The organism is Bradyrhizobium sp. CCGUVB23 (genome assembly GCF_024199885.1).
Classification (GTDB): domain Bacteria; phylum Pseudomonadota; class Alphaproteobacteria; order Rhizobiales; family Xanthobacteraceae; genus Bradyrhizobium.
Genome location: NZ_JANADQ010000001.1, coordinates 1,767,109 through 1,997,794 on the forward strand (window position 1 = coordinate 1,767,109; position 230,686 = coordinate 1,997,794).

General features: G+C 58.7%; 189 protein-coding genes, 33 pseudogenes and 1 riboswitch (1 of these 223 cut by a window edge). Of the genes and pseudogenes, 99 read left to right on the forward strand and 123 right to left on the reverse strand.

Features of this window, described 5'->3' with window-relative positions; all coding sequences use genetic code 11:
• A protein-coding gene (locus NLN62_RS08190; protein ID WP_254108327.1) for a hypothetical protein crosses the window boundary here: on the reverse strand, nt 1–732 show its 5' portion. 15 nt of this gene lie to the left of the window's left edge; the window shows 732 of its 747 coding nt (coding positions 1–732); its start codon is at nt 730–732; its stop codon lies beyond the left edge, outside the window.
• Nucleotides 733–1,393: 661 nt separating this feature from the next.
• On the opposite strand from NLN62_RS08190, the gene NLN62_RS08195 reads away from it, so the two are divergent.
• Together NLN62_RS08195 and NLN62_RS08200 are read left to right on the forward strand one after the other, a co-directional pair.
• On the forward strand, nt 1,394–1,948 hold the full coding sequence (locus NLN62_RS08195) for a peroxiredoxin (protein ID WP_254108328.1): 555 nt from the start codon (nt 1,394–1,396) through the stop codon (nt 1,946–1,948).
• Nucleotides 1,949–1,954: 6 nt separating this feature from the next.
• A pseudogene (locus NLN62_RS08200) lies at nt 1,955–2,512 on the forward strand (carboxymuconolactone decarboxylase family protein).
• Nucleotides 2,513–2,695: 183 nt separating this feature from the next.
• On the opposite strand, the pseudogene NLN62_RS53340 reads toward NLN62_RS08200, so the two are convergent.
• The 6 genes and pseudogenes from NLN62_RS53340 to NLN62_RS08225 form a co-directional block, all read right to left on the reverse strand.
• Nucleotides 2,696–2,785 (reverse strand): annotated as a pseudogene (locus NLN62_RS53340) (DUF6088 family protein); the annotation flags it as partial.
• Nucleotides 2,786–2,974: 189 nt separating this feature from the next.
• Nucleotides 2,975–3,319: a hypothetical protein gene (locus tag NLN62_RS08210; RefSeq protein ID WP_254108329.1), complete on the reverse strand. Its 345-nt coding sequence runs from the start codon at nt 3,317–3,319 to the stop codon at nt 2,975–2,977.
• A gap of 330 nt (nt 3,320–3,649) precedes the next feature.
• Nucleotides 3,650–4,096, reverse strand: a complete 447-nt coding sequence (locus NLN62_RS08215) for a hypothetical protein (protein WP_254108330.1) — start codon at nt 4,094–4,096, stop codon at nt 3,650–3,652.
• Between the two features lie 245 nt (nt 4,097–4,341).
• The gene (locus NLN62_RS52930; protein ID WP_256575898.1) at nt 4,342–4,464 is read right to left on the reverse strand and encodes a hypothetical protein; all 123 of its coding nucleotides are present in this window, start codon (nt 4,462–4,464) and stop codon (nt 4,342–4,344) included.
• A gap of 178 nt (nt 4,465–4,642) precedes the next feature.
• Nucleotides 4,643–4,859: pseudogene (locus NLN62_RS08220) on the reverse strand (IS110 family transposase); the annotation flags it as partial.
• 193 nt (nt 4,860–5,052) lie between these two features.
• The gene (locus tag NLN62_RS08225; protein ID WP_254108331.1) at nt 5,053–6,534 is read right to left on the reverse strand and encodes an IS1182 family transposase; all 1,482 of its coding nucleotides are present in this window, start codon (nt 6,532–6,534) and stop codon (nt 5,053–5,055) included.
• 82 nt (nt 6,535–6,616) lie between these two features.
• Here NLN62_RS08225 and NLN62_RS08230 point away from each other — a divergent pair.
• Nucleotides 6,617–7,063: pseudogene (locus NLN62_RS08230) on the forward strand (helix-turn-helix domain-containing protein); the annotation flags it as partial.
• Between the two features lie 277 nt (nt 7,064–7,340).
• On the opposite strand, the pseudogene NLN62_RS08235 reads toward NLN62_RS08230, so the two are convergent.
• The 4 genes and pseudogenes from NLN62_RS08235 to NLN62_RS08255 all read right to left on the reverse strand — a co-directional run.
• Nucleotides 7,341–7,475: pseudogene (locus NLN62_RS08235) on the reverse strand (IS110 family transposase); the annotation flags it as partial.
• A gap of 127 nt (nt 7,476–7,602) precedes the next feature.
• The gene (locus NLN62_RS08240; RefSeq protein WP_254108332.1) at nt 7,603–7,740 is read right to left on the reverse strand and encodes a hypothetical protein; all 138 of its coding nucleotides are present in this window, start codon (nt 7,738–7,740) and stop codon (nt 7,603–7,605) included.
• Between the two features lie 270 nt (nt 7,741–8,010).
• Nucleotides 8,011–8,762, reverse strand: a pseudogene (locus NLN62_RS08250) (DUF1521 domain-containing protein).
• 744 nt (nt 8,763–9,506) lie between these two features.
• Nucleotides 9,507–9,731, reverse strand: a complete 225-nt coding sequence (locus tag NLN62_RS08255; RefSeq protein ID WP_254108335.1) for a hypothetical protein — start codon at nt 9,729–9,731, stop codon at nt 9,507–9,509.
• Between the two features lie 339 nt (nt 9,732–10,070).
• Between NLN62_RS08255 and NLN62_RS08260 the strand changes: the two are divergent.
• Together NLN62_RS08260 and NLN62_RS08265 are read left to right on the forward strand one after the other, a co-directional pair.
• Nucleotides 10,071–10,451: pseudogene (locus NLN62_RS08260) on the forward strand (transposase); the annotation flags it as partial.
• A gap of 293 nt (nt 10,452–10,744) precedes the next feature.
• Nucleotides 10,745–11,178 (forward strand): annotated as a pseudogene (locus NLN62_RS08265) (transposase); the annotation flags it as partial.
• 108 nt (nt 11,179–11,286) lie between these two features.
• Here NLN62_RS08265 and NLN62_RS08270 read toward each other — a convergent pair.
• Nucleotides 11,287–12,036, reverse strand: a complete 750-nt coding sequence (locus NLN62_RS08270) for a sulfotransferase domain-containing protein (protein ID WP_254108336.1) — start codon at nt 12,034–12,036, stop codon at nt 11,287–11,289.
• Nucleotides 12,037–12,640: 604 nt separating this feature from the next.
• Between NLN62_RS08270 and NLN62_RS08275 the strand changes: the two genes are divergently transcribed.
• The 3 genes from NLN62_RS08275 to NLN62_RS08280 all read left to right on the forward strand — a co-directional run bounded on the left by NLN62_RS08275 (nt 12,641) and on the right by NLN62_RS08280 (nt 13,963).
• Nucleotides 12,641–13,084, forward strand: a complete 444-nt coding sequence (locus NLN62_RS08275) for a transcriptional regulator (RefSeq protein WP_254108337.1) — start codon at nt 12,641–12,643, stop codon at nt 13,082–13,084.
• 114 nt (nt 13,085–13,198) lie between these two features.
• Nucleotides 13,199–13,390 carry a twin-arginine translocation signal domain-containing protein gene (locus tag NLN62_RS53345; protein WP_371932935.1) on the forward strand — a complete coding sequence of 64 codons (192 nt, stop codon included), beginning with the start codon at nt 13,199–13,201 and terminating at the stop codon, nt 13,388–13,390.
• A gap of 177 nt (nt 13,391–13,567) precedes the next feature.
• Nucleotides 13,568–13,963: a hypothetical protein gene (locus NLN62_RS08280; RefSeq protein ID WP_254108338.1), complete on the forward strand. Its 396-nt coding sequence runs from the start codon at nt 13,568–13,570 to the stop codon at nt 13,961–13,963.
• Between the two features lie 661 nt (nt 13,964–14,624).
• On the opposite strand, the gene NLN62_RS08285 is transcribed toward NLN62_RS08280, so the two are convergent.
• Nucleotides 14,625–15,086 (reverse strand): IS5 family transposase, encoded by a 462-nt coding sequence (locus tag NLN62_RS08285; protein ID WP_254108339.1) that lies wholly within the window; start codon nt 15,084–15,086, stop codon nt 14,625–14,627.
• 126 nt (nt 15,087–15,212) lie between these two features.
• Here NLN62_RS08285 and NLN62_RS08290 point away from each other — a divergent pair, with 126 nt between their 5' ends.
• Nucleotides 15,213–16,058 carry a hypothetical protein gene (locus tag NLN62_RS08290; RefSeq protein WP_254108340.1) on the forward strand — a complete coding sequence of 282 codons (846 nt, stop codon included), beginning with the start codon at nt 15,213–15,215 and terminating at the stop codon, nt 16,056–16,058.
• A 201-nt stretch (nt 16,059–16,259) separates the two neighbouring features.
• Here NLN62_RS08290 and NLN62_RS08295 read toward each other — a convergent pair whose 3' ends face one another.
• The 7 genes from NLN62_RS08295 to NLN62_RS08325 form a co-directional block, all read right to left on the reverse strand.
• Nucleotides 16,260–17,042: a transposase gene (locus NLN62_RS08295; RefSeq protein ID WP_254113376.1), complete on the reverse strand. Its 783-nt coding sequence runs from the start codon at nt 17,040–17,042 to the stop codon at nt 16,260–16,262.
• Between the two features lies 1 nt (nt 17,043).
• The gene (locus NLN62_RS08300; RefSeq protein WP_371933110.1) at nt 17,044–17,397 is read right to left on the reverse strand and encodes a DUF6788 family protein; all 354 of its coding nucleotides are present in this window, start codon (nt 17,395–17,397) and stop codon (nt 17,044–17,046) included.
• Nucleotides 17,398–17,439: 42 nt separating this feature from the next.
• Nucleotides 17,440–19,323: an NAD(P)-binding protein gene (locus NLN62_RS08305; protein WP_254108342.1), complete on the reverse strand. Its 1,884-nt coding sequence runs from the start codon at nt 19,321–19,323 to the stop codon at nt 17,440–17,442.
• Between the two features lie 1,066 nt (nt 19,324–20,389).
• Nucleotides 20,390–21,400, reverse strand: coding sequence for a hypothetical protein (locus NLN62_RS08310; RefSeq protein WP_254108343.1), 1,011 nt, complete (start codon nt 21,398–21,400; stop codon nt 20,390–20,392).
• A 275-nt stretch (nt 21,401–21,675) separates the two neighbouring features.
• Entirely contained in the window at nt 21,676–22,959 is a 1,284-nt protein-coding gene (locus NLN62_RS08315; RefSeq protein ID WP_254108344.1) for a type II toxin-antitoxin system HipA family toxin, read from the reverse strand.
• Nucleotides 22,946–23,281 (reverse strand): helix-turn-helix transcriptional regulator, encoded by a 336-nt coding sequence (locus NLN62_RS08320; protein WP_254108345.1) that lies wholly within the window; start codon nt 23,279–23,281, stop codon nt 22,946–22,948. The genes NLN62_RS08315 and NLN62_RS08320 overlap by 14 nt, the downstream gene beginning before the upstream one ends.
• Before the next feature lie 946 nt (nt 23,282–24,227).
• A complete protein-coding gene (locus NLN62_RS08325) occupies nt 24,228–25,400 on the reverse strand; it encodes a hypothetical protein (protein WP_254108346.1) in 1,173 nt (390 codons plus the stop codon).
• 433 nt (nt 25,401–25,833) lie between these two features.
• Between NLN62_RS08325 and NLN62_RS08330 the strand changes: the two genes are divergently transcribed.
• The 12 genes and pseudogenes from NLN62_RS08330 to NLN62_RS08385 all read left to right on the forward strand — a co-directional run bounded on the left by NLN62_RS08330 (nt 25,834) and on the right by NLN62_RS08385 (nt 35,791).
• Nucleotides 25,834–26,682, forward strand: coding sequence for a nodulate formation efficiency C protein (locus NLN62_RS08330; protein ID WP_254108347.1), 849 nt, complete (start codon nt 25,834–25,836; stop codon nt 26,680–26,682).
• A gap of 99 nt (nt 26,683–26,781) precedes the next feature.
• Nucleotides 26,782–27,243 (forward strand): hypothetical protein, encoded by a 462-nt coding sequence (locus NLN62_RS08335; RefSeq protein ID WP_254108348.1) that lies wholly within the window; start codon nt 26,782–26,784, stop codon nt 27,241–27,243.
• Nucleotides 27,244–27,435: 192 nt separating this feature from the next.
• Nucleotides 27,436–27,810, forward strand: a complete 375-nt coding sequence (locus NLN62_RS08340; protein ID WP_254108349.1) for a DUF2946 family protein — start codon at nt 27,436–27,438, stop codon at nt 27,808–27,810.
• A 117-nt stretch (nt 27,811–27,927) separates the two neighbouring features.
• A complete protein-coding gene (locus NLN62_RS08345; RefSeq protein WP_254108350.1) occupies nt 27,928–28,302 on the forward strand; it encodes a hypothetical protein in 375 nt (124 codons plus the stop codon).
• A gap of 163 nt (nt 28,303–28,465) precedes the next feature.
• Entirely contained in the window at nt 28,466–30,349 is a 1,884-nt protein-coding gene (locus NLN62_RS08350) for a TonB-dependent receptor (protein ID WP_254108351.1), read from the forward strand.
• Between the two features lie 98 nt (nt 30,350–30,447).
• A pseudogene (locus NLN62_RS08355) lies at nt 30,448–30,693 on the forward strand (tonB-system energizer ExbB); the annotation flags it as partial.
• 829 nt (nt 30,694–31,522) lie between these two features.
• Nucleotides 31,523–33,061 carry an IS21 family transposase gene (istA, locus tag NLN62_RS08360; protein WP_254108352.1) on the forward strand — a complete coding sequence of 513 codons (1,539 nt, stop codon included), beginning with the start codon at nt 31,523–31,525 and terminating at the stop codon, nt 33,059–33,061.
• Nucleotides 33,051–33,830 (forward strand): IS21-like element helper ATPase IstB, encoded by a 780-nt coding sequence (gene istB / locus NLN62_RS08365; protein ID WP_254108353.1) that lies wholly within the window; start codon nt 33,051–33,053, stop codon nt 33,828–33,830. The genes istA (NLN62_RS08360) and istB (NLN62_RS08365) overlap by 11 nt, the downstream gene beginning before the upstream one ends.
• Nucleotides 33,827–34,048, forward strand: coding sequence for a hypothetical protein (locus tag NLN62_RS08370; protein ID WP_254108354.1), 222 nt, complete (start codon nt 33,827–33,829; stop codon nt 34,046–34,048). The genes istB (NLN62_RS08365) and NLN62_RS08370 overlap by 4 nt, the downstream gene beginning before the upstream one ends.
• A gap of 122 nt (nt 34,049–34,170) precedes the next feature.
• Nucleotides 34,171–34,635 (forward strand): annotated as a pseudogene (exbB, locus tag NLN62_RS08375) (tonB-system energizer ExbB); the annotation flags it as partial.
• A gap of 5 nt (nt 34,636–34,640) precedes the next feature.
• A complete protein-coding gene (exbD, locus tag NLN62_RS08380) occupies nt 34,641–35,075 on the forward strand; it encodes a TonB system transport protein ExbD (protein ID WP_254108355.1) in 435 nt (144 codons plus the stop codon).
• A complete protein-coding gene (locus NLN62_RS08385; RefSeq protein ID WP_254108356.1) occupies nt 35,072–35,791 on the forward strand; it encodes an energy transducer TonB in 720 nt (239 codons plus the stop codon). Before exbD ends, NLN62_RS08385 begins: the two co-directional genes overlap by 4 nt.
• Before the next feature lie 63 nt (nt 35,792–35,854).
• On the opposite strand, the gene NLN62_RS08390 is transcribed toward NLN62_RS08385, so the two are convergent.
• The 5 genes and pseudogenes from NLN62_RS08390 to NLN62_RS08410 all read right to left on the reverse strand — a co-directional run bounded on the left by NLN62_RS08390 (nt 35,855) and on the right by NLN62_RS08410 (nt 39,524).
• Nucleotides 35,855–36,160: a hypothetical protein gene (locus NLN62_RS08390; protein ID WP_254108357.1), complete on the reverse strand. Its 306-nt coding sequence runs from the start codon at nt 36,158–36,160 to the stop codon at nt 35,855–35,857.
• Between the two features lie 245 nt (nt 36,161–36,405).
• Nucleotides 36,406–37,209 (reverse strand): hypothetical protein, encoded by an 804-nt coding sequence (locus tag NLN62_RS08395; RefSeq protein ID WP_254108358.1) that lies wholly within the window; start codon nt 37,207–37,209, stop codon nt 36,406–36,408.
• Between the two features lie 488 nt (nt 37,210–37,697).
• A pseudogene (locus NLN62_RS08400) lies at nt 37,698–37,853 on the reverse strand (cyclic pyranopterin monophosphate synthase MoaC); the annotation flags it as partial.
• A complete protein-coding gene (locus NLN62_RS08405; RefSeq protein ID WP_254108359.1) occupies nt 37,841–38,701 on the reverse strand; it encodes a nucleotidyl transferase AbiEii/AbiGii toxin family protein in 861 nt (286 codons plus the stop codon). The gene NLN62_RS08405 and the pseudogene NLN62_RS08400, both read right to left, overlap by 13 nt.
• The gene (locus NLN62_RS08410; RefSeq protein WP_254113378.1) at nt 38,688–39,524 is read right to left on the reverse strand and encodes a type IV toxin-antitoxin system AbiEi family antitoxin domain-containing protein; all 837 of its coding nucleotides are present in this window, start codon (nt 39,522–39,524) and stop codon (nt 38,688–38,690) included. The genes NLN62_RS08405 and NLN62_RS08410 overlap by 14 nt, the downstream gene beginning before the upstream one ends.
• A gap of 266 nt (nt 39,525–39,790) precedes the next feature.
• Here NLN62_RS08410 and NLN62_RS08415 point away from each other — a divergent pair, with 266 nt between their 5' ends.
• A complete protein-coding gene (locus NLN62_RS08415; protein ID WP_254108360.1) occupies nt 39,791–40,063 on the forward strand; it encodes a hypothetical protein in 273 nt (90 codons plus the stop codon).
• A 111-nt stretch (nt 40,064–40,174) separates the two neighbouring features.
• Here NLN62_RS08415 and NLN62_RS08420 read toward each other — a convergent pair whose 3' ends face one another.
• Nucleotides 40,175–40,714 carry a hypothetical protein gene (locus tag NLN62_RS08420; protein WP_371932936.1) on the reverse strand — a complete coding sequence of 180 codons (540 nt, stop codon included), beginning with the start codon at nt 40,712–40,714 and terminating at the stop codon, nt 40,175–40,177.
• Between the two features lie 700 nt (nt 40,715–41,414).
• Between NLN62_RS08420 and NLN62_RS08425 the strand changes: the two genes are divergently transcribed.
• From NLN62_RS08425 to NLN62_RS08440, 4 genes are all read left to right on the forward strand, one after another.
• Nucleotides 41,415–42,371, forward strand: a complete 957-nt coding sequence (locus NLN62_RS08425) for a hypothetical protein (RefSeq protein ID WP_254108361.1) — start codon at nt 41,415–41,417, stop codon at nt 42,369–42,371.
• Nucleotides 42,372–42,613: 242 nt separating this feature from the next.
• Nucleotides 42,614–43,039, forward strand: coding sequence for a DUF3540 domain-containing protein (locus NLN62_RS08430; protein WP_254108362.1), 426 nt, complete (start codon nt 42,614–42,616; stop codon nt 43,037–43,039).
• Between the two features lie 18 nt (nt 43,040–43,057).
• Nucleotides 43,058–44,821 (forward strand): tetratricopeptide repeat protein, encoded by a 1,764-nt coding sequence (locus NLN62_RS08435; RefSeq protein ID WP_254108363.1) that lies wholly within the window; start codon nt 43,058–43,060, stop codon nt 44,819–44,821.
• A 3,161-nt stretch (nt 44,822–47,982) separates the two neighbouring features.
• On the forward strand, nt 47,983–48,759 hold the full coding sequence (locus tag NLN62_RS08440) for a nodulate formation efficiency C protein (protein WP_254108364.1): 777 nt from the start codon (nt 47,983–47,985) through the stop codon (nt 48,757–48,759).
• A 775-nt stretch (nt 48,760–49,534) separates the two neighbouring features.
• Here NLN62_RS08440 and NLN62_RS08445 read toward each other — a convergent pair.
• Nucleotides 49,535–50,944: pseudogene (locus NLN62_RS08445) on the reverse strand (trehalose-6-phosphate synthase); the annotation flags it as partial.
• Nucleotides 50,945–51,917: 973 nt separating this feature from the next.
• On the opposite strand from NLN62_RS08445, the gene NLN62_RS08450 reads away from it, so the two are divergent.
• The 3 genes and pseudogenes from NLN62_RS08450 to NLN62_RS08460 all read left to right on the forward strand — a co-directional run bounded on the left by NLN62_RS08450 (nt 51,918) and on the right by NLN62_RS08460 (nt 54,024).
• The gene (locus tag NLN62_RS08450) at nt 51,918–52,478 is read left to right on the forward strand and encodes an avidin/streptavidin family protein (RefSeq protein WP_254113382.1); all 561 of its coding nucleotides are present in this window, start codon (nt 51,918–51,920) and stop codon (nt 52,476–52,478) included.
• 881 nt (nt 52,479–53,359) lie between these two features.
• Nucleotides 53,360–53,725: pseudogene (locus NLN62_RS08455) on the forward strand (site-specific integrase); the annotation flags it as partial.
• The gene (locus tag NLN62_RS08460) at nt 53,668–54,024 is read left to right on the forward strand and encodes a hypothetical protein (protein ID WP_254113878.1); all 357 of its coding nucleotides are present in this window, start codon (nt 53,668–53,670) and stop codon (nt 54,022–54,024) included. The pseudogene NLN62_RS08455 and the gene NLN62_RS08460, both read left to right, overlap by 58 nt.
• 1,213 nt (nt 54,025–55,237) lie before the next feature.
• On the opposite strand, the gene NLN62_RS08465 is transcribed toward NLN62_RS08460, so the two are convergent.
• Nucleotides 55,238–56,443 carry a hypothetical protein gene (locus NLN62_RS08465; protein WP_254108365.1) on the reverse strand — a complete coding sequence of 402 codons (1,206 nt, stop codon included), beginning with the start codon at nt 56,441–56,443 and terminating at the stop codon, nt 55,238–55,240.
• Nucleotides 56,444–56,976: 533 nt separating this feature from the next.
• Between NLN62_RS08465 and NLN62_RS08470 the strand changes: the two genes are divergently transcribed.
• The 11 genes from NLN62_RS08470 (at nt 56,977) to NLN62_RS08520 (ending at nt 65,100) form a co-directional block, all read left to right on the forward strand.
• On the forward strand, nt 56,977–57,861 hold the full coding sequence (locus NLN62_RS08470) for a site-specific integrase (RefSeq protein WP_254108367.1): 885 nt from the start codon (nt 56,977–56,979) through the stop codon (nt 57,859–57,861).
• Nucleotides 57,862–57,872: 11 nt separating this feature from the next.
• Nucleotides 57,873–59,078, forward strand: coding sequence for an IS91 family transposase (locus tag NLN62_RS08475; protein WP_254108368.1), 1,206 nt, complete (start codon nt 57,873–57,875; stop codon nt 59,076–59,078).
• A complete protein-coding gene (locus tag NLN62_RS08480; protein ID WP_254108369.1) occupies nt 59,075–59,311 on the forward strand; it encodes a hypothetical protein in 237 nt (78 codons plus the stop codon). The genes NLN62_RS08475 and NLN62_RS08480 overlap by 4 nt, the downstream gene beginning before the upstream one ends.
• An 81-nt stretch (nt 59,312–59,392) precedes the next feature.
• On the forward strand, nt 59,393–59,788 hold the full coding sequence (locus NLN62_RS08485) for a hypothetical protein (RefSeq protein WP_254108370.1): 396 nt from the start codon (nt 59,393–59,395) through the stop codon (nt 59,786–59,788).
• A gap of 515 nt (nt 59,789–60,303) precedes the next feature.
• Nucleotides 60,304–61,065 (forward strand): SprT-like domain-containing protein, encoded by a 762-nt coding sequence (locus NLN62_RS08490; RefSeq protein ID WP_254108371.1) that lies wholly within the window; start codon nt 60,304–60,306, stop codon nt 61,063–61,065.
• 119 nt (nt 61,066–61,184) lie between these two features.
• Nucleotides 61,185–62,690: a DUF4407 domain-containing protein gene (locus tag NLN62_RS08495; protein ID WP_254108372.1), complete on the forward strand. Its 1,506-nt coding sequence runs from the start codon at nt 61,185–61,187 to the stop codon at nt 62,688–62,690.
• Nucleotides 62,691–62,705: 15 nt separating this feature from the next.
• Nucleotides 62,706–63,179, forward strand: coding sequence for a hypothetical protein (locus NLN62_RS08500; protein ID WP_254108373.1), 474 nt, complete (start codon nt 62,706–62,708; stop codon nt 63,177–63,179).
• A 230-nt stretch (nt 63,180–63,409) separates the two neighbouring features.
• A complete protein-coding gene (locus NLN62_RS08505; protein ID WP_254108374.1) occupies nt 63,410–63,685 on the forward strand; it encodes a hypothetical protein in 276 nt (91 codons plus the stop codon).
• 59 nt (nt 63,686–63,744) lie between these two features.
• A complete protein-coding gene (locus NLN62_RS08510; RefSeq protein ID WP_254108375.1) occupies nt 63,745–64,065 on the forward strand; it encodes a hypothetical protein in 321 nt (106 codons plus the stop codon).
• On the forward strand, nt 63,980–64,492 hold the full coding sequence (locus NLN62_RS08515) for a hypothetical protein (protein ID WP_254108376.1): 513 nt from the start codon (nt 63,980–63,982) through the stop codon (nt 64,490–64,492). Before NLN62_RS08510 ends, NLN62_RS08515 begins: the two co-directional genes overlap by 86 nt.
• Before the next feature lie 464 nt (nt 64,493–64,956).
• Nucleotides 64,957–65,100, forward strand: coding sequence for a hypothetical protein (locus NLN62_RS08520; protein WP_254108377.1), 144 nt, complete (start codon nt 64,957–64,959; stop codon nt 65,098–65,100).
• 134 nt (nt 65,101–65,234) lie between these two features.
• On the opposite strand, the gene NLN62_RS08525 is transcribed toward NLN62_RS08520, so the two are convergent.
• Nucleotides 65,235–65,456: a hypothetical protein gene (locus tag NLN62_RS08525; RefSeq protein WP_254108378.1), complete on the reverse strand. Its 222-nt coding sequence runs from the start codon at nt 65,454–65,456 to the stop codon at nt 65,235–65,237.
• Nucleotides 65,457–65,921: 465 nt separating this feature from the next.
• Here NLN62_RS08525 and NLN62_RS08530 point away from each other — a divergent pair, with 465 nt between their 5' ends.
• Nucleotides 65,922–66,494, forward strand: coding sequence for a hypothetical protein (locus NLN62_RS08530; protein WP_254113384.1), 573 nt, complete (start codon nt 65,922–65,924; stop codon nt 66,492–66,494).
• A 225-nt stretch (nt 66,495–66,719) separates the two neighbouring features.
• On the opposite strand, the pseudogene NLN62_RS08535 reads toward NLN62_RS08530, so the two are convergent.
• The 5 genes and pseudogenes from NLN62_RS08535 to NLN62_RS08555 form a co-directional block, all read right to left on the reverse strand.
• Nucleotides 66,720–67,524, reverse strand: a pseudogene (locus NLN62_RS08535) (IS5 family transposase).
• A gap of 327 nt (nt 67,525–67,851) precedes the next feature.
• Nucleotides 67,852–68,124 carry a hypothetical protein gene (locus NLN62_RS08540; RefSeq protein ID WP_254108379.1) on the reverse strand — a complete coding sequence of 91 codons (273 nt, stop codon included), beginning with the start codon at nt 68,122–68,124 and terminating at the stop codon, nt 67,852–67,854.
• 274 nt (nt 68,125–68,398) lie between these two features.
• Nucleotides 68,399–69,160, reverse strand: a pseudogene (locus tag NLN62_RS08545) (IS1380 family transposase); the annotation flags it as partial.
• 41 nt (nt 69,161–69,201) lie between these two features.
• Nucleotides 69,202–69,642: pseudogene (locus NLN62_RS08550) on the reverse strand (IS3 family transposase); the annotation flags it as partial.
• 17 nt (nt 69,643–69,659) lie between these two features.
• Nucleotides 69,660–69,935 carry a transposase gene (locus NLN62_RS08555; RefSeq protein WP_254108380.1) on the reverse strand — a complete coding sequence of 92 codons (276 nt, stop codon included), beginning with the start codon at nt 69,933–69,935 and terminating at the stop codon, nt 69,660–69,662.
• A gap of 323 nt (nt 69,936–70,258) precedes the next feature.
• On the opposite strand from NLN62_RS08555, the gene NLN62_RS08560 reads away from it, so the two are divergent.
• Nucleotides 70,259–70,588: a prolyl oligopeptidase family serine peptidase gene (locus tag NLN62_RS08560; RefSeq protein WP_254113386.1), complete on the forward strand. Its 330-nt coding sequence runs from the start codon at nt 70,259–70,261 to the stop codon at nt 70,586–70,588.
• Between the two features lie 824 nt (nt 70,589–71,412).
• Nucleotides 71,413–72,171, forward strand: a complete 759-nt coding sequence (locus NLN62_RS08565) for an acetoacetate decarboxylase family protein (protein ID WP_254108381.1) — start codon at nt 71,413–71,415, stop codon at nt 72,169–72,171.
• Between the two features lie 263 nt (nt 72,172–72,434).
• On the opposite strand, the gene NLN62_RS08570 is transcribed toward NLN62_RS08565, so the two are convergent.
• On the reverse strand, nt 72,435–72,773 hold the full coding sequence (locus NLN62_RS08570) for a hypothetical protein (protein ID WP_254108382.1): 339 nt from the start codon (nt 72,771–72,773) through the stop codon (nt 72,435–72,437).
• A gap of 152 nt (nt 72,774–72,925) precedes the next feature.
• On the opposite strand from NLN62_RS08570, the gene NLN62_RS08575 reads away from it, so the two are divergent.
• The 9 genes and pseudogenes from NLN62_RS08575 to NLN62_RS08615 form a co-directional block, all read left to right on the forward strand.
• Complete coding sequence (locus tag NLN62_RS08575; RefSeq protein ID WP_254108383.1) at nt 72,926–73,687, forward strand: glucose 1-dehydrogenase; 762 nt, start codon at nt 72,926–72,928, stop codon at nt 73,685–73,687.
• Nucleotides 73,688–73,724: 37 nt separating this feature from the next.
• Complete coding sequence (locus tag NLN62_RS08580) at nt 73,725–75,479, forward strand: oleate hydratase (protein ID WP_254108384.1); 1,755 nt, start codon at nt 73,725–73,727, stop codon at nt 75,477–75,479.
• A gap of 1,809 nt (nt 75,480–77,288) precedes the next feature.
• Nucleotides 77,289–77,548, forward strand: a pseudogene (locus NLN62_RS08585) (IS701 family transposase); the annotation flags it as partial.
• A gap of 501 nt (nt 77,549–78,049) precedes the next feature.
• A complete protein-coding gene (locus NLN62_RS08590; RefSeq protein ID WP_254108385.1) occupies nt 78,050–78,319 on the forward strand; it encodes a hypothetical protein in 270 nt (89 codons plus the stop codon).
• Nucleotides 78,320–78,470: 151 nt separating this feature from the next.
• Nucleotides 78,471–78,740, forward strand: a pseudogene (locus NLN62_RS08595) (helix-turn-helix domain-containing protein); the annotation flags it as partial.
• 104 nt (nt 78,741–78,844) lie between these two features.
• Entirely contained in the window at nt 78,845–79,021 is a 177-nt protein-coding gene (locus tag NLN62_RS08600) for a transposase (RefSeq protein WP_254108386.1), read from the forward strand.
• A gap of 183 nt (nt 79,022–79,204) precedes the next feature.
• Nucleotides 79,205–79,501, forward strand: coding sequence for an IS66 family insertion sequence element accessory protein TnpB (tnpB, locus tag NLN62_RS08605; protein WP_254108387.1), 297 nt, complete (start codon nt 79,205–79,207; stop codon nt 79,499–79,501).
• A gap of 357 nt (nt 79,502–79,858) precedes the next feature.
• Nucleotides 79,859–81,946 carry a recombinase family protein gene (locus NLN62_RS08610; protein WP_254108388.1) on the forward strand — a complete coding sequence of 696 codons (2,088 nt, stop codon included), beginning with the start codon at nt 79,859–79,861 and terminating at the stop codon, nt 81,944–81,946.
• Nucleotides 81,947–82,088: 142 nt separating this feature from the next.
• A pseudogene (locus NLN62_RS08615) lies at nt 82,089–83,444 on the forward strand (IS66 family transposase); the annotation flags it as partial.
• A 164-nt stretch (nt 83,445–83,608) separates the two neighbouring features.
• Here the strand turns inward: NLN62_RS08615 and ltrA are convergent.
• Nucleotides 83,609–84,937 carry a group II intron reverse transcriptase/maturase gene (gene ltrA / locus NLN62_RS08620; RefSeq protein WP_254113388.1) on the reverse strand — a complete coding sequence of 443 codons (1,329 nt, stop codon included), beginning with the start codon at nt 84,935–84,937 and terminating at the stop codon, nt 83,609–83,611.
• Nucleotides 84,938–85,448: 511 nt separating this feature from the next.
• On the opposite strand from ltrA, the pseudogene NLN62_RS08625 reads away from it, so the two are divergent.
• Nucleotides 85,449–85,658, forward strand: a pseudogene (locus NLN62_RS08625) (transposase domain-containing protein); the annotation flags it as partial.
• 357 nt (nt 85,659–86,015) lie between these two features.
• Here NLN62_RS08625 and NLN62_RS08630 read toward each other — a convergent pair.
• From NLN62_RS08630 to NLN62_RS08655, 6 genes are all read right to left on the reverse strand, one after another.
• Nucleotides 86,016–86,639 carry a hypothetical protein gene (locus tag NLN62_RS08630; RefSeq protein ID WP_254108389.1) on the reverse strand — a complete coding sequence of 208 codons (624 nt, stop codon included), beginning with the start codon at nt 86,637–86,639 and terminating at the stop codon, nt 86,016–86,018.
• Complete coding sequence (locus tag NLN62_RS08635; RefSeq protein WP_254108390.1) at nt 86,636–87,367, reverse strand: nodulate formation efficiency C protein; 732 nt, start codon at nt 87,365–87,367, stop codon at nt 86,636–86,638. The genes NLN62_RS08630 and NLN62_RS08635 overlap by 4 nt, the downstream gene beginning before the upstream one ends.
• Before the next feature lie 1,915 nt (nt 87,368–89,282).
• Entirely contained in the window at nt 89,283–89,573 is a 291-nt protein-coding gene (locus NLN62_RS08640; protein WP_254108391.1) for a sugar transferase, read from the reverse strand.
• Nucleotides 89,483–89,869 carry a sugar transferase gene (locus NLN62_RS08645; protein WP_254108392.1) on the reverse strand — a complete coding sequence of 129 codons (387 nt, stop codon included), beginning with the start codon at nt 89,867–89,869 and terminating at the stop codon, nt 89,483–89,485. The genes NLN62_RS08640 and NLN62_RS08645 overlap by 91 nt, the downstream gene beginning before the upstream one ends.
• Nucleotides 89,870–90,325: 456 nt before the next feature.
• Complete coding sequence (locus NLN62_RS08650) at nt 90,326–90,652, reverse strand: hypothetical protein (RefSeq protein ID WP_254108393.1); 327 nt, start codon at nt 90,650–90,652, stop codon at nt 90,326–90,328.
• A gap of 191 nt (nt 90,653–90,843) precedes the next feature.
• A complete protein-coding gene (locus NLN62_RS08655) occupies nt 90,844–91,620 on the reverse strand; it encodes an outer membrane protein (RefSeq protein WP_254108394.1) in 777 nt (258 codons plus the stop codon).
• Between the two features lie 323 nt (nt 91,621–91,943).
• On the opposite strand from NLN62_RS08655, the gene NLN62_RS08660 reads away from it, so the two are divergent.
• The 3 genes from NLN62_RS08660 (at nt 91,944) to NLN62_RS08670 (ending at nt 96,074) form a co-directional block, all read left to right on the forward strand.
• Complete coding sequence (locus NLN62_RS08660) at nt 91,944–92,606, forward strand: ParA family protein (protein ID WP_254108395.1); 663 nt, start codon at nt 91,944–91,946, stop codon at nt 92,604–92,606.
• Entirely contained in the window at nt 92,575–93,603 is a 1,029-nt protein-coding gene (locus tag NLN62_RS08665) for a hypothetical protein (protein ID WP_254108396.1), read from the forward strand. Before NLN62_RS08660 ends, NLN62_RS08665 begins: the two co-directional genes overlap by 32 nt.
• A gap of 869 nt (nt 93,604–94,472) precedes the next feature.
• Nucleotides 94,473–96,074: an outer membrane beta-barrel protein gene (locus NLN62_RS08670; protein WP_254108397.1), complete on the forward strand. Its 1,602-nt coding sequence runs from the start codon at nt 94,473–94,475 to the stop codon at nt 96,072–96,074.
• Nucleotides 96,075–96,282: 208 nt separating this feature from the next.
• Here NLN62_RS08670 and NLN62_RS08675 read toward each other — a convergent pair whose 3' ends face one another.
• The 6 genes from NLN62_RS08675 to NLN62_RS08690 form a co-directional block, all read right to left on the reverse strand.
• Nucleotides 96,283–96,459: a hypothetical protein gene (locus NLN62_RS08675; protein ID WP_254108398.1), complete on the reverse strand. Its 177-nt coding sequence runs from the start codon at nt 96,457–96,459 to the stop codon at nt 96,283–96,285.
• Nucleotides 96,447–96,599: a hypothetical protein gene (locus NLN62_RS08680; RefSeq protein ID WP_254108399.1), complete on the reverse strand. Its 153-nt coding sequence runs from the start codon at nt 96,597–96,599 to the stop codon at nt 96,447–96,449. Before NLN62_RS08680 ends, NLN62_RS08675 begins: the two co-directional genes overlap by 13 nt.
• A gap of 107 nt (nt 96,600–96,706) precedes the next feature.
• Entirely contained in the window at nt 96,707–96,859 is a 153-nt protein-coding gene (locus NLN62_RS08685; RefSeq protein ID WP_254108400.1) for a hypothetical protein, read from the reverse strand.
• Between the two features lie 207 nt (nt 96,860–97,066).
• On the reverse strand, nt 97,067–97,201 hold the full coding sequence (locus NLN62_RS52935; RefSeq protein WP_256575899.1) for a hypothetical protein: 135 nt from the start codon (nt 97,199–97,201) through the stop codon (nt 97,067–97,069).
• Between the two features lie 384 nt (nt 97,202–97,585).
• Entirely contained in the window at nt 97,586–98,182 is a 597-nt protein-coding gene (locus NLN62_RS53350) for a tyrosine-type recombinase/integrase (RefSeq protein WP_371932937.1), read from the reverse strand.
• Complete coding sequence (locus NLN62_RS08690) at nt 98,091–98,336, reverse strand: hypothetical protein (RefSeq protein WP_254108401.1); 246 nt, start codon at nt 98,334–98,336, stop codon at nt 98,091–98,093. Before NLN62_RS08690 ends, NLN62_RS53350 begins: the two co-directional genes overlap by 92 nt.
• Nucleotides 98,337–98,567: 231 nt before the next feature.
• On the opposite strand from NLN62_RS08690, the gene NLN62_RS08695 reads away from it, so the two are divergent.
• Nucleotides 98,568–99,308: a glycosyltransferase family 32 protein gene (locus NLN62_RS08695; protein ID WP_254108402.1), complete on the forward strand. Its 741-nt coding sequence runs from the start codon at nt 98,568–98,570 to the stop codon at nt 99,306–99,308.
• 273 nt (nt 99,309–99,581) lie between these two features.
• Here the strand turns inward: NLN62_RS08695 and NLN62_RS08700 are convergent, their stop codons facing one another.
• Nucleotides 99,582–99,764: a hypothetical protein gene (locus NLN62_RS08700; RefSeq protein ID WP_254108403.1), complete on the reverse strand. Its 183-nt coding sequence runs from the start codon at nt 99,762–99,764 to the stop codon at nt 99,582–99,584.
• A 204-nt stretch (nt 99,765–99,968) separates the two neighbouring features.
• Nucleotides 99,969–101,627 carry an amidohydrolase gene (locus NLN62_RS08705; RefSeq protein WP_254108404.1) on the reverse strand — a complete coding sequence of 553 codons (1,659 nt, stop codon included), beginning with the start codon at nt 101,625–101,627 and terminating at the stop codon, nt 99,969–99,971.
• Between the two features lie 214 nt (nt 101,628–101,841).
• Here NLN62_RS08705 and NLN62_RS08710 point away from each other — a divergent pair, with 214 nt between their 5' ends.
• Complete coding sequence (locus NLN62_RS08710) at nt 101,842–103,494, forward strand: winged helix-turn-helix domain-containing tetratricopeptide repeat protein (protein WP_254108405.1); 1,653 nt, start codon at nt 101,842–101,844, stop codon at nt 103,492–103,494.
• Nucleotides 103,495–104,112: 618 nt separating this feature from the next.
• Here the strand turns inward: NLN62_RS08710 and NLN62_RS08715 are convergent.
• Together NLN62_RS08715 and NLN62_RS08720 are read right to left on the reverse strand one after the other, a co-directional pair.
• Nucleotides 104,113–105,921 (reverse strand): HrpF/NolX family T3SS translocon protein, encoded by a 1,809-nt coding sequence (locus NLN62_RS08715; protein ID WP_254108406.1) that lies wholly within the window; start codon nt 105,919–105,921, stop codon nt 104,113–104,115.
• A 336-nt stretch (nt 105,922–106,257) separates the two neighbouring features.
• A complete protein-coding gene (locus tag NLN62_RS08720; protein ID WP_254108407.1) occupies nt 106,258–106,710 on the reverse strand; it encodes a TIGR02391 family protein in 453 nt (150 codons plus the stop codon).
• A 461-nt stretch (nt 106,711–107,171) separates the two neighbouring features.
• On the opposite strand from NLN62_RS08720, the gene NLN62_RS08725 reads away from it, so the two are divergent.
• Entirely contained in the window at nt 107,172–108,491 is a 1,320-nt protein-coding gene (locus tag NLN62_RS08725; protein ID WP_254108408.1) for a hypothetical protein, read from the forward strand.
• A gap of 621 nt (nt 108,492–109,112) precedes the next feature.
• Here the strand turns inward: NLN62_RS08725 and NLN62_RS08730 are convergent.
• The 5 genes from NLN62_RS08730 to NLN62_RS08750 all read right to left on the reverse strand — a co-directional run bounded on the left by NLN62_RS08730 (nt 109,113) and on the right by NLN62_RS08750 (nt 116,617).
• Nucleotides 109,113–110,279 carry a Wadjet anti-phage system protein JetD domain-containing protein gene (locus NLN62_RS08730; RefSeq protein WP_254108409.1) on the reverse strand — a complete coding sequence of 389 codons (1,167 nt, stop codon included), beginning with the start codon at nt 110,277–110,279 and terminating at the stop codon, nt 109,113–109,115.
• 1 nt (nt 110,280) lies between these two features.
• On the reverse strand, nt 110,281–113,718 hold the full coding sequence (locus NLN62_RS08735; RefSeq protein WP_254113390.1) for an SbcC/MukB-like Walker B domain-containing protein: 3,438 nt from the start codon (nt 113,716–113,718) through the stop codon (nt 110,281–110,283).
• Nucleotides 113,718–114,359 (reverse strand): DUF4194 domain-containing protein, encoded by a 642-nt coding sequence (locus NLN62_RS08740; protein ID WP_254108410.1) that lies wholly within the window; start codon nt 114,357–114,359, stop codon nt 113,718–113,720. Before NLN62_RS08740 ends, NLN62_RS08735 begins: the two co-directional genes overlap by 1 nt.
• Nucleotides 114,349–115,866, reverse strand: a complete 1,518-nt coding sequence (locus tag NLN62_RS08745) for a Wadjet anti-phage system protein JetA family protein (RefSeq protein ID WP_254108411.1) — start codon at nt 115,864–115,866, stop codon at nt 114,349–114,351. Before NLN62_RS08745 ends, NLN62_RS08740 begins: the two co-directional genes overlap by 11 nt.
• 556 nt (nt 115,867–116,422) lie before the next feature.
• Complete coding sequence (locus NLN62_RS08750) at nt 116,423–116,617, reverse strand: hypothetical protein (protein ID WP_027526088.1); 195 nt, start codon at nt 116,615–116,617, stop codon at nt 116,423–116,425.
• Nucleotides 116,618–117,322: 705 nt separating this feature from the next.
• Between NLN62_RS08750 and NLN62_RS08755 the strand changes: the two are divergent.
• Nucleotides 117,323–117,600, forward strand: a pseudogene (locus tag NLN62_RS08755) (coproporphyrinogen III oxidase); the annotation flags it as partial.
• Nucleotides 117,601–117,660: 60 nt separating this feature from the next.
• Here NLN62_RS08755 and NLN62_RS08760 read toward each other — a convergent pair.
• Nucleotides 117,661–118,131: a hypothetical protein gene (locus NLN62_RS08760; protein WP_254108413.1), complete on the reverse strand. Its 471-nt coding sequence runs from the start codon at nt 118,129–118,131 to the stop codon at nt 117,661–117,663.
• A 561-nt stretch (nt 118,132–118,692) separates the two neighbouring features.
• Between NLN62_RS08760 and NLN62_RS08765 the strand changes: the two genes are divergently transcribed.
• Nucleotides 118,693–119,415 (forward strand): response regulator transcription factor, encoded by a 723-nt coding sequence (locus NLN62_RS08765; protein ID WP_254108415.1) that lies wholly within the window; start codon nt 118,693–118,695, stop codon nt 119,413–119,415.
• Nucleotides 119,416–119,609: 194 nt separating this feature from the next.
• On the opposite strand, the gene NLN62_RS08770 is transcribed toward NLN62_RS08765, so the two are convergent.
• The 3 genes and pseudogenes from NLN62_RS08770 to NLN62_RS08780 form a co-directional block, all read right to left on the reverse strand.
• On the reverse strand, nt 119,610–120,944 hold the full coding sequence (locus NLN62_RS08770) for an IS5 family transposase (RefSeq protein ID WP_254108417.1): 1,335 nt from the start codon (nt 120,942–120,944) through the stop codon (nt 119,610–119,612).
• 175 nt (nt 120,945–121,119) lie between these two features.
• Nucleotides 121,120–121,243, reverse strand: a pseudogene (locus NLN62_RS08775) (NYN domain-containing protein); the annotation flags it as partial.
• Between the two features lie 235 nt (nt 121,244–121,478).
• Nucleotides 121,479–121,742, reverse strand: coding sequence for a DUF3551 domain-containing protein (locus NLN62_RS08780; RefSeq protein ID WP_254108420.1), 264 nt, complete (start codon nt 121,740–121,742; stop codon nt 121,479–121,481).
• A 499-nt stretch (nt 121,743–122,241) separates the two neighbouring features.
• On the opposite strand from NLN62_RS08780, the gene NLN62_RS08785 reads away from it, so the two are divergent.
• Together NLN62_RS08785 and NLN62_RS08790 are read left to right on the forward strand one after the other, a co-directional pair.
• Nucleotides 122,242–122,448, forward strand: a complete 207-nt coding sequence (locus NLN62_RS08785; RefSeq protein WP_254108422.1) for a cold-shock protein — start codon at nt 122,242–122,244, stop codon at nt 122,446–122,448.
• Nucleotides 122,449–123,013: 565 nt separating this feature from the next.
• Nucleotides 123,014–123,280: a hypothetical protein gene (locus NLN62_RS08790; protein ID WP_254108423.1), complete on the forward strand. Its 267-nt coding sequence runs from the start codon at nt 123,014–123,016 to the stop codon at nt 123,278–123,280.
• Nucleotides 123,281–123,396: 116 nt separating this feature from the next.
• On the opposite strand, the pseudogene NLN62_RS08795 reads toward NLN62_RS08790, so the two are convergent.
• Nucleotides 123,397–123,588, reverse strand: a pseudogene (locus tag NLN62_RS08795) (Ku protein); the annotation flags it as partial.
• A gap of 145 nt (nt 123,589–123,733) precedes the next feature.
• Between NLN62_RS08795 and NLN62_RS08800 the strand changes: the two are divergent.
• From NLN62_RS08800 to NLN62_RS08820, 5 genes are all read left to right on the forward strand, one after another.
• Nucleotides 123,734–124,018 (forward strand): Fic family protein, encoded by a 285-nt coding sequence (locus tag NLN62_RS08800; protein WP_254108424.1) that lies wholly within the window; start codon nt 123,734–123,736, stop codon nt 124,016–124,018.
• A gap of 298 nt (nt 124,019–124,316) precedes the next feature.
• Nucleotides 124,317–124,610: a hypothetical protein gene (locus NLN62_RS08805; protein WP_254108425.1), complete on the forward strand. Its 294-nt coding sequence runs from the start codon at nt 124,317–124,319 to the stop codon at nt 124,608–124,610.
• 306 nt (nt 124,611–124,916) lie between these two features.
• On the forward strand, nt 124,917–125,168 hold the full coding sequence (locus NLN62_RS08810) for a helix-turn-helix transcriptional regulator (protein WP_027526114.1): 252 nt from the start codon (nt 124,917–124,919) through the stop codon (nt 125,166–125,168).
• A complete protein-coding gene (locus tag NLN62_RS08815; RefSeq protein WP_254108426.1) occupies nt 125,168–126,484 on the forward strand; it encodes a type II toxin-antitoxin system HipA family toxin in 1,317 nt (438 codons plus the stop codon). Before NLN62_RS08810 ends, NLN62_RS08815 begins: the two co-directional genes overlap by 1 nt.
• 138 nt (nt 126,485–126,622) lie before the next feature.
• Nucleotides 126,623–126,811 (forward strand): hypothetical protein, encoded by a 189-nt coding sequence (locus NLN62_RS08820; RefSeq protein WP_254108427.1) that lies wholly within the window; start codon nt 126,623–126,625, stop codon nt 126,809–126,811.
• 26 nt (nt 126,812–126,837) lie between these two features.
• Here the strand turns inward: NLN62_RS08820 and NLN62_RS08825 are convergent, their stop codons facing one another.
• Nucleotides 126,838–127,746 carry a tyrosine-type recombinase/integrase gene (locus NLN62_RS08825; RefSeq protein ID WP_254113392.1) on the reverse strand — a complete coding sequence of 303 codons (909 nt, stop codon included), beginning with the start codon at nt 127,744–127,746 and terminating at the stop codon, nt 126,838–126,840.
• Nucleotides 127,747–128,056: 310 nt separating this feature from the next.
• On the opposite strand from NLN62_RS08825, the gene NLN62_RS53355 reads away from it, so the two are divergent.
• Entirely contained in the window at nt 128,057–128,608 is a 552-nt protein-coding gene (locus tag NLN62_RS53355) for a methyltransferase domain-containing protein (protein ID WP_371932938.1), read from the forward strand.
• Here the strand turns inward: NLN62_RS53355 and NLN62_RS08830 are convergent.
• Complete coding sequence (locus NLN62_RS08830) at nt 128,571–129,563, reverse strand: hypothetical protein (RefSeq protein ID WP_254108428.1); 993 nt, start codon at nt 129,561–129,563, stop codon at nt 128,571–128,573. The two genes, NLN62_RS53355 and NLN62_RS08830, sit on opposite strands and share 38 nt — an antisense overlap.
• A 765-nt stretch (nt 129,564–130,328) precedes the next feature.
• Between NLN62_RS08830 and NLN62_RS08835 the strand changes: the two genes are divergently transcribed.
• Nucleotides 130,329–130,568 (forward strand): hypothetical protein, encoded by a 240-nt coding sequence (locus tag NLN62_RS08835; RefSeq protein WP_084801654.1) that lies wholly within the window; start codon nt 130,329–130,331, stop codon nt 130,566–130,568.
• A gap of 167 nt (nt 130,569–130,735) precedes the next feature.
• Complete coding sequence (locus tag NLN62_RS08840; RefSeq protein ID WP_027526118.1) at nt 130,736–130,930, forward strand: hypothetical protein; 195 nt, start codon at nt 130,736–130,738, stop codon at nt 130,928–130,930.
• A gap of 275 nt (nt 130,931–131,205) precedes the next feature.
• Here the strand turns inward: NLN62_RS08840 and NLN62_RS08845 are convergent, their stop codons facing one another.
• The 9 genes and pseudogenes from NLN62_RS08845 to NLN62_RS08890 all read right to left on the reverse strand — a co-directional run bounded on the left by NLN62_RS08845 (nt 131,206) and on the right by NLN62_RS08890 (nt 139,327).
• A complete protein-coding gene (locus tag NLN62_RS08845) occupies nt 131,206–131,721 on the reverse strand; it encodes a hypothetical protein (RefSeq protein ID WP_156944628.1) in 516 nt (171 codons plus the stop codon).
• A 22-nt stretch (nt 131,722–131,743) separates the two neighbouring features.
• On the reverse strand, nt 131,744–132,847 hold the full coding sequence (locus tag NLN62_RS08850) for a Fic family protein (protein WP_254108429.1): 1,104 nt from the start codon (nt 132,845–132,847) through the stop codon (nt 131,744–131,746).
• Between the two features lie 123 nt (nt 132,848–132,970).
• Nucleotides 132,971–133,429: a hypothetical protein gene (locus NLN62_RS08855; RefSeq protein ID WP_254108430.1), complete on the reverse strand. Its 459-nt coding sequence runs from the start codon at nt 133,427–133,429 to the stop codon at nt 132,971–132,973.
• A 63-nt stretch (nt 133,430–133,492) separates the two neighbouring features.
• Nucleotides 133,493–134,302 carry an HNH endonuclease signature motif containing protein gene (locus NLN62_RS08860; protein ID WP_254108431.1) on the reverse strand — a complete coding sequence of 270 codons (810 nt, stop codon included), beginning with the start codon at nt 134,300–134,302 and terminating at the stop codon, nt 133,493–133,495.
• A gap of 140 nt (nt 134,303–134,442) precedes the next feature.
• Nucleotides 134,443–134,637, reverse strand: coding sequence for a hypothetical protein (locus NLN62_RS08865; RefSeq protein ID WP_254108432.1), 195 nt, complete (start codon nt 134,635–134,637; stop codon nt 134,443–134,445).
• Nucleotides 134,638–135,209: 572 nt separating this feature from the next.
• Nucleotides 135,210–135,590: pseudogene (locus tag NLN62_RS08870) on the reverse strand (integrase); the annotation flags it as partial.
• 77 nt (nt 135,591–135,667) lie between these two features.
• Nucleotides 135,668–136,557 (reverse strand): annotated as a pseudogene (locus NLN62_RS08880) (alpha/beta hydrolase).
• A gap of 110 nt (nt 136,558–136,667) precedes the next feature.
• Entirely contained in the window at nt 136,668–137,768 is a 1,101-nt protein-coding gene (locus NLN62_RS08885; protein ID WP_254108435.1) for an NAD(P)-dependent alcohol dehydrogenase, read from the reverse strand.
• Nucleotides 137,769–137,851: 83 nt separating this feature from the next.
• The gene (locus NLN62_RS08890) at nt 137,852–139,327 is read right to left on the reverse strand and encodes a benzaldehyde dehydrogenase (RefSeq protein ID WP_254108436.1); all 1,476 of its coding nucleotides are present in this window, start codon (nt 139,325–139,327) and stop codon (nt 137,852–137,854) included.
• A gap of 390 nt (nt 139,328–139,717) precedes the next feature.
• On the opposite strand from NLN62_RS08890, the gene NLN62_RS08895 reads away from it, so the two are divergent.
• Nucleotides 139,718–141,490 (forward strand): sigma-54-dependent Fis family transcriptional regulator, encoded by a 1,773-nt coding sequence (locus tag NLN62_RS08895; protein ID WP_254108437.1) that lies wholly within the window; start codon nt 139,718–139,720, stop codon nt 141,488–141,490.
• A 466-nt stretch (nt 141,491–141,956) separates the two neighbouring features.
• On the opposite strand, the gene groL is transcribed toward NLN62_RS08895, so the two are convergent.
• The 8 genes and pseudogenes from groL to NLN62_RS08930 all read right to left on the reverse strand — a co-directional run bounded on the left by groL (nt 141,957) and on the right by NLN62_RS08930 (nt 150,099).
• A complete protein-coding gene (gene groL, locus NLN62_RS08900; RefSeq protein ID WP_254108438.1) occupies nt 141,957–143,606 on the reverse strand; it encodes a chaperonin GroEL in 1,650 nt (549 codons plus the stop codon).
• Between the two features lie 91 nt (nt 143,607–143,697).
• Nucleotides 143,698–144,012, reverse strand: a complete 315-nt coding sequence (gene groES, locus NLN62_RS08905) for a co-chaperone GroES (RefSeq protein ID WP_027525731.1) — start codon at nt 144,010–144,012, stop codon at nt 143,698–143,700.
• Between the two features lie 126 nt (nt 144,013–144,138).
• Nucleotides 144,139–144,401, reverse strand: a pseudogene (locus tag NLN62_RS53360) (efflux RND transporter permease subunit); the annotation flags it as partial.
• A gap of 692 nt (nt 144,402–145,093) precedes the next feature.
• Nucleotides 145,094–145,819, reverse strand: coding sequence for a sulfite exporter TauE/SafE family protein (locus NLN62_RS08910; protein ID WP_254108439.1), 726 nt, complete (start codon nt 145,817–145,819; stop codon nt 145,094–145,096).
• Between the two features lie 174 nt (nt 145,820–145,993).
• Nucleotides 145,994–146,854 (reverse strand): xanthine dehydrogenase, encoded by an 861-nt coding sequence (locus NLN62_RS08915; RefSeq protein WP_254108440.1) that lies wholly within the window; start codon nt 146,852–146,854, stop codon nt 145,994–145,996.
• A 233-nt stretch (nt 146,855–147,087) separates the two neighbouring features.
• Nucleotides 147,088–147,441 (reverse strand): hypothetical protein, encoded by a 354-nt coding sequence (locus NLN62_RS08920; protein ID WP_254108441.1) that lies wholly within the window; start codon nt 147,439–147,441, stop codon nt 147,088–147,090.
• A 344-nt stretch (nt 147,442–147,785) separates the two neighbouring features.
• Nucleotides 147,786–148,739 (reverse strand): methyltransferase domain-containing protein, encoded by a 954-nt coding sequence (locus tag NLN62_RS08925; protein WP_254108442.1) that lies wholly within the window; start codon nt 148,737–148,739, stop codon nt 147,786–147,788.
• A gap of 7 nt (nt 148,740–148,746) precedes the next feature.
• Nucleotides 148,747–150,099 carry a coproporphyrinogen-III oxidase family protein gene (locus tag NLN62_RS08930; protein WP_254108443.1) on the reverse strand — a complete coding sequence of 451 codons (1,353 nt, stop codon included), beginning with the start codon at nt 150,097–150,099 and terminating at the stop codon, nt 148,747–148,749.
• Nucleotides 150,100–150,775: 676 nt separating this feature from the next.
• On the opposite strand from NLN62_RS08930, the gene NLN62_RS08935 reads away from it, so the two are divergent.
• Complete coding sequence (locus NLN62_RS08935; protein ID WP_027525724.1) at nt 150,776–150,988, forward strand: hypothetical protein; 213 nt, start codon at nt 150,776–150,778, stop codon at nt 150,986–150,988.
• 85 nt (nt 150,989–151,073) lie between these two features.
• Here NLN62_RS08935 and NLN62_RS08940 read toward each other — a convergent pair.
• From NLN62_RS08940 to NLN62_RS08960, 5 genes and pseudogenes are all read right to left on the reverse strand, one after another.
• Nucleotides 151,074–151,856, reverse strand: a pseudogene (locus NLN62_RS08940) (ABC transporter substrate-binding protein); the annotation flags it as partial.
• A 21-nt stretch (nt 151,857–151,877) separates the two neighbouring features.
• On the reverse strand, nt 151,878–152,123 hold the full coding sequence (locus NLN62_RS08945; RefSeq protein WP_254108444.1) for a hypothetical protein: 246 nt from the start codon (nt 152,121–152,123) through the stop codon (nt 151,878–151,880).
• A 319-nt stretch (nt 152,124–152,442) separates the two neighbouring features.
• Complete coding sequence (locus NLN62_RS08950; RefSeq protein WP_254108445.1) at nt 152,443–153,939, reverse strand: aspartate ammonia-lyase; 1,497 nt, start codon at nt 153,937–153,939, stop codon at nt 152,443–152,445.
• 390 nt (nt 153,940–154,329) lie between these two features.
• The gene (locus NLN62_RS08955) at nt 154,330–155,886 is read right to left on the reverse strand and encodes a carbohydrate porin (protein ID WP_254108446.1); all 1,557 of its coding nucleotides are present in this window, start codon (nt 155,884–155,886) and stop codon (nt 154,330–154,332) included.
• A 1,023-nt stretch (nt 155,887–156,909) separates the two neighbouring features.
• A complete protein-coding gene (locus tag NLN62_RS08960; RefSeq protein WP_254108447.1) occupies nt 156,910–157,839 on the reverse strand; it encodes a TauD/TfdA family dioxygenase in 930 nt (309 codons plus the stop codon).
• A 537-nt stretch (nt 157,840–158,376) separates the two neighbouring features.
• A riboswitch (cobalamin riboswitch) is annotated at nt 158,377–158,603 on the forward strand.
• Between the two features lie 103 nt (nt 158,604–158,706).
• Between NLN62_RS08960 and metE the strand changes: the two genes are divergently transcribed.
• Nucleotides 158,707–161,037: a 5-methyltetrahydropteroyltriglutamate--homocysteine S-methyltransferase gene (metE, locus tag NLN62_RS08965; protein ID WP_254108448.1), complete on the forward strand. Its 2,331-nt coding sequence runs from the start codon at nt 158,707–158,709 to the stop codon at nt 161,035–161,037.
• 318 nt (nt 161,038–161,355) lie between these two features.
• Here metE and NLN62_RS08970 read toward each other — a convergent pair whose 3' ends face one another.
• The 5 genes from NLN62_RS08970 to NLN62_RS08990 form a co-directional block, all read right to left on the reverse strand.
• The gene (locus NLN62_RS08970) at nt 161,356–162,678 is read right to left on the reverse strand and encodes an MFS transporter (RefSeq protein WP_254108449.1); all 1,323 of its coding nucleotides are present in this window, start codon (nt 162,676–162,678) and stop codon (nt 161,356–161,358) included.
• Nucleotides 162,679–162,901: 223 nt separating this feature from the next.
• The gene (locus NLN62_RS08975; RefSeq protein WP_254108450.1) at nt 162,902–163,795 is read right to left on the reverse strand and encodes a 3-keto-5-aminohexanoate cleavage protein; all 894 of its coding nucleotides are present in this window, start codon (nt 163,793–163,795) and stop codon (nt 162,902–162,904) included.
• A 437-nt stretch (nt 163,796–164,232) separates the two neighbouring features.
• Nucleotides 164,233–165,156, reverse strand: coding sequence for a DUF5050 domain-containing protein (locus NLN62_RS08980; protein ID WP_254108451.1), 924 nt, complete (start codon nt 165,154–165,156; stop codon nt 164,233–164,235).
• 626 nt (nt 165,157–165,782) lie between these two features.
• Nucleotides 165,783–168,233 carry a CoA transferase gene (locus NLN62_RS08985; protein WP_254108452.1) on the reverse strand — a complete coding sequence of 817 codons (2,451 nt, stop codon included), beginning with the start codon at nt 168,231–168,233 and terminating at the stop codon, nt 165,783–165,785.
• A 57-nt stretch (nt 168,234–168,290) separates the two neighbouring features.
• A complete protein-coding gene (locus tag NLN62_RS08990) occupies nt 168,291–169,928 on the reverse strand; it encodes an NAD(P)/FAD-dependent oxidoreductase (RefSeq protein WP_254113396.1) in 1,638 nt (545 codons plus the stop codon).
• 641 nt (nt 169,929–170,569) lie between these two features.
• Between NLN62_RS08990 and NLN62_RS08995 the strand changes: the two genes are divergently transcribed.
• From NLN62_RS08995 to phnY, 6 genes are all read left to right on the forward strand, one after another.
• A complete protein-coding gene (locus tag NLN62_RS08995; protein ID WP_254108453.1) occupies nt 170,570–171,646 on the forward strand; it encodes a methyltransferase in 1,077 nt (358 codons plus the stop codon).
• 70 nt (nt 171,647–171,716) lie between these two features.
• Nucleotides 171,717–172,724: a thiamine pyrophosphate-dependent enzyme gene (locus NLN62_RS09000; protein WP_254108454.1), complete on the forward strand. Its 1,008-nt coding sequence runs from the start codon at nt 171,717–171,719 to the stop codon at nt 172,722–172,724.
• A gap of 674 nt (nt 172,725–173,398) precedes the next feature.
• Nucleotides 173,399–174,937: an IS21 family transposase gene (gene istA / locus NLN62_RS09005; RefSeq protein ID WP_254108352.1), complete on the forward strand. Its 1,539-nt coding sequence runs from the start codon at nt 173,399–173,401 to the stop codon at nt 174,935–174,937.
• Nucleotides 174,927–175,706, forward strand: a complete 780-nt coding sequence (gene istB / locus NLN62_RS09010) for an IS21-like element helper ATPase IstB (protein ID WP_254108353.1) — start codon at nt 174,927–174,929, stop codon at nt 175,704–175,706. The genes istA (NLN62_RS09005) and istB (NLN62_RS09010) overlap by 11 nt, the downstream gene beginning before the upstream one ends.
• Nucleotides 175,703–175,924 carry a hypothetical protein gene (locus NLN62_RS09015; protein WP_254108354.1) on the forward strand — a complete coding sequence of 74 codons (222 nt, stop codon included), beginning with the start codon at nt 175,703–175,705 and terminating at the stop codon, nt 175,922–175,924. Before istB (NLN62_RS09010) ends, NLN62_RS09015 begins: the two co-directional genes overlap by 4 nt.
• 544 nt (nt 175,925–176,468) lie before the next feature.
• Nucleotides 176,469–177,911, forward strand: coding sequence for a phosphonoacetaldehyde dehydrogenase (gene phnY / locus NLN62_RS09020; RefSeq protein WP_027525714.1), 1,443 nt, complete (start codon nt 176,469–176,471; stop codon nt 177,909–177,911).
• 70 nt (nt 177,912–177,981) lie between these two features.
• Here the strand turns inward: phnY and NLN62_RS09025 are convergent, their stop codons facing one another.
• Complete coding sequence (locus NLN62_RS09025; protein ID WP_254108455.1) at nt 177,982–178,746, reverse strand: ferredoxin--NADP reductase; 765 nt, start codon at nt 178,744–178,746, stop codon at nt 177,982–177,984.
• An 841-nt stretch (nt 178,747–179,587) separates the two neighbouring features.
• Here NLN62_RS09025 and NLN62_RS09030 point away from each other — a divergent pair.
• A pseudogene (locus NLN62_RS09030) lies at nt 179,588–181,529 on the forward strand (putative bifunctional diguanylate cyclase/phosphodiesterase).
• Between the two features lie 623 nt (nt 181,530–182,152).
• Here the strand turns inward: NLN62_RS09030 and NLN62_RS09035 are convergent.
• A complete protein-coding gene (locus NLN62_RS09035) occupies nt 182,153–183,058 on the reverse strand; it encodes a LysR family transcriptional regulator (protein ID WP_254108456.1) in 906 nt (301 codons plus the stop codon).
• Nucleotides 183,059–184,028: 970 nt separating this feature from the next.
• Between NLN62_RS09035 and NLN62_RS09040 the strand changes: the two genes are divergently transcribed.
• The 11 genes and pseudogenes from NLN62_RS09040 to NLN62_RS09090 all read left to right on the forward strand — a co-directional run bounded on the left by NLN62_RS09040 (nt 184,029) and on the right by NLN62_RS09090 (nt 195,433).
• Entirely contained in the window at nt 184,029–185,201 is a 1,173-nt protein-coding gene (locus tag NLN62_RS09040; RefSeq protein WP_254108457.1) for a cobalamin-independent methionine synthase II family protein, read from the forward strand.
• A 28-nt stretch (nt 185,202–185,229) separates the two neighbouring features.
• The gene (locus NLN62_RS09045) at nt 185,230–186,054 is read left to right on the forward strand and encodes a phosphodiesterase (RefSeq protein ID WP_254108459.1); all 825 of its coding nucleotides are present in this window, start codon (nt 185,230–185,232) and stop codon (nt 186,052–186,054) included.
• 132 nt (nt 186,055–186,186) lie between these two features.
• Nucleotides 186,187–187,422, forward strand: a complete 1,236-nt coding sequence (locus NLN62_RS09050) for an ABC transporter substrate-binding protein (protein WP_254108461.1) — start codon at nt 186,187–186,189, stop codon at nt 187,420–187,422.
• Nucleotides 187,423–187,448: 26 nt separating this feature from the next.
• A complete protein-coding gene (locus NLN62_RS09055; RefSeq protein WP_254108463.1) occupies nt 187,449–188,768 on the forward strand; it encodes an ABC transporter substrate-binding protein in 1,320 nt (439 codons plus the stop codon).
• 77 nt (nt 188,769–188,845) lie between these two features.
• Nucleotides 188,846–189,709, forward strand: coding sequence for a branched-chain amino acid ABC transporter permease (locus NLN62_RS09060; protein WP_254108465.1), 864 nt, complete (start codon nt 188,846–188,848; stop codon nt 189,707–189,709).
• A gap of 4 nt (nt 189,710–189,713) precedes the next feature.
• Nucleotides 189,714–190,730 carry a branched-chain amino acid ABC transporter permease gene (locus NLN62_RS09065; protein WP_254108467.1) on the forward strand — a complete coding sequence of 339 codons (1,017 nt, stop codon included), beginning with the start codon at nt 189,714–189,716 and terminating at the stop codon, nt 190,728–190,730.
• Entirely contained in the window at nt 190,727–191,473 is a 747-nt protein-coding gene (locus tag NLN62_RS09070; RefSeq protein WP_027525705.1) for an ATP-binding cassette domain-containing protein, read from the forward strand. The genes NLN62_RS09065 and NLN62_RS09070 overlap by 4 nt, the downstream gene beginning before the upstream one ends.
• Nucleotides 191,460–192,149, forward strand: coding sequence for an ABC transporter ATP-binding protein (locus tag NLN62_RS09075; RefSeq protein WP_254108468.1), 690 nt, complete (start codon nt 191,460–191,462; stop codon nt 192,147–192,149). Before NLN62_RS09070 ends, NLN62_RS09075 begins: the two co-directional genes overlap by 14 nt.
• A gap of 98 nt (nt 192,150–192,247) precedes the next feature.
• Nucleotides 192,248–192,897, forward strand: a pseudogene (locus NLN62_RS09080) (chloramphenicol acetyltransferase).
• A 283-nt stretch (nt 192,898–193,180) separates the two neighbouring features.
• Nucleotides 193,181–194,395: a hypothetical protein gene (locus NLN62_RS09085; protein ID WP_254108469.1), complete on the forward strand. Its 1,215-nt coding sequence runs from the start codon at nt 193,181–193,183 to the stop codon at nt 194,393–194,395.
• 129 nt (nt 194,396–194,524) lie between these two features.
• Nucleotides 194,525–195,433 (forward strand): hypothetical protein, encoded by a 909-nt coding sequence (locus NLN62_RS09090; RefSeq protein ID WP_254108470.1) that lies wholly within the window; start codon nt 194,525–194,527, stop codon nt 195,431–195,433.
• A gap of 441 nt (nt 195,434–195,874) precedes the next feature.
• On the opposite strand, the gene NLN62_RS09095 is transcribed toward NLN62_RS09090, so the two are convergent.
• Nucleotides 195,875–196,213 (reverse strand): hypothetical protein, encoded by a 339-nt coding sequence (locus tag NLN62_RS09095; RefSeq protein WP_254108471.1) that lies wholly within the window; start codon nt 196,211–196,213, stop codon nt 195,875–195,877.
• A gap of 470 nt (nt 196,214–196,683) precedes the next feature.
• Between NLN62_RS09095 and NLN62_RS09100 the strand changes: the two genes are divergently transcribed.
• The 4 genes and pseudogenes from NLN62_RS09100 to NLN62_RS09115 all read left to right on the forward strand — a co-directional run bounded on the left by NLN62_RS09100 (nt 196,684) and on the right by NLN62_RS09115 (nt 199,367).
• On the forward strand, nt 196,684–197,367 hold the full coding sequence (locus NLN62_RS09100) for a helix-turn-helix domain-containing protein (protein ID WP_254108472.1): 684 nt from the start codon (nt 196,684–196,686) through the stop codon (nt 197,365–197,367).
• 555 nt (nt 197,368–197,922) lie between these two features.
• Nucleotides 197,923–198,116, forward strand: a pseudogene (locus NLN62_RS09105) (branched-chain amino acid ABC transporter permease); the annotation flags it as partial.
• A 182-nt stretch (nt 198,117–198,298) separates the two neighbouring features.
• Nucleotides 198,299–198,793: a GNAT family N-acetyltransferase gene (locus tag NLN62_RS09110; protein ID WP_256576083.1), complete on the forward strand. Its 495-nt coding sequence runs from the start codon at nt 198,299–198,301 to the stop codon at nt 198,791–198,793.
• Nucleotides 198,750–199,367, forward strand: coding sequence for a hypothetical protein (locus NLN62_RS09115; RefSeq protein ID WP_254113879.1), 618 nt, complete (start codon nt 198,750–198,752; stop codon nt 199,365–199,367). The genes NLN62_RS09110 and NLN62_RS09115 overlap by 44 nt, the downstream gene beginning before the upstream one ends.
• Nucleotides 199,368–199,949: 582 nt before the next feature.
• Here NLN62_RS09115 and hypE read toward each other — a convergent pair.
• The 18 genes and pseudogenes from hypE to NLN62_RS09205 all read right to left on the reverse strand — a co-directional run bounded on the left by hypE (nt 199,950) and on the right by NLN62_RS09205 (nt 218,163).
• Nucleotides 199,950–200,990, reverse strand: coding sequence for a hydrogenase expression/formation protein HypE (gene hypE / locus NLN62_RS09120; RefSeq protein WP_254108473.1), 1,041 nt, complete (start codon nt 200,988–200,990; stop codon nt 199,950–199,952).
• A complete protein-coding gene (gene hypD, locus NLN62_RS09125) occupies nt 200,987–202,129 on the reverse strand; it encodes a hydrogenase formation protein HypD (protein ID WP_254108474.1) in 1,143 nt (380 codons plus the stop codon). The genes hypE and hypD overlap by 4 nt, the downstream gene beginning before the upstream one ends.
• Nucleotides 202,126–202,362, reverse strand: coding sequence for a HypC/HybG/HupF family hydrogenase formation chaperone (locus NLN62_RS09130; RefSeq protein ID WP_254108475.1), 237 nt, complete (start codon nt 202,360–202,362; stop codon nt 202,126–202,128). Before NLN62_RS09130 ends, hypD begins: the two co-directional genes overlap by 4 nt.
• Nucleotides 202,362–204,623, reverse strand: a complete 2,262-nt coding sequence (hypF, locus tag NLN62_RS09135; RefSeq protein ID WP_254108476.1) for a carbamoyltransferase HypF — start codon at nt 204,621–204,623, stop codon at nt 202,362–202,364. Before hypF ends, NLN62_RS09130 begins: the two co-directional genes overlap by 1 nt.
• A complete protein-coding gene (hypB, locus tag NLN62_RS09140) occupies nt 204,620–205,513 on the reverse strand; it encodes a hydrogenase nickel incorporation protein HypB (protein ID WP_254108477.1) in 894 nt (297 codons plus the stop codon). The genes hypF and hypB overlap by 4 nt, the downstream gene beginning before the upstream one ends.
• Nucleotides 205,513–205,854 (reverse strand): hydrogenase maturation nickel metallochaperone HypA, encoded by a 342-nt coding sequence (gene hypA, locus NLN62_RS09145; protein WP_254108478.1) that lies wholly within the window; start codon nt 205,852–205,854, stop codon nt 205,513–205,515. Before hypA ends, hypB begins: the two co-directional genes overlap by 1 nt.
• On the reverse strand, nt 205,847–206,926 hold the full coding sequence (locus NLN62_RS09150) for a hypothetical protein (protein WP_254108480.1): 1,080 nt from the start codon (nt 206,924–206,926) through the stop codon (nt 205,847–205,849). The genes hypA and NLN62_RS09150 overlap by 8 nt, the downstream gene beginning before the upstream one ends.
• On the reverse strand, nt 206,923–207,318 hold the full coding sequence (gene hybE, locus NLN62_RS09155) for a [NiFe]-hydrogenase assembly chaperone HybE (protein WP_254108482.1): 396 nt from the start codon (nt 207,316–207,318) through the stop codon (nt 206,923–206,925). The genes NLN62_RS09150 and hybE overlap by 4 nt, the downstream gene beginning before the upstream one ends.
• 94 nt (nt 207,319–207,412) lie before the next feature.
• The gene (locus tag NLN62_RS09160) at nt 207,413–207,550 is read right to left on the reverse strand and encodes a rubredoxin (protein ID WP_371932939.1); all 138 of its coding nucleotides are present in this window, start codon (nt 207,548–207,550) and stop codon (nt 207,413–207,415) included.
• Between the two features lie 55 nt (nt 207,551–207,605).
• The gene (locus NLN62_RS09165; protein ID WP_254108483.1) at nt 207,606–208,457 is read right to left on the reverse strand and encodes a hydrogenase expression/formation protein; all 852 of its coding nucleotides are present in this window, start codon (nt 208,455–208,457) and stop codon (nt 207,606–207,608) included.
• 163 nt (nt 208,458–208,620) lie between these two features.
• Nucleotides 208,621–208,902 carry a hypothetical protein gene (locus tag NLN62_RS09170; RefSeq protein WP_254108484.1) on the reverse strand — a complete coding sequence of 94 codons (282 nt, stop codon included), beginning with the start codon at nt 208,900–208,902 and terminating at the stop codon, nt 208,621–208,623.
• Nucleotides 208,903–209,079: 177 nt separating this feature from the next.
• Nucleotides 209,080–209,367: pseudogene (locus tag NLN62_RS09175) on the reverse strand (HypC/HybG/HupF family hydrogenase formation chaperone); the annotation flags it as partial.
• Nucleotides 209,368–209,397: 30 nt separating this feature from the next.
• Complete coding sequence (locus tag NLN62_RS09180; RefSeq protein WP_254113400.1) at nt 209,398–209,979, reverse strand: HyaD/HybD family hydrogenase maturation endopeptidase; 582 nt, start codon at nt 209,977–209,979, stop codon at nt 209,398–209,400.
• 15 nt (nt 209,980–209,994) lie between these two features.
• Nucleotides 209,995–210,732: pseudogene (cybH, locus tag NLN62_RS09185) on the reverse strand (Ni/Fe-hydrogenase, b-type cytochrome subunit); the annotation flags it as partial.
• Between the two features lie 15 nt (nt 210,733–210,747).
• Nucleotides 210,748–212,538 (reverse strand): nickel-dependent hydrogenase large subunit, encoded by a 1,791-nt coding sequence (locus tag NLN62_RS09190; protein ID WP_254108485.1) that lies wholly within the window; start codon nt 212,536–212,538, stop codon nt 210,748–210,750.
• A 22-nt stretch (nt 212,539–212,560) separates the two neighbouring features.
• Nucleotides 212,561–213,652, reverse strand: coding sequence for a hydrogenase small subunit (locus tag NLN62_RS09195; RefSeq protein WP_254108486.1), 1,092 nt, complete (start codon nt 213,650–213,652; stop codon nt 212,561–212,563).
• A 1,524-nt stretch (nt 213,653–215,176) separates the two neighbouring features.
• Nucleotides 215,177–216,502 (reverse strand): DUF3422 family protein, encoded by a 1,326-nt coding sequence (locus tag NLN62_RS09200; RefSeq protein ID WP_254108487.1) that lies wholly within the window; start codon nt 216,500–216,502, stop codon nt 215,177–215,179.
• 1,175 nt (nt 216,503–217,677) lie between these two features.
• Nucleotides 217,678–218,163, reverse strand: coding sequence for a hypothetical protein (locus NLN62_RS09205; protein ID WP_254108488.1), 486 nt, complete (start codon nt 218,161–218,163; stop codon nt 217,678–217,680).
• A 225-nt stretch (nt 218,164–218,388) separates the two neighbouring features.
• Between NLN62_RS09205 and NLN62_RS09210 the strand changes: the two genes are divergently transcribed.
• Both NLN62_RS09210 and NLN62_RS09215 read left to right on the forward strand, forming a co-directional pair.
• The gene (locus NLN62_RS09210) at nt 218,389–218,739 is read left to right on the forward strand and encodes a hypothetical protein (RefSeq protein ID WP_254108489.1); all 351 of its coding nucleotides are present in this window, start codon (nt 218,389–218,391) and stop codon (nt 218,737–218,739) included.
• Between the two features lie 358 nt (nt 218,740–219,097).
• Nucleotides 219,098–219,391, forward strand: coding sequence for a hypothetical protein (locus NLN62_RS09215; protein ID WP_254108490.1), 294 nt, complete (start codon nt 219,098–219,100; stop codon nt 219,389–219,391).
• A gap of 22 nt (nt 219,392–219,413) precedes the next feature.
• Here NLN62_RS09215 and NLN62_RS09220 read toward each other — a convergent pair whose 3' ends face one another.
• The 9 genes from NLN62_RS09220 to nifH form a co-directional block, all read right to left on the reverse strand.
• Nucleotides 219,414–220,160 carry a class I SAM-dependent methyltransferase gene (locus NLN62_RS09220; protein ID WP_254108491.1) on the reverse strand — a complete coding sequence of 249 codons (747 nt, stop codon included), beginning with the start codon at nt 220,158–220,160 and terminating at the stop codon, nt 219,414–219,416.
• Between the two features lie 244 nt (nt 220,161–220,404).
• Nucleotides 220,405–220,701 (reverse strand): ferredoxin family protein, encoded by a 297-nt coding sequence (locus tag NLN62_RS09225; protein ID WP_027525682.1) that lies wholly within the window; start codon nt 220,699–220,701, stop codon nt 220,405–220,407.
• Between the two features lie 38 nt (nt 220,702–220,739).
• Nucleotides 220,740–222,047: an FAD-dependent oxidoreductase gene (locus NLN62_RS09230; RefSeq protein WP_254108492.1), complete on the reverse strand. Its 1,308-nt coding sequence runs from the start codon at nt 222,045–222,047 to the stop codon at nt 220,740–220,742.
• Complete coding sequence (locus NLN62_RS09235) at nt 222,044–223,171, reverse strand: electron transfer flavoprotein subunit alpha/FixB family protein (protein WP_254108493.1); 1,128 nt, start codon at nt 223,169–223,171, stop codon at nt 222,044–222,046. Before NLN62_RS09235 ends, NLN62_RS09230 begins: the two co-directional genes overlap by 4 nt.
• Before the next feature lie 690 nt (nt 223,172–223,861).
• Entirely contained in the window at nt 223,862–224,188 is a 327-nt protein-coding gene (nifW, locus tag NLN62_RS09240; protein WP_254108494.1) for a nitrogenase stabilizing/protective protein NifW, read from the reverse strand.
• 140 nt (nt 224,189–224,328) lie between these two features.
• Nucleotides 224,329–225,507 (reverse strand): homocitrate synthase, encoded by a 1,179-nt coding sequence (nifV, locus tag NLN62_RS09245; protein WP_254108495.1) that lies wholly within the window; start codon nt 225,505–225,507, stop codon nt 224,329–224,331.
• Between the two features lie 138 nt (nt 225,508–225,645).
• Nucleotides 225,646–226,176: an iron response transcriptional regulator IrrA gene (gene irrA, locus NLN62_RS09250; RefSeq protein WP_371932940.1), complete on the reverse strand. Its 531-nt coding sequence runs from the start codon at nt 226,174–226,176 to the stop codon at nt 225,646–225,648.
• The gene (locus NLN62_RS09255) at nt 226,145–226,837 is read right to left on the reverse strand and encodes a nitrogen fixation protein NifQ (RefSeq protein WP_254113402.1); all 693 of its coding nucleotides are present in this window, start codon (nt 226,835–226,837) and stop codon (nt 226,145–226,147) included. Before NLN62_RS09255 ends, irrA begins: the two co-directional genes overlap by 32 nt.
• 100 nt (nt 226,838–226,937) lie before the next feature.
• The gene (nifH, locus tag NLN62_RS09260; RefSeq protein ID WP_254108496.1) at nt 226,938–227,828 is read right to left on the reverse strand and encodes a nitrogenase iron protein; all 891 of its coding nucleotides are present in this window, start codon (nt 227,826–227,828) and stop codon (nt 226,938–226,940) included.
• Between the two features lie 817 nt (nt 227,829–228,645).
• Here nifH and NLN62_RS09270 point away from each other — a divergent pair.
• The gene (locus NLN62_RS09270) at nt 228,646–229,059 is read left to right on the forward strand and encodes an ArsC/Spx/MgsR family protein (protein WP_254108497.1); all 414 of its coding nucleotides are present in this window, start codon (nt 228,646–228,648) and stop codon (nt 229,057–229,059) included.
• Between the two features lie 724 nt (nt 229,060–229,783).
• Here NLN62_RS09270 and NLN62_RS09275 read toward each other — a convergent pair.
• On the reverse strand, nt 229,784–230,122 hold the full coding sequence (locus NLN62_RS09275) for a ferredoxin (protein WP_371932941.1): 339 nt from the start codon (nt 230,120–230,122) through the stop codon (nt 229,784–229,786).
• Between the two features lie 147 nt (nt 230,123–230,269).
• Nucleotides 230,270–230,419, reverse strand: a pseudogene (locus NLN62_RS53365) (BolA/IbaG family iron-sulfur metabolism protein); the annotation flags it as partial.
• Between the last annotated feature and the right edge of the window lie 267 nt (nt 230,420–230,686).

Consider the following 230,686-nt stretch of genomic DNA (forward strand, 5'->3'; position numbering starts at 1 on the left):
CTTCGGTCTGTTTCGCTCTGCGGTCGTGAGTGGCTTGGCAATATTTCTCAGGATCGTGGCGCGGCACTTGGCAAAAAGCTCCTTCGTATAGGACCCGCCGAAGTAGTCCAGAACGAAGGTGCCGGCGTAAGGAGGATCATCGGCGAAGCCACTGATCAGACTGTCGAGGATTGGGCCGACTTCGCGGATGCGGTCGTCGTAGCGGGCGCGGATAACGTTAACCGCATTCATCGAGTGAACCGCCTCGTCGGCGATCACTTCTCTCAGCCAGCGAAGGAATCTGTCGTTCCGAAGTCTGACATAAAACTCCCTTTCCGTAGCATAGGCGTGGCAAGTACACATTTCATCAAATGCGATCATAACCATTAGCGAGAATTCGTCTTTCAAGTATTCACTGATCGAACTAAAATTATGCGATCGATCGTTCAATCTCTCCCGGAGATTCTCTTCGGATCCGCCAGCGACGAGTTCTATGATTTGGACGAAGCCATCAGTGTGACGCTCTTCGTCTGCGGCCCAGGCGTCAAAGAATGCCTCAGCTTCGTCGGTAACGATCAAGCTACGAATGGACAGTTCTTTTTTCAAATGCCTCGCGTCATATTCCGTATACAGATCCGGCCACAACTTGTCCCAACGCGCGCGCACAACAGATGGTTCGGCAGCGAACATCGCCGGCGTCAAAGCATTGAACAATACCTTGGGACTCCAGTTCCGTCGAACCGGCGTGATCATCCAACTGCTCCGAATCACGAGCGGTGTGGGACACTCTTTTTCGTTCCGAACGCTCGCAAAGCATCTTGCTACACAAAGTAGCATGTTGTCGCCTCCTTGTTTTGGTGGGGTACAACTCCGTGCTATACTCCTGCAGCCGCACGTGAAGTCCGCTCGCGAGCGTCACCAATCTGCGACGACTCGATCACCGATGCCGAGGACAGCCTCGTAGAACGTTTCTTTGTCGCGGATCGCTCGCGTGATCGCTCGGCGCCCCCCACCCGAACAAGTCGTTTCGACTAACCAGGCGATCGCAGCCAGCGCTTTTGCCGGAGCGAAAGCAGGTTAAGGAGAAAACACATGCCATAGGCCATGGCCGCCAAATCCGTGTACCCATCAAGCGCCCGAATGGGAATGCAACGGCGTTTCGGGGTGTCCTCTGCCTTCCATTCACCAGATGATGTTGACGCTCGAATGTGCAGGTTTTCATCAGGCCGCCAACCCGGGTCGCCCCACAGCATTGAAGTGCTGGTCCCTCCCCGATCGGTCTCCGGAACTCTCACACCAATCAGAACCCGTGTTGCATTTCCGCCAGTCTAAACCGCAAGATCGAGTGGCATGTCGATTGCTTCGATGAAGCCGGACCACCGCTTCCACGCGAAGCAACCTTGAGAGGACACACATGCTTGGAATTGGAAGTAAGTTGCCGTCGTTCGAAGTCACGGGCGTGAAGCCCGGCTTTCACCTGCAGGAAGAGAAGGGGCAGAGCGCGTTCGAGACGTTGACTCAAGAGAGCTTTCCCGAAAAATGGAAAATCATTTTCTTCTACCCCAAGGATTTCACCTTCGTCTGCCCGACCGAAATCGCCGAGTTTGCCCGGCTATCCAAGGACTTCGCCGATCGCGATGCGATCGTGCTTGGCGGCTCAACCGACAACGAATTCTGCAAGCTCGCTTGGCGCCGCGAGCACAAGGACCTGCATCACCTTCCGATCTGGCAATTTGCTGACTCCAAAGGCGCCCTTGTCGATGGCCTTGGCGTGCGCTCGCCTGAGGGCGTCGCCCATCGCTACACGTTCATCGTCGATCCGGAGAATACGATCCAGCATGTCTATGCGACCAACCCGAATGTCGGCCGCAGCCCGAGGGACACGCTACGCGTTCTGGACGCGCTGCAGACCGATGCGCTCTGCCCCTGCAATCGCGAAGTCGGCGGTGAGACGCTGAAAGTCGCCTGAGGCAACATGTCAATCGAGCAGTTGAGGGATCAAATTCCGGATTGTGCCAAGGACGTCAGACCTCCGGCGCCGACGATGACCGATGACACGCTTTTACCGCAAAGCAAATACGGCCTGTTGCTGGCGAGCGCGATTGCGACCCGCAACTCAGTGTCATAGAGGCGATGGAATCCGTGGCGGCCGTCGTGATCACACCAGCGGCCATCGCAGCAGCGAAATGTGCGGCTGCCGTGATGGCGATGAACAAGGTTTACTAGCGCTTCGTTCACCTCGCATCCAATCCGGAATACAAGGCGATGCCGGTGCGGTTACGCGCGAACGTTGTCGCGAACCCCGTCGTGGACAGGGTCAATTTCAAGTTGTGGTCGCAGGCAGTCTTCCCGGTAAATGGTTGCGGCGACTGCATGGACGCTCGTGAGAAAACGCTGCGGGAGGCCGGCATCAGCTCGGCGGTGGTCCAAACGGCGGTGCCGCTTTGCCACGATTGTGCAGTCGGTCGCGGTCGGATTCGAGGCGACCGTGCCTAGCGTAGTTCGGGGGTCATCCACCATTTCCTCGCTCTAAGACAAAGGGAGGGGTAGGCCGACACAGGCCGGAGATGGGCGGGATTGGTGCGGACCGGAGCCGCAGCGCGGCTACGCGCGGCAACCGTTTCCGCCTTTTTTACGACATGGCTTGGCGGCCTGGGGGCTGTAGTCCCGATCGGGCGCGCGCGCCGAGCGCATGGCTCAACGGAAAAAGAGCAACTTGCTTCCCGAGCCGGAGTTCGCGAGAAGCACCGGAGGTCAAATAAACCTGACGAACGGGTACCTGCGTTGTCAGACCAAGTTGGTTGGCGCACGAGACAGGCGCGCCGAAGACGCGCGTTCTAAAGCGGGTAACGGCGGACACCGTTCGGTCCAAAGCCGCCATCTTCCCGACCAACGCCAGCCTCCCCAGCGAGTGCCGAGCCTGCCGCGCCGACCTCTTCAGTTCCATCACCTATCTCGCCCAAGCCCGCCAACTGAACTCCGACCAAACTAGCGCTTATAAGAAAATCGCTGCGAGCGTGCCCACCGCGCCGCAAACCAGTCCGATCAGTGAGCCGGTTGTAGGCACGTCGCGGAACAGCAGAAATGTGAGGATCGGCTCCACTACTAAAATCGATCCCACCGATATCGCGACAATTATCCAAATGTTTTTGAGATACATGTAGCCGAGGGCGTATCCAGAGACGAGCAGGATGCCGCCCAACGTTATCAGCAGGAACATCGGCAGAAGCGTTGTCAGAGGCCCACTTGCCGTTCCAAATTTCCTTGAGGCAATCAATTCGGCGATTATTGAAAGGGCTTCTCCTACGAAAATTGCCGCTACCGCTACAATTTTCAACATTGAGCTCAATTCCCACGTTCAGTTTGATCGGAAAGATGGGTGTTGGGAAATTCTCCAACTCGGCGCCTTCCTGGCTCGTCCCTTGCTCAGCCGCATCGGCTGACTTGCGCCTTAGCCAGATCATGCATGAAGGCGAGGTGCTTATCGAGAGCAGAACATCGCAAGGTGGCGGATCAAAGACGACAGCGCGTCCCTTTGACGGACTTCAGTCAACACAATCAAGATGGATCCGGCACAGGCCGAGGTTGAGCCGAACGAGTGGAGCGAACCCGGTGGAAGTGCGTTCACTAGCTACTCTCGGGCGCAAAAATCGCGGTTCTGAAGGGCGCGTCAATCATGCAGGCAACCGATAAGCCCCGCCGGGGACCGGCACACTTTGTAAAGATAAAGAGAAGTGCCGTGGAGGAGGGCCTGTGTCTGGTTATTGGCGGACGGCGCCGCAATGACCACCTGTTTGGGAATGTTAAGATTTGCGGCCAGCAGGGGAATTGAGCTTTCCGCCGAGAGGACCCAGTCGCTCTTGAAGCGCTCGTCGCAATAGGCCCGGCAGAACTCCCAGAAAGACGAATACCAGAAGGTGCTGTCGCCCGACCCTTCCTCCGGGCGCGTCATCAGGACCCATCCCTTGATGATCTCCTTCCGAAACCCGGCCCCCAGCAGCCGCTCGCGGTGAGTGCGCGAAAGCTCCTCACTTTGGAAAATTCGTCGCTTGCCGCCATTGCTGAGGTTCTTCAGTTCGGTGAGGGACTGAGCGAGTTTTTCGTGGAGGGAGGGCATTTTGAACCCCCAGGGTTCGATAGTTTGGTGTTGTTTGATTACAATAATATTATGCTGAGCAAATCAAAACCCGCGATTTTCCAGATCCTGCTGAGTACGCGAGCGATCCGCTGTCCCCAGCGCCCGCTCGTCTGGCTCATGGACAAGGCCCGCGCTCAGGGCCTGGACAAGGTCGAGATCGACGTGACCGAAACGGTCCCGGCGATCAACGATTCCTACAGCGAGTTCGGAAAGGGGTTCTATCACTACTTCTCGAAGCGGTTTTTCCGCTCTGTCGGCATCGCGCCCGAGAAGGGAACGTCGGCGACGACGTCGCGCATCAACGAGACGATCGATGGTTCGGTGTTCGACCGCTGGCGTGCCGACACGTCCTACCGTCCGCAGAACCTGGTCGGCGCCGCATGGCCGCCGACCCCGGACTTCGAAATGGATGAACGACCGACTAGGGGGCGAGCGTCGGCAATGCCGGCTCATAACAGGCCACGAGGGATTCCCCACCGCGCCCTGCCTCCTGCCCTGGGCACCGATATGGTCGAGCAGCGCTCTTCAGGCGGCCGGCCTGAGTTGCACTTGACGAGTGATCGCCCACAGAAAGCCGACCATCTCGCGTGCTGGTGACGATCACCTTGGGTTTGCCAGCCGCCGACAAGCGGCGATAGCGGGCGCACAGCCTGACCTGGGCCTTCCAGGCGATATCGCGGATGGCTTGAGGCAGGCGCTCGTTACGGTCATGGAGCTTGCGACTGACGTGTGGGGTTCGGTAACATCGTTTCACTTTCTTGCTTTTGTTTTTGACTGTGGGATTGTGGGCAGCGCGGTAGAGACTGGGCAAGAATGTCTCGCAGAGCCTGACAGGATAGGTCGCAGTCGGGGCAGCCGGAGCAGTCCGTGCGGGGCAGCTTGTGCTTCTACGGTAGCCGCGTTCTCTTGATCTGGAATCGCCCCGGCCCTCGCGACTACCTGGCCAGGCTTGCGATGAACCCCTCAATGCCGAATATGCTGAGTACCCGGGTGAAGTTATAGCTCAGCGCCATCAGGCTCCACTCACCGCGTACCTTGTCAAAGCCGCGCACCAGGAAATGTCGGTAGCCAGCGCGGCACTTAAGTGTGCCGAAGGGGTGCTCGACCACGGCGGAACGGCGTCGCATCATTGCGCCGGCATCGCGCATCCGGGCCAGATGTCGCTCGACAACGTCCTCATGCTCCCAGCGGTAAACGATCCGCAGCTTCGCCTTTTCCGTCAGGCAGGCTGCGCGCAAAGAGCAGGAGCCACAAGCAGCAACGCGGGCCGCATAACGGATCTGTAATTTGCCGGCAGCATCCTGTTTGCGACCATTCATCGGCTTGAGCCGTTCTCCTGCCGGACAGTGGTAGACATCGGTATCGGCGTCATAGTGGAAATCACCACGACCAAAACGTCCTTGTGCTGCGAGGCGCTGATTCCGTTCCACTGGCGGGACATAGGCAGTGACTGCATCTGCTTCGCAGGCCTTCAACGTCTCACCGTTGTAGTATCCGGCATCAGCCACCGCCGTCAGTGTTGCTACCCCAAGGGCCGCCTTGGCCGCCGCTGCCATCGCATATAATTGGCCACTGTCATTGCCGTCATTGACCACCTCGCAGGCGACGATCAGCTTGTGTTTTTCGTCGGCAGCGAGCTGCACGTTATATCCGGCAACTGTGTGGCCTCCCTTCGTCAGGAGGCGAGCGTCGGCGTCTGTGCGCGACAACTGTAGCTCACCGTTCTCCTCCAGACGATCGAGATCCGCCTTAGTGCGGGTTCGTCTCGCCATCAGTGCCGCCAGCTTTTCGGGTGTCGGTAGGTCTCGTATGTCTTTGCAATCGACCGACGAGGGCATCTGCGCGGCTTCAGCCGCATCGCTCGCCTCTAGTGCGTTTGCATAGGCTTCTATGTCGCATTCGAGCGCCCTGAGGCGCTCCGCCAGCTTCCTCTGCGTGGTGATGCTCGCTTTGCTGGCATCGCCACGAAAGAAGGCGCTATCGATGGCCACGAGTTCACCGCCAAGCAGATCGAGCGCGCGCGCCAGAAAGACGAAGTCTCTGTTCGCGGCCTTCAACGCCGCCCCGTTCTCCTTACGGAAATTGGCTATGGTTCGATAGCCCGGAACGAGCCCGCGCAATAGCCAGATCAGTTCCAGATTGCGGCCGGCCTCTCGCTCGAGCCGACGCGAGGAGCGGATCTGATTGATATAGCCGTAGAGATAGAGCTTCAGCAGATCTGCCGGATCATATGGCGGCTGTCCCGCTCCGCTCTGGCGCCCAGCGTGTCGAAAACCAAGTGCAACCAGATCAAGGTTGGCAACGTAGGCGTCGATTGCCCGCACCGGGTTAGTCGCGTCGACGTAGTCCTCGATACGCGGTGGCAGGAGGCTGGTCTGCTCGCGGCATGAACCGCGTTTGAATGCACGAATCATCATGCGAAGAATCGTACACCATCGCGCGCCGAGGATTCTTGCCCAGTCTCGGTAGCGCTGTCCATCAAATCCACAGGCCCCCCCGATGTTTCGCGTGAAGATGCGCCTTGGCTGGATCAGGCTTTACGAGGCAACGGGCGATGCCGGTCTCGTCTGTCGACGCTGCGGCATTTCGCGTTCGACGTTGCGCAAATGGTTGCGCCGTTTCCAGGAAGCCGGCGAGGCTGGGCTGGTCGAGCGCAGCCGCCGGCCACTGCGCCAGGCGAAGCAGAAGGTCTTCGAGTCCGAGGAGTCGTTGATCCTGTCGCTGCGGCGTGAGCGCAAGCTCGGGATCAAGCAATTGCGCAACGAACTGATCCGCTGCCACGACGTTGCGCTCTCGCTCGACACGCTGCATCGCGCGTTGTGTCGCCACGGTGAGCAAGTACTGAAGCGTCCGCGCCGCAAGATGAAGGGCACAAAGCGCTACACGCGGCCAGTTCCTGGCGACCGGGTGCAGATGGACGTCTGCAAGATCGCGCCGGGCGTTTATGGCCTGCACGGCCTCTACGAATGGAGTCATCGACCATTGTGGCGCCAGCTCCGCGATCCGCTTGGTCAAGCAGTCCACGGGCTTCAGCGTCGGTCACGGCATGAATGTAGTCCTGTAGAACGATCTGACTCGCCGGGTGATCGAAGCGCACCGTGGTGAGCCAGCGACGATAAGCCAGAGTCCACCCCTTCTTCCCGGCATAGATGCGCCCATGTCGCAGCAGGAAGCCTTGGAGATGTTGTCGCGCCTTGCCGAGCACACGCATCGCCGTGGCGCGGGCTCTCACCAAGTCGCGCATGGCCTCATGCGCCGCATCCGGAACCCACATGGCTGTCAGCTCGCCGCTCCGGTGCAGCTTGGCCAGCATCGGCGCATCGCGCCGGTCGGTTTTTACCCGATCCCCGGCCTTCATCGGGATCAGCGAGGGGGCCACCACAATGCAGTTGTGCCCCAGTCCCGTCAGTTGTCGATGCAGGCCATATCCGCAGGGGCCGGCTTCGTAACAAAAACTCACCTGGTGGTCACCTTGCCAAGCTTCTTCATCGGCTTGGCGATTTGATCGGCGCGATTAGGGATGACCCCAAGTTACGAACTTCCCCGCCGCGCATCGCTTCGGCCACTGCAACCGAAATCGTCGCCTTGTGCACATCCAGCCCCACGAAAATGCTATCGTTCATCAGGCCCGCTCCCCATGCTTGAGGCTCGGCGCCGGACCATCCGGCGCAACCCTCGATAGGAGCTTGCCGCGGGCGGGCCGCCCGTCACCTCAGAATGCAAACATAGGGCTAGAGCACTGACAGCCGAGATCATCAACGATGCGAGAGCGGCGATAATGGATAGATACGCCGCCGCACCCTGCCTTCATCCTCCAACTCTTGCGCGGAGGATGAAAAAGGCGGGCGCAAGCGCCCCGCCTCCATGACTATCGAACGGACTTGGATCGAACCTCAGGCCAACCGCCCATGGCGACCGATCATGCTCTCGATCCTCATATCAAGCATCAGCGTCTTGAGATCGGGCGGTGGGTCAGGGTTCTCATTGTGGTGGATAATTGCCTGGTTCACCTCGCGTCCGCAGCCGTCGACCCACCCCTGATTTGCCTCATGGATTGTCTGCGAGCCATCGGGCGTCAACTGATCGAGAGTCCGCCCAGCGTTGGACTGCGTCACCTTCAGATTGTCTTTGCCATCCTTGTCGTCACCGAGCCCCTCGATAACCATGGCGTTGTCGCCGTTCGTAATAGTAAGCTTCGAGGAGATGGTTTTGCCGTAGCGTAATCGACGGTGTTCACGGTGATCTTTGTGCCGTCATCGAGCTGCAGGGTCATGTCTTTCTTGAAATCGAAATCGTCCCTGCCGTCGCCATTGGCATCGACGTGAGGATCGCCGTGGATCTTCGTGACATGGCCGGTCTCGTTGTTACGAACCATCCAGGTGCCGTCATTCTCCTTGGCTGTGATCGTGTCCTTGTCGCCAAGGTTGATCGTGGCCTTGCCGTCCTTGACCTCATGCGTCCACACCGGATCCGGCGAAGGCGGTTGGCTCTGGTACTGGTAGGCGCCCGCCGGAACACCGCCGGCATACGGCTCCAACAATGTATCGAACGTGGTATTGGCGGCCGCGCCTTCCGGCACCAAATTACTCGTCGCCGAATCGAAAGCGCCGACCACGGGAAGACCGGTCACGGGAAGATACACCATTGTAATTCACTCCTGTTGCATTGAAGTCCTGTTGCATTGAAGTAAGCGGCAGACTGCGAGCGCCACGCGCATAATCAACCGGGCACATTACTCACGAAATCTTCCGAAAGCACCGTTCGCCCGCACGTGGCGGGCGCACCATGTTTCTCGTTGCCAACGACACGAGCCTTGATGAGATGAGGCGACCCTGCCTCTCTCATCCGAGCTCCCCGGCACGTTCATAGCGCGCGCATCCAACTCGCAGGGACTCTACCCGCAGCACCTGTCGAAAAACTGACGATGAGCAAGACCGACTAGCATCTCAGCTTTCGTTACCACCCGAACCAATGCTGACATATTTGGTCATGCCGACCGCCCTTCTCGACGGGTTTCGGCGATCGACCGTGACGCTTGCCGATCACAAGCGACAAGTCACTTCGGGAGTATCGATGTCAGCTTCTTAGACAGGCCTTCTCTAAGCCGCGACTTCACGCCACCTTGCTGTTGAGGCAACCGTCATCGCGGCCGAGAGGGTACGTCCATTTCTCCCTTCAGTATAGGTGACGCCGATCGCCGGATTACAGCCAGTCCCCTCCATCGGACCAGCAAAGAGATCGCCTGGCCATACGCAATCCAGCCAAGCAATGGTCGAGTAGAATTTCGACGTGATCTCTGGGTGCAAAGGCCGACCAAATCTGACAGTTGCCGTTCGCTAGAAGCGAATATGCCGAATGATCGGAAGCCGCCAGAACACATTTGGTCCTCCTATCTCGCATTTTTCGCTGCTTCGAGTCGAGCGCGCACCGTTTCGCAATCCTCCGTCACCGTCGAAAATTTCCCATCGACCGTGCTGACCAGGCACCGGATGCCCTTCGGGAAATGCCCTTCGGCGCGCGGCTTGCGAAAGCTTACGACCTGGTCCGGATTGATGTCGATCAGCTGGTCTTGGGGTCCGTGCAGCTGCAGCAGCTGGAATGTGAGAATGATCATCGGCCGCGCTCGCTGCCAAAGAACAACCGGCGTCCGTTGACCGGAGCCGGTTGGGTCCAAGTCTCTTGTGCTAGATGAACCACGGACTCGACCCGAGAGCGCTTGGCTCTGGCATCGAGCTGTGCTGCATCAAGCGCAGGCTGGAACTCAGCCGTCAACGCAAATTTCTAGCGAGCCAGTCATTCCAGTTGAGGAAGGGATCGACGATCTGGCGTCACATGGCTTTCGATAGCCGCTGATACCGCAGGCGAATCCCCACCACGATCTCGCGTCGCTTGCGATTGGCCAGATTGCTATCTGCCTCGCGGGCCGTAAGCTTTCCGAGCAGACCCAGCGGCGGGCGTCGGACCGATCATCTCAAGCGCAATGCTCGCCGCGATCGGGACTGGCGATGCTTTTCGCAAGGGCCGCGACTTTGCGGCATGGCTTGGTCTGGTACCGAAATAATTCTTGACCGGCGATCGAACCATTCTCGGCCGCATATCGAGGCGCGGCAACCGGTACCTGCGAACGCTCTTCATTCAAGGGGCCAGAGCCGTGCTTCTGAGGCGCCAGACTTGGTCCAGGCACGGGTTTGGAGCCTGGTTGGAAGCAGCGTCCAAGCGGCTCCACTCGAATGTACTGGTTGTCGCCTTGGCCGCAAAACTCGCGCGCATGGCCTGGAGCATGCTCGCAAAGGGCCGTGACTATGACGCCAATTTCTTAGGCCAGACCGCCTAAGACACACGACCGGGAAGGGAAGAAGGATCCACGATCTCAATCGGAAGGGCACAATATCCCACCGAGGTTTGCGAGACGGAAAAGACAAATGGAGAAACGGTTCCACCGACACTTCTGAAGCCTGGTTCGCAGCCATGCGCCCCTTGTCGAAGCCGTCGAGTTATTGAGGGCAGGAGTGGGCGGATATCCATATTGGCTTGAGGCGACAGCCTCAAATTGAAGCCGAATAGATTGGCGCAGACCGCTACATCCTTTTGTTGATTCCTCTTGCAACGCGGGCGTAGTCCATAGATGGTTGCAAAGTCTCGATTGCCACGCCTGCCACCGCGCCCAAAGACGGGCAGTTTGTGCTGCATGCCAAGGCCCTGCACGGCAATCCCTATGACGGCCACACGCTCGGTCCCGTCATCGCCGACCTCGAAAAGCTCACAGGTTTGCAGCGCGCCGCATCCACGGCGACAAGGGCTACCGCGGCCACAACTATCCCGACCGATTCAAGGCCTGAATCAGCGGCCAGGTTCGCCGTGTCACCAAAGCGATCCGTCGCGAGATGCGGCGTCGCGCCGCCGTCGAGCCTGTGATCGGCCATCTCAAGGACGACCACCGGATGCGCCGTAACCATCTCAAGGGCCGCGACGGCGACCGCATCAACGCCGTGCTCGCCGCCGCCGGCTACAACTTCAGCCTGCTCCGCCGCTGGCTCGCGGAACTTTACGCGGCCTGTTATGGATACTCTGTCGCCACCTATCGCACCCACACCTTGCGTAAAACGGTGCTCAGAAACGTTCTTCACCAACGACAAATTGCGCCGACGTTCGCCGCTACTGACCGCGAATCAGGCCTCACCAACCTCAAAGAATCGTTCGTAAGGTCCGTCTGCGAAGTGCCGCCGCAGCTCATGAAAGTTCTGTACGGTTTGGTCTAGCTGTCGCGTTTCTTGGCGCTGAAGCATGGCGCTACCAGACAGCTGAAGCGCTGGGACCCCCAGGAACGCCCAAACCGTTGCCATGCAGGCGCTTGGTTGGTGAAGTAGCCTTTCATACTCGATCACGAGCAGACCGGTCGATGCGAAGGACTGAGCAACTCGGGCATGGAAATCGTCGGCGGCCTTGAAATAGGCCTCGCAGTCGGCGATTGACAATGTAACGCGCGGCGGCGGTGCGGCCTCGCCGTCAGAACTAAACTTCAACCATTGGCCACTCTGCCTTGCCTGCACCAGCGATCGAAGCGATTCCATAGTGTTTCTCCGAAGCACGAGGATGACCTTGAGGCGTGGCCAACGAACCAGCTCGGCAAAAACACCGGAACGATCGTGAAACTGCGGTTCGTTGATCTTGCAACCAACATGCGTCAGCTTGGTCTTATCGCTTCGCGTCGGATAGCGCAGATACGCAAGCTCGAGAAGCTCGCGATCCCCCCGCAACAAACGATCCTTATCGTGCCAATTCTTATCAAATGTATTGAGCAGCTCACCGTTGCTCAACACGTTCGGATGCTCATTCAGTAACTCTTCAAGATAGTGGGTGCCGGTCCTCGCCATTGCCAGGATTACAAATGGCTCGGGCGGTGATGTAGGGCGGGTCATCGCATCTTCCTTAGATAACATTGCTTTCTACAACTAGCGATTGCATCAACGACGGTAACGTTAGCAGGCTCATGGTCCCTGCGTTTCGCAGTAGCGGGCTCAAATCCGGATATGCCCGAGTTCAACTTCAATAAACTGACGTTTTCTACCCTCATTTTGTGGGATTGGTAAAATCGATTGTATGGATGGGCACTGTCTCGATAGGCGGAGGCCGCAAGAGCGACGTGCCATGAATTTTTGCCAGCCCGAACCCATGTCGGGCGTGTCAATCAAAGGAGGTCCTGTTGACCAGACTTTTGAATGGCCCGGCCAACGACCATAGCGCGGTCGTTCACGGCCTCCGGGGAAGCGTCTGATAGGAGACGTATTGGCTTTTTAGGGCTTCGGTCCCGTGTTATCGCGGCAATGCAAAGCGTGGCTACCCTGTCCTACGGGAGTGTGAACCATACAGACGGCACGCCTATCCCGACCGAGCTGTACAAGCAGCGAAAGCTGGGGCCTTTCTTGTACGAGGCCAATTCAACTGGTGGTAGTAGGAAGACAGGAGGCCTGCTGTAACTCACGACGTTGGAGGTGGTGTTGAGCGACAAAGTCCCCGAAATGGTTGGAGGCCTATGCAGTTGGTCGTGAAGAGGTTTGGGAGAAGGACCCTCACTACAGGGGATTTCTGGCTGCGCTTCAGGAGTTGCACGGGGAAACTGATCGCGGTGTCGCTCTGGTGGCAACTTCATTTCTTGACAAGCTGCTCAGGGACATTCTCGGCGCGTTTATGATCGAGAACCAAAGCGCTAAAGCCCTCCTGTCAGGCTTCAACGCCCGTTTTGGTAGCTTCAGCACCAGGATTGCCGGATGTCTCGCATTAGGCCTCATTACCGAACGCGAAGCGGAACAATCCGATACGCTGCGCAAGGTACGAAATCGTTTCGCGCATGAGGCCGAGGTGAACTTCAAAACTGAAAGCGTGCAGGCACTTTGCAACAATCTGCGGGTGCTCGAGCGAGACAAAGATGGTGATGCTCGACGCAAGTTCTCATGTCGGCATCAATGATGGTTCTTATCGCTCTGCTGAACCGTCCATTTGAAGTCGGTAAGAGGCGATTGACGCCCGGCGAGTGGAAATCAACAATCGGCTAGTTGCTGTTTCTCCGCCTCCTGTGCTGGAGTGGCGGGTAACACATCCCGTCGTAACTTTCTTGCTGTCTCGGCACTTGCAGCCGCCGCAGCAACCATCCCCGTGATCCCAGCCGCCCGCGCCGCTTCGCCAGATCAGGAGCTGATGAATCTTGGTGCCACATTTTTTTGCGACCAACGAGCTCTTCGAGGCTGCCGACGCGGACTGCGGCGAGCGGATTGACCGCGTCATCTCGGCGACGCCGGACCGGCCTTTCGGCCATGAGATGGCGCATCGGCGATCCGGTTAGCTATGTGATGGAGCGTCACCCAGCCGAAAAAGCGCAGCTATGGTGCAGCACCTCAGACATCGAGGCCATCCGGGACGTTCCGCAATACGATTGGTCGCTTAGAGAGGGGCGTGAGGCCGATTTTTTATGCCCTGCCGTCCGACGATCAGCTCCACCATCTCGCCGAACCACAACCGAAGGTGCAGCACCTGTACACTCGGTCCCCGAGCGCACGGAAACAAAAGCGGGTCAACGAGATCGTTGCCGCCTACGACAGGCACAACGCGGCGATCGATCGCCTGCGCAAAAAGCACGGCATTGATGAAGCTAACCAGCGCTCCGACGATCTCAATGTAGCCTGTTGCAGGCTGGTCGAAGAGATCGACGCAAGCACGCCGGTGACGTTTGAGGGATTTAGAGCCAAGGCAAAGGTTTTGGTAAATTGGCTCAGCCTCAACGGCCCCGGCGATAATGAGGACGGCCCGTCATCGGCCGGCGCGCTGGTCCGACAGCTCGCAGCCGGTTAGGCTCTCCCATGTGGCACTCCCATCACATCGTGGCCGACTACGAACGAAAGGGGCTGTACGGGCGCCTCGTGGCCCAAATCTACCGGCACCTGACTGCTGAATGACCGGCGTTCCGGTTCGGGAACAAACGGCCATGGGTGGCGTTTCAACCACGCTTCGAGCTGCAGAACAGCTTGAGGAGTTACGAACGGCCTCAGCATTTGCCCCCCGGCCAGCTGAGGCCGTTTTTAATTGGAGCTCGCTGGACGCGTCGGAAATTGGGATTCGGTTATGGGTTCATTTTGGCACTGGATTTTGACGATTGCCGTATTTGCTAGCCGGGTAATGGGGATCATTCGAGGATTGCAAAACAGGTCCATCCTCAATTGCGCCTTGTCGGCGTTCATTCCGGGTTACGGGTTCGTCTATTTCGTCGTGGGGAAGGCAGCACCTCCGCGGGAGCCGGCCTAGGCGCAACTTCCGCGCAATCGATGGCAGGCTGCGGCGATCAAAGCGGGCCGCGGGGCGCCGACGTTGATCTGCGACGGTGCGGCGTCCGCGCTGGAAGCTATCCGAAGAGCTCGCGCGACGCGCGGCTCGACTGGGACGAATCCACTTTCAGCGGAGCCAGATGCAGATTGCGGCGAGGTGGACGAAGGCGAGGAAGTAGACTGCCCGTCGGTCATATCGAGAAGCGGCGGAAGTGCTTGAGCTTGTTGAAGCAGCGCTCGATAAGATCGCGTAGCTTGTAAAGCGTCTCGTCATGCGGAATGGGGGCCTTGCGAGAGCGGGTTGAGGGGATCACCGCTTCGGCGTTCATATCTGCGATGGTCTTGCGCAGGTCGTTGTTGTCATAGGCCCTGTCGGCCAGCACGGCCTCGGCCTTGAAGCCTTCGAGCAGGGCTGTTGCAGCCAGGTTGTCATGTCGCTGGCCGGCGGTGAGCTTGAAGCGTAGCGGTCGGCCGAGACCATCGCAGAGCATGTGGATCTTGGTGGTCAACCCACCTCGGGAACGCCCCAATTCGTGAGTTTTGGCCCCCCTTTTCCGCTCGCGGCCTGCTGGTGGACACGAACCAGAGTGGTATCGAGCATCAGATATTTGTTGTCGCGATCTTTGATCAGTTCGGCGAACACTTTCTCCCACACACCGGCCTTGGCTGGTGCACCGCGACCTCGCCGGCCACCTAGAGACCGCGTCGAAGCATATGAGCTACGGCGAAAAAAACGCCTTCGCACTGGTTCTTTTCATGTACCAGACCCGGATTTGGTTGTGCTGGACGACCCTGTATCGTCATTCGACAAGAACAAGAAGTTCGCCATCCTGCACGAACTATTCCAGGGCAAGGCCAGCCCGAGGGGGCGGACCACCCTCATGCTGACTCATGACATCGAGCCCGCCATCGATGTGATCAAAAGTACCAAGGACGTTTTCCAAGGGGCTCAACCATCGGCATCGTTCCTCTCTTCGCGTGGGGGCGTCGTGAAGGAAGTGCCCATCGCAAGGGAAGATATACAGACCTTCGCGAAGGTCTGTAGGGCGAACATCGCCACGCTGCAGGACCAAATCCTGAAGGCCATCTACTTGCGGTGCGACTACGAGCTGCGTGATGAAGTCGGTCTGGAATCCAATCTACTGGCCAGCCTGTTCAAAGGCCGCGCCGTGCCCACGCTGCAGACGGCGACCGAAAACCGGAACATGCCCCCTGAGGAGAAGCAGGCGGCAGAGGCCAGCATCCAGGCCGAACACATGCCAGGATTCAACTACGACGCGCTTGTCTCGGAAGTGAACGACGTCAACGCCATCCGTGCAAAATTCCTGGCCACGGACGTCGGGTATGAGAAAATCCAGCTGTTCCGGATTTTTAACATCGATCACGACGATGACGTCATCCGCAAGTTTATCAACGAATCCTATCACATCGAAAATGAGTACGTGATGCAGCTGAACCTCCATAAGTTCGAGAGCATCCCCGAGTACGTCAGCTGCGCATGCTGCCTCCAGCCGAAACAGCGGCATAGGAGGCAGAAGAGATGTCAGGTGTCGACATCCCGGAGCAGGTCGGCCAAGCGCGAAGACAAGTATCGGTGTCCTTGTTTGGAGAGACGGAGGCAGTAGCTGGGATGTAATCCACTTGCATCTCCTCGATTGCGGAGGAAATTCTTGCTTCGGCAGACGCAATGAGCGCCCGAGCCGCTTCGGCTGCTGGCTTTCCGGCCCAAAATTGATGTGTTGGACAGAGTGGCCGAGGGCGTCCGGCAACGCAAAAGTCGCCGGAGGTGACCGGCGGGGTGTTGCAGAGTCAGATGGCGAGGCTGTCTATGGGGCGGTCCGCTTTTCCATTGCACGGCCGATATTGACGATGTTGTCGGCGATGACACCGAGGCCGACCCAACGCTTCATGCCGGCCTCGCCTTTGTAGCGGCAACGGTTAAGCCCATGTCGCCGCTTGGCCACGCTGATGCGGCCCTCGCATCCGGTCCGCCATTTTTGGCCGTTACGGAACCAGCGCTTTTTCTGCTCGCACCTGCGTTCAATGCTCTTGGTCGAGCGGTTGGGGATGCAGACGCGTTTGACGCCTTTCGCTTTCGCGGCGACCTCATTCTTTGCGGAGTAAAAGGCGGCGTCTGCCGCCACGATTCGTGGCGCACGTCCGAGCATCGATTGATGCGTTTCGATGGCTGCAATCAGCAGCTCCGAATCGTGCGGTCGCTGAGCATAAACTTCATAGTCGATCACGATCTGGTTTTCGGCCTCCTGTAGTTTCACCATCTTGCCGAACTCGTTGGGCTTGCCCGCTTTGCCCTCGCAAATGATTTCTGTCGATGGCTCGAACAGGCTGAGGATCTTGCCTTCAGAGCGCGTATCACCACGGAAGATGCGCGCTCTGGTCTGCTTCATCACATGAACCACTTCGGCTGGAGCGCCCGGCCGGCCGCGGCCGCGACTCTTGGGATGACGCTTCGCCAACGCTTCGTACACGGCAGATACGATTTGTTCGTCCGCCAGCACTTGGTCGGCGCGTGTCATCCAGTCTTCACGAAGATCGCTCACTTCCTCAGTGATCAATCCGTCGCCGAAGCTCAGCGGCGCCCGCCGCATCTTAATCACAGTTCCTCCCGCGCGCTCCGCGCTTTGTCGCGGCTCTCTCCGGACGCAGCAAATCGTGATTGAGCTCGCAGATCGTCTCGATGGCCTCCTTCAGCTTCTGATAATTGTCGAGCCAGCGGCGAACCTCGGGAACCCGTTCGCGGCGCACACTGATTTGCCGGATTCGTCCACCGGCGTAGCTCACCGTCAGCACGAAGACCTGGTGCCCTTCGCCGCGCGCGCATTTCGGGCAATCTTTGGTATGTCGGACAGTACGCTCCAGCAGCGAGCCACGCAGAGTCTCGCCGGTGACCGGCAATTTGCTGGCCAGCTTCTGGCGGGCCCGGAGAGCTTGCTCGCGATTCATCCGCAAGAATGAATCAGCGGCAGCAACCAAGCCTCATATAACCTAGTCGATCTCGCCGACGGCACGCCAAGCTTGGTAGATGGCCGCTTGGGTAAGGGGTTCCCAGCCGGAATCGGAATTGGCAATCGCAACATTGCCGAAGGGGCGCCGCGCCACCGTCATCGCGTGTGCCATCTCATTCGGGTCGTCGAATAGGCTGTTCGGAGAATAGGCATAGCCATGGGGCCAGCGATTGACGGTAATGCCCTGGATATCCCGTCCTTCATCGAAGCTGCTGCCAGCGAGCTGGCGACTGAGCTGGTCGCGGATATCGTGCTCCAACTTCTCGAAGGGCGTCTCCAGCAATCTCTGGCGCCCAAGCCTCGACTGGTCGCGTGCATCTAGACCCTGATTCGGCGTGGTTGGAGCACAGTACATGTGAACGCACATTGTCTCTGACGGATCCTTCGGATGTTGGTATCCACCGAGCTTGACTGGAAAATCCATCTTGACGCGGGCCCATGTTCCGGTCGGCGCATAGAGTTCGTGAATGCCGAGCTCAAGGAACGCCTTCCAAGTCCGCACCACCACGTTTGTAGAGATCAGTGGCATCTTGACGTTCTTTCGGAGCGCTAGCTTCTGTTCCTCCGGCAGTTCAGGACAAAGGAATGGGATCATCATGTTGTATCCGGCGAGGATGCATTTGCGTCCGCGAACCTTGCGTAGCGTACCTCCTTTCACGTAGCTGACATCTGCATGATCATCGAAGTTCCTAACATTCACCGCGATGCTATTGAGGCGTATCCGCACCGGCGAAGTGGCTTCATCGAGCCTACTATAGTCGAACCGTGCAAGGACAATGTCATCCATTGTCGTGCCCGGCGCCGCACCAGGGATGAGGTTGCGGACCAGCAGGCGGGCGATGGAGGCATTGCCGTCCGGGAAATGGCAGATATAGGGATCATCCGCATCCTTGTCGGTGGCCCGTTCGGTATTCATGCCTAGGCCATCGAAGCCCGGAAAGCCGGTGTTCATTGCAGCCAGCGCCGACACTGTGTCGGAGCTTGACGCGAAGAGGTCGTTAAAACGTCCCTGGAAATACTGCGCAGCCCTCTCGCTCAGCCCGGCATGCTTGATGAGATAGTCCCGGTAGCTGGTTCTGGCGAGAATCTTCTCCTTGGCATCCAAAGCCATTCCCTTGAGATAATCGATAGGCGCTTCATGGAAGGCAACAAGAGCCGCCTTGTCAGCTTCCGCGAGTGGAAAATCAGCGATGAAGTCTTTTAGCGGGCGGGCGTTGAGTCGATTGGGAAGTTGGTCGTCATCTGCCATCCAGAACGGATCGCCGGTTACGAGCTTGTCCTCGCCCCAGTTTTCCTTGTTGAAGAAGACACCGCGGCTCAGATTCCTGGATGCGTAGAAAGTACGGTCGAATGCCGCGGTGAATCGATCGAGATCGATGCCCAGCGATTTCAGCAGGCCGGCTGCGACTTCGCCATAGCCGGTGCGCGGAGAATCGATGGTTTCCGTGCCACCATAGCCGATGATTAACCGGCCACTGAGTGTGAATTCGTTGCGCTTGGCGTGTCCGCCGAAATCATCATGGTTCTCAAGGATGAGAATTGACTTGTCCGCACCGTGTTTCCGTCGATAGAACCATGCGGCAGACAAGCCGCTGATGCCGCCGCCGACAACGACCAGATCGTAAGTTTCCTCCACAGGCGTTTGTGCAGCTTGGAAACCCTTACCCTCGCGTCCAAGTGCGTGTGCCGCCTCGAATGAACCAGGATGGCTGCCGCGCAGACCTGTCAGAGATGGTGGATAGTAGGATGAGAACTGTTGAGCCCGAAGGAAGTCGATAGGGGCCATACCGGCGACGATGGCAGGCCAGTACCTGCCAGAAAATCGCGGCGCGTAATCATTTGAATACTGCCGAAGCGCGAGCATACTGTTTCATGCTGCCCTCGTCCGGTTTGGAAGGAGCAATTCATGGGTGTGGTCAGCGCGAGTTTGAACTGGATTATTCATTCAGTGGCCATGGCACCCAGCAAGCGCCGTGCCGGCAAGAAGCCGCCTTTCCGCAAGGATGCGTTTAGTGACATAACGCGGCCGTGTCGGTAATAGTTCAATGTCGATACTCGTGTGGTATCGGACTTCCAAATCGCTAGCTCCTATGACGTGCACGCGATACCGTAGCCATTCAACTCTGTGTTTGAGCCCACCACTTGTCAGCGTATTGTTTGTGTTCTGCAAGTTGTCTCTGCTGCGTCCGCGGGTGTTCACCCTAGGAACTCGTTCCGATGACGGGTTGCGAGCGCTCCTTGATCGACTGTCTGCCTGGCGTCGGCCGATGGCACCGCCGCGATGATCATGCCGGACTGGTTGCGGCTCGGAGCAAGCGAACGCCGCTATCTGTCGTGAGAGGTCTTGCTATCTCTCATCGCGCTCGGGGCACCTTGGCCGCTACCCCGGCCGGCCCTGGCGGATCTAGACCATGGTCACGCGCGCGCCATGCCGGTCGAGCGGCGAAATCGGCCTCCGTCTTGGTGTCCTTGCCCTCGGTGACGAACACTACCTTCCGTTCATCAATGTCGGCGGCGACAATGATCGTCAAAACCTTCGTGGCAGCGTCAAAGTCGACGCCCCGAACGTACCACGGCTTGGTAATCTAAAGCGCCGATTCGAAGAGCTGATTTTGCACAGTCCCACACGCCTCCCAGAGCGCCACCTGCACCCACCATCGCAAGGCGGGGTGGCCTGCGGCCATCCTTGACCGCCGAACGCCCCCTTGCACCGGGCAAGGCAGGTCGGGACGGAGGCATGGTCTCTCATCCGGTCGAACATAGGAACGCGGCGCTCGCCGCGTCCAGCGACCAACGCCCGTCACTGCACCCACTCGGTTTTTCAAGAAAGGCCTGTTTCATTCCCGGCCTTCCACCTGCGCCTAGCCGCCTGGACCCGACCTTTCACCCACGCGTAGTTGCTGTATTCCGGAGGAGCCTGGCCGGCGTTCTCAGTCAAATTTGTACGAGGCCTGGAAGAACGTTCCCCATCGCTCCATGTTGTACTTCGCAAGAGCATGGTCCTGATAGAGGGTACCCGGGCCATCGCAGCCGCTGCAGTTGAAGGTGACATCGCTGTCGTTTTTGGTCCACATTGCCCAATAGCGCGCACCAACGCCAACGCTGAAATTGTTGGTGAGGAAGTAGGATACAATGGCTTCGATCTGTATGCCCGCGCCTCCGTTTCCGCGCTGGTCGTAGAAAGTAGTATTGGGGCGGAGGAGATGGTTGTCGCGACCGCTGAAATCAGTCCACGGCAGGTAAGCAACGTCGGCGCTCACGCGCCAGCGCTCAAACAGCATGGCCTCGGCGCTAAAGCCGATTCGCGGTGCATTCCAATTGGTGTCTTGACTGCTAGTGAGACGTCGATCGCTCGGAGCGAGGCACCTGTGGTAGGGAGAGGCGATCTGCAGGCATCCTATCGAGTCGGACTTCTGATCGTAGTAGGTCCATCCCACAAACGCACCCAGCCTATAGGTGCTGTCGCGGAGAAAATCGTAACCGACATCGGCCGTGTAATACATGAATCTCCCATTTGCTTGGCTTAATAAAGTGTTGCTATAGGCCAAGTTGGTGAGGCTCGAATCTTCGTCGTTCTCCTTTCCTTTGTTGAAACGGCCGATGCCAATATCTCCCTTCAGGAATATCCCCCAGGAGCTATCAAGACGGGCAAAAAGTTCGCCGGAAACGCCGTCGAGTCCCTGATAGGTGAGCCTTGAACCAGGAATGCTGCTATCTCCGGGTATCAGGGGCGGAATCGTGTAGTCCCACTGGAATGTTCCCCGGCTGAGCCAGACTCGCGAGCCGCCTTCGAGCGACCAATTGTCCATATAGGCGATAGGCTTCGCTTTGGCAGTCGCTCTATCCGAGTGCAACGGCGCATCTGACCGCTCCGGCCCGCTCGGATCGCTCCAGAAATGGTAATTCAGGCCGACCTTTCCGATGTGATAACTGCTGGACAAATTACTTGTGCTGGCAGGGATGTACCGCTTGGCTACGCCCCAGCACACGAGCCGTTGAGTTGGGGACATTCGTAGCAAAACTCGCACTTTCATGCAAATGCATGGATTCCCTCTAACGCCATCGCTTTATCGGACCGGGATGGACCCTGATAATCTGCCGCAACAAGGCCGTCGGATGATCCCACCGATCATCATCAGCGCGCCGATCATCGCGGTCAGGCAATTCCGACGCTGACGATCATCATGCTGTCGCCCGTCGGCGATGAAGACAGGCTTCAGTTGGAAAGTTCGGCGAGAACAGCAGGAGCATCGACGAACGCGAACGCATTAAGGAATTGGCGTCCCCAGAGGAAATTGCGGTCGACCTCCGTCAGCGATGCGACGTCGCATACTTCATTCCAGGATGTCTTGATTGTCATGATCTGGCGAGCGATCAGGTCGACGGCATCATTCTTGTTGAGCAGGAACAACGGAGCCGCTTCAAGGCAAACGGAAATCTGGCTCGTGCGGTGATTGCCTACGATAAGCATCGCCTGCGTTGTTTCTCCTACCGTCCTGGTTTGTGGACAGATGTCGTAGACAGGCGTCAGCGTAAGATCTTTTCCATTCCAGAACGCCGCGTGGTTGCGGGCATGATCGTCCGTGTTGCCGCACAGGATGTTGAACACCATCCGGCCGTACAACTCGCGTAGCGTCTCCTTGGGCGAGGTGAACCGGTGGCGGATAATGGTGGCAAGATCTTCATAGCTTGCGTAGCGCGCCATCAGTTCATCGAGCCCAAGCAGGGTCAGGGCTGACACCATGGCACGGCGCTCCCATCCGCCATTGACCTTTTTCCGATCAAAGCGCTCGATCAGCAGCACATCTTTGCCTGCGGCGCGCTCGAGGCTGACCGAAGCTGCGGCAAGCCCCGCTTTGGCGGCCAGTCGCATGGCCACGAACTCGCCTTTCACGACATTGTAGAGGTCGTTCTGCGAGGAGAACTTGGCGATGTACTTCGTCCTGTCTGAAGTGATCGCCGTCTTGGGCCGGGCGCCGCCGATCGAGCTTCCTAGTAGGAGCGCGCGATCGAGGTCTTGCGTCAGCGGCTCTCCTTTTTCGACGAGTGCGGTCGCGGCCTGAAGCTCTTCGAGCGAGGCCGCTGAAGCTTCCCTCGGGACGTACTTTTCTGGGGAGGACTGAAAATCGAGGGCTCCAATGCGGTCCGAGCCGGATTCGAGCAGATAGGTAAGTTCGTCGATCTCCGCCGCATCAATCTCCTTGCCGCTCTTCCCAAATTTGCGATTGATGATGACGCGGCGACCCCAGGCATCGGGGGCGGCGTCGCGGATGCAATTCGGCATCATCAGCCCCGGCGTCAGTGGAATGCTGCCGCGGCGTAAAGGCAATTCCGGATCGTAGAGTGCAATCGCGTTGTTGCGCGCGAGATAGCTTTGGCCGTAGTTGAAGAGGAACTGATTGCCCGAAGCGAACAAGCGGCCGGCTACGACCGGCACCGTCTCGCCGGGCAGCCAGACCCACACATAGGTTTCAGTCGGCTTCTTGTTAGAAGTTGTCATCGGGTTTCGCGCGCGGTGTGTGGACGGCTTTCGGCATCAGCGTCATTACGGCTGTATTCGATGCGAGAGCGCTGGTCAGAGCGCGTTCATCGGCAGCAAACAGCGGCACGCCAACGATAGCGGCGGCTTCGAAGACGGCGCCCAGCGTGCAGCCGAGATCTCCGTTCTCAATTCGCCGCAGGAGTCCGCGAGAAAGGCCCGCGCGGTCGGCGAGTTCTTCGGTCGTCATCTTCCGGTCGATGCGCGCCTTACGAATGAGCTGACCTAAAAGGACAGCCGCCTCCTTTGCGTAGCGGGAATAGGGTCTCGTTTTCTTCGGCATTATTGATCCTTTAATAGACCGTATGGTCTATACCGGACTGTTTATAGCCCAACCTCAAAAAAGTCAAACGTTACGGTCCATAAACAGGCCGCAATGCAAAAAAGGCCCATTAATGAACCATAATTGCCACAACTGACCCCCACCAAAACCGAACAAACGCCCTCCCTTCTGGCTCCTGTCACGATAGCGTTGATGTCGACGCGGGATTTGTACGCGCCAGGGCTGATTGGTTCGTCACTTGCATCCAGGGCGGAAGCCCAAGGCGCCGAGGGCACGGATTCAGTTACCCGGACTGCTACTGCCCTTAGGCGGTCCTGGAGCGACTGTTTGCACGTCGCTATGGCCCTTGAGCTGACATCGGTGCACCGGGTCCACAATCGCCTGGTCGCGCTAGCTTCCCTTCAAGAGACGTTGACAGCCCCTGGCTCTCGCGCTCAGGGCGGCTGCCAACGCGAAGACCATCCAGCAGCGGATTCCTGAGCTGATCGCGGTAGCCGAAGAAACACCCGCCGCGCTCGGTCAGGATTCTGACATAGCCATTCAGCGCGTCGGGAGACGCCGAAGGCGTCGCCAGACGGTCCATGAGCTCGGCGACATCCAGCGGCTCGAGCTCATATGCCGGTTCTGGATCAACCTGGGGACGCATCGGTCACCTCGGGTTTGTCTCTTCCCGCTCACTGTAACTCCCGAAGCAGACACAGGCGAGCGCCGCCGAAAGCCGCTACCAAACATTCCGTTACGGTTCGCGGAAGGATGACCCTAGCGGACGCAGTTAATCGTCCCAAATTTGCTGTCCGCATTGGCACTCAAATAATCGGACAGACTTGCCAGTACGACTATCCAGCATAGTGCAGAGAAGGCGAACAAAAGCGGCGCAGTTCGGATGGCGGCGGCTTTGAGCGTGAATTTGGATAGCCCTAAGCCTGCCTCCGAGGAAAAGTGCCGCTTAACGCATCTTCAGGGCGACGACGTAGCCGTCTGTGCACTTGGCTTTGATTGAAAGGCTGAACGGCAACGTCGGGTCATCGAGGGTTGAACCTGAGGAAAACGGCGCTTCAAACAATTCTCCGTAGATGGGGCTCGTGGTCGTTTTTGCCGGCACGATTCTCACTGGACTTTTGCCGGTCGGCACACTGGCATCGACGCTGTAAACAAGAACACCGTCGCCGGTGGTGGTGCCATCACGTCCCTGAATTGGCTGTGCAAGTTCGAGCGCGTACACTTGCGATGGATTCAATGTGCCGTCGGCCGGCGCGACAATCATCGAGATTCTTGTCCTGCCCGGTAACGGTGTGAGGACCGCCTCGAGCTGCCCGCGCGCCAGATAAACCTTGCGCTCGTCTGCGAGCCAGCCAAGCTTGTGGCGGTGCCAGCCGATCAGCGACGTGCCCCGAAAAATATCGCACATGATATCCCAGGCGCCGGTCGTAAATCCGAATGGCGCGAAATTATAGAGATCAGGCAAACCGAGGGTGTGGCACACCTCATGGCACAGGTTGATGTGGTTGTTGGTATAGCTGTCCTTGCCGAACGTAACGCCCCAGCGGATGGGCCCGGTCAAGGTTACGGGAGCATTGGCCGGCGGGGCAATGAATGTCGGTGAAACGGCAATCGCATCGGTCTTCGCGCCAACAACAAATAACAACGGGTGTGTGCGGAAATCGAGTTCGGGAAACAGTGCCGCCGCGTCCGTGATATAGGCCTTTTGCTGTTGGAAGGTGAAGTGTTTGTCCGAGCCCGTGTAACTGGTCGACGGTTTAGGCATGCGACGCCAGCCGGAAATTCGGTATATCTCCAAGCTGAGGCGCCCGTGCGACTGGTCCCGAAACCAACTTTCAGCCTTACCATTCCCAGTGAGATGATCGGCCACCCCTTCCGTGCTCCCGAAGGCGCCGGGTGCGTCAGCGAAGTCGACAAACACCATCAGCGCTTTTATCGAACCGACAGATTGGAGGCTTAGGCTCGCGTCTGTCTTACCTTCGCTCAAATACGAATTTCCCATTCGGTCGAGGTCGGGGATGCGGTCTGGGGCGGCGGCTCGCGACGGGCGTCCGGTCGTCACTTGAACACATGTCGAAAATCCGAGAGCCAGGGCGTTACGACGCGTGATCTTGGACATGCTTGTCTCGAAATCTCGCATTAGCGTTTACGAAGCGTCGCACGTAATGGCTATGGACGCGGCCAAGGGCCTGACATATCGGTTTTCATTGTTGTCTCCATTTCGAGTGACCAGCAGTCGGCGATGCTGGTCGACAGACCCTCCTGCCAACAAGACTTCAAGAGTCGTGCCAATTGTGCAGGAAGGGCCCTAGGAAGGCAGTTCTTCACGTTATTCAACGGTCTAGCCGCGAACGCAGCAGTACGCCGACCGAACATCACCGTGTTTCGGAGCCGACAAACCCGACAACAGGGGCAACGGAGTACATCGGAGAGCGCAGTTGGTGACGAGACCTCAACTCCTTGCTCACGGGAGAGCGACCGGCGGCATGGTGACCGACCAATTCTGATAGGTGCGTCGCTGATCTCTTTGGGGGATACGATCCGACACGGAGATGAGCGACCGGTTGCGTGAGGTAGCAGAAAAAATGACTGCAAGGCGCGTACTTTGGTTCGGCATCGGTCTCGGGCTTTGTCTTGGCCTTGGTCTATGGCTGGTTTTGCCCGACGGGCTGGCCGGTAAGGACAATGGTGTCCGTGCGGACGACGCCCTAATCGACAAGGTTAAATCAACTTGGCGAGCGCAGGATGGTGAGACGGCGAGGCAAATCTTCGCCCAAGTCTCCAAGGTAGCCCACTTCGTTCCCAGAGGATGGGAGCGTGGGCCAAAGACCGACACTGGCGAGCTCGTTGTCTTTTCATGGGCCAAACGCCGGTCTGGGAAAGGAAAGGGCGAGTATACGGTCACATGGGAAGTGGCACCCGATGACACAGTGAAACTGGTTGCTCCGTATGCAAAACCGATGGAGCTAGGCTGGCAGGCGTTCGCACTCTCGCTTGTTGCTGACGAGGCAACAAACAAGGAAAGGGGCGTGAACCGCCATTTTCTGCATGATCCCGCTACCTTCGACTTCGTGACGACCGCGCAAGGCAAGCTGGGCGATCTTCTGCGGCGTGGCCGCTGCATTATCGGCGAGCCGGTAGGAGTGCACTATTCGCCGAAGGTAGAGGAGCAGCAAGCCGCGAAGGGCGACCTGTGGCGCGTCGAGCTTTCGGTCGGTTGCAATCTTCCCGGACTTGGTGATTTCGCCCGTGACGGAGTCGTCATTTTCGAGAAGCACGAAGGGCAAGATTGGGAGCCACAATCGTTCTTCGGCAAGCTTCTCGCCACGTATGCCCCCGAACTTGCAGACCCGAAAGACCAGGAAGCATTCGAGGGGGCCCAAAAACCATTGGCAAAATGAAAGCCGTCGATCGTGGATAGCAAAGACGAACAGGTTGACGATAGGCTGATACGTGCGATCGCGCGTGCAGAGACCCGGGCGCGAGAGCGTGTCATCCCGTTGCTCGAAGCCGAGGACCCCCTAGACGTGGACGCCGAGACGCTTCGCGCGAAAGAGCGGCTTCGCGTCGTCAAAACCGCAGAGAGGCAAACACGGCTCGCCGAGGCGGCCCTCAAGCTGCAAGAGCGTAGCGTGCTCGCGCAGCAGCGCCAGGCTGCCGCAATGGAGGCCTTGGTCGCAACGGTCCAAAGCGTGGTTGGGATCGGACGCCAGCGTTGCTACAATAGCTCAAATCTAGGAGGCGTTGATAACGACAAGCCCGCGCTTTTTATCCGCACCGGAACTGGCAGCAAAACGTTCGCTTGCGCTGTCAAGCGCGCCTATGTCATCGCCGACAATCGGCTCACTGACGCGAGCGATTGGGACGATGACATGCTGCGGCTCGAATTGAACGATCTGTTGGCGGGCGGCTTCGAGCTTGCGCACCAGCTGCCTCCGGCAGGAGTACATCCCAACGGATAAACATTATCGGCTCATGAGGAGCTACTACGCCGACGACTGATCGCCAATCACCCCGCACGCCGCTAGCCCTCTCGCAATGCGGCCTTTCGGTCGGGAAACGGTCCTTCAAGGAGCCTTATCAAGCCGCTCCTTGCGGTCGACCGTACCGGCACGTCAGATAAAATTGTGTCCGATCGAAGGAACCGCTTCCGGATGCGTTGGTTTCGGCAACATATCAGACATGGTTCGTGGTTGGCGCTGGTCGCGCTTGCCATCAACCTGACGCTGGCGTTCGGTCACATCCACGGCTTTGGCGGAAAGGTTCCCGAGGACTCCGGCGCGTTGGTTGCGGCCATGGCCTCAGCCGACGACGGTCAGGGCCAGCACCATCCCTCGGACGGCCATCCCGACTATCTCTGCCCGATCTGCATGGCCGCCACCGCCATGGGCAACGCGTTGCTGTCGACGCCACCGGCGCTGCAGGTGGAATTTGCCGATGCGAGGATCGATCAGCCGATCGATCATTTCCGTTTCCTGCCGCAGCCGCCGCGTGCTGCGTTTGAATCGCGCGGACCTCCGCTCGCCTGACATCGCTGCTTCGATCCGTTGCCAGCTCCGCGCCAAAGGCGCGTACGGCCCCGAAGCTCCTTCCGGAGCCCGCGACGCCATTCGCGTCGCGGGCAGGCGCTCAGTCAGGAACAGGAAATGGACCGCCCCAGCCACCTATGCGCCTTTCGCAGGATTCTGCTGTCGGCCTCATCGCTGACGCTCGTGCTCGTCGCGAGCGCGAGCGCGCTCGCCCAGAACGATGCCACCCCGCAAGCACCGGCCGTGAGCCCTGCGCCACAGCCCTCCGCCTCGCCAACGGCGGAACCGGCTCCGCCGCAAGGCATGGCGACGCCGGCCCCATCGCAGCCGCCGGCGCAAACGCCCGAGCAGCAGGCGCCAACAACACAAACGCAGCCGGCCGGCCCCAACGTATTGCCCGAGACCCGCGTGGCCGCGCCGGTCGAGCGGCGGCAACCGCGCACATCGCCCGACCCGGGTCGCGACCAATCCACAACCGCCCGCGCCGACTGAGGCCCAGGTCACAGCCCAGCAGAGCGCAAAGCTCGATGCGGCGCGCCGCACAATCCTGGCGCCGGTCGGCGCCAACTCCTACGAAGTCAGCCGTCAGGCCATCGAGGCGCTGCCGCAGGGCAACAACACCACGCTCGACAAGGCACTGTTGCAGCTCCCCGGCGTGACGCAGGATTCGGCGGCAGGCGGCGAGCTGCATGTCCGCAACGAGCACGCCAATCTGCAGTACCGCATCAACGGCATTATGCTGCCTGACGGTGTCGGCGGTTTCGGGCAAATCCTCGACACGGGTATCGTCGGCAATATGGCCCTGCTGACGGGCGCGCTGCCAGCGCAATATGGCCTGCGCACGACCGGCGTGCTGGATATTACGACCAAGACGGACGCGTTCGACAATTCCGGCAAGGTCAGCGTCTATGGCGGCAGCCACCAGACCATCACGCCGTTCGCCGAATACGGCTGGACGGAGGGACAAACGCAGTATTACGTGTCGGGTCGTTATATGTACAACAATCTCGGCATCGAGAATCCGACGCCCGCAAATGAGGCCATTCACGACCGCACGCAACAGGAAAAGGGCTTTGCCTACGTCGCGACGGTGCTCGACCCCAACAGCCGCCTCACCTATATCGGCGGCGTCTCGAACGCGCTGTATCAGATTCCCAATAATCCTGATCAGCCGTCCAACTTCCAGTTGGGGAAGATAACCAGCTTCGATTCCGCGCTTCTCAACGAGCGGCAATCAGAAATCAATCAGTTCAACGTCGTGGCCTACCAGCACTCGGCTGAAGGAATTGCCTACCAGCTTTCTTATTTCAACCGCTACAGCCAGCTCCACTTCTGGCCCGACCCGATCGGTGACCTGCTCATCAACGGCATTTCATCGAGCGTGTATCGTCAGAGCTACATCAACGGCATTCAGGAGGACACCGCCTGGCGCATCGCCGACGCGCACACGCTGCGGTTCGGGTTCACCACCAGCGCCGAGCGGTCCCTGGTCACCGGCCTTAACACCACATTTCCGGCCGATCCGGTGAATGGTGGACAGGCGTTCGACCCGACCACGGGCAATCCGCTTCCGCCTGTCACCATTTTCGATTCCAGTTCCAAGCTCGGCTGGCTGTTCGGTGCCTATGTGCAGGACGAATGGAAGATTACCAACAACCTGACCCTCAACGTGGGCCTGCGGTTCGACCAGATGTGGCAATATGTCGATGCCAACCAGTTCAGCCCGCGCATCAGCCTGACCTGGGTGCCCCAGGACGGCACCACCGTCCATATCGGCTACGCGCGGACGTTCACACCGCCGCAGCAGGTGATTGCGGCGCCGACCAACATTGCGCTGTTCCAAGGCACGGTGGCTGCGCCCGCGGTCACCCAGAACGATCCGGTGCTGCCGGAACGGGCCCATGTTTTCGACGCCGGCGTGGTTCAGAAGGTCTGGCCGATTCCCGGCCTCGAAGTCGGCCTCGACGGCTACGTCAAGCTGGCGCGTGATCTGCTCGATGACGGGCAGTTCGGCCAAGCCTATGTTTTCGACGGCTTCAACTATGCCAAGGCGAACAATATCGGCCTTGAATTCAAGGCGAGCTATACCAATGGCAATCTCAAGCTCTACGGCAACGTGGCCTGGGCGCGCCAGATCGGCACCAATGTCGTCTCGAACCAGTTCCTGTTCGATCCGGATGAGCTGGCCTACATCGCCACCCACTATGTCTACACCGACCATAGCCAGTGGGTGACGGCTTCGGCCGGTGCCTCCTATCAGTGGTACGACACAAAGTTTACCGCATCCATGATCTATGGCAGCGGACTTCGTTCCGGTTTCGCCAATACCGACCACGTGCCGTCCTACACTCAGGTCAATGTCGGCGTTTCGCACGATTTCTATCTCGTTGCGCCGAACAAGCCGACCACAGTGCGGTTCGACGTGGTGAACCTTTTCGACAAGATCTACGAAATCAGGGACGGGTCCGGCATCGGAGTGTTCGCGCCGCAATTTGGGCCGAGGCGCGGCTTCTTCGTCGGCCTTTCGCAAAAGATCTGAGCGGCAAAACCATGCAAAACAGAGATCAGCGCTCCATGCATCGATCAAAGACATTTCTGCGCGCGACGGCTCTCGGCGGCGCCAGCCTCTGGCTGGGCATGACGCTGGCAACGACATCCGCGCTCGCCCAGTCACCCAATCCTCTGCTGCCCCGCAACTTGTCGCCCTGGGGCATGTTCCTGAACGCCGATATCGTCGTGAAGGCCGTGATGATCGGTCTTGCCTTCGCCTCCTTCGTGACCTGGACCGTCTGGCTCGCCAAAACCATCGAGTTGCGCGTCGCCAGGACACGCGCGCAACGCCGGATCAGGATGCTGGAGGCAGGAGGAAGTCTCGCGAAGGCGGTTGACGCCTGTGACGGCGACCGTTGTCGTTGACTGTCGAAAACCGCGCAAGAATGACGACGAGGTCGACGGCGGTAGAGCGAAGGCGTCCGCACGCGCGCTCACCAATCGCGCCGAAGCGGGCGGACGCCTTTGCGGCGACGACCAGCGTCTGAGTTGAGGAATAAAAGACGCGGGGCACGTCTCCGGGCGCCCTGAGGCTCCTTTCGACGTACCCCGCTTTGCGCCTGCCTTATGGTAGATCTGCGGGTAATCAGCGCCGCAGAAACAAAGCCGGCGTAACACCGATCTCAACTGGCAAGTGGGGCTCGATGTCACGCCCCACGGACGGTGCGCGGCCTGCACTATCGCACTGTCAGCGCATTCCGTCGACCTTTTCCACCAACCTCCGGCGGCGCTCCGAAAGGACCGCCGCGGATGCTCACGGGCCGCTTCTTTCTGTGCGGCCGCTGCCGTTCGCAGGTAACGATCTGCCGCAACTGCGACCGGGGACAACGCTATTGCGGCCATGACTGCGCCCGTGCTGCCCGCCGCGAGAGCCTGCGCGAGGCGGGACGGCGTTATCAGCGCAGCCGCCGCGGACGCCTGGCGCATGCGACCCGCGCCCGACGATACCGGGCGCGGCACAATAACGTGACGCATCACTCTCCACCCGCATGGCCTGTCGGTTCACTACTGCGCCGGCCTGCGGACGATGTCGTTGTTGCACCTACTGACGTCGGCGAGCGAGCGACGACATCGATCATGCCCATGCCGAGCTGTCGGTTCTGCGGCTGTCGGTTGTCGCTGTTCCTTCGTACCGGCTTCGTGCGTCGCCGGGGGCCTCGTCATGCTCACCCCTATGGAGGCCGAGACCCGACCGATGACCGTTACCCCTGAATTGGAAGCGCAGATCCTGCGTCTGTATCACGTCGAGAAATGGCGCTGCGGCACCATTGCGAAGCAGTTGCACGTTCATCACACGACCGTGCATCGCGTCCTGACCCAGGCCGGACTGCCCAGGAATAGGCCGATATTGCGCCCCACGAAGATCGAGCCCTATCTGCCGATCGTCCTGAAGACGCTGGAGCAGTTCCCCGCACTCACGGCCAGCCGCCTGTATGCGATGATGCGTGAGCGCGGCTACCGCGGGTCGCCCAGCTACTTCCGGCACCTGATCGCTCTGCACCGTCCACGCAAGCCAGCCGAGGCGTTCCTGCGGCTGCGCACGTTGCCGTCTGAACAAGGGCAGGTGGATTGGGGGCACTTCGGTCACATCGAGATCGGTCGCGCCCGCCGTCCGCTGATGGCGTTCGTCATGGTGCTGTCGTACTCGCGCGACATCTACCTGCGCTTCTTCCTCGATGCGCGCATGGAAAACTTCCTGCGCGGCCACATCGGCGCGTTCAACACATGGTGTGGGCTGCCCCGGGTCCTGCTCTACGACAATCTTAAGAGCGCGGTGCTCGAGCGCCAGGGCGATGCGATCCGATTCCATCCCACGCTGCTTGCCTTCGCCGGCCATTATCGGTTCGAGCCGCGTCCTGTCGCGGTTGCCCGGGGCAACGAAAAAGGCCGTGTCGAGCGCGCTATACGGCATATCCGGGAGGCATTCTTCATCGCCCGCAAGTTCACCGATCTCGACGAGCTGAATGCCCAGGCCGAACAATGGTGCCGATCCGAAGCGGCGGACCGACCATGTCCGGAGGATCGCGAGATGACAGTACGCCAGGCGTTCGCAAAGGAGCAACCACTGCTTCTGCCGCTGCCCGCCAACCCGTATCCCGTTGAGGAGCAGGTCGCCGTGAAGGTCGGCAAAACGCCCTATGTGCGGTTCGACCTGAACGACTACACGGTTCCCCATACCCATGTTCGGCGCATGCTGAGCGTGCGGGCCGATCTCAGCCAGGTCCGGATCTTCGACGGCGCGCAAATGATCGCCAGTCACCGTCGCAGCTATGATCGTGGCCAAGAGATCGAAGACCGACGACACCTGAAGGATCTCGCCGAGATCAAGCGTGAGGCGCGCCAGCATCGCGGCCTCAACAGCCTCACCCGAACCGTGCCGGTCTGTCAGACCCTGATGATCAGGGCCGCCGAACGTGGCGCCAACATCGGTGCGCTCACGACCGCGCTGCTGCGGCTGCTCGATCGCTACGGCGCAACGGAATTGCAGGCCGCCGTCGAGGACGCTTTGCGTGCGGGCTCCGTCCATGCGGCGACGGTCCGCGCCGCACTCGAACGTCGGCGCCTTGAGCGTGGTGAACCGCCGCCCGTCGAAACCAGCCTGCCCGAACATGTGCGGCGCAAGGATACAACGGTCCGGCCGCACCGCCTCGACAGCTACGACCAACTGACCCCTTCTGGAGATAACGACGATGAGCACTGATGATGCCCTGCTGAACCGCGCCAAGGCGCTGCGCCTCAACGGCCTGGTCGAACACTGGGACGAAATCGCCGGCGCCCCATGGCTGGCCCCCATGCTGCAATGGGAGGAGGAGGAACGTGCCCGGCGCTCGCTGCAGCGACGCCTGCGCGACGCCAGGATCGGTCACTTCAAACCGATGGCCGATTACGACTGGCTCTGGCCCAGGCGCCTCGACCGCGCCGCAGTGGAGCAATTGATGTCGCTGTCCTTCATGAACGACGCAACCAACATCGTCTTCGTCGGACCAAACGGCGTCGGCAAATCGACCCTCGCGCAGAATATCGCCTACCAGGCGCTCATCGCCGGTCACTCGGTCTTGTTCCGATCGGCCAGCGAAATGCTCGGCGAGCTTGCCGCCCTCGACAGCGATACCGCTTTGCGCCGAAGGCTCCATCACTACGCCGCCGCCGACGTTCTGGCGATCGACGAGGTGGGATATCTATCCTACTCGAACCGTCACGCAGACCTGCTGTTCGAACTCGTCAGCCGGCGCTATCAGGCCCGCTCCACAATCGTGACCACCAACAAGCCCTTCGCCGCATGGACGGAGGTCTTCCCAAATGCCGCATGCGTCGTCAGCCTCGTCGACCGCCTCGTGCACCGATCCGAGGTGATCTCCATCGACGGCGAATCCTACCGCCTCAAGGAAGCTCTGGAACGCGCCGAGGCCCAGAGCACACAGCATCGAAGCCGGCCCGCCAGTACCAACGAGAAGGAGCACGTTGCATGACCAGAAACCACCATCAACCATCCGGCCTCAACTTCGGGATCAGCTTCCTCATCAATCCCGAATGGACCCCGGAGCAGGCGCTCGCTGTCCACGAGCTCCTCAAGGATCTATCCGACAGCATCTGGTCGCACTACTGCCTCAAGATCCAGGAACTCATCCAGGAGCAACAAGCGCCGGCCGATCACCGCGACGACGAAGAGCAACCACACTCCTTCTGAAACACACACCACTGCGACACTCGGCGGCGGCCTTTGCGGGCCGCCTTTTTAGTTCCCTCACCATCCTACCGCCCATTCTTGTCGTCATTTTTGTGCGGATTTAGAAAGTCACCAACAACCGTGACGCCATCGCGCAATTGATCCTCTCTACCGCGCGCGAAGCCGAGCTGTCCGCCGGCATCGTCGATGACGGCTTCAAGGAGCGCGTCGCGTTGCGGCTGGAACGCGTCGAGGCGGCGATGACGCGGCAGATTTCGCGCGACGTCGGCATTCTGGCCACGATCGGTGCCACCGCGCCCTTTGTCGGCCTATTCGGCACGGTGTGGGGCATCATGAACGCATTCATCGGCATCTCCGAATCCCACACCACCAATCTCGCTGTCGTGGCGCCCGGCATCGCCGAGGCGCTGCTCGCCACGGCCTTCGGCCTCGTCGCCGCCATTCCGGCGGTCGTGATCTACAACCACCTGGCGCGCGTGATCGCCGGCTATCGCACGCTGCTCGGCGACGCTTCGGCGCAGTTGCTGTTGTTGATCAGCCGCGGTCAGCGCGGCGGCCGCGCAGCGATGCCGCACGCAGCGGAGTAAGGCCCATGGCAGTTCGTCTCGGTAGAGGCGTGGACAGCGACGATCTCGAAGTCCAGCATGAGATCAACGTCACGCCCTTCATCGACGTCATGCTGGTGCTGCTCATCATCTTCATGGTCGCCGCGCCGCTTGCGACCGTGGACATCGGCGTCAATCTGCCCGCTAGCACGGCGCCGGAGCAGCCGCGCCAGGACAAGCCGGTCTTTGTCACCATCAAGCCGGATCAGACCATTGCGGTTGGCGAGACCGTCGTGGCGCGTGATGCGTTGCCCGACGCACTGGACACGGCCACAGATCATCACAAGGACGCGACCATCTTCGTGCGCGCCGACAAGTCGCTGAGCTATGGCGAGCTGATGGAGGTGATGAACACGTTGCGGGATGGTGGATACCTCAAGCTTGCCCTGGTTGGGCTGGAAATCCCGGCGGCAAAGCCATGACGGCCTACACGCTGCACCTGCCGGATGATCGCGGCTTCTCGCGCTGGATTTTGGCGGCCCTTCTGATCCTGCTTGCGCATCTGGCGATCGTGACATCGATTGCGCTCTGGTATGCTCGCAGGCCGGCTGAATCGAACATCGTTCCTGCGATTGCGGTGACGGTCGCCCCTGTCGACGCCTCTTCGCCCGAGCGTCAGGACCAGGACATCGCGGTCGGGCCAACCATGCAGCAGGCCGAGGAGGCTCCGAGGCAGTTGCCGAAAGAGCGGCAGGCGGAAAAGACCGAGCAACCGCCACCGCCGCAGCAACAGGCCGACATCACCCTGCCGCGGGAGGCTCCGAAAGAGATCGAGACGCCGAAACCACAGGTCCAGCCGCCGGCGCCCGAGACGCGCGCGCCGCCGAAGACCGAGCATATTGGGCAGTTCACCCAAGCCAGCGCCGACGCCTATAACGCGCTGGTATTCGGACACTTGCAACGCTTCAAACGCTATCCGTCGGCCGCACATGGCGCTGCCGGCACAGTGGTCGTGCAGTTCGCATTGGACCGTGACGGCGAGGTGGTAACGAGCGTGGTAACCAAGTCTTCCGGCAACAGCGCGCTCGACCGTGAGGCGATCGAAACCCTGCGTCGCGCCAGCCCATTCCCTGTTTTTCCCGCCGCCAAGCCGGGCGCGCAGGACAGCTTTCTCGCGCCGGTTAGCTTCGCGCGCTGACGTCCCACTTCTTTTGTTTCAATTGATTGAATAGGTTGCGGAGTTTTTCGATCAGGACCGCGGTCAGCAAAGTGCTTGGCCGTGCTTAGCGATGGCGTAAATGAGCGCGCGGCGGGTGTACGCGGCCGGATCGCGAACCACAATCGCTCGCAGATCACGGCTTGCCGCCTCGCCCAAGTCCGGCTCGCCTCGAAAGGCGTCGTTGGCGAGTCTCGCAAAATGCGCATGCGTCGCGATGTTGCCGCCGAGCCGGCGTCCGATCAGATCCGACAAGGCGGCCGCGAAATCCTGATGAGCCAGGATGGAATCAGAATGCACCGCGCCAAAAACTGGATCGGCGGCGATCGCGCGTTGCGCCTCATGGCGCATCTCCTGCCAGAGGCCGTCGCTCCCGCCTATCGCAGTTCTGGCCATTCCAATCTCCGGTCTGCCGCGCGCGTGGGCGCTCCAATATAGGACGTCCCGTGCATGCATGCCGATGGCGTGGCCGGATCGGCTTGCAAAGCGAACCAACGCTTCATCAGTTTGCCGCCGGCCGCCGGGAAGATTTCGGCCAAAATATCGGAGGCTGCGGACCTGACATCATCGCTGCACAAAAAACTCGTTCTGAGCCGTCATGGCCTGGCGGAACAGGGGCGAAGCCCTTTTTGCGTGGCCTTCAGCACCTCACGGAGCGTCGCTGCGACGCGCTCATATTCCTCGGGCTTCGTCTTTTTGAGATTAGCGAGATCGGCCGCGATATGGTCGAGGCGGCGGGCTGCAGCTTGTGCCTTGATATCATTGATCTCACGATGGATCTTGGCAAATTCCTGAAAAGCGATCGCACCCTGCTTCTCCTTCGGCAGGTCGGCGATGAGAATGGCAAGAGCATCCATGACGCGGCCCAGCTGACGACCGTAACTCTGTGCAGCGACAATCTCTTGTTCGGTATCAGGCGCGCTTGAATTCTGCTCGGTGATGTTGGTTACGCTACCAAACACCCATCCGGGCAATATCGGCTGCACGAGATTCCGAGGTGCCGCAAAGAAGTCGAGAGGATTGGGCATGCTGCCCTTCATCCAAGATGGCCAATCCCACCTCGGCGGATTCATAGACTGAGAGTCGCTGCTCATGACGCGGCTTCCTTCCGTCGACATCGACATCGACATGCGACCTATACGACGTTGGATGTGGTCGCAAGCCGAATGTAGGTTCTCGATGCGGACTTCGCAATTCTGCCGCGCGTCAATATGAAGTCCGTGAGCTCCGCGGCGAAGAAGCTCGCCCACATAACTCTCCGGAAGTTCGCGCCCCAGTCGGATGGCCGAGGTCAGAACGCTGAAGCCGACTTTGTTCGCAAGTGCCCTGACGACAGCCTCGAGCCCCGTAATACGGTCTTCTGCGACACCTAACGCGTTTGCCGCGCCGATAAGCTGCATCTTTGTTTGAGCATCTTGGGTTTTCCTGCAATTAGCTGAAGGGCGGTTTTGGCGTGTTCAAGCCTTTGCTGATGACCAAGAAATTCGACCACGGCACAGTCCCTTCGATTGGTGAGTCGAAAATTCGGCCCATGATACCTATCTCTGGAGCATGCTCGATCGAAGGAACACGACGTCGCATATTTACTTGGCCGAAGAACTCGCGGAAGAAAACTATGATGATATCGTCAAGGAGACGCCGATACTCTGAGGCGCACTCGATCTTCTTATCGCTCGCTATGCGAACATTTAGAGAGGGTGAGAAAATCTATATGCCAAGGGCTCTGTAGAAGCCTTATTGTGCCAGCACCTTCTCAAGAGCCGCAATCTCGGCGTCGCGCTTTTCCTTCGTGATCTTTGCGGGTGGAGGCACGTGCGGGCCGCGGCGCAATGCTTGCAGCTGTGCGTCGGGATGCCCTTGCTGGTCTATCGGCTATCGCCATCGAGTTTCACGATGGCACGCTTGCGGGTACGCTGTAGTGGCCGGACTTGCCGCCCTTCTTCTCGACGAGGTGGATGCCCTCGATGCGCACGCCGCGTTCCACAGCTTTGATCATGTCGTAGATCGTGAGGCAGGCGACCGACACCGCGGTCAGCGCCTCCATCTATCGAGATTGAGTTGCCGGAATTTTACCGCAGGCAGATTGGCGGCCTCGGGCAAGTCGATCGAGGTCCAGTCCGGCGTCCCGCGCACAAAGGAAACAGGAAACTTGCGGTGATTGTCCGGCATGTTGCCGACGATCTGCGTGATAAAGGTCTCACGGGCTGCGTTGAGTTCGTCGAGGGTGACCGGCTCTTCGGTCATGCCCTTGAAACCGCGTTTATAATCCGAGGTCATGTCCCGGCGCCGCGCGGTCAGGATTTCATGCATCGGTCTTGAAGCACTGACGAGATAGACAAGGAAGCAGCGCCGCAGCGAATCGTCGATGCCCTCATTGGCGAGCAATTCCTTGGTATCAAAGAAGTCGCGGGGATTCTGCCGGTCAAGCGCGGCAACAAACTTTCCAGCGTAGAGATCCGCGAACGACAAAACCTGCATTTCCGCGAAGCCGAACGTGTCTTCGACGGGTTCGGTCACCGCTTTCAGTTCGGACTCGTAAACACAACCGCGCAGGACGGGCGTGACCTCGATCTCGTTTGTGACGCCGTCGGCACGCACCAGCAAGTGGGTATTGGCTTCTTTGTCGCCAACGGCCGTAGTTGAGCCGGGCATGCCCGCTTTGATGCGAGTTTCGATGCGTGCCATCGCTGCATTGATTTCTTTCAGCGAGTCCGGATACGACTGGATCGGAAGATAAGTTAAATCGATATCCACGGAGAGGCGCGGCAAATCGCGAACAAAGAGGTTTATGGCAGTGCCCCCTTTTAAGGCGAAACACTTCTCATCCGCCACGAACGGCAGCAAACGCAAGAGAAGCGTCACTTGCCGGCGATAGATGTCAGCGTACGCCATCGAAATCCTTGGGCACGGTGATCTGGTAGGTTTTATCGAGCTTGCCGCCCTTCACCAGCATGCGTTTTCCCTTGCCGAGATCGATCGTTTTCGTGTCGAGGCGCTTAAGCCAGGCGTGATTATGCCGATCGGCGAAGAAGAAAAACAGCCTTTTGACTTTGACACTGCGGCAATCGGCGAGGAGCTTTTGAAGACGGCGCGGGCTGAGATTGAACAGGCTTTGCATCAACACATGAGCTTGATGAAAACTCTCGCGCGTTGGCAACTCGTCGAGAAGCTCGAGCACGGCGCGCTCAGGCGTCGATAAAGCTAAGGGCCAATTCCATTGTCTCCAGCTCTGGATCGTCCAACTGCCTGCTCCCCCGTCGGAATCCGGCTTTTTCCCGCCCTCAAGCTGCGTAAGCCCCTTCATGGGCAACGCGCTACGAAACAGCTTTCGGTCATTGTGATAGACGAAGCGCGTCTTGAGCCGCAACTTGTTGAGCCATGTCGGCGGTGGTTTGGGTCCGTAGAGATGAACCTCTGTCTGCTCGTGCGGCAGATAATGAGCATGCCCCTGCAGTTCGAGCGCAGTGCGACCGCCGACGAGCAGGGGATACCCCAACAAGGCTTGAAGCGAGATCACGACTTGCTGCCAGGACAATGAACCACGCGGCCGGCAGTAAACCCCACGGGTTGGCTGTGTAAGCCAGCCAGCCCTCACATAGTGGCTGAGGAGCTGTCGCGAGTAGCCGCGTTTCTTAAACCACGCCGCATCGACGAGAACTCCTTCCGGAAGCTCTTGCTCCAGTCGGTTTAGCGGCCTTCGATTTGGTCTAACCATATTTGACAATATGGCATACTTTAAAACTGACGGCCAGTTTAAAAAGATCGTTATAAGTCAAATAATAATAGACAAAATCGACAACCGGTAAACCGACCCGTTATCAAGAGACAGGACCAAACCGCCGTGCAACAATCGTAGTTAAAGCCGGCGAGCAGCGTCAGAACATTCAGCCAAGTGGGGGCGTGTGAACAGATCGGTGAAGACGGCAAGCCGGGCCACAAAAAGCGGCGGGAGCGGATCGCAAGAGCGGGGAGAAGACGAGCGTGTTGCATCCCATCGGTAGAATCGGCACGATGAATCGCAGCAACCTCGTCCAGCTGCGACAAATTGAATCAGAAAACCGTTCCATCCTGGCCCGCGCGGCGCCCATCGAGACGTTGAGCGCTATGGCAAAACCCGACCCAACGCTTGCCCAGATTGCTGCTCAGTCCACGCATCACGACATAGAAAAGAGCATGGGCTGTTATTTTGTTATCGACCGTCGGACATCAAATCCGGTCGCACGGCTGCGCCCATTCCAGATACCGATCGCTTAGAGCTCTTCTACTGGTCGAACGTGAAGGGGCGCTGGACAACCTTTGGCAATACGGGGCGCATGAAACTCATGTTCACAAGCGCTCGTGAAATCGTCGAGAACGATCCGATGTTCAGGGCTCCGCGCACAAGATGAACGAGTTTAAAAATTGGCCAAAGTGAACGGCACTTGAATTAACTTTCAGGCCCGAGGGCTTATCGCTCCAGTCAGTGAGAGCCTGAAGTGTCAGGCGAGTCGAAGCCAGTTCACTCCAGGATCGCGCCACCTCATGCCATCTCTCTTGTCGTGTGGGCAAAGACTCAAGCAGCCTTGGCGCCTTGCGTGCGGTCGGGAACCTCCCGACGCGCTTAGCCTCGTCCAGGGATTTGCGCAGCTTCGCTTCGGTTTGTTTCCATCCGCAGCCGGTCGTTCTGCCCTCGACGAAGAAATCCATGGTGGTACGGAAGGTCAGAGCACGGCTTGCGGCGGCGTGCGATTCCAATTCGGGTCCGTTCAACCATTGACGAAGAGCTTCAAGCTGCTCCGGCATGCTACGCGAGCAAACGTCGCCGTCCTCGAACATCACGAATGAGGCGAATGACGCGACATCGAGTTGCAGGTCCAGATCTTGCGCTTCCAGCCAACTAGCGATTGCTTCTATTGGCGACATCACGTTGGCTCTCCTTCTTGACGGTCTGATTGCGCTTGATGCCCCTCGAGGGCGCCATCGTGAGAGCGATCCGGCCCGAACAACAGCGCACTGGTCAACTACAAGAACTTGTAGGCGGCCACAGCAGGTCTAGCTTGCATCCTGCTGGCGGGACAGAAAAACAGCAGATCAGTTTCGAGTTTCCTGGATCGGAATGAAGGCCATGAGACGGTCCAAAAGAAAGCCGGGTGACACGCTCTGCTGAACAACCGCTTATAGAAGCGCTCGGCATTTTGCTGGGCGTTTTTATTTGGCGGGTACTAGCTGGATAGTAACTGGAAAAATGATCGATGGGGCGCCGGCCCATCACAGATGGAGCGGATGATGACGAAGAAGACGAGACGGAGTGTGCTCACCCTGATCACCGCCGCCCAGCTTTGGTAGGTCGACAATTCTACGGTCTGTGTGAATGTGAGCCTGTTGATGAATGGAGCCAGCGCGGCTGGCGCTGGGCGTCATCTCTGGTCTTGTCATTGGTCCGGGCCGCGCCAAGGCTGGATCGGACGATTTATCAATCGGCGGGGCAGCGACAACCAGAGTGGGCATGCCAACCAAGCACAACGGTGCCAACCCGAATGCCTTCGGGCTTTCGATATTGACCTCTCAAATCCGCTTGATGACGCAGCGCTAGGGCGCCTACAGCCAAAGGTTAGGGAATTCAACGATGCCAAATGCCAGCATGCGACTGAGCGTTCCAGAGACTTTTTCTTCTCCTCTGACCAAGTCGAGTTATCTGCGCCTCGGCTCTTATTCGGACGAAGAGGCAAAACTTGTCGCTGGTCTCACGGCGACGGTCAACGATGATCCGGCAGTGACCCGCGAGCATGAAAGCGACAACGCTGGTATACTTGCCTTCACCAACAAGGACTTCCAGGCAAATGTCGAAGGCGCGGCACTGTTGAAAATCGGGGGCGGCCAAACGATGGAGGTCACGAACGGAAACGTCCAGCACAAGGTGCCAAAGGGCATCTATGAGATCTCCGCCGAGAATGGCGTGTCAATCACTGCTGGTAGCGCTGTGACTTCCGCGGACATCATCCTGACGGCTTCGAACCGGGTCAAGTTGGTCAATAAAGGTGACAAAGTAGAAACGACCACTGGCAACACCGAAAAGCGGATTATGGGCAACACCGAGGAATTCTTCGACGGAACAAAACTCACTTGTATGCGCGGCGCGACTACCCAGCTGACGATGGCCAGGAACGTATCAGTCTTCTTTGGAGAAGCGTTCACCTATAAGATTTCAAGATCATGTTCATTTAATCTGGGCGATACGCAATCTGTCACGGTTGGCAACAACCTCAACGTTGTCAGAGGCCACGACGTCAAGCAAGTGATCGGCACGTCGACTAAGTGTGTTTTTGGACCCGACTTCAAGTCGGCCGATAGTAGTCAAACAATTCTCAAAACAAGCAGTTTCAAATACGTACCCGATGAAGACCTGAAGGTGGTCGGCCGCGACAGCAAGATCTGCAAGACCAGCGTGTCCGTTACAGAAAAAGCCGTGAGGCAGGGCAAGTTAAGCACGGCGCAGCACGAGCTTGTCATCCAAGCAGCAGAGAACATGTCCCGCACCGGTAAGAAGGAAGTCATACAAAAGGACCAGACAATCTTCCTGTAGCTGACCAGAGAGCAAGAATGACGATGACGATCCGCGCCACAAACGCTCACATTTTATCGACGGCCGAGCGCTTGCCAGAAGGCGAACATAACACGGCCCGTGTCGTGTCAGTCAGCACATTGCGGTGGACGTCGAATTCGCTAGCACTCAGCACAGCTGACGGTAGCTGTCGGATATCCCTCGCCCGACCTTAGCCACAGGACATGTTTTGCTCGCTACCTACGTGGATCAAGCGTTTTGTCGTGACCGTGCTCGAGCGGGCGGCTTTCAACGGTCCTGTGGTCGGCCTACTTGGAGGTCACAACATTACGATTGAAGCCAAGACCATCACTCTTGCGGCGCGTCAGCGCGCCTCCTTTTGCGCCGATAGTGTCGATCTGCAGGCCAAATTGTTTTCGGTACTCGCGAATAAAGGCACCTGGATCGGTAAACTCTACACGTTAATCGCGGATCATGTCCGATCCTCGGCGCGGCCCCAGGACGCGAGCACTGGGTCGCTCACCGTAAAGGTAGTTGACCGTGCCACGGTGATTGAGCGCATCGACGTTTTGCAGACCGAAACCCGAGCCATTAGGGTTACTGGCATTGCTTCTGAGATAGCCCACATCAAAGTCGTCGCGCTGAGCGAGGAACTCCGTCTCGACGGCAAACGCGTCACGGTTGCGTAGCCGATGCCGTCCGCTGGCATGTCCGCTCCGAGCTGGCAAGACCGGGTTCAAACGGCCCAGGAGTTTATTGCCGCCGGCTGTATCGAGGAGGCAGAAGCGCTACTGGAGGAGATCCCTGCCACAAGCGATCCGGATGCGCTCAATGCAAGGGCCACATTGGCGCTTGCGCGGCGACAGACCGAGTTTGCGTTCGATATGCTGGCTGAAGCGGCGACCATTTACCCCGAACACGCGAGCCTCATCACCAATCTCGGTATCGCCCACCAATTGCTCGGCCGCGCTGAGGAGGCGATGATCTGCCTCAAACGCGCGGTTGCTCTCGCCCCGCGCAACAGTGCGATTAAGCTAGCGCTCGCTCGAGCCCTGTTGAGCCGCGGCAACGTTACGGATGCCCGCGCGATAACGGAGACCGTTGTCGACAACGAGCCAGGCAATACGCGCGCTCTCCTTCAATTCGGAGCCATCGAGTTCGCGTTAGGCCACACTTCGTCGGCTGAGACCGTCCTGCTTCGTGCGCTCGAGATTGCTCCAGACGATCCTGATGCGCTGGGCCATTTGTCGGCACTTATGCTCGAACGAAGCCGATTCGACGAGGCGCTCAACCTTGCCGAACGCGCGCATCTGCGCACCCCACTCGATACAGACGGCCTCTTGCATCTGGCTTATTGCCGCGCCGCAACAGGGCGCTGGTCGCAAGCGGAGGCGACCTGCGAGAAGTTACTGGCCTATGCGCCGGCTCATGTTGGTGCCCGCGAAATCTTGGCCCGCGTTACGATTGCCAAGGGTGAAATGGACCGAGGCATCGCGCAACTGACGGAATTCGTTCGCGCTCAAAAATCGGACCACTCCGCCGCGATTGCTCTGGTGCGTGTCCTGCAACTCGTTGGCCGGTTCAATGAAGCCCTCAAGCTTGTCGACCGCGTCGCGCAGGCGCTGCCAGAGAATGAAGCAGCGAAGTCTTTACAAAAAACGCTCGAACTGACGCTCGGTCGCTTCCCGTCACCCGATCCGACCGCCTTAGAGCCTGTCACGCGGATACTCGTCCCCCCGACGACCGGCGCACTCGAGTTCGTAGCGCTCGTTCGCCTCTTGCGCCGGCTGACGAGCCAGCAAGATGTGCAGGTGGTCGCGGAGGCGCGTTATCAGGCTCTTCTTGCCCACCTCGCTGAGCCGGTGATTATGGACGAGCCGAGACCTGGACTCTCAGCTACGCCGTTGCAATCGCTATTGCGCATTCTGTCGATCGACGCCTGCACCATTGCAGATGACGTTCCGTACCTGCGTCCCGATGCCGAGCTATTCGCCAAGTGGCGCGATGCTTTGGCCGTGTTCGCAAGGCCGTTGGTAGGAATCCTATGGGAGAGCGGCGCTCTTGGCCTATCGATGGAGCAGGTCGCCGCTGTGATTCCACATTCCGTCACGCCGATCAGTTTGATGAGTGGAGCGCAACGCCACGACATGAAGCGATGGCGTCACCCGATCGATGCCGGTGTGCATATCGAGCGCCCTGCGGAATTGATCGCAGCGATCGCCAATCTCGACGCCGTGGTTGGGCCCGACAGCTTCGCCGTCCATATCGCCGGAGCACTCGGAGTTCCCGGCGTGGTTTTCGTGCCATGCGGTTATCCCTGGTATTGGGCCCAGGCTGGCGGAAAGCCACTGTGGTACCCGTCGTTCGAAGTCGTCGCGCAGGAACGGTTCGGCCATTGGTCTGAGGCGATCGAGCAAGGTGGGCGTAAACTGGAGGCACTGCTGCGCGGGTCAACGAGCGAATTGGGGTAGCGTGCTCCCTCGATCACATCTGGAAGGCTGCGGCCATTTAATGACAAAGCGAGATGGCCCGTTTTTGGGGCCCTCAGTTAAGTTGGAAGGCGGCCGCTCCGTCAAGCGCCAATAGAAACGCCCGGCATTTTGCGCGGCGTTTCTATTTGGCGGGTACTATGCTGGATAGTAACTGGGAGATGATCAAAGGGGGCCCCGGCCATCACATAGAGCAGCTAACAGCTAGATGGAGCGGATGATGACGAAAAGGACGAGACGGAGTGTGCTTACCCCTGATCGCCGCGACCCAGCTTTGGTAGGTCCGCAATTCTACGGTCTGTGCGAATGTGGGCCTGTCAGTGAATGGAGCCACCCCAGCGCAGTTGGCTGAAGCGCCGGCCAGGGATCCAAGTCATCGCCCGCGATCGTGCGGGACTGTCGCCCTATCCTGATCAAATTCAACCCCTCCCGCTTTTTGCGCTGAGGTGGAGAACTTGCGACGATCTAGCTTCGGACGCGGGAGATTGGCGTGGACCCAGACAAATTCGATCCATTCGTTCCAAAGAATTTTGATCCATTCGATTCAGGTTGGCATCAGGCGTACGCCGACACGGCGCAACGTCAAGTAGGGCCGGTCGCCCAAGCGGAGGTAAACCAGGTCGCGCACGAGTGACTCTGAGCAGCACTTGGCCGAGGAGCGCCAAGGCGGTGCTGCTCCCATCGCAGGGGGCCGCCCACCGCGCTCAAACCCTAACTATCCTCATCTGTCCGATAACGACGAGAACCTCATCAGCTCGGCTCTCGAGGCCGAGGTTGGGCACAGGAAGCTGACCGAAGGAACAAAATACGTTTACGCTAACGCTCTTCGTAGATTGGGGAATCACCTCGGCGAGCGGGGCCAAACGATTGATGCCCTCGATCATGATTCCTTGGTCGCTTACGCCGACGAGTTTTTTCAGAATGACCCGCATGTGGGTCCCGCGTTGACGATCCTTCGGAGGTATCGCGAGCCTGACGCACCGGTTGTCTCTGGGGAAGACGTGCGCCTCATCGACCAGGCCCTCCAGGCAGCTGCTGGGCGCCGAGGGTGGAGCAGCGAGACTGCCCGGCGGTATAATCGCGCTTTGCGTAACTTGGCGAATTCTCTCGGGCCAAGTCAAACGATTACTGCACTCGATCACGATTCGCTGGTCGCTCACGCTAACAGGAATGCCCGCGACCTGAGTGTCGCCTTGCAAGCACTTCGTGAGTTTCGTGGATCAAACACATTAGCTGATCGCGGGCCTCCACGTCACAGTTCCACGGCAGAACGCGGACATGTCATCGATGATGCAGCTCGTTCCAACCAGCGAACAGAGACTACGCCGCCTATCGGCCTGATACGTGAGTCCGGCAACAGTAGCCTCGGGGACAGTGCTTCGGGCGCGGTCGGCTCCTGGCAGATGGGAAAACAGGCAGCCCTTTCGCCATTGCAAGCTGTCGATCCGGAGGAGCTCTGGCAGGAAGCGGAGCAAACTGGCCAGCTGCCCGCCGACCGTTGGGACCTCGCGAACTTTTGGGCAGGCATGCCGTCTTCCTTGGACCTGTCCCGACAATCATCCGCTCCGGCAGCCGCCCTACCGGCTTGGCCGCCGCCGAGTGTTTCCGGACATCTCCTTCCCTTGCGATTCAATCCCTGGCAATTCAATATCGGCCCCCAACCGACTCCCGGCGTCCTGATCGGAGTACCGGACAGAGCAGGGCTCCCACCGAGGCCGTTGCAGCGCTCGACGATTTTCTATCCTCATACTCGGCCCTACGCGGCATCGTTCGATAGCCGAGCGTGGGAGCCGGCCGTAAACAATCCGCTAGGCAGACAAGTTATTATTCAGCCGGTCCACGATCCTGCCGGATCCTCGGCCGGTGGAGCTTCCCGTCCGCCGCTCGCGGATATCCGGCCTCTCATCCCCGGGGGATGGGAGCACCGCGAAAGGCCGCTTCCGGGTTATCTCGCAAAGCCGCTGAAAGACGCGGGCCTCTGGCCGAGCACGGGACAGCCGACGCATTTTTGTATCGACGGCCTACCTTACAGGGCCGAGTTGCAAGAAACGATCGAGGGCCCACGCGTTCGTCTCTATCCACAATATCCTTCGGGTGGTTGAACAACGCGCCTGGACCGCAAACTCACGCACCATCGAAATCGAAGAACTCGACCGTGCCGTCGGCGCGCAGCACCTCAAAGCTCTCCTCGCGTTGGACTATGCCAGGCTTAATCTGCGGCGCGGTCACGTCCTCGCGCTGCATCTGACGCACCGCCGACACCGTTCACCCCATGCGCTTGCGCTCGGCGCGGACCCGATCCCGCGACCAGCCGCCGTGCGGCGCAGGATCGGCGCTGTCTCGACCACCTTGCCGTCGAACGGGACGATGCCTGCCGTGAAGTTGGGGCGCGAACGGCGCTAAAACATTCTCACGCTCGAGACGGCTCCAACCCCCGCGGCTCAAACAACTTGAGCAGGAGATCGACATCGGTGGGTCGGTTAGATAGCTCTACTGCCTTCTCGTTGGTATCTTCCAAGATATCGCGACACAGACACTCAACCGCCTTGCGTTCAGCTGGGATGTGTGATCTCGCAGACGGCGCGCGCCCCTCAAACGATGCTTGGTTCGCCCCTTGATGATCAACTATTTCAAAGATCGAGCGAGCTATCTCAGAACAACCGCAGCTTCTGAGAACATTGCCTGTGTCTACGAGAATGGTCCTAGCTTCGAGTCCGACTTCGCTATCTTCCAAGTAGCCGATCATATGCTGCGCTGTGCATTGCATGACAGCAGGCTTAATCCCCAAATGAGCGAGCGATGCGAGGCGAAAGTACGTGGCAACGATCCGAAATACTTTTGCACTTCACGTACTTCGTGACCGAGTCTTAATCAAAGCCCAATTAGGCCAAAATCAGTCCGGTGACTGAATCTCCCTCTTCGTCCAAAACTTCGCACTCGCCTGCACTGAAGGATTCGGAATAGGCACCCAACCATTCCTGGTAGGTGGCATCGCGGATCTTTTCGGGAATACAGATTGATCCAATGGTGGCCGGAATCGCTCCGGTCGCAGGCTAAACTACGCTGCATTCGGTTTGGCGGGTTCGAGCTTCAGCAGAAGACGAGCTTGACATCGAACTGACGAAGATTAGGGCCAAGGCGCGATGATGAAGAAAAAGACTGAAAGGCGCGTGCTTTGGTTCTGTCTCTGTCTAGTGCTGGCGTACCTGGGGGAACTGGCCGTCACGAGCGGCAGTGCCTGTGCGGACACGATCGCACTTATCGACAACGTCAAGTCAACTTGGCGAGCGCAGGACGGCGAGACTGTCGAGCAAATCATCGCCAATGTCTCGAAGGTGGCGCATTTCGTTCCGAGGAGATGGGGAGTCGCTCAAGCCAATGACGGCAGCGAGTATGTGTTCTTTTCGTGGGTCAAATATCGGAACCAAAAGGCAGCCGAATATGCCATTACCTGGAAAGTTGCGTCCGATGGAACGCTCAAGGTTGAATCGCCCTATGCAAAGCCGATAGAATTGGGTTGGAAGGCATTCGCACTCTCGCTGATCGCCACCGAAGTCGCAGAAGGCGAACGCGCGGTGAACCTCCGCTTTCTGCATGATCCCGTCAACTTCAACTTTGTGATGACCGCTCAAGGCAGGTTGGGCGATCTTCTGCGGCACGGCCGGTGCACTATCAGCGATCCGGTCGGGGTCGACTACCTGCAAAAGACCGATGACAAAGATGCCGCAAAAGGCAATCTGTGGCGCATTTTGATCATAGTGAACTGCAATATTCCAGGGCCTATCTATCTGACCCGTGGCGGAGTCATCGTTTTCGAGAAGAGCGAAGGACAAACCTGGGAGCCGCGGTCGTTTTTTGCCAAGCGGATCGCCGCCTATGCTCCAGGCTCTTGGTTTGATCATGCAGACCCGGAAGATTAGGAAGCGCTAAAGGGGCCAAGGATATCTTGCAAGATGAACGCACAGACTAGCTTCGCCAGCGGGGGCGCTGATTCAAAATCGTAACCAATCCTGGTGGTGCCTCGCTGGTCCGTCGAGAGCATTGATCCAAGCTCCGATCACGGGGACGCGGCCGAGCCCGAGCGGATGATTGCCGGCTGCCTGCCGGTCCATCGCGCCCCTGGGGTCGCGCCGATGAAGAACTATTTCCGAGCGACCTTCGGTTGCCGTTGGCTGCAGCTGGCGCGACGGCTATCTCGTCACCGCAATGGAGTTAACGAGTCCTCGCGAAGAAGATGCTCAGCAAGAAATCACAACCGATTCCTTCGGCTCGAGATTTGGCCTACCCGTCGACCAGCCAGAGTGCTTAAGCTACGGCCGTTAAACCCATAGGGACGGTTTGCGGTCCAGGCGCCGTTCAGCCGCCCTTAAATCGAGGTATGAGGATAACGTTGATACCCCGCGGATTGTTAGGGGTCATCTCCCTCATCCCTCCAACCAACTGCGCCATGTAGGGATGACCGTGGATGTAAAAATCTGTCGTCGGCAGGGCCGGCGTCGGGAAAGCGTCCACTCTATTCAGCGCGCCGAGCAGGACATCGGGAGCCGGTTGAGGACGGTGATTCCAGCCCAAGCCGACGATGTGCGTGAAGTCATAATCTAGCCTCCTGGCGCGCACACCGAACGCCGGACGTGACAAATGCGGCGGATCCAAATGGCTCGCACCGCCGCGTAGTTGAAATTCGGCCTTCCGTTTCGAACCGCTGAGCTGCCGCACATCGCGCGGGCTCTGTCCCCCAAGCTTCTCGGTCCGAATTTTCTCCAGCTCCGCAATGAAGTCCGCGGTCCATTGCAGGATGGGATAGGCTCGAAGCTTCGCCATCATGTCTTGCCAGCGCGAGATGCGGTCGCGCTGCGGCATCTTGATCGCCTTCGAAATCGTCTCGGACATACCTTCGACGTCGTTGGGATCGACGAGCAGTGCGGCATGGAGTTCCTTGGCCGCGCCAGCAAATTTCGACAGAACCAGCACGCCGGGATCGCGGGGATCCTGCGCGGCGACATATTCTTTCGCCACCAGATTCATCCCGTCACGCAGCGGCGTCACCACCCCAACACGTGAGGCGCGGTAGAGACCCGCGAGTACGGCCTGGCTGGCAGGCGTCGTCTCGTAGCGGATCGGTTTCCATCCGTCCGCGCCATGGCGCGCATTGACGTCTTCGACAAGAGACATAACATCGTTCTGATAGTCGCTGTAGCTCTGGATGCTGGATCGTGAGGAAGTGGCGATCTGCAACAGCGAGATACTGCGCGGCTCTTTCCCTAAAAGGCACCCGAAAGCCCGTACGCGATTGTCGAGACCCTTGGTGTAGTCGAGCCGGTCGACACCGACGGCAAGCTTCTCGCGATCGAGACCGTCCAATAGCGACGCGACATCGGCATTCGCGTCCGCGTCTGCAGCGTGCTGTGCAAATTTGTCTGTATCTATGCCTATCGGGAACACTTGGCACCTCGTCACGCCTCGACCAGGTGAGGTTACGACGCCATCTTCGCTGGGCGTGAGCTGGAGATCGGCAAGGACACAGGCAAGGAAATTCTGCCGGTCCTCGTCGGTCTGGAAGCCGATCACATCGTACGCAAGCATCAACTCGGTCAGTTCGCGATGATGCGGCACCAGCTGCACGTTGGGCGCCGGCCATGGCGTGTGCAGGAAGAAGCCGATTGGCCGGTCGACGCTCCGATCACGCAGCTCAGCGCCAAGCGAGAGAAAATGATAATCATGCACCCAGAACGCGTCGCGGTCCCTGTAGTCGAACAGCGCGTCCGCCATGAAGGCGTTAATTTTGCGATAGCTAACATAATCGTCATCCGAGAAGGAGATCTTGTCTGTCAGCGAATGCAATGCCGGCCATAGTGCCGAGTTGGCAAAGCCCTCATAATAGCGTCGATAATCCTCAGCAGGCAGATCGACCCTCACGAGCCTACCTTCGCCGAGTGCCGTGACGGACGGATTGTTATTTCGGCCAACCTCCGATAAGCGCGAGGGCCCTACCCAAATTGCTCCGGATTGTTGCACCATGGGAAGTAGCGCCGTCTCAAGCCCTCCTGTCTTGGGTTCATTGACGTCGCCAGAGGCAACCCGATTAGACACGACAACGAGATTCACAAGTCATCCTTCCCCGTCTGATCTACGGTTTACCCCGGGCCTTCGATCAACTTGAAGGTGATCGCCGATGTACGGCCTGACAACCCGACTGGACTCGACGGTGTCACGCGTGCGGCGCGGGGCGGTACCAAACACGGCGTGCAGGCTCGAACAACGACGCGCCACCGAGGCCCGCGCTGACCGGCAAGATAAATGTGCCCATTCCGCCGCTCGGTGCACCGACAGCTTCGTTTCGAGAGGGCAGCTTCCAAGGCCAACGAAGCACTAGTTTTTGGAAGACAGAATGGCTTGTACTTTTCGGCGGTAGCCGCACCCACCAAACTTGGTATGTGACACAAAGACGCGTTCGCATAGTGAGACTGAAAGTCCGTCACGCTTGAGAAATACTGGCAGAACGAAATTCGTTTCTCGGCAGGTTTCACGCCCGTTGTTATAAGGCCGCGCACGTTGGGTCTTTTGACCAAAGCTCGTCGTACGGCCGGCGTTGGTCCGATCCGTACCAACTATAATCTACTACTCGGACAGAATTTCTCTAGATTCATTCCAGCCAAGAGACCACGAGCCGAAATTGAAGCGATGCCATCCGCAAAACGTGCCAAGCTGACAACGACTCTGCAGGGCCTATCGACAGTGGCCAGCCGAGAGCAGAGACTTCTTCCGCAGGCTTGGCTGGGACATTAACTCCATTAACGTGCATCTCTGCGAGCTTCGCTGGCACACGGCCAGAGGGCTCGGCATTGCCGGACCACAATGGATGATCCTCATGGCCTGGGAGGATCTCGAAGGCGATGGCATCCGGTCCATTGATGGCACGGCAGCTGCAAGAGCACGGCAACACCGGTGCGGCGATGCGGTCTCTCGCTGTTCCGGTTACCGCGGGTCCCCTCCTTCATCGAACTGAGGTCTAGGAGTGCGGCCGTTCACAACTCTATCTATTAGAGCAATCCAAATATAATACTCGTTTAACTTGCGGGTGGTCACGTTTATAAGCAGCCAGCTCCGCTTCTGGAGCGATATGGAGTCGGCAATGTCTCAAGCAAACTGGAAATTGGCGAAATGGATCGGCGCGGCTTGCCTCGGGCTGCTACTGGCGGGACCGGCGAAGGCGCAACCCCTCTGGACCTGGACCAACCAATACGGCTCGACCCTAGCGGTCAACAGCTACAACCAGAGCACAGGCGCGATTTCCGGCACCTATACCAACAACGCGAGCAATAGCTGCGATGAAGGCGCGCCTCAGGCCATGACAGGCTGGCTCGCCCAGACCAATAACGGCATGGCGATCAGCTTTTCAGTCAACTTCGTAGGCTGCGGCTCGACTACCGTGTGGACCGGACAGCTCAATGCTGCGTCGGGCTTTCAGGGCCTTTGGCTACTTTCGCTCGCCGAGCCGGTGGTATGGAATGGCATCAGTGCCGGGGCTGACACCTTCACTTTCGCTAGCGGCGACAAGTCGAAATTGTCGTCAGCTGGTGGCGAGGCGGCCAAGGGCGGCGCAGGCGAGAAGCTCTCGAACACGAAGAATCGCAAATGACATAACTAAACTGCGTGACGACGTTTCGAACAACGTCGTCACGCAGTCCATCTTCATTGCATGGCAAAGAGGCCCAGTGCAGGGCGCAACCTTACGGCGCCTCCGAAACCCCCGGCTCTCCATTTCGTCGGCTGCCGGCACACACGTCCCGAAGACGTCGCATCGCCGTCGCACGTCGATACGCGAAACGCCTTGGATTGCGTCCGGCGTTCGCGGCGCGCCCTGGCCGGATTCGTCATGGTCATCGTGGACCTGCGTCTCTGCCCGGCTGGATGTTGCCGACCAGGTTCTGGCGGATGACATCTTGACGCCGTATGACCACAAGCATGCGGTGACCTATCTGGCGCATTCTTCACGGGAACGCGCAAAACCTGGGTGCATGCTTGATGGCCGTAGGCTCGCGGCCAGGGACGAAGTGAAGAAGCTGCGCAATGCGAACAGGTGGCCGTTGCGTGATCCAAAGTCCCAATGTGAAGCTGAACGACGCAAATGTGAATCCGAGGCGACACACTCCGGTGAGAAATGAGATTTTCGTTCGTTATATACAGTGTTTGTCGGAGCAAAGGCGCCCAAAACGCTGGCAAACTCAGCGCGTCGGCCTCGTCCGAACAGGCGGCAATGCGGATGGGAGACATAATGTTCGACCGTGATGCAACTTGATCTCTCAACTTCTGCTTTACGTTGTTCTGTTGCTTATGGTTGCGTCTCTGATGATTGCTGCATGGCAGACTACATGATGATTGAAACCAGCCGCGGCGAGTTGCCGGAGGCTTTGGTCGAGCGCCATAATGGGGAAATCGGGTTCGGGCGTCGGAACATCGATCCTCGTTAAGAGACGTTCCGGGGGCGTTGCAACAGAGCGTAGATTCAAATTCCGCACTTTGTACGCCGAACTGATCGAGTCGATCAAGCCGAATAAGTACGGGTGGTTCTTTCCCTCAGCGAAGGACCCATCCAAGCCCGTGAGCCACGGTACTCAGTATAGCTTCGTTTGGCGTCAGCGGGACCGCGGCGTGATTCCCTATGCAACAAATCGGGACCTGCGGCGAACCTTCAAGACCCTGGCCTGCAAGGCCGGCGTGTCCAAAGAAATTCGAGATCGTCTGCAAAATCATGCGCTCCAGGATGTCAGCTCCAAGAACTATGATCGCTGGCACCACATGCCCGAGAAACGCGCGGGAATGGCAAAGTGGAACAAGTTCGTGCGCGCCATGCTGGCGAAGAAGCACTTGAAGGTGGCCGCTTGAGCAAGCGACCTTCCAAATCCCTCTCGGCCCGAAAAGACGCCAAGCCAATGACTGAAATTGACGCCCAAAGCTATTCGGCATTCGTCAGTGACCGTAAACGGAAGATTGCGGAGGCGCGGTATTGTGCCGGTCTCTCGGTGAACCGTGAGCTGATCCTGCTTTATTGTCTTCCCATCTCGAACTTTCTTGAGGAGTACGGCCGCTTCCTTCGAGTACTTATGAGAAACAGTTTTCGCGCCGCCTTTTACAGCACAATGTTAGCGATTATCCGTCAGTGTTATGCTTATGCCCGGTCTTGATCCGCTCGATCAATTGCCTCGCGCCACGTCAAGTGGGAAATCCAAGCTGTTACCTATCTGCTAGCCCGCCTTTGGAGTCAAAGTCTGGCTGGGCTTCGGATCGGGTGACCAACCATTTTTCCATTATGACCTTGATCCCAAGCTCTTTCTCCGTCTCCACCCTTGTTGCGTTGAGAGCAGCGACCGCTTGCGTTTGTTCGAGGACGATCCCTGCAAGGTAGTGTTCGGAAGAGTAAAACGAGTATTGTGATCACGGTCCAAAATCCATGGAGACCATCCGTGCTCGATGGCTTTGTTGACGAACTCTTCGTGCGCGTCTGGTTTGGTCTCTTTCAAATCGTACGAGGCAATAAATCTCGAAATCTCGGCATCGTATTTCTCCGCTCTGCGGCGCACACGTCGACTGGAGGCAGCGCGAGCACGACTCGGCGTCGGGAATCAGGTCGACGCTGTCCCGCTCGCGCTGCCAGTCAAGTTGGCGGCGATGACTCGGCGCTCGCGTTGGACCCTGAAAGCGCTGTCCCTACCAGACGCCGCAAACTTCGGTGGCAAGCCTTCGTCCTTGGACCTGACCACCTTGCCCCCGAGAGGCTCAATTCTCAAGGGCGCGAGCAAGGAGTATCGCGAAGAAGTGCTGCAAGCACCTACCAGAATTGGTTGGTACCGATCTCATGTTGGCTTCACTGCTTCTCTGCGGGCGCATCGCCTTCGGCTGACGGGGCGGGCGGTGGTGATGACGGCGCTGGCGTGTCCACTGGTGGTGTCGCAGTAACGCAATCACCTGCCCAGATCTTCGTGCCTGGTTGAGGCCGAAAATCTCGAAAGATGCGACGTTCGGATCGAATACACACGCGAATCCAGAAGACCGACAACCCAATCGAAGTGCTCATAATCTTGTAGTGTAAAAAAGCGGATACCCCGCCCGCGCTTCGAGGTACGGCTCGATTTTGCACTTCCAATTGACACCCGCTCGGGCGCTGGCGTTGGATCGGTATGAGTCCGGATTTCGACCCCGACTTGAAATAGCAACTTCCCAGCCAATTGCTCGCACCTGAGCAGTTGCCGCTTATCTTTTGCGCCGTACGGCACATTCGCGCCGGGCCGAACCGTAATCGACCGAAAGGTCTAGGGGCCAGCCGCTCAAGCCTGGCACCACGCCTCGCCCATGTTGAACTGTAGTGCTTGCGCGTCACCTATACCTGTTGGCAGGGTTCTATCTACCTTTCGATTTAGGTGGCGGGGCGGGAAGGACCGCTTCTCGGAAGTCACTCGAATCAAGAAGACGGGCAAAGACCTCAATATCGTTTGTCGTTTTTGGTGGAGGTGTGAGAGCCTTCCGCTGAAAGTCAAATACGCGCCTGTAAGCTGCGCCTTCCCGTTTGCCTGGAATATATGTATTCGGTGCGTGCAGCGTGCGAAGCGTTCCGTTCCAAATGAGCGCTTGCACGACTGTCGATACGGAGTTGCCTCTCAAACTAGCCACGTTCTCCACCTTGATTTGTCGATCGAGAATTTGGGCGCTTAGACTTTTGCTCGAGATGTTCGTCAATATTTGCTTTGACGTGAGAGGATCGGAGACTCGGGCGAGCTTGTGCTGCTCCACCGGAATGAGGACAATTCTTGACGCGATCGGCTGCTGATTTCTGTCGAGGGAATTTAGAAGACCAACAAACCAGCCAAGCCTGCGAAATTTGTTAAGAACAAAGAAGCGAATGCCAAGCCCAACGTCCTCGTCGTCTGCCTCACACGCATGCCCAATGAGATTGGTAAGTCCGTCCCGATCGAAGCCGCAACCTTTGACCATCCAATGATCGGGTTCTTGGTAATATTCATTTTTGAAGCTAAGGAGGCCTGCATCGCCAGCCTCTTCAATCTTGATGTAGAAGCGCACGATACGACCGCGGTTTGAACTTCGCCGATAGCCAAAGTACTCACCGACAATCGTCTTGTTAAGATCGTAATGCTCATTCGCTTTCATGCCCAGAAGTGTCTCAAGCGCTGCTCTGAGATCTCTCGGGCTTTGCTCAATACCTACACTCACCTTGCCTGGTACGGATCGTTGGAGATTTTCAAGGAGATCGCAGAGACGTGCCAACAAGCTTCGGTCTTGCACCACTGCTTTCGTAGCAACGAGCTTCAGATCCACTCTCAGGATGTTTTCGATCCTGCTCACATACTTGGGGCTGACCTCGCCATTCTTCTTGATTGTCTTCCAATTCTTCTCTCGAAAGATGATGTCCTGCCATGTGTCGGCTCGCCCTGGTTTGAAGTCAGCCGGAGCTTTTGCGGTTTCTGGGTCCGCCGCATAGCGTGTGTAGAGACGTTTCGTGGTGCTCTCATCGATTTGTGGAATTCGGGTAAGGCACCCGATGATAAGCTCGACAGCCTGCACGGTCGAGGTGGGCATTGGAAACGACATCTGACAATCCACAATGCAAAGTTGAAAGACTGACCTTATTAGGCTGGCTGGGACAGTCAAAGGGAGCTCTCGCTCCATCCACCGCTTTTCAGAAGCCATATCCTTTCAAATCAATCAGTTAGCGCGCGCATGAAAGGTTTGCGTCGGGCCTCGGTGGTCCTTTAGTATGATATATATAATATAACAAAGGGGGGAGGAAGATGCTGCGATGCGAACTCATCAAAGACGGGCAAACTGGAACTATCATCCAGGAACGATACTGGTTTAAAGATTTGTATCACCGCGATCCGTCGGAGGGGCCAGCAATCATTGTGCGGTTTCCAGACGGCAGACTACATAAAGCCTATTGGACGAACCCGCTCCGCGGGAGGGTGTCCCGCGTTGAGCGCGGGGTATTCCCTTGAAGCCAGCCTGTGCCTCTGCCCCGGCACCACCCGGACAGCGACGTAATCCACCACATTTCAGAAGCGCTTGCCCTTGGCAAGATGGTGTTGCTGCCCGCGCGCAGCGTCCCTCTTGTCAAGGAGTTCGCTATGACCTCGCTTCGGTTACGCATGATGGAAGACATGCAGGTCCGCAACCTGTCGCAACACACGCAGGATTCGTATTTGCTGCAGGTTTCGCAGTTCGCCCGGCATTTCGCTAAATCGCCAGCTTTGCTCGGCCCGGAGGATATCCGCGCTTACCAGGTCTATTTGACGAACGAGAAGAAGCTAGCGCCACGTTCGGTGCACGTGACCGTCGCAGCGCTTCGATTCCTCTACCGCGTCACGCTCGGCCTGGATTGGGATTTCGACCAGATCATTCCGTGCCCAAAGGCGCCAAAAACACTGGCCGTCATTCTCAGCCCCGAGGAGGTGCTGCACTTCCTTGGCTGTATCGAAAGTCTCAAGCACCAGGCGATTCTGACGACATGCTATGCCGCTGGCCTGCGTATTTCTGAGGCCACCCGCTTGAAGCCTGAGGCTATCGACCGCCAGCGCATGGTGCTGCGCGTCGAGCAGGGCAAGGGACAGAAAGACCGCTACGTCATGCTCTCGGCCAAGTTGCTGGAGGTGCTGACGAACTATTGGCGCGCCGTGCGGCCCACAGGGGTATGGATGTTTCCCGGCGCTTCTGTTGGAGAGCCGATATCAACAAGCGCCGTGGATGCCACCTGCCGTAAGGCACATCGGGTGTCGAAACTCTCCAAGCCGGTAACGCCGCATTCGCTGCGGCACGCATTTGCGGTGCACCTGCTCGAAGCCGGAACTGATCTCCGCACCATCCAGCTCCTGCTCGGCCATCGCAGCCTGTCAACGACCGCTCAGTATCTTCGGATCTCTACCAACAAGGTCTGCGCGGCGACGAGTCCGCTTGAACTGCTGCCACGTCCAATCCCCAAGGCCTCCTCGCCGCCAGTGCCAGAACATTTCTGACGGCCGATCTCATGGGCCGCTCAGGTCCGGAGGTCGCGGATATATTCCGCCGCTACGGTGCTGCCTGGCGAGAGCAGCACTGGGCCTCGCTATCGACGGAACGGCGCGCAGCAATGACTGCCATCGAGCGCTGCCGAACGTCAGCGCTCGGAGGCCATATCGAACAGTGCGACCGCTGTGGCGAACGACGGATCGCATACAACAGCTGCCGTTCTCGCAGTTGCCCCAAGTGTCAGTGGCTCGCCCGAGCGGAATGGATCGAGGCTCGGCGGGAAGAGCTACTCGATACGCAGTATTTCCATGTCGTCTTCACCGTTCCCGGCGAGATCGCCGCGATTGCCTTCCAGAATGCCAGCACGGTCTACAAAATCCTGTTCCACGCAGCCGCCGAGACGTTGCGCACCATCGCTGCCGATCGGCGACATCTCGGCGCGGAGATCGGGTTTTTCGCGGTGCTTCACACTTGGGGTCAGAATCTCAGCCATCATCCCCATCTCCACTGCGTCGTGCCCGGTGGCGGGCTGTCGCCGGACGGGAGCCGCTGGATCGCGTGCCGTCCCAGCTTCTTCCTGCCAGTCGCCGTGCTCTCCCGACTCTTCCGCCGACTGTTTCTCGAAAGTCTGCAAAGGGCATTCGATGCCGGCGAGTTGCGTTTCTTTTCGTCATTGGAACGGCTGCACGATCCCGTCGCATTCCGGCGCTATCTGGATCCCGCTCGCCAGGTCAACTGGGTGGTCTATGCCAAGCCACCCTTCGCGGGCGCTGAGCAGGTTCTGGAATATGTCGGACGCTACACACACCGGGTGGCCATCGCCAACAACCGGATCGTCGATATCGAGGATGGCGAGGTACGCTTCCGGTGGAAAGACTATCGCAACGAGAGCCGGCAAAAGGTGATGACGCTCGAGGCCGGCGAGTTCATCCGGCGTTTCCTCGTCCATGTCTTGCCCGAGGGATTTCAGCGCATCCGTTATTACGGATTCATGGGTAACCGCTACCGCAAGCAAAAGCTCGCCCGCTGCCGCGAACTGCTCGGAATGCAGCAGTCCGATACGCCGGTAAAACCGAAGGAAGAGCGCGATTATCGCGACAAGGTCGAGGAGCTGACCGGAGTTTCCCTGCGGGAATGTCCCTTTTGCAGTCAAGGGCAGATGGTGTGCATCGAGGTGCTCGCGCCTGTTGCGTCACAAGACCCACCTTTTCCGGACACTTCATGACGGTCGAGATTTTCCAATCATTGATCACCGTTCTTTCAATCTGCCAAGATTGGCAGCAGGCATCCTATTGTCGCGCTTCTGGCATCAAGCTCTCCAAGCGCAAGCGCCGCCGGTCTTTCCGCACGGGAGAACATATCTCGATTAGAATGTTTCGCGATCAAGACCGCATCCAGCATTTCCCGAAGCCACAGCGACGGCGCTGTCCGCTGGGAAGCAGCATCCAATTTCCATAGCGGCACCGGCGCACTAGGCGGCTTCGTCCAACACGTTTTTAGATTACCGGCGCACTCACAGCGGCCCACTTTGAAGCGTAGGTGCCGCGCCGCCAATCTAAAAACGCTCTCTATTACGTGGTTCGGGGTCTCTTACACCGTATTGACGGTCCGGCCGCGATCGAATGTCTCGATGGCATTACAAAATCCCATCGGGAGTACTGGCGCCTCAACGGCTGGAGTCATCGCGATCCTCGGGAAGGTTCTTCCTATAAGGTCGTCAATGAGAACGGCCCTATACACGAGAGTTATGCATTCAAGGGCTTTCCGTACCGAAATCCGTCCGAGGGGCCGCGGCGCATTTGGTACTTCTGCAATAATGAAACCTTCCGCCACTTCACACCGAAAGCGAAATACATCGGTCCAAATCCGTCCGTAAGTGAGTTGAGCCGATTATTCAAGAAGCGTATCGGCGGAAAGCAATTTACTTTCGATTGATCTTCGAAACGCAGAGGCCGGAAAATCGACTCTCTTTTCAGTTCCTGCGAGCAGCCTGTGTCCGGGGGTAAGTTACCTCACGTCGTCATACAGGAAGGGTAAGCTACCCGTAGCGGGGTAGATTTGAGGTAGCCTACCGGCTGGATTACCCCGCGATGCCATGCGTTGCTTGGGTCTCATTTGATGGAGATCCACAATGCATCTCGGCTCTCGACACCAAGGCTGCCGGCCAACGTACTGTTCTGACGTGGAGAGTGACTCGCACCCACTCGCGTCCGTCATTAAGCACTTGGTTGAGGCAGCTGTCCAAGCAGCGCTGACGCAACGCGACGATGAAGAAGCGGCTCAGTGGACACGTGCTTTTGGGCCAGCCTCTCCGAAGAATCGCAAAGACCAAACTGCACGCATCATCCAAATCGCCTCCGCACGCTGTCTCGCGGCATCGATGAGAGCAGACCAGCCGAACAAGGGTGCGAGCCGCGCCGCGCTGCCGGACCTGGTGGGAGGATAATACTATGCCCTCCCTGGTCACCTTGGGCGCACTAGCCATCGATGCACAGAAGCGCGACGGCGACGGCGCACTGTCGCTTGATCACGCCGCTGCCACTAGCGTGAGCGTCAATCCCACCGAGCTGACCTATGGGACGCTCGATTTCATGTTCCACTACTTCGATGACGCGCTGTTCGGCGGCCAACTTCCGCACTGTCTCCTGACCCTGCAGCGACGCCGCACTGCGGCGGGCTACTTTGACTATCGACGCTTCGCAGCCCGTGATGGATCGCATCGCGTGAGTGAGATCGCCCTCAACCCTCAATGCTGGGGGCCGCACCGGACGGATAGCGACAAGATTTCGACGTTCGTGCACGAGTTGGTCCATCATTGGCAGGCCGCCTACGGCAAGCCCGGCCGCGGCGGATATCACAACCGGGAATGGGCCCGGAAGATGCTCGATATCGGCCTGGTGCCGTCATCGACAGGCGAGCCTGGCGGCAAGCCCACCGGCCGGCGCGTTTCGCACTACATCCGCGAAGGCGGCCCCTTCGATCTCGCATGCAATGCGCTTCTGAGGACGGGCATTCAGCTTCCCTATGACGAGGTTCGCGAACCTCTGAACGAAAGCGCCGTACGGCGCAAACGGTCGCGGGCAGCATCAAAGACCAGTTACACCTGTCCGACCTGCTATCCACCCATCCGCGCGTGGGGCCGTCCCGACCTGCACCTCATCTGCGGCGCTTGCCACACGAGTTTTGCCGCTGAGGAAGTCGACACCAACTAGACCAATGGGGAGAGCGCGAAGAGACGATCGCTGATAACCGCAAAGAAACGCCCTCTCCCACTCGCAGACCACACTCTGAGAAGCATGACGTCGCCGACGCGACGAACGGAGGTCGATTAATGAGCATGGAACAGTTCGATCTATCGGGTCGATCGTACGATCAACCCGTCTCAGGCCGGTCAATTGCCGCGCTGGGAGGCGATCTGCTGATCACCCTCGGCGGCGGCCATCCGGCAACCGCGCGTCGCGTGGCACCGCCGCGCGAGGTGCTCGATCTCATGATCCTTGGTCTGGTCCTGCTTGGGACCATGATCATGACGGCCTCGACCGTGACAACCGTCCTTCATCTGGCGACTGGCGACGGACAGTTTCATGTCGTGCATGCGCTCATCGGCGCCCTCGTCGGATGCATGCAAGGACTTGCGGACAATGTGCTGCAGTATCGCCGCAAGTTCCTGGAACGCGGTGCTGCAGAATGCCGGAGGGTCGGCGTGCGCTTGCCGGAGATCGTGCAACGCCAATTGCTGACGACGCTGCTCGGTCTGGTTCGCGCACTGCAGGGCACGGCGGTCGGCATGCTCGCGGGTATTTGTGTGATGCTGGCGGCCATGCAGGGGCCGATTGACGGCTATGCCACCCGCAAGTTCATGACCGACAATCCCAGCGTCACGACTGAATCCACCAAACTGGTCGATGCGAGCATTCAGCGCACGGCCGACGATCTCAAGGCGGCAACCGGGCGCGTTGATCAGATCAACCGCATGCTGGCAAATCTGCGCCAGGACAATGTACGTCGGGCGACCCGTACGGGCTCGCGCAACGCGGCGCCACCTTCGACAGCTTCCGAGACCCAGATCGCGGCCCTCGAAAACACGCTAGCCGCCGAAACCTCGGCCCGCGAAGCGTTGACGGCGAAGCTCGAGCGCCAGCAGGCGGCCCGCAACGCGGACATCGAGCACAGGATTCAGTCCTCGCCGACCGCAATCCCGAAGCTTTCCGGATTGAGTGGACAGCTGCAAGCCCTGACGGCCTTGACCAAGGACGATTTCAAGCTGCTGGTGTTTACGGTGATTTTCCAGATCGTTTCGCTCGCGCTCGAGCTCAGCCCGATGTGGATCTCGCTCAGCGACAAGTTGTTTCCCTCTTCCTACGCCGCGGCAATGGCCATGCAGCATTTCATCGATGTGACCGCGATCGGGCACGAGGGAGCGCGGCAGCTTGGTCTGCAATCGGCCCCCGCCAAAGTAGCCACGCACAGCGAGCACGGCTTGAAAGACGCTCCGTTCGAAGCACTGGCCACAACCCAGGCAGGAGCCGCGACAGCGACGGACGCTCGTAAGCAAGCCGGCAGCGACCTGAATAGCATCCTGGCGGCGCAATCGACGAAGCGGAGCCGTTCGGGCCGGAGGGGCGGCGGCGCCGTGCGAATGGTGACGCACGTCCCCAGGCGACTGGTGAGCGTGCCGAGGCCGAGAGTGTCATTCTTGACCAGGCTCCGCCTCTGCCACCGCAGGATCAGGCAAAGCCTGCTCCGGCCAGCAACCTTCACCAGGCCGACGCCAGCCAGCCCGAGCGTCACGGTCCGGGTCGCCCGCGCGGAAGTCGCAACAAGAAGAGCCTCCTGAATGGACAGGCTATGGGTGAAGAACACGCCGGCGGCTCGAAGCATACCGGCCCTGATTTCGGAGGACGCAATGTCTGACACTCACGACAACAACATCATTCCACATGCTGTGCTGGTTGCGGCCCGCGAGGCGAAGCATGACGCAAGCGTTCCAACCTCGAACATGGGTGGAAATCGCGGGAGCGGACCTGCGGGCCCGACACACACGGTATTCTTCAGCCTTGGACAGCTTGCGGAGCGGCAGGCGAGCGTATCGGGGAAGCTGGATGCCCTGGCGGAGACATTTGGGCTGCTTCTTGGCGGCGTTGCGCTCGCGCAGTTGCTCACGCCCCTGCAGTTCTCGCACCTGATGCTCGTCCTTTCCAGGATCGGTCAGCCTGGATTCCCACCGAATGCGATGCAGCTGGCAGCGGTCGCGTCGCAGATCCTGTCGACGGGTCCAGGCCCCATGGTCGTTGTAACCGACCCGGACGACGACTTCCCGTTTTGATTCACGAGACCTACCGAAGTCCTATGAGTGAAGGAGATCGCCATGGACCAAATGCCTGACGCCTTCAAGTCGGCCTCGCTGGCGAAACGCGAAATCGAATTGAAGGAGCTCGCGGCCGATATCTTCCACTTGCTTGAATTTCCGCGTTTGGCGGATGACCTCCTGATCGGAGCAATGGCTATCGCCGATTGCGTGTACGGCTCGCCCAACAAGCAAGAAAGATCTTTCACATGTGGGAGAACGGCCATCAGACATTGCCACTTGTCCCGCACGGTTCGCAGATTGCGGCGCGACGAAGCACGATCAAGGCTACCTTGTGGAGTCGCGAGCGCGCGGCCTTTGCCGAGGAGAACCAGGAGACTCTTGTACGGCTCCACATCTTGCTGGCGCAAATTCTTCTTCTGACCACCCGAGGTACGGATTTCGCAGCCGCCGTGCGCAGCGACCAACAGGTGCGGGCGCTGACTATGGAAGCTTTACGGACGATGGTGAGGCTCATTCAGTAGCTGATCAATATCCGCGTTGCGGACAAGCCCGACCAGAATGCACCCAGGAGGCCACACGGATGACTGAACCGGTCCGCAACATAGCCCAATCACTCGTATCGGCGAGCCACCTCATGTCCGCGATCTGGCAATTGCTTTGGGCCGTCGGGTTTGCCGTCCTCGGCCTCTGGCTTTGCTTTTCGTTTGAGAACTGGTTCGCCATCGGCGGCGGCGTGCTCGCCGGATTGCACAGCCTGAATCTGCTTGTCGAGGCGAGCGCGACTTATCTGTCGGCGCGTCCTGCCGAGCGACCCGATGAGCGGGAGCGCCAGCTTCGCAGTCAATCTCTTTACGTACCCATGGACCGCGATCGGGCGCGGCAGGAACAGAACCCACGTTAGTGGCAGTCGTGCACAGCACAGCTTCGCCATCGCGAAACAGGAGGCAGGTTTGAAGATATTTCGCAATGCTCTTCTCAACGAACTGGCAAACACGGCGATTTACGCGTTCTTCGATGTGATCAGGATTGCGCTGACGATTGCGCGTTTTCTGAACGGCTTGTGCTTCCTCGTCGCATCGGCCGGTCTCTTTGCGCTCGCGATCTATCTTGCTCAGTTCTACGGCCCCAGGATTCCCAGCTATTACACGCTCGCGTTCCTGATCGGTTGGTGGGGTCTGGCGATGGGAATTTCCGGTCTGGAGCGGATTGCGCGCTGCAAGCCACGGAAGGAAGAGCGGCTGGGCCGCCCAATGTTAACTCTCGAGAGACCTGTGTCGGCGACTGCCACTCCAATTCCGCTCTTGCGGCGGCATTCGAGCGATAGGTGATTGGATAGCCCGGCTAAGCGCTTACAGTTTTTGAGGTAGTTTGCGCATTCTTGCTGCGTCGGCGGCAGGAACTTCCACGGGCGTTCGGCGTAGGAATTTGACGATGAGCACGATCACGCAAGCGGCATTCACCCCAGCGAGCTTACGGATTCTCGAAATCGCCTATCATTGCGATCTGACGCAGGTGGCGGCCGGGTAATCCCGCTCGGTGTTCTGGTCGACTTGCGCGCGTCCGGTGTTTACGGTCTTGGCCTTGTCGCGCGACAGAGTCTCACCGAGGAAGAGGCGCGCTTATCCGTCCGCGGCTCACGTCACCGTTTGAACACCTCAGCACGATCTTCGAAGTATTTGAGGCGGACTTCCCGAGCTCGGTTTTTGAGACCCTCCCAGACCGGCATAGCCTTTCGCTCACTTTTACCTTGGCCGGAGCGGCGCGCACGATAGCGCTGCCGCAGCCTGCGAAGATGAGTTTGATCACGCGCCGGACCTGGGCCCTTGACGAGTTGCAGAGCGCTGGGAACGAGGCCTATTGGGGCATGTTCCGGGAAGGCGACCCCGTAGAGGTTGAGAAGGTCGTCAAGGAAGAGCTGCGAGCTGAGGCAGCGTAACGGCTGGATCACGTCATTATGGAAAGGCCCGCCAACTCGGCGGGCCTTTTGTTTTGAGTGTCACCGCCTCAGCCAGCGGGCGTGAGCCGCCAGCCGCTGCCGGTTTCGGGGCCTGTGCGATCGGCGCCGGCGCTTCATGGCTGCTTCGCCATGAGATGGTCCATGATCATGTCGATGACCTCGATCTGAGCTTCCGACAGTTGTGCAAGCTTCTCTCTGAAGCTCTCTGGCTTGGCTGCGGCCTTGCCCATCCGTCGGGCCTGAAGCATCTGCTGCAGGTCCAAGAGCTCGCCCGTGATCAGCCAATTCATGCTGATGCCGTGCCCGAGACAGTAGGAAGCGAGCTCTGCACTCATGGTGCGCCCGCACCTCGGAGGTGCCGGCAACGCGTGACGTTCGTTCCAAAGCTGACAATCGTGCTATTTAGGTTGTGCAGCAAGCAGCCGCCTTCTTTCCTCTCAAGCGAGCGAAAACGCGGCACTACTTCAGCAGTGCATTGCGCCGGCCGAGCTCGCTAATGGCGTGGCCATGAAGCGGGGTTCGACGTATCGCCGCAACTACTAGTGTTCGCTTTTGCAGCACTACCAAGTGTTGAGTCTGAGGTCTTGCGCTTCGAAGGCTGATTTTATCGCGTCTGTAGCTTCTCGCCGCTCGTCAGGTAAAAACGGAAAAGGCAGGCCTGCTGTGGCGACCTACAAGTTCTAGTAGTTGACCGCAAACGTTCTCCGGGCCGAATCTCTCGCACCCCCGCGCTATCTCGACTAGTAAGTAGTAACAAGCACACCTACAAAGAAAACAAGAAAGAAAGGAGAGTGAAAGTGATGTCGCCAATAGAAGCAATCGTCAGTTGGCTAGAAGCGCAAGATCTGGACCTGCAACTCGATATCGCGTCATTCGGCTCATTCTTGATATTCGAGGATGGCGACGATCCCTCGCTCAGCGTGCCGGAGCGGCTCGAAGCTCTTCGCAAATGGTTGACCGAACCCGAATTGGACTCGGAAGCCGCCGCAACCCGTGCTCTGACCTTCCGTATCTCCATCGATTACTTCATCGAGGGTAGATCTACCGGCCACGGATGGAAACAAACCGAAGCGAAGCTGCGCAAGACCCTGGAAGAGGCTAGGCGCGTCGGGAAGTTCTCGGCTGCACGCAAGGCGCAAAGGATGCTTGAGCTTTTGCCCGCACGACAAGAGAGATGGCATGAGGTGGCGATATCCTGGAATGAACTGGCTTCGACTCGCCTCAATCTCGAGGCTCTCACTGATTGGAGCGACAAGCGCCCCCACCTGAAAGTTATTTCAAGTGCCGAGACTCCTCCATTGGTTCCCATCCCGTCGGCCTTCGCCGTGCCCATCAATGAAGGTAGCTCCCCGCACGATAAGGAAGAATGTTGAGCTAGCAGCGCGGGCGGTAGGGACAGCGTCGCTCCCCCCCGGTCGTCGGCGCCGAGTCGTCCGCGCTGCTTCTTGCGCCGTTTGCCTATCCTAATCAGGCCCAGACGGCCTGATGTCCGGCGCTTTCACCGCAGAAAACTAGGCATGTTGAAAAGCGAAGAGCTTTAGAGGCTCTTTTGTCGGCAGGCCCCCATAGCACTGGCGGCGCTGCAAATTTAGAGGCTGTTAGGGACCAGCAGCGAGTTTAGCGACGTTTTTGAGCATGATGCATGCGAAGGCGATGAGGTGAAGGTCGGCGAGGGTCTGAGCGCATCGCTCGTAGTCTTTGACGAGTCTTCGGAAGCGTGTGGCCCACGCGAAGGATCGCTCGACGACCCATCTCCTTGGGAGCAGCACGAAGCCGCGTTTGGCCTCCGACAGTTTTATGACCTCGAGAGCAATGCCGTGTTCTGCCGCCGCCGTTGCAGGCTTGTCGCCTGTGTAGCCCTGGTCAACGAAGGCGACTTCGACGCTCTGACCAGTCTCTGCCTGAATCGTCTTGGCGATCCGGCCAATCTCGGCGCGATCGTCGGCGTTGGCGGGCGTGACATGCAGCGCCAGAAGATGGCCGAGCGTATCGACGGCCAGATGCAGCTTCGAACCTTTCTTGCGCTTGGCTCCGTCGTAGGCGCCGCGGGCGCCACTCCGTCGAGCGCAGAGTTCGACTGTCGATGATGGCGGCGGTCGGCTGCGCGGGTCGTCCAGCCGCAAGGCGCAGGACGATGCGCAGATCCTCGGCCAGGGCCTCAAAACATCCCCCGCGCAACCACCTCTGCGCCTGTTGATAAACGATCTCCCACGGCGGCAAATCGTTCGGCATCCAGCGCCAAGGCGCGCCGGTCTTCACGATGTAGCGCAGGCCGTTGAACACCTCGCGAAGCGCGCGCGTTCGCTGCGAGGAGTCCTCGGGCAAAAGTGTCAGATAGGGGGCAACAAGCGCCCACTCGTCATCGGAAACGTCAGAAGGATAAGGCTCGCGGGGAATCGACATCCCGCAAACCTCAACCTCTATGGTTAATCAGTCCCTAACGGCCTGCTAGTTCAAGGCCGGGACCAAAAACTCAGAACCGAGTGGACATATGGGCACGCCCCATACCCACCACCCGGCTAACCGCGTTGACCTGCTGGCCGACGGATATGGAGCTTTCAAAAGTGAAGGCTCCTCGGCCGATCCACCATCCGGCGCTTCTCCCTCATGTCGCCACGGCGGCCCCATCAGACCCGGTAGACGCCGACCGCGTTGGCTTGCACGGGTCTGGCGCTACCCCGCACTGATCTCGTCCAGCGCGTCCGCTAGGGTCCTCAGAAACGGTTGATGCTAATCGTATTCATCAGACAGCAGCCAAGCCGGTAGACTGGCGACGTAACGGCTCAGAGCGATGACGCCCGTAAGCGTTGTGGGTTTGGAGTGGATGAGCACATCTGCGTACTCCTCGAGAGCCAACCTCGTTTTCTCGCTGATTGCGTCGGCGGCATCAAATTCGGGTCCTTCGACAAGTTTTGCGGATATGGATACCGCGGCATCGTGTTGCGCGGAAAGCTCACGGTGATGCTCGATCACATCAAAAATCGAATCTAATTCAGTCGCCATGGCGCATTTGCCCCAGGCCAAACGAGATCGGCACCAACCAATCCTGGTAGGTGGCTTGCGGCACTTCTCCGCGATACTCCTTGCTCGCTCCCTTGAGAATTGAGCCTCTCGGGAGCGAAGGTGGTCCGTCTTCCTAATCCTGGGCAAAGGCTGGCCACCGAAGTTTGCGGCGTGTGGTAGGGACAGCGCTTTCAGGGATCCAACGCGAGCGCCGAGTCATCGCCGCCAACTTCACTGGCAGCGCGAGCGCGCCGGGTGGCATCAACCTGACGATCTTGCTCTCGACCGCACGTTCGGTTCGAACTGCATCACAGACCTCGTTGACCTTTCTGGCGAGCGGCTTGGTGCCGGCCAGCGCGAAGACGTAATCGACGCCATTTTGTTGCTCGCAAAAAGTCATCGCCTCGGGGCAGGCGTAATGGCTGTTGCCGCGGAAGGTGATACGCGTATCGGGCCGGCGCCGGCGAATGCGCCGCACCAGGCGGCGCAGATGTGCTCGTACCTCGATGCCGCTCGGCGTCTTGCCTGGGCGCAGCATGACCGCAACAGGCCGGCTGTGCTCGGTGTCATAGACGTGGATCGGCAGGAAGCAGTGTTCGTCATAATGGGCATTGAACAGCGAGAGTTGCTGACGGCCATGCACCACGTCGACCGTGTCGTCGTCGAGCGTGATTGCGCTCGGCGCTCGCGCGTAGCTGTCCATCCATAAGTCAACCAGCGCATAGCTCAGCCGGATCACCCCACGCAGGTGTGGTGCATTCTCCAGGCGCGATAGCGTCGGCTGCGAACACAGATCACGGCCAGTGTCCGGCAGCCGGCCGCAGGCCAGCTTGAACGCCGGATCGCCGCGTAACCGATCGAGATCATTGCCATCCTCGTAGCCGCACGCGATGGCGAAGATGCGGGCGCGGATCATATCCCCAAGGCTGTGCACGATGCGTCCCGGATCGCGCCGCTCGGGGAATACGCAGGACAACTTCGCGGCCAAGCCGAGGCGCCGGTCCGCCATGGCCAGAGGCAGAACGAGGTATCCATTGTATTGGAGATACGCCACGCCAGAACTGCACGGCTCGCCCAGTCGATGATGGCAACGAGATAAAGAAAGCCACGGCCGATGGGCAAATACGTGATGTCGGCCGCCCACACCTGGTTCGGCCGGTCGATCGTCATGTTGCGCAGCAGATAGGGATAGATCTTGTGGCCCGGCGCCGGCTTCGTCGTGTTCGGCTTCGGTCCCAGCGCCGCGATGCCCATCTTGCGCATCAGGCGCTGCACGCGCTTGCGATTGACCTGAAGCCCCTCAGCCTTCCGCATCGCGGTCATTCGCCGCGAGCCCAGGAATGGCCAGGCGGTAAACAGCTCGTCGATCCGCCGCATCAGGGCAAGGTCGTTGTCGTTGGCCGGCCGGGGCGGCCGGTAGACGCCAGAGCGCGCGATGCCAAGCAACATGCATTGCCGGCGGATCGACAGCGCCTTGTCGGCGAGATCGAGCATTCCTCGACGCTCCGGCATGCTCATCTTCCGGACCTCCGCACTCAAAAATCGCGCTCGACTGTCAGTTGTCCAATCTTGGCGTGCAGCTTCTCGATCTCGCGTTCGCGAGCGTCCTCGCTCTCCCGCCCGACACCCGCGTCAAAGGCCCGGGCCGCCTGTTCCAGCAGTTGCTTCTTCCAGGCATAGATCTGGTTCGGGTGAACCTCGTAGCGCTGGGCCAAATCGGCCACCGTCGCCTGCTCCCGCACCGCCTCCAGCGCGATCTTTGCCTTCAGTGCCGCGCGATCTTGCGTCTCGTCTTCTTCGTCATTGCTCACTCCGTCTATCAGACGAAGCGGCCTTTTTCCAACTAAGCCTCTGGTCCCAAAATCGGGGTCCATTTCAGTGACTGATCGAAGCATTGGCGATAGCTGCCCCGTTGGTTGGCGCGCGCTTCTGTGGTCTCTGTAACGCCGCGAACCGAACTAACCGTTTCGAGGGGCGAGGCTTTGGTCTCGCCTCCCGCGTTGTTTGACATCGTCGATAGCGGACGGAGCCGGCGCCGTCGTAAAACAAACCGTCTGGCGGCTGGACGTGGTTCATCTTCGCTGTCAGCGCTTGGCGCGCTATTTGCTTGGTCACCTCTCCGCGCCGGCTCGGCGTGGTCGGCGGCAGCCAGGGAGGCCTGCTAGTGGGGACGGCCATCACCCAGCGGCCCGACCTTTTCAACGCGGCGATTGTGCAGGTGCCGCTGTTCGACATGCTTCGGTTCACCAAGCTGGGCGCGGGCGCCTCCTGGACCGGCGAGTATGGCGATCCCGCCATTCCCGAGCAGCGCGAGTGGATCAAGGCCTACTCGCCCTATCAGAAGTTGGTGCCGGGCAAGACCTACCCCGTCCTCTTCATCCTCACCGCCACCACGAACGACCGCGTGCATCCGGCGCACGGCCGCAAGGCTCGCTGCGCTGGGCCAGCCGTATTTCTACCATGAAAACATCGATGGGGGACATAGTGCCGCCGCCAATCTCATCGAAGATGCACGCCGGGTGGCCCTCGAATATACCTATGCATACCGGCGGCTTGTCGATCAGTGATGTCAACAGGACCAGCGGCTCGTGTTTAGTATATCTCCGCAGGCGCTGAAAATGAGCGAGATCGAGTCGGAGGCGTGTGCCGATGGTCAAGCTTTCTGAGGAATGATTCCAGCCGCCGCAACGCAGGGCTCTCACGGCAATCCCGCCCGTTTGCTTCATGTGCATGTAAGCGGACCACGGGCACAAAAGCGCGTCCAGCATGCTGTCCAGGAGATTAGATTAGGGTTCAGACTCAACGGCCAACTGTGCCTTGGCATAGTACATGCACGTCGACCGAACCGGTGGGGGCTACTGTCGCGTCAAATTGAGAGACCATAAGCAGCAGGACGACATCGCTGTTGAGCATGTTTAATCATCCTCAGTCGGTTCGCTGCTTGATTCAACCAGCGTAGCGAGCGACAGCAGGGATCGAGAAGCCGAGCAAAGAGTCCTACCCAAGAGTTTTGGGGCAACGACTGAGGCAGCGCCTTGTTCTGCATCGCAAATCTCAAATCGCGCCGCATGTCGCGGTCGGCTTTGAGACGCTCGTAGACGTGATGGCCACAACGACGAGCGCTTTGACCGAGCGAGAAGAGCTGGACGATTCCGAAGGATGTCCTCAGGATATCAAGAATGGGGCACTTCGGATAAGCTCATAACAGGTGGCCGATATCGTGTGATCAGTGAGCTGCCCGTCTATTTTCACCCATCGCGTGCAGGACGAGCAACCGGAGGATAAACAATGTCGGAAATCAGAGGTATTCCGTTCGATGCGCCCCTCTATCACGGAGATAGAGAGCATCACAGCGCGTTTCTTAAATGCCAAGCCATTCAAGCCATCTTTACAATTGCAAGCGACGTGCGGCGCCTATTACCAACGCAGCTAAGACCTGCCGCAAATCCCGTAGTCGGTATCGTAGGCATAGCAAGCTACGGCTCAAGCATGGTCGGACCATATCTGGAGCAATATTCTGGAATCGAGGTTCGTGATCCCGGTGGGGAGACCGGCTTCTATATCCCGTACATCTATGTGACCGCAAACGACGCTGCCCTCGCCTCAGGACGCGAAGCGCTGGGTGCTCCCAAAAAGTTTGCGCGCATCGCATTGACGCGGGAGAGTGGCCTAATTCAGGGGACACTTGAGCGTCCGGCAGGCAAGCGTCTGCTGACCATCACTGCTCAACCAGACTCGCGCCTGAAAGCAGCTGCACGGCAGACGTATTCGACACACACCAACTTCTATTCGATTCGGCATTTGCCTGCGATAAACCAATCCGGAAAAGGAGCCGTAACACAGCTCATAAAGTGGTGCACAGACCGAACGTTCCGGCGAGATGCGTTGGGCGAAGAGGTACTATTCACGGGCCCCGTTTCACTAACTTATGACTCGCCCTCAGTCATCGATCCCGTGCACAATTTGGTCGTTGGCCAGATCATGCTTGGGACGTACGAGGAGTACGATTCAAGGCTGCAGGCGGTTGATCTCCTTTCGAACGCATAAAACCTCCATTGCTGAAGGGACACTTTGGCCATGAACAGCCGACGATGGTAGCTTGAGAGCATGGGGAGTCGGCCTACCCTTCCGTTCGAAAGGAAGCTTGTAATCTAGGCGAACTGAGTCTCGCCTGAGCTGAGCTTCGCTTTTTGTCCCCCGTCTCAACCAATGTCGGGCTGAGTCCACAATGTCGCAAATCTGACACGACGGCCGACTTGGACACTGTGACACAACAGAAGTAGTGGCCAGAATCGTTTAGACAAACTTGCCTACTCTTGGCATGCGCATTGCTCGTGTTGGTTTGTCACACGATCGTTGGTAGCGTCGCACCAAGGTAAGAGCAGCAGCAGAGCATGGGAAATACATCCCATACCGCGGCAGAACTCCAAAGCTGTTCGAGGCCGCACCGGCTTTGGCGGGAGCATCATGCCGCATCCGAATTTGTAGTGGCTCACTGCCCGACTATCGGCTGGTTGAAACGAGCTCTCGTCTTCAATTATCTCGCCAGAGAACGGCATGTACTTTGCGTCTTCGTCCTGCGTCGAGCAGAGCGCATTGCTTTTTGCAATAGTTATCTCACTAGCATCGCCGGTGGCAATCGCCATCATCTGGCAGCTCCGCGAATTTACTATGATTGTCCTTCGGCGCAAAGCGCACCGAGTTTCGCGGCTGTCCAAGGGATACGATGCGCGGCGCCTCTTCCAAGACGACAAGGTATTTCATCGACACTGATCGATGCCCCCGGGGCAAGGACTATGTCATGGGACGTGTAAGCGAAAAGGTCATTCTGGTGACTGGCGCGGCGCGCGGGATGGGAGCGGCCCATGCTCGTTTGCTGGTTTCGGAGGGCGCTCGAGTCGTGGTCGGTGATATCATTGATGCAGACGGAGAGGCTCTCGCTTCCGAACTGGGCAATGCGGCCGTGTACGTGCACCAGAATGTTAGCGAGCCGAAATCGTGGGCAATGGCGGTCGCGGCCGCAGTGAGCACGTTTGGCGCGCTACATGGGCTCGTCAACAATGCGGGTATCGCCAGCATGGCTCCGATCGAGCAATTCCCACTCGATCAATGGAACAGAACCCTGGCGGTTAACTTAACCGGCGTATTTCTCGGCATGCAGGCCGCCTTACCAGCAATCCGGCGCTCCGGCGGAGGTTCTATCGTCAACGTCTCATCGGTCGAGGGGCTGCGAGGCAGCCCTGGCCTTCATGCTTATGTCGCCTCCAAGTTCGGCGTGCGGGGTGTCACAAAGTCGGCCGCGCTGGAGTGCGCGGCCTCCGGCGTGCGCGTTAACTCGGTTCATCCTGGGCTCGTCACCACGGCGATGAGCGAGAATTTGGATCCGGCCCTTTTTCCAATTCCATTGGGCCGGGCAGCCAATCCGCTGGAAGTGTCTCAGGCGGTCGCGTTCTTGCTTAGCGACGCGTCCAGCTACATGACCGGTGCCGAGATTGTGCTCGATGGCGGCTTGACGATCGGCGTCCCTTATAAAGGCGCGGCACTGGAGAATATGTTTTCGTGACATCAACCGACGTGCCGGCCCAATCGGAGAACACGCCATGTATTATAGCAGCGGAAACTACGAAGCCTTTGCTTGTCCCCGCAAGCCCGATACTGCAGACAAGAAGACCGCTTGGTTCATCGGTGCTGGCCTGGCGGCGCTTGCCGGTGCGGCCTTCCTCATTCGCGATGGCCATATGGCCGGAAACCGCATCACAATTCTGGAACGGTTGATGCTGCCGGGTGGTGCGCTCGACGGGACCAAGCAGCCCGAGAAGGGATTCGTTATTCGTGGTGGCCGGGAAATGGAGGACCACTTCGAGTGTCTATGGGATCTGTTCAGGTCGATCCCATCGCTCGAAGTGAAAGGCGCCAGCGTCCTCGATGAGTTCTATTGGCTGAACAAGGATGATCCGAACTACTCGTTGCAACGAGCGACGGTGAACAGGGGCCAGGATGTCCATACCGACGGCCTTTTTAACCTGACCGCCGACGCGCAAAGAGAGTTGATCACCATTTTTCTTGCTAATCCTCGGGACATGGAAAACAAACGTATCGATGAAGTCTTTGGGCAGGATCTTCTGAACAGCAATTTCTGGCTTTACTGGCGCACAATGTTCGCCTTTGAGGAATGGCATTCCGCGCTGGAAATGAAGCTGTACCTCCATCGCTTCATTCATCACATTGGCGGGCTTCCGGATTTCAGTGCACTGAAGTTTACCAAGTACAATCAATATGAGTCCCTCATTCTACCACTTTGTAGATGGCTAGCGAAGCGGGGTGTCGTTTTTCAATTCGGTGTTGAAGTCACTGACGTCGATTTCGAGATCCGACCGGGATTCAAGCAGGCCACGCGCGTCAGCTACCAGACGGACGGCGTCAGCGGCGGAATTGACCTTTGCGCTGACGATCTTGTCTTTGTGACCATCGGGTCTTTGACGGAGAACTCCGATACCGGAGACCACCAGACGCCCGCCAAGCTCAATGAAGGGCCTGCCCCAGCATGGGACCTCTGGCGACGTATCGCGGCAAAGAACACAGCGTTCGGCCGTCCCGAGGTTTTCGGCGGCAACATCCATGCTACCAAGTGGGAATCTGCGACCATCACGACCTTGGACGCGCGCATCCCGAAGTATATCCGCAAGGTCGCCAAACGCGATCCGTTTAGCGGCAAGGTCGTCACGGGAGGCATCGTTACCGCGAAGGATTCGAGTTGGCTGCTCAGTTGGACGGTGAACCGCCAGCCGCACTTCAAGCATCAGCCAAGAGACCAAATCATCGTCTGGCTCTATTCTCTCTTTGTGGACAAGCCCGGTGATTTCGTGAAGAAGCCGATGCAAGACTGCACAGGCGCGGAGGTTACGCAAGAATGGCTTTATCATCTTGGTGTGCCCATTGCGGACATACCGCAACTCGCCGAGACGGGCGCAAAAACGATTCCCGTCATGATGCCCTACGTCACCTCACTTTTCATGCCGAGGCAAACGGGCGACCGGCCAGATGTTGTACCAAAAGGAGCTGCCAACTTCGCTTTCATCGGACAATTCGCCGAGTCGGCCGAGCGAGATTGTGTATTCACAACCGAGTATTCGGTTCGCACCGCAATGGAGGCCGCCTACACGCTTCTCAACATCGACCGCGGAGTCCCGGAGGTGTTCAATTCGACTTACGATGTTCGCAAAATATTCGCTGCCATTGCTCGAGTGTCCGACGGGAATGAAATTCAGGTTGAACCAGAGTTTCTCAGCCAATTATTGCTCAAGACAATTGAGTCTACTAAGCTTGGAGGACGGATTGAGACCATGTCCAATTGACCGAAGAGCGGACACCCATGGCGTGTAGATACTAAGACACGGCAAGTCGATAAGCTGACAAATCTGCCGCAAACATGATGCGAACTGTGGATCTTGTCTTGGCACAAAGTGTGCGGGACTCGATGATGCCAGAGGCTGCTTCGCCCCATGGCTAGTGGTTCATCACAGTGATTTTGACTCTTTCGCGGTGGCTGGATAGGCGCGGCCGAGTTTGGCGCGGGCTTTATCAGTTGTGAACATCCATTTGATTCGGGCTCGGGTTTTATTCGTAAGCGCTCTGGCGTGTCGCTGGCGGGGCTGGCGTTGCAACACGGCGTGAACGCGAACCTGCTGCGCATGGGTGGCCAGCCATAGCTCCTTCTAGCCAACTGACGATTGCTTCTATTGGCGACATCGATTTAGCTCTTTGCAGCCTTGATTGTGCTCGTGACTGGCAGGGTAGGCGCTGAGGCCAATTTGGCTCAGAGAAGATCGTGCTGTTCAACTACAAGAATTTGTAGGTAACGGAAATCGGCTATGGGTTTAGCTTCCGAACATCCGTCGCGGTGACGGTCGCTTCGGACTCGCAGCGGAGAGGGCTCCAATCATGGAGTGCCTTGCGCGATGCCAAGCTACCTTGCCAACTATGACTTATAAGGAACCCATCCCGATCCACACGAGATCTTCCTGGACAAGGCGCTAGGGCGCGGCTGGTAGGTCTGGAAGGTAGTGATGACTATTGATGGCACCTACCTGATGCCACCCTGGCATAGCCAAACTATGTCGAATCGCGGTTACTAAACAACGGAAAACAGCAAATGACGAAATGGGTCTTTAGAACAAACGAAGGTCAAGCTCAGATATTTCCCACCCGGAGAGGTTTCGCTCTTGTGTTCGATGACAAGACGTTGGGGCTCTACGCTTCACCGGCTGCAGCGGCAAAAGATTTATCCAATGGCAGATGCGCGTGGCCCTTCGCAGGGGCCCCATCCAAGATGGGCATTCCGGAGAAAATCGGCGAGTGGCAATGGGTGCCCTAGTTATGTTTTCCTTCTCGATCATCGTAGCTGCCGGTTCTAAATAACGCACCACGGGCGGGCGCAGGCGGGTTGCGTCACGGCTTGGGCGCTTGGCTTGGAGATTTGGCCCATTCGTCGAACTGAGATGCTGTTTCTGCCTGTTGGGCTTTGATGAGCAAGCTATTGCGCTCCGGCCCCGGGGGCAACCGCGGCGCCTTGTCCCGCGCCTCTTTCGCAACTGCCGTCATCCGTTCATGCAGCGATTTGCCGATCCGACCTCGTCTCACCGTGGGACACTCCGCGAGCGGTTATGATGCAATTAAGTATAGGTAGATAGGAGGTCGCGTACGCCTACGAAAGTTAGTAGGCCATATGATGCAGTTTGATCTGATACGCATTGATGGTTGCGGTGCGGTCGCGGAGCTAGAGAAATGCCGATGTGTCGCGGAGCTATGGGCATGCTGAGACCTAAAGAATATCGCGAACTAGCTCAGATCTACAGGGACATGTCGAGAGCCGGTGATGTGTCGCCTAGGCGATTGTGCGTCTTGGTCAGCATCTCCAAAACATATGCCAAGTTGGCCGACCAATGTGAGATCCTAGACAACATCGCCAAAGATGAAGACTGCAACCACCACAGTCATTGATCAAATCATGCTCACGCGCCCGGAGTACGAGGCGGCTATCGCCTTTATCTTCCGAAGAAATAGACTGAGGATCGCGATCGGCGGCGCAAGGTGGTGGGCATTCCTGCCGAAGTCGGCTTCCGGACCAAGCCGGAGATCCCGCTGGGCAGTTGCAGTGGGCGTGTGCCATCGGCCTGCCGGCCAAAGCTTGGCGCACCATCACGTGGCGGCAAGGAACGAACGAAAAGCTCAGCTCGCGCTTTGCCCGCGTGCGTGTCCGTGCCGCGCACCGTGATTATTGCAAACCGCCCAGCGGTTAGAGGAATGGTTGCTGATCGAATGGCCGAAAGGCGAGGACCAGCCTACCAAATACTGGCTCTCGACATTGCCGCAGGATGTGGCATTCCGAACTCTCGTAGAGACGGCTAAATTGCGCTGGCGCATCCTAGCGTAAATCTACGCTCTAACGCTGGTATCCGTTGCCATGCGGATTGACGAGGCGAGAAGAGAGGTCAGCGAGGTTGTGGGCGCGCGTTTTCGACGAGATGGATCGCCTCAGTGTAATGCTGATTGACTGATTGGGGCATGGCCTATAGTTAGCTCGCACTGGAGTTGTAATCCTGCTGCAGTACGGGGACCTCTTAGCGCCATCGAACAGCACTGTGCTGCCGGGCTGCAAAGGCTGCCTTGGCAACCGCGCCTGGCTCGTGGGCTGGGCACCGGAGAGCCCCAATCTCGCTCATTTTAAAGCGCGTCCCGAAGATGCGCTATCGGTCTCGCGAGCCTCCGATTCGGCTTCGATCCGGGCATACGTTTGAGTAATATGGTGCGTAGTAAGCTGGAAACCCTGCGCTCTCGCCTCTTGAATGTCTGCCAACCGACCATCACGGGGTAGTGCAAGGCGAGAACTGATATTGAAGTGAGGATACCGTCCTTTGATCCTCGGGTGAATTTCGGCCGCAACTTCCACGTCCGCAGACGAAATGTATCTACCGCCCCATCTTTCGATGATGTGTTTAATTGGGTACGCTCGCTTCAACGTTCTCTTGGTCGTGGTTTGCGCATCGAGCCATTCGTAGGCGATCCTGATGCAGTCGTCATGTTCGTGGACATTGTTCTGTCGCTGATAGCGGACGTGGTTCTTGGCTTCGGCGATTTGCTGGGGCGTGAGCATGCGATCGAAAATCCTTTTAGTCGGTTCGATGAGGCAGAGTAAGGTTCATCCACGCCCTTCCTAACTATGCAAATGATTTGTGGGGTTCGGTAACATCGTTTCACTTTCTTGCTTTTGTTTTTGACTGTGGGATTGTGGGCAGCGCGGTAGCGCTGTCCATCAAATCCACAGGCCCCCGATGTTTCGCGTGAAGATGCGCCTTGGCTGGATCAGGCTTTACGAGGCAACGGGCGATGCCGGTCTCGTCTGTCGACGCTGCGGCACTCCGCGTCCGACCTTGCGCAAATGGTTGCGCCGTTTCCAGGAAGCCGGCGAGGCTGGGCTGGTCGAGCGCAGCCGCCGACCACTGCGCCAGGCGAAGCAGAAGGTCTTCGAGTCCGAGGAGTCGTTGATCCTGTCGCTGCGGCGTGAGCGCAAGCTCGGGATCAAGCAATTGCGCAACGAACGTAAGCGGCAAAGAGACCCCATCTAGCGGAGTGGGTGAGCGATGGGCTATCGGCTGCTGAGTTTGTGAGCCGATTGTGAGCTTCTATGTCTGCGCCTAGTTCTGGAACTAGAACCTTCCATATGATCGAAGCCGTCGCCGAGCGTCTTGAGGGAGCGCCGCGGCAGCTTCGCCGACGCTGGTCGGACGAGTTCAAGGCGCAAGTTGTGACAGAGGCGCTGGAGCCTGGCGCGAGCGTATCGGCGATCGCCCACCGGATCGGCATGCAACCCGTCGCATCTGTTCGCTTGGCGCCGTGATGCTCGGGCTGAGCAGCTTTATCGCTCGCGGCACTCTGGTTGCGAGGGTGCGGTGGCTTCTGTGGCAGACGCAGTGATCGAGATTGCCATTGGCGAGATCGTCGTGCGCGCCGGCATGGATGTCGACGAGGCGCACTTGCAGCGGGTGATCCGGGCGGTCCGTTCGGCATGATTCCCTCTGGTGTGAAGGTGTTCCTGGCCAGCCATCCAGTCGACTTCCGCAGGGGTATCGATGGCCTTGTTGCGCTTGTGCGCGATGCCGGCTCAGATCCGTTCGACGGTGCGCTTTATGTCTTCCGGGCCAAGAGAGCCGATAGAATAAAGATCGTATGGTGGGATGGCTCCGGCGTGTGCCTCTATTTGAAACGTCTTGAAAAGGCGAAGTTCTGTTGGCCGCGGATCGGGCATCATCGGGTACAGCTCAGCCCGGCGCAGTTGATGGCACTGGTCGAATGCATATGGGGATATCCCTGCTGGTGAGTCTGATGAATCATCGGCTGAGGTGATCCAGGTTCTGGATCCGCGACATCCTCTGTATGGGCGCACATTCCGTGTGATCCGCCGTTCGACCCATGTGGGCGGCAACCTACCGCCATCCTATGAAGTCGAGCACCGGAGAGGGTCGAGTTTATTCATCTCGATTGCGGCGACAGAACAGTGTGATTTAGCGAAGAATCAGACCAAACTGAGCATCGAGTCGCTGCAGGATCTGGTTTCAGTGGCTGAATGTCTCAACGAGCATGAGTGTAGACCCAAAGGATCTCTGGATGCTGCTAACGCCGGCCTTGCGGCGTCAGATCATCGACGATGTCGCCGCGGTTCTGGCGGAGGTCTTTCATGAAGTCCGAACTGGTCAAACCGATGCACCTGGCGCGCAAAGCGGTCGTTTACATTCGACAGTCGACGCCCCACCAGATGGTGAGCAATCAGGAAAGCCTGCGACTACAATACGCGCTTCAGCAACGCGCTCACGAACTTGGATGGCATAAGGCTGATATCGAGGTGATTGACGCTGATCTCGGTCTGAGCGGCGCGTCTGCGGCTAAGCGGAGTGGCTTCAAGGAGCTTGTTGGTCGTGTCGGGCTCAATGAAGTAGGTTTGATCCTGTCGATCGACGTGACGCGCCTGGCGCGCAACTGTTCCGACTGGTATCCACTCCTGGACATCTGCGGGCTGCAGGGTTGTCTCATTGCGGATCGAGACGGTGTCTATGATCCCGGCAGTGCGAATGGTCGCCTGCTGCTTGGGTTGAAAGGGACGATATCGGAGCTCGAACTACACACGATCCGTAGCCGCCTGACGGCCGGACTTCTTGCAAAGGCCGAGCGCGGCGAGCTCGCGCTCACCTTGCCGATCGGCTTCATACGTGATCCGAGCGGTGTGGTCGTTAAGGATCCCGACATCGCGGTCCAGGAGCGGCTTGGGCTCGTGTTCCAGATGTTCCTGAGCTTCCGTACCGTGGCCAAGGTCATGCGTGTATTGAACGATCGCAAACTCGACCTACCACGCCGCGACCGACATGGCGATCTACGTTGGGCACAAGCAACACTGGCGGCGGTATCGACGATCCTGAGGAATCCCGCCTATGCTGGCGCCTTTGTTTACGGACGAACCCGCACCCGCGCTGGGAGACGTGAAGGTCGTTCATCAATCAAAATCGCCCGACCGATGGAGGACTGGCGGATTGTCGTTAAGAATCGATATCCCGCCTATATCGACTGGCTGACGTATGAAAAGATCCGCTTTATCATCAGAGACAACCGAGCCGAATACATGCGTATCAAAACAAGAGGAGCTCCTCGCGACGGTGATCTTCTGCTACATGGCATTGCCTGGTGTGCACGCTGTGGCCACAAACTGTACGTGCGCTACAAGAGTGGCGGTGAATACGTCTGCAATCACCTGCACACCCACAAGGGCTTGCCGGCATGCCAGCACATCCGTGCCGCGCGCATCGACGCGGCTGTGGCTGATGCGTTTTTGACGGCGCTCGCACCGGCCGAACTTGACGCACTCTCGAAGGCCAGGCGTGCCCAGCATCAGACGGATGCGGCGCTGCGCGCCAGCGCCGAACGCCAACTCGAACGGAAGCGTTATGCTGCGGCACTGGCCGAGCGTCAGTTCAATCGGGTCGATCCCGACAATAGGCTTGTTGCCAGTGAACTTGAGCGTCGATGGGAGGCAGCCTTGAACGAAGTCCGGGCGGCCGAGGAAGAACTCACCCGACAAGCTCCTCCCCAGCCCGTCGCTTCAATGGTGATAGGCAAGGTCCTCCACAGCAAGGTTGTTAGTCTCGCCGGCCGTCTGCCGCAGATATGGACGGACGCATCGACGACCGACGCGCAGCGCAAAGCTCTGCTGCGCTGCCTCGTTGAGAAGGTCGTTCTTGATCGCGGTGAACGTGACATCGCTCGGGTCAGGATCGTCTGGCGCGGCGGCGCAGTAAGCAATCTCGAAGTGAAGATGAAGGTCAACTCCTTCGCTATGCTCACGCGGGGGATGGAAATGCGCAATCGTCTGCTCGATCTGGCCCGTGACGGTATGCCCGACGATGAGATCGCCGCCGTCCTAACCAGCGAGGGGCATCGCTCGCCAAACTGTGCCGACAGGGTTCTGCCAATCACGGTGCAGCGGACTCGGCTTGCCGCCGGAATCAGGGTCGCCGTGCAGCGCAATAGGTGGTCCCACGCATCCAACTTGCTTAGCCCGCCGGAATTAGCTGCCAAGCTGAAGATTCCCGTCAACTGGCTCTATGTGCAGATCAGGCACAAGCGTCTTCTGATCGATCGTCATTCAACAGGAGCCTACCTCTTCCCCGACAAGCCGTCAGTGCTCAAGGCAATCCAAAACCTGCGAAACCACACTCTCAGTCGCGTAGATCTCAGAATCTGTCCGCCTCACCAGGAGGGGCATCAACATGCGTAATCGGTGGATGGGATGGATTGGAAGCGGGTCCGGACCGTGGCGGTCAAGCCGCCGGAGATTGTTGGGTAAAAGCACTGCGGCGAAGTGAACAGTGAGCTGAAAGGGCGAGAGAACCGGAGCAAAATGTGCTCTGGTCGGGCCAATGACGCCGCCCGATCTCGACCTCCCGAATGACGTAGAGACGCTGAAGGCCATGGTGCTTGCCATGGCTGGGAAGGCGGCCCGCGCCGATGCTCTGGAGAGCGAGGTCGCCGATCTCAAGGTCCGCAACGCCGATGCCGATGCGCGCATTGAGCGGCTGACGCAGATCCTGAAGGCCTTCGACCGCGCCCGGTTCGGCCGGCGATCGGAAAAGCTCGGCTCTGCGTGCGGTGACGATGAACAGCAGGCCTTCGTCTTCGAGGAGATCGAGACCGGCATCGCGGCGATCAAGGCCTAGGTCAGCAAGGGTCGAGCGCAAGCGGACGGCGAGCGTGCACCTCGTCGGCGCAAGGGCTTTGCGCCCCATCTGGAACGGGTCGAAACCGTCATTGAGCCGGAAGAGCTGGCTGAGCATGCCGGCAAGCAGAAGGTGCTGATCGGCGAGGAAGTGTCGGAGCGTCTGGATGTGGTGCCGGCGAAGTTCCGTGTGATCGTCACGCGCCGTCCCAGGTATGCCTTCAAGAACGAGGACGGCGTAATCCAGGCGCCGGCCCCCGCCCATATCATTGAAGGTGGCATTCCGACGGAAGCGCTTCTGGCCCAGATCGCCGTCTCCAAATATGCCGATGGTCAGCCGCTCTACCGGCAGGAAGCCATCTACGCCCGCGACAAGGTCGAGCTCGACCGCAAGCTCATGGCGCAATGGACGGGCAAGCTCGGCTTCGAGCTGGAGATTTTGGCCGACTACATCTTCAGCGAGGTCAAGAAGGCCGAACGGGTCTTTGCGGACGAAACCACCTTGCCGACGCTCGCACCCGGCTCCGGATCGACGAAGACGGCCTACTTATGGGCCTATGCCCGAGATGACCGAACCTTTGGTGGCAGTGGTCCCCCGATGGTGGCTTATCGCTTTGAAGACAGCCGCTCCGGCGAATGCGCGGTCCGGCATCTCCATGGTTATCGGGGTATCCTGCAGGTGGATGGCTACGCCGCCTATAACAAATTGGCGCGCCCCGATCGCGGCAATGATGGCATCACATTGGCCGGCTGTTGGTCACACAGCGGGCGCAAGTTCTACGAACTGCATGTTGCGGGGAGCTCGATAGTGGCAACGACGACGCTCGAGCGGATGGCAAAGCTCTGGCAGGTCGAGAAAGCCGTGCGCGGTCAAAGCCCCGACGCACGCGTTGCCGCGCGCCAGCAAGCCTCCGCGGCGGTCGTCGCAGATCTCCTCGATCTCTGGGAGCAGACCCTGCGGCGCATCTCCGGCAAATCAAAACTGGCCGAGGCGATCCGCTACGCCGTCTCGCGCCGTGCCATGTTCGAACGCTTCCTGACCGATGGTCGCATCGAGCTCGGTAGAGTCGACGACTGGCGCGGTGACCGTAGGTCGCGAGGCTTTACTGGTCCGGCTGCTTTCGCCAGTTGCCGGTGTCGCAGTTCGCACCATAGTTCCGTTTCCAGTCGCCGCTCGTCAAACCGGGCATGCAGATTTCCCGCACCCGGCTTTCACTTGTCTCATCAAGCCTTCGCACTCGATCGGTCGTTACGACGAGTCGGGATGCGGAAGAGTTTGAGCGTATCGTGCAGGTAATCCTGCGGATACTCTTTGAAGCCCCTGCCACGTTTTCCTGCTCGTTGTATCAACCAGTGCCGCAGACGCCGATCGACGTATTGCCTGATGAAGTCATAGGTCTTCATGACAGGACCTTGGTCGAAGTAGCCGCACCAGCCACGAAGAAAGCGACTGATGACGACGACAGTGTTCTCCGGTGTGTCCGGGTACCACTGCGGCGTCGTGCGTTCGTGGATTCGTCGGAGCAATCTCATGACCGCCTTCTTGGACGGACGCGTGCCGATGAAGGCTTGTCCGTCCTTTCCGTAGAACCGCCCGATCGTGTAGCCCAGGAACGTAAATCGTTCCGTCGGCAACAGAGCGATGCGGGTCTTGGTCTCGTTCACCTCCAGCCCGAGCCTGTTCATCAGTACCGTCATTCGCTTCCTCGCCGCCTCGGCTTGACCGGGGCGGCAGCAGATCACGAGATCGTCGGCATAGTTGACGACGTAGGCGTCGAGTTGTTCTTGGTGTCCGTGGTCGCGCCAGGCCAGCAGAAAGCGTCGAAAGTAGATGTTCGCCAGCAAGGGACTCAGGGGAGAGCCTTGCGGGGTCCCTTTCTTAAACTTGCGCGCATCTGCCGTCCGTATCGTCCGTCTTCCGCTCCGTTCGACCACCGGAGCTGTCAACCAGCCTTTTATGGTCGAGAGGAGTCGTCCGTCGGCGATCCGTCGTGTTAGGCATCGCATCAGCGGGCCGTGTGGAATCGACGTAAAATAGTCGCGTAGATCTGCATCGACTACCTCGCGGCGTCCCCGGTCCTTGATGTGCCAAAACACGCGGCGCACGGCCATCTTGGCGTCCAGCTTCGGACGAAATCCATACTGGTTGTCCAGCAGGTCCGCGTCGAAGATGGGACCGATCACTAAGACCGTGGCCATCATGACGACTCTGTCACGAATACACGGAATTCCGAGTGGTCGGCGTCCGCCATTGCTCTTTGGTATCCATACTCTCAGAAGGGGCTTGGGATGGTAGGTGCCATCCTTCAGCTCCTGTCTGATACTTTCCAGCCATCGCTCTTGTCCCTCGGTTTCAATCTGTTCGAATGTTATGCCGTCCACCCCGGGGGAGCCGTCGTTTTCACGACACCTTTGGTAAGCTTCTTCCATGACATCCGATCGGCAGATTTTGTCCCACAGGGAGTAGAAGCGGTATGCCGGTTCGGTCTTAGCTTTCGCCTGTAGCGAGCTCTGCAGCTTCTGAACGCTTAGTTCCGGTGTTGCTAGACTCATCGTCAATCGCCGTGCTCTCCGCTTCGTTCTCGCTTAATACAAGTCAGGGCCCCTTCCCTCTTCCGGCGTTACCCGGTGTCATAGGTAGTACGGACCCATCCGCCATCTGCCGCCGCCGACGCTGGCCCTCACGGGTTCGTCGTTGTCCGGACTCATCATCCTTCGTCGGCAGCAGACTTCCCTTGTTGCCCACTGTCCATGTCCCGCGCGTGCTGTCACCACTACTCCGGTGGGATCCTGGGGTGCTTTTCTCGCTCGCTTCCCCCCGGACGCCGGCCTTCCCCGTTAGTATGGCGGGTCGACTCCCACGATGACGCTTTCGGAGCCTGCTCAGTGTTCACTCGCAAGTTGCGGCCCGCGCGGACCGATGACCCCCAAAAGGGGCCTTTTCTCAGAGTGCTTCAGGTCATTCGTCGCCTCCTGACCCGCTCCGAGTACTTCCGGCTGGAGCGAGAGTTTGCCGGCCTGGATTTTCACCAGGGAGAACAGTGCGCCTTGGCAAGGCACACATTCGAACATCGTCGAACGCGCCATCAGGCCGCAAACAATTACGAGAAAAAATAGTCTCGTCGCTGGTAGTGACGGCGGCGGACGGACCTGGGCGAGCGTCGCCACACTGCTGCAGACAGCGAAGATGAACCACGTCGATCCGTTCGCCTGGCTCACCCTAACGCTTCAGCGTATCGCCAACGGTTGGCCGAGTAGCCAAATCGACGCGCTTACGCGGCGCCGCCCGCATACCGCCCTCGGCGGTGGCACGCCTATCGATCGCGTCTGCGACCTGTCGAACGTTACCCCGTTCACAGACCAAGTGGAATCCCGCTTCGACCTTACAAAAGAGCGGATCAGAATCCCGGAGTATCGCTTTGATCAGGCGCTCGCTGCGCTGAAATGATGTGACCAGACCCTACAAATGATTTTGTGTAGCGCTGGACTCCCCGCGCCCCCGAGGGATGAGCACGCCCGCCCTTGTCGCCATCAGCCCCCCTGGGGCGTATAGAGGGCTATCCTAACCCTAACTTACAGTGATTTACCTAGCCTCCACTTCTGTCTCTCCCATCGATATCTTCATCCACCGCTACCCGCTCAACCACTGTCTGGGGGGCTGTTCCGTCTGCGAGGAGGTCCAATCCCTGAGAGCGCTAGACGTCAGGCAGGCGTCGGCCAGCTCTCGCCAAGATTTCCCGACTTCGATCCACTTGTTTTTGCGGGCGGGCAAACCGTCAAGCATTCTTCGCGCATGAGAAGCCAGACGCATAGTATCAGAATTCGGTGCGTGCTCAGGCGCTTCGAGAGCTTTACGAAGGGCCTTTTCGGAGAGCCTCCACCCGAAGTCGGTAAACCTGTCTTCCGCGAAATACTCAAAACAGACTCGGAACGTCAAAGCGCGGCCAACGACCGTATAGGCTTGCAATCCCACCTCGCTCAACCAATGTCGGAGAAACTCCACCTGCTCGTGGCTGCCGAGGTCGACAAGGTCGGCACCGTCGAACATCAAAAGCGCCGCCATGCCGGCGATCTCGACTTGTACTTCTCCGTCCTGCTTTTCGAACCAATCGTTAATGATCATCAATGGCGTCATCGGCTGGCCCAACATCGACCTCTGTGCCCACCCACCAGGGGTTTGGTGGAGCGGAAACACATTGAGCAGCGGCAACTTCACGCCGTCCGCCATGGCATCGAGCTTCGGCCCCAATTTCATTTGGCCAACGCCTTCCGGTCCGCCTCGAAGGCCTCTTGATCTTTCGGATCTGCTTGGTCAAACAAAGACTCTGGGGCATAGGTCGCGATACGCTTGGCCAGGAACGAGCGCGGCTCCCAATCTTGCCCCTCGCGCTTCTCGAAAATGATGACATCGCGGGTAGAATAACCGGCCCCCTGACCATCGCAGTCGACCGAAAGCTGAACGCGCCACAAGCCGTCCTTGACCGTTTGGACCGTTTGTTGCTCGTCCACTGTCGGCAAGTAGTGCACGTTAGCACCATCGCCCACAGTGCAACGACTGCGCCGCAGAAGATCGCCGAGCCTGCCTTGCGCTGTCGTCACGAAGTTAAAGTTAGCGGGATCATGCAGAAAGCGCCGGCCCACCCCTGTTTCGTTGCCGGTGACCTCGTCAGCAAGAAGTGAGAGTGCGAACGCGCGCCAGCCTAGTTCCATGGGTTTTGCATACAGCGTCACAAGTGTCACTGTGCCATCGCGTCCCACCTCCCAGGTCACCGCAGAGTCGTCTTCTGCTTTATCAGTCGGGTGTTTGGCCCACGAGAGCACAACCGGCTCGCCCGTGTCGGTCTTCCGGCCATGCTCCCATCTCCTGGGAACGAAGTGTGCGACCTTCGCGGCCCTGGCGAAGATTTGCTCCGCCGTCTCACCGTCCTGCGCGCGCCAAGTTGATCGAACCTGGTCGATCAGCGTGTTATCTTCCGCGCGCACGTCATCGCCCTGACCGGCCAGCCCGCCCCGCAAATTCCGTAGGCCAAGACTGAAACTAAGTCCAAGACCGAGACAGACACAGAGACAGAGACAGAACCAAAACAAAAGCACACGCCTATCGGTCATTTTCTCTACCCCACGCAGCCGGTCCTGATATCCGCTTCGGATTTGTATCCCGATGAGATCCGCAAGGCGCCTACCAGAGTTGGTTGGTCACGATGCCGGCCCGCCTGGACCACTCCCGCTCCGGGCTGGCCCGGATCGTCGAATGAAGTTTCAGGAAGCGCTACGGCGCGCGGGTTCTGGTCCCGGCTGTCGAAATCGAGCGCTATCTGGCAACGCTGGCCGACACCGCGAGCGAACACAAGCCGCCCCGACGTGACCCGCGCGGTGGCTGGAATGCCATCCCCGTTGGGGCCGGCATCGCAAATTGCCTCATCGGCTCCGCCCACAATAGGGACTAAAGCGCGGACATCATCCATGGCGGCGTAGATACCAAGACATGGGCATGTCGAAAAGCTGTCAATTCCGACGCAAACATGATGCGAACCGTGGATCTTATCTTGGCACAAAGCGTGCAGGACCCGATGATGCCCGAGGTTGCTTCGCCCCGTGGCTAGTCGGCATCGTGCTCAGCGATCGTTGACTAGGGAAGTTAGAGGGTGTGTGACTCAGCGCTTCCTCATTCGACCTCGGTGCGGAGTCATGTGGCCGCTAATTTCTCCGGCAGCGCGGGCGGACAGGGACAGGCGTCCTCTCGCTGCGGACTGTCCAGTCGCGCCCGCGCTGCTCTCTTGAGGGGGTACCGAACCGTCAGGTTTCAGACACTTGCGCATTGAAGCGGGCGCGCCGAACAGGAAAACAGACAGAACAGAAAGTGGGCAGTTAAGGTGGCACGCTCTTTGCTTCGCCGGGCGAACATCGCTGGTCTTGCAGGGGCTGCGATGCGGAGGGCGGACCCGGTAGTTTCAGGGCTCTACCGGGCCGCCCGGTCTATCGCTCGCGAGACTATAAGGAGCAATATGTTGAAGTAGCTTCAGCGGCGATCGCGTTCGCGCATGCGCCCGATCGCGAAGTCCTCGCCGTGTATGAACATGAGGGCCACGATTACAACAGGATCAGTGTCTGCGTAGTCGGGAACATAGCTAACGGTTACGACTTCGACAATGAGTGCCACGTCATGGGTGCGCTACCGAGTATCTACCACTTCGGTGCGGATTCACACTGGCTGCTAAGACCTAAACGTCCACGATTCGACAGCGGCTTTGATTATTGCACCTCAACCCATTTCTCGGTGAGAGTGACAGACAACGGCGTCCAGATGGTCGATTGGCGGAAGAATTGCTTTCTCACATACACCGTCTGGTGGGCGGTAGCTCACGCGATCGAATTCGGAGCTACGCGATGGAAATCACGTCGGTAGAAATCACGCTAGCTATTGGCGCCGTGCTCGTTTATTCCGCGATCGTGATCGCTTGCTTGCGGGCACTTCGGTGAAGCGGCGCCACGATGGAAAAGTATCTGTGCTCGTATGATTTGGAAGAAGCCTTCGCGGAGGAAGCTTTCGCGCCGCCCCACCCTGTGTTTTTGAAACAGGCCGTGGCGCACGGCTGGGAGGCTTGGTTGCTCGGCAGCAACAACCTATGGTACCGCCTTCCATATACGACCTTGCGGGGCACGTTTGCGGATATGGCCACTGCCGAGCTTGCATTGGAGGCGACCCGCGCTGCGACCGAGCCGAGATGCGAAGTCCAGTCACCATCAACAAATGGATTATCGTGCAGTATGACTCCGCTCGCTTTAGTTCCAATGAGCGGTGAGAGGTGGAAAAGGGATGTGGCGGCTATCTGGGCGTCCTGCGCGAGGCCCTCCCGGTCCGGAGCCCTTTGAGCGAGCTAAGCACGCCTCGCCTCCATTAGGGTGGAGTCGAGCGTTCATCACTTGATTGCTCCCGATATCCACCAAGCGCAGTGCGTACGAGGATTTTGACATCCAAAAGTATGCTCCAATTGTCAATGTACCATAGATCGTATTCAACACGCTTCCGCATGAGGTCGATCGTGCGAGTTTCTCCGCGGTAACAGTTAACTTGAGCCCAGCCGGTCATGCCAGACTTCACGCGATGTCGGAGAGCGTAGTTGCTAATGAGTCTTTCATACTCCACATTGTGAGCGACTGCATGCGGTCGGGGTCCGACCAGCGACATATCGCGCCTCTGAGTACATTTATGAGCTGCGGCAGTTCGTCGATCGAGTGCTTGCGCAGCCATTTGCCGAGGCTCGTCACGCGGGGGTCATGTTCCCCGGCCTGCACGATCATTGGGCCATCGTCGACTGTTCGCATGGTGCGGAACTTCAAGATTCTGAAAACACGTCCGTTGAAGCCCACGCGGTTTTGACGGAAAATCACCGAACCTTTTGACGTCACCGCAATCAGGGTCGCCGTCACCAACATCGCACCGACAAAAATGATCAGAGCGAGGCTTGCGCCCCACCAGATCAAGCGATCGCTTCAACGTCCGCTGGTTCCAGCGGAGAGGTATTCGGCGCCGATTTCGCCGTACGGGCTTTGCTGACATGCCGACCGGCATGCGCATCAGTCGAACGAAGGGTTCGAATTGCAACGCGTTCGGGATGCGATCGGATCGCGTATGTTTTTCAGGAGAAGATGTTCCCGATCCTGTTCGCGCGCGCATCAGCGATAGGCGCTGACAAACCGACAATTCCGTTTCTACCTCCCCGCAACCGAATGCGCGCGGGTCCGAGGATTCGGGACGCATGTCATGCCTAACGAAACAGCGCTCAACTTCCCCGATGAGGTACTCTTTGCTGGGTCGACTACGTTGATCCGGGGCAGGTGCGGCGATTGAACGACGAGAAGCGGCTCAAGGTCTGCCGTCACCGCGATGACCGTCGCCGACGACATCTCTAAGGGCGACGGTCTAGCTTAGTTAGCTGCCTATTGTCGGTTAAAGGCACCACCGAGGCCGATCGTTTCGGCGTCGAAATTGGCGAGCCCGCCGAAGCTCTTGAGCCGTTTGAATTCCTGGCTGTCTGAGGTCAAAGTGAGGGCGACATAGCCGGCGTCGTCATCCAGGCCGGTCGGTACCGTGACCGTGGTTGGTCCGGTGCTGTTCTTGAAATGGTAGTGACCGGTCGCAGGATAGTTGTGGCCGTTATAGCTGATGGAAGCCGAGGTAATCTGGCCATTCGAATCGTTGGCCTGAGCAATTACGAGTTTCGCTCCAATGTTGTCGTTCACATACGTGCCCTGAAGTTTGGACATTGTACTGCTCCTTACGGATGAAGTGGCACCACACAGCAGGCTGCCGACCAAGATAGTGTGTTAAGAAACGTCCTGCGAAGCACCTACCAAGATTAGTGGGCCTGCGGTCTCAGGCATGAAATATCGTGATCGTCTCTGAGGAAAGATTGTCTAGCTCTCCGTGTGATGGAACACTTCCGTTCCGGCGAAGATCAATATGTCGGGGCGACCGCGCCACCCCAGCGGTAATTCACGCGGACCAAACCAATATCGACGTCCTGACCGATACGGGCGGTCCCTGCAAAAGCGCCCGCCGGGACATCCACGAGTCCGGGCGAAAAAACAAAGTCCACGTCCCGATGACCCATAAACAGGTGATCGTACTCAACACCGATGGACCAGTTCGGAACGAAGCCAAATTCAAGGCCCGCCCCTACCGTACCGCCCCAACGAGTTTCGCTGCCGTTGTCGATGGTTAGCCCAGACCCAAAGTCGAAAACCCGGTACTTATCACGAGCGACCGCAGCTCCGCCTTTCACGTAGAGCAGCACGTTATTCCAAGCATAGCCAACTTGGCCCGTGAACAGGCCAAATGCATCAAGCTTGGATTCATCCTGGACGCCTGCGAAAGCGAGGTTGCTGTTGGATCCCTTAAAATCGGACCAGTTGCCCTGCGCCTCCAAGCCGAACACCGAGTTTGCTATTTGCCAGCGATAGCCGATTTGACCGCCGACCGTGCCTCCCGTCGCATTATGGCACCCCATCCCAACGGGCGGAGCGACGACCACGCCGCCGGCGTTGACCACGTCCCAACATTGATGCGCGGAGCCGCCGCCGCCATTGATGCCGATGTAGAAGCCGCTCCAATCATACATTGGAATGGCCGTTGGGGGCGGCGCTTTGACATAGGGCCGCGCGGCAAGATCAGCCGCAGAGGCAGGAGCGGCCAGCGCGATGAAGGCTATCGTGCCCAGCAGGACTCTTTTCATTCTCTAAAACCCCAACCCCCAGCTTCGTATCGACTTCCTCGCGGTGTATTGGACGAGAATTGCCATGTGATCATCTTCTCCATCAACTCCGAAATGTGGTAGTTGACTGAGGGCCCGCGTAGCCGTCGTGTCGGCAGTTGATGCTGTCTGCCAGCTAATGATCAGATGCTAGACCTGAAGTATCTAACCGGGCCATGATTTGGTTGTGAATTCCGCGCTCGCGTCTAAAGCGATTCACGATGGGGAGTGGTAGGTCACCGATTGGTAGGTCAATTTTTCGACGGCGTGCGTTTCATGTCGTTGTCATTCGGGAAGCGCAGGAGATGTATGTCCTTGCTCTGATCACCCAAAAAGGCAGAAGCGGCAAGAGCACGCTGGCGGTCGGAATTGCAGTCGCAGCGATGGGGAACGGGGAGCGCGTCGCATTTGTGGAGGCGGATCCACAAGGCACGATTTCAAAATGGAAAGAGCGGCGCGGCTATCCCTATCCGCGGGTCGTTCGGGTCTCCGATCCCGCCGAAATAGAAGGGGCGCTCGTCAGCCTTGCAGCTGAGGGAATCTGGCTTACAGTCATCGATACCGCAGCCACGAGCAATGCGCTGTCCGTGTGCGCTATCGCGAGGGCCGATCTTTGCCTGATCCCGGTGCGTCCGAGTCTGGCCGACATCGAAGCTGCGATACCGACGCTGATTGCTATTCGTAGGCTCAACCGCCGATTTGCTTTCGTCCTCAATCAGACGCCGCCGCGGTGCTGCCGCTTGAGTGAAGCTGCAACGTCGTTCAATTCGCTCGGGGTGCTTGCGCTTCCCTATGTCGGGCAACGCAATGACCACCAGGACGCGCTTGGGGCAGGATTAGGCGTGACCGAGTTTGCACAAGAGGGAAGAGCCTCGGAGGAAGTTCGTGAGCTGTGGCGCTGGGTCTTGAAAAAGCTTGTCGAGGGGGCGTTAGATCATGAGCCTCACGCAAAAAAGGCGGCGTGCTAGCCATACGCGCTGTGCGCGGCGCTCGCTGGTGGAGCTTACCGCGGCGGCGAGTCGAGCCGTTGACGATGGCCTGTTTGTGGCGTCCAGCGGGATTGCTGCTTCCAATCCGCGATTGGAGCACACGGGCGAGAAGACGTCTGATCAATCGATCTTTGCAAGGCAAGCGACGGCTCCGAGTCCCGTTGCGGTGCTTGAATCTCAGAATGCGGCGGCGCCGCGCAGGGACGAACTCCTAGATTTCGACACTACCACCGAGATGATGGCGAAGATCGCCAAGGAGTATCAAGACAGAGCTTTTGAAAATATCAAAGCCAGCCTGAATGCTACGTTGGACCATGCAAAGGACCTCGTAGAGACACGGGTGGAAGGAGAAGCGGCGTCGAAAGACATCGGCGCTTCCAGTCTTGAAAGCAATTTTTTGACCGTTCGCAAAGAAGCCGCAACGGAGTTCCGCGCGGATGCGGGCGAATTGATTGTGCAGAAGGAACCAGCCGACAGCGCAGGGCAGCCGCAAGTGCAATACATGCGGCGGCTCACTGACGAGGCGGTCAGATTGCTGGACGATCTTCGGAGCGGCAAGCTGGAGAATCAGGCGAACTTCATCCTGAGCGAATGCTTCAGAGAGGCTGCCAGCGCGTTCTCTATGATCAATCAGCAGCTCAAGCGCGACGGCTATGCCGCGAGCATTGATCCATCAATCTTCATTTGGCTTGCCAACATCACCGAACCGGAGACGCGCGACACCGGGACCATGCGGCTTGAGATCGTACCCAACCACCGAGGTCGTCCGAGCACGTACGCGCGCCATGTCGCTCAATTTATTTGGCACCTTGTCGAGGGGCAGGGCTGCCGGCGACAGGCCGCATATCGGGGGGCGCTCACGAAGTTCACCATAAGCGCGAGTTTCGCCGAGACGGCCTATGCCTTTTGGGAGCCGATCTTCAAACGGGCGGGACCGCACGTGAAGATGCTGAACCGCATTTCAGATCCAGAGTAAAGCTAAGCAGCGCGGTCATTTGGCGTCCGATTTGATTAAGGCCGCGGCCCCTGCGAGGACCGCCCGGCAACTTTGTCCGAGCTTTCCCTATCGTCCTTCACCGCCGCGCGGCCCATCACTTGCATGACCGCATCCGCAGCGAGCGCGCGCCGCTGTCGAACAAAATATAACGGCTGCGCCACAAAGCGACGTAAGCCGCTTCCGTTCTAAGAATGCTTGCCTGTACTTCAAGGCTCCATATCCTTTGCGTGAAGGATGGTGACGATCCGCTAACGGAGATGATCGCGAGGAAGATCATCAAGATTGCACAAACCGTTGTCCGTGACCCGGCGGAAATTGCGGCCCTTGTGATCAGAGAGCTCGAACTTCGGTAAGGCGAACACCGCCATCTGTGCAAGCTCGGCAGCCGTGAGGGATCAACAGCCGTGCCCTGGCCGGGCGCGGGCCTTGTTCAATTCGAACAGTTCGATCTTGAGCGCTTGGTCCCGGTAGTCGAGGGAGACAAGCGCATTGTGGGCGCACTGGCTGCGCCGGCTGTCGGTCTTGAGACCAATGTCAGCAATTTGACGCTACACGCCACTACGAAGTGCCTCAATAATCTGCGAATTCACTTCGGCACGTAACTTGCTCGGTTCACGGCATCATCACCAATCGCAGTGCGATGGTCTTCGGGACGGACTTGCCGCGCGTCGCTGCTAGCGTCTGGTTCGCCCCGACGATTTGCTGCGACGATAACTTAAGGGCGCTCGGTTGTGGACCGAGAAAATGCAGGGAAGTGTTGGATGCGATCTAGAGTTCTTCTTTTGGTAGCCGGTACAATTGGGCTCGTTGCGAGGGGTGCAGCGAATGCAGCAGACCTTGCGCCAGAAGTGAAACTGCCTGCTGCTGTGTGGAGCTGGTCGGGAGGCTATATTGGCGGGCACGTCGGCGGCGGCTACGGCCGAACCTCCTTCAGAAATCCGTACGGTCCGTCAATTTATGGGGGCGCCGTCGATACCCCAGTATTCCTCGCAGGCGGCCAGATCGGCTATAACTGGCAGAACAACGGCTGGGTGCTTGGCGTCGAACTCGATGCCAGCGGGGCTGTCTCAGAGGGCACAAATACTTGCCTCGCGCCGTCCGGCTTTCTCGTGAGCGCAAACTGCAAGGCAGGTCCCAACGTCTTTGCCACGGGGACCGGTCGCGTCGGTTACGCGTTTGGCGCGCTGGGCCACACCCTGGCCTATCTCAAGGGAGGCGTGGCTTGGCAAAACCATCGCGGTGACGTCGTCAACAATTTCGAAGGCGGCGGGCCACAGGAGAAAACCCATTTCGACTATGGCCGGGTCGGTTGGATCATCGGGCTGGGCGTCGAGCAAGCGCTTACCCCTGCGTGGTCCGTGAAAGTCGAGTATGACTACCTGCATTTCGGCGGACCGAGTATCGTAACTCCTCCGACTGTCCAGGCTCCGCCATTCGCAATTCTCCCGGCGAACACAACGGGCCTGTCCAGCAACTATCACATCGGAAAAATCGGATTGAACTACCATTTTGGCGCCGACCCGTGGACGCAGTGGTCCGATGCACCGTTGTACGCGAAAGCACCCGCCGTCGCGCCGCGAACGGCTTACGCCGCCGGTTGGTCGTTTGAAGGCGGATCGCGGCTTTGGCTCAGCCGCGGCCGATTCCAATGGGACGTTGGCGCTGTGCCAACAGATCCTAACATTCTTATATCAAGGCTCACCTACCACGGCCTCGACGGGCTTTCCGGGGAAGCATTTGGCCGTGTTGACAGCCCATGGGGAGTATTCCTGAAGGGCAATATTGGCCTCGGACGCTTCAACAAAGGAAACATGAACGATGAAGATTGGAGCGTGGCGCGGCGTTCCTATCTCAACACGATATCAGGACAAACAAGCGGGAGGTTCACCTATTACACGGCCGATGCCGGTTACGATCTCCTGCGCGGCTCCAACTACGAGTTCGGCGGATTTATCGGCTGGAGCTACTACGAACAGAGTTCCGACTCGAGGGGGTGTGTGCAGATCGCCAATCCGTCGACCACATGCTTGCCTCCCGGCGACGATAGGGTCATTGGCAGCCAGAACACTCAGTGGAATGCACCTCGTGTCGGCCTCAGCGCCGAAACCATGCTCACCGACCGTTGGCATTTGACCACGGACGTCGCTTACCTGCCCTGGACGGATTTCAAAGGGCGTGACAATCATCTCTTGCGCCCGACGACCACCTTCTCTGATCAACGCGGGAATGGTGGCGGCGGCGTCCAGATTGAAGGTGTGTTGTCCTACTTCATTACCAAGAATGTCAGCGTCGGCGTCGGCGGGCGCTACTGGGCAATGTGGACCAAATCAGACAGCCAAGCGACATGCACAGGCTGTGGTGGCCAGGGAATCGTTAGTCCGACTCAGTTTTCGAAATTCAGCATAGCGCGCTGGGGCACGTTCTTTCAGGCGTCCTATAGGTTCGATTGAAAGCGTTGCGTAAAAAACTGCGGTGCCCGAAACAGAGAGCGCATGGCTCTAGCTTCGCGCGAAGAAGACACCGCATTTTTCAAGCCGCCAACCGACCTTCTGGCGCTTTTTTCATCGAGTAGGGGCGCGGGCGAACCAAGACGCGGAAAGACTCCATTCAAGAGATCGGCATCAAGGTCGAGGCTATCGATCTCGATCAGGCGCGTTGTCACCGCTTTTCGCAATCGCGCGCCAGCGCATCGGCGTAGGACATACCGCGCCCGACCTTCTTCGCTTCGATCCGCCAGGCCCGATAAGCAGCGTTGAACCAGGCCAGCTCGCCGGTCGTGTTCGCCGCATCGATCACCACCTGGACGCGCCTGACCGCCAATTTCACGCGCGCCATCGCCGCATCGTGATTGGCCAGCGGGATATTCCAGCCGGAAGCAACGGCTCGCCGACCGGCGACGTGCCGATATAGATCGCGGCCACGCCGAAGATGATCAGGTACTCGCGCTCCGCGCCTTGGGGGATTTCAAATTCCATTCGCTTCCTCAGAACACCGGCACCAGCGCGTTGCGCAATGCGCGAGCGATGATCTCGCAGCCCTGGTCGCCTTCGGCGAGCTGGTTGGTGCCGCGCATACCTGTGCTTCACGCTCGCGCCGACGAGCTGAGCAGCCGGCCGATGAACTCGCCGACGCTGCCGAGGTCCGTCAGATCGCACCGGCCGGGATACTCCAGCTCCAACCAATTCAAGATCAGCCCATCAATGGGGACCCGCACGATCTTGACGCCCTTAAGCATGCGCGCTCGTCGTCGCCGTCACCTGTTGCAAACTGTTGCAGTTCGCTGCAGTTGGCACCTTTTAGCACATCATCACGCAGACGTGACGCATGCGCTCAGGTGCATATGCGGCTCACTTTTGGTGAGCACGGGTGTGATCAGCGGAAAAGAAAAGGGCTCCGTGCGGAGCCCATTTCGCTGACAGGAACGGGTTCGCGTTTGGCGCGATCAGCTCGCCTTCGCTAACTCGACAATGTTGCTGTCGGCGATCGGCGCGGGCTCGTGATGCAGCAGCGCCGCGCGCGAAATGTCGTCCGAGTGATCGGTGATGTGCTTGCTGTAGGTCCACTCGATCTCGGCCACGCTTGTGTCATGTGTCGCGGCGACGATCCGGATAGGCGACCCGCCGCCGGATGGTTGTATTCCATGAAGAGCGCCAAGGCGGTGTTGCTCCCGACGCAGGGGACCTTGCGCGTTCAGACCCTAACTATCGTTATCTGTCCGATAACGACGAGAACCTTATCAACTCGGCTCTCGAGGCCGAGGTTGGACGGTACCCGGGCCCTGATTGAACGATTGGTGCAGACGAACGGGCAACACATAGCACATCTCGACGACCTCGTCCCTGATCGGCGGGCTTTACAAATCCGTCTCAGGAATTATCCCGGCCCAGGTTGATGGGTAGCCGGAGCGGCTCTCGCCACGGTCGCGATCGATCGCCAACGTAAGCCGCAACGTGCGGGAGGTTCATAAGAGCCCACTTAGCCCGCGCCAGATGGATGACAGAGCACGACTGCGGGCATTTCTTGCGTGGAGAAGCGACGGGCTTGAGGTGAACGCCCACCAAATCGAGGAGACCCGGTCAAACATTTGGCCAACCGGCCCTGGATACCCGGATTTCCACATTTGCTCTGCAAGGCGCCGCTCGTCAGGACCGCACACGTCACAATAGATTGCGGTCGTTTTCGGTGAAGCGTGGCCAAGCCATCGTTGGATCAGATGCTGGGGCACCAGATTGGCGGTCGCATTGACGCCAAAGCCATGCCGCAGCCCCTTTGGCATCGCCGCTCCTTGGCTCACCTCGGCCATGGCCATCACTTCCTTGACTCGCCGCCAGGCGGTGGTCCGGCTCCAGCGCCAAAGGCGCGTTGCAGCCTTAATCGGATCGCGCTGGCGGACGCGGATGTCGAAGCTGCGGTCAAGGTCTCGAATCAGCCTAGGGGGTAGCGGCACTTGCCGCACGACCCCGACTTTACGACGTTTTAGCGTCGTGGATGGAGACCACGCGGCTGTCAAGATCGATGGAGGCGGGCGTAAGCGCGAGGATTTCGGAGATCCGGCCACCGCTCAGCAATAGGGTCAGGCAGAAGAGGCGGACTTCCGCAACGGCCTGAGTGCTGGCCTTGACAAACCGTCGTCTCTCGACGGCATTCACGTATTTAGGGTCGCCAACGCGGCCGCTTGGCCTTCCCTTGATGCGGTTGGGATACTCGTGCATGGCGACCTCGGTTGGAACCGTATGGCCCGAACTGTTGCACGAGGTATCTCCTTCTTTTTGCTGCGAGAGCGCGTGCATTAGGCGAATTGCCCAGGAACTTTAGCGCGGTTTCTACCGTTATTTCAACGGCATTGTTCGCGACTGAAACAGTTCGGGCCATTCCGTTTCACCGCAAAATCCGAAAGCAAAACCAATACACACGGCCAACCGGGGTCGCGCGAGCGAAGGCGCTTGGCCGGGCTTGCTGCAAGGTATGTCAGCACGGGGTGCGTTCAGGTCGTCGGAAACATCCTGAAGATTATTTTCTATCTCGATATTTTCCTCCGGCCGCGCAAACGCTACCGCATACCCGTGTTGTCGCCACCGCTCCTGCCAACGCGCGCGCCGAGGCGGATACCCCGTATCGTCTGGCTGACCAACTACACAAGTGACGTGACGCTTTCGATTTATGTGAACTATCTGTTCAATCGCTATCTTGCGCCGACGCATGAATTCAGATTTTGCGACGATGCGGCATGCGAAGCGTTCGTCAGGAGCCGCCATTCGGAGCTGGTCGAGACGTATCTGAGCCTGCAAATTGGCGCTGCCAGGGCAGACCTTTGGCGCGTTCTTGTGTTGCTCACCCACGGAGGGGTGTACCTCGACATTGACGCGGCATTTTCTTGGCCGCCCGAATATTTGCTACGCGCTGATCAATCCGCACTGTTCGTGCGCGCGAAGGATGGACGTTTGACCAACTACTTTCTTGCCGCCGAACCCGCGCATCCCGTCCTGACCGCGGTCGTCGGTAAGATGGTGGAAAACATAACGTCCAACGCCATTAAAAGCGTCTACGATATGACCGGACCGACCGTGATCGACCTTGTTGCGGGGAATTCCCCGGTGCCGATCGAACCGTTCCGGTCGGTTTGCCGGCAAGGTCAGTTCACCCGAAAATCCTTTCAGTATCCGGAGAACCTGAAAGGCTATTAGGCGCGAGAGCAGGAGAAGCGGCCGATCGTAATGAGGAAGGGAGCGGATGCCGAAGGTCTGGAAGGCTGAAGGGCCGGATCATGAGGCCACGGATGCGGCCTGAGAGAGGGGCATAGGTTTCAGATTCACGAGAAAAGGAGGCGCTCGACCAGCGCCCTTTGGACGGCACTGGATATTCTCGACGATGTATCCAGCCTTGCTGGCCGGTTAGAGCGCCTCGCTCAAAGATGATCTGGATCCGTTCGACGACTGGTCGCCTTGCCCACCGCCCAGCTAGCGAGACCGTTCCTGCATTTTGAGCCAGGTGGGGTAGTCAAAGTGGTAAGGCTCACCCCACCCCGTATTGATATGAGCTCTCCAGCATTGGGCAATCTCAATATCGATGATTTCTTCGCGCGAGAGCCCAAGGCAGGACGCGAATGTGTTCTCCGGCTTCGGCGGCTCGTTGTCGCTCATGTCATTCCTCCGGATCGAAGTGCACGACATATTGGGAGCCAAAGCACCGTTGTCCATGCGAACCCGCCAACACTACGAACTTTCCTGGCGCTCACCGGCGCAGGACTCGGACTCATAAAGGCGCAACCATCGCCTGATTGACGCGAGTTGAACGAACGCTGTTTTGATCCTGCTGAAGAACCGTTCGACTCTCGCCGCACCCACCTATCTAGCTGACATCAATACCGCATCCTCGAAGATCACTTCGCCATCGACCATGGTAAGCAAGCTGGTCGTCATCGGGATTTGCGGCGTCGGCACCGTCAGGACATCCTGCGAGAGCACTGCAAGGTCGGCGGCAAAGCCGGGCGCGAGCCGGCCCCTTAGCTTTTCTTGCCCTTCTGCGTAAGCGCCTCCCGACGTATAAGCGGTCAGCGCCTGCTCGCGCGTCAACGCTTCCGAGGGATCGTTTGGCACAAGCACGGCCAGCATCAAATTGAGAAACGGGTTCTGCTCCTTTACGCCACCATCGGAACCAAGCGCCAGCGGAATGCCTGCGGTGACGAAGCCCTGCAACACTCTGGAGTGATCGGGGATTTTTTGTCCCCCGGTCGGCGGAAGGGCAAGGTGAGTCGGATTCTGGATCACGACCAGGCCCAGTTGCGCCACCTTCTCGAACGCGTCGGGACCGATGCCGTCGCCATGCTCGATGCGAACGCGCTTTTCGCGCCAGGCCGCGGCGGGCGCAAGTTCGGTCATCATCTTCAGCACACGGTCGGTTTCAGCATCGCCAACGACATGCAGCGCGAGCTGCGTCGGCCGCGTCAATCCGAGCTGCAGGATCTCACGCAATTGCGCGTCGGTGAAGTCAGACCGCCCGCGCCATCCGGGACGAACGACATAGTCTGCGCGCTGCACGGAATTCTGTTCGATCGGCGTGCCGTCCAGCACCCATTTCGGACCTTCGACGCGGACTTTCGGCAATGTTCGGTCGGCGACCCGGTCGATGGCCGCCCACGCGTCGGGAACGCTACGGCTACCAAAGCTGCCCCAGGAGTAGATCGTCCATTTCTGCAGCGGTTTTGCGATGCCAAGCCCGGCCAGCGTGACCTCGAGCGACTTGTTATCGTTCATTAGGTGGATCGAGGTAACGCCCCAGCGGGCGTAGCGTTGTTGCGCTTCACCCAGCAGGGCGGCGAGGCGCTCCAGATTCGCGGGCTGGATGCGCCGCATGATCGTCTCGGCCTCGTAGCCTCCGCCATCGAGGCGTCCGCTTTCGTCGCGGCCCCACCAGCCGCCTAAGGGATCGGCGATATCCTCGGTAATGCCGAGCCGGCGAAAACCCTCGCTGTTGGTGATGTTGACATGTCCCCAGAACGCCCTGAGCAGCACCGGCGTGTTGGGCGCGACGGCATCGAGCGCCTTGCGCCAGTTGCGGCGGTCGCGCGCGATCTGAGGGCCGATTGTGGCACTGACCCAGTCGGTGCGGGTCTTCGCCGCCTGTTCGATCGCCGAGAGCAATTGCTCTGCGGTCGGCCCGGGAAACGGCAGGCCCGGCATGGGCACCGGTGGCGTTGGAAAGGCTTCGCCGAGGTGAACATGGGCTTCGGTCAGCCCCGGTGTCACCAGCCGTCCGCCGGCGTCGATGATTCGGGTGTTCGGTCCGGCCAACGCGCGGGCCTGCTCGTTGGAGCCGACCATGAGGATACGACCATCCTCGATCGCGACGGCCTGGGCATAGGGTAGCGCCGGATCGGCGGTAAAAATTTTGGCGTTGACCAGGATCGTCTGAGGGGCAGCGAGCGCGGCCGAGCTGACCAAAAGAAGCGACAAAGCTCCGACGCCAAGGTGCCGGATTGATCCGCCAATAGATATAATTCCCATGACATCCTCCCGCTGTGATCCCCGTGCGTCGTCCTGACCCGGATCGGGACAGGCGCCGGCCGAAGCTCGCGGTGGTAAGCTTGGCCCTCGCGGGTCTTGCGCGTCATGAAGGAACGCTGAAGAATTGCTGAAACTCTACCGAAGTGGCCGGATTTCCCGCCTCTTCGGCCGGCCAGCTCGGAAGGAGGACATCCGCATGTCGGCGGAGCGGTACTTGATCGGCGACGCCACGCTCGATCTGTCGCAGGGCTGCCTGCGCCGCAACGGGGCTGACGTGGCATTGCGTCCCAAGAGTTTTGCACTGCTGCATTATCTGGTGACCCATGCGGGCCGCCTCGTGAGCAAGGACGAATTGCTGTCGAAGATCTGGCCCGGCGTGATTGTGACGGAAGATTCGCTGACACGCTGTATCAGCGAAGTGCGGGCGGCGCTGGAAGACACCGGCCAGACTGTGGTCAAGACGGTATCGAAACGGGGCTATATCTTCGCCGGGCCGGTTACGTTGTTGGACGACGACGCCGTCAGCGAGCCGGCCGCCGGGCCGATTCCGGCGGCTCGGCGCGACGTTCGACGCGCGGGCTGGATGCTGCCGCTGTTCGGACTTGCCGGGGTGCTCGCGATCGCCGGGGTGATCTGGTCCACGATGTCCTGGCGGCATGCGCCGGTGCCGCCGCGCCTGTCGCTGATCGTCCTACCATTCTCGAATTTGAGCGCGGACCCGGCCCAGGATTATCTTGGCGACATCATCACCGATGAGTTGACGACGGCCTTGTCGCGGCTGCGCGGCTCGACTGTGATTTCCGCCCGCAGCGCTTTTACCCTCAAGGACAAGCCGGTCCATATCAAGCAACTCGGCGCCGATTTCGGCGTCAGTTACGCGCTAGAGGGCAGCGTACTGCGCAGCGACGGGTCGGTGCGCATCAATGCGAGGCTGGTCGACGCGCAGAGCGCGAAAACGCTATGGTCCGACCAGTTCGATGTGCGGCGCGCTGAGCTGCTGCAGACCCAGGACGACATCGTCACGCGGTTGGCAAGCGCGCTCCATGTCGAACTCGTTCGGGCCGAAACGGGGCGCGTGACCGCTGTCGCGAATCTGGATGCCGAGGACCTTGCGATGCGGTGCGAGGCGGCCTCGTACCGCCTCGGCGCGGCCGCGGCCTCGACCTACGAGCTCTGCGAACGGGCGCTGGACATGGACCCCCGTAACGTACGGGCGCTGATTCGGCTCGCGTCCTACTACGCCTCGCGCGTCTCGCGAGTTCAGAGTCCGAACCGCGCCGCGGATTTGCAGCGGGCCGAGAGCCTCGTCAACCGCGCGCTCGAAATCGACCCCGGTTATTACGCGGCTTACTGCCTGAAGGCCATCGTGCTGGAAGGAACCCATCATGTGCGGAATGCGGTCGTTGCCGCCGAACGTTGCCTAGCGCTGAATCCGAGTTATGCGGGAGCGTACAAAATCTTGGCGTTGCAGTATTTCTTCCTCGCCGAGCCGGACAAGGTGCTGGAATATGCCGAACACGGCATCCGTCTCAGTCCGCACGATCCCGAGACCGCGATTTTCCTGCTGCTCAAGGGCTGGGCGTATTTCCTTATGGAGAAGGACGACGAGGCCCTGGTGTGGCTGCGCCGCGCGGCGGCGGCCTCGCCCGAGATTCCGACAATACTTGCCGGGCTCGCGTCCTCACTGGCGCTCACGGGACACGACGCCGAGGCCCGCGCGACGCTGACGCAATATCTTGCGCTCCCCGCGACGCTGACGCGAACGATCGCGCAGTGGGATTACGTCCCGGACGCCAATCCCGCTTTCATGAAATTTCACCTTCGGTTCAAGGAAGGGCTGCGCAAGGCCGGAATGCCGGAGCGCTAGGCGAAATACACTCGGCCAAGCGTGGCTAGGCCGCGAATCCATAAATCTGCCGAGTGGATGGCTTGCCTGAGTCGGCTATGCACCAATAGCGACCGAATTGGTGCATAGCCGCGAAGTGACACGATGGGCCATGTGTGGACGGCTCCGGGTTGGCAAGAAGAATCTTCACGTCGCAGCATTGGTCGGAGCGGCCATGTGTTCGGCCTGTTTGCGCGGTTCACTTGACCGCTGGCCATAATGCCCTCCGCGGATCAGGTCCCGATCAAAAGAAGAGCCACTAGCCGCCTGGACCAAATCTTTCACCCACGCGTAGTTGCTGCATTCCGGAGGAGCCTGGCCGGCCTTCTCAGTCAAATTTGTACGAGGCCTGGAAGAACGTTCCCCATCGCTCCATGTTGCACTTCGCTAGAGCATGTCCTGGTTGAGGGTATAGTGCGCTGGTCTTCCGATGTCACTCTCGTCAGAGACGCTGGGTGCGCCGACGGACGATTTGAACGCGAAAGCCAACTCAGATTCGACGCAAGGAAAGCTAACGCTCTCGCGCTTTCTCCCTCACAGCGAGTTAACCTGAACCATCAGCAGCGCAGCCCTCCACGTCGAGGACTGCAAGTGCGCCCGTCAGGCCACCTTCTGCGACGATGCCGTCGTGCCAACCTGGCTCGGAGCGTATCCGGCTGGCATGGGACCGGCCTCGAGGTGCTCCTTCAGGTTGTTCAAATAGTCCTCCGCATAGGATTGCGCCTCCGAGACCGCCAAGTCGACCCCGGCATTCGCGGCCCGTTCAATTAGTTCTTTCGCTAGCCCCTCGCGCATCGCGAGTTTGACCTGCGGGCCGGAGATACAGCCCACCACCTGCGCCACGTCACTGAAGCCGGCCTCTTCGAGCGCTTGCGTAATATCGCCTCCGCTAATGGCGGCGTGAAGAATATTCGCCCCTTGCGACTCCCATTCGAGGACCATTGATGCTGCATCGGCAACTTCACCCAGGCCCGGAATGAAGCCAAGCGCGCCAACCGCTGTGGCGGCCCAGTCAAGCGCCCTCGATTCGGCAGTAAGCAGTTCGTCGAGTAGGGGCTTCGCGCCCTCGAGGGCGTGCATGAGCGCTCCGCCGTTCTTCTTCACAGACTTGATATCGGGCTGGTCGGCCACGCCCATCATCATGTCCGCGACCGCGGACTGCTCGGCCTCGGTTTTGGGAACATGGGTTTTCGTCTGCTGAACGGTGCGGTTCGCAGCCGACATGTTGCTGTAGAAGTTCGTGAAGTCGTTGTTGCTGATGTTACCGGAATCGACCCTATGTCCGCCACCGAAGTCGAAGAACTTGTGATGGGTCTTGTAGCCCGTAATCGAATTGTTCAGCAGTGCGAACAATAGCGGATCCGAGAGCAGCTGCGACGCCGCTTGCCGTACCTTCGGATCAAGACTCTTGTCCTCGGCCATGCTCGCCAGCTTGTCCCGGGTCAGCACGCCGCCTCCAAAGAAGGCGCCCTGATTCTTGTTGATCGTGTCGAGCGTGTTCAGCTCGGTTTGCGTGAGGCCCATCGACGATGAAGCGACTTGAAGGAAATCCTCTTTGTGGACCTGATCAATCGCACCACCGTACAGCTGCTTCCAGGCATCCGGGTGGTCGAGGAAGTATTGAGCCGCCGCGATCACCTGCGGCGGGGTCTTGCCAGTTTGGGCGTTGCCGTCGACGATCTGTTGGAAATCAGCCAGGCTCAGATTCTTGGGCAGGTAGTCGGAATACCGGTAAAGCTCGCGCATTGCGTCGTTCACGGTCATGACTGACGGTTGGCCATTTCCGGTACCATCGGAGGGGATGTAGTTCTGCTCGTAGCTGTGCGCCTGCTGCTCCTGGAATGCGGCAACTTGCGGATGATTGCTGCAGAAGCTGGACAAACGATCGGCAACTCTATAGGACCTCCAGTCGGATGTCCCTCCGAGCGCAGCGAAGAGCTTGCGGTCCTGGTGCAATCCTTGGATTGCGGCTTTCAGATCCGACGGCACTGATGGATCGAAGTCGGTGGGCGTGATGTGTCCCCACCAGAGGGGCAACTGATCCTTGTGGCGGTTCAGCACTGCCACGATCTGCAACTCGGCATTGGTCAGCGTGCCGTCACTCCACGTGACGTTCGACATTTCCGGTGCGGGAACGCCCTCCTCCGCGGCCTTAACCGCCGCCTTCACATTCGCCGGCAGCAGATCCAAGGGATCCTCCGGCACAGGCAACTTTGGGTCCAGCAGTTCCGGTGGTGGGGACGGCAGCTCGGATTTGGCTTCCCGCGCGCAACTGGACAACATGGCCTCGAAGGGGTCGCCTTGCTGGCCGGGCGGCTGCACGGAAGGACCCACAGCCGTGGTTCCCGGAGCAAGCACGAACAGAGCTGGAACCGCACTGGCGGATGACGAAGAGATGTTGAGCTGCATAGCACTATACTCGGATGTGAGGGTGGAGGTCGTTTGAGGAGCCCGAGTCCAACCTATCGGTCAGAAGGATGCCGAACTTTTGGGTAACGTCGACCTTTGAGTGACTGTTCATCTCGTAAGACGCTCACTCAACTGCCTCGCAATACAAAGTTCGAAAATGCGCTTTGCTGGGTCAGGCCCGGCGTCTGCGCAGAAGGTCCCGGAGCCAACGTGGCTCCGGGGTAAACGCCGGCTGAGGCTGATTTCCGCTACTGGCTGGCGAAAGGTTACTGAACGGCCCGACGTTCATTTCCGTTGCGGTCAATAGGCGACAGCGCCGTCTAGAGACCCAGGCTCTCATGTTAGGGAGGTTAGCTTTCGAGAAGCTGACGCGTCTGAAAGCGATCCACCAATGACGATGGCAAATCTATTAGTTCTGCCGGAAGCTGCCGCGTGCTCTCGACGCGCGCGCATCGATAATACGGAGCAATTGATTTGCGAGCATGATGCTTCTTCCGGATCGTCCAGTACAACATTGCGATGCGAATGCGGTTTCTTATAAGAACCAATGGCGCCGCTAAAGAGGTGTGCACGCGCGTCCCGCTCGGCTTGGTCGGCGTTCATGTCGGCGAACGGCCCGTTGTGGGAATCGAAGGCCTTGCGCGTCAGCGTGGTACCGACGTCTTTTGCCGGGCGTTTCGCTGCATACCGCACGGCGACCTCAACCGCCTTCATCGCTTCGAACACGTCCGTATCAAATTTTCCCCTGTGATAAAGTGCCCAAACGTCTTCTCTGATCGCAGGATGCAAGGACTCCTTGGGCTGCCTCCTTGCGCCGAAGGAACGAACAGGGTCGGGCTCTTCTCCCGGCTTCAGCGCGCGACGACTGAGCACACGAAGCTTATTGGGCTCAAGGTATCCGGGATGTGGGATCGGAAGGGCCGCACCTTCCAGCCAGTACCAGGCCTCCCGAATAGCGCGCTTAAGCTCGTCACGCCTGTTGGCAGGATACGCACCGTTAGGTGACTTCGGGTGACCAAGAACGGAATTGATGAAGATGCCAAGCTCAAGCTGGTGTAGATGCGAAGGCCACTTCGAAACAACCTGAAGGACCCTGATTGCCGAGCGGCCGCCGCTCCGGTTCAGCGCTCCCTACGTAGGCTGCTCGTCAGCTCCCCGACAGCCGGCCCGAGTAGCATCTAGGCCGCATGCTTACGTGATGGACGATCTAGGCCGCATGCTTACGTGATGGACGAACGTAGGAGACTAAGATGGACCGAGACAACTTCAATCTATTTGGTTTCGATCGAAGCGCTTACGACGCCATGGTGGCACAGCAGCAGGCGGAACAACCTGACGAGGCTGCGCCAGGCGTCTTTGAGCAGCACCTCGAAGAGGCTGCCCAGCCGGACGCTCCCGATTATGGAAGGCGGTATACGGCAGCTCCTGGAGACGAGGACCTCATCGAGAGGGCGGATCATGCGGCACGGACGACACCGAACAGAACCATAAGCGACTCAACTTTAGTTAACAACAGATCGGGTCTCCGTATGCTATCTGAAAGGCTTCACGACCTTCACGGGTTGTCTCTCTCTCGGCTCGACGACGAGTCGCTGAAGATTTATGCCCAGCAACTGTTCCCGGGTGAAGCCAAGGTCAGGAAGGGGTTGAGCATGCTTCGGCTGTACCGTGGGACTCGTGATACTCGGATGCGGTATGGAGTCACTCCCGGAGACGCCGACCTCATCGAGCGGGCAGGTAATGCGGCTCGCGAGGCGCGCTCGAGCAGCATCATGCAGCAGATCCGCGGGGGGCTTTCGACGAACAGTATACAACACGGTAATACGGGTCTCCGTAAGCTATCTGAAGCGCTTCACACCCGTCACGGGCTGTCTCTCTCCGCGCTCAGCGATGAGACGTTGAAGGATTATGCTAACGACCTGTATCCGGGAGACCGCTACGTCAAGGGGGGACTGCGCATGCTTAAGAAGTACCGTGAGACTCTTGGAGAGGGTACGTCGGGTGCTGCGGGGGGTAGCGCGAACCAGCCAGTGCATCAGCCTGCCCTGTCGCCAGTGCATGAATCATCCCCGTCGCGGGTCTCAAGTTTCAACCAGGACGAGCTTTGGGAAGCGGCTGATACGGTGCCGCTGCTCGGCGCTTCTCCGGCGGCCAGTTACAATTCGGCGGAGTTTTGGGCGGGGGTGGATCAACGGGGCCAGGTGCCGGCCGAGAGTTGGGGCAACACGTCGAGTTTTTGGCGCGGAATGGAGGCACCTTCGCCAGCACCAAGCGTCAATCAGCCAAGCCCATCGTGGGAGCAAGGGGTCGGCGCATCGATTTTTGGGGCTCCATACATGCCTCCCGCGCCGCCGACCGCGCCGGATCTAACAATGTACGTCCCGGGCTGGGTGCACGGCGACCGACGTGCGCCTGTGGAGCTCATGCGGGGCATGCACTACATGGGCGTGTTGCCGAACGAGGACCAGCAGCAGACGAATTTCACCATTGGTGGCGTGCCATACACGGCAACATTGGGCCCGTCACGTAAGCAAAACGATATTCGGGTCTTCCTAACGCGTCGCACGTAATGGCTGTGGACGCGACCCGTCCGACAGCCGCAACAAGGAGTGAGCGAGACCCCTGACTTCGGCCGAGCCACGAGCGCCACCTTGTCGGCTGGGGAAGGATCTAGGTGTTTAGTCTCGTACTTTGGCCGCCGATAGGCTCAAGAGAGGCGGTCGGATGAGATGCCGACCGCCCCGCACATCAAAGGCATTGTTCGCACGGCTACTACAAGGACTCCACACTTCGAGGAGGCGCGCGATGAGACTTCGAATTCGCGCCGTTGCAGCATGCGCGCTAGGGTTTCCTGATGACCTCTTACTTGGAAAGCTAGGATGGCAATCGGAAACTTACCAGCTTGTCTGGCCGCGCCCCTCCAATACGAAGGTGGATACTCGAGTGATCGAAATGATCGGGGCAATTGAACCGGCAACCATATCGGGGGCGGGATATTGAAAGGAACGAAATACGGGATCGCGGCTCATGCCTACCGGTGCCGATCAGATAGAGATTGCCCATCCTCGAGATCGTCGATGACCAGCGTCCCGCTCGCCTTGCGGCTCACGGTGATCTCGTCCCCTCCTTCAAATGCTGCAGACGCAAGGTCGAGGGATCGTTCGGCTCCCTGGTCGAGCTCGTCAAGAAGATCACGATTGGGGCCGCACGGGATCGAGTTCCTCTTGCTCCAACCACTTGGCGTCATCACGTCGAAGATAGGCGATGAGATCCGAAATAGCTGACGTGACAGGTCCGGCGGGCAATCTCAGTCTTTCTGTCGGCGCCTTCCCTAGCCTATCGGCCAAATCCGCAGACATGAGATGGGGCTTGAGCGCCCTACCGATTGAGGTCTCGATGGTGCGGAAGATCCAAGTGCCATCCGGGTCGATATCCGACCAATGGTAAAACGGAACGTCGATAGGCAGGGTCGTCGCTAGGGTTCTTAGGGCGTCCTGCGTCGCCATTGAAGGGTATCCGCCGACGTAGATGGTGACGCCGGCGCGCTCCGGGTCGGTCTCCCTGACATGACGATTGAAGCTGGCGAAGTTCTCAATCGTCAAAACATATTGGGGCTTTTCTCGAACCCTCAGACGTCGGACCTCGTCCGGTGAAATGCCGAAATACTTCGGCCCTGCGGCCGATAACTCGGCCACGTCAAAATCGAGCCGACCGGAGATCAGCATTGGGGGGGCGAACTTCTCGAGTCCTAGTGTCCGAAGCGCATCTCTGGGGCGAGCGCCCGGCGGAAGCTCCAATGCTCCGCTCAGAAGCCTGACCACGGGTCCTTCCAGCCTTTCGAGCCGCTTACTTTCCCCGCCGAAGCGACGGGAAAACGTCCGATAGTCTAGGCCTGCATGCTTGCCCTCCAATATAGCCTTCGCCATCACGAAGGCAGGCCTTAGGCGATCCACGTCGTCGAGCGAGAAGCCCTGCCATTCGCGCCCGCGTGACCAGGCCAACCGAAGCCCATCCACCGAGCCCTGAAATTCAACAGGCAGTTCCAGTCCGTCGAGCAGGCGGTTAGCGGCCACCTCCATCAGCTCTCCGACCGGTCTCCGTTCGAGAAGTTCGTAGACCGACGGGGCGTTCTCCAGCCTGACGTGCTTGATCTGCTCGCTTTTGAGTCCACGCCCCCTGGCGATCCGGATCCCTCCGCGTCCTTCCGCGTCGCGGAGCTCCTTGATGAACTTGTCCATCTGGGCAACATCGAGAAACCCGTCATAGTCCGGATAAGCGATCGGGCTTTCGGCCCCGCCTTCAAAACGGTCTAGAAGATCCGACATCAGCAGGCGCGCGTCGGTGAACTGCCTCGGCATCCTATTCTGCGGCCATCTTTTTGAGCTCGTCATCGGACATGCGATCGGGGTCCATCGCCTGGAGTTCTCTGCGAGCCCGCTCTTTGAGCTCGGCCACCGTGACCCGAGCGTTTTCACCAATTCGATCGACTTCGATCACAGTATCGATATGTTCTAGAACGGCGATCCTCTTTTCGTTTGGCGCGGCAATGATGATCTGGAGACCGAGCTTCTTATAAAAGCTCATCATCTGCCGTTGATTCTTTCCATCCATCTTCGAGAACGCCTCATCGAAAATCGCCACCGACATGCCCGATGGACGTCCTGCTCCGGACTTCCCGCTACCGTAGACCGACGCGAGCGACGCTCCGATGGCCACATAGATCGGGACTTGTTGCTCGGCGCCCGACCCGGTTCCCCGGCGCGTCTCCCATCGCGTGGGTCGACCAGTGACGATGTCCGTCATGTGGATCTCGAAAGTGAAGAAGTTGCGGTAGTCCTCGAAGAGACCGAAATCCTTCTCCGGATCCTCGAGCAACGCCTCGATCTCCCGCAGCGTGTCGCGATGAGGAAAGTCGTCCGGGACCTCGTCCCCTTTGAACAGCATGTCGAGCGCCTCTGGCGAGGTCTTGCTGATCTCGACGACCTTCAATATCGGTTGAAATTCGACCAGGCGCGTATGGTGAAACGAATACCGTTCGTTGTGGAACGGATGATCGGCCAGGCCGATATTCATGGCCGAGAGCTCGCGCTCCATCTTGCTGATGCGCGACGTGAGAGCGTTGATGAACTCGCCTCGCAACAGCGTCTTCGCCTTGTCGGCCGCCTCCGCCGCCTGTCTCTCGTACCGCCGTAGCTCGTTCTCCTCCATTTCCTGAATCAGCGTCTCCATCCACGGTCGCACTTCCTGCAGAGGCTCGCTCTCGGTCCCCACCTGCGACACGACGCCGAATTGGTCGAAATAATCTCCGAGCGCCTTTCGCACGCGACGTTCGATCTTGATCCGGTCATCATCCGCCCCGGTCGCCGCTTTCGACGCTTCGGAGGCGATCGTCCTGTGCCTATCCAGGACGGCTCGCGTCGATAGGTTTTCGAAACGAGACCGATAGGCCCCCCGCCCCGACTGCCGATCGTATAGCTTTCGGTACTGCCCGTACGAAGCCCAGGCTACCCTTGCCCCCAGCTTCGAGCCCGAAGTCCCCTCTCCCGACTCGATGGTGTGCATCGCAATGTCGGCCGCCCTTGTGTGCTTACGATGCGCGTCTTCTTGCGGAGTCCTCTGTCCTGCACGATGCCGCTTCAGTTGCAACTGGGCTTGTCGTTTTTGCTTCAGACCGCCGTCACCGGCGCCGTCCAGCGCAGCGATACGTTGCTCGAATTCTTTCCTCTCTAGTTCCGACTTTTCGTAGTCTGCGACGATGGTTTTGAACGACGGCAGCTTGTCGTCGAAGATCCTTCCGAGCTGGACGTACGCCGCATCGGCGAGCTTGGCCGCACCATCCGACCTTGCGTGCGCATCGGAAAGCTGTTCGGCCTGCTCCTTCAAATCACGAAACGCCTGGGTCTGCGCCGCCTTGCCGATCTTGAAGTCTGAAGGCTCGGCCGCGCGGTGCGTTCGCACCAAACCATCGTCGTAAAGACCGTCCTTCATGATCGCCCGCCCGGGTTCGTTGAATTGAGCGATCGTATCCGCCAGCCGCACCGTCCCGTGCCTTCGGATGATGAACGCAATGGCATCCCGATCGTCGGACTTGAAAAGCGCAGGAAATGTTCCAGCATGCGGACCGGGACCGTTCGGATCGAGCTTGTTCAAGCTCACCAACGAAGCACGCCGGAATTCACGGCGTCCCTCTTTGAAGATGGCCGTGGCGCGAGCGATATCGGACCGATCGACGAAGACGGCCTCCCGGTCTCGGCCCAAGAGGCCCTCTGCCGCTGCCGTCCAGGCGACGTCCGATAGCTCGATGAGGTTACACAGCACGCGGGGCGACATCCCGGCTTGCCGCAACTTGAGACATAAGCGCTCCGTGTCTTCGTGCAGATAAATCGAACTTCCGCCGCTCGCATGCTGTCGAAGCCGCTCCTCGAGCAACAGTGCCCGGCCCTTTTCGTCCTCGGCCTTCCGGATCAGATCGCGGCGCGCTTGGTCGACCTTCATTACCAACGCTCGGTCGGAGGCAATCAGTCGAATTTCCGTATCCAGCAAACCACCGGTCGGCCGGTCGATCGACGCGCCGACCGCGGCCCGCGTCAGCCCGGAGATCAGCGGGATGAACTCGTCGAAGCCAAAATCCCTCATGGCGACCAGCGCCTGCAGAGAACGGACGGAATCCAACCTTCGCTCGAATTCGATGCTTGCACGGTGCCCCGCCTGCAAGGCGGAAGTCAGCGATTGAGAGAGCGCGCTGCGTCCGCTCTTTGCGTCGTGCTCGGAGATCGCAATGTCCAATCTTCTGATTTCGGCCTCGATCGCTCTCAAGTCGTCATCGATGAAATCCATCTCGGCCTTGGCCGCATCGCGCTTCGCCGCCTCCTCCGTGAACTTCGCGACTTCCGCGAGGTAGGCCGTACGTGCGCCAAACCAATTGGCACGTTTCGATATCCACTGTTCCAGAGCCTTGCGCTCATGGGAGTCGGCAAGTTCCGCAAGAATGGCTTTCAGCGCCTCCAGCGCCTCCAGCTTCTCTCGCATCGTCCGGATCGTATCGTTGATATTCCGGTAGGTTCGGATCGACTCCCGGAGCTCTCCCACCTTCATATTGTTCTTTTCGAGAATGTAATTGCGCACGAATTCGGTGGCGGTCTGATCGTGATCCAGCGTCATTGCGTTCACGACGGCCTTTTGAAGCGAGTTTGCGTTCTGCTCTCCGACGACGGAAGCATGCGGAACCAGCTTGCGCATATACTCTCGGACGTAATCGATCGCCTTGTCCCGGTGATTGACGAAATTGTCTTGTCCGACGGCCGAGACGATCCGGTTGCGAACGTCGTCCCATTCTGCCGCAAATCGCTTGCCTTCCCTCACCTCGATGAAGTCCGCGGCCTTCAATATCTTGCCGGTGACGACGAAGCGGCCGAGGACGGTTTCGTTGGTCTCCGACCGGCGGGCCTCTATCGCCATTCCGATCGTGACCGGAGACCGCTTGCCTTCGGTGTCTACGAACCCGAGACAAATGTAGGTGCGAGCCTGCTCTCTCTTTCGCTCATCCTCCCCCAAGGCGCCAAGGCAATAGTCCACGATGGTTCGCTTGGATGCGCTACGGCTTTTTCCCTTGTCGCCGGCGACCGCATTGAGCCGCTGAACGTTCTTGTTACCGCCGGTCAACACGACCTGGGCCATGTCGAGTATGGTCGACTTGCCCGACCTGTTCTCACCGAAAACACCCACATGGCCGGTCAGATCGAAATCTTCGACGTCGAAGAGGTGCCAATTGACCATGGACACATGACGCAACTCCATCACGATTCGTCTCCATCGACCATCTGGGGCACGCCCACCTCCTGAGATCGGACGTAGCGTTCGATCCGCTGCAGGGCGTCCGAACCGCTGATCAGCTTGATCATCGGACGGATCGCAACTTCGAAGTCCTGCGCCTCGCTGTCGAAATCTCCAACATCGACGAGGCTCCTTTGAGACGCTTCCTTCAAGATCTCCCGAAAACGACCGAGGGAGATCGCGCCCGATCCGTTCGGTTGGACCATGTCCTTGTAGCGGTCGAACAGGGCGTTCACCGTCGTGACGACTATGGCGCGGTCTTCGACAGCGCCGACGTTGACTTCGTCCTGCCAGTGCGCGGCCAGCACCAGGACGACGATGGTCTCGTCGAGTTTCATGCGTGGCAATGGCACGTCTTCGCCGACAGCGACGATCCCGGCCCACTGGGCCTCGGTGTCCCGATGCACCCGGTAACCGCAACTGTCGAAGAATTCATCGATGACCGACCGAAAGCGGCCGTCCATGATTACATTGTAGATCGTACCGGTTCGCGGATCGCCGGCGAAGAGAAACTGCCGCCTCAACAGGAAATGCACTGCCTTCCTGAGGTCGGCAGCTTTTTCCGCACCCAAGCTGCGCTCGATCGCCTCGAATTCACTGAGCATGGCGGCGCCTCGCAGGGGCATGGCGCCGGACAATGAAATTGGAGCACCGCAGCCATTCGCTATCATGAGGGGGCGAGTCCGGCGCAAACTCCAATTCGAAATGAAGGCTAACCTCCGGCGGAATTTCGTTGGTCAAGGCAAACCTACGAGCGGCATCGAAGGCGAGGAAATCGTCGACCGTCTCGAGTGCCATAAATCGTGCTTCTCTCGTCCCCGCGACGGGCACCTGGGCTTCGAGGAAGCGTTGAACCTCCTTGGGGCCGGGTGCAATTCTCTCGATGTATCGCCTGCGCAATTTCTTCCGGAGTTCGTAGAGGGGATCGTCGGGCCAATCGCCCAAGGGCTTTAGTTCGATAGGTTTGCGCGGCTCGCGGCTCGGTGCATGGTGGAATTCCGACCACGGCGAACGAAGCGGCTCGAGACTCCATTCGACGGTGGCGTTCGCGTGCCGCCCTCGCGCGATCAGCCCGTCGAGCCGGCGCACCAGATCCCCTGCCCGTCCTACCAGGCCGTGGGTGCCGCGCTCGGCGTATTTGATTGTGTTGCGGACGCGTGCCTCAAGTTGGCGCCGGAAGGCCTCGATCCGTTCGAACATTTCGCCGATATGACCGAAGGTGCTTTCGATCGCGAGTAGATCGCCCTCGACGTCTAGGTTCGCCTCCGACATCGATGGCGAAACGCCTGCGGTGACGTACTCCTCCGAAAGCACCTGCATGGTCGCGGGCGTATAAGCAATCCGCCTCGCGAGATCGACGATGGTGTCCCTGAACCGGTAAGGATGATTGAACGTCAATATCGACTCAAAATCCCTCAGCAGAAGCTGCTCTACGAATTCCTCGAAGAAGGCCTCGAGCCGATCGCCGACCGTCTTGGATTCCATGACGGTACGGCGGATGCGTTTCAGGTCCGACAGGATGGCGCGTAGGCTCTTGGTGAATTGGTCGACCTGGTTGCGTGCCTCCCGCAGCGCCAGCGCGACCTGCCGTTGCTTCCTGTCGACGACCGTTGGATTGAGCTTCTCCACGGCCTCGAGGTTCACGCGGACGGTAACGATGAGGCCGCCGAACCTCTGAGAGACGTCTTTATTCAGGCTGGCCAGACGTTGGATCACCAAAAGTGGTCCCATCGACATGTCGACGGTAACGCGTAGGCCGTACTCCTCCTCTTCGAGCCAGCCCCAAGCGATCAGCCGCTGATAGAGTTGGCGAGCGATGATCAGAGCCCGGTTCGCCGTCTCGGTCTTGCTCGCCGCGGCGCGCTTGATCCGTCTGCGCCCTGCGGACACGACCTCGGGCAGTGGCTCGCCGAAGTCGTCGCTCTCGTTCCAAAGCGACGGATTGGCCCGCATCACGTCGTAAATTGCGTGCGTGACCTCTTGGGGAGTGGGAAAGGCCGGCGCGCCAGTGAAGAAGCGGTCGTGTAAGTCCAACAAGACGAGAGAGTAAAGATGCTTGTGATCTCGCGAAAATGCTAGAAATACATCGTCATTGAGGTGTCGAAACAGCAAAATGGCCCCCTGCCGGCAATCGCCCCGAACTACCGGGACGCACCGATATCGTTCCCTTTCCGTTCATGTTACCGGGACAAGCTGCGGTTGTCCATCCGCCGAAGGACCTTGGGTCCCTAACCGCGCTTTCAGTCGCCCTGTCCCGATGGTTGGGAACACCCGAGTTCGTGTTGTAGCCTCGTGCCAGGACGAAACGCGAATGGCTGCGACGCGCACGCTCTGTTTTCCGCTCGGAGGAGCTACACGAGGCAATAACTCGGCAATCAGAAGCCTTGTGCGCTACGTAGTGCGCAGGCGCAGTCAGCCTCTCACACGGTACACTCATGCCATAGTGAACTGTTAGGCAGCTATCAAGTCGCGCCAAAATCGAACAAGGAAGTAAGAAGTCTGCCACGCAGCCGTCCTTTGGCGCGGCGGATCGTCGGATTTACGACGAGGCATCTCTGAGCTGCAGAGACGAGATCCACTCCAAACCTCCCATTTACGAGTCCAGCTAGCTGGCACGGTTGTTGCCAACCGTTGAATGTCAAACTAACAGGACAAAACAATGTTGCGATTATCCGCGGTCATGCTGCTCGCGCTCCTGCTTCTCCAACCAGCGTTTGGCGAGCAGACCAACACTCTTATGCCACGCAACCTCGGTGGCACGCCAATGACTAAGTTTGCTGGAAACTGGTCTAATGAGGATCGGAGCACCGGCATCATTACACGCATATTTGTCGACCAGCAGTTCGACAAAGCGCTTGTTCATGCGTGGAGCAGATGTCGTCCTACCGACTGCGATTTGGGTATTGCGCGGACGCCGAGTTTCGAGGCCTACTATGGAAGCCTAGAAGTTAAATGGCACTCTAGGTCCTCAGTGATACGCGCAAACTTGGCGCTCGTAAGAGGTGATCGATTGCAAGTAAGAACGAAAGTTCACTTCACCGACGACTCCGGCAGATCGGATTATACTTTCGTCGACTACTTTATCCGAGTACCCGAGGAGGCCTACCGCAAGAGTGCATACTCGCCAGCCACCATCCTCAATACCGCAGGTTCATTGTTTGGATCAAAAAGAGCGGCGGATGTGTCCTTGCTTCCGAATAAGTTATGTCCCTCTGTTTGAAGAGGCTTGCTCGCTTTCGTGTAAATTCGGCTCCGGCCCAACAGCGATAGCATCGAGGCCAGAGCTCTATGATCCATCAGCTTGTTTTGTTGCTCACTCATACTAAGCGGCGCTTAAGCCGGCGATGGATTGTGGGCGCCGGATTTAGGCGAGGACGCTGGCGCTAAAGCTGCTCAGGATTGTTCACGAAGAGACTTCGTCGGTTCGACGCTGGCGAGCACTCTTGCAGCCGGGCAGCCAGAAGAGAGCTCTTGGCAGCACTTGGAAGACGATTTTTTACGTCACCGCTGGTGTTGATTCTACAGCGATCGCGAACAAGGCCCTGCTCCAGGCAAGGGACAGCAACCATTGCAGTCATCAACTCTAAAGAAGTATTATGATGCCCAGTCGCCTTGGTATACGATCTATCCAACGGTATCACAGTTCGCCGCTGAGGTCGGTGTCGAGGCCTGTGAGAAATGGCTAAGGCGCCTACCGTCCCACGAGCCTGTATCGCTCTATTTACATATTCCGTTCTGCCGATCGATTTGCCGGTATCTGGTTTGCCAACCGCCATGACCCTGCAGGATGGGCCGATCCTCGATTATTTGGCGGTGCTGCGCGAAGAGATCCGTTTGGTCGCCGAGCACCAAAAGAGCTACCGATGATCGCAGTGTTGATCTCGATGGATGATCCCGACGGGAATATTACCCTGGCCAAGGGCCAAGCGCGGCCCAAGGCACCCGATGGGAGGGTGCGTTTACGTTCCATTTAGAAGGCGTTCGCAGTCCCTTGCTCGCGCGCTTAATGAATTCGCCAAACGCTCTGTGACGGCGTTGCCCAATCCCTCTTGTGCGCGCGCGGATCTCGGTCACTAGATCCGGAATCTGCTCGGCCATGGCGATTAGGTTAGCAATTAGTTTGTCCGAATCAACGCGCGTTTCGTGCGCGAACTTTTGCCATCGGCGCAAGCCGATCTGGCTAAGCTTGTATTCACCGCCAACTTTCATCGCGAGCTTGATCTTCAGCAAGTCAACATCGTCGTAGGGAAGATCAACGAACGACGAGAACGTAGCCAAATTCGGCTGGCGTATTGCGAAAGACGATCTAGCGAACATCTCCGACCATATGCCAATCGCGCGAAGAAGCGCGGCTATCGTGACGAGCCCGATATTCACGAAACGTGATCGCACGGGGATACGTTTCAAGTTGCTCGAGGCTTCTCGGCTTAGAAGCATTCGGTACTGCCGATCCGTAGTGGTGACTTGCTATCGATGATGCTCACGTTGAGCCTGCGCGGCTTCCACAGACCGCAAGCTGATCGGCGAAGTGATAATCAACGTTTAGCGCTTGGCCACTGCGCACGCTGATCTCCCTCATCATGGGGACTACCGCGAGCCTGGCGCAACCGAGGCCGACTGTCTACTACTGGCTGCGGTCGTCCATTCTGTTCGAGCCGAGGACGTCCGGTAGAGCAGTCAAGCGCTCGCGATTGTCCAGGCGCTTGGCACGTATTCTCAAATTGGACTGGTTCTTCCTTGCTTTCTGATAAATCATTCTTGCAGACATGCCTCACGATCATCTCAATGCGCATGTCCAGCAGGAGACTCAAAATTCAAGAAGCGTGAATTACATCGCAGCATTGTCACGCCGCTACATTAGGATTGCATTAATTGCAAAGATGGAACCGATGCATCGGTTCCCGCTACGAAATGAATTGGACGAGGAGACTATCGATCATGATTACGAGTCCGGCAACGATTTATGTGGTTGATGATGATGAGCAGATCAGGAGCTCTCTTGAAACTTTATGCCAGGATGCTGGGATTCGAGTGAGGTTGTTTGCTTCGATTGACGAATTGGCGATAGAGGACTTCTTTCGCGGCCCGTCTTGTCTGGTGCTGGACGTTCGCTTTCCCGGCACATCTCCGACGGGCTTAGACCTGCAGCGCACTCTCCACGAGTCAGGGGTCTCGATTCCTATCGTCTTTATCAGCGCCGTTTCGGATGTTCGGATCTCGGTGGAAGCGATGAAACGTGGTGCGGTGGATTTCCTGCCCAAGCCGTTCCGCGAGCAGGAATTTCTCGATGCGGTGCGGGTTGGCATCGAATTCGACCGAAAGCGACTTGAGCGCGAACACGCTGTGCGCGAAGCGCGACGACGCGTCGAGGGGCTCACGGCACGGGAGCGCGACATCTTACCATTGGTTGCGGACGGATTGCTCGCCAAGCAGATCGCGGTCAGGCTGAATGTCAGCGAGGTGACGGTGAAGGTTAATCGTGCGCGGATGATGAGAAAACTGGAGCTTCGTTCACCTGTCGAGGTGGTTAGGCTCGTCGACAGCATGAGGACAGACGTTACAACGGCACGTCCAAGCATCCTCAAATCAAACGTAATTCACCTCCATACGCGATCGAAAGCGGCAAATCTCGACAGCAGCTCCGCATTCACTCTACGATGATCGACCACGCTCTTTCGGACGACGCATGCATGCCTAAAGTACCGGCTCTGCGCCGCCACTATGCACGAAAGGAGCTCGAGAGATGCACCTGGTGAGACGCGCGGCCGCCTGGCGGCCACGCGGCCGATTTTTGGCTGCTCAAGTAAGACGACAAACTCATTAGTCGTTTGTGAAGAACGTTTCTGAGCACCGTTTTACGCAAGGTGTGGTTGCGATAGGTGGCGACAGAGTATCGATAACAGGCCGCGTAAAAGTTCCGCGAGCCAGCGTCGGAGCAGGCTGAAGTTGTAGCCGGCGGCGGCGAGCACGGCGTTGATGCGGTCGCCGTCGCGGCCCTTGAGATGGTTACGGCGCATCCGGTGGTCGTCCTTGAGATGGCCGATCACAGGCTCGACGGCGGCGCGACGCCGCATCTCGCGACGGATCGCTTTGGTGACACGGCGAACCTGGCCGCTGATCCAAACCTTGAACCGGTCGGGATAGTTGTGGCCGCGGTAGCCCTTGTCGCTGTGGATGCGGCGCGCTGCAACACCTGTGAGCTTTTCGAGGTCGGCGATGACGGGACCGAGCGTGTGGCCGTCATAGGGATTGCCGTGCAGGGCCTTGGCATGCAGCACAAACTGCCCGCCTTTGGGCGCGGTGGCAGGCGTGGCAACTGAGACTTTGCAACCAAACTCGTAAGGTGCCCGGGCCTTGCCTTTGCCGATGCACTCCACCTCGGGGGCGTGCAACGAGTAGACCTTGGGACCGCGCTGACGCTGCTCTTGATGGCGAACCCGGTGGGCGAGATCGAGCAGCGGACCAAAGCGATCCTCAAGCGCAGGGTCGCCCTCGATCTTGCGTCTGATGTCACGGATGATGCGGCCAAGCCGGGTGCGCAGGAATTTGAGCTCTCGTCGGGCACGCTTGAATTGGTGGGCATGCGTGTACCGCCCCACCATGATGGCGGCGCGCTTGGCCACGCGCAGATAGCTCTGGCGCAGTTCGACGCTCTCGCGTTTGGCCAAATCGACCAGCTTCTCGATCGCCCGGTGCCTAAGCCGCGCATCGCTCGGATGCGCGATCGCCTTCTCCTGGACGGTGGTGTCCACAACGACCCGCTCGAGATCTTTGGTCTCGATCGCCCCAGTTCGATGCGCCACCGAGAGGCTTTCTTGCAATAGCGCGGCGATCTGCTCCTCACCCAGCCGCTGGCGCCAGCGGGTCAGCGACGAGCGATCGAACGGCAGGTCGTGCCGGAACACCACCTCGCCGCAGAAATACTGAAAATACGGGTTCTCGACCCACCTGTCGCACAGCGCCTCGTCAGAGAGATTGTGCATGTGCTTGAGGATGAACAGTCCGGCTACCAATCGTGTCGGCAACGGTGGCTGCCCCGGCCCGAGGCGACAGACCGAACTGAAGCGTCCCGCCAGGAAGTCCCAATCGATCTCCGCCGCCAGACGCACCAACGGATGGCGAAGGTTGATGATCTTCTCCAGAGATGGACGAAACAGATCGTCCTGACGATCGTCGCGCGGATGGCTCATGGGTTCTCCCCAACAGCGAATCTCGCCGTCAAAGGAATCACGAAGTCGCCAAATCCGGAATCCAAAAACGCAAGAAAACCAACACCTACCCACGGCTTTCTTGCACAATCGAATACTTGCTCACGTCAAATCACAGCGACAGACCAATTGCTTCCGAATTCTTCACGGGCGACTCATTAGCCTGTCGGCGAAGTTCGTGGGCCACCATCGCAGGGCTGCGTGGCTGCCGTCGAGACCACGGTTACGTGCACGCCGCGCCGCTGCACGCCTTCCAGGAACCGGCGGAAGTTGCCGTTCCCTGGGGCACTCCTGGGCCAAGCGAACGCAGATTTGGTTGGGGGAGTGTGAGAGCAAGCCTTAGGCCAAAGATCGCGTCCGACAGGGACCGCAGCCAGCGATTGGCCTCAAGATCAAGGCGGCAAAGTTGGCGCGGCATGCGCCCAACTATGGTTCGTTGCTGCGTCTCGAATAGGCATGTCTAATTTTGCGGGACTTACGCCAAGCACACTCACCTCGCCTCGGCGGCGATTTCAATCAGCGCTGCAGCCGTCCATGTCGCTCGAACGCGTAGATCGGATTGATGCCGCAATAGGCGTTTGTGCCGGATGCGCTGGTCATACACTGGCCATAGGTCGAGAACTGGCAATTGCCCGGATAGCCCCAACTACGTCCCTGAAGGCAATAGAGGTCCTGCGGAGCGGGGGGCATGCGGCTCCCATCCCGTGGAGCGGCGGTGGAACGCGGTCCAGGACCGACGATGAAGGAAAGCGCTAGCACAAGAATGCAAAGGTAACGCATGAGAGTCTAGCCTCCGTTGAGTCTTGCCGAGGATAGCGGATCCGCACGGCATGGTTTGATCTTGGTCAACGGCAAATAGCCCGCCGCGGTCGCTGCCAGGACACTGTCCGAGAAGAGGTCACAATCGCACACGAAAGCTCTCGTTGGCGTTCGCTGGCTGCGGTATCTGCTTTTCGATGAAACGCGCGCAATATTCCTGCCGTTTCGGCGACGAAATTGCATTTTTGCTGCGTCATTCGAGCGTTCGCGCTGCGGACCGGCGAAGCTCGGGTATGGACAGGACAGCCAGCAATGCCGAATTGGTTTCGGTGGTCGAACCGTCGGTCAACAAGGCTCGATCCCACGACTTGTCTGATCGGTCACGCCCACGTGCTCAAACAGGGCGGATGTCCCTCTCTATCGGAGCTGCGGGAGGATCGGAATGTCTTCGCACTCGTCACACTTGATGTCGGCCTCGGCCCTCGTCTAAATTGAGTGACTTCAATATGGAGATACAGCAGTGGCAATCGGTACTGTGAAGTGGTTCAACCCGACCAAGGGATATGGGTTTATCAAACCGGAAGATGGGGGGCCTGACATCTTCGTGCACGTTAGTGCCGTTGAAAAGGCTGGCCACACTGGCCTGGCGGAGGGCTCCCGAATTAGCTACGAGCCTAAGACCGGTCGTTCTGGGAAACTTTCCGCTGAAAATCTCCGCGTTGGATAGGATCTTCGAAAGGACTTCGTAGACCGAATTGATCCGCGGTGAAGAGTAGGAGGTCTAGCGGGCGGTATTCGTCGACGGAGATCGTATATGCCGTATCCTCCCAAAGATTACTTGATCGCAGCTTGGGAACGTGTCGCCCGAAGTGCCGCAGCAGTTCGTAGGCGAAGTTCTGGCAATTTGCCCCGCTTCCAGTGTCTGGCAGAGTCGGCGAATTCGGATCATGGGCGGTGTCGTAGCGTATCCGCCAAAATCGTTCGGGAGTCTCAGGGTCAATATCGATGGTGCACATGCTCGTAGGCGCCTTAATGAAAAAAAGGAGATTCCGCAGCGTGACATTCAATCGACGATTGGCCCTGACTATTCGCTGACCCGCCGCTGCGCGATCCGAGAGCTGACCTTCAGGGTGGAGAAACGTTCCTGACTCGATAACGATAATTTGGAATCCATTGCTATGGAACAACGACGTCTGCGAATTTGCACGTCCAAATTTGGCATTTGTGATGAGAAAGATTGAATGCTCGGGAATGTAGATGCTACAAATTACCTCACGCAAGGATAGCTTAGAATGGCAGACCCGGTACGGCCCGTGCCGTCACGAGCGACAGGCGATCCTCTGGACCGCGCAAAGCTGCTGGCCGAGAAGCTGACGACGGTGCTTATGGATGAAGATGTTTCCGACGCAACCTTGGCAATTGCATTTCTGACGGGCGGCGTCGTCAATCACCACGCCCGCGATGCCGCCGCGGCTCATGAGCTGTTGGACAAGATCCGCCAGCTTGAAGACCGGCTGCTGGCAAGGACGATGGAGGCTGGTCCGCGTACGCTGCAATGATGTTTGTTCGATGCGCGCGGCAATTTAGCGGGGCAATTCACGAGCATGGGTGAGGCGCGTCCTCACCCATGCGCAAGCCGCCGCGGCGTTATTGATTCACGCAGACTTCCGACGCCCTAGGCAGATTTGCGCTGGCTTGCCGACGGCTTTTTGGACACTGCTGCCTTCTTCGGCTTCTTGCCTTCAATCGGCAGCAGCATCTCCTTCTGGTCGCTCGCTGCCTTGCACGGCTTCTTCGCTGATTTCGCCGGAGCCGCTTCCTGCCCAACACTGCGGCGCAGCGCTTCCATCAGATCGACGACGTTCTCGCGTGTGAGCGGGATCATCACTACGCCGACCTTAAGGCCCGACGGCAGGGAAGGAAGAGAAGGTCATTCCCGGCGAGTTGGGACAGATCCACGTCGAGGTCGGTCACCACTTCGCCCCCGGCTCCCGATGATCTCGGCCCTCTGCTTGACCGCTTCGCTTCCCGCCTACGACAATGAGAAGCTGCCCAAGATCCAGCGCATCATCGGAGTTGCGGCTTCACACAACAGGCTACTGTGGATTCACCCGTTCGCGGATGGCAACGGACGCGTGGCACGGCTGTTCTCGCACGCCTTCCTCAAAGTACTTGGTATCGGCTCCAGCCTCTGGTCAGTCTCGCGTGGCCTGGCTCGCGCCGTCGACAAGTACAAGGCAGCGCTTCAAGCCACCGACGAGCCCGCCGTGGAGACCTCGACGGTCGGGGTAACCTGACTCAGGCTGGCGTAATAGAGTTCTGCACGTTCTTCCTCACAAGCTGCGTGGACCAGGTGGTCTTCATGGAGTCGCTGTTCGCGCCCGCTGAAGTCCAGCGACGTATGGAGATCTGGTGCGAAAAGGAAACGCGCGCCGATCGCTCCAGCGGGATTTGGATCGAGCGATCCAAGCTATCCTGGATGGTGTCCCCGGCGCTCAGCTCAAGGACAAGATTGGTGGTCTTGAAGCCCGCAAGGCAGAACTGACCTAGCTGCTGGCAAACGCGGAGGAGCGACCGCCCCTCCTGCATCCGAACATGGCGGAGATCTACCGCCAACGGATCGCTGCGCTCTATGAGAGCCTGCACAGCGAGGACGACAAGGCCGAGGCGGCTGAAGTGACGCTTGTGCCTGACGAGGCCGAGCTGGCGATCGTGCTGCGCGGCGACCTGGCCGCGATCCTCCGGTTCGCTGCGAACAAGAAAAACCCCGACGTCCTTTCGGAAGCCGGGGTTTTGAGCGTCTTGCTTTCGCAAGAGAATCGTTGGTTGCGGGTGGCACAACCACCGATACCGACATTCGCTTCAGGTTGCGATCTGAGCAGACAGTAGGCCTTGGGCATATAGTCCGCTTCCGAAACTGGTTGATATTTCGATCCAGATGCCCCGGCTTGGGCAGGTTTTGCGCTCGTTGCAATCGGATGCGCACTTTTAGTGCTGAACCGCTTCATAGTGGAACGCTGCGCCGCTTAGAGAAGGTGATAGACCAGCGGCCGGCGCGAGATCGCGAGGGATGCCGCCTATGCGCCAAATCCGATAATTCACTTTTATGCAATCTAACGCATAATTTGCCTTTATGCGCCAAATCCGATATTGTGATTTTATCGGATTTGACGCATACAGAGGTCGGAGAAACTCATGACCGACTTAGCAAGGACACCACAGCAGATAGGCAATCTGGTACGCCGCGCCCGCAAAAAGCGCGACCTCAGTCAGACGCAACTCGGCGACCGCGCGGGAGTGCGGCAAGAGACCATCTCCCTGATCGAGACCGGCAATCCGGCGGCAAGGCTGGAGACCATCCTCGTCGTTCTCGCCGCTCTCGACCTTGAATTCAGGATTGTGACCCGCGGCAAAGCCAGCCCCGCGGACATTGAGGACGTCTTCTGATGGCGCGCCGCCCCCGCCATGAGCCGCTGCGTGTGCTCATCAACGACCGCCTTGTCGGCCGCCTTAGTAAGGCGGCAACTGGCGCTATTGAATTCCGGTACGAGGACGACTGGCTCGGGTGGGAGCATGCCCTACCCGTCTCGCTCTCGCTACCGCTGCGCGAGGATGCCTTCCGCGGTGAAACCGTCGCGGCTGTCTTCGATAATCTGCTCCCCGACTCTGATGCGCTGCGCCGCCGTGTGGCGCAAAAGGTCGGTGCCGCCGGGACTGACGCCTACAGCCTGCTCGCGGCTATAGGCAGGGATTGCGTCGGCGCTCTGCAATTCGTCGGCGACAACGAAGATGATGGTCGCCATGGCGATGGTCACACTGTCGCCGGCGAGGTCGTCGACGACGAGGCGATCGAAAAGCTTCTCAAAGGGCTTGCCCAGGCTCCGCTCGGGCTGACGCGCGATGATGAGTTCCGGATTTCCGTGGCAGGCGCGCAGGAGAAGACGGCGCTCCTGCAGCATGGCAGCAACTGGCTCAAGCCGCACGGCACCACTCCGACAACTCATATTTTCAAGACGCAGATAGGGGAGTTGCCGAACGGCATCGATCTCTCGAACAGCGTCGAGAATGAATATTACTGTCTCAAGTTAGCAGAGTCTTTCGGTCTTCCAGTGAACAGGGCGGAGATCACGACCTTCGGCAAGACGACGGCACTGGTAATCGAGCGCTTTGATCGGAGATGGACGAGAGATGGCCGTCTGCTCCGCCTGCCGCAGGAAGATTGCTGTCAGGCCCTATCAGTCCCACCCACGCGCAAATATCAGAGCGACGGCGGCCCCGGTATGGTAAAGCTTCTTAATCTGCTCAAAGGTAGCGACACGCCAGCCGATGATCAGGCGACGCTGCTCAGGGCGCAAATTTTCTTCTGGCTAATTGGCGCAACCGACGGCCATGCGAAGAATTTCAGCATCTTCCTTTCGCCCGGCGGCGGCTACCACCTGACACCGCTCTACGACGTGCTCACGGCACAACCTAGCCTCGACACCGGCCAAATCCAACGCAAACAGATGAAGCTCGCAATGTCTGTGGGGACAAACAACCACCACAGAATTAGCGAAGTGCAGGGCCGGCATTTCGTGCAGACGGGCGAAGCAGCGGGCGTACCGAAAAAGCTGGTACAGGACTCAATCGAAGTAGTAGCTGCCACCGCTGAAGTTGCTTTCGCCAAAATCGAAGGCGAGCTGCCAAAGGGATTTCCAAAAGCAATTCACGCTTCCGTGAAAGCCGCCGCTATGCAGCGCATGGGTACATTGAAAGTGCCATAGCGAGCACTGCGGTACAGATTGACGACATCATCGAGATCACATGGCCGCGTGTGCTCGGCCCGCTCCCTGAATTTTTCGGCGAAGGCTTCGACATGGTCATAGGCGAGCACCTCGGTCCCATCTTGTATCGGAATAGGGATGGAAGATTTCGACGATCTCGGGCGGCAGCATCTGCTTGTCGAGGCCGAGATCGGCCACTGGCTTCTTCAGGGCCGGGGAATCGATGCGAAAAACTCTAGCCAAAAATGGTCCAGTTTGCCGGCCTCAGATCACGCTCTATCGCCGCGACTACTTTCCGCTCCAGAGCTCCTTTCGCTCAGTTACTGATGTCTGCCGCTATCAATCTCGACCGGCTATGCTGCCAAATTGGCCAGGACGTCAGCCTTTTCCAAGCTGACTCGGAGCGCTTCATCCGACACGTGAGTATAAATTTCGGTCGTTGAGATGCTAGAATGCCCAAGCAATTTTTGAACGAACCGAATATCCACACCGCGCTCGATCAATAGAGTTGCAGCCGTGTGACGTAACATGTGGGGCGTAATCCGGCGCCCGCTGGTTGACACCTCAGAATGGCGACGAAGCGCAACGCGAACCGACTGAGGTCGCATTGGCCGCCGACGTCGGTTCTCAAAAAGGTGCGCGTCCCTAGTCGGTTGCTTTGCACGGCTCTCGAGGAGTTGCACGAGTTCGGACCGAAGCACGGCATCAGAGACATACACGTGTCGATCCCTTGCTCCTTTGCCTCGAATCCTGACGCGCGTTCCCTCCGGAGCCACATCGGAAACGAGTATCTTGCAGAGCTCACCAACCCTTATCCCGGTAGCGATCATCAGCCGAACCGCGATTGGAAGCGGCGCCGGCGATGAGGGGCATACTCTCCACGCGCTTGCCAGGGTTGACAACACTCCTCGAACTTCGGTCCGCGAGAGACAGCGGGGCAATCCTTTTCGCCGTGGAAGTTCTAGGCGCCAGTCATTGAACGGATTTGTCACGCCTTCCGAAGCTGCCATCCGGCGGTAGAATGTTCGCAGACAAGCGAAGCGTCGACGCGCAGTTGAAATCGAAAGCGTTCGCTTCTCTAACAGATCGGCGAGATACGCCCCAAGATCCGCACTAGCCACCGATTCCACTGAACGATCCAAGCCTACAAACCGATGAAAATCGTTCAGATCGATTGCATACGCTTCGAGGCTATGCGCGGAGAGCTGACGTTCAACCGCACAATACCGCAAGTACTCGGCGACTGCTGTGCTGATCAGCATCACAAGCACACTCCATTCACATCACGCAGTCTGTCTCTATCGCAAGATACTCGGGATTGGGATGGACTCGAATTCGTTCATGGTAAACGCCGTCTCAATCGGCTGGCCGAAGAGCACATAACTCGGAATTATTGACGCTACGGTGGCTGCAGGATTTAGGCGCGACGAACTACGGAGCCGTTACGATGTCGATGCCATCGACGAGGACCCGTGGCACACGTATACTGGAAGGAAAACGGCGAACCTTCTTGCTAGCCTTCTTCCCGCCATCGGCTTGTCTGGTGCCCGCGTCCTAAATGCGGGAGCCGGAGTGTACGCGGTTCCGGTTGCGTCTGGGGACCAATTCTTCGTCGACCTCTTTGCAGCTCCCATACGAGGACGCAGAAACGCCCTTTGCGCTACTGTTGAACAGCTCCCTTTTCGGGAGTCTGCCTTCGAATGTATTGTATGTGTTGGCGAGGTGTTGTCGTACTGCGATCCAGCGGCCGCTCTTTGCGAATTCGCTCGCGTCATCTCACCGGGCGGCCACCTGATATTCGATTTTGGTAGCACACACAGCATCAGACATTGGCGAAGCGAGATGTTCGGTCGAGCCGCTGATATTTTGTCCGATCAGTACAATGGCTCTTGCGAGAAGGTGTGGCGATACAGTCCCAAGTATATTCGAGAGCTACTCAAGACCAACAGCTTTGATGTTCGCCAGACCTTTGGAATCCATACATGGTCGGCGCTCGCAAAGCGTCTCGGGGCTAGCGAGGCTCGAGCGCTGATGGCGCAAAGTTGGCTTGAGCTAATAAAATTTCCAGCAGTTTTGGCGGACATACTCACGATCGTTGCCGTGAAAGAGACATCCGGGAGATGATGACCAGGAGAAGGCGTCTGGATGTATCAGTATCTTCTCCAAGGCAGTAAACAGCAGCCACCGCGAGCACAAACGGCACTAACATCCAGCTACTGCCCAGAAAAGACTGGGCGGCCAGCATGACAAGCATGACGACCAGGACCCTTGGCATCTTTGGCCCAAATATCTTTCCAAGCAGAGCGGTGATCTGTGGCTGACGTTTGGCAATCCGGGTGAGCAGGGATCGCCTGTCGTCTCCGTATGTGCCAAAAGTATCGTCACCACTTATCTTTGATACTTCCGACGAGTACAGCTCGTTGATCAGCAGTTCACGCTTGCGGAAGCTCTCCTCGTCCAGGAATGGCCGATCCCATCGTAGGTAGTGCTTGAAGTACACACATCTAAGAATGGTCCTGAGTTCGAAAGCTGATAAATCCCTTCGTCCACTTGGCAACGAGACCATCAGGTCTGCGGGATAACTGATCGCACCGTCGTAACTTTGAAGGACTGGATATCGATAGTTGAAATCCACCGTTCTAAAGCCGAGCCGCCTGAAATATGAAATGAGCTTCTTGTCTGCGGACCACTCCTCCAAATCAGTCCGCTTTCTCGCCACTTCAAACACAATGCTGAACTCTGGGCGATAGTTCTGCGCGAGATGATCCCTGATGCTCTCTACTGCCTCACTGGGCAACAGACCGGAACGCGTCTGGTCCCTTAAGCAAAGGTATTCAAAAAAGAAAATGTGTTCTTCTCGAAAATAGCTGTATTGCAAATATCCTATCACCTCGCCTTCGTTCTGGATCGCAAAGCATCGAAACTCGTCCGCCAGCGTCTCCCTGCTGTGGTCGATCCAGTAGAGTATTTGGCGCTCCGGATTTTGCGCCTCAGCCAATATGGTTTCTCTGTAGATGCTTAGAGCCGCATTAAGCCGCCGAACGCCGCGGTCTGTCCTATCGATCGCCTTGAGCTCCATAGGTGCAATAATTCCGAGTTATGTGTTGTTGGAGCCCCGAATTGGTTGCCCCGAAAGTCCCAATACTAGTAACCCGGGAAGAAAAGGCAATAGAACAACCGCTGGTCACAAAGACTGTGGTCATTTTATACAGCTGGAGCTGGCCACGGGTGTTTCCTCCAGGTGCAATAAGCTTGGGCGGGCCATCAATCCGCGGCCCGATATAGCACAAGCCATTTTCCGGAATGTAACGTTTGCGGCGGATACAACACGGCGTCAACACCCGCCGCGTACACGATGCGAGCGCCTTCTCATCTATTACGTTCAGCAAGAAACATGACAGCGCACTCGATGCGCCCGTTTGGGTGATACTGGGACGGGGGCGGACGGAATCAGGATCATAGACCCCCTTGACCCGGTGAAGTCTGGACGCCGGTCCCGCTCTCACGACCTGTGGCAGGGTCGCGGCAATCGCTTGCCCGCCGTTTTTTTCCGCGCACTCGAAGGTCCAGGAGCTTCAACGTCTGAGCAATCGAACGTGAGGTGGCGCATAAATGCTGCAGAGGATGGCCGAAAAACGCACGATGCGATCCCAATCATAGGACTAAAGTCGCCGCTCCGGTGGACGGGAGGGCGCGCGGCAGCAACTACACGACACGCACCGTGGAGAAGCAATTTAAGCAGTCTTCGCGTTGGGTGCCGGCAGGATCGTTCGCTTCGTACGGAGTTTGCTCGCCGAAAGCAAATTTCATTTGGTCCATAGATTAGTCGGTCAAGAGAAGTGAAATGGCTACTTACAAAGACGCGAACTATCTGCAACAATCTTCCAGCGAAGCTTTTGATCAGGATTACGGGCCAGGAGCCGCAGCTCGCCATGCCGGAATTTACCGGTGCATGGGCTGTCATCGCGAGATCGGTATTGCAGCAGATCACGTATTGCCGCCGCAAGGACATCACGCGCACACCCCCTCGCAAGGATCGATCCGGTGGCGTCTGATTGTCTACGCTGACCATAAGCCAAAATAGCGTCACAAGCGAAGTCCGGCGAAAGTCGGACTTTTGCGGTTACGAGCGTATCGCAACTGAATCCTGTCGCATTCGATCGCTCGGGACACGTGGTCGTTGGCAAGTTGAGCGAAAAGTCCAATGAACGCGCTTGTTCGCGTAGCCAAGATTTCAGCCAAAGGCCGGACATGTTCGATGTGTACCTAAACGACAAACATGATCTGCTGGTTATTCCCCAGGGAGCTCCGCTGCCTGTCACGGATGCACTGGCGAAGTGGCGAAAAAAGAAGACAAGGGTGATCGGCGTTAGTCATGAGATCAGATTAGCTGTTCAGAAGCAGGGCTATTACATGCGAAAGGCGCGAGATTTCGGCAAACATTAGGAAGAACTCTATCGTCGATCGAGGCAAATCGACGCTCCTTGCCTGAACCCACGAAACGGACGCTTGAACACGTAGCTGACTTTAAATGGTAGATGGCCAGTCGGAAGCCGCCGTGTAAGGGACCGAAGCGCTGCGTTCACGGCCACAGATTAATGTCTGTCTCGCCACGCTCTCGCACGCGATCCTGTTGACCGCCTCGTCCGAACTCCTGCAGCCACGCATGCGTGCCAAGTTGAATGATCTGTGCCGAGAACGGGAGGGCTTGAAAACCAGGGCTAATGCCCGGAGTCGGAACGAGACTCCTGATTAATACTATCCCAGTTTTCTCGATAGTAAGCTTCCACCCTCTCACGCAGGTCTTCCCCGGCATCGTCTAGAATTTGGAATGGGGTCGACGCATGAGGAAGCAAACCAATACGATCAAGCGCTTCTTTTCTCTGTCCGGCAACGAGGAGAGTCTTTGCAAGACGCTGAAATTCCGGTGAGAGCCTGAAGCTCTCAAGATAGGCAGAGGCTCGCCGAACGCTCTCCGCCACCCGTGCAAACTCTTGCTGCAGTGGTTGCACAGCCGCCTGAATGCGCTGATGCAGTTCGGCCCAGGACCTGAGCTGCTCTGCCATTTGCTTTTGAATAGCGGGAAAGACCCGTAACGCATCCTTGCCAATCTTGGCAAAAGCGGTCGCGTCGATGGCTGGAAAAATCTTCGGATTAACCTTTGACGCATGTTCAAAGGCCTTTATTGCTGCAACAACACTTGGCGGAACTGCCGGTGGGCTCCGGTTCTCGGTCATTCGCTGCCTCGTCCAGACCATTTTAGCCTTCTGCGAGAGAATAGCTCGTGCTACGTCCACCCGCCGCGTCTTTTTTAAGAACCCCCCAAGCAACCAATTCGTCAATGTCGCGCGAAGCTGTCGCCTGTGAAACCTTCGTCAATAAACCCCATTTGGATGAAGTAAGTTTTCCTTCGAAGCCATCGAGCAAACGATTGAGGACCTTTCGCTGGCGATCATTGAGTGCCAGTTCGCGGAATTTTTCCCAGAAGCTAGCCTTGCGTAGCACGCTCCCTAAGATTTCCTCGGCCCCATCGAATGCGCGATCCAGGCAATCTAAGAACCACTTCAGCCAATCCGTGATATCGAGATCACCTTTCTGAGTCGCTTCGAGGATGTCGTAGTATCCATTCCGCTCTTTGCGGATCTGAGCTGACATGCTGTAGAAGCGCTGCCTACTCTCTTCCGACCGGGCCAGCGCGAGGTCAGTAATTGCTCGTGCAATACGGCCATTGCCGTCCTCGAACGGGTGGATGGTGACAAACCAAAGATGAGCAATGGCCGCCTTGAGAACGGGATCAAGCGAGCCACTGTTATTGAACCAGGCAAGGAAGTCTTCCGTCGCCTTTTCGAGCTTGTCGGCAGCAGGCGCTTCATAATGGACCTTAGACTTGCCAATCAGGCCAGATACCACCTGCATCGGCCCTGACTTATCGTCCCGCCAACCATCCACTTTGATTTTGCTCATGCCACTATAGCCGGTGGGAAACAGCGAAGCGTGCCAACCGAACAGCCTTTCCTTCGTCAAGGGCTGTTCGTACTTCTCAGTTGCGTCGAGCATCATCTCGACCACACCTTCAACGTTGCGGTCGGCAGACGGCAACCCGCCGACATCCATACCAAGACGTCGAGCTATGGATGAGCGGACCTGATCTCGATCCAGCTTCTCGCCTTCGATCTCGCTAGATTTGACGATTTCTTCGGTCAGAGTTTGAAGAGAAGCCTCGGCACGAAGGTTGAACCCCAGCTGCTCCATACGGCCGATTAGGCGACCCTGCTTGTGGCGAACAGCGGCCAGCTTTTTGGTGAGTTCGTCAGTCTGCCATGAGTAGTCAGGCCAGCCTTCTAGTTGGTGAATATAGCTCATAATCTCTGCATCCTTTGATGAGATTATGGGGCGCAATCTCGTCATCCGCAATGCTATTCTCGTCATTTTGCGATGAGAATGTACACTGCATTCCCTTCATATTACCCTAAGACACTAAAATCATTAGTCTTTTTTACCCGGAAAGAACCTCAAAATTTGCCCATCCCTCATACGAGATTGCTTGGGATCTTCATTGGTGGTGCTTAGGTTTCGGCTAACCAGCACTGCGCCATCTCCAAAGTCCTTAGTCGAGGTGGCGTCCCGAACCGCCTTGGTCTCCTCTAATCGCATCATCTCGACGAGGAAATCACGGCCGCCGCACGTAAAGCCGAGATCAAGCGTGGACTCGCCTTCGCCTGCTGTTTCGTAGCGAGGCTGAATGCCGGCCTTGTGCACGCTGTGGCCGAAGCGCAGCTCGAACAACTTCGCCTTGTTCTCTTCCTTCAATCCTCCGTTAGCGTTGATGTCGTCTACCAGCGGCTTGGCCCATGGCACGGCCTCATGCTCCTTCATGACCGTTTCCATGAAGTCCCCCTCATCGCCGGTCAGAAAATCAAACGTAAACTCGTCGCGCTTGGCCATGGATTCACCTTAACACATTCGCGGAGGCCCTGATGAGGCGGTGGAATGCTGATCGGACTGTACTCAGGACCGAGCAAGTCGGGGCAATTTCGAGGTCCAGTCGTCGACGTCAAACGCCTTCAGATAAGCCTTGGTCAGTGCGGTCACCAAGCTAGCAATCGCTACCCGGGCGTCGACGATCGTACTATCCAGCATTTCGACTGTGCCGGTGCGAGCCCGATAGCCGTAGTCTTTTGGTTCAACGAGAATGCGATTCCATTGATTCCGGCCTGCGATGAACCCGCTGTAGAAATCTCGCGGCGGCTTTCCATCGAAGTGCTCGGGATCAACCCAATGAGACAGTTCAACCAAAACCTGCTCTAAGACGCCCACGATAAGTTGCGCTGCTGCCCGTGCCGAGCGGCTATCGCCTTCCTCAGCGGTGATGTCATCGGCCTTGGCGTAGGCCACGGCAAGAATATCAGGTACCTTCTGCAGGTAGAGCGCCAATATCTTCGCTGACGGTCTGTACCTAAACGGCTTGCGCTCGGGTGCCACCGGAGGCGGCGTCGGCTCTTCCACGCGGACGGCTGCAAGCCGCTCGATGACGATCTTATCAACTTCGGCGCGACGTTCACGCACGCGGCGCGTCCATTCATCACGGCACTTCGTCACATCGAGCGCGCGAAGCTTCCTGCCAAAGCCGCCACGTATCTGGGTTTCTTCATGATCTTGAAGGCAAAGGACCGCCAGGTTGTTCGGATCGTGATTGGATGGATCTTCGTCGATATGATGTATCTGGATAGCCTTACCCGGTTCGTTGCAAACGCAACACGTGCGATCGTGCTGATATAGCACCTCGGTCGCGACATCGTCTGGAATGGGCGTCCGCACGAACTCCTCCACCTGCGCGAGCGTCGCCTTAGCCGATAAACCGCCTCCCAGGAAGTCTAGATTGGCAGTGGATGCTCTTAGCGCGGCACGCCAGTGGCATTGCATTAGGTGCCGCCCGGCGTGGCAAGAATGACACCGTGTCAGGATTTCACAGGCCAGCTGTCGTCATGGGGCACCCAGACCAGAACCTCTGCCTTGGGATCAGCGGTGCGCGCAAAAAGCACTGCACGACAATTTCCCTCCCAAAGCACGAGCTTGCCGTCATCCCAATGCCCGATGACCAAAGGCTCTTGTTGAACGAAGGGAATATTGATCGGGACCGCGTCCGCAGCCACAGCCGCATCCCGTATCTCAAGCTGGCCGTTGGGCAGACGTCGCCTTGGATGAGCGAGGTAGGGAAGAAACGCGAGCGATCGACCTTGGCCTAGCGGGTCAATGATCGGAAGGGTATGGACCCTGGCAAGTCGTGATTTGGTCCAGCTTTCGCAGCGGAAGCTTTTGTACCAGTTGTTCAAAGCGACCGCGCAGTCTCGGCGCAGGCCTGTATCGAACCAAACGCCGAGTCGGTACCGCTCTGCGCCGTCAAGGTCATCGAAGGCCGCGCCGTTCTTGATTTTGCCATCAGAGCAACGCTCTCTGGCTCTTGGTGGTTGGCGGCATAGTCTGCAGCAAAGCGACCGGTAACCTCGGCGTAGGACCGCCGCCCGCGACGTTCGATATCGATACGCTGCCAGGCAGCTCCAATTTGACGGCACTAGAAGCAGCCGCAATCATCCGGCGCACACCGGCGCGCTGGAGCAGTGGCGGCGGGATCCGAACCACCCGCTGAAATGGCGCCACGTCGACGGCCGTCGGCTCTATCGTGTCGATGCGGAGCGCGACTGTTTGGCCAGATGCGATAAGATCACTAAGCCGTCCGAGGCGCATAATACTCGCGGAGACGGTTGAGCAGCTCGGCCTTGATGAGGTCGAGCGGATTCGTCCGCTGCAGGCGCACGACCTTGCCGACCGTTATCGCGCCGACCAACTTCGCGATGTAGTCATGAGCCGCTTCGTACTCCATCTTGCGGATGATTCACCGTTTGTCATGATTGTAGACTTGATCGTTTCCGCTGACTTTTGCCCGACACACATCCGCTGGATTTCGTTGTTGTAGCCGCAGCGTGACATAATGGTGCGCAAGCTGTGCCGTAAGTCATGCATGGTGAACTTGGCAACACCCGCTTCCTTGACCAAACGGTTGACCATCTTGGTGAAAGCCCGACATCTGGCCACCGGTCTTCGGTGAGGCGCAACCATCGATACCGACATTCGGTTCGAGTTGCGATTCGAGGGAGATGCTCCGCCAGGTGTTCCCTTGATGGATCAATGCGATAGGCGCTCGCGCGCGAAGACCGCTGCTTCTTCGATCGAGGCCATCCCTTCATCAAGCATCGGCGCAAATAGCTGCCAGGAGTGGCACATGCCGTCCCAGATCTTCAGCTCGGCGGAAACACCCGCCTGATGCAGCCGATCAGCGAGTTGCACACTATCGTCGCGCAGCAGCTCCCACGACCCGACATGGATCAAGGTCGGGGCAACGTCGACAGGTCGCGATTCAACGGCGCGAGATAGGGCGATGTCGGCACCTGGGCGCCGAAATAGACGTGCTTAAAAAGCTCCATCAATTGCGGGGTAAGCAGCGGAGCGTCGGCGATGGTGCGGAACGACTCGCTCTCGCCAGTGAAGTCGAGCGCCGGTGACATCACCACGAGCGCACCCGGATTGGGCAGCCCCTCGCCGCGAGAACGCATCGCCGTCGATATCGTGAGATTGCCGCCCGCAGAGTCGCCCGAAAGGCAGATCGCCGATGGCGCGAAGCCCTGCTCCAACGCCCATTTGTAGACGGAGAGTGCATCATCATGCGCGGCGGGCCCCGGGTGTTCCGGCGCGAGCCGGTAGTCCGCGGCGAGAACGCTGCAGCCGGCTGCGCGCGCGAGATTGGCGGCGACGACTCGGTGCGAGCGCGACGAGCCGAAGAAGAAACCGCCGCCGTGAAAATAGATGATCAGGCGCCCGCCGTCCGAATTGGGATAGCGGATCAAGTCGCCGCCGACGGGACCTGACGATACCCGCTCGATCACGGCGCCGTCAGAGATCGGCGTCTGTGCGTTGATCGCCTCGAACCACGCGCGCATGTCCGCCGGACTACCGTCGGCCGGCGGCGGGAATTGCGCGCTCATCTGCAAAATCGCTGCGAGTTGCTGCTTGGACATGTTTCCTCCATTGGACAGTGAACGGCGTGCCGGTTGACCGGTCGGTTGCCATCTAGGATGGACGAGATGCCGGCCAAATCCGCCCCTCGCCCGCTACGAATGACCTGCGTTCAGTTCATCCGCACGATCGGTTTGATCACGGCGCCGGTCTCGGAATCGTGGATTGCAGCGTTGATTTCATCGAGCGTGTAGAACTTGATGAGCTTCTCGAACGGGAAGCGACCGCTCCGGTACAGATCAATCAGCACCGGAATGAAGACGTCGGGATTGGAGTCGCCCTCGACGATGCCGATCAGGCGGCGGCCGGCGCTCATGAAATGCGTCTCGTCGAGCACGATTTCCGCATCGGGCCCAGACGCGCCGAGAATGCCGCACGCGCCACGTGGGCCAAGGCTCTCCACGGCGTTGCGGATCACCACAGGCAGGCCCGTGGTATCGAGCGCGAAGTTCAGGCCGGTGCCGGTGATCCGCATGATCTCTTCGGCCGCATTAGTCTGGCGCGGATCGATCACATGCGTCGCGCCCAGAGATTTCGCGACTTCGAGCCTTGCCGGATTGGTATCGACCGCGATGATCGTGGTGGCGCCGACGACTTGCGCTGCCATCAGCGCGGAGAGCCCGACCGAGCCCGATCCGAACACCCCGAAGGATTTTCCTGCGGAGACCTTCAGCGCGTTCATCACTGCGCCGGCGCCGGTCTGCACGCCGCAGGCAAGCGGCCCGAGCAGCTCGAGCGGCACATCGGATGCGACTTTCACCACATTGACCTCGTGGCAAATCGCGTGAGTCGCGAACGACGACTGACCGAAGAAGTTGCCGTTGATCCGCGCGCCGTCCGCCGAAAGCGCGCTTGTTCCGTCGACACGTGCGGCGAAGAAGTTACGCGGGAAGAATTCATGACAGTAGCTGATCGCGTTGTCCTGGCAGCTCGGACACGCACCGCAGGAATTGAAGGTCATCACCACATGATCGCCGGGCCTCACCTTGGTGATCCCGGCGCCGACCGTTTCAACGACGCCCGCGCCTTCGTGGCCAAGCACGACCGGCAGCGGCGTTGGCAGCATGCCGTCGCGGACGACGAGGTCGGTATGACAGACACCCGTGGCCTTCACCTTGACGAGAATCTCGTCAGGACGCGGTGCTTCGAGGTCGATGGTTTCAAGCTTCAGCGGTGTGCCCTTTTCGCGGGCGACGGCGGCACGGATCTTCATCTTGGTCTCCAGAGGTCAGTCGTTGCAAGACGGATGGCTTCCGGCGCGAAAGGCGCCGGAAGCAGTGCAATGTGCGAAACGCATCAGAAGGGATAGGGCGTCGCCTCCGGCTTCTCGGAGGTCCAGACCCACTGCGTGAACTCTTCCCAGATCGCCGGACCGCCGATGCGACTGCCGTTGCCGGAACGGCCACGCCCACCGAACGGCGCAAACGGCCCGCCGTTGACGGTCTGGTCATTGATGTGGAGCTGGCCCACCGCGAGGCGATCGCCGACAGCTCGCGCCCGCGCGACCGAGCCGGAGATCACGCCCGCGGCGAGGCCATACTCGGAGCGGTTGGCAAGCTCGACTGCCTCATCGTCGGTGGCGAAGCTGACGAGGCATGCAACTGGGCCGAAGATCTCCTCCTCGAACGCGCGCATACCGGGCTTCACGTCGGCCAGGACGGTTGCCTGGTAATAGCGGGCGTCGTGACCACCGCCGGCAAGCAGCCGCGCGCCCTTCGCAACCGCATCGTCGACGATCGCCTGAATCTTCGTCACCTGCGAGTCGCTGATGATTGGGCCGAGCGCGACCTGACCGGACGACGGATCGCCCGCGGGCAGATGCTGCGCCTTCTCGGCGACCTTGGTCGCCAACGCCTCGGCAATGCTCGCATGGGCGAGCACGAGACCGGTCGACATGCAGATCTGCCCTTGATGCAGGAACGCGCCCCAGGCGGCGTTGGACGCTGCGACATCGATATTCGCATCGTCGAGCACGATCAGCGAATTCTTGCCGCCGAGCTCGAGCTGCACCTTCTTGAGATGGCGGCCGGCGACCTCGCCCACCTTGCTGCCGCCTTCCGCCGAGCCGGTGAAGGAGATCATTGCAATGTTGGGATCAGCGCACATCGCCTCACCCGCTGCCGCGCCGCCCGGCACCACTTGCAGCACGCCCTTGGGCAGGCCTGCGTCCTCGAAAATGCGGGCGATGATGATGCCGCCGGACACCGCGGTGCGGGGATCGGGCTTGTGCACCACGGCGTTGCCAACTGCGAGCGCCGCGGCAATGGCCCGTATGGAGAGCACCAGGGGGAAGTTGAACGGCGAGATCACGCCCACAACCCCATGGGGCACGCGCTTCGCGGTGTTCGACCGCCCCGGCTCCATCGACGTCAGAATAATCCCGTTGGGCTCGATCGCGATCGCCGCTGCATGGCGCACGAAGGCCGCTCCGTGCTCGATCTCGATCGCAGCCTTGGGCTGGATTGAACCGCTCTCGCGCATAATCCAACCGATTAGCTCCTCGCCATTCTGTTCAAGCAGATCAGCCGCCTTGTTGAGGATAGCTGCACGCTCCTGCGGCGGCCTCAAAGCCCATGCGGGCTGGGCCTGGCGCGCCTCGCGTGCGGCCTTGGCGATGTCTTTCGGATCGGCGATGCCGACCGAACCGAGCACGGCACGCGTCGCCGGCTCGCTGATCTCCATCACGCCGCCGTCAGTTGCGCACCATTCGCCGAGAAACGCCTTGCCGCGCCAACGCTCGACGGCAATGAAATCGCGAGCCTGCATGTTCATCGAAATATTCTCCCTCCGCCTCGTGCGGATCGATTGACTGTGCGGTCGTTGCGACCGCGGCTTGCCGTCCTGGGGAGAAAGAGGGGCAAGACGGTTGTTGCACGCGCGCGGCCGTGGCGCGTGCCGCACACATGGTCGAGACCGTAGGTCGGTCTTCTTGCTTCGCTTCCTCCCGCGAACGGTTCAGCAATTAGCAAGACCGGTGCCAGCTCACATCTGCCCCCAGGACGACCTTCGATTTATGAAAATAACAAAGCCCAAACAGATACTTATGCGAAAATTGAAGTATATTTGCGTCTCCGACGACATAGGCCTTCCATCGTGCGATTTTCCTGAAATAATGAAATCCTCAACAGCTGTTTCACTATTTCATGAAAGATTGACGCGCAGATGGCGGAGCATGACTCCCGGATTTCACTGGCGGAAGCGTCCCGCCGCGCCGCCCGCATTCTCACACGCGGCGCCAGCAGCGAGCTCGACACCGGCGCGGCTCCGACGTTCAACGATCTCGCTGAGTCGCTGCATTTCGCGCTCGGCGACGGGCGCATCTGGCTTAATGACCAGCGCATGGTGCTGATGCAGTCGCAGGTGCTCGGCCGCCTGCGTACGGAGATCATCGACGCATTCGGTCTTGAAACTGCCAAGGCGCTGTTCATGCGTGTTGGCTATATGCAGGGCACACGGGATGCGGCCCTAATTCAAAAGCGCTTTCCTAATGAGGACCTCACCCACGCGCTCGCCGCAGGACCGCGCGTTCACACGCTGGAGGGTTTCGTCAAGGTCACCACGCGGCATTTCGAGTTCGACCGCGACAAGGGCATTTATTTCGGCGAGTTTTATTGGGACGATTCATCTGAGGCGGCCGAACATGTCGCGAGTTACGGCCTTGCGACCGAGCCAGTTTGCTGGATGCAGGTGGGCTATCCATCCGGCTACACCACCAAGCTTTTCGGCAGTCCGGTAATCTTCCGGGAGATCGAATGCGCCGGCATGGGAGCGCCCCGCTGCATCATCGTTGGTCAGCATGCGGACGCCTGGGGCGACGATGCCCCTGAGCGCAACTATTTCGGATTGGAATGGAAGAGCCGTTCGGTGCACACCGTCGTCAACGCTCCGGTTGCGGCGCATGAAAGCCCGGCCCCCGCACGCGACAACAATAACATCGCGGTCGGCGTGTCGACTGCGTTCGTCCGCACCCGCCGCCAGCTCGAGCGCGTCGCCGCGACCGACGCCACCGTGCTGTTCGTCGGCGAATCCGGCGTCGGCAAGGAGCTGTTCTCCAGCCAATTGCACGCCATGAGCCGGCGCAGCACAGGTCCTTTCGTCGCGATCAACTGCGCGGCGATCCCCGAACAGCTCGTCGAATCCGAACTTTTCGGCGTGGAGAAAGGCGCCTACACCGGCGCCATCGCCTCGCGCGCGGGCTATTTCGAACGCGCCTCCGGCGGCACGTTGTTTCTCGACGAGATCGCGTCACTAACCTATTCGGCGCAGGGCAAAGTGCTGCGGGCGCTGCAGGAACGCAAGGTCGAACGCGTCGGTGGCACGAAAACCATCTCGCTCGACGTCCGTGTGGTGGCGGCATCCAACGTCGATCTGACCGTCGAGGTCGCGGCCGGCCGTTTCCGGCAGGATCTCTATTTCCGGCTCTGCGTATTCCCGATTGCTATCCCGCCGCTGCGGGAGCGGCGCGACGACATCCCACTCTTGATGGCGCATTTCCTCGGCATCTATTGCGCGCGGCACGGCCGGCACCTGATGGGCTTCAGCCGTCGTGCCACCGACGCACTGCTCAAATACGATTATCCCGGCAATATACGCGAGCTGCAGAACCTGATAGAGCGCGGTGTCGTCTATGCGGATGAGGGCGGCACCATAGATATCGGTCATCTGTTCAGCGGCTCTGAGCTGCTCCCGCCATTCTCAATCCAGCTCACAAGTGAAGGGCGGCTCGGACGCGCGCCGTTAATTGAAGACAAGAGCACCGCCTCGGTCAGCAGAGGCGGATCATCGCCAGGCAAGTCGTTTGCAGAGATGGAGGTCGCGGCCTATCGCTCGGCACTGGCCCAGACGGACGGCAATGTGTCGGCCGCCGCGCGCCTTTTGAAGATTAGCAGACCAAAACTCGACTATAGACTTCGCCGTCTTGGCCTAAGACCATAGCGACAGGTCATTCTCCTCCCAGGTTTGCCGGCGACGTCTGGTGAGCCGCATTGCGCTGGGTCCCCCTCACCCCCGGCTTGGTGAAGAGGTAAACCCAAGTCCGGTGGCGCGCATGCGCAGAGCGAAGTCGGGCAGCTTGACGCCGTGGAGATGATGTTGCGCCTTGCTGAGCGTCAGCGTGGCGTTGCGGATCACCGCATCAGTGAGTGTCAGCAGGGTTGGCCGGCTCTGTCACGATTCCTTCCCAGCGTTTGTGCCAGGTGTGCCCCGCGGGGAGGCTATCGCTGTGACCGCGCGCGGCCAGCCTGGATCTAGATATTGGGGTTTCCAGCTCCAAACCAGGGGCTGCCGATCAACAAAGCGCCTATCAGGCCAAAGCGACGCATGCGAGTGCGCCCCAATTAGAAAACCCCGGCAATTGCTGCCGGGGTTTTCGCATTTCGTGAATCGGCGTGAGGCGGCTGGATCAGAAGTCCATGCCCCCCATGCCGCCCATCCCGCCGCCAGGAGGCATGGCGGGGCCTGCAGCGGCCTTCTTCGGCAGCTCGGCGACCATGGCCTCGGTGGTGATCAGCAGCGCCGCCACGGAGGAGGCGTTCTGGACTGCAGTTCGCACGACCTTGGTCGGGTCGATGATGCCCTTGGTGACGAGGTTGCCGTACTCGCCGGTCTGCGAGTCGAAGCCGTAGGCGTACTGATCCTTCTCGAGGATCTTGCCGACGATCACCGAGCCGTCTTCACCGGCGTTGATCGCGATCTGGCGAGCCGGCCAGGACAGCGCCTTGCGCACGATCTCGACGCCGGTCTTCTGGTCGTCGTTCTTGGTGCGCAGGTTCTTGAGCGCTTCGGTGGCACGGAGCAGGGCGACGCCGCCGCCCGGGACAATGCCTTCCTCGACCGCAGCGCGGGTCGCATGCATCGCGTCATCAACGCGATCCTTGCGCTCCCTCACCTCGACCTCGGTCGCGCCGCCGACGCGGATCACCGCGACGCCGCCCGCGAGCTTGGCAAGACGCTCCTGGAGCTTCTCACGGTCGTAGTCCGAGGTGGTCTCCTCGATCTGCGCCTTGATCTGGGCCACGCGCGCCTCGATGTCGGCCTTCTTGCCGGCGCCGTTGACGATCGTGGTGTTCTCCTTGTCGATCATCACCTTCTTGGCGCGACCGAGCATGTTGAGCGTGACGTTCTCGAGCTTGATGCCGAGATCTTCCGAGATCGCCTGGCCGCCGGTCAGGATCGCGATGTCCTGCAGCATGGCCTTGCGCCGATCGCCGAAGCCCGGAGCCTTCACGGCTGCGACCTTCAGGCCGCCGCGCAGACGGTTGACGACCAGGGTCGCGAGCGCCTCGCCTTCGACGTCCTCGGCGACGATGATCAGCGGCTTGCCGGTCTGCACCACGGCCTCGAGCAGCGGCAGCAGCTCGTTCAGCGAGGAGAGCTTCTTCTCGTTGATGAGGATGTAGGCGTCGTCCATTTCAACGCGCATCTTGTCGGCGTTGGTGACGAAGTAGGGCGAGATGTAGCCGCGGTCGAACTGCATGCCCTCGACGACGTCGAGCTCGGTCTCGAGCGACTTGGCTTCCTCGACGGTGATGACACCCTCGTTGCCGACCTTCTTCATGGCGTCGGAGAGGAACTTGCCGATCTCCTGGTCGCCATTGGCCGAGATGGTGCCGACCTGGGCAATCTCCTCGTTCGAGGTGACCTTCTTGGTGTTCTTCTCGAGGTCCGCAACGACGGCGTCGACGGCGAGGTCGATACCACGCTTGAGGTCCATCGGGTTCATGCCGGCGGCAACCGCCTTGCCGCCTTCACGGACGATCGCAGCCGCGAGCACGGTCGCGGTGGTGGTGCCGTCGCCGGCCGCGTCGGCGGACTTGGAGGCGACTTCGCGCACCATCTGGGCGCCCATGTTCTCGAACTTGTCGTCAAGCTCGATCTCCTTGGCGACGGTGACGCCGTCCTTGGTGATGCGGGGAGCGCCGAAGGACTTGTCTAGGACAACGTTGCGGCCCTTCGGACCGAGTGTGACCTTCACGGCGTTGGCGAGGATGTCGACACCGCGCAGCATGCGGTCGCGGGCGTCGACGCCGAATTTCACTTCTTTGGCTGACATATTGGTTTCCCTGAGTTGTCTTGGTCTCATCTCACCCTTGGCGAGGCGCCCGGCAGGCGCTCCTCAGGGGTGAGCGGTGCGAGCGGTTGGATTAGGCGGCCTTAGTGTTGGAAAACACGTGGGTGAGCACGCCCAAAATGTCGCTTTCCTTCATGATCAACAGCTCCTTGCCGTCGATCTTGACCTCGGTGCCCGACCACTTGCCGAACAGCACGCGGTCGCCGACCTGGACGTCGATGGGGATCAGCTTGCCGCTCTCATCGCGGCCGCCCGGACCAACGGCGATGATTTCGCCCTGCGAGGGCTTTTCCTTAGCTGTGTCTGGAATGATGATGCCACCAGCAGTCTTCTCTTCTGCATCAATGCGCTTGACCACGACGCGGTCGTGAAGCGGACGGAAATTCATGCAGCGCTCCTAAGTGTTTGTATGAGTTGACGATTTACCAATTGCTAGCAATCGAGGCCCGCGAGTGCCAGCACAGGCGAGGTTGAAATAGGACGGTTTTCCTTGGGAGCAAGAGTTAGTAGAAAAAAAGTTGGATACTTCGTCGCCCGATCTGCCAGTCGCTAACGGTAAGGGGCCGTGATCATCGCCGCCCTGGTCATCAAGATTGGACGGAACCGGACGTGCGCCACCATCTCGATGGCCGAGCGGCGATCGAGTCTCTCCTAGAGCTGGAAGCTCATTGGCGAACTCGACCATCGGGATACCATGCTTGGAAAATCAGCCCGACTACCTGTCAATATCCCGACCTGGGTGTAGATGTTCTTCGTCGCCGCACCAAGGAATAACGGGGCTGTCTCGATGGAAATCACGGTCAGTCTTCAGATGATAGCCTCCGAGTGATTCCGGCGTCAGGCGTTTCTCGCGAACATCGTGCTGGCGCCTACGATGACAGCGGCGTTCTCGAGAGCACCTGGCTGCATCTTGTAATTTTTTATCTTCCAGGGCATTTCGGCGAACGAACGGCGGCCGACTTCTAAGTAGGTTTTGTTGCTGATTGCTTCGAGTGGCACCGCATGATTTGCGAACTGCGCGGTAATGTTTGGTACGCATTTCAATATTGAGGCGCTCCGGTGCTCGACGATGTCGCCAAGGTGACCAGGGAAACTGTCGGAAGGATCGGAGATCAGGGACGGTTTGCAAGTGCGAAAAACGTACCGTCCCAAAATGCCGGCGTTCTGCTCGATGCTGACGAGCCCCAGGCAATCATCTCGACCATGATCGAGCAGGTATGCGCCTCATGGACGATGTTGTTCGTGGTCAGGGCGTCACCGATGAAGCCACATTTGTTCACTCAGGCATCAGCGACAAGCGTCATCGCCTGCTTTGGCGCGAAATTACGGTCGCGCAGGTCTGCCCTGCGAGTGGAGAGCGACCGACGGAACGCAGGCCGCCAAGTTCCTAAATTCTTCTCCCGCATCAGGAGCAGACATTCCTTGATGAGCAGCGACTGGGATAGATCCAAGACCCCGCCCTCATGGTGTTATCTCGTTGCAAGGACCATAAGCAGGATCCCCGCGGCTATAAGTACAACAGCAATTACGTAGCGCGTTGTCGTTTCCGACAGCCAACGAAGACCGATTGTGGTCCCTATCATCGCCCCTGTGACGGCCCCCAGTGCGTATAGCCATGTCTGCGGTGAAGGCAACTGTCCAGCGTAAATCGCGCCGACCAAGCCAACTGCGGAGTTCACCCATATGAAAGGGGCAGACAAAGCTGCTATCTCTTTGGGTGAAGCCCAACGCATGGCGATAAGGACAGGCGCGAGGAAAACGCCGCCCCCGACGCCAGTAAGCCCCGAGACGAGGCCGATGCCGGCTCCTGTCGTAATTGCGCCCCACGACGGCGTGTCACCAGCAGGGATCGCTCTCCTGGTTCGCCCGATGAACAAGATCGCAGCCGCGAAGAGCAGGACCACACCGGTGATAGCATCATAGAGATGGGGAGATAGGATTGTGAATCCTCCAATCAGCGCAGTTGGCACCGAGGCGGTTAGAAAAAGCTTCAACCTCTTCCAATCAATAAAACCACCGCGATTGAACAGCCATGTCGAATACGTGGCGGCAACGATGTTGAGCAACAACGCCGTCGGTCGCATCTGAGTTGATGGAAACGATGCAAAGGCCATGAGGGCAAGAAACGCGGTACCACCTGCCTGCCCAACAGTCGCGTAAAGAAGGGAGATGATAGCGAAGAAGATTGTCAGCATTGCAATCGGCAATTCAGTGTTCTGAGCAGCGGCGATGAGAAGCTTCCGTATCCCGATGGATTTGCGAATGCGTGGAACGATTGGTTGCTAACGCACCGCTGCATGGAGGTGTCCGGGGTCTACACCCGAGCAGTTCAGACCAAAGAGCGCGCCGGCGGCAATCTTTCTCTTTAACTATCGACGAAGATGTAGACGATCACCCGGTCGCGGCGAGATGACTTTCTCGATCGCCGCGACGGCGTTGCATCCAATGGCTCGCCCTCGCTCATCCATACCGGTCCAACAGGACTGGCGTCCGCGCGGATCGACCTCCAGCAATTTTACGCCTTCCGGCACGCGCGCGCCGTCCCGAGCAACGCCGCGGAGCACTCCTCCAACGGGCGCCTGGACCGGCTTGCCGCCAAGACAGCCCACCAGCAGGCGCTTGGATACTGGCGTGCCAATATCGACACCTGAGCGCCAGATGCCATCGCGGTGCGAATACACGAAGCGCTCGCGTCCCGCGCCGCCGAGCTCGCCGGCTCGGCCGTCGGCCAGCTTGATGACACCTCGGGAGACAATTGTAGCGGTCTGGATTGGATGGGTCTCGATGGCGGTGTCGCAGTTGACGCCCACCTCGAATCCGGGTCCGATGCCGACTGTTACCGGTGCGAAGCCGCGGAGGTCGCGAGGTGTTCGACGCTTCTGCATGCGTGCATCGACGATCACGGATAGCGAACGCAAGGCAATAATGTCCGAGAAGTGCATTTCGGTCACTGCCACGCTGTTCGGGTCGGCGTGAATCCACGTGATTTCCGCTAGCGTATCGGCCCGTTTGCTCACGACGCCCTCAACTTCGCATAGCTCGCCGAACAGCGAGTCATGAAATGCCATGCGGCGGCGGATCACCGGTGGAAAGGCATCGTGTCTCATCACCACGGCGAACGTCGCTTCGGTGAGTTTCGTGGCGATGGCGGAAGCGATTTCGTTCGTGCCGAGCACCAATGCGAAGAGCCTTGGCGCGCCCGGATCATGGGCCTTAGCAGTGACTTTCATGGGCGAGGTTCGCATTGCTAGGATCCCTAGCAAACCTCGCGCCAATCGCGGATGAGGGTTCAACTGTTCAAGCAAACTGGTTCGTCCTGCTGGTGACGGCGAAGCCGCGTTCGAATAAATGTTCCCGGCAATGTTGCGGATGCGACAAGGTGAGTTGGATTTCTGTCAAATCGGTGGAACGACACCGCAATCGCAGCGTCGAGCGAGGGCGAGCGCCCGCTCTGGATGTATGGTCAGACGCTGTATGCGAAGTACAGGTCTTCATTGTAGTCGTAGACGCAGGCTTCACCGCCTGTGACTTTCACGGAGAAGTAGGATGACGTATCGTGATCGAAGCCGCCGTAGACACCGGAGCTCTTCGGTTTGAGCATCAAATGCGACCGTTCACCATGGTGGTACAGGTTCGGTAAGGCACCGGTTACGTAGCAATGCCTGCCGTAGTCATAACCACTGACTATTCCCTCTCGTACAGACACGCTGATCCTGGAAGATACGGAAGCTTCGTATTCGTGCACGCGCACGATTGCGCGCCCCAACGTGTGGGCCAACGCAACCGCAGCCGCCGCTGCCCGAACGTGGGCTTTCATATATCCTCCTACTACTGGGCTTCAAAGCGGAGCGGCCGACGCCCCGACGCCTCGATGTGATGCGCCGGCCCGCCCCCACATCGCCGGGGAGTTTCGGCAATGCTTCCTTGAACGAAGCAAGCAGCGTGCCTAAGCAGGGCTGGCGCTACTGCAAGATGCGAGGTCTGCCCTACCCCAGCACTTCGCCGCGAAGGCCCTGGAGGATATTTCAGTCGCGGCCTAGATATTCTTGTGCATGGGCTTCGCCCATGATGGCACGTCGGAAACTCCCGCCAGGAAACAGTAAGAGCAGACGAACGACGTGGCTCTGCGGCCAAGACCCTAATGAGGACTTTTGTTGAAGCTTACGCTTCTCGAATGCTCAAGCGCTTCGGGGGCGTGAAATATCGATATTTGCCTGTGAGCGTTCCGTTAACGAACTGAAGACCGTGATCGCCATAGATCATATCCTCGCGCAAGTAGCCGTCGGCTATGGCCCCTTGATTGTTGCCCCCGACTGTCTTGCGGTTAGTCGCCACGCCAAGGCTGGCTAACGGCGAGCCGAACATTTCAATTATGGCATCGCGCGGTGTGCCCAGTTTCAACCCATCAAACTGTTCGGCAGGAATCATCCCGGCTGCCTTGATGGGCTCAGCTATCATTCGCGGGAGATCTTCAGATCCGATGGGCCTACGAACCACAACTTTCTCGATGCAGTGCGAATGAATTGGGATGCCAGGATGCGAGTCCCATTTAATGTAATGATCGGACCGTAAGATCTCCCAGCCGGCTTCTGTATAGATGGCCTCCAGCTCTCCACGTGCGAACGACTTTTTGTGGCCAGCTGCCAACCCCTCCTTGGGGATAGGATGGTCTGGTTGATCGAGCGTGTTGGTGAAGCAATGAAATCCTCCAGGCCGCGTTCGATCGACCAGGGCTATGACGAGGGGTTTCCAGACGGTCCGTTCCGTGAAATGCAAGACCGAATGCGCTATGAAGACGTCGAGGTAAGGTGGGGGCTGGAAATCTTCCACAGCAGCCACACCGCTTGTTACCTTCACGGCAAGATGGCTTGCGAGCCGATTCAGCTTGGAGATAGCGGCTTCAGATATATCGGTCGCGATGACCTGATGACCGAACTGAGCCAAATAGAGAGCGTTGCGCCCCTCGCCGCAGCCAAGCTCCACAACCACGCTTTCCGCACGGAGTGCTGGCGCGATCTCGAAGATTTCCGGGCTAGGACCACCCATACATGAAACGTTGTGGTCGGCGTAGCCCGCATCCCACCAAAACGGCGAATGTCTCGTCTCCTCTTCCATACCGCCCTCACTCTGCCTGATATTGCTCCTCAAGGATAATCATCGTGTTGGAATAGAACATTCGGGCCATAATGCTCGAATACTTGAACCCTTTATGAGTAAGTTGATAAACATCACCATCTGCCGAATTGACGAGGCGCAAAGACTCGAGCGCTTTCAGTTCTTCGCCAAAGTCCACTGCCAGCGCCCGTCCGAATAATGCAGCGTAATTTTTTCTGCTTAAGGCTGACAAGGTGAGGCCGAGCAGGACGTAACGACGCACAAGCTCGTCCGGAGTCAGCCTAATTCCGTGTGATGCTATTGCCTCGGGATCGAACGGACGATCCGAGAAGGCCTTGATGATCCGCGAAGTCGTACTCCGGTCTACGGCATAGCCCGTGCTATAGTGATATTGGCCGAAATAGCTTCTAGCGCCAGCTCCCAATCCTAGCAGGGGCGTTCCCTCGAAGTCCGACACCTCCTGCCGATAGGCATGGTCGCCAGTGATCCTGGTGAAACGTGTGAAGGATTCCTGGCGGTAGCTTTTAGATTCCATCAAAGCAGTGTTCTGATCGTAGATTTCATACTTTTCCGCTTCAGAGAAAAATAATTCAGGATTGTTCGTTTTCGACGCAAGGATGTTCGTCATCGGACGAACGACAACGGGATAAAGGGAAACTGTCTGCGGCTCATAGTCGAGCACGCGGCCAAGCGAAAAGATCCAGGAGTCGCGGCTTTGACCACGCAGGCCGTAAATCAGATCAAGGTTGACGTGAGAAAAGCGCTTGATGACGGCTTCGATTGCAGCTTTTGCAATCTCGACCGAATATGGTCTTCCGCAGTTCGCAAGTTCGCCCGGCTCCATGCTTTGGATGCCCATGCTCATTCTATTGACGCCAAATGCCTTCAAGCAATCCAGAAGTTTGTTATTGAAAGAGTCCGGCGCGGCCTCCACCGTAATCTCACATCGCTGGCTTCGTTTTGGAAATGCAACGTCGAGGGCGGCGAAGAGCTCGCCGAATTGATGCTCTGTTAGCAGCGTCGGTGTGCCGCCGCCGAAATAGATACTGACAACTTCTCGATCTCCGAAATATTCTCCATATCGAGCGATGTGCTCCGCCAATCGAGCAACGTAAGCCTCTTGGGTCGCTTGTCTATTGCGCGTTGTAAGAAAGAGAGTGCAATAGGTGCAGCGGTAGCGACAAAACGGAATATGGATATAGATGTTGATTTGCTTTGAGCGACTAGCCGGCTCAACAACATCAGTTATGCGGAGTGGTTGCGGGAAAACCCGATACGATCGCTTCGAAGGATAGCCATAGACATAGGTTGGAAGCTCGTTTTTCTCTATCTTCGTCCGAAGAAATTCCAGACGATCCATGACCTGTCCCTCAGTCGCCGTGCATGACCTGAGCGTCCTGGACGCCTGGCCTAACCACTAGGATCGCGCGGCCGCTCCTGCCGCTGCGCAACGAGAGAAACTCAAGAGTCGTGCCAACCGTGCAGGAAGAGCCCAGAGAAGCTCGTTCTCCATTTTATTCAATGGCTTAACCGCGAGCGCGTGCACCCCTCGTTCCGAACATCACAGTGTCTTGGAAGCGACGAGCCGACAACAGGGGCAGGATACCTCGTGAGAGCGGCAACGATCGTGCAGCGGTCCAGGGACGTTGCAATATGAATCCGTTTCGACAACGGTTGTGAGCGCCTGCTTTGGCGCGGCAGTAGAGCGTTATCCGACGAACCCAAGCAGATTTCTAAGATCCAGTTTTCGGGGCGGCTAACACATTGGGGAGCAACGGAAATCGTGCGGCGGCCATCAGCTAGCCCGGCCATCGGCGTCGGCGCCTCAACCGACCATGATCCGCATCCGGGCCCCGGCCGCGAACCCAATCTCGATCGCGCCCCGTCCTGGAAGGCGCTGCCAGTGCTTGCTGGTCGGCCCCGCGAAGACTGAGGCAACGGGACCCTGTCGTCCTGCCCGAGGTAGGTTGGCCAGGCCAAACACTCCCGGCGCGCCTGCCGCCGCCAAACGGGAAGCAGATTAGGGTGAACGCTTCATGTTGGCGCGCAACTTCGGCAACCCTGGCCGCCGGCGCCAAGCTCTCTTCGATGGTCCGAAGCTCCTCGGCGGCGGTCCACCGCCGTCGGGCTCGGGACCCGACAGACCTCGCACCGTCGTCACGTTTGCTCATTTGCTGAACAAATTTGTGGAGGTGGCCCTCATCGGCTTCACCGACCGCCGACGTACCCGCCATATGAACAACGTTTAGCGGTCCGCATCTTGGCACGGCGAGCCGAAGTAATCCGCCCCAAGCTCGGGTTGTTGAGTTCGAGGCAAGGCCAAGAACTCACTTATCACCATCGGCGAGAATCACGCTGAGGGGACCCACCGGGCCGAAGTACGCACGTCCTGCCATCAATCTCTCTAAACCTAGCCCAAAGAGCAGAACAGGCCGTGAAACTCGCGTGTGTATTCATTTTTGATACACGTGACCAAAACGGGTACAAGCCGACCAGTGCGAAATTGATGCCATCGACCACCTGGTACCAATTGTCGTTGGCAAAGGACGGAGCCGCGCACTTCTTGATCATATCCACGTAATCCTTGTGGAACGCGATCGACTCGGGCGAGTCCAGCCCTGTCTCCAGCTTGCCATCCTCGATGACGAAATCGCGCACGCCATACGATTTGGCAATCGAGATTGCAGCGATGTGGATGCTGCTCCAAAACCGCACGCCACGCACGCCTAATGGCGTAATCGCGGGGTCCGCAGTCTTCAGCTTCTCGCAGGCGGCGGACATCTCCGGCGGAGTCGTCGGAACGTTGATGCCGTACTTGTCGAGAATGTCCTTACGGTAGAACAGCTGGATGTTTTCAAAGCCATGCGGGATGGCCCACACCTGCCCGCTTCCAGCCTCGATCTGCCCTTCCTTTACTTTCCATGTCAGTGAATCCCGCAGTGTAGGGAGGAAATCTTTGTAGTCATAGGTCGCCGCGGTGAGTTTTGGGTCGTTCAGATAACGATCGAGCGGTTCAAGCAACTGGCCGGGTGCGAGATCCCAGGCGGGTTGAATCCCGGTACCCACGACATCCCAGCTTGGTGACTTTCTGCTGAGCTGGATCGTCAGCTTATTCCAATAGGCATCGTCCGGATAAAGCTACGGCGTCACCTTGATCCCCGTGAGCTTCTCGAACTCCAGCATCTGGGCTGCGACCGCGTCGGCATACGGATGAATGTCGTATGCCCAGACGATCGACGTACCCTCGAACTGCCGCCAGTTGATGTCGTCCGCATTGGCTTGCGTAACCACTACGGCTGTTCCGGCCCAAAGCGTGGAGCAGATCAGAGCTCTTCTGGCAAAATTGGCCGAATGGCCGCGAAAAGCGGCAAGCTTCCGTGGCATTTTTCCCTCCGATGGGCTCTTTGGCCCGCAAAACCACTCGCCTTCCTCTTCCCGAAAGGCGCGCAGCAGCGCGAAGGCTGGCCGCCATTCTTTCGCCGTTAGCGGCCTTTCAAGACAAAGGTTGGGTAAAATTGGGTAACTTGAAAATGAGAGTCGCGCGTTGGCATCTCGCTATCACGACCCCGACAACGGATCGTTCAAGCCCTTGGGCACTCTCTCCACCACAGAAACACAATCCGACGATGAAGGCGGAAGCGTCCAAGCAGAACGCCCGAATCCTCCTCCCTGAATTGCGCTTCGTCTCCCTCGCCGATCTGCCTCACTCCGTGCTTGTCGATTCAACCGCAGCGCGGCGCATGAGCGAGTGGACGTCTTTCTGCCCCAGCAAGCCACGCTCGATGGCGATATCGAGAAACGATCGATGTTCGTTGAGCGCGGTCCGCACCATCGCGGCGACACTTGCATACCCGAACTCGGGCACCAGCGCTGTTGCTAGTGCATTCGAAGCCAGCAGATTATGTCGGCACCGCTCCTCGTTGACTGAAAGCGAGCGTACGCAACGTTCGAGGAAGATAGTCGTCGAACGTTGGAGGAGAGTGATGGAATCGATCAGGCGATCGCAGACTAGCATACCGTAACAATTGATCTCCAGCAGCCCTTGTTGGCAGGCCATTGCGATGGCAGCATCGTTCCCGGCGATGGCAAAAGCTGCTTGGCAAACCGCGATAGGAACCACTGGATTTACCTTGCCAGGCATGATCGAAGATCCAGCCTGAATCGCTGGCAGCGCGATCTCTCCGATAGCGCCGCCAGGACCTGACGAGAGGACAGTGAGGTCGTTGGCGATCTTGCAAAGGGAATTTGCTGAATTTCGAAGTTCAGCTGACAGCCGAGCGCACGCATCTAAGTTCTGCATTGCGTCAAATGGATCGGCCGCTGGTTTGACCTCGTCGCCAAACAGGTTTGACAGCTGTCGAAAGGCCGCCTCTTTGTAGCCCGGTCTGGAATTCAAGCCGGTCCCGACGGCAGTTCCGCCGAGCGGAACGACCAGAAGTTGGCGGCGGAGCTCCTCCACATGTCTCGCGTGGCGTTCTACAACCGCCTCATATCCCCCGAATGTTTGACCGAACAGCATTGGAACTGCATCTTGCAAACATGTCCGGCCGAGCCGCAGGGTTTCGCAATACTCCTTCTTCTTGTCGGAGAATGCACCGGCCAATTGCATCAAGGCGGGCGACGTCCCCTCCGATACTCGAAAGGCCGCAAGCCTCATGGCCGTCGGAAGGACGTCATTGGTGGATTGACCGAGATTGACGTGATCATTTGGATGGACGAAGGCGTAGCTACCAACCGGCTTTCCGGCGAGCCGCGCGGCTAGGTTTGCGATTACCTCGTTGACGTTCATGTTGGACGATGTGCCACCTGAGCCTTCGAGTACGTCGACCATGAGGTGAGCATCGTACTTACCGGCGCGGAGCTCCTGGCAGGCCTGGATGATGGCTTTCGCCTGATCGGTTGAAAGCGCACCGATCTCTTGATTGGCGCGCGCCGCTGCTTCTTTCACCATCGCCATTGTAGCAACAAACTCAGGCAGCGTCGCAATCGTACGGCCCGTGAGTGGAAAATTCTCCAGAGCCCGAAGTGTATGGATCCCATAGAGCGCGTCCGCAGGCAGCTCTCTCTCTCCAAGAAGGTCTTCTTCGATTCGACTCTGCCCCATGACAACAACGCTTTCATCTTTCAGAGGGTGATTATCGATACCCGATATCCGTTCACCAGAGCACGACACTTTGCGCGAGATGCGGCTCTGGCTCAAACAGCGGCACCGTTTGGACACCGCCGCAAATTGGGGCAAGGTCACACCTTAGTTGCTCAGGTGAGATTCGCTCGAGCGCCGCTTTGACATCTGCAGCTGTCCTCCTCCAATACCGCGCGCTTTGCCGAAACGTTGCATTTTTCGCTTCCCTGAACACGGGAACTAAGCAGCCGACATACAACGCTTCTGGGCAATGGCGCATGCCGTCTGCCCTGATTCGCCTGATGCGGGGCTGGATCGGGCCTAAGAAGCCACGTTAGGCGACCAGCTGAAAAGACGAAGGTCGCGACATGGCTCACAGTTCTTTCTATGCGGTGGCGCACTAGCGTGCGATATCCGCCTTCACGTAGCGAGCATAGCGCACACAGACATCATCAAAGTTCTCGCAGCTTAGAAGAACATCGACGTGGACACCAACAAGTTCAACGCATGTCCCGTACGGGGTGTGTATGTGATGCTTGTCGGATTATTGATGTATGTCAGTCCCAAGCTTGAATATATCCCGGGCGCCAGATGCGCCGTGTATGTTCCAGAAATCGCCGTACTGTCGCGATGCGCAAGATGGCCCTTGGCCAAGGCAGCATCCACTGCGAAGTTACTCCACGCAGTGTTGGTGGCAACAATAGCAATCTGATCGTGCGGCCGGCTGTCAAACAGTCCCTTCGCATAAAGACGAAGCTCATAGTACTGGCTGACTCGATTTAAGCCAGGCGGCGCGTACATGACGGACAATCCCGCATAGATGCCACGAGCTGCCGAGCCTTGGGCATCAGACTGCCAGAGCTGCCTATCCGCCGCGATGTAATAGATGCTATTTCCGCTGGCTCTCGGTTGAGTCGGACGCTGCAAGTCCGTGAAGCTGCTATTGTTGAATCCGGCACCAGCCCGCAACCAAGTCTCGGGCAAGCCTGGAGCAGCCTTGTTCTTGTAGCCGGTTTCGTCGAGAAAAAGAACGCCCGCGTTGGTCGTGCTCCAGTTCAAGCCGGTCGGATTTTCAGCGATCTGCGCAGATTGACCGTCTGGGCTGAGGGAACGTTGTATTGAGGCTTTATTGTAGAAGCGATCATCAAAATTGTACTTCAGATTCAGAGCTGGCGTCGGCGCCGCATTGTTGCTCATGCCTGCTTGGTACAAGATATTCGATGATGCTCCAAACACGTTGACTGCTGCGTTCCCTCCGACCACCGTGCCTACGAACTCATTTATGTTTCTGAGGTAACCGAATTTGAGTTCGAGCTTCCCGTCGAAAGCGGTCTGATAGTAGGCAATCGTATTGATCCCGACCCTATCTGGCCCGCCGGGCTTCCATGTCCAATATTGCTGCTGGGCTCCCAAGATGATCTGACCATCGGGAATCCCAAGGCGGCTGAGATCGTACGTCACGATCATGAAGTTTAGGGTATTAAACGTCGGGTTCTGGCCGACATATAACTGATCGCGGATGGTGCTTCTCGCTGCATCCGGCAGTTGATTGACTACGAAGGTATTTACTGTCCCGCCGACATAGCCGATCCCGACCTCTCCCAGCGCAGATCTAACGCCGCCGTAATCCTGATCTATCGTATCGGCCGGCCCGGGAATATTGAGCCACATACCTTTTTCCTGGAGGTGCGCGAACTTTGAAAAGGGCGCGGTCTTCTTCTGAGTTCCATTCTTCCTAAGCAGAGCCGCACCGTCGGATTTTGGCGCAAGCAAATTCGTATTCTGTGCGGGCGCCGCGTTAGTGATGAGACGCCCGGCTCGTTGGAACCGGCCGCTTCGGGATTTGATAGCCGCAAGGTTTTTCTTTTGAATTCTTTCCGGCGCAATCTCACTCGAAGTGTCGTTTTTGGGGCTAGGCTCATTGGCAGCTTCTGCTCCCGCCGCTCCCCCGACGGTACTCGCCGCGAGAGACAGTGCAACAGCAAACCATCGCTGCGCGCTCGCTTCATGAACTTTCGTCTTCACGCGTGAGCCGCGAGACAAGGAAACTGACGAGCCCGAAGCCACGAGACCTTTGACGCCTGAGTGCTCGACGATCGCGCAAGACAGTTTGCTATCGGCTTCCATGAAACGAGAGAGATTGCGATAGAAGTAGACCCCATAGCCGCAGATGACGAGACAGCAGATTCATCAGGCCCGTCGCTGCGGCCAGATCCATATTGCATCCCGACTTCCTTGACGTGAGAGGCACCACTTTCGTTGACGCACAATTGCCATGTGCCCGCCAGCTGCATCAATTGCCAAGGTTGGTAGGTGACCGGGCGCAAGGCGCTGCTTAGCGATTCGCGTGCTCATTCCAACGGACAGCGCGATCGATTGGATACTCGCTTCTCCAGGGCATTAGCGCCGAGAGGTGGATGTAAAAATCATTTCAGGACGTTGGCTCGTTTAAAGACACCGAGACGCGCAAAGCACGCTCTTGGCGTCGTCGCCACGAAGTCGTCGGATCGTCTGCTGGGGGAGGTTGGCTTTCCCGCTCATAGTGTGCTTCGCAAAGACATGGGATAGACCACCGCGGAAGCGCTTGCAGAGCGGCAGGCCAGTTTTGCTGACGCGCAATAAATTTGCGCGGATCGACGACAACCTTCAATCTACTGAATAGCTATGGATTGGGTCGCCCAAGACGAACGAAACGTGCTGACTCTGGTTCAGAAGACGTGGGGCTCGGCAAATGTCGGGGTCAATACGCGTGAGAAAACCGATCGAGAGACGCGCAGGAAACCTAAAGGAGGGCATTCTTTCGAAAGAAGATCGCCTGTGCTGACGCGACATAACTCACGTTCCGCCTCTTGCGGTTCATTCATTTGCAGGTTTACTCAGCTCCAACAAACTCGATGCAGCCTCTCCGGGAATCCATGCCGCTGGCACGATGGCTTTCAATGACATCGTTCAATGCGATGGCGAACCGAGCTGAAGAATGCTGCATACAGGGATGGATGACAAAGGCAGAGTTTGCATCGCCGGACCGCGGTCAATCCTTTGGACCGGCTAGGCGACCTCCGGGGCCGGCTCTTTTGCTGTCTTGATGCGCGTTACGCTGCTCTGACCATCGATGCTGACGGGTACCTCGCCCGCGACGGTGGCGCGACGAACGACCCGATGCTGATCGCCGTAATCGTTCACCGCGTAGTGTTGTGTGGCGCGATTGTCCCACATCGCCACATCACCTTCCTTCCAACTCCAGCGCACGGTGTTTTCGAGCGCAGTGATATGAGACTGAAACAGATCAAACAGCTTCTGGCCGTCGTATTTCGGGATGCCAACAAAACGTTGCACCAGGGCGCCGAGGAGCAGCGTGCGTTCGCCGGTCTCGGGGTGGACGCGCACGACTGGATGTTCAGTCTGATAGATCGTTTTGGTGAAGACTTCGTCCAAGTGCTTCTTGTCGAGCTCGCTGGCGCGGGGCATTATCGCGTAGTCGAAGGCGTTGCTGTGAACGGCCCAGAGCTTGTCCGCAAGCCGTTGCAGCGGCGGTGCCAGGTCGAGGTAGGCTGTGACGGTGTTTGACCAGACCGTATCGCCACCGAACGGTGGCATCACAACGCCACGCAGCACCGCGATCTTAGGGTAGCCATCGACGAAGGTCCCATCGGTGTGCCACAAGTCGGCCCGGCTGCCGGCGCGGACCGAATCAAGCTCGATAATCGACGCCGTCCCCTTAATGGCACCGAGCGTCGGATGACATGCCGGACTTCCGAAACGAAGAGCAAAGCGCTCCTGCTCGGCGTCGTCGAGATGACCCTGGTCGCGAAAGAAGATCACCTTGTTCTCGAGCAGCAGCTCGTTGATTGCGGCGATCGTCTGGTCCGGCAAATCGCCCGACAGCTTGATGTTTCGGATTTCCGCTCCGATGCGCGCTGCGCGTTTGACGATGTCGGCGCGAGGAATGACATTGTCCGACAAGCCCGTTGCACTCATAGCGGAACTCTCCAAATTCGCGGCTTGTTCGCTAGACCAGCTGTTCAGCTGCGATAGGAGCTGTCGAGCGCCAAATTGCTGGACCGCATAGCGGGATCCGCCAAACTCCACTGGCGACGGTGACGAGCCACCCTCGTGCGCTCTTTACGGGGTCTGCGACAGGTGAGGAGGCCTACGTGAAGGTCTTTCATCCATGATTGACCGATCTGCCGGTTCGATCAATTGCTAAGATTGGTAGTTGACCGGGGCACAAAGGTTTAGACTTCGCTGGATGATCGATGCAGAAATTGCCGCCCAGTGCCGAACGAACAAGAAACTCATGGTGTTGGATAAGGACATGAGAACGCTCGAGATCGGACAGGGCGGCCAAGCCGATCGACAACAATGGCCGTCGGGGCGCTGGTCAAAATTTGGTTTTTGCACCCCATCGTCAGGCTGTTCGTTTGGAGTGACCTCCATTGTTGAGGCCGTATTCGCGGCAGCATGCCGCAGAAAAGGTGGTCCTCCTTCGAGGTTGACGTACGGCCTCGGTTGCAGATAAATCGAAGGCGTCGAGGTTCTCCAGGTCTCGCTTCGATCTGGAGCTAAGAGGGAAGCCGGTGCGCTCACGATCCGTTCAGGATTGAAGCAATGCCGGCGCTGCCCCCGCAACTGTAAGCGGCGAGTCCGCATCCACACGTGTCACTGAAGCAGATGCTTCGGGAAGGCCGGATGCAGGCGATGACCCGCGAGCCAGGAGACCTGCCCCGACAACATAAACGTCCACGGGCGGGGTGTCCGGTGGTACGCCAAGCAGCAGGCGCTTTCGCGGCCCCTCCTGCCCGCGTCCGCCATGGCCTTTGCCCCCACCATAATGGGGTTAATGCTATGTCTCTTCTCTCACTTCCTGTCGCAACTCTCGGTATGCCACGTATCGGGCCACGCCGCGAACTCAAGTTGGCACTCGAAGGCTATTGGGCCGGCAAGATCAGCAGCCGGCAGCTTCTTGAAGCTGCGGCCGGTCTTCGTGTCGCCAATTGGGCGCGTCAGCACTCGCTCGGCGTCACCGTCATCCCGTCAAATGACTTTTCACTCTATGATCAGGTTCTCGATACCAGCGTCATGGTGGGCGCCATTCCCGAGGCGTATGGCTGGGAGGTAGGTCCGGTCCCGCTGAAGACCTATTTCGCCATGGCGCGCGGCTCTCAAGGCGGGGAGCATGAAGCAAGTAGCAGTCACCGCAATGACGCCGGCGGGTCCGCCGCGCAGGAGATGACCAAGTGGTTCGATACCAACTACCATTACATGGTGCCCGAATTCCATAAAGGTCAGATCTTCAGGCTCTCCTGCCGAAAGCCGATCGAGGAATATGAGGAGGCGAAAGCCCTTGGCTATCAAACGCGTCCCGTTCTGGTAGGACCGGTCACCTTCCTGAAGCTCGGCAAGAGCGCTGATCCGGCGTTTGATCCGATCTCGCTGCTCGATAGTCTCCTGCCCGTCTATGTCGAGGTTCTCAAGGAGCTGGCGAAACGCGGAGCCGAGTGGGTCCAGCTTGACGAGCCGTGCCTGGTGCTTGATCTCGACGAGACAACGCGGAATGCGCTTCAGCGTGCTTATGGGTGTGTCGCCAATGAGGTACCTGCCATCAAGATCATGCTGGCCACCTATTTCGGAGCGATCGGCGACAACCTGGCGACCGCTCTGAAGCTACCTGTGGCTGGACTGCACGTCGATCTTATCCGAGCTCCCCAACAATTGAGCCAGATTGAATGCGGCGCCCGCGCGGACCTCGTGGTTTCGCTCGGCGTCATCGATGGCCGCAACGTGTGGCGTTCTGACCTATCGGCACTGATCGAGCGGTTCAAACCCGTCATTGCAAAGTTCGGCAGGGATCGCGTGCAGCTCGCACCCTCCTGCTCGCTCCTGCATGTCCCAATCGATCTTGAGCTCGAGACCGATCTCGATCCGGACGTGAAGAGCTGGCTTGCCTTCTCGGTGCAGAAGATCGGCGAGCTCACGGTCATCGCGAAGGCGCTCGCAGGCGAGGCGAGTGTCGCAGCCGCGCTGACCGCATCCGATCTAGCGGCGACGGCGCGCGAGACCTCCCCGAAAATCCACGACGCGATCGTTGCACAGAGAATGGCGGCGATCGACGACGCCATGCGCCGCCGTACCAGCGCTTTTGCCAACCGCGCAGAGGTCCAGCGCAAGCGCTTTGGTCTGCCGGCCTTTCCGACGACGACGATCGGCTCGTTCCCGCAGACCGCCGACGTTCGCAACGCTCGCGCTGCTCATGCCAAAGGAAAACTGACGGACGCGCAATACGAGCAATTCCTCAAGGCGGAGACGGCCCGTACGGTGCAGTGGCAGGAAGACATCGGCCTCGACGTGCTCGTGCATGGCGAATTCGAGCGCAACGACATGGTGCAGTATTTCGGCGAGCAGCTCTCCGGCTTCGTGTTTACCCAACACGGCTGGGTGCAGTCCTACGGCTCGCGCTACGTTCGCCCGCCGGTTCTGTTCGGCGATGTCTCGCGACCGAAGCCCATGACTGTCGAATGGTGGCGCTACGCGCAATCGCTGACCAAGAAACCGATGAAAGCAATGCTCACCGGGCCGGTGACGATCCTGAACTGGTCATTCGTCCGCGATGACCTACCGCGCAGCAAGACCTGCCGCCAGATCGCGCTTGCGATCCGCGACGAGGTCGGCGACCTCGAAAAGGCCGGCGCGACCATGATCCAGATCGACGAGGCCGCGCTACGCGAAGGCTTGCCCCTGCGCCGATCCGACTGGAAGGCCTATCTCGACTGGGCTGTGGAAAGCTTCCACATCTGCTCCTCCGGCGTCGCAGATGCGACGCAGATCCACACCCACATGTGCTATTCGGAGTTCAACGCCATCATCGGTGCAATTGCAGCGATGGACGCAGATGTCATCTCGATCGAGACGTCGCGTTCTAAGATGGAGCTGCTTGATGCGTTCACGGCCTTCAAATACCCGAACGACATCGGCCCCGGCGTCTATGACATCCACTCGCCGCGCGTTCCCGAAGCCACTGAGATCGGAGATCTCATCGCCTTGGCCCGCCAACGCCTGTCGGACTCGCAGCTCTGGATCAATCCTGATTGCGGCCTGAAGACCCGCAAATGGGAGGAAGTCCGCCCGGCGCTCGTCAACATGGTCGCGGCGGCGCGCGAACTTCGCAAGGCTTCTTGATGCAAGCGCGAGCTCGGTAGTTAGAGTTGCGTTCATTTGGCGGAGCGCCGATCCGTTTCTGGATCAAATGCACTCGCTTCAATGGAGGAACTCCGACAAATTGCAGTTCCGCCGAGCGAGCCGGTCGCGCCCGTTGCAGCCTCGCTGGGTCGCTTGGCAGCGAGATGCGCGGGCGCGGCCAATTGCATCTGCCAGGAGTCCGGTGAGGACCGTTTCAGACGACGTGAGAAGCAGCAGCGATTTCCAATCAGTCGTTCAGCAGACGCTACGACTGCGGCTTCACGATTGGTTGGAGGGGCCTCTCCTCAGGTGGTCCGCTCAGAAAGAAACGTCATCACCATAGGTAACCACCGGCCTAAGGCTGCCGGCGATGCCGGTTGCAACAACCAGGATGAATGCCATTGCGATCATACCGATATCAAAGGATCCCGTCGCATCCCTAAGAACGCCAACCATGTACGGGCCGACGAAGGCGCCAAAGGCACCAATGGAATTGATGAATGCGATGCCTCCAGCAGCAGCAGCGCCGGTAAGGAAACTCTGCGGCATCGTGTAGAGGATCGTCCGCGCGGAGATCGTGCCGATCAGAGCAAGCGTCATGCATGTGAGGGCCGACACGAGCGAGGTGAGCATCACCGAAACGACAAGTCCGGTCGCGCCAAGCATCAATGCGGCGATCAGGTTGTAGATCCTGTACCCCTTACGATCGACAAGGCGCGCCCAGAACAACATGCCTATCGTGACAAAGAGATAGGGCACGGCCGAGAGCCAACCGACCTGCGTGTTGTTCAAGTTGTGGCTCTTTAGCATCAGGGGGAGCCAGACGCCGATCCCATAAGAACCGATCGTGAATGCGAAAGTGATGCCCGTCAACATGAGCACGCGGACGTCCTTCATCGCGGCCCAGAGATCCTTCTTGACCTTCTTGTCCTTCTCCGTTGCGAGCTCGTTCAGCAACGCATCACGCTCGGTGGGCGTCAGCCACGAGGCCCTGTCCGGCGTGTCGGCAAGCAGGACGAGGCATAGAACCCCGAGCAGGCAGGCCGGAAGGCCTTCGATCAAAAACATCCACTGCCAGCCGGCCAGTCTCCACACTCCGTCCATTTCTAATAGCAAAGCCGAGACTGGATTGCCGATCAACGCTGACAGCGGTGTTGCAGCCATGAACCAGGCAAGAACGCCCGTTCGGGTTCGCGCCGGAAACCAAATTGAGATGTACCAAATGACGCCGGGGAAGAAGCCTGCTTCAAACACGCCCAGAAGGAAGCGGATCACGTAGAAACTGTATGGTCCAACGGCGAATGCCGTCGCCGCGGCTGCAAGGCCCCAGGTCATCATAATGCGGGCGAGCCAGCGGCGCGCGCCGAAACGATACATCATCATGTTGCTGGGGACTTCCAGCACGCAGTAACCAAAGAAGAGGATCCCCGCCCCCCAGCCGAATTGTGAGGCGCTCAAGCCGATGGCTTCGTTCATCTGCAGCGCAGCGATGCCGACGCTGGTCCGGTCAAGGTTGTTGAAGAGATAGGCAAGACCCAAAAGTGGCACCAACCGCCGCGTGTTTTTGGCAACAGCGCTCGCGACCAGGTTAGAGCTCGCCTCATGGTTGCTATGACATTGGGCAGCAACGGATACTACCACTCGTTCTGCTCCTACAAATGACGCCGACGTCACGCCTTTTTCGAGGACCGAAGCTGCGCGGCGATACCAGGCTGAAACTCGAGGGTCTTTGCCACAGGTTGCCGATCGCTCATTTTCAAAGATCAACAACACTTTGCACGATTGACGCTCATGCTCAGGACCTGTCGAGAGCCGGTCATCGGATCAACGAGTCATCTTCCGATTGGGAACTGTCGATACCGGACTATTTGCGTGGCGCAAGCCCGAGCATCGTGCGCGCTTCCACTGCGGTGGCGGGCTCGTACCCGAGTTCTCGGATAATTCTTACCGTTCTTTCGACGAGCCGCACGTTAGTGGCAAGTATACCCGGCTCGAGGTACAGATTGTCTTCGAGTCCGACGCGAACGTGGCCGCCGGCGAGCACCGCATGAGTTGTTGCCGGCAACTGAGCTCGACCGACGCCGCTAACGCAAAACATCGCTCCTTTTGGAAGATTCCCGATGAGCATGTCGAGAATCTGCGGAGTGTACGGCAATCCCCCTTGGATTCCGCGATCAGCGCCAAGAACGAAATTGATCCAATAGGGCGGCTTGTCGAACCCTTTATTGATAAGGCGTATCGGATCTTGGAGAAGATGAGAAAGTGAGAAACATTCCCATTCAGGCTTGATGCCCGTCTTTTGGAATCGTTTTGCCATGATGTTGCAGCGGGTGGGCGAGGTGTTAACGACAATCTCACGGCCACCAAAGCTGGCCAGAACGGTATGAGCGCCAAATGTCGCCATGTCAGCGCCGGCTTCGAAGCCTTTTAGACGCTGTTCGAATATAACCTCATCGAGCCCGGCCCCGATGGATCGCACCATATCTCCATCGATGCCCCCGCCCGTGCTGTTATTGATGATGATGCCGCACTTTGTCAGGATCCGGGAGTTGATGTCCTGGTAGATCTCCGAACTACAGGTCGCGCCATCGTCCTGCCTGCGCGCATGCAATGCCACAATAGATGCGCCCGCATCGTAGCACCTATACACATCCTCGGCGATCTCGCTAGGCTGGGTCGGAAGGTGCGGGTTTTGAGATTTTTTCACCACGCCTCCCGTTGGCGCAATCGTGACAATAACCTTGCGCTCAAAGTTCATACTTCGTCTCCTGACATCGACTGCTGAAGTCACTTATGGGCGGATCTGACCACTTCGCTCAAGAACGCTTTGACGCTAGACGTCCAGGCAAGTGACCTCTGCGGCAAGTCGAAGCCTCCAACACCCGGCGTTCATTCCGGTCGTTTGAGCCGTTCGGGCTCGTTGTTCCGGACGAGAACGGTGCCGTCGGCACCTTATGCGAGTGAGGTCGCGAACTTTGCGGGTCGAGAGCGGCGCTTCGGACGCGAGGCCCAACCGCTTGAGCGTCGGACGCCGCGAACTGCCTCAGCGTGCCTTCTGCCTTCAGTGCTATGGCGTTTGCGACGATCTGTGCTCTTGTGGCAAACAGCGCCGTCCAGCTCGTGCCAACAGGTCGGTGCCGACGACGGCGCGTTGTCGAAACCGGCTTGTTTCCGGTCATTTCAATTCCTCGATGGTTATATTTCGGCATACCCGATGCCGGTGAAATTTCCCTGAGACCAAAGGAGATTGCGTTTGTTCTTTCCATCGAGATCGGCGGAATAGATCGAACCGGCGAGGTCTGTGATGAACATCTGGTTGCCGGCAACGTCGAGCGCGATGCCGATACCCTCCATCAGGTGCGTGATCAGGATCTCAGGCTCCGTCCTTATGTCGACACGCGCGCGATTGACTGTGTTGCCACGCGGAGGATCACCGCGGTCGGTCCAATAGAGCACGCGGTTCGCCAGATCGAATTCAAGGTGAATCGGTTCCGGCAAGCCATTGAACAGCACCTCGATGTCGGAGCGGTTTGCCGGGTGTTCACCCCTGGGGATGTCAATGTCGGCGCGGAAGATTCGGCCCCGGCCGGCATTGTCAGGACCTTTTTGCGACCAGTAGATTTTGCGGCGCTCGGTGTCGATCGTGACGCCGATGCACCACCTGGTCGGGTCGCGCCGGTCCATGTCACCGCGGCCTGCCTCGATCAGCGTCTCTATCTCAGAGCCGTCGAGATTGCACCGCATAACCTGCATCCCTTCGCGGTCACACCAGTAGAGCTTGCCGCCTCTCTGATCGATCTGGATCTGCTTCGGTGTGAACGTGACGCCGGGCGGAACGATGACTTTGCGAGCGCTTCCATCAATATTTACGCGCTCGATCGAACCATCGTTGACGGCGACACCGGACCCCATGTTGGTCCAATAGATGTGACTATTGCCGACATCGATGGCGATTCCGTCAGGAAGCTGACAATCGGCGACAACAACCTTTCTACCGGAACCATCCGGATTCATCGCTTGAATACGGTTGGTGCTCACTTCGAGAAAGAATAGTCGTCGACGGACTGAGAAGTCCCGGTCGGGCGAGAGTTCCGTGTCGGTCGCATTAGCGTCGGTCATGCCATTCTCCCTCCCATGTGCTTGAGGCGAGATAGCGTCCGAAGCCGCATAGCGATGTGAATCCAGCCGTCACTGATGAGTGAGGTCACGCTTTCGATTTACCAGTCGTTTGACACACTGAAAGCATCTCGCATCGGAATGCTCTACGGCGGATAATTCCGACGGTGAAGCTTCACGGTGGCGGTAGGACGTGGAGCAAGAGCTGGGCCAATTGCCAGACCATTAGATCGTCGAAGGACATAGCTGGGATCTATCGCCGGTAATCGCGCAGGCGTGCCTGCGGTCAGGAGGAGATGTCGTCGCCTGCTTCAAATCCTGCGAACACGAAATTGGCGCGAAAAGCTCTTTGGGGGCAGTACGCATCGGATGCATTGGTTCAACTCCTGCAGTGCGATAAGCGGCGCGGAAGGCTCAGAGCATGAGATTCAGGAGTAACCTTGTTACGGGTTGGGATCGCCCCTATCCGATCAGGTGTCGATACTGCATAGAAATCGCATTCAGTCTCCGGTCGAGGTAACGTCGACGACTATCCGCCCCAGGCATGCGTGCCTTGTGCCTTTTCATAAGACTTCGGAAACGAAATGGGCGGCCGATCTATCATGTTCACGACACGTCGTTTGCTTTTGCTAGTTTCCCTCGGAGACCATCGCCGTCCCGATGATGCCTTCCAACGCCAATTGCGCGATCTCCGTCTCGGAAAGCCCGAGAAGTTCCGATAGGATCTCGCTGTTGTGCTCTCCGAGCGTTGGTGCCGCTGTGCGGATCGCAAAGGGCAATGAGCCGTCGCGGATCGGTATTGAGGGCTGTGGGTGCATGCCAATGAAGGCACGTTCGATATCCTGTAGAAATGCGCGCGACCTGAGATGTGGGTCCTTGAGCAGGTCAGTTGGCTGTCGGGCCACGCCGGCCGCAATTCGTTCCGCCTGCAACTCTGACATGGCCTGATCCGCATCGCGGGTAATCGTCCAGGCTTCGATGGCGCTCTCTATTTCGTCTTCAATGCCGCGGCGAGCTTCCGCAGATCTCAGCGAGGCGTCTATCGCCCAGTCTGACCGTCCAATGAGGATGGCGAGCCTTTGCCACATGTTCTCGTCGCTTGCGGCTATCATGACCCAGCTGTCCTCACCCACGCAGCGGAAGCAGCCATGCGGCACGAACTGGGGATGTCGAGTACCGTACCTTGGCGGAGGCATACCGCCGATCGAGTGAACAGTGATCCACGGCGCCACAAACGGCATCATGCATTCGATCTGGGCAAGGTCGATGAACTGTCCCAGCCCGGTTTTGCGGGCGTGAAACAGCGCGACCAGAACCGCAGCACAACCGTTCAACCCGCCAACGGCATCCCCAAAGGCGACGTGGCTCATCACGGGTGGCCCAGCCGCGTTTCCGACTACGTTCGGCAACCCAGAACCCTGCTCCAGGGTGGAGCCGTAGGCACGGCAATCGCGATAGAGGCTTTTCGCGCCAAACGCTGACATGGACAACACGACAAGTCGAGGATTGAGCTTTTGGAGCACATCGTGGCCGAGCCCGAGTTTCGGCAGCACATCAACAGAATAATTGTCTACGACAACATCGGCCCCCACCAAAAGACGCTTGGCAAGAGCAAGGCCTTGGGGCTGCGTGAGGTCAAGCGTGATACCGCGTTTGTTGCGGTTCATGATGCAGAAGGCTTGCGCCCTTTCGTACATCTGAGCGTCAACGTAAGCGGGCCGCCGGTCAACACCGCGCCACCAATCCGGGTACTGGGTGGACTCGATCTTGATGACGTCCGCACCAAGATCAGCCAGGGTGCGCGTGCACAACGGGCCTGCCCAGCCCATCGTGAAGTCAATGACGCGAATTCCACGCAAGGGCTGCCGGCCGGCACCCATGCTCCTAAGCGTCCGCGACGCAGCCAAGGATTGCCGCTCTCGGCTGCCCGCGAAACTTTGCTGCTCGCCGGGCGCCGGAACCTTGCCTCCTCGGCGCGGCGGCGTCAATGTCAGCCGCTGCATCGACCCAGCGGTCCTGCCCTCTTCTTGGCCAAGGACGACAGGCACGATTGCGCAGCGCGCCCTTTTCTCGGTATCGAGGAGCAGATCGGACGTGTCGGGCACCGGCACGATCGGGATCCTACGCTTCAGTCCCTCCGCAAACCACTCCTGTGCTGTCCGCGCCTTGAGCCTTGGCACGAACTGTCGTTCGATCCTCTCGATGTGCTTCAGACGCTCTTCGCCAAGGACCAGCGCCGGATTATCGCGCAAACCGGACAGGCCGAGCATGTCGCAGAATGCGCGCCACTGCGCCGGCGTGAATGTCGTCACGCCGAGCCAGCCTTTCTGGGTTTCGTAAATGCCGCCCGGGAAAACCGGCCAGAAGCGGTTAATACCAATCCGATGCACGACCTCGCCGCGCGCAAACGCCTCGAACATGAGATATTCGCTGATAGCCAGACTCGATTCGAAGATACTGACCGACCACGACGGCCCTGCTTCGCCCTCAATTTGCGCAACCGCCGAAGAAGCTGCGGCGATAAACCCCCACAGGCCACCGAGGATACCAGTCTGGAAATCGGGCGCGTGCAATGGTGGCCCCTCCACCGGTCCAACCAGCTTGATGAGGCCGGCGAGCGCGCGGATCGTCGTATCGGTTGCAGCAAATCCTGCATAAGGACCCTCGCGGCCGAACCAGCTCGCTTGGAGGTAGATCAATCTGGATCGTCGTTTGCGGATCGCAGCGACGTCAATGGACGGGCAATCCGCCGGATCAATGTCCCTGCCATCAATTAGAATGTCGCAATTCTCGATCATTGCAGTCAGCCGCGCGATCGCATTCGGGGCAGCGGGATCGATGATCGTGCTTGACTTATTAAAGTTCAGGAACGCGAACCAAGCGCTTTGGCCCATTGGAGTGAGCGGCGCGAAATAGCGAAGTGGATCGCCCGCCGGCGGCTCGATCTTCTGAACATCCGCGCCGAAGTCGGCGAACAATCGCGCGCAATAGCTAGTTGCCGCCGCGCTGCCAATCTCGACGACCCGCAGATTTGATAATACTCCCGTCACGGCTCCATTTTCCCAATCGAAACAAGCCATCAAGGGGAACTCTTGAATCTCGCGACTGCTCGCGACGGATTCGGCTTAAGTATGGAGCTAATGCATGGCAAAGCCCTGATACCCGCTTGCGGCGACTTCGCCGCATTTTCGTCGATAGCTGCCAACGCCGCCCGTGTAGGAGAGGACCCGGCGCGGTTTCCCTTCGACATTCGATCCCAAGTACCAGGAATTGGTCTTGGCGATTAACATCTCGTTGGCAGTCTCATCATGATGCGCCACCCATTGATCTTCCACCTCTTTGGTCGGCTCGATCACGTTCAAGTTCTTGCCACCGAGGTAGCTGATGCATCCGGTTATCCACTCGACCTGCTGCTGCAGGCAGGTGGTCATGTTGCAAAGCGCAGCCGATGGAGCAAGCGGCACCGCGGTCGTGAAGAGATTGGGATAGCCGTGCACCTGCAAGCCCATAGTGGTCCGGATGTCTCTGCCCCACTCCTCCTTCAATGATCGTCCATCGCGACCGCGGATGTCGATGCGGGTCAAAGCGCCCGTTCCTGCGTCGAATCCGGTCGCCAGGATGATGACGTCGAGCGGGTGAATCGTGCCGTCGGCCGTCTGGATGCCTTCGGCCGCGATGCGCTCGATTGCGTTGGTCTTGACGCTAACAATTTCCACATTGGGTCGATGGAATGCCTCGAGGAAACCCTGCTCCAAAGGTACCAGATGGGTACCGAATCCGTATTCGGCTGGGATCAGCAGGTCGCACAGCTTGGGATCCCTTAGCCGCTCGCGCATTTTTGCGCGCACGAATTCGGAGATCTCCCCGTTCACTGCTTCATCGAAGAAAAGCTCAATGAAGGACGAGATCCACAACTTCACAGAACCGTCGTTCCAGCAGTCTTTGATCACCTTGCGGCGCTGTTGCGGGGACAGATCGGCCCAGGCGTGCTCAACATCGTATTCGAAGCCCGTGAACGTATGCGGCAGCCGCTCGGCAAGCGCTTTGAACTTCGACTTGTAGGCTTCGACGTCTGCGGCGGCGTATTTGGGATTGTTCATAGGGATGATGTATTGCGGCGTGCGGACGAACACCTTGAGATGGCCAACTTCTTGCGCAATCGTCTGGATCACTTGGATGCCCGTCGCTCCGATACCGACCACGCCCACACGCTTGCCAGCAAGATCGACCTGTCGCGGCCATCGCGCCGTATGAAACACCTGGCCTTTGAACGTCTCCTGCCCTGGGAAGGACACATGGGGCGCCGAGAGCATGCCGCAACAGGTGACGAGAAACTGGGTGTCTATCACATCACCCTTGTCGGTCGCGACCACCCATCGTTCGGCCGCCTCATTGAAATGAGCGCTCTGGACGGTCGTGCCGAACTGAATGTCTTTGCGCAGATCAAGTTCGTCCGCTACGTAATTCAGCCAGCGCTCGATTTCCGGCTGGCTCGGAAACTTTTCGCTCCAGCTCCATCCTTTGTAGAGACTTTCGGAGAAAAGGTACTGATAGACGTGGCCTTCGGAATCGACGCGCGCACCGGGATATCGGTTCCAATACCACGTGCCGCCGACACCCGAGGCCGCATCGATCGCCCTGACGTGCAGCCCGAGCTCTCGGAGGCGGTAGAGTTGATAAAGCCCGGCGACGCCGGCGCCGATGACCACGGCGTCGAATTTCCCTGTCGCATGCACGCCATTTCCACCATTGGCCCCGATCGTGGTCCGGTTCATTTCTCCTCCTGCGCGCTTTTGAGATCTAGCGAGGAGAACAGCAAGTATCGTACCAGTACCCATAGGTCGCGATAGTCAACCGTAAAGACAACGACTAGACGTCCGCGATCGATTGCGGTGCCTCACGCGCTTTGAAGCAGTTGCGACACACGTCCGAGGTGCGACAGCGCCACCAATGCGAGTCGCAGCATTTTCGATGAGTCGAGAAGACCGCGCTCTAAAGCCGGATGCATTTCGCTACAACGCGACAGCGATCCGGCCGCGACCGGAATGCGAGCGATAAGCGCACACAAGCGGTTGCGCGCCAACCAAATTCGGTGCTGGCAACCTCTTGCACTGCCTCGAACGAGCGTCGCGACCGCATAATCGCTAAGCATATCCAAAAGTGCTCCTCAGATATGGATTGCCGAGCCATACGATTGTTGGTTCGCATGAGCAGCTTGTGATTTTCGGAGCTTGGCCGCCACTCCTACAACATCGTGCGGGATGCAAGAGTTTGCGAAAGGTCAACTACCAATACTAGCAATTGATTGAAATGACGCACGTGTGTCACTGATTGCTGGCCGAATGTCGGGCTAGAGCTTGCCGAGATCAGCAATAACTCATCCACAGATACAAATCTTTCTAAGGACTTGCGGCAAATGCAATCGTCTGCACTGACGTCACGCGCCCATATCTCTGAAGCCGCCTCTGTCTACCCTCCCGATATCTCACAAATTATCAAGTGGCGCGACAGCTCGTATGCCGCGGATCTCTATATCGCCGCGGTCTCATGGCTTGATCTCTTTACTTACCTGGATGGTCACCCGGCCACCGAGGCGGAACTGCGACTCCATTTCTCTCTTCGGGAGCGGCCAACGCGGACCATGGTTCGACTCCTCGAATCATGGGGCCTCATCTCCAACCAATCCGGCCGGCTGCACGCAACGGCCAGCGCCGTTCAGTATCTGAGTGGCAATTCCGCGGACAACATCACCTCGTATATTGCAACGATGAAGTATAAGCCTTCTGTTCGGGAACTTTATGAGATCCTGCGACAAGACGGCTCGGACACCTGGCACATTGAGCGCGGCGTAACCAAGACCTGGGACGCATTGATGCAGACGGATGAGTTTGCCGATCTGAACACACGAGGCATGGAGGAACGCGGACGGATCTTTGCTCCGCACCTCGCGAAGCTGCTTGACTGCACGAACGATACTTCTTTGCTCGATGTAGGTGGTGGATCAGGCGTCTATTCTGCGCATTTGTTGATGCGCTATTCTTCACTCTCGGCAACGATCTTTGAGCGTCCACCCGTTGATCAACTTGCAAGGAGCTGTCTCACTGACCGCAATTTGTACCCGGGTCGTGCCCATGTCATAGCTGGCGACATGTTCGTCGACCCCCTGCCCCGGGACGCCAGCCTGCACCTCTATTCGCACGTCCTTCACAATTGGGGACCTGACAAGGTCCAACTGCTCCTGAGCAAGTCTTTCGACAGCATTACTTGCGGCGGTCGCATAGCAATTTACAGCTGCCACCCTGACGACCGCGGAGGCCACCCGTCTCCGGCTGCCGAAGCAGAATATTCCGTGCTGCTTACGACGGGGTACGAGGGCTGCTGTTACTCCTTCGAGGACATGCGGGTCATGCTCGAGAGCACCGGCTTCCAGGAGATCGACTACCACAAATCCATCTGCAATCGCAGCCTCATCGTTGCGAAAAAGATCGCCTGACGCTTATGACTCTACCGCTTTGGGGAGCGACTTACTCCGCCGCTCCTCTTATGAATCGCGTGAGCACGACATGTCTATTCCAACCCGCGTTCTGTTGTCGAAGATCCGCGCGGCTGGGTACAGCATTTTTTCTGGGGTACCGTGTTCCATCTTTGGCGATCTATTTGAGCAAGTGGCTGACTCTCCTGGATTCCTGGCCGTGCCTGCGGCCAATGAAGGCAGCGCAATTGCGCTAGCTGCTGGCGCGGTTCTCTCAGGACAGCGAGGCGTCGTTGCGCTTCAAAACTCTGGGCTCGGCAATATCATCAACCCGCTTACATCTCTGTTGATGGTCAACAAAATTCCGCTCTTGCTCCTCTTGTCCGTTCGCGGCCACCCCGACGAATCTGTCGACGAGCCACAACACGCGATCATGGGTGCCAAGACAAAAACTCTCTTGAACGAGCTCTCCATTGAATGGTGTGACTTCGATGGGACCGAGTCCGGCTTGGATCACGCGCTCGCGCGCGGCAACGATGAATTTCATCGCTCTGCCCCGTTTGCATTGCTCTTCCGGCAAGGCCAGCTATCCGACTGCAGCGCGGCTGAACCACGAGCTGATGCAATCCATTACGGGCTCAGTGTCGGGCAAGCCATAGAGTTGATTTGCCAGCAGCTCCAAAACGACACTCTCATTGTCTCTACAACCGGGTTCATCTCGCGTGAGCTGTTCCGTGTCCAAGATCGTCCTCTGAATTTCTACATGCAGGGCTCCCTTGGGCATTGTAGCGCGGTGGCAGCAGGGCTCGCGCTGGCCTCGCCTGCCCGACCCGTCCTGGCATTGGATGGAGACGGCGGCGTGCTCATGCACATGGGGATTCTATCGACTATTGGCTATGCCAGCCCCCAGAATCTCATGCATGTGGTGCTGGACAACGAAGGGTATGTTTCGACAGGCGGTCAGCTCTTGTCGTTGACTGTCGAAAACCGCGCAAGAATGACGACGAGGTCGACGGCGGTAGAGCGAAGGCGTCCGCACGCGCGCTCACCAATCGCGCCGAAGCGGGCGGACGCCTTTGCGGCGACGACCAGCGTCTGAGTTGAGGAATAAAAGACGCGGGGCACGTCTCCGGGCGCCCTGAGGCTCCTTTCGACGTACCCCGCTTTGCGCCTGCCTTATGGTAGATCTGCGGGTAATCAGCGCCGCAGAAACAAAGCCGGCGTAACACCGATCTCAACTGGCAAGTGGGGCTCGATGTCACGCCCCACGGACGGTGCGCGGCCTGCACTATCGCACTGTCAGCGCATTCCGTCGACCTTTTCCACCAACCTCCGGCGGCGCTCCGAAAGGACCGCCGCGGATGCTCACGGGCCGCTTCTTTCTGTGCGGCCGCTGCCGTTCGCAGGTAACGATCTGCCGCAACTGCGACCGGGGACAACGCTATTGCGGCCATGACTGCGCCCGTGCTGCCCGCCGCGAGAGCCTGCGCGAGGCGGGACGGCGTTATCAGCGCAGCCGCCGCGGACGCCTGGCGCATGCGACCCGCGCCCGACGATACCGGGCGCGGCACAATAACGTGACGCATCACTCTCCACCCGCATGGCCTGTCGGTTCACTACTGCGCCGGCCTGCGGACGATGTCGTTGTTGCACCTACTGACGTCGGCGAGCGAGCGACGACATCGATCATGCCCATGCCGAGCTGTCGGTTCTGCGGCTGTCGGTTGTCGCTGTTCCTTCGTACCGGCTTCGTGCGTCGCCGGGGGCCTCGTCATGCTCACCCCTATGGAGGCCGAGACCCGACCGATGACCGTTACCCCTGAATTGGAAGCGCAGATCCTGCGTCTGTATCACGTCGAGAAATGGCGCTGCGGCACCATTGCGAAGCAGTTGCACGTTCATCACACGACCGTGCATCGCGTCCTGACCCAGGCCGGACTGCCCAGGAATAGGCCGATATTGCGCCCCACGAAGATCGAGCCCTATCTGCCGATCGTCCTGAAGACGCTGGAGCAGTTCCCCGCACTCACGGCCAGCCGCCTGTATGCGATGATGCGTGAGCGCGGCTACCGCGGGTCGCCCAGCTACTTCCGGCACCTGATCGCTCTGCACCGTCCACGCAAGCCAGCCGAGGCGTTCCTGCGGCTGCGCACGTTGCCGTCTGAACAAGGGCAGGTGGATTGGGGGCACTTCGGTCACATCGAGATCGGTCGCGCCCGCCGTCCGCTGATGGCGTTCGTCATGGTGCTGTCGTACTCGCGCGACATCTACCTGCGCTTCTTCCTCGATGCGCGCATGGAAAACTTCCTGCGCGGCCACATCGGCGCGTTCAACACATGGTGTGGGCTGCCCCGGGTCCTGCTCTACGACAATCTTAAGAGCGCGGTGCTCGAGCGCCAGGGCGATGCGATCCGATTCCATCCCACGCTGCTTGCCTTCGCCGGCCATTATCGGTTCGAGCCGCGTCCTGTCGCGGTTGCCCGGGGCAACGAAAAAGGCCGTGTCGAGCGCGCTATACGGCATATCCGGGAGGCATTCTTCATCGCCCGCAAGTTCACCGATCTCGACGAGCTGAATGCCCAGGCCGAACAATGGTGCCGATCCGAAGCGGCGGACCGACCATGTCCGGAGGATCGCGAGATGACAGTACGCCAGGCGTTCGCAAAGGAGCAACCACTGCTTCTGCCGCTGCCCGCCAACCCGTATCCCGTTGAGGAGCAGGTCGCCGTGAAGGTCGGCAAAACGCCCTATGTGCGGTTCGACCTGAACGACTACACGGTTCCCCATACCCATGTTCGGCGCATGCTGAGCGTGCGGGCCGATCTCAGCCAGGTCCGGATCTTCGACGGCGCGCAAATGATCGCCAGTCACCGTCGCAGCTATGATCGTGGCCAAGAGATCGAAGACCGACGACACCTGAAGGATCTCGCCGAGATCAAGCGTGAGGCGCGCCAGCATCGCGGCCTCAACAGCCTCACCCGAACCGTGCCGGTCTGTCAGACCCTGATGATCAGGGCCGCCGAACGTGGCGCCAACATCGGTGCGCTCACGACCGCGCTGCTGCGGCTGCTCGATCGCTACGGCGCAACGGAATTGCAGGCCGCCGTCGAGGACGCTTTGCGTGCGGGCTCCGTCCATGCGGCGACGGTCCGCGCCGCACTCGAACGTCGGCGCCTTGAGCGTGGTGAACCGCCGCCCGTCGAAACCAGCCTGCCCGAACATGTGCGGCGCAAGGATACAACGGTCCGGCCGCACCGCCTCGACAGCTACGACCAACTGACCCCTTCTGGAGATAACGACGATGAGCACTGATGATGCCCTGCTGAACCGCGCCAAGGCGCTGCGCCTCAACGGCCTGGTCGAACACTGGGACGAAATCGCCGGCGCCCCATGGCTGGCCCCCATGCTGCAATGGGAGGAGGAGGAACGTGCCCGGCGCTCGCTGCAGCGACGCCTGCGCGACGCCAGGATCGGTCACTTCAAACCGATGGCCGATTACGACTGGCTCTGGCCCAGGCGCCTCGACCGCGCCGCAGTGGAGCAATTGATGTCGCTGTCCTTCATGAACGACGCAACCAACATCGTCTTCGTCGGACCAAACGGCGTCGGCAAATCGACCCTCGCGCAGAATATCGCCTACCAGGCGCTCATCGCCGGTCACTCGGTCTTGTTCCGATCGGCCAGCGAAATGCTCGGCGAGCTTGCCGCCCTCGACAGCGATACCGCTTTGCGCCGAAGGCTCCATCACTACGCCGCCGCCGACGTTCTGGCGATCGACGAGGTGGGATATCTATCCTACTCGAACCGTCACGCAGACCTGCTGTTCGAACTCGTCAGCCGGCGCTATCAGGCCCGCTCCACAATCGTGACCACCAACAAGCCCTTCGCCGCATGGACGGAGGTCTTCCCAAATGCCGCATGCGTCGTCAGCCTCGTCGACCGCCTCGTGCACCGATCCGAGGTGATCTCCATCGACGGCGAATCCTACCGCCTCAAGGAAGCTCTGGAACGCGCCGAGGCCCAGAGCACACAGCATCGAAGCCGGCCCGCCAGTACCAACGAGAAGGAGCACGTTGCATGACCAGAAACCACCATCAACCATCCGGCCTCAACTTCGGGATCAGCTTCCTCATCAATCCCGAATGGACCCCGGAGCAGGCGCTCGCTGTCCACGAGCTCCTCAAGGATCTATCCGACAGCATCTGGTCGCACTACTGCCTCAAGATCCAGGAACTCATCCAGGAGCAACAAGCGCCGGCCGATCACCGCGACGACGAAGAGCAACCACACTCCTTCTGAAACACACACCACTGCGACACTCGGCGGCGGCCTTTGCGGGCCGCCTTTTTAGTTCCCTCACCATCCTACCGCCCATTCTTGTCGTCATTTTTGTGCGGATTTAGAAAGTCACCAACAGCTCTCGACGTCACGAACGACGTCTCTCGAAGTCGTCGCGTCCGCCTGCGGGTATCAAACGGCTACCCGCTGTGAGCGAGCCGAGCATATCGCGACTATCATGCGGCAATGCTCTCAGCGTAGGGGGCCTCACTTCGTGGTCTGCAAAGTCAACCGCCTCCATCCCTCTCAGCTTCCCCGCGTCACGAGTCGATATTCTCCCCTGCAGAACAAAACTATCTTTCAGCGCTGTGTCAGCATTCGCCGTAACGAGCCCGCGACCGCCGGCATAAAGGGACTGGCGTCACAGTTCTATGGTCGGACGTATGCCTGATTTTCATCGCTCTGTTTGGAGGGGGAACCGGGTCGTTATGGGCTAACAAGCTACTTCGAAGCAACGCGAGACCTGTCTCGGATTTTAAATAGGCGCAAACAATCGAGTTATGGCATGCACGATAACGATCAAGACTATCATCCAATGCTCATCGCGGGCGCGCCTGCCCACTCGGACGCGACCATCGAAGTCCGCAATCCATTCACAGGAATGCTTCTTGGCAGCGTCCCGCAGGCCAGACCGGAGCATGCACGCCAAGCATTTGAGATAGCTGCGCGGACTCATCCTCGGCTCACGCGCCGCGAACGAACGGATATCCTCCTGGGGACGGCAAGCGCTGTTAGGAGAGATCAAGACCGGTTTGCTCGGCTTATCACGGCAGAAACCGGCCTCTGCCTAAAGGACTCTTTGCATGAAACCGGGCGTGCTTGCGATGTCTGGTCATTTGCTGCCCACACCTTGATCCAGAGCGAGGGCGAGATTTATCCATCTGACATTGGCGTAACCCCCCATGATCGGCGCATTTTTTCCATGCGCACACCGCTCGCCGGTGCGATCTCCGCTATCACGCCTTTTAACCATCCTCTCAATCTCGTCAGCCATAAACTCGCTCCCGCCATTGCGACGAACAACCGCGTGGTCCTGAAGCCGTCTGAGCGGGCGCCGTTGACTGCTCTGGCGCTTGGCAGGATTCTGTACGAGCAAGGCCTTCCGGAGGGTATGCTTTCGATCGTGACAGGGGCCCCCCACGGCTTGGCAGATGCGATGTTCACCGATCCCGATGCGGAGCTGGTGACATTTACCGGCTCCGTTCGCGTTGGGCATCACATTGCGGAACGGGCCGGTTACCGGAAGCTCATCTTGGAGCTCGGTGGAAACGATCCGATCATTGTGCTTGAAGATGCCGATGTTGATCGGGCGGCGCATCTGGCTGTTCAAGGAGCGATCAAGAATTCGGGGCAGCGATGTACAGCTGTCAAGCGGGCGCTCGTGGTTGACTCGATCGCCGACGAATTTGCCGAGCGGGCGCTCCATCACATGCGGAAGCTCTCGACCGGCGATCCGAGCGATCCATCGGTTGACCTCGGCACCGTCATCAATCAAGAGGCGGCCGAACTGATTGCTCGGCGCGTTACCGATGCCGTCGATGCTGGTGCTACTCTATTGCTCGGCAACGTACCTGACGGCGCATCTTATCCGCCCACCCTGTTGGACCATGTCTCACCAAGGTCCGAACTGGTTATTGAAGAAACATTCGGACCTGTGCTGCCGATCATCCGTTGTCCGAACGATGTTGATCAGATCATATCGATCGCCAACGCGACCAAGTTCGGACTTTCTGCCGGAGTCTGCTCCAACCGGCTCGATCATGTGACGAAGCTCATCGACGGTCTCGCCGTTGGCTGCGTCAACGTATGGGAAGTTCCCGGATATCGCACCGAATTGACCCCGTTCGGGGGGATCAAGCAGTCCGGACTCGGGCACAAGGAGGGTGTGCTGGAAGCAATGCGTAGCTTCACGCAGTTGAAGACCTACTCGCTTCCATGGCCAGTCTAGGCCAACTGCTTTTTGGCTGGCGCCGAAGGCGGAGGAATCGTCCTATTGCATCGCAATCAAGGGCTACGGTTCAAACGCCGTTTTCGACCACGAATTGCGCGGGCTTGCCGTGACTGCCTTCAACAAAGCCCCTCCCCACCAACAGCCCGCGGGTATCGCGCGCCAGGGCGGCGCTGCCACAGATCATGACGCGGTCATGCTGCGGCTCAAGTTCCGGCAGCTCGATTTCCGTGAATAGCTTGCCTGACGCGATCAGGTCGGTGATCCGGCCGCAGTTGCAGAAACGATCACGGGTCACGGTCGGATAATAGATCAGCTGGTAGCGCACGAAGTCGCCGAGCAGCTCGTCGCTCGGCAGTTTTTCCGTGATCATCTCGCCATAGGCAAGCTCGGCGACGCGGCGGCAGCCATGCAGCAGCACGACGTTTTCGAACCGTAGATAGGTTTCGGGATTCTTGATCACGCTGAGGAGCGGGGCAAGGCCGGTGCCGGTGCCGACCAGATAGAGATTGCGCCCATCCTCGAGATTGTCGATGACCAGCGCTCCGGTCGCCTTGCGGCTCACGATGATCTTGTCACCTTCCTTCAAATGCTGCAGACGCGAGGTTAAGGGATCGTTCGGCTCTCTGGTCGAGAAGAACTCCAGCCGGTCCTCGTAATGGGCGCTGGCGAGGCCGTAGGCGCGCAGCAGCGGCTTTTCGTCGACCTTGAGCCCGATCATGGTGAATTCGCCGCTGCGGAAGCGGAACGATGGATTGCGCGTGGTGGTGAAGCTAAAGAGATTGTCGGTCCAGTGATGGACGCTCAGCACGCTTTCCTGGCTGAAATTGCTCATCTCACCGCTCCCGCGAGGTTAGAGTGTGATCCGGGCACCTGTTTTCCGAAAAGAACATAGTCAAGGCGAAACGCAACGAGCGCGTCGCTTTAAGTGAACGCAAAGGCGAGCAGGCGCGAGCAGAGCACCATCAGACTGATCGCGGTCAGTGTCAGGAAGCTGTCGGACACAAGGTCACGATTGCGCATGAAACACCCACGATTGCTCCGTAGGAGCGAGGGAGCGCTCGTACTTAGGTCTCGGGAATGGGACATCGGTTAGGGGAATGCGGAGATCGTCCTTCCCACACATCACCTCTACTGGCCTTGGCAACATTAGACCTGCCCTTGCGCTCGTATCGTGCGTTTCTTGCGGTGAACCCCCAGCATTGCTTCGTTCTATCGGATATGGCGCGGGGAAGCGGCGAGATGTCGCGCAGCCACGATTGGCACAAGCTGCGTCATCCTACCGATCTAATCGAGAGAGAAGGTCGTCGGCGCAGGCCGCCGTAACTTGCGATGCGTTCGCGATCTTTTCGTGGAGCACGGTCGATCTCATACCGCCCTACCGTCTAATTCAGGGTAGCGCACAAGCTGCCATCATGGCCGGTTAGCTGAATTCGGCGATCGATTAAAAATAGGTCAGTACGCAACGCACAGAACTGCGCCCTCGCGTTTGCGGTGACAGAGGATACGGGGGTCGGCCCAGCTCTCGGCCCCCTTAGCCACCGTTAGAGAATGAGCTCGGCCGCCCCATGCTGCGCCGGACGTGGCGAACTTCGAGAATTTATCTTTTCTCAAATGTTTGCCGCGACCTTCCAGCACTGGCGGCAACGCTGGAGCCAGTCCTGCGAGGGTGCCAGATGAGGACATATCTGAGCTCGTATCACTCGAAGCTATTCGCGGGGGATTTGGCGGCGTTCGGCGGCCCTGCGACCGATGAAGCGGTCGCAGGGCACATTCGCGCGGAGCAGATTTCCCTCGTGCTTGGTTATTCCCTGGGCATAATGCTGGCCAACGCCTGCAATGCGACGGTGCTTGCGATTGCTCTCTGGCACTCGCCCAACAGAAACTATGCCCTAATCTGGGCAGCTGCCGACGTTTGCGGCGCGTTATCGATAGGCCTGAAGGCGCGTTTATCACGACGATTAGGAAGCCGCAGTTCGTCTCCCGACAGGCCATGCATCGGCTGGTGCGAAATGCATTCGTTCTTGGGACCGCCTGGCGATCGTTCCGGTGGCTTTCTTCGCCGACGCCTCCAATGGTGGCCAACTCGTGATCACATGTCTTTGCTCCGGGATGCTCGCGGGCGGAGCATTCGCCTTCGCTACGATTCCCGTGGCGGCGGTTGCATTCACGGCTCCGATTTTCGCGGGGACGGCAATTTGCCTCGGCAGAAACGGCGATTTCGTTTATCTGCTCGTCGCTATCCTCGTTGTGGCCTATGGCCGGCGTTTTCGCCCATTCTTTCGAATTCACGAAGCGCACCATTGCTCGATTGGAGGCCAAAAAGAGGGTCCGGCGGGATCCCCTGACCCAGTTGCCGAACCGTTTCGCCTTCAACGAAAGCCTCGAAGCTGCCCTCAACCGGCTCGCTCGCTCGGGCGAAGAGTTCGCGGTGTTTCTCCTTGATCTCGATCGCTTTAAGGAAGTGAACGACAAATTCGGCCACCCCACAGGAGATGAGTTTCTCATTCAGGCCGCGGCAAGACTGCAGCGATGCGCGCGTGAGATCGATACTGTCGCGCGGATCGGCGGAGACGAATTTGCGCTGATCATGACCAATCTGGCCAAAGTAGGAGATGCGTTGGAAATCGCCGAGCAGTTCGTCGGCGCTTTCGGCGAGCCATTCCTGATCGAACGATGCGAGATCGCGGGCGCGACGAGCGTCGGAATCGTGTTGGCCCCTCGCGACGGCAATACACCTCATGAGCTCCTGAAAAATGCCGACCCTGCGCTCTATCGCGCAAAAAAAGCGGGGCCCGGGACGGTTCGCTTCTTTGAAGTCAGCGACGACAAATCCGCGCGCGATCGGAGAGCGCTGCAACGGGATCTGGAGGAGGCGATCGGGCGAGACGAGCTTTTTCTCGTCTACCAACCATTCTTTGATATTCGCAAGAACCGAGTAACCGGCTTTGAGGCCTTGCTGCGCTGGAAACACCCTGTCCGGAGAGTCATTTCGCCGGCTGAGTTCATTCCAATTGCCGAGGAAACCGGATTGATCCACCCGATCGGTGAGTGGGTGGTCCAACGCGCCTGCTCTACGCTGTCGAACTGGCCCTCTGATCTCAGGATCGCCGTGAATTTCTCTGCAGCTCAATTTCATAACACCAGCATACTGCAAACAATCGTGCAGGCCCTGGCGCAGGCCAGAGCCCCTGGCCGTCTTGAAATCGAAATAACGGAGTCGATGCTGATTTCAAAGTACGGGCCGGCATCATCGATCCTGAATTCACTCCTTCAATTGGGGGGGACGGTTGCGCTTGACGATTTCGGAACGGGATTTTCGTCGCTGACCTATTTACTAAAATTGCCTTATACCCGCATCAAAATCGATCAGTCCTTTATACGCGACATGCTGACACGGCCGGATAGCGCGGCTGTCATAAAATCAATGATCACGCTGGCGCAGGATCTACACATTGGCGTGGTCGCGGAAGGCGTCGAGACGACCGAGCAGCTCGGGTATTTGCGTCAACCAGCTGTGATGAAGTCCAAGGATATCTCATCGGTCGGCCGGTATCAGCCGACCGCATCTTCGCCCTGCTCGATCAAAACAAGCAATGGTCGACGCCTGCCGCTTGAGACGCCTTGGGCAAACCGACCGACCATCGTGTCGCGCGACGCTGCGTACGGCGCTGGCATTGTTAGCGGAATGAATCCCGAGATGGGCATGTGACCAACTTGCGATATCACCCTGCGACATCGAAGGCCGAAGCGACATCCATGAAACCAACGACACCCGGCTGAGATCTCCGGCGAGCGCGGTCGGACTCCTCGCGCGTCGATACTCACCATCCAAGAGCGTATTCCAACAGGCCCCGCGGAAAATGAGCGCAGCCCTCTCAACGAGGATCTAACATTAGGAGCGCGATGCGTGCGACAGTCAAAAGGGCCGCCCGTCACCTCAGAAGGCAAACATAGGGTCTAGGAGGCCGGGATCCTATCATTGCAGTCGATCGCGCAGCCCTGGTAAGAGCATGACGTTTGGGTCAAGCCTCGGTGAATATGTAGATCTACGGCACACATTCAAATTCAAGGCCGGTATTTGGCATATCCTGCGCAGAACTTCCTTGTCATCACCGGGAGCACCGCAAAGGGCACGTCAAGTACAGCACCGCGCTTGCTTGAGCCACATGCGCGACATCTGGAGCAACCACCTCGAACGATGTTCCTTAAGTCCGCACAAGGCGGCTGCGATACGATTTCTAATCTGTCTCGGCTTGGTGAATACTTGGTTGATTCTCAATAGAGATCTGAACGGTTTCAAAGAACGATTCCACGCATCGTAGGCGTCTTTTATCCGATGTCGTGACTATATACGTTTTGAAATCACTGCAGAATTCATCGACAGGCTTGTACACGAGCTCCTCTGCCGGAAAAACGCTGTCTTGAAGAAGAATACCTACCCCGATTCCGTGCAGAACGGCTTCCTTTAGAACGGGATAAGTCGCCATCTTAACAACATTTGGCATATTTATACTGTTCTCAAGACAGGCCTTTTCCACTTCTCGTAGTGTCAGAGAACCATCCTCGGTTAGAATGATCCTTTCTTGTGCAAGTTCGGCCAGACCGAGTGTCGGTCTGCAGGCGAGCCGATGCTCGCGCCGCACGAGCGCCATAAGCCGAGTTTTGCTTAGCTCCACGTGGAATAGGCTGGCAAGGTCATCAGGTTCGGTGATGATAGCAATATCGACATCACGCGCTTCAAGTCGCTGCTTAGCAAGCTCCCAGGGCACTAGTGAAAACGTGATTCTCACTGCCGGAAAACGTCGGTTGAATTCGGAAATAATCGGCATCGCTGGACACGGCGCGTTCGCGATCACCGTTAGATGGCCGGCCGACAGGTCATTGTAGGCATTGATCTTCTCCGCGACCAATTGCTCCAGAACCCGAACGCGATCAGTTAGAGCAAACAGTTCCTGAGCCGGCTTTGTGGGCACGAGCCCGGTGCGATGCCGAATGAAGAGTGTCGTCCCCATATGTTGCTCGAGCTTGGCAAGGTGCTGGGTGACGGCCGACTGGGTGACACCGAGGACGGTTGCAGCTTCAGAAACGCTTCTCCGCCTGAAGACCTCTGTAAAGGCAGCAGTCTGGTGAGAACTGATTTTCATGCTGTCGAAGCCTGCTCATCCTATTGCGGTGAATTCGCATTCCCAAGCGGGGTCAAGGGCTTTTGCGCACGGTCTGTTGTCTCTGGAAGAACCAAAAACCGTTGGGCTGCTCAGACTCGACGTTGGCATCGCCAGTGCGACCCCAATTGATCAGGACGCCTAAAGGTGGACTCAGTGCCACCTGGACAGTGGATAAAGGTGCGTGTCTTCGGCCTCTTGCTTCCTGATGCATTCTCCACTCACGGGCTTGTCTCGGCCGACGGTCAAAACAATGTATTCCCGGCCCCCAGAAGGTTCTCATATCCCTTTCCTCAACCGAGCTCTGCTGCTGCATCACGAATTGACGAAGCAACTTCCCGAGATGTTGCCTCAGGTCGCCGTACAGTCTTCCTGTGGTACTTGGGAATGAACATCACATGGTATACGAAATGTCAAACTTCTGCTGCTTCTCCAAGCAGAGCTTGGCGCCTCGCTCGTTGGTTTCGAGTTTAGGAAAACCCGAGAACCTCTGCTTAGCAGCAACTTATCTGCGCGAAAGAACGGCTTTAAATGATAGTGCCAGCTGCGAACCACTTTGGAACGGAGCGCACCGGCAATTAAATTTGTTCGTTGGATTTTCTCAGCGAGAACGGTGGTACGGTCCGGGATAATTGACTGCGAGCAGCAGGCTCGTCGCGCAGGATAAAAACGGCAGCGACAATTACTGAGCCGATTTGGAAGCCAGCTTATTTAATAGAAGCAATACTTCTTCTATTAGAAGGGCTAATATCAAGACATTTACGCGTCAACAACGCTTGCTAGGCCTCTTCTCCGGACGCAGGCGACAAGCCGCTATGCGCTCTCGGCTCGTAAACAGAGAGCGCATCGCTCACGCCCAATAAAATCACGAGTGAAAGAGGTGCTCCTCGCTCCGCAGAAGCGCGGATAGAGGGCCGTCAGCCGAGTTCGCCAAAATTTACAGGAGAGATGAATGAAAATAAGCACCGATCGAATCCTCACGACACATGTCGGCAGTTTGCCGCGGCCACCCCTATTGGAGGAGATGCTGCTGGCGAAAGAAAAGGGCGGACTGGACGCCGACCGCGGTCCGTTGCTGGCGGCCAGCATCAGTTCAGCGGTCGTCGACATCGTAAAAAAGCAGGCGAGTATTGACCTAACGGTTGTCGACGATGGCGAGATGAGCAAATACGCCTATTCGACCTATGCGCGCGAGCGTATGACAGGTTTGACGGGCGTTGATCAGCCGCTTGCCTTGTCCGAACTGGCCGAATTCTCGAATTTCGCAAAGCGGGTCAATCTCGATATCAAGACTCCCGCCTGCGTGGGGCCTGTCGAGTACCAGGGAGAGGCGGCGGTGGCGACGGATATCACCAATCTCAAGGCGGCACTCAACACGGTCTCTGTCGAGGAAGCGTTCATGAACGCCTCGTCTCCGGGGATCATGGCACACTACATGCCGAACAAATATTATCCATCGCAGGAAGCCTACCTCTATGCGCTGGGCGATGCGATGAAGCATGAATACGATGCCATCGCTGCGTCAGGCTTGCTCCTGCAGATTGATTGTCCGGATCTGGCGCTCGGCCGCCATTTTCGGGCCAAACCGATGGATGTGGCGGAGTTCCGAAAGGAAATCGCTCTTCACGTGGAAGTGCTCAATCATGCTCTGCGCGACATTCCCGCCGATCGGATGCGCCTGCATCTATGCTGGGGCAATTACGAGTCGCCGCATCACCACGACATCGATCTCCACGAGATCTTCGATATCATCATCAAAGCGCGGCCGATGGCGCTGCTACTGGAGGCGGCGAATCCGCGCCACTCGCATGAATGGAGCCTGTTCAAGGAAACGCGACTTCCCGATGACAAGATTATCGTGCCAGGCGTTATCGATACCTGCACGAACTACATTGAGCATCCCGAAGTCGTCGCGCAGCGCATCGAGCAATACGCCAATCTGGTCGGCCGCGAGCGCGTGATCGCTGGAACGGACTGCGGCTTCGCGAGCTTTGCGACCTTTCACACTGTCGACCCGGAAATTGCCTGGCGCAAACTCGAGTCGCTTGTGCAAGGCGCCGAGATTGCATCCCGCCGGCTCTGGAACGCGAACTCAACGCACTCCAAGCAAGCCATTGCCTCGTGAAAGCGCAAAGCCGCTGGCAAACACCCACATGAAAATCATCCAGATCACCGACCTTCACCTGGTTCCAACAGGTGATCGTCTCTTCGACAACGATCCAGGCGAGCGCTTGATAGCCTGCTTGGCCGACGTGGCTGAGCATCATGCAGATGCCGAGCTTTGCGTCATCACGGGCGATCTTGCTCATCATGGCGAGCGGAGTGCCTACGCTCGCCTGCACGAGGCGCTCAAGGTCTTGCCGATGCCGGTGCGGCTTCTCATGGGCAACCATGACGATCGCGCCAATTTCCGTAGCGTATTTTCCGAAGCTCCAGTGGACGATTTCGGCTTCGTTCAATCCGTGCTCGACACAGCGGCGGGACGCTTTCTTTTTCTCGATACCAAACGATCAGACAGCCATGCCGGCCTCTACTGTGAGCGGCGCCAGGCGTGGTTGCGCGCGCGCCTGGAAGAGGCACACGGCAGACCAATTTATCTCTTCATGCATCACCCGCCGCTGTCGGTTCACTTCAGGCCTGCCGACGACATCATGCTCGACGATGGCGCGGCGTTCGGACGTATTCTCGACGGGCATTCCATCCGCCATCTGTTCTTCGGGCATGTGCATCGCCCAATCACCGGCAGCTGGCAAAACATTCCATTTTCCACCTTGCGGGGGCTCAATCATCAATTGTGGCTCGATTTTAGTCACGAGCGGGGAATTCCCTGCAGTATGGAGCCTCCGGCCTATGCGATCGCTTTCCTGAACGCCGATGCCGTGGTCATCCACACCCACGATTTTCTCGATACAAGCGCAAAATATCTGTACGAGCCGGACCTACCCGTCGAGCGCCAAGTCGTTCCAATAGCACGATGATCTCAACTCTGATTTCGCGGCGGGGTCTCATGCCCCCGCATCCGTCACCCATGCCCATCCGTCGTCTAGCCCCGGCGGGGCGGTTGTTCGCACCCATTTGGGCCTCTTTTCAGGACTCCAAGGAGCATTCTCATGAATTTGTCCCGTCGCACGTTTCTCCGCTCTTCGGTCGCGGCCTCCGCCTCGTCCCTGGCCGGCTCACTTGTTGGCCCCGCGTCCGCGGCATCGGACACTGTGACCATCGCCTCCGTCTACGATCTGTCGGGACCGTTCGACGTCTATGGTGCTCCGTCGAACATGTGCACGGAATTCGCGGTCAAGGAGTTGAACAAGGCAGGGGGACTACTCGGCAAACAAATCGTCCTGAAGGCGTACGACTGTCAGTCGGACATCAACAAGGGTCCGCAATACGCGCAGCAGGCGGCGCTGCGCGACCGAGCCGTGATGGCGGTGGGCGCCTTGACCGGAGCTGCCCGAGAGGCAACGCGACCGGTCCTGCGCAAATACAAGGTGCCCTACTTCTATGGTTCGATCTATGAAGGTGGTGCCTGCGAACAGAATATCTTTTGCTGCAACACCGAAGGAAACCAGCAGGTCGTTCCGCTGCTGGAGTGGTCGTTCAAGAATCTAGGCAAGAAGCTCTATTACATAGCCTCCGATTACAACGCGCCACGCACATTCGGAGCCTGGAACCACGTGATGGCAAAGCGCGAAGGGGGCGAGGTGCTTGCCGACGACTATTATCCCCTCGACGTGACCGACTTCGCGGCGGCAATCGCAAAAATCCAGGCGGCAAAGCCGGATTTCATCCATTCCTGTCTGGTTGGTGGCCCGTCAATGTCCTTCTACCGGCAATGGGCGGCGGCAGGGATGCTGAAGAAAATTCCGATCGTCTCGATCATTTTCGGCGGTGGGCAAGAGCACGAGATCTTGGCAGCTGAGGAGACGAACGGCATCTACGCCGCCTACAACTATTTCCAAGAGCTCGATACGCCGCGAAACAAAGCCTTTTTGGCACGCTTTGCCGAAACGATGGGTCAAAACCACGCCTACATCAATGGCGAGGCGATCGGTGGCTACAACACCGTCATGTTGTGGGCCGAAGCCGTCAAGCGCGCGAACAGCTTTGATCGCGACGCGATCATGAAGGCTTGGGAAAGCGGGATTACTTGGGAAGGCCCCGGCGGAAAAATGGTCACTGACGGGCCGACGCACCACACGACCCAGGACGTGCGCATCATCAGGGTCGAAAATCGCGTCTGGCGTCTGATTGCAACCAAAGAGCAGATCCAACCGGATAGCTATGGCGGCAGGTGCGACGTCTTTGCCCATCCGAACCAGACGGAATTCTTGATGCCGCAAATGTAGGGTGATCGAGTTGGCGGCGCCGCCTCGTGGATGGCGCCGCGGCCTCATTTGGCTTTCATCACTCGAGGGGAAAGAGGTGGCTCTCTTCTTTCGAGCACAGGAGAATTCTCATGAAATTGTCCCGTCGAACGTTTCTCGCCTCTTCCGCGGCGATCTCCGCTGCATCTATCGCCGGCTCATTTGCCGACCGCGCTTGGGCCGCATCAGACACCGTCGCTATCGCCTCGTTGCACGATTTGTCGGGACCTCTTGATATTTATGGCGTGCCGTCGAATTTGTGCATGAAGGTCGCGGTCGAGGAGATCAATGCCGCCGGCGGCCTGCTCGGCAAAAAAGTCGAGCTCAAGGTTTATGACGGCCAGTCCGACATCACCAAGTACCCGCAATATGCGCAGAAGGCGGCACTGAATGACCGGGTCGTCATGGTGCAAGGTGCACTTAGCGGAGCTGCGCGCGAAGCCACGCGCCCCGTCTTACGCAAGTACAAGATACCCTTCATTTATGGCTCCTTTTACGAAGGTGGTCTTTGCGAGAAAAACTCTTTCTGCGTCAACACTGGTGGCAACCAGCAGGTTGTTCCGCTGCTCGAATGGTCGTTCAAGAATCTCGGTAAGAAGCTCTACTATATTGCATCAGATTATAACGCTCCCCGTAACTTCGGCATCTGGAACCACGTGATGGCCAAGCGCCAAGGTGGCGAGGTGTTGGCCGATGACTACTATCCTCTGGATGTTACGGATTTCACCGCGGCCATCGCAAAAATCCAGGCCGCAAAACCAGATATCGTGCATTCCTGCCTCGTTGGCGGTCCGGCTATGTCCTTCTATCGCCAATGGGCCGCGGCCGGCATGCTGAAGAAGATTCCGATCATCTCAATCGTCTTTGCCGCCGGCAATGAGCACGAGGTCCTCGCTCCGGAGGAAACCGATGGCGTGATCGTCGCATACAACTACTTCCAGGAACTCGACACGTCGAAGAATCAGGAGTTTCTGGCCAAGGTCGAAGCCTTGGCCGGCAAGAACCATCCCTATATCAACGGCGAAGTTTTTGGCGGCTACAGCGGCGTCATGCTGTGGGCGGAAGCCGTCAAACGTGCCGGCAGCTTCGAGCGCGAAGCGGTTCTCGCGGTCCTCGAAAGCGGCGTCCGGTGGGAAGGTCCGGCCGGAGTCATGACCACTGATGGCCCCACCCACAATACGACGCAAGACGTTCACATTATCACCGTCAAGAACCGCGTCTGGAGCCTGATCGAGAAGAGGGAGCAGATTCCGCCTGATACATATGGCGGCAAGTGCAACGTCTTCACCAATCCGAACCAGACCGACTTTCTGATGCCCCAGATCTAAGTGGCCGGCGCTCGCGGCGCCGTCTCTGTGGCGCCGCCTCGTTCGCCTGTCTCCGTCTTCGCAGATCAGGATAGACCATGGACCAGTTCGTCATATTGTGCTTCGCGGTGGTCAATTCCATTGCGCTTCTCGCCCTGATCAGCCTGGGGCTCGCTATCATTTTCGGCATGATGCGGGTGATCAATTTTGCTCATGGCGAATTCATCATGCTTGGCGGTTACGCCACTGTGATCGCCAATCATGCCGGCGTAAATCTTTGGCTCTCCATGCTGGTTGTCGCCCCAATGGTTGTCGGCATGATCGGAGCTGTGGTGGAGCTACTCATCATTCGCCGGCTCTACGGTCATCTGGTCACGACGATGTTGGCAACCTGGGGGCTTAGCCTGTTCTTGATTGGCGCGGTGACCGCCGTCTTCGGCAACACAACGATGGGCGTGAGTGCCCCGCTCGGCAATATTCCGGTCGGAGCCTATTCCATCGGTGCTTACCAACTGCTCTTGATCGCAATCACAGCCCTGCTCGTCGTGTGTTCTCTTCTGGCTTTGCACTGGACGAAATACGGATTGATCGCGCGGGCGGCGATGCAAAATTCGGAGATGGCGACCACCCTCGGAATCGATTGTGATCGCGTGTATGCGGCCACTTTCATCATCGGCGCAGCAATCAGTGGCCTTGCCGGCGCATTGCTTGCGCCGATATCCGGCGTCCTTCCTCACATGGGCGCGGCCTATGTTGCACGCGCCTTCGTGACCGTGATCAGCGGCGGCGGGGCCTTGATTACCGGCTTTCTGTCAGCCGCAACGATCCTCGGGCCGGTTGAGGCCTTGCTTTCCTATTTCGCAACGCCGGTCGTCGGCCAGGCCTCGCTCCTTCTTTTAGCCGTGATCATCCTGCGCCTGTTTCCGACCGGTGTTTCCAGCTTGTGGACCGGAGGCCGATAACGTCATGCTGCGCCAACTCAAACATGCCTTGTTTCCGGTCGCTCTCGTGCTCTTCGCGGCTTTTGGGCCGTTCGTTCTGGAGCCATTCGACCTCGTCAATCTGTCCGCCTTTTCGGCCATGGCGATCGCAGCGCTCGGTCTCGCCTTTGTCTGGGGGACGCTGGGGATTCTCAACCTTGGACATTCGGTCTTTTTCGGTCTCGGTGCCTACGCCTATGCGATCGCGGTCTCCAATCTCGGCGACAGCACGCTTGCCGTTTTGATCGGAACTCTGTTGCCGGTCGCATTCTCGCTCATCCTTGGCTACTTTCTGTTCTTCAGCCGTCTGGGCGACGTCTATCTCGGCGTCATTGCGCTCTGCGTGACGCTGATTTTCTATTCCTTCATGACGTCGACTGCCGATCCCTCATTTCACATCGGCCCGGTGCCGCTCGGCGGCTTCAATGGGATCACGGCAGTACCCTCGCTCAATATGCCAGGTGATCCGCAGGCATTTCTATCCACGGAAGCGACGTTCTCAATCTGTTTGCTGGCGCTTGCAGGCGCTTACATTCTGCTCTCGTTCCTGCGTTCGAGCGATGCCGGGCGTATCATGACGGCGATCCGCGAAAGTGAGTTGCGGAGCGAGCTCCTTGGCTACGACATTCGCTTCTACAAGCTCGTTGGCTTTGCCGTGAGTGCTGCCATCGCGGGGCTCGGTGGAGCGCTTTACACGGCGGTGATGGGTTTCGTCAGCCCGAACGTCTTCGATCTTCCGCAAGCCTCGCAATTCGTTCTGTGGGTGATTGCCGGCGGCCTCGGAACCTTTGTCGGCCCCGTCGCGGCAAGCTTCGGCTTCCAGCTTCTCAGCAGCCAGCTCGGGGCCAACCAGATCTTCAATACGGAGCTGATTTTCGGCGCGACGATCATCCTGTTCGTACTGCTCGCCCCTCAAGGCCTGCTGCCGATGATTCTTAAGTTGTCGAAACCTAGGTTCCAGAGCCGTTCTGGCATCTTGAGGCGAAAGGAGAAACCGGCATGAGCGGCGCACCCATTCTCGCAACGAGGGGCCTTGTTAAACGGTTCGGCGGGGTTGCCGCAGTTGATGGCGTCGACCTCGTCGTGACCGCCGGCGAAATCCGCTGCCTCATAGGTCCGAACGGCGCCGGCAAGAGCACACTCTTCAAATGCCTCACCCATCAACACCAGCCGACCAGCGGCCACGTCCTGTTCGAGGGCCAGAATCTGCAAGGCCTCGCCACCCATCGCATTGCGCGCCTGGGCATCGCCATCAAGAACCAGATTCCCAGCATCTACGCTAACCTTGACGTCCGAGAGAATATCCGCCTCGCCGCCCTGCGGAGGGGACTGCCAAAGCGCGAGCTGGACAGGGTCGTCGAGCTGGCACTGGAGGAGATCGGCTTTGATGACCGTCGCGCAAAACAGCCGGCCGCGACCCTTTCGCATGCACATCGCCAATGGTGCGAACTCGGCATGCTGCTCGCGAGCGATCCCCGTCTCGCGCTCCTCGACGAGCCAACTGCCGGCATGACGCGTGATGAGATGTTGAAGACCGTCGACATCATCAAACGTCTCAACGCCCGTGCCACGGTGATCGTGGTCGAGCACGACCTAGAGTTCATCGCCCGTCTCGCACAAAGGGTTACTGTCTTGCACAGGGGAAAAGTGTTGGTGGAGGACACCATGGACAAGGTCGAGGCAAACGAGACCGTCCGAGATATCTATCTCGGCCGCAAGAAAGAGGCCATTCATGCTGAAAGGTGAACGCTTGGTCTCCGGCTACGGCAACACACAGGTACTGCGCAGCTTGAGCTTCGATCTCGGCGCTCATGAGATTCTCGGGATCATCGGTATCAATGGTATGGGCAAGACCACCTTGCTCAAGACCGTCATGGGGCTGTTGCCGGTCGAAGGTGGTCGGATCGTACTGGACGGTGTTGCCATCGAAGCTCTGCCTGCCCATCAACGCAGTCGTCTCGGCTTTAGTTACACGCCGCAAGGCGGCGCGGGTTTTCCCGGCCTGACCGTCAAGGAGAACCTGTTGCTCGCGGGCATGATGCCCGGCGCCGGCAAGGCAAAGCCGATTGACGAAATATTGCGTCTCTTTCCGAGGCTCGAAATGCTTCTCGCGCGCCCCAGCGGTGCTTTGAGTGGAGGCGAACGGCAGTTGCTGGCGCTTGCCCGCGCCATGGTTCGCTCGCCGCGGCTTCTTCTGCTCGATGAACTGACAGAGGGCATTCAGCCCTCGGTGACTGACGAAATCGCCGATTGCTTATCTTCAATTCACCGGTTGGAAAAGACCGCCATGATCATTGCCGATCAGGATCTCAGTTTCGTAGCCTCGCTGGTTGCCCGGGCGCTGGTCGTCCAGAAGGGAGAGATCGTGGCGGAACGCAATCCGACCGAACTCCTCGCCGACAGTGTCTTCGAGACCGACTGAGGTCTTGCCGGCGCCGGGCCTTCCGTCCGGCGATCCTGCGGGTCACGAGTGTCAATCCGTTCGAGACGAGTGCCCATCTTTTAATTTGCGGAGCCACCATGGCCGCCAAAGCCCTCTCAGTCCAACCGACCGTCCATCCGGCTGCGCAGCTGCACGATACAACACTCGGCGCATACTGTGAGGTCGGCGCGCGTACGATCCTGCGAGAAGCGACGATGGGCGATTATTCCTACGTCGAAAACGATTCTCAGATCACTACACGACCGTCGGAAAATTTTGCTCGATTGCGGCAATGACCCGGATCAACCCCGGCAATCATCCGATGCACCGAGCGAGCCAGTCGCATTTCACCTATCGGGCAAGCGCCTATTTTCCGAACGAGAGTGACGAGGCAGAATTCTTCGATTGGCGGAGACAGCATCAGGTCCAGATCGGTCACGATGTCTGGATCGGTCACGGCGCAATCGTACTTCCAGGCCGCAACATCGGCACTGGTGCCGTGGTTGCGGGCGGTGCAATCGTTACCAAGGATGTGCCGGCCTACACAATCGTCGCAGGCAATCCGGCTCGCACCGTCAGGCGGCGGTTCTCGGACGATATCGCCGGGCGGCTCGCCAGGCTTGCGTGGTGGGACTGGGATCACGAAGGTCTGCACGCTGCGCTGCCGGATTTCCGCAAGCTGACGATTGAAGACTTTTTGAGTAAATACGAAGCGGGAGAGCTTGCCAGGTTGGAATCTTCGCATTGATCGCTTCGAGAGAACTGGTTTCTGATTGTCAGAGGCTCGGGCTCGCTCCCGTTGGCCGCTGCGCAATTGCCCGCCGAGGCGGCGCCCTCGCTTCAGTCCCGGTTGCGCGGCAGCTCCTCTCGGCGCCAGCAATGAGCACGGTCCTCCAGTTGCTCATTCCGAAGGCCAAACGCCGTTTTGGGGGCGGCCTGCTAGAAATGCGAGGCTCATCTCGTGCGGCGGTTCTCCGCCAAGCTGTGCATGGTTGACGGCTTGGTGACGTCGCGAAAGAAATCCTACCATCATGAAGAAAGAGGCTAACGTGTCGTCCGCTGCACGAACTGAGCTTGCGCGCCCCGAGGTTCAAGCGATCACCGAAGTCGAACCCGCGAAGAACTTTCGATTTTATGACAATCGACAAAAGTACCTGATGTTCGTCAATACGTGCAGCGAGAAGCGCGTCGTATCAGAACGAATAGCGTTCGAACTCGATCAGATTCGTCCGCGCCCGCCGGCTGTGCGGGTCTTTGATGCAGGCGTCGGGGATGGGACGGTGCTGGCCCGCGTGCTGCGTTCAATGCATCGGCGCTACGAGCATCTGCCATTCTACGTCGTCGGGAAAGAGATCAGCCTTGAAGGCATTCGTTTGACGCTCGAGAAACTGCCCGATCGGTTCCACGAGCACCCGGCCACGGTCATCGTCCTGACCAACCTTTATTATCACGAAGCCCCATATCTTTCGGCGAGCCTGGCATCAAAGGCATCCAAGCTCGTCTGGCATGAAGTCGCCCTGAGTGGGCGGACTGCGGCCGAATACGAGCGTCAGATCAATGATCTTGAGCCATTTCTAGCTCAACATTGGAAGGCCAGTGTGAGTAAGAAATCCGGCAATCCGATCTATGAGCGCCCGGTCGTTCTGGTGCTGTATTTGCAGAGCTGCCGGTTCTTGTTGGATCGGGTCATCCCCAGGCAAGGCGCGATCATGGCAGACTACGATCTTGTCATCGCCTCGCAGCCCTATCGGGCACGAGCGTCGGCGGAGTTCAAAGCGCAAAAGGTCGTTGCACCATTGGCGCTTGCGCTTGCTCCGGGTGGCAGGTTGGTCGGCATTCATTCGTGCGGCGACGATCCAGGTCTGGAAATCATTCAGAGCGTGTGGGCCGGGGAACAGCCTTTCGCAAACGATCGACGAGATATATTGCGCGAGACGAAAGTCGCGATGGGGAATGAGGCGCGTCAGTACAACTTCAATACGCTGACCGATGATCAGTCAAAATTCAAGTACGTGATGTACACCTTGCCCAACGAAATTGACGCGGACGCTACATCCATCGGGACGTCAACGCTGTTTGCAGCCTGGAATAACGCGAACTACGTGGCACAGATTGAGGACGAGCGACTGGCCCGGGCGATGACGGACGATCGATACCTGGCGTGCACCAAGGAGATCTTGTGCAAGCATAAGGGACTTTGGTTCTGGGACGAGTCTTACGTCATCTCCCGAAACCACAAGCCATGAAATACGCCCTCCGGCGAAATGCGGGACCTTTTCGCCTGCTTCGAACCTCAATCAAGTCCTGGCTGATGACGTCGAGCCTCTGGCCGAAGATTGCTGTGCGCTCGTGTTGCGGCCGAAAAGGAATCGTTCATGACCGCGTCAAAGGCCCACGCTTGCAGCGAGGATGAGGCGTGCCAGCAATTCCTCGGTCAGTATTCCATTGAAATCATTCCTCGCGATACCCGCGCGGCTGAGATGGCGAGGCGCGTGCTTTCGCCCGGGACAGAGATATATCTTGCGAGTGTATCGGGAGAGCCACAAGAGACGGTGATCGCAAGAGCGCTAGAGCTCAGGACATCGGGCTTCGTTCCGGTGCCTCACGTGGTTGCGCGCAGATACGAGAGCCATAATCAGCTCGAGACCACACTGGCCCGACTGCAAGAGGCCGGCGTCGATCGGGCATTGTTGCTGGGGGGCGACGTTGCGCGGGTCGTCGGGCCGTTTCCTTCCAGTCGAGCGGTACTTGAGACGGGCTTGTTCGCTCGCTATGGTTTTGAACGCCTTGGTTTTGCCACCTATCCGCAGCCCCATCCGCACATCCCAACCGACGTGCTAGATGACGAACTCGGCCAAAAGGTTTCGTTGACAGTTCGGCAAGGGATGACGCCGTGGGTGGTGAGCCAGGTTTGTTTCGAGCCAGACGCCATAGCAGCACATATCAGACGTTTGCGGGCGCGAGGAATAGCAGACGACGTTCGCGTCGGATTGGCGGGACCTGCCACGCTGAAGAGCGTCATGCGTTTGGCTCACATGTGTGGCGTAACGAACTCTGCTCAAGCACTGCGCTCCCTAGGCCAGAAATTCGGCCGTCTGGTCGTCGGTTATGAGCCACAGGAGCTAATTGATCGTCTTTTGCACGACATGGAAACCAAAGCTGAGTTGCGATCGTTACGAGGGCACTTCTTCGGGTTCGGTGGACTTGAGCAGACGGCGACTTGGATCCGGGAATACAGATGTAAGGGGCGACGCCGTAGATATGCCGCAACGGCATTTCCGTGAAGCGGTAGAGCGATTGCGATGATAAATTCACGATCAGCGACAGCAACCTCGGTATTGGTCGTCATGTGGTTTGTCTCGTACCCGGCCGTCGTTGCACCTCTGACAATCGAGTGGGAACATGTTCGGCGGTTACCCGGATACTGAGCACCGGTGTGTGCGGCTTCGATCACGGCGGGCGAACATGTTTCGCTGCCTCCCTTACTGATCAGGGCAACCTCGGGGCTGGGCACTGACCGCGAGGTCATGAATCCGCGTCTTTCGCCAATGGCGATGCGATCTTGATGGGGAACATCTTTTCCTGCCCGCCGAATCCTAATCGGCAGAGAATGTGCAGACGGCAGTGCTCTTGCTTCATCGGCAGCCTTTGAGCAACGCCGGGAGCAAGGTCACTCCCGACGTTAGGCCAGCAGGTCCATCACCAAACCGACTACGGCACGCGTGTCACTGAACTGTCGCGTTCATTGTGATGACTGACTTTCCCGAACCCGAGGGGCCCTTTCCCGTAAAGCTGACGGCAAACGCATCGCCGCCCTTGTAACCTGCCTTGGGCGTGTAAGTGTATGTCGATACATTCAGCTTCTTTAGCGTCCCATGTGCGGGCTTTTGCGAGATGGTCGAAGCGGCAATCACTCCGTCCATTTTGAGCGGCAATAGACATGTGCCACCGGCCGAAACACTGAAGTAGCCGCTTGAATTCACACCCCAACTCGACTGGACGCCGGTGACCGGGCACTCTGAAGCGGCCTCTGCAGAGATCGGTATCAAGCCAAGAACGGCCACGGCGAAAATTGATCATACACGAAGATGCATTTCAGCCTCCATAATTTGAAGACGAACTCGGTAGCATCGCCGACCAGATCTTTTGTTGATGCACCTCAACGATGCTTCGCGCGTATTCACAGGACCGAAAGTCCGGTTAAGTCGAGATACGGCGAGTTATTGCAGAACGGCGACGCATTTCACCCTTAAGCAGGTTCAGGACGCCGGAAATCGTTGGTGTTGCCTTTGCCAGATCTCACGACGGTCCGTGAGCTTGGATTCAATGCCAGGCCGCAAGCTATCAGCAACCGATCCATTACCGTCAGATTGTGTCGGGCCTGGTTCAAAACGCGAGGTTGACGGCTTTGCGATTCTTGTGGAAACTAATGTCGTCATTAGAGTCACTGAACGCTGCTAGACGTGCAGGCGACACTGCACTTTGTCTCGCAACAGTTTTTATTCGAGTTGGGTTTTGATTTAGGAGCGGGCCGATGTTTGTTCGCATCACGACAGACCAAACGCCTCGCCCAAACTCACTCAAACACTTCCGCTTGGCGAGCGGCTCAAACGCGATCGTCAATCTAGGCGAATTCACGTACAAAAAAGGGAGAGAAATCTACGGTGAAAAGGAACCCGCCGAGTACGTCTATCTCGTCACACGAGGTGCGGTGCGGAGTTACAAGCTGCTCTCCGACGGTCGGCGTCAGATCGGTGCATTTCATCTGGTTGGCGATATTTTCGGGCTCGAGAACGGTGGAACGCACCGCTTTACAACTGAAGCTGTTGTTGAGACCACTCTTCGCCTGATGAAGCGACATAGCCTCGAGCTGGTGGCCGAGAAAGATACCCTCGTGTCGCGCGACCTACTTGGTCTGACGACCAGCAACCTACAGCACGCGGAAAACCACATGCTGCTACTGGGACGCAAAACGTCGCTTGAGAAGGTTGCTGCGTTTTTACTGGAAATGGACGAGCGTCTGACCGCCGCCGGCATAATCTCGCTGCCGATGTCCCGCCGCGATATCGCTGATTACCTTGGCTTGACGCTCGAAACGGTATCGCGCGCGGTGTCTCAGCTGCACAAGGCCGGCATTCTTGAGTTCATCGGCAATACTCAACGCGAAATCGCGATCCTGGACCGAGGATTGCTTGCGCGCATCGACTTGCACAACTAGCTACAATTGGAATTGGAGATTGGCATTGTGGCAGGAGAATTTTGCGTTTGCGCGTCCAGCGCGGACTTCAATTACGACAGTTGATCGCCGAGCCTGAGCTCGCCGAGCGGCTCCCAGCGACAGTTGAACAAATTCGATGAGCGCTGCGCTTTCAAGAAGCAATATCGCCGTGCACCGGTTGATCGGTGGCCGATCTAAAACGAGTGGATTCAAACTGGAATACCGCTAGCGAACTGGACGATGAATGAGGCGGGCCGCCGCGTCAGCTAAGGTGAGAGACGCAATGAACGAAGCTTACGACGGGTTACGCGCGCGGCGGGCGCATGAGCCAGCGGACGCAAAAAGCAGCTGCGCGCGTGGGGTTATCAGCTGCTTGCACGATTTCGTCCTCTCCTGATGCGTGCCCGTGTTTTTCACTGCGAGCAAGGATCGATGCGTCTACTGGGAAAATACAAAGGTCTGGTTATCTTCGCCCTATCAAAAAGAGTTTGTCTTGGACTCGCGCATTCGAAGATTGTCTGAGAGGATTTAGCCACTGGACAACGATGTCGGTTAATAGCTCTCGCGCTGCTCTCCGGGGGAATACATTTGCTGATCGCCATCAGTTTTGGCTGATTTGCAAGGCCTCCGGTGTCCTGAACTTCGCTCAAGGCGCGATACTGCTGTTAGCGGCGCTGGCCTTCGTCAGTCGAGTGGCGCGTGGAACGTCGTTTGCCGTCGCGCTGGCGACCACGCTGGTCGCGATGCTGCCGCTTAATCGGATGCCATGTTGCTTGAGCTCGGAGGAGGATCACATATGGTAACGACGCGCGAAGTGTCTGTCGATGACGCCCCAACGGTGACCCACATGGTTGCTGCGCTAGCCGCCGAACTTGGGGGCGGCCAGGTACAAGCCGGACCAGATACCCAGCTTGTAGCCGAACTCCTTGCTATGGAAGAGCGTATCTATGGGTTCCTAGCTTTCGCCGAGGATCGCCCGGTCGGCGTCATCATGTTGTCGGAAAGCGCGGCTCTTTTCGCGCGCGGAAGGTACGCCACGATCACCGAACTCTACGTGGTGCCGGACCAGCGATCGTCAGGGGTTGCGATGCGTCTCATTGAGGCTGCCGTAGGCCTGGGGAGGGTAAAGTCCTGGGGCCAACTTGAATTGGCGGCGCCCAAGCAGCAGATGTGGAGCCGCAACTCCAGCTTGGCATTGTACTTCAAGGCTGGCTTTGCAGAGATCGGCCCACGCCTGAAGTTGCCGCTGCAATGCCTCGCTAGCCCACGTCCGCAAGGTATTGCTAAGGGGCGATCGCGATTAGACTCTCGGCGGCAACGCGCACTGTCCCGCCCCGGCCCGGATTCAACGGCTGTAAGACTTGCATTGGAAGCCGCGGGGCATGCTCTCGGAGGAGCGGACACTCGTCCATGGCGCGGGCGGTGAGCCGATCAGGGCCGAGGCCGAACGTCTTGCTGAAGCGCGCGGCCCGCCACTCGAGGAACTTAAACGGCATTTGAGCCGGGGTACGCCTATCGACGGGCGGATTTGGCCCGTGGGTCGGGATCTGTCGACCGGCACCTTGAGGGAATCGGTTGAGAGCTGCACACTCAGGAAGCTTTCGGGTGGGATTTATGCGTATCCAAGGGAGACCGCGTTGGGTGGGACACCCGCGTCGGACGAGGATGTCCTAAAAGCCTTCCTAAAGGCGCGCGAATGGCGGCCGAGGATCGAGCGTCCCGGAATTGAAATTATCCGCTTTGGACCCAATGTGTTCGACAAGGGTATCGAACACCACACGATCGAGAATGTCCCTGTCCGCATCTATTCACCGGCAAAGACTATTGTCGATCTCTTCAGGAGCGTCCGATTCCAGCATGCGGCTTACGAGAGCACCGGTGGGTTCATGCAGGCGACACAGGCCATGAAAGAAGCCCTGCGACTGCACAAATCCACGCCGGCAGAGATCGCGCGGTTTGCCGTGGATCCAACTTGCGCTTTCTTGATTCTTAGTCATTAGCCATCGTTGCCGGGCCAACCTTAAGCCGCGAGGCGCGAACGCTACGTTGACTTCAAATGAAGGCGAAGGCGAGCAGGCTCGAGCAGAGCAGCGCGAGGCCCGTCGCGGTCAGCGCCAGTAGGCTAGCGGAAACAAGGTCATGGCTGTGTATCATACAGCCCTCGATTGTAGCAAAGGGGAAAGTGTCCGGTTGACTGCCTGAAACGTCAAAAATTATTCGAATTCGACGCAACAATCCTGCTATTTCCGGGCGTAAGTGCATTTTTCCGGCGCATCTGAGGATGGCTAGCCGACTTGCGGCGCGAGCAAAGAAATCGAATAACTAGGAGCTGTTCAACGAGCCACCGAGTCCTTTGTGCGCCAATATTATTTAGTCCCATTCAGCTCATGATGTTATGAGCTTCACAATTGCGATACAGCTTCCGGGATAACTTCGCCGAATGCGTAAGTTCCTGCTTCTCATTGTGGCATTTGCAATCATGTTGGTGGTAAAGGGCCGCCACCAAGATGCTTTCGCGCCGCACGCGACCGTGTCCATGCCGCCGGTCAACGTGCCATAGTCCTATCCTGCATGCCTCATCCTCAGCAAATGCGCGGCAGTTGCTCGCCCGATAGCCAGTCGACGATGCTGCCGCCGCCAAAACTGGTGATCATCTGCACGAAATGACGCATGTCGGCGATCGCCTCGCCGATGTCGGCGGCATCGCAGCCGAGCGGATGCGCCCGCATGGCAGCGAGCACGGCATTGGCGACATCGGGCGACACGATCGCAACCAGCTTGCCTTCATTGGCGACATGAAGCGGATCGAGTCCGAGGAGCTCGCAGGCCGCCGCCACGCCCGGTTTCACCGGGATTGCCTCTTCCTGCAAGCGGAAGCCGACGTCGGATTGCTGGGCGATCTCGTTCAGGGTCGCGGCAAGCCCGCCGCGCGTGGGGTCACGCATCAGGCGAATGCCGGGGGCTCCGGCCTGAACCATCTTCTGGACGAGATCGTGCAGCGCCGCCGAATCGGACGCGATCTCGGTTTCGAAGGCGAGGTTCCGCCGCTTGGACATGATGGCGATGCCATGATCGCCGAGCGTGCCCGAGATCAGAACGCGGTCTCCGACGCATGCGGTCTCCGCGGAGAGATTGAGCCCGTCGGGCACCACACCGATGCCGGCTGTCGAGATGAACAGGCCGTCGGCCTTGCCGCGCTCGACCACCTTGGTGTCGCCCGTGATGATGGGGACGCCGGCCAATCGCGCTGCTTCTCCCATGGAATCGGCGATTCTCTTGAGGTCGCGGAAGGGAAACCCCTCCTCGATGATGAAGCTCGCCGACAGGTAAAGCGGCCTCGCCCCGGCCATTGCGATGTCGTTGACCGTGCCGTGCACGGCCAACGAACCGATATTCCCGCCCGGAAAGAACAGTGGCGAGACGACGTAGCCATCGGTCGTCATCACCATGCGACCGGCGCCGACGTCGAAGGCCGACTGATCATTGCCGCGCGCCAGCCATTCATTGCCGAAGGCCTCGTGGAACAGCCCCGAAATCAGCTGCACCATCGCACGGCCGCCGGAGCCGTGAGACAGGTCGATGCAGCCATTCCTGATGTCGAGCTTGCGTTGATGGCCTGTCATGACGCTCCCCTCTGCTCTTGATCCCGGAAGCGGCGATAGGTCCAATGCGCGGCGCAGGCGCCTTCTGAGGAGACCATGCAGGACCCCACCGGCATTTCCGGCGTACAGACCGTGCCGAACAGCTTGCAGTCGACCGGCTTCTTCACCCCGCGCAGGATGGCCCCGCATTCGCAGGCGGGATTGTCGGCGACGCGAAGCTCGTTCATGTCGAAGCTGACTTCCGCGTCATATTTGGCGAACGCACGCTTCAGCTTCAGACCGCTATAGGGCACCTGACCCAGCCCGCGCCATTCGAACTGGTCGCGCAGCTCGAAAATGTCGGAAATCTCCTCCTTGGCACGCAGATTGCCGTCGCGGGTCACCGCGCGGCGATACTGGTTTTCCACTTCGTGGCGATGCTCGTTGACTTGCCCGACCAGCATCAGGATAGCATGCATCATGTCGAGTGGCTCGAAACCGGCGATCACGACCGGCTTGCCGAACTCCTCGGCGAAAAACCCGTAAGGCGCCGTGCCGATGATGGTCGAGACATGGCCCGGCCCGACGAAACCGTCGATCTCGACATGGCGGATATTGCCGATGTCGGGGCTCTCCAGAATGTTCTGCATCGCCGGCGGCGTCAGCACGTGGTTGCAGAACACGCTGAACTTCGAAAGCTGCTTTTTCTCGGCCAGACGGACCATGACGGCCGTCGGCGGCGCCGTGGTCTCAAAGCCGATGGCGAAGAACACGACCTCGCGGGCGGGGTTCTCCTCTGCGATCCGGATCGTATCGATGGTGGAATAGACCATGCGGATATCGGCACCGCCGGCCTTTGTTTTGAGCAGGGAAGCACCTTGCGAAGCCGGCACACGCATCAGGTCGCCATAGACGCACAGGATGACATCGGGCCGCTCGGCGAGCCGGATCGCCATATCGATTCGCCCGGCCGGCAGCACGCAGACCGGGCAGCCAGGGCCGTGGATCATCCGCACGTTGCTCGGCAGGATGTCCTCAAGGCCATAGCGCGAGATCGCGTGCGTATGGCCGCCGCAGAATTCCATGAAGCGATAGGATCTTTCCGGATCGGCCGCGGCGTGGATCGTCTTCGCCAGCCCCAGCGCAATCGCCTTGTCGCGAAATTCGTCGGCATATTTCATTGCGCGGCTCGCTGCCCTTCGATGCTGAGCTCGCGCAGGAGCTCGAGCGTGCGCCTCGCCTCCTGCGGATCGATCTTGGCCAGAGCGTAGCCGACGTGGATGATCACGTAGTCGCCGATGGCGATATCCTCGATCAGCGCTACGGATATCTCCTTGCTGACGCCATCGATGGAGACCACGGCCAAATTCTCAGTGAGAAGCTTCTTGACCTCAGCGGGTATTGCGAGACACATCAGGCGATTCCTTCTGAGCCTTGGTGGTCGAGGAGTAGCAGGGCCGCGATCCAGGCCTGCCCGAGGCTCAGGCCACCGTCGTTGGGTGGCACCTGGCGCGGAAGCAACGGCCTGAGACCGACGGCAAGGCAGCCGCGCTCGATCTCTTCAGCAAGGATGGCATTGAGGAAGCAGCCGCCACTTAAAGTCACGCGCGTGAGGCCTGTCTGCTGCGCCGCACGCGCGATCCAGTCAACGCAAGCGGCGACAAAGGTGCCATGGAAGAGTTCGGCTCCTTCGGTCGGATCGAGCGCATCGGCGCTAAGGCGATCGAGCAGCGGGTGCATTGACAGCACGCCGTCTTCGATGACCCACCCATCGTCTGCGACACGGCAGCCGCGCACGCGCGCCTCCAGCTTCAGCGCGGCCTCGCCCTCATAGCTCTGGACGGAAGAGAGACCAAGCAGTCCTGCCGCCGCATCGAACAGCCGGCCGGCGCTGGTCGTCACGGGCACGTCGGATTGGTCGAGCAACGCGCAGAGGCGCGCGGACTGCGGCCGGCTCGCGAACCGGCGCGGGATCGCCTCGCCGCGCCCCAGAGAATGCAGCACGCTCGCCGCCATTCGCCATGGCTCGCGCGCAGCGCGCTCTCCGCCCGGCATCTTGAGCGGCGCCAGATGTCCGATCCGCTGGAAGCGCGCTCCTTCACAGAGCAGCATTTCGCCGCCCCAATTGCCGCCATCGCTGCCATAGCCGAAGCCATCGAGCACGAGCGCGAGCGTAGATCCCTCGATACCGTACTCCGCCATGACCGAGGCAGCATGAGCATGATGATGCTGGACAGCGATCAGCCGCTGGCTGCTCGCCTCGGCGAAGCGGGTCGATGCCATGTTGGGATGCAGGTCATGCGCAATGACGACCGGCTCGACATCCAGTGTCGCGATCAGGTGCCGCACAGTTTCCTCGAAGAAGCGGATGCCTTCGGCGGTATCGAGATCGCCGATGTGCTGGGATACGAAGGCCTCGTTGCCACGCGTGACCGTGACTGTCGATTTCAAGGCACCGCCGACGGCGAGCACGGGCGGCAGCGACCGCGCAAGCCGGACCGGCTCGGGAACATAACCCCTCGCCCGACGAATGAACCGCATCCGTCCTGCCACGACCGACGCGACCGAATCGTCGACGCGCGTCACGATATCGCGATCATGGGTGACGATAAGATCCGCAATGGCGCCAAGGCGCTCCTCCGCCTCCCGATTGTCGATCAAAAGCGGCTCGCCGCCGGGATTGGCGCTGGTTGCGACGATCACCCAGTTTTTGTCCGTCCGCGGATGGTTCGAATTCAGTTCATGGAACATCAGGTGATGTAGCGGAGCAACCGGCAACATGACGCCGATGCGCAACAGCTCCGGTGCGATTGCGGATGCAAGCCGTTGGCGTGACATCATCAACACGATCGGCCGCGGCGAGGATTCCAGCAGGGCAAGTTCAGCCATGTTGGACACGGCGATCTCCGAAACCGCATCGACGGAGCCCACCATCACGGCAAAAGGCTTCTGGTCCCGCTGTTTCCGCCGGCGCAGGCGCTGCACGACACTATCGTCGCGCGCGTCGCAGACGAGTTGATAGCCGCCGAGCCCCTTGATCGCGACGATCTTGCCCGCAGCGATCGCAGCGGCGATCTCCCCGGCACTATGGCTGAGCCTCGGGCCACATTGCGGACAGGCGATCGCCTCGGCATGGAATCGCCGGCTTGTGGGGTCGGCATAGTCGCTCGCGCACGCCGCGCACATGGCGAAGCGCTTCATCGCCGTGGCGGAGCGATCATAGGGCAGCTGCTCGGCGATGGTATAGCGCGGACCGCAATGGGTGCAATTGACGAAGGGATAAAGATGGAAGCGGCTGCTCGGATCGAACAGCTCGCTCAGGCACTGCGGACAGATCGCGGCGTCCGCGACGATCCGCGTCGACACCTTGCCCTGCTCGCTGGCGCGAATGCAGAATTCGTCGCTCAAGACGGCAGCGATGCTCTGGATGGAAATCTCGTCAATCCGCGCGAGCGGCGGCTTTTCAAGCGGCAGTGCAGCGACGAAATCAGACATGCGCTCGCCCTCGACTTCGATCACAACGCCGTGCGGATCGTTAGCGACGAAGCCGCCGAGGCGATAACGCGCGGCGAGGCCGTAGACATAGGGTCGGAAGCCGACGCCCTGCACGGCGCCGCGCACATGCAGGCGTAGCCGCTGTCCGTTCTGAGCCGTGGTCTCACCGCGCATGATCATCCCGCGGTGGCCGTATCGACCGGCTTCATCTTCTCCGATTGCTTGCGGATCCAGGCATAGAATGCCGCGAATCCTTCACCAGTGCGCGCCGACACCGTCAGCACCTCGATCTGGGGGTTAACCCGCCGCGCGAATTCGATAGTCCTGGCGAGATCGAAACTGAGCACGGGGAGAAGATCGATCTTGTTGATCAGCATCAGGGACGAGGCAGCGAACATGTCGGGATATTTGAGCGGCTTGTCTTCGCCCTCGGCGGTTGAGAACACCATGATCTTGCAGGCTTCGCCGAGATCGAACCCCGCAGGACAGACGAGATTGCCGACATTCTCGATAAAAAGAACGCCGCCGTTCAGGTGAGGCAGCCGGTCGTAGGCCGCGCCCACCATCGCGGCATCGAGATGGCAGCCCTTGCCGGTGTTGACCTGGATGGCCGGCACGCCGGTCGCGCGGATCCGCTCGGCGTCGTTGGAGGTCTGCTGGTCGCCCTCGATCACGCCGATCGGAAAGCTGTCTTTCAGTTCAACGACGGCGCGAACCAACAGCGAGGTCTTGCCTGCGCCGGGGCTCGAGACCAGGTTGAACGCGAGCACACCGTCAGCACGGAAGCGTGCGCGGTTGTCGCCGGCGAGCCTTTCGTTCTTGCCGAGGATGTCGCGTTCGACCTGGATGATACGATCGCGGCTCACGCCGGCAATCCGGCGGCCAGCCGGATTCGCACCGCAATCGAGCAATCCGACGTCGCCATGCTCATCAACATGGGTCCCACCATGATGATGGTGACCGTGGCCGGGTCCATGAGGGTGATGATGGTGTCCACCATGATCATGATGATAATCATGTGCATGCTCGACGACCCATTTTCTGTCACTGCAGCCGCAAACCGTACACATCAGTCGACCTCCAGTTCCTTGACGCGCATTTCTTCCCCGCCGGTCACCTGCAATTGGTGACTGCCGCAGGACGGGCATGGCCCATAACGGTGCCTGATCTCGATGCTCGTCGAGCAGGCCACGCACCAGGCTATTGCGGGCGTCTCGACGATCTCGAGCCTCGCGCCTCGGGCGATGGTCCGCGCGGCGACCGCCTCGAAGCAGAACGTCATCGCCTCCGGCGCAGCATGACTGAGCGCTCCGATCTCGAGGAATACCACCTTCACCCTGGAGAACGAGTGCTTGCGCGCTTCCTCCTCGACGATCCCGATGATCCCTTCGCATAGCGCCATTTCATGCATGATCGATCTCGCGGAAGCTGAGTGTGAAGCCGACGCATGGATCGAACGAGCTGACGAGGTTGCGCACCGCGTCCTGTCCCTGCCGTCCGTCGGCCGGCAGGGAGCCTCGCAGCCTGCGGACCAGCGGTCCGCGCACATGGAAATTCCATTCTGTCGGGGCCAGGAATTCGAAACGGACGATGCAATCGTCGTCATCGAGCGCAATGGCATGGTAAAGCCGGCCGCGCGCGCATTCGACAGCGGCCGCACCTTTGCCGGCACCGAGGCGATAGCTCTCGATGATGCCATTTTCCAGCACTTGCGTCCTGCCTTCAAGCCAGGCGCAAAGCCGGGCTATCTCAGTGATCCGCGCGTTCAGGCGCTCGGCAGGGCCGGCGTCCCGCGGAACAATCGACTCACGTCCGATCCGGCGCGCCCAGACGCCGGTCTCTGGAATGCGGCCGTTAAGATCGGGCGCATCGGAAAAGGCCGGGCCGTCCGCAACCATCCGCATGACGACATCAAGATCGTCGGCCGCTGACAAGAATGACTGCTCGACCACCGAAAGCGACAGCGCGTTGCCATTGAGGCTCGCAAGATGCGTGGCCAGTGCGCTACCCGGCGCGGGCGCCAGCTCCTCGCCTGAGATGCCTAGCGCGTTGAGCGACGTCCTGATTTGCGACACGGCCCCGCCCCGTGACGGCCCCTCGCCGCCGCTGAGCACGGTCGTGGCGAGCATCGCTGCACGAGCCACGGCGGCACTCCGGCCGTCCAGCGTGCGCCAACCTACGAACAGCCCCCGCAACAGCTCGGTCAGACGCTCGGCGATCACGGCCGTGACGCGGCGCTGCAATGTCTCGGCAGAGGATGCTTTGCCGTGCGCAGCCTCGACCGCCGACAGGAATGCCGCCTGATGGGCTGCCGAGCACGGCGAAAATAGGCGCGGCAGGACAGACAGCAACGACGCGACCGGCTTTCCCGCAAACAGGCGCGTCAAAGGCGGTCGGCTGCGCGGCAGGATTGCAACGTCCGCGATGGTGCGGCCAGCGCGCCAGACCGTGATGTCGATCTCGTTGCGGGAGGCCGGGCTCATGCATGCCGCTCCGTCACAATGCCATGCAGAAAGTCACACCGATCGGTCGTGCTTGTCGCGGGCTCTTGCCAGTGGACCGCCTCCGCCGCGTTAGCCGGCAGCATCAGGGCCCGGAACGCGGCCTCTGCCGTCGCCAGCACCCAAATCATGTCTGCGAAATCGAACATCATAGAGAACAGTGAGTAAGTTGCGATCCGGCCAAGCGCCTCGACTTCGCTGAGCGCGAACTCGATATTCCGCTCGGGAAGGTTCAACGGCAGCCGGGGCTCGAACGCCTTCTGCACGAGGTCGTCCGCCTGACTCACCACGGTCATGAACCAGGGCGTCACCATGATGGCGACGATGGTGCCGTTGAAAAGGCGGAAACCGACCGCCGCATCGGCAGATCGCACACCGCGCGATCGCCGATCTTGCGATAAGCGCCGGCCGACCGTTCGCCCCACACAACGGCATTGGCCGCGCTGAGCTGGGTATGCGCCTTGCCCATCACCATTCCATCGCCAGGAAGCTGGATCGCGAGGCGTCGCAATTCGGACGGTGCCAGTCCTTCGGCAACGCCGCGATCCGCGTGCTAGGCGCGAACTGCGCCTCGCCGTCGGCGGGATCATAGACCGGATACCGCATTCCAGCCGCGTGCCGTCGGTAACATGCTGGCGCACGTCAAAAAGCTCGAAACCCTTCATTTGAAATAGGCCTCGATGATTTCGCGCAACCGCTCGGCGGAATCCTCGAAATCCTCGTCGGCCGCGAGCGCGGCCTTTGGCACGCCGCCGACTTCGAGCGTGTCGAGGATGATGGTGTCCATCGCATTGAAAAACTGCACCGACCAGACATTGCGGATTCCGGTCGCAAACATGCGACATGTGCCGTAGCCGCGCGAGACGAGTTGGATCGGTCCGTTCCGGATCGTCTCATGGAGGAAGCTCATGTCGACCGGACTCATCGGCAGCAGCGTAAAATTGATGATCTGCGAGAGGATGCCCGGGCGCCAGGCCAGCGCACGCTCTCGGATTTCAGCAAGCACCGGCAGCACGTTCATGGAGCCCTCCGGCACCTGCCCGATCTCGAAATCTACTGTCGTGAAATCGGTGGCCGCGCGCTTCACGATTTCCGGGATGGCCCCGACCTCGAGATACTCGGATGCCTCATCCGTCTCGAGCCGCACGCGCCAGATCCCGGCCAGCACCGATTCCTGGATTTGCGCGAGCGATCCACCCGGCAGCGCGATGAGGCCGGCCACTTCGCCTTCGCCGAGCACATCGGCAATCAGCTTGCGTTCGAGATCGTCGAGATTGCCGAGCCTGAACAGTCGCGTCGAGGCGGCGACCTCTTTGCTGGCGATAGTGATGGCGAGGTTCGACAATAGCTCGACCGCCCTCGGGCACTTCCTGGCCAGTTCCACACTGTCGAGCGACGCAAGCCTCGCCAAAGCGCCCGCTGCGGTCAGGATGCCGCCAGCTGCGTCCAAGGTCTGCTCGCGGTAGACTGGCTGCTCCGCGTCTTCAGCCTCTGACCAGAAGCCCGCCTTCATAGTCCGACACCCTGTGATTTATGGTACGAGACAGCGGCTCCTACGACTGCGGCCGCCCCTCGGGGTAGTCGGCCGATCGGCTTGGAGATACGGTCGACATAGATCGACCAAGCCTTAATTGTTCTTGCGATAAGCCCGAGTGTTTGCGCCTTGGCGAGCCACATCACCATCGGCTGTACTCGCATAAAGAGACCTGAGCGAGGTCACTCTCGGCCTTGCGTGCGATCACCGCGCCACGCAGCCGCCCAACACACTCATTGATCAGCTCAGGCGGAACGACGGCAGCGTCAGTCGCCTCCGCAAGTCTTTCGGGATCGCCCGCCAATAACAACACGGTCACCGCTCCTGCCTCATCGGACGCGGCTGGAGAGCGATCAAGGCAAGTAAAATCGACCTCGGACCGGCCGCGTCGCCGCACATCAGGCGTTCCTGCTGCATAAGCCATCCGGTTCTGACCATGTCAGATATTTTCCCATGCGGAAAAGGCCGCTGCTGAGACCGGATCACAGTCATCTCTTTGGACCAGAGGCTCGTCTTCCAGCTTCGCAGCAGTTTTCCTGAGCCCGGCACTTGTCGTATCGTTCGTGTTGGAGTGCCGAAGATGGCCATTGGCCAGGTCGAGCCGGAGATGCTCGGGCAGTATCGGCTCGCGGTCGATCAGGTCGGAGAAGAAGCGATCGCAAGCGTCGCCATTGAGCGCTGCGCCGATGCCTTCAATCGCATCGGCAATCAGTCGCGCTTCTTGATCCTCTAGACGCCGAACCGCCGTATCGCCATGGACCAGCACCTTGGCATGGACAGGCGGACTGGAGAGCAAAAGTACCGAGACACGCCGCCGTACGCCGCGAAACTCGCAAAGCGCCGAGATTCCGTCCGTTTCGATAATCGTCATGGGCAAACCAAGACACATCTGCGATGTCTCCGACAGCTCGCTGACCGTTCAGGTCCACGCTCTCATCTCGTAGTGCAGGTGATCGATGCCGTTGGCGAGCAACCACTCGGATTCCTGCAATGGTGCAATGCGTGCCGTTACCTTCACGCCCCATTCAGCTAGGATTGAGCTGGCAAGTTCAACCGCAGGATCGATCTGATTGCGCACCGCCTGTGTCAGGGACCCGCCCCAGTCCTCGAGGTCGAGTGGCTGACAACCGACCAGCACGAGGTGTTTTGGGCAATGTCCGAGCAGATCAGTTGCACTGATAACCTCCTGAAAACTGGTATGATGCAGGCTCATCTTCCTAACGCCGGTGAAGCGCGGCACGTCCTCGTCACGCACGACCTTCAACTGTCCAGGCTCCAGGCCATAATCGACCGCGTCGAATACGATCAGGCAGTCAGCTTCCCGAAGATAGTTTACAAGTTGGAGCCCCTGTGTACCCCCGTCCAGGATGGTGACGTTATCGGGTACGGCGTAGCGGCGATGGAATTCTTCCACCGCTCGCACCCCAAACCCTTCGTCTGCCCAAAGAATGTTGCCGATACCGAGCACCAGGATGCGCGTTGGCTGTAAACATGTCGGCACCGGCCTGCTCGCCGAGTCTCGGTACTGACGTACACCGGAGATCATCGAGGAGATGATGCTCTGGCGCGACATGATATCTTCGCGAATGACGGCATAGACGTGCAGTATAAAGAATATGATCAGCATCCACATGCCCAAATGGTGCCAAGTGCGCACGTCCTGGCTGTTCGACCAGATCGCAAACACCCAGCCGAACAGCTTGTGCTGCCAGCTGTCGTTCCCGGTGCCTTCCGAATAGAGGGCCAACCCCGTGACAATCATGAAGGCCACGCCCAACGTGAAGCACGTGAACATCGCGGCCTGCGCCAGCGGATTATGGCCGAGATACATCTTCGGCTTGGGCTCTAGGAAGGCATAACGGCGGATCTCGTGCAAGACATCCTTCCAGAACTGCCTACGATGCACCGGAATGTAGAATATCTGCCGGGAATGGTAGTTGCCGGCGAAGGCCCATAGGATGCGGGTGAGAAAGGAGACCGCGAGCACCTGCCCTGCCGCAAAATGGGCAAAGCGGATATAGCCCATCACGAAGCTGTCGGACGCTTCGCTCGCGAACGACGGCAGCGGCGTTCCGATCAGATAGCCGGTAACCACCAACACGAAAATCGAAAACGCACTCACCCAGTGGCAGATTCGCACCGGCGCTTCGTAGATATACACGGGCCGCGCGATGGCGTGCTCGCCGGCGGCATCGGTCGCGTCCGCAGCAAGGTCCGGCTCAGTTTCCGCCGGGGGCGCAACTGCACTCATCATGGCGTTCCTTCCTCCTTACCTGACCTTAACCGTCGCCATTTCCTGGCCGTCTGGAGACATCACATGCGTCGAACAGGCCAGGCACGGATCGAAGGAGTGGATGGTGCGCAGAATCTCCAGCGGCTGTTGCAAATCCGCCATGGGCGTATCCATCAACGAGGCTTCAAAGGCGCCGATATTGCCCTTGGGATCCCGCGGCGAGCCGTTCCAGGTGGTGGGCACCACGCACTGGTAGTTGTCGATTTTAGCTTCTTTGATCCTGATCCAGTGCGCGAGCGCGCCGCGCGGTGCCTCGGTGAAGCCGTAGCCGTTAGCTTCCTGCGGCCAGCTATCCGGCCTCCATTTGTCGATATTCGCGGTCGAGGAGTCACCGGCTTTGATGCGCGCGACCAGCTTGTCTTGGAAGTAGCGCATCTGGTGCGCCGCCCATTGGCATTCCAGCCCCCGCGCCGCGGTACGGCCGAGTGTGGAGAACAGCGCGATGAGGGGCAGGCCGAGCGTCTTGAGCAGCTTTTCTGTCGGCTCCTTGAACTCGGGCTTGTTCTGCGCATAGCCGATGATGTAACGGGCGAGTGGCCCAACCTCCACCGCATTGCCGCGCCAGCGCGGCGCCTTGATCCAGGAATACTTACCACCCTCGTCGAGCTCCTTGATGTCGGTCTTGGTGCCCTTCGCGTTGGGACCGAGCACATAGTTCGGCTCGGTGACGCCTTCCCAGGGATGCAGGCCCTTGGACTCATCGGCATATTTGTACCAGGAGTGGGTGACGAACTCCTGGATCTGCTCGGGGTCCGCATGATCGATTGGCAGCACTTCATTGAGATTGCCGTTAATGATCACGCCGCGCGGCAGCTTCAAATTGCCGGCCGAATAGTCGTTAGCCGTCTCCGGGATGTCGCCATAGGCCATCACGCTCTTGCCCGAGAGGCCGCCGCCATAGAGCCAGTCCTTGTAGAACGAGCCAATCGTAACGATGTCGGGCAGATAGACCTTTTCGGTGAACTCGATGCAGCGGTTGATGATGGAGGAGACGAGGTTGAGCCGCTCCATGTTGACGGCACCGACCGCGCCGGTGCCGTCGACGTTGATTGCGCAGGGCACACCGCCGACCAGCCAGTTTGGATGCGGGTTCTTGCCGCCATAGATGGCGTGGATCTTGACGATATCCTTCTGAAAATCGAGCGCTTCCAAATAATGCGCGACCACCATCAGGTTCGCTTCGGAAGGCAGTTTGTAGGCGGCATGGCCCCAATAGCCGTTCTTGAACGGTCCGAGCTGGCCGGATGCGACGAACTTCGTCAGCCTGATCTGGAGCTCCTTGAAATAGCCGGGCGAGGACGACGGCCAGGACGAGACCGACTGCGCCAGCGCCGATGTCGCTTTCGGATCGGCCTTGAGTGCCGAGATCACGTCGACCCAGTCGAGCGCATGCAGGTGATAGAAGTGCACGAGATGGTCATGCACCAGAAGGCACAGCTGCATCATGTTGCGGATCGAGTTGGCGTTCTCCGGAATGGTGATACCGAGCGCGTTCTCGACACCGCGCACTGAAGTGAGCGCATGCGTTCCGGTACAGACGCCGCAGATCCGCTCGGTGAAGGCCCAGGCGTCGCGCGGATCGCGGCCCTTCAAGATGGTCTCTATACCGCGCCACATCGTGCCGGTGGAGACTGCATTGCGGATCACGTTGTCGGAGTCGACATTGACCTCGACCCGCATGTGACCTTCGATCCGGGTCAGCGGATCAACAACGATGCGTCTGCCGGAATCGTCGAGCTTGAATCCATTGGGTGTCCGGATGCCCATCGCTTGCGGTCCCTGAGATCGACTAGTGATCTTGGTGTGTGTCTTCGCGCTTGTTGGCAAACCATTTTACGGCCGTCACCGCGGCATGCGCGCCAACCGCAGCTCCAACGGCGCCCGCTACCGCCATGCCAATCTGGTCGGCATTCTTCTCGATGCCGAACTGCTTGATGTTGGTGAGACGGTCGTAGAACGAGCCCTTGTCCCAGAACCCGTCTTCCGAGCAGCCGATGCAGCCGTGGCCGGACTGGATCGGGAAGGAGATGCCACCGTTCCAGCGCACCGTCGAACAGGCGTTGTAGGTAGTTGGTCCCTTGCAGCCGATCTTATACAGGCAATATCCTTTGCGCGCCGCCTCATCGTCCCATTCCTCGACGAATTGGCCCGCATCGAAATGCGGCCTCCGGTAGCATTTGTCGTGGATGCGCTGCGAATAGAACATCTTGGGCCGGCCCTGGCGATCGAGCTCGGGCAATTTGCCAAAGGTGATAATGAAGGTGACGATGCCGGTCATGACCTCGGCGATCGGTGGACATCCCGGCACCTTGATGATCGGCTTGTTGGTTATGACCTTGTCGATGGGCGTTGCCCGCGTCGGATTGGGCCTGGCCGCCTGAACGCAGCCCCAGGAGGCACACGTGCCCCAGGCGATGACCGCCATCGCATCCTCGGCCATCATCTTCAGTTTTTCGACGAATGGCTTGCCGCCGTCGATGCAGAACATACCGCCCTCGTTCAGGGGCGGATTGCCTTCGACCGCGAGCACATACCGGCCCCTGTACTTGGCGCGGGTCTCTTGGAGGATCGCTTCGGCCTGATGACCGGCTGCCGCCATAATGGTGTCGTCATAGTCGAGCGAGATCATCGACAGCACGGCATCCTTCACCAAGGGATGAGCGGAACGGATGAAGCTCTCAGAGCAGCAGGTGCATTCGAGCCCATGCATCCAGATTACCGGCATTCGTGGCTCTGTTTCGAGCGCGGTTGCAATGCGGTTCGCCGCCAGCGGCGCAAGCCCGAGGCTCGCCGCCGTCAAGCTGCAGAATTTATGAAAGCTTCGGCGCGTGATGCCCTGTCGCCTGATTACGCTATAGAATGTTTCCGTCGCTACCTCCATGAACCCCTCTCGTCTTCGGCTTTGACGCATCGATGGACGCACGGGCAGCAAGAAGCGGGCCAACCCTCAGTGCGTGAGCGCCATCATTTCGGATCTGGCGCTTACGAGCGGCCTTGGTTGATGACTTCACCGACTGCGCCGCCTAAACGATTAACGCCTCTCTGTCTGCCTGAAGCGCAGAATCTCTTCAGTGTCCATCGTTGGCAAAGGCGACCTTGCCGGTTCGATTGGCGTTCGGCGCGATGAAGTGCCGAGGCACAATTGAATGGCTCCGGCGGCGAGGCGAATTTCAGAGATCCCGATCATTCGGCCATTCAGAATCTTGCATCTTAACCGAATTTGCCCATCCTCTGGCATCGACCGTGATCGCGGTGCGCAGATAGATCAAGGGCCCTTCAAGCCGGTTGGATCTATGTTCTTCCAGTCGTCATAATGGGTGTATCGCTCGAGCGTGCGGAGCGCTGCACGATTGTGGCATAGGCCAATATTACGTGGGGGATGCGAGTGGAATATTCGACGTCGATCGTATCCAGCACAGCGTCTTCCATTGGCTCGTGGGCGATTCGGCGCATTAGCCGCAACGTAAGTCGCAGCTACGCCGCTTTCCGACTTCGTAGAGCTCAATCTCCGTTATTCCTCTGACGGAATTCCTCGGCTGGAAGATTCAGATTCTACGATCGAGTCCATCGCGCGAAGCGGACCAAGGGATCGCAAAGGCTGACAAGCCAGTACCGCTCGCACGGTCCCGACGCTCGGCAACGCTGATCCTGCCATGCGCCGGATTTCGGGTTCGTACAGCTTGATGACAAGACGGCTCAAAAGAGCGGGCGAACGCGACCGCAGCGGTAGGCATCCCAACATACCCTTTGATATCGTTCCCCGACGGCGGGCCGTCGAAAGTACCGCAGAGCGGCCTCGACGCCTGGACCTGGAAAGCGCCGAGTCCGCCCCTACACCACCAGGGGGGGCCCTGGTGATGCTGGTTTGAATAAAGCAAGTGGTGTGCCGAGGCGAGCTTACATTTGTTGCAAGCTTCTCATATCCTCGAACCCGCGTGAATTCAGGTGATGTCAACTTGTATCTATTCGCGCCCGATTGCGAGACCTTCGTCAAGATCAATGCGGTCTCAGCGGGCTGTTTCGGCCATTTTGGGCAGCACATTTCAGTTCGGGCGCTCTTCCCTTGCGGTCATCCGCATTGATGCGCTTCGCTCGGTCATGCACGGACAATTTTGTAGCAAACCGAACATCACTCCGACTGACTGACTGTAACACTCTAGACACTCCGACAAAGCACGATGTGCGACCTAAACGTCCCGTGCTCGTACTGAACCACGCCGAGCCGTCTGATTGCCTCGTCGATCCGTTGCATCTATGACAATACAGAACGTCATCCTATCCACAAAAACACTCGAATAGTCAGCCTTCACGACGGCAGATCACGCAGCGGCCGGGCACCCACACGAAATTGAAACATGCACATCGCCGAGCCTCGCGCGCACAGCGTTTCTCGCCCTTGGCAAACTTATTTGCGAACCCTGGACGGTGCATCTTCGGGCTTGAGGTGCCGTTTCCGAATGTTGTAGCTCACCAGCCAGATCACGCCGACGGCGATCGGCACGAAGGCCGCGGTTACGGACGCGGGCTCTACGTGCAGTCCGACGTCCTGCGCGCCCTTTGCGAGATAGGCAAACAGGCTGACCACATAGTATCCGATGGCCCCGACTGACAACCCCTCCACCGTAGACTGCAGCCGGAGTTGCTGTCGCGTGCGCTCGTTGATCGAGTGTAGAAGATCGCGATTCTGTTGCTCGATTTCGACGTCGACGCGTGTGCGCAACAGATCGGCGGCACGAGCCAACTTCTCTGATAGATTGGCCTGACGCTCCTCCATCGTCGCACAGGTTCGTATCGCGGGCGTCATACGGCGGCCCAGGAACGACGACCAGGTCGGATAGCCCACGACATCTTCGCCTTCGATGATCGACAGTCGGGATTGCACCAGCTCATTGTATGCTCTGCTGGCACCAAAACGGAACAGACTGCCGGCGACGTCTCTTTCGAAGGAGACGGCCAATGCGGTCAGTTCCTCAAGCAGATGGTTGTTGACCTTCAGCCCTTCGGCGCCCTGCATCTCCTCGAGCACTTCGACGAGACGGCGATCGATCCGATCGACCGACGGCGCAAGCTCCAGCGCGGTCGACAGACCAAGCAGCGCTAACGAGCGGTAGGTCTCGATTTCCAGGAGACGTTGTACCAGTGCGCCGAGATCGTGCGGCGTCAGTCCGAGATCGTAGACCAGAATTCTCGTGAAACCTCTCTCGTCTGCGCGGAAGTCGGAGGCCACAGCGCCTGCGCCGCCCTTGACGTGGACCATCGCCAGACTACTTTTGTCAAACATCTGCTCGGCGCGTTCCGTTGGAGAAGCACCCCGCTCTACTTCCAACTTGATCGCGGCGAGCAATTCTCCGGTCTGCGATAGTGCGCGGATTAGTGATCGAACGCTGTCCCGGACATCGCCGAATTGCCGAGTTGCTGGACTGTTCGCAGTGCTCCAGATCCACGTGAAAGTAGCAAATTCCGAATGTTGCTCCCAGCGCAGCACCACCGGTCCGAACCCGATCTGATGATGTTTCGCGGACGCCTCCGGCGGTGGGACCTTATGCGCCCGACAGAACTCGATAAACCGGCGGCGATCGCGTGCGGCATCGTCGCCCTTTGCGAGAAATACGAAGCGGACCATGCCAAGCGATGAAACGAGACCGGTAAACGGGCGCGCATGCACTTCGCCGAGCACAGCGTCACGCTCAGGGTGCAGCTTGAATGATGCTAAATCCAATTGATCGACCATCGAGATCTCCCAAGCTCGCATCACCGCAAGTGGCATGGTCGGCGCCGGCGAGCGGGTGCATCCCCGGGCAAGCGATCAAGATCAGGTTGGTGGCCTTCGGCTCCTAGGAAAGTCCTTGTGCAAGCCAGATCGGCGCCTGCAAATTGATCTGGAACGAGCTCGTCGAGGTTTCTGCTAACGTCGTTGGCGACCTCAGCCTCGCGCCGGACAGCCTTTTCGGCGAAATGCGGCCATTGTTCGCCAGCAGCGGAGCCACCTCTGCATCGTCGTTTTGGTTGATCAAGTTTCAAATGCGCCTCCATTCGGTAAGCTCAGGCGTCTCGCATTTGTGCAGTGCAGGATTTGGGCCAGTGGGATACAGACGAAGACGCGTGTAGCGTTTCCGGCCCACCCTACGTACGTCTAGCGACAATAGTGGATTATTGTCGTCAAGCACATTCATGGTGGGACAGCCACGCGCGCGGTAACGAACAAACGGATCTGCGCGGTTTCCCAAGTCACCGGACGCGCCAGCACCGTGCATCCGAACGGCGCTCTTGCCGGCACGGCTGTGGTACGCCAGATGAGCAATCGCGCATTATGTGCTGTCATTGCGATCCAGCTAGGCTTGGCAGCTAGTTATCGGAGATTTTCGACTTCTTTGTCTTGCTTCGATCTCAGCTCGTTTGCGCGGGACCGAGTATCGCTCCACAGCGACCGAGACCTGCGCCTCTAGCCGCGGCATGCCAATTCGTGTCCTCTTGCTCGAATTTGGCCTGACTTGCCGGGTCAAGGGGCACGACTGGGCAGCCATGGCTGGGGCGTCCCCAGTACAATCGACGTACTGTACAATCGACGTACTGGCTGAACGCTTTGGAGCTGTTGTATCCCAACGATCTGTCGAAGAGCTGACCAAGGTCTTGGCCTGGTTCATATCTAAAGGGGAACGCGCAATATGAGCGCCGTGCATCTGAGCCGGCCTTCCTCCATTTCCACATGACGCGCGCAGAACGGCGTGCGGATCGACAACTTGCTGAGCCGCTGCAAGTTAGCGACTCCGCCGGACGACCGTCGGCGAAGACGCCCGCGTCGCCAGCAGACACGCATAACTCCTGCAGCCTGCCAGCAGTCAGAGACAAGTCAGCGACGTCTCGCTACTTGCAAGTGAACAACGACGCCTTCAGTTGACGAGCAATTCAGTCCGTAAACTCTAGCTTGAATCGACCCAATCCGGTGGGCGTGGCCGTGAATTTGACGGTCTTTTCTGGGAGGTCCGCCAAGGTACCGGATGCAAACTTAAACGACGTCTTACCGTACGATTCGACGCCAACAGCTCTGTCGCCCTCTATGACAATGTAGCCGATGCCATCCAACAGCTGCTCAGCCGCGAAGCCAGCGGGCGAGCGGTGAAGACCGAAAGAAGCCAAATAGGTTCCCTTGTCGTTATCACACTCAACGACAGATATTGCTGTGACTATGGCGTCCTTGAATAACCCATCTACTCCACGACACGTATATTGGATGCTGACGATGTCGTGTTCATTCCGATCGCCGACCGGCTCTCGAGCTGTCGCGACTATGGTGCAGTCGTAGTGCCCGATTGTGTCCGCGAGCGCACCTCCACTCATCCCAATCAAGCCGAATACGGTACATACTGTAGCAACAAAGACGGATTGTCTCATTTTGGCTATGTCTTCTGGAACCGGTTTTGCTCGCTACGTACAACTTGACGCAACGTCCGATTCAAGCCCTCTTCGGACGCGATCTCACCCCGATCGCGGTTCGGCACACCGCTTGCTTTCTTAGGCACGAAATTACCAAGTCATCGACAGGTGGGCTTGGCGCGTTCGGGGCTAGACATCAGCCGCCCTCGCCTGGTTTCGACGGCCAATCAGCAAGGAGACAATGTGAAACCGCGCATTCGGGCGACCGCTGCGGCGGTCGCATTGGCTCATAGTCTCCAGCGTCTTGTCATCAGGGTGTACGAATACGAGATTGATGCCCATCACATCAGCGTCTTGGTGCGTGAGGACCGAGTTAGCGGATATGATTACATGAGCCATAGTTGCGTCAGCGGCGACTTACCGAACCTATACCACCAGGGAGAGGGATCTCATTTCGTGCTTATGCCGGACGGCTCAGGGGCGTACAGCGGTTTTGATCATGACACGTCATCCTGCTTCTCAGTGAAGGTCACGCGTCGTGAAGCCCACATGTTCGATTGCAAGGAAGACTCCTACTTCGCGTACAACGTTTGATGATGTGCAGGAGCGCCACCTCTGATGACACGCGGGCGCCTCTAACGAGCCGCAGATGATACGCTCGATGGCTCTCGATGTCGTAAGGTCCTGTTGCGGAGCGCCTGGCTCGCGAAAGGCGGATAGTCCAACGAGCGGCACAACGACTTGGCTTGCGGCAAATACAGTCTCTGGCGCGTCGCGTTTCGATCCCAAGAGCATTGAGTGGCCTGACACTAGGCGACACCAGGCACAAGGTGGCGACCTTTGATGTGACAGGAACAGATGGTTTCGACCGGCTTCATGTTGGGATTCTGAAAACCAGGGGAAAGCTACCCGCCACTAGGGCATCGAAGGCACAGCGCTCTTCGGACAAACGTTGCTCGAGATATTGTCGCTCAAGGTCAGTCGGTTGACCCTCAAGCAAACCGCGATAGCGGTGGATGCGATTACGATGACTGCGCATGGCAGCAAGATTTTCGCTGATCGTCGTCGTCACAGCTTTGTCCTGGCGTACTTCGTTTGGTGGAGTGAGGTGGTGGAAAACGCTGAGCAACCTTATCGTCTGCGTTCGCTGGTGGTCGCTGTTCGCGCCCGCGGCCCAGGCGAGGACGGCTTAGGGCACGCCCGCCCCCACGCGCTGCCCAACGATCGCGGAGTCGGCTTGATTTGATACCAAGCGGCAGACTCAAGCTTCACTGCTTTCGCCCCCAAGCATGGAAGATGCGTTGCAGCCCGACGGTCGTGTCAGGCCTATCGAGGAACGCTTCGAGTTCGGCCGTGACGCCGCCGATCTCCTCGATGCTATTGAGCCCCAGCCGAATCAGCGCGTCGCGAATAGCCGCGAAGGTCAGCAATGGGACTCGTTTGACGTCAGCATTTCGCCCGTATGGCTGGACCATTGAGGAATGAACATCAGAGAAGCCAGCGGCTTCGAGAAGACGGAGAAGCCTGCGGCCGATCAAGGGGTCGCCGCCACGTCGCCGCGCCGCCTCAACAAAGAGTTCGCCTTTGCGCAGAAATGCAGCCGACGCCGGATCGCAGAACTCGCCGTCACAGTCGATATCCTGCACCACGATCATGCCCCCAGGACGGAGCGCCTCGTACGCCTGGTCGAGCGCCTCGCCAGGATCGACGAGATGGGTCAGCACGAACCGCACGCTTGCCAGCGACGCGCCATGCACCGGCCAATGGTGTGTGACGTTTGCGCAGCAGAATTCGACATTGGGGATGCCACGCCGGCTCGCCTCTGCTCGCGCGAGGACGATTTTGTCTTCGTCGAAGTCAAGACCTATGACTTGGCCGGCTCGGCCGACCCTCTTTGCCAGTTCGAACGTCACATCGCCGCCGCCACAGCCCGCATCGACGGCTGTGCAGCCCTCGAGCGGCTCGGATCGATTGAGCAGCAAGCGCGTCGGCTCAGCCAGCACACGGGCGATCACTGCAAGACGCGCCCGCCCCTCCTCTCCGCCCCTCAGGACGTAGGAGGCGAAATGTTCAGTCGTCATCAAGCCCTCTGCGATGATTGAATTAGATCTGCTCTGATCATGCGCAGAATCCCTAATAGGGCCTGCCATTCGGCTGAAGAGCCATTATTCTCGCGGTCTAGCCCGCGGCTAGTCCCACGGAAGGTGCCTCGAAGTTTGCACGTGGTTTCGGATCGTTGTGAAAGCCGCCCGTATTGGCTTAGCCGAATTTGAACAGCACGCCGTAGCCGCCTCGGGGATAGCTCCATTCGATGTCGCCGGTCTCCTCGCAGATTATCCGGCAAGTGCCGCATTCGACGCAGCCATCGACGGTGGCCTCGATCTGGCCCTGTTCGTTGAGTTCATAGCAGCGCGCCGGGCAGGCCTTCAGCATCGACAAAAGCTGCGGCGAAGGCTTGGTGTGCGGCCGCACCTTGATGTGGGGACGGCCGGTATCGACGAGATAGCGGTTATAGAATAGCTTGTCCTCGACACGCATGGATTGCTCGATCGACATCGTTTGGTCTCCGTCGTTGGTCGCTGCTGTTTCTCCGTTCACCGCCAGGCGCGCATGAGGCGAAAGGCGTCGCCGAACAGGCCGCTCCGCGAGCGCGCCTTGGTGAACGATTTAAGTGTGAGCTTCTCTTTGTCGACTTTAGGCGTACCGTCGACACGCAGAAAGTTCTGCATAGCCTTGGAGACGAGTTGCGGATAGGTCAGGAAGAAGTTTTGCGACCGGGTGTGCATCAGCGCCGGCATATCCTTGTACTTCCTTAGGTCCTTGATCACGAAGGATTCATCGAGCTTCTTCTTGTATAGCGCCAGGTTCTGCGGGAGCATCGGTTGGTTCCGCGACCTGATCTGAAGGATCGCTTCCGCCGCGATCCGGCCCGACGTCATCGCGAGGTTTGATCCTTCGCGATGAATTGTGTTGTTAAGCTGCGCGGCGTCGCCGACCACGACCCAGCCCTTCCCGTAGAGTTGCGGGATTGCCTTGAAGCCGCCCTCAGGGATCAGATGGGCAGAATATTCCTTCACCTCGGAGCCTTCTATCAGAGGCGCGACCGAAGGATGCCGCTTGAAGCGATCGAGCAGGCCGTAAGGCGTCTCGCCGGTGCGCTGGAAGTCGGCGACCAAGCAGCCGATACCCAGCGAGATGCATTCCTTGTTGGCATAGATAAAGCCCATGCCGGTCATGCCGCGAGAAATCGTGCCTACGGCCTCGATCACCACGCCTTCGTCACCCCTGAGATTGAAGCGCGATTCGATGGTTTCCCGCGGCAGGAAGTGCATTTCCTTGACTGCGAGCGCAACCTTTTCGGGCTTCGGCCGCTCGCGCAGGCCAGCGCGCGTACCGAGCACGCCATTGACGCCCTCCGCCAGCACGACGACGTTAGCATGGATCTCCCCGTCGCGCCGATCGGTCCGTACGCCGATCACCTTGCCATGGGCGTCTCGGGCCAGGTCTGTGACCGTCGTTTCGCATAATATTGTGGCGCCGGCTTCGCGAACCTTTTGCGAGAACCATTTGTCGAACTGAGCGCGGATGATGGTGTATCGGTTCGGCTTCTCCTCGTTGAAGTCATCGGAGCGGTAATGCAAGCCGGTGTGCGAGCGGTCGTCCATCATCCAGAAGCGCTGCTCGACCAGGTGTCGCTCAAGCGGAGCCTCGTCACGGAAATCGGGAACAAGCTTCTCCAACATGTCGGCATAGAGGATCGCGCCCTGCACGTTCTTTGAGCCCGGATACTCGCCGCGCTCGAGCTGCAATACCTTCATACCGCGCTCGGCCATGGTGAGCGCTGCCGCATTCCCCGCCATGCCTGCGCCAACGACGATGGCATCGAATTTTTCCGCGATCATGATCGGACTCCTTCGACCTGCTTCCGGTCACGGGAATGTGGCGACAGCCGCGCCCGGAACGCGTCGGTGAGCGGCGGCAACAGATGTATGGCATCGGTAACGATGCCTATGTGAGCGAAGTCGAAAATTGGCGCGTTCTTGTCGGTGTTGATGGCAACGATGAGATCGGCCCCTTCGACGCCGACACGGTGCTGGATCGCGCCCGAAATGCCGGCGGCAATATAGAGTTTTGGTCGGATGGTCTTGCCGGTCTGGCCGATCTGGCGATCAGAGGTGACCCAGCCCTTCTGCACGAGCGGTCGCGAACTGCCGTATTCGGCCCCAAGCACGGTCGCGAGCTGATGTACTAGCTGGAAGTTTTCCGGTGATCCGAGCCCGAGCCCGCCCGCAACGACCGCGTCGGCATAAGCAAGATTTGATTTTGCTGAGTTGCGGTCGGGCAGGAAGGAGAGAACTTTTGTGACGATGTCGTCTTCGACGAGACCGAGTGGGTGGGTGATGATGCGGCCGACCGGGCGTGCGACGCGCTTTGGCATCGGCATCACGCGGGGGCGGACGGTAGCCATTTGCGGACGGTAGTTCAGCGTGTAGATCGTGCAGAGTAAAGAGCCGCCGAAGGTCGGCCGCGTCGCAGCGAGCGATCCATCAGCATCGACATCGAGCTCTGTGCAATCCGCAGTAAGTCCCGTAAGCAGCGTCGTGGCGACCGAGCCCGCGAGATCGCGGCCGAGCGTAGTGGCTCCCAATAGCAGGATCTCCGGCTTGTAAGTGTTGACGACATCGGTCAGGGCCTTGGTGTAGGACTCGTTGCGATAGTCGGCCAAGAGATTGTGGGCGACCATGTATGCGAGGTTGGCGCCATAGCAGAAGGACTGGGCAGCGGCCTGCTGCGTCGCCTCGCTCTCCGGGCCGATGATGACAGCGGCGAGATCAACCTTGAGCTTATCGGCGAGCTTACGGCCAGCACCCATGAGTTCCCAGGACACGGGATGCACAACACCACGTTCCTGCTCGACGAAAACCCAGACATGCTTGTAAGCCTTAAAGCGATCGGGCAACTCCTTCTTGGTCGCGGCGCGCCCTGAGGCGGCGGCCGGAGCGCGACTTTTGGGTGTAGAGCTCATGGAATTGGGTTCCTTACTTTGTTAGCCGAGCGCCCAGCCGCGAGATCGGCTTCCAGGTTCACCTGGCGCTCGACGATCATCTCTCTCAGCCCAGCGGCCGTTCCTCGCCGGAGCTCGGTTACAGCTGCCTTTGCCGCGCGGCTCCGGTCCAAACAAGCGTTGGCACTGACGGCAAGCCGCAGAAGCCACATTGCGGGAGAGAAAGCAGAACTTGAGGGTTGGTCTTCCCCCTCTGAAGCATGATGGTCTTGCTCAGGGCGTGCACTCGAATCCGCGGGAAAGCCGCGACTTGCTTGTAGCAGACGTCGAAATGCATGCGCTTCTCCAAGGCTTTGCTGCGAATAGAGACAGCAAGTGTCGTACCAACTGTGGGCGTGATCGAAAGTTGATATCAATACAGAGGCTTACGACCACGGTGACATGACTTTCGTCCAGCCAGAAGCGCTAGAGCTGACAAGGATACGGCGACACGCGTCGGAGACCGAACAGAGGCGTTAGGTCAATCCTATGGTCGCCTCCACGCGACATAGCCACCGCAACGGAGTGTGAGCACGACGTCGCAACTTCCGAGGTCTCGCAAACACACGGCCTCCGAGCAATCTGGGACTACGCTGCGTACTCCCGCCCTAGTGGGACGACCAGGAGGAGTGAGAGAAGTTTTTCAAACCCGAGTATGATGAAGTGCTGTCACTAAAACGTCTCCAGTTGCACCAAGTTTGACGCTTTCTTCGCCTGTGGCGCGGTCGCTTCTTTGAGAACCTTGAAAACGCGTTGATCGATTGGGGAGGAGCCAACGAAGTCCGTGTATGCCCGCTCCAGCACGGCCTTACAACGTTCTGCGACCGCTGCATCGGTCGCACCGGTCAAGTCTTCGTCTGCGAGATACTGCCCCATGCGCTGCAGTATGTGGAGCCGGGCCACGTTGACAATTTTGGGTTCGTACTCGACGCCGAGTAAATCAAAAAACTCCTCGGCCGCAGCCGCCTTGCTCAATCGCAAAAGGATTCCGTCAGCCATTCGCTTTCTCCATCTTTTCTTCTACCGTGTGCAATGATGGGTGGCCAGGCATGCCTGTCAAACGGGGGGCAGACCGCTGGCGTGGCGGCTTAACGAGCGCCTCGATGACATAAATGGCGACTATTCGGGACATGGCGGCCTCACATTCCGTTGAGCATGGAGCGCTCGCGGACTTCGCGCCAGATCGCCATCACAGTCTCGCGCGCGACCCCGCCCTTATGCTCGACGGCATGCTGCCTTACCCGCGCAAGGATCGCCTTGCCTTCCTCAGCGCTCACGGAAACCTGCAATTCGTTCAGCAGCGCGTTGATAGCGGCTAGCCCTGAGTGTTTGCCGACGACAAAGCGGTTAGAGCGACCGAACAGCCGCGGATCGAGCGCCTGATAGCTGCGTTGGTCCTTCAGGAGGCCATCGACATGGATACCGGATTCGTGGGTAAAGATATGCTCACCGACGATCGCCTTATTGAGCGGAACGCTGCGAACGGCAGCGGCCGCGACGACAGCCGCGACATTGTCGAGCTCCGGGAGCACAACGCCCGTGTCGCATCCATAGAGCTGTTTGAGCGCGACAGCGACCTCTTCCAGAGGCGCGTTGCCCGCACGTTCGCCGAGGCCGATCACAGTCACCGAGGCATGCGTTGCGCCGGCCTTGATTGCGGCGAGCGTGTTAGCGGTGGCGAGGCCCAGATCGTCGTGGCCGTGGAATTCGATCTCGAGATCGGTGGCGGCACGTAGCGCCGCCACCAGCGCAAAGGCTGCGTCCGGGTCGAGCACGCTGAGCGTATCGGCGACACGAAAGCGCCGGGCGCCCGCGTCTTTTGCTGTGGTGATCAGCTCGATCAGGAAGTTGACGTCGGCGCGCGAGGAATCTTCGCCTCCGACTGCGACATCGAGCCCGTTGTCGCGAGCGTAACCGACGACCCGCCTCACCTGCTCGAGCGCGGCAACCCGGTCGGTGCCGAGCTTGGCAGCGATTTGCACGTCGGAGGATGGGATCGAGACATTGACCATTGAGACGCCGGAATCGATTGCCGCATTGACGTCGCAAGATTTCATCCGGCACCAACCAATGATTGTCGCGGCCAGGCCAGCTTCGACAATAGCGCGGATCGCGCTGACTTCTTCATGGCCCATCGCCGGCGTACCGGCTTCGATCTCGGTGATCCCGGCCTTGGCTAGCGCGCGCGCGATCGATAGCTTTTCCGCCGTTGTAAAGGCCACGCCGGGAGCCTGCTCGCCGTCGCGTAACGTGGTGTCGTTCAGGACTATCTGTCGTGTGTGCGAGCTGCCTGACAGAGTCGTTCCACCGAAGGCCATGTGCAGATTCCGTCCTTCCCGCTGAATGGTGAGCAACAGCCGTGCCAGGGCGGTGGTTGAAGAACTGCCTGAAATCACTTCACTTCTAAGCAGCGACTGAATTTGCCGTAAATGTAACAATGTCGAAAATCGGACATATCAGATGTCGGTTGGCTTACGGCGAATGTGGACGATGATGTCGAGCCGGGAGATCTGGTGGTCCGGTAAGGCCTCGGGCATCCGCGCGAGCAGGAGCTTTTCGGGGATGTCGATCAAAATGTCTTCGCCGACGAGATAGAAATGCGGGTGTATGCTTGTATCCATGTCAAAGAACGACCTTGAGCCGTCGGGCGTGATCCGGCGCAACAAGCCAGCTTGCGTGAAATGGTTTAGCGTGTTGTATACGGTCGCAACCGAGAGCTTGATGTTGGCTTCGATCGACTCGCTGAAGAGCATCTCGGCAGTGACATGGCGGTCATCCCTTGCAAAGAGCAACTGAGCCAGCAGCACGCGCCGGCGCGTCGGCCGCAGGCCCGCATCACGCAGCCGCCGCATGCACGCTTTCGCACAATTTCCGGCAAGGCCAAAGCGCAAGGATCCAGGCATCGCAGCATGCGGGGGTCCTTCGCAGCTTCTGGCGGAGCGCATAGTCGATTGCTCACACCTGCGGGTTGCCTGCGGCTCCGGCACGACTTTCTATTCCCCGCAAATGTTCGCGGCGACGCTCCGCCATCCGGCTCTCGCCACTCTCCTCACCGAAACAGTGATTGAAGTCGCAGCATTGCGTACACACCGGCGTCGTACACATCACCAAACCTTCGTTCTCACACAATCTTCGATAGAAGAAGCGCTTCCAGCGCATGTTTTTGGTGTTTTGCGCCGCCAGCGGCGCAAAATGGAGCATTAACAAGCGCGTCAACTCGGCCCGCTCGCGTAATCCGAGATCTTCCCACAAATGATTCGGTTCCATCGCACGCCTTGCGACCATGGCAGCGAGCCAGCGACTGATCTCGCCCTTGACCGATCGCTGGCCGAGCAGGAGGTCGCGCAGCATGATCTCTTCGTCACTGGCTGAACCGGAGTTTTCCATCGAGATGATGGCCTGCACGGGCGCGGGTGGGAAACATTGTGCCAGGAGTTCATTGAGTTCATCCGCGGTCAGGCCCGTGCGCTCCGGAAGCGGCCCTCCATCCATTACAGCGGCACAAAGAACTGAGGCGAACACATGCCGGTCAAACTTGTCATTATCCCTTACGTCAGCGTCTGCCGGATCGCAGCCAATTAAAGCATGGTAGAGTTCAATTCCGACAAGCTGCCTGTCAGCGGGGGTCCCACCCGACGGAATCGACATCGCAGCGATTAGCCCCTCTTGCGCTGCACTCACGGACAACTCCATTGGTTGGATCCTATCAGTCTTGATGCGCGCCTCCTTTGGAGGCCGGCAAGATGGATTACGCTGACAGCGCGGCGAGCTCGGAAGCAGTCTTACCGACCTGGCTTTCATCGATCGGCTTCATGATGCCGTGCTCCATCAGCATGTCCTCAAGCTCGTCCATGCTGATCGGGGTCGGGATGATGCCCTTGCCGCCATTGTTGTGGATTTTGGTCGCAAGATTGCGATAGTGGTCTGCCTGCTTGGAGTCCGGCGCATATTCCAGCACCGTCATGCGGCGCAGCTCGGCGTGCTGGACGACATTGTCGCGGGGCACGAAGTGGATCAGCTGGGTGCCGAGCTTCTTGGCGAGCGCTTCCGCCAGTTCCAGTTCCTTGTCGGTCTGCCGCTCATTGCAGATCAAGCCGCCCAGCCGCACGCCGCCCGAATTGGCATACTTCAGAATGCCCTTGGAGATGTTGTTGGCGGCATACATCGCCATCATCTCGCCGGACATGACGATATAGATCTCTTGCGCCTTATTCTCACGTATCGGCATTGCAAAGCCGCCGCAGACGACATCGCCGAGCACGTCGTATGACACGTAATCGATGTCCTCGTAGGCCCCGTTCTCTTCCAGGAAGTTGATCGAGGTGATGACGCCACGGCCGGCGCACCCGACGCCCGGCTCCGGACCACCGGATTCGACGCAGCGAATATCCTTGTAGCCGACCTTCAAGACGTCCTCGATCTCGAGGTCTTCGACGCTGCCGGCGCTTGCCGCGAGACTCAAGATTGTGTCCTGTGCCTTGGCGTGCAGGATCAGGCGGGTCGAGTCCGCCTTCGGGTCGCAGCCGACGATCAGGATCTTGTGACCCAACTCGGCGAGTGCTGCGAGGGTGTTCTGCGAGGTCGTCGATTTGCCGATACCACCCTTGCCATAAAACGCGATTTGCCTCAGTGAAGCCATGTTGCTCTCCATCAACCGATTGCCAATGATTTTCGCGTTGGACTTACGCGAGATTATTTCTCTCTCAGAAACGTGCGCACACGGGCGTCGGGAAAGAGACCAGCGCTCGCCATACGCGCCGGCGTGGCCTCAGCCCTCACTCGCAATTGCGGCATCCAAGTAGCAACTAGCGTGCCATTCGCCGCGCGTGCTTTAAGCGCCTACTCGAAAACGGTCGACAGACGCAATTGACGGGCGCTTCGCCGAACCTTTTGTTGTTCTGTCAGAAACAGGACAAGGATTGCGCCTCTGAAAACGCGATTTTGCTGCGACTGCGACCGCACACAACGGAACAAAAATTGCCAACTCTGTATCGTGACGCGATTTGAAAGGAAGGTGACATGCAGTTTGGCGTCGAGACAGACAAGGCTGTAAGCGGCGGCGCGTGTTCGATATCGACCAGGAAAAGATCACCCATGCGGCGTTGCAGTTCCTGCTTCATGACGAGATCGAGACCCACGAGCTGGCCACGCCTGAAGAGGCCTATGCCGCGAGCTTCGACTGACTCGCCCCAGATGTTGCTCAGTGTCACCTTGCTGAAGAATAGCGGACTGGACCTGATTGGCGAACTCACCGGAAAGTTCGAAGGTGTCCGCATTCTCATCGTTACTGACACGTCCGACGAGGTGAGCGCACTTGAGCATGTGAAGGCGGCGGACTGGCACTGTGGTCACACCGCTGACGTTGAATGGCGTGGGCAAGAAGGTCAACACCATCTAGGGCCACGGTAAAGCAGCGCCAACGATCCTGCTTAGCGTGATGAAATGGGAATCTTGACATGACTACGGTTCTGTTTTGGCAGAAGCCCGGCTGCGGAACGAACGCGCGCCAGATTTGCGCGTTGGAGGCAGCGGGTCATCATGTCGTGGCGAAGAGCTTGCTGACCGAACCCTGGACCGCGTCCGATCTATGCACATTCTTCGGTAACACGCCGGTTCGGTCCTGGTTCAACCCAGCCGCGCCGCGGGTGACGTCGGGCGAGGTCGATCCGGCGACGATCGACGCAGCCGGCGCGATCGCCTTGATGCTCGAGGATCCGCTGCTGATCAGGCGGCCGCTGATCGAAGCCAATAACCCAAGATGTGCCGGATTTGACCGCGAGCCGGTCCCGTCGCTGCTGGGCTCAAGCCCGAGGCGAGAGCTTCAGAACTGCGCACGAACGGAGAAGGCGCCGCGGTGTGCGGAGGTGTGATGTGTTTGCTTCGCAGGTGGTATATCGCACGAACCTCTTGTGGGCGAAAGTGGCGCTAAGCGGAGGCGGGTTCCACGCGATCGGATACAAGAAGTGCGGGCTCTGATTCCGAACCGGAGCGCCAAGGGTTTTCTCCGCTTGCAAGCGGCGATCCATAATTTGCGTTGCTCTCAAGGCCGCCGATGAGGTCCAAGCGGAAGTATCAAAACACACAAGAAAGAGGGACCTTATTTCAGGCCAGCTTTGAGTATGAATCTGAACAACTATCGATTGAATATTCGCATATCCGCGCTCAGGCCTGCATTGCCCGCGTGGATGTCAAAGTCCATCAGCCAGGTGCTCGTAGCCCATGGCTGAATGCTATCTGGCTCTCTCTCGTGACGAGCTGCTTGAGGCTCTCGGCGTTGTTGCCACGGCTTCAGGCCGGCCGGTTCATTTGCTGGAAAAGGACATTTGGGTTGTTTGGGCCCTCCACGCGCGCGGAGGCGATGCCGTGGTGGACGCAAGTGTGAAGTCTTCTTCGTAGGCGGTGTTGCACTATCCTGGCCTAGTTCTGGAAGAGAGCGGCATTCCGCACAGTGGCCCCACGGCCGAGCGTCCCCTGAGCGCCATTTCGCGAGGTAAAGAGCCCTCGCAATCGCCGATGCGATGCACCGGCGTCCTTCTTAGAGTGGCGGGAGACGGCCGATGGCGCCGTCTCCCGTAAGTTGAAAGCAAGGAACCGCTAACTCCGCGCGAGCACCATGACGAGCCGGTCGACGCGACGGCCATTCTTCAGATGGGACTCGACAATCTCGTCAATATCTTCCGGAGTGCTCGGACGATACCAGGCACCGTCAGGATAGACGACCATCAGAGGACCAGAGCCGCAGAAGCCGAGACAATCGGCTGCGGTGAAGCCGATATCGGTCAACCCACCCGCCTCGATTGCTTTGCCGAGCCGTTCCCATAAGGGTCCTCCGCCCGCCGCCCCGCAGCTGCCGTGCGGATGGTCGGGAGGGCGCTGAGTATGGCAGGCGAAAACGTGATGCCGGTAGAGCTGTGGGAGTTCGAACTCGTTCATGTTGTCGCTCATACTTCTATTACCGCAATGCGATGTCGTAATGGCCGCGAGAATCTGCTTTGACATAGAGTTGCATGACAATCGGCCCGTTCGAAAACGGCTTGATGTCATCCCCACAATTTAAGTGCTTAATGCATTGTTCGCTCATTATGTTTCCTTGCAAGTGACTCGTTTCGGCACGGCGGTTTCGAGCACGAGCGCGTCGAACGTGTCGATCGTTTTGCTCCCTAACGCGGCATAGATCATCCGATGCTGTTGGATGCGGCTCTTGCCGGCAAAGGCCTGCGAGACGACTCGTGCCCCACAGTGGTGTCAGGTGCCCGCCAGATCGGTCACGATCACATCCGCCTCCGGAAGCGCCTTGCGGATCAAGGCCTCAATTGCCGGCCCAGCCGTCACCATGTCGCTTACTCCTGCTCTCGCCCGGTTTCATGCAAGCTCCAAACCAATTCTCGACAGGACCATTTGAAAAGACTTCCGCCGACACGGATGGAAATGACGCGCGTCGGTCGACAATCCCGCGGGCGGACTGTCGCGAAGATAACAAGGATATATCGATGGCCG

What these genes read in the sequence shown, in the direction of transcription:
- NLN62_RS08340 (WP_254108349.1), top strand. Translation starts at nt 27,436, where the DNA reads ATGCGTTGGTTTCGGCAACATATCAGACATGGTTCGTGGTTGGCGCTG.
- metE (WP_254108448.1), top strand. Translation starts at nt 158,707, where the DNA reads ATGTCTCTTCTCTCACTTCCTGTCGCAACTCTCGGTATGCCACGTATC.
- NLN62_RS08640 (WP_254108391.1), bottom strand. Translation starts at nt 89,573, where the DNA reads ATGTCGCTGGTCGGACCCCGACCGCATGCAGTCGCTCACAATGTGGAG.
- NLN62_RS08765 (WP_254108415.1), top strand. Translation starts at nt 118,693, where the DNA reads ATGATTACGAGTCCGGCAACGATTTATGTGGTTGATGATGATGAGCAG.
- NLN62_RS08240 (WP_254108332.1), bottom strand. Translation starts at nt 7,740, where the DNA reads ATGAACGATAGCATTTTCGTGGGGCTGGATGTGCACAAGGCGACGATT.
- NLN62_RS08885 (WP_254108435.1), bottom strand. Translation starts at nt 137,768, where the DNA reads ATGAAGATCCGTGCCGCCGTCGCCCGCGAAAAGGGCACACCGCTGAAG.
- NLN62_RS08740 (WP_254108410.1), bottom strand. Translation starts at nt 114,359, where the DNA reads ATGCTCAGTGAATTCGAGGCGATCGAGCGCAGCTTGGGTGCGGAAAAA.
- NLN62_RS08780 (WP_254108420.1), bottom strand. Translation starts at nt 121,742, where the DNA reads ATGCGTTACCTTTGCATTCTTGTGCTAGCGCTTTCCTTCATCGTCGGT.
- NLN62_RS08370 (WP_254108354.1), top strand. Translation starts at nt 33,827, where the DNA reads ATGACCAGAAACCACCATCAACCATCCGGCCTCAACTTCGGGATCAGC.
- NLN62_RS08685 (WP_254108400.1), bottom strand. Translation starts at nt 96,859, where the DNA reads ATGCTTAAGGGCGTCAAGATCGTGCGGGTCCCCATTGATGGGCTGATC.
- NLN62_RS09090 (WP_254108470.1), top strand. Translation starts at nt 194,525, where the DNA reads ATGACCGCGTCAAAGGCCCACGCTTGCAGCGAGGATGAGGCGTGCCAG.
- nifV (WP_254108495.1), bottom strand. Translation starts at nt 225,507, where the DNA reads ATGGCCTTCGGTGGAACGACTCTGTCAGGCAGCTCGCACACACGACAG.
- NLN62_RS08995 (WP_254108453.1), top strand. Translation starts at nt 170,570, where the DNA reads ATGCAATCGTCTGCACTGACGTCACGCGCCCATATCTCTGAAGCCGCC.
- NLN62_RS08270 (WP_254108336.1), bottom strand. Translation starts at nt 12,036, where the DNA reads ATGACCCGCCCTACATCACCGCCCGAGCCATTTGTAATCCTGGCAATG.
- NLN62_RS08390 (WP_254108357.1), bottom strand. Translation starts at nt 36,160, where the DNA reads ATGCGCCATGAGGCGCAACGCGCGATCGCCGCCGATCCAGTTTTTGGC.
- NLN62_RS08575 (WP_254108383.1), top strand. Translation starts at nt 72,926, where the DNA reads ATGGGACGTGTAAGCGAAAAGGTCATTCTGGTGACTGGCGCGGCGCGC.
- NLN62_RS08835 (WP_084801654.1), top strand. Translation starts at nt 130,329, where the DNA reads ATGGCTACTTACAAAGACGCGAACTATCTGCAACAATCTTCCAGCGAA.
- NLN62_RS08910 (WP_254108439.1), bottom strand. Translation starts at nt 145,819, where the DNA reads ATGCTGACAATCTTCTTCGCTATCATCTCCCTTCTTTACGCGACTGTT.
- NLN62_RS09200 (WP_254108487.1), bottom strand. Translation starts at nt 216,502, where the DNA reads ATGGTCGATCAATTGGATTTAGCATCATTCAAGCTGCACCCTGAGCGT.
- NLN62_RS08315 (WP_254108344.1), bottom strand. Translation starts at nt 22,959, where the DNA reads ATGACAACTTCTAACAAGAAGCCGACTGAAACCTATGTGTGGGTCTGG.
- NLN62_RS08730 (WP_254108409.1), bottom strand. Translation starts at nt 110,279, where the DNA reads ATGCCGAGGCAGTTCACCGACGCGCGCCTGCTGATGTCGGATCTTCTA.
- NLN62_RS08960 (WP_254108447.1), bottom strand. Translation starts at nt 157,839, where the DNA reads ATGAGTGCAACGGGCTTGTCGGACAATGTCATTCCTCGCGCCGACATC.
- NLN62_RS08410 (WP_254113378.1), bottom strand. Translation starts at nt 39,524, where the DNA reads ATGGTTAGACCAAATCGAAGGCCGCTAAACCGACTGGAGCAAGAGCTT.
- NLN62_RS09130 (WP_254108475.1), bottom strand. Translation starts at nt 202,362, where the DNA reads ATGTGTCTCGCAATACCCGCTGAGGTCAAGAAGCTTCTCACTGAGAAT.
- NLN62_RS08465 (WP_254108365.1), bottom strand. Translation starts at nt 56,443, where the DNA reads ATGTCGTTTCCAATGCCCACCTCGACCGTGCAGGCTGTCGAGCTTATC.
- NLN62_RS08890 (WP_254108436.1), bottom strand. Translation starts at nt 139,327, where the DNA reads ATGAACATGCAGGCTCGCGATTTCATTGCCGTCGAGCGTTGGCGCGGC.
- NLN62_RS08580 (WP_254108384.1), top strand. Translation starts at nt 73,725, where the DNA reads ATGTATTATAGCAGCGGAAACTACGAAGCCTTTGCTTGTCCCCGCAAG.
- NLN62_RS09035 (WP_254108456.1), bottom strand. Translation starts at nt 183,058, where the DNA reads ATGAAAATCAGTTCTCACCAGACTGCTGCCTTTACAGAGGTCTTCAGG.
- NLN62_RS09100 (WP_254108472.1), top strand. Translation starts at nt 196,684, where the DNA reads ATGTTTGTTCGCATCACGACAGACCAAACGCCTCGCCCAAACTCACTC.
- NLN62_RS08680 (WP_254108399.1), bottom strand. Translation starts at nt 96,599, where the DNA reads ATGGAATTTGAAATCCCCCAAGGCGCGGAGCGCGAGTACCTGATCATC.
- NLN62_RS08540 (WP_254108379.1), bottom strand. Translation starts at nt 68,124, where the DNA reads ATGGCGACTGAATTAGATTCGATTTTTGATGTGATCGAGCATCACCGT.
- NLN62_RS09170 (WP_254108484.1), bottom strand. Translation starts at nt 208,902, where the DNA reads ATGGCTTATGCAGCAGGAACGCCTGATGTGCGGCGACGCGGCCGGTCC.
- NLN62_RS08665 (WP_254108396.1), top strand. Translation starts at nt 92,575, where the DNA reads ATGAGCCTCACGCAAAAAAGGCGGCGTGCTAGCCATACGCGCTGTGCG.
- NLN62_RS08300 (WP_371933110.1), bottom strand. Translation starts at nt 17,397, where the DNA reads ATGAATCGCGAGCAAGCTCTCCGGGCCCGCCAGAAGCTGGCCAGCAAA.
- NLN62_RS08255 (WP_254108335.1), bottom strand. Translation starts at nt 9,731, where the DNA reads ATGATCATTCTCACATTCCAGCTGCTGCAGCTGCACGGACCCCAAGAC.
- NLN62_RS08845 (WP_156944628.1), bottom strand. Translation starts at nt 131,721, where the DNA reads ATGACCGAGAACCGGAGCCCACCGGCAGTTCCGCCAAGTGTTGTTGCA.
- NLN62_RS09275 (WP_371932941.1), bottom strand. Translation starts at nt 230,122, where the DNA reads ATGAACGAGTTCGAACTCCCACAGCTCTACCGGCATCACGTTTTCGCC.
- NLN62_RS09040 (WP_254108457.1), top strand. Translation starts at nt 184,029, where the DNA reads ATGAAAATAAGCACCGATCGAATCCTCACGACACATGTCGGCAGTTTG.
- NLN62_RS08345 (WP_254108350.1), top strand. Translation starts at nt 27,928, where the DNA reads ATGGACCGCCCCAGCCACCTATGCGCCTTTCGCAGGATTCTGCTGTCG.
- NLN62_RS08520 (WP_254108377.1), top strand. Translation starts at nt 64,957, where the DNA reads ATGAGTTTGATCACGCGCCGGACCTGGGCCCTTGACGAGTTGCAGAGC.
- NLN62_RS08930 (WP_254108443.1), bottom strand. Translation starts at nt 150,099, where the DNA reads ATGGATCGTCTGGAATTTCTTCGGACGAAGATAGAGAAAAACGAGCTT.
- phnY (WP_027525714.1), top strand. Translation starts at nt 176,469, where the DNA reads ATGCACGATAACGATCAAGACTATCATCCAATGCTCATCGCGGGCGCG.
- NLN62_RS08475 (WP_254108368.1), top strand. Translation starts at nt 57,873, where the DNA reads ATGGGCCGCTCAGGTCCGGAGGTCGCGGATATATTCCGCCGCTACGGT.
- NLN62_RS08660 (WP_254108395.1), top strand. Translation starts at nt 91,944, where the DNA reads ATGTATGTCCTTGCTCTGATCACCCAAAAAGGCAGAAGCGGCAAGAGC.
- NLN62_RS09160 (WP_371932939.1), bottom strand. Translation starts at nt 207,550, where the DNA reads ATGCGGTATCCGGTCTATGATCCCGCCGACGGCGAGGCGCAGTTCGCG.
- NLN62_RS09015 (WP_254108354.1), top strand. Translation starts at nt 175,703, where the DNA reads ATGACCAGAAACCACCATCAACCATCCGGCCTCAACTTCGGGATCAGC.
- NLN62_RS09085 (WP_254108469.1), top strand. Translation starts at nt 193,181, where the DNA reads ATGAAGAAAGAGGCTAACGTGTCGTCCGCTGCACGAACTGAGCTTGCG.
- NLN62_RS08565 (WP_254108381.1), top strand. Translation starts at nt 71,413, where the DNA reads ATGTCGGAAATCAGAGGTATTCCGTTCGATGCGCCCCTCTATCACGGA.
- NLN62_RS09025 (WP_254108455.1), bottom strand. Translation starts at nt 178,746, where the DNA reads ATGAGCAATTTCAGCCAGGAAAGCGTGCTGAGCGTCCATCACTGGACC.
- NLN62_RS08770 (WP_254108417.1), bottom strand. Translation starts at nt 120,944, where the DNA reads ATGAGCCATCCGCGCGACGATCGTCAGGACGATCTGTTTCGTCCATCT.
- NLN62_RS09255 (WP_254113402.1), bottom strand. Translation starts at nt 226,837, where the DNA reads ATGTCGATTCCGTCGGGTGGGACCCCCGCTGACAGGCAGCTTGTCGGA.
- NLN62_RS08510 (WP_254108375.1), top strand. Translation starts at nt 63,745, where the DNA reads ATGACTGAACCGGTCCGCAACATAGCCCAATCACTCGTATCGGCGAGC.
- NLN62_RS08700 (WP_254108403.1), bottom strand. Translation starts at nt 99,764, where the DNA reads ATGAGCGACAACGAGCCGCCGAAGCCGGAGAACACATTCGCGTCCTGC.
- NLN62_RS08895 (WP_254108437.1), top strand. Translation starts at nt 139,718, where the DNA reads ATGGCGGAGCATGACTCCCGGATTTCACTGGCGGAAGCGTCCCGCCGC.
- NLN62_RS08915 (WP_254108440.1), bottom strand. Translation starts at nt 146,854, where the DNA reads ATGAAAGTCACTGCTAAGGCCCATGATCCGGGCGCGCCAAGGCTCTTC.
- NLN62_RS08715 (WP_254108406.1), bottom strand. Translation starts at nt 105,921, where the DNA reads ATGCAGCTCAACATCTCTTCGTCATCCGCCAGTGCGGTTCCAGCTCTG.
- NLN62_RS08725 (WP_254108408.1), top strand. Translation starts at nt 107,172, where the DNA reads ATGGACCGAGACAACTTCAATCTATTTGGTTTCGATCGAAGCGCTTAC.
- NLN62_RS09270 (WP_254108497.1), top strand. Translation starts at nt 228,646, where the DNA reads ATGACTACGGTTCTGTTTTGGCAGAAGCCCGGCTGCGGAACGAACGCG.
- NLN62_RS08675 (WP_254108398.1), bottom strand. Translation starts at nt 96,459, where the DNA reads ATGGCGCGCGTGAAATTGGCGGTCAGGCGCGTCCAGGTGGTGATCGAT.
- istA (WP_254108352.1), top strand. Translation starts at nt 173,399, where the DNA reads ATGCTCACCCCTATGGAGGCCGAGACCCGACCGATGACCGTTACCCCT.
- NLN62_RS08425 (WP_254108361.1), top strand. Translation starts at nt 41,415, where the DNA reads ATGCCAAATGCCAGCATGCGACTGAGCGTTCCAGAGACTTTTTCTTCT.
- NLN62_RS08435 (WP_254108363.1), top strand. Translation starts at nt 43,058, where the DNA reads ATGTCCGCTCCGAGCTGGCAAGACCGGGTTCAAACGGCCCAGGAGTTT.
- NLN62_RS08825 (WP_254113392.1), bottom strand. Translation starts at nt 127,746, where the DNA reads ATGCTGATCAGCACAGCAGTCGCCGAGTACTTGCGGTATTGTGCGGTT.
- NLN62_RS08320 (WP_254108345.1), bottom strand. Translation starts at nt 23,281, where the DNA reads ATGCCGAAGAAAACGAGACCCTATTCCCGCTACGCAAAGGAGGCGGCT.
- NLN62_RS09205 (WP_254108488.1), bottom strand. Translation starts at nt 218,163, where the DNA reads ATGAGACAATCCGTCTTTGTTGCTACAGTATGTACCGTATTCGGCTTG.
- NLN62_RS08935 (WP_027525724.1), top strand. Translation starts at nt 150,776, where the DNA reads ATGTTGGCGCGCAACTTCGGCAACCCTGGCCGCCGGCGCCAAGCTCTC.
- NLN62_RS08440 (WP_254108364.1), top strand. Translation starts at nt 47,983, where the DNA reads ATGATGAAGAAAAAGACTGAAAGGCGCGTGCTTTGGTTCTGTCTCTGT.
- NLN62_RS08330 (WP_254108347.1), top strand. Translation starts at nt 25,834, where the DNA reads ATGAGCGACCGGTTGCGTGAGGTAGCAGAAAAAATGACTGCAAGGCGC.
- NLN62_RS08515 (WP_254108376.1), top strand. Translation starts at nt 63,980, where the DNA reads ATGAGCGGGAGCGCCAGCTTCGCAGTCAATCTCTTTACGTACCCATGG.
- NLN62_RS08305 (WP_254108342.1), bottom strand. Translation starts at nt 19,323, where the DNA reads ATGCTCGCGCTTCGGCAGTATTCAAATGATTACGCGCCGCGATTTTCT.
- NLN62_RS09225 (WP_027525682.1), bottom strand. Translation starts at nt 220,701, where the DNA reads ATGTCGATCGAGCAATCCATGCGTGTCGAGGACAAGCTATTCTATAAC.
- NLN62_RS08210 (WP_254108329.1), bottom strand. Translation starts at nt 3,319, where the DNA reads ATGTTGAAAATTGTAGCGGTAGCGGCAATTTTCGTAGGAGAAGCCCTT.
- NLN62_RS08325 (WP_254108346.1), bottom strand. Translation starts at nt 25,400, where the DNA reads ATGTCCAAGATCACGCGTCGTAACGCCCTGGCTCTCGGATTTTCGACA.
- NLN62_RS08570 (WP_254108382.1), bottom strand. Translation starts at nt 72,773, where the DNA reads ATGATGGCGATTGCCACCGGCGATGCTAGTGAGATAACTATTGCAAAA.
- NLN62_RS08840 (WP_027526118.1), top strand. Translation starts at nt 130,736, where the DNA reads ATGTTCGATGTGTACCTAAACGACAAACATGATCTGCTGGTTATTCCC.
- hypD (WP_254108474.1), bottom strand. Translation starts at nt 202,129, where the DNA reads ATGAAATATGCCGACGAATTTCGCGACAAGGCGATTGCGCTGGGGCTG.
- groL (WP_254108438.1), bottom strand. Translation starts at nt 143,606, where the DNA reads ATGTCAGCCAAAGAAGTGAAATTCGGCGTCGACGCCCGCGACCGCATG.
- NLN62_RS08630 (WP_254108389.1), bottom strand. Translation starts at nt 86,639, where the DNA reads ATGAAATTGGGGCCGAAGCTCGATGCCATGGCGGACGGCGTGAAGTTG.
- NLN62_RS08395 (WP_254108358.1), bottom strand. Translation starts at nt 37,209, where the DNA reads ATGCAGCTTATCGGCGCGGCAAACGCGTTAGGTGTCGCAGAAGACCGT.
- NLN62_RS08405 (WP_254108359.1), bottom strand. Translation starts at nt 38,701, where the DNA reads ATGGCGTACGCTGACATCTATCGCCGGCAAGTGACGCTTCTCTTGCGT.
- nifH (WP_254108496.1), bottom strand. Translation starts at nt 227,828, where the DNA reads ATGGCTTCACTGAGGCAAATCGCGTTTTATGGCAAGGGTGGTATCGGC.
- NLN62_RS09115 (WP_254113879.1), top strand. Translation starts at nt 198,750, where the DNA reads ATGCTCTCGGAGGAGCGGACACTCGTCCATGGCGCGGGCGGTGAGCCG.
- NLN62_RS08195 (WP_254108328.1), top strand. Translation starts at nt 1,394, where the DNA reads ATGCTTGGAATTGGAAGTAAGTTGCCGTCGTTCGAAGTCACGGGCGTG.
- NLN62_RS08925 (WP_254108442.1), bottom strand. Translation starts at nt 148,739, where the DNA reads ATGGAAGAGGAGACGAGACATTCGCCGTTTTGGTGGGATGCGGGCTAC.
- NLN62_RS08690 (WP_254108401.1), bottom strand. Translation starts at nt 98,336, where the DNA reads ATGCACGAGTATCCCAACCGCATCAAGGGAAGGCCAAGCGGCCGCGTT.
- istB (WP_254108353.1), top strand. Translation starts at nt 174,927, where the DNA reads ATGAGCACTGATGATGCCCTGCTGAACCGCGCCAAGGCGCTGCGCCTC.
- NLN62_RS08750 (WP_027526088.1), bottom strand. Translation starts at nt 116,617, where the DNA reads ATGAACAAGCGCTTTGTCGAACTGCTGGTCGACAAATATGCGTGTAAT.
- hypF (WP_254108476.1), bottom strand. Translation starts at nt 204,623, where the DNA reads ATGATCATGCGCGGTGAGACCACGGCTCAGAACGGACAGCGGCTACGC.
- NLN62_RS09065 (WP_254108467.1), top strand. Translation starts at nt 189,714, where the DNA reads ATGCTGCGCCAACTCAAACATGCCTTGTTTCCGGTCGCTCTCGTGCTC.
- NLN62_RS09070 (WP_027525705.1), top strand. Translation starts at nt 190,727, where the DNA reads ATGAGCGGCGCACCCATTCTCGCAACGAGGGGCCTTGTTAAACGGTTC.
- nifW (WP_254108494.1), bottom strand. Translation starts at nt 224,188, where the DNA reads ATGGCTGACGGAATCCTTTTGCGATTGAGCAAGGCGGCTGCGGCCGAG.
- NLN62_RS08215 (WP_254108330.1), bottom strand. Translation starts at nt 4,096, where the DNA reads ATGCCCTCCCTCCACGAAAAACTCGCTCAGTCCCTCACCGAACTGAAG.
- NLN62_RS09165 (WP_254108483.1), bottom strand. Translation starts at nt 208,457, where the DNA reads ATGAAGGCGGGCTTCTGGTCAGAGGCTGAAGACGCGGAGCAGCCAGTC.
- NLN62_RS08525 (WP_254108378.1), bottom strand. Translation starts at nt 65,456, where the DNA reads ATGAGTGCAGAGCTCGCTTCCTACTGTCTCGGGCACGGCATCAGCATG.
- NLN62_RS08850 (WP_254108429.1), bottom strand. Translation starts at nt 132,847, where the DNA reads ATGAGCTATATTCACCAACTAGAAGGCTGGCCTGACTACTCATGGCAG.
- NLN62_RS08505 (WP_254108374.1), top strand. Translation starts at nt 63,410, where the DNA reads ATGTGGGAGAACGGCCATCAGACATTGCCACTTGTCCCGCACGGTTCG.
- NLN62_RS08495 (WP_254108372.1), top strand. Translation starts at nt 61,185, where the DNA reads ATGAGCATGGAACAGTTCGATCTATCGGGTCGATCGTACGATCAACCC.
- NLN62_RS09050 (WP_254108461.1), top strand. Translation starts at nt 186,187, where the DNA reads ATGAATTTGTCCCGTCGCACGTTTCTCCGCTCTTCGGTCGCGGCCTCC.
- NLN62_RS09190 (WP_254108485.1), bottom strand. Translation starts at nt 212,538, where the DNA reads ATGGGCATCCGGACACCCAATGGATTCAAGCTCGACGATTCCGGCAGA.
- NLN62_RS09150 (WP_254108480.1), bottom strand. Translation starts at nt 206,926, where the DNA reads ATGAGCCCGGCCTCCCGCAACGAGATCGACATCACGGTCTGGCGCGCT.
- NLN62_RS09235 (WP_254108493.1), bottom strand. Translation starts at nt 223,171, where the DNA reads ATGAGCTCTACACCCAAAAGTCGCGCTCCGGCCGCCGCCTCAGGGCGC.
- NLN62_RS08480 (WP_254108369.1), top strand. Translation starts at nt 59,075, where the DNA reads ATGACGGTCGAGATTTTCCAATCATTGATCACCGTTCTTTCAATCTGC.
- NLN62_RS09060 (WP_254108465.1), top strand. Translation starts at nt 188,846, where the DNA reads ATGGACCAGTTCGTCATATTGTGCTTCGCGGTGGTCAATTCCATTGCG.
- hypB (WP_254108477.1), bottom strand. Translation starts at nt 205,513, where the DNA reads ATGTGTACGGTTTGCGGCTGCAGTGACAGAAAATGGGTCGTCGAGCAT.
- NLN62_RS09000 (WP_254108454.1), top strand. Translation starts at nt 171,717, where the DNA reads ATGTCTATTCCAACCCGCGTTCTGTTGTCGAAGATCCGCGCGGCTGGG.
- NLN62_RS08385 (WP_254108356.1), top strand. Translation starts at nt 35,072, where the DNA reads ATGACGGCCTACACGCTGCACCTGCCGGATGATCGCGGCTTCTCGCGC.
- NLN62_RS08990 (WP_254113396.1), bottom strand. Translation starts at nt 169,928, where the DNA reads ATGAACCGGACCACGATCGGGGCCAATGGTGGAAATGGCGTGCATGCG.
- NLN62_RS08975 (WP_254108450.1), bottom strand. Translation starts at nt 163,795, where the DNA reads ATGAACTTTGAGCGCAAGGTTATTGTCACGATTGCGCCAACGGGAGGC.
- NLN62_RS08650 (WP_254108393.1), bottom strand. Translation starts at nt 90,652, where the DNA reads ATGTCCAAACTTCAGGGCACGTATGTGAACGACAACATTGGAGCGAAA.
- NLN62_RS08735 (WP_254113390.1), bottom strand. Translation starts at nt 113,718, where the DNA reads ATGGAGTTGCGTCATGTGTCCATGGTCAATTGGCACCTCTTCGACGTC.
- NLN62_RS08980 (WP_254108451.1), bottom strand. Translation starts at nt 165,156, where the DNA reads ATGACCGACGCTAATGCGACCGACACGGAACTCTCGCCCGACCGGGAC.
- NLN62_RS08225 (WP_254108331.1), bottom strand. Translation starts at nt 6,534, where the DNA reads ATGATGATTCGTGCATTCAAACGCGGTTCATGCCGCGAGCAGACCAGC.
- ltrA (WP_254113388.1), bottom strand. Translation starts at nt 84,937, where the DNA reads ATGAGTCTAGCAACACCGGAACTAAGCGTTCAGAAGCTGCAGAGCTCG.
- istA (WP_254108352.1), top strand. Translation starts at nt 31,523, where the DNA reads ATGCTCACCCCTATGGAGGCCGAGACCCGACCGATGACCGTTACCCCT.
- NLN62_RS08470 (WP_254108367.1), top strand. Translation starts at nt 56,977, where the DNA reads ATGACCTCGCTTCGGTTACGCATGATGGAAGACATGCAGGTCCGCAAC.
- hypA (WP_254108478.1), bottom strand. Translation starts at nt 205,854, where the DNA reads ATGCATGAAATGGCGCTATGCGAAGGGATCATCGGGATCGTCGAGGAG.
- NLN62_RS09195 (WP_254108486.1), bottom strand. Translation starts at nt 213,652, where the DNA reads ATGGAGGTAGCGACGGAAACATTCTATAGCGTAATCAGGCGACAGGGC.
- NLN62_RS08820 (WP_254108427.1), top strand. Translation starts at nt 126,623, where the DNA reads ATGGAAGATTTCGACGATCTCGGGCGGCAGCATCTGCTTGTCGAGGCC.
- exbD (WP_254108355.1), top strand. Translation starts at nt 34,641, where the DNA reads ATGGCAGTTCGTCTCGGTAGAGGCGTGGACAGCGACGATCTCGAAGTC.
- NLN62_RS08805 (WP_254108425.1), top strand. Translation starts at nt 124,317, where the DNA reads ATGGCGGAGATCTACCGCCAACGGATCGCTGCGCTCTATGAGAGCCTG.
- NLN62_RS09110 (WP_256576083.1), top strand. Translation starts at nt 198,299, where the DNA reads ATGGAAGAGCGTATCTATGGGTTCCTAGCTTTCGCCGAGGATCGCCCG.
- NLN62_RS09230 (WP_254108492.1), bottom strand. Translation starts at nt 222,047, where the DNA reads ATGATCGCGGAAAAATTCGATGCCATCGTCGTTGGCGCAGGCATGGCG.
- NLN62_RS08830 (WP_254108428.1), bottom strand. Translation starts at nt 129,563, where the DNA reads ATGGAGCTCAAGGCGATCGATAGGACAGACCGCGGCGTTCGGCGGCTT.
- NLN62_RS08705 (WP_254108404.1), bottom strand. Translation starts at nt 101,627, where the DNA reads ATGGGAATTATATCTATTGGCGGATCAATCCGGCACCTTGGCGTCGGA.
- NLN62_RS08490 (WP_254108371.1), top strand. Translation starts at nt 60,304, where the DNA reads ATGCCCTCCCTGGTCACCTTGGGCGCACTAGCCATCGATGCACAGAAG.
- NLN62_RS08530 (WP_254113384.1), top strand. Translation starts at nt 65,922, where the DNA reads ATGTCGCCAATAGAAGCAATCGTCAGTTGGCTAGAAGCGCAAGATCTG.
- NLN62_RS08810 (WP_027526114.1), top strand. Translation starts at nt 124,917, where the DNA reads ATGACCGACTTAGCAAGGACACCACAGCAGATAGGCAATCTGGTACGC.
- NLN62_RS09045 (WP_254108459.1), top strand. Translation starts at nt 185,230, where the DNA reads ATGAAAATCATCCAGATCACCGACCTTCACCTGGTTCCAACAGGTGAT.
- istB (WP_254108353.1), top strand. Translation starts at nt 33,051, where the DNA reads ATGAGCACTGATGATGCCCTGCTGAACCGCGCCAAGGCGCTGCGCCTC.
- NLN62_RS08600 (WP_254108386.1), top strand. Translation starts at nt 78,845, where the DNA reads ATGATCGAAGCCGTCGCCGAGCGTCTTGAGGGAGCGCCGCGGCAGCTT.
- NLN62_RS08855 (WP_254108430.1), bottom strand. Translation starts at nt 133,429, where the DNA reads ATGGCCAAGCGCGACGAGTTTACGTTTGATTTTCTGACCGGCGATGAG.
- NLN62_RS08655 (WP_254108394.1), bottom strand. Translation starts at nt 91,620, where the DNA reads ATGAAAAGAGTCCTGCTGGGCACGATAGCCTTCATCGCGCTGGCCGCT.
- NLN62_RS08945 (WP_254108444.1), bottom strand. Translation starts at nt 152,123, where the DNA reads ATGCCACGGAAGCTTGCCGCTTTTCGCGGCCATTCGGCCAATTTTGCC.
- groES (WP_027525731.1), bottom strand. Translation starts at nt 144,012, where the DNA reads ATGAATTTCCGTCCGCTTCACGACCGCGTCGTGGTCAAGCGCATTGAT.
- NLN62_RS08985 (WP_254108452.1), bottom strand. Translation starts at nt 168,233, where the DNA reads ATGGCTTGTTTCGATTGGGAAAATGGAGCCGTGACGGGAGTATTATCA.
- NLN62_RS08790 (WP_254108423.1), top strand. Translation starts at nt 123,014, where the DNA reads ATGGCAGACCCGGTACGGCCCGTGCCGTCACGAGCGACAGGCGATCCT.
- NLN62_RS09075 (WP_254108468.1), top strand. Translation starts at nt 191,460, where the DNA reads ATGCTGAAAGGTGAACGCTTGGTCTCCGGCTACGGCAACACACAGGTA.
- NLN62_RS08815 (WP_254108426.1), top strand. Translation starts at nt 125,168, where the DNA reads ATGGCGCGCCGCCCCCGCCATGAGCCGCTGCGTGTGCTCATCAACGAC.
- hypE (WP_254108473.1), bottom strand. Translation starts at nt 200,990, where the DNA reads ATGACAGGCCATCAACGCAAGCTCGACATCAGGAATGGCTGCATCGAC.
- NLN62_RS08610 (WP_254108388.1), top strand. Translation starts at nt 79,859, where the DNA reads ATGAAGTCCGAACTGGTCAAACCGATGCACCTGGCGCGCAAAGCGGTC.
- NLN62_RS08920 (WP_254108441.1), bottom strand. Translation starts at nt 147,441, where the DNA reads ATGAAAGCCCACGTTCGGGCAGCGGCGGCTGCGGTTGCGTTGGCCCAC.
- NLN62_RS08295 (WP_254113376.1), bottom strand. Translation starts at nt 17,042, where the DNA reads ATGCGGCGGGCGCCGCTGAGCTTCGGCGACGGATTGATCACTGAGGAA.